The sequence below is a fragment of the Flavobacterium sp. TR2 genome (genome assembly GCF_025252405.1).
Classification (GTDB): domain Bacteria; phylum Bacteroidota; class Bacteroidia; order Flavobacteriales; family Flavobacteriaceae; genus Flavobacterium.
This window is the reverse complement of sequence record NZ_CP104307.1, coordinates 3,920,736-4,151,421: the sequence shown is the minus strand read 5'-3', so window position 1 is coordinate 4,151,421 and position 230,686 is coordinate 3,920,736. Positions and strand designations below refer to the sequence as shown.

Annotated in this window: 159 protein-coding genes and 1 pseudogene (2 of these 160 only partly in view); 87 read left to right on the top strand and 73 right to left on the bottom strand. The window is 36.5% G+C overall.

Annotated features, from left to right (window positions below; all coding sequences use genetic code 11):
- The 5 genes from N4T20_RS17890 to N4T20_RS17870 form a co-directional block, all read left to right on the top strand.
- Positions 1 to 745, top strand: partial view of a hypothetical protein gene (locus tag N4T20_RS17890; RefSeq protein ID WP_260670484.1) — the 3' portion only. The gene continues 338 nt to the left of window position 1, outside the view; the window shows 745 of its 1,083 coding nt (coding positions 339-1,083); its start codon lies beyond the left edge, outside the window; its stop codon occupies positions 743 to 745.
- A gap of 28 nt (positions 746 to 773) precedes the next feature.
- Positions 774 to 3,791 (top strand): TonB-dependent receptor, encoded by a 3,018-nt coding sequence (locus tag N4T20_RS17885; protein ID WP_260670483.1) that lies wholly within the window; start codon positions 774 to 776, stop codon positions 3,789 to 3,791.
- Positions 3,792 to 3,819: 28 nt separating this feature from the next.
- A complete protein-coding gene (locus N4T20_RS17880) occupies positions 3,820 to 5,325 on the top strand; it encodes a RagB/SusD family nutrient uptake outer membrane protein (protein WP_260670482.1) in 1,506 nt (501 codons plus the stop codon).
- Positions 5,326 to 5,573: 248 nt separating this feature from the next.
- On the top strand, positions 5,574 to 6,818 hold the full coding sequence (locus N4T20_RS17875; protein WP_260670481.1) for a glycoside hydrolase family 71/99-like protein: 1,245 nt from the start codon (positions 5,574 to 5,576) through the stop codon (positions 6,816 to 6,818).
- Positions 6,819 to 6,843: 25 nt separating this feature from the next.
- Positions 6,844 to 8,862: a glycoside hydrolase family 97 protein gene (locus N4T20_RS17870; RefSeq protein WP_260670480.1), complete on the top strand. Its 2,019-nt coding sequence runs from the start codon at positions 6,844 to 6,846 to the stop codon at positions 8,860 to 8,862.
- Between the two features lie 491 nt (positions 8,863 to 9,353).
- Here N4T20_RS17870 and N4T20_RS17865 read toward each other — a convergent pair whose 3' ends face one another.
- Positions 9,354 to 10,265 carry a hypothetical protein gene (locus N4T20_RS17865; RefSeq protein WP_260670479.1) on the bottom strand — a complete coding sequence of 304 codons (912 nt, stop codon included), beginning with the start codon at positions 10,263 to 10,265 and terminating at the stop codon, positions 9,354 to 9,356.
- 174 nt (positions 10,266 to 10,439) lie between these two features.
- Here N4T20_RS17865 and N4T20_RS17860 point away from each other — a divergent pair, with 174 nt between their 5' ends.
- The 3 genes from N4T20_RS17860 (at position 10,440) to N4T20_RS17850 (ending at position 14,237) form a co-directional block, all read left to right on the top strand.
- Positions 10,440 to 10,916 (top strand): MarR family winged helix-turn-helix transcriptional regulator, encoded by a 477-nt coding sequence (locus N4T20_RS17860; RefSeq protein WP_260670478.1) that lies wholly within the window; start codon positions 10,440 to 10,442, stop codon positions 10,914 to 10,916.
- Between the two features lie 60 nt (positions 10,917 to 10,976).
- On the top strand, positions 10,977 to 12,398 hold the full coding sequence (locus N4T20_RS17855; protein WP_260670477.1) for an MATE family efflux transporter: 1,422 nt from the start codon (positions 10,977 to 10,979) through the stop codon (positions 12,396 to 12,398).
- A gap of 672 nt (positions 12,399 to 13,070) precedes the next feature.
- Positions 13,071 to 14,237, top strand: a complete 1,167-nt coding sequence (locus N4T20_RS17850) for a hypothetical protein (protein WP_260670476.1) — start codon at positions 13,071 to 13,073, stop codon at positions 14,235 to 14,237.
- Between the two features lie 70 nt (positions 14,238 to 14,307).
- On the opposite strand, the gene N4T20_RS17845 is transcribed toward N4T20_RS17850, so the two are convergent.
- Positions 14,308 to 14,742: a DUF6526 family protein gene (locus N4T20_RS17845; protein WP_260670475.1), complete on the bottom strand. Its 435-nt coding sequence runs from the start codon at positions 14,740 to 14,742 to the stop codon at positions 14,308 to 14,310.
- Between the two features lie 301 nt (positions 14,743 to 15,043).
- Positions 15,044 to 15,529 carry a DNA-deoxyinosine glycosylase gene (locus tag N4T20_RS17840; RefSeq protein ID WP_260670474.1) on the bottom strand — a complete coding sequence of 162 codons (486 nt, stop codon included), beginning with the start codon at positions 15,527 to 15,529 and terminating at the stop codon, positions 15,044 to 15,046.
- A 172-nt stretch (positions 15,530 to 15,701) separates the two neighbouring features.
- Here N4T20_RS17840 and N4T20_RS17835 point away from each other — a divergent pair, with 172 nt between their 5' ends.
- Both N4T20_RS17835 and N4T20_RS21825 read left to right on the top strand, forming a co-directional pair.
- The gene (locus N4T20_RS17835) at positions 15,702 to 16,727 is read left to right on the top strand and encodes a helix-turn-helix domain-containing protein (RefSeq protein ID WP_260670473.1); all 1,026 of its coding nucleotides are present in this window, start codon (positions 15,702 to 15,704) and stop codon (positions 16,725 to 16,727) included.
- A gap of 217 nt (positions 16,728 to 16,944) precedes the next feature.
- Positions 16,945 to 17,196 (top strand): annotated as a pseudogene (locus N4T20_RS21825) (MarR family winged helix-turn-helix transcriptional regulator); the annotation flags it as partial.
- Here N4T20_RS21825 and N4T20_RS21820 read toward each other — a convergent pair.
- Positions 17,196 to 17,333, bottom strand: a complete 138-nt coding sequence (locus N4T20_RS21820; protein WP_409559638.1) for an AgrD family cyclic lactone autoinducer peptide — start codon at positions 17,331 to 17,333, stop codon at positions 17,196 to 17,198. The pseudogene N4T20_RS21825 and the gene N4T20_RS21820 sit on opposite strands and share 1 nt — an antisense overlap.
- Between N4T20_RS21820 and N4T20_RS17830 the strand changes: the two genes are divergently transcribed.
- Positions 17,275 to 17,895: a GNAT family N-acetyltransferase gene (locus tag N4T20_RS17830; RefSeq protein WP_409559637.1), complete on the top strand. Its 621-nt coding sequence runs from the start codon at positions 17,275 to 17,277 to the stop codon at positions 17,893 to 17,895. The genes N4T20_RS21820 and N4T20_RS17830 overlap by 59 nt on opposite strands.
- A 92-nt stretch (positions 17,896 to 17,987) precedes the next feature.
- Here the strand turns inward: N4T20_RS17830 and N4T20_RS17825 are convergent, their stop codons facing one another.
- From N4T20_RS17825 to N4T20_RS17800, 6 genes are all read right to left on the bottom strand, one after another.
- A complete protein-coding gene (locus tag N4T20_RS17825) occupies positions 17,988 to 19,187 on the bottom strand; it encodes an FAD-binding oxidoreductase (RefSeq protein ID WP_260670471.1) in 1,200 nt (399 codons plus the stop codon).
- The gene (locus tag N4T20_RS17820; protein ID WP_260670470.1) at positions 19,184 to 19,699 is read right to left on the bottom strand and encodes a low affinity iron permease family protein; all 516 of its coding nucleotides are present in this window, start codon (positions 19,697 to 19,699) and stop codon (positions 19,184 to 19,186) included. Before N4T20_RS17820 ends, N4T20_RS17825 begins: the two co-directional genes overlap by 4 nt.
- A gap of 2 nt (positions 19,700 to 19,701) precedes the next feature.
- A complete protein-coding gene (locus N4T20_RS17815) occupies positions 19,702 to 22,524 on the bottom strand; it encodes an AsmA-like C-terminal region-containing protein (RefSeq protein WP_260670469.1) in 2,823 nt (940 codons plus the stop codon).
- Positions 22,525 to 22,722: 198 nt separating this feature from the next.
- A complete protein-coding gene (locus N4T20_RS17810; RefSeq protein WP_260670468.1) occupies positions 22,723 to 23,535 on the bottom strand; it encodes an MlaD family protein in 813 nt (270 codons plus the stop codon).
- Between the two features lie 22 nt (positions 23,536 to 23,557).
- Positions 23,558 to 24,334: an ABC transporter ATP-binding protein gene (locus N4T20_RS17805; protein WP_409559636.1), complete on the bottom strand. Its 777-nt coding sequence runs from the start codon at positions 24,332 to 24,334 to the stop codon at positions 23,558 to 23,560.
- A gap of 4 nt (positions 24,335 to 24,338) precedes the next feature.
- Positions 24,339 to 25,097, bottom strand: a complete 759-nt coding sequence (locus N4T20_RS17800) for an MlaE family ABC transporter permease (RefSeq protein WP_260670466.1) — start codon at positions 25,095 to 25,097, stop codon at positions 24,339 to 24,341.
- 321 nt (positions 25,098 to 25,418) lie between these two features.
- Here N4T20_RS17800 and N4T20_RS17795 point away from each other — a divergent pair, with 321 nt between their 5' ends.
- Genes N4T20_RS17795 through N4T20_RS17780 form a run of 4 tightly spaced genes read left to right on the top strand, consistent with a single transcriptional unit; the run spans position 25,419 to position 30,866 of the window.
- Positions 25,419 to 26,531: a hypothetical protein gene (locus N4T20_RS17795; RefSeq protein WP_260670465.1), complete on the top strand. Its 1,113-nt coding sequence runs from the start codon at positions 25,419 to 25,421 to the stop codon at positions 26,529 to 26,531.
- A 23-nt stretch (positions 26,532 to 26,554) separates the two neighbouring features.
- Positions 26,555 to 27,040 carry a DUF4280 domain-containing protein gene (locus tag N4T20_RS17790; protein ID WP_260670464.1) on the top strand — a complete coding sequence of 162 codons (486 nt, stop codon included), beginning with the start codon at positions 26,555 to 26,557 and terminating at the stop codon, positions 27,038 to 27,040.
- 1 nt (position 27,041) lies between these two features.
- On the top strand, positions 27,042 to 29,828 hold the full coding sequence (locus tag N4T20_RS17785) for a T6SS phospholipase effector Tle1-like catalytic domain-containing protein (RefSeq protein WP_260670463.1): 2,787 nt from the start codon (positions 27,042 to 27,044) through the stop codon (positions 29,826 to 29,828).
- Positions 29,829 to 29,831: 3 nt separating this feature from the next.
- A complete protein-coding gene (locus N4T20_RS17780; protein WP_260670462.1) occupies positions 29,832 to 30,866 on the top strand; it encodes a DUF2931 family protein in 1,035 nt (344 codons plus the stop codon).
- 344 nt (positions 30,867 to 31,210) lie between these two features.
- Here the strand turns inward: N4T20_RS17780 and N4T20_RS17775 are convergent, their stop codons facing one another.
- Positions 31,211 to 33,481 (bottom strand): glycosyltransferase, encoded by a 2,271-nt coding sequence (locus N4T20_RS17775; RefSeq protein ID WP_260670461.1) that lies wholly within the window; start codon positions 33,479 to 33,481, stop codon positions 31,211 to 31,213.
- The gene (locus N4T20_RS17770) at positions 33,462 to 34,520 is read right to left on the bottom strand and encodes a pesticidal protein Cry7Aa (protein WP_260670460.1); all 1,059 of its coding nucleotides are present in this window, start codon (positions 34,518 to 34,520) and stop codon (positions 33,462 to 33,464) included. The genes N4T20_RS17775 and N4T20_RS17770 overlap by 20 nt, the downstream gene beginning before the upstream one ends.
- 271 nt (positions 34,521 to 34,791) lie before the next feature.
- On the opposite strand from N4T20_RS17770, the gene N4T20_RS17765 reads away from it, so the two are divergent.
- Positions 34,792 to 34,953, top strand: a complete 162-nt coding sequence (locus N4T20_RS17765) for a DUF1328 family protein (protein WP_129747735.1) — start codon at positions 34,792 to 34,794, stop codon at positions 34,951 to 34,953.
- Positions 34,954 to 35,090: 137 nt separating this feature from the next.
- Here N4T20_RS17765 and N4T20_RS17760 read toward each other — a convergent pair whose 3' ends face one another.
- From N4T20_RS17760 to N4T20_RS17695, 14 genes are all read right to left on the bottom strand, one after another.
- A complete protein-coding gene (locus N4T20_RS17760; RefSeq protein ID WP_260670459.1) occupies positions 35,091 to 35,558 on the bottom strand; it encodes a DUF1440 domain-containing protein in 468 nt (155 codons plus the stop codon).
- Between the two features lie 24 nt (positions 35,559 to 35,582).
- Positions 35,583 to 36,092, bottom strand: a complete 510-nt coding sequence (locus tag N4T20_RS17755) for a DinB family protein (protein ID WP_260670458.1) — start codon at positions 36,090 to 36,092, stop codon at positions 35,583 to 35,585.
- A 177-nt stretch (positions 36,093 to 36,269) separates the two neighbouring features.
- Positions 36,270 to 36,479, bottom strand: coding sequence for a hypothetical protein (locus N4T20_RS17750; RefSeq protein WP_260670457.1), 210 nt, complete (start codon positions 36,477 to 36,479; stop codon positions 36,270 to 36,272).
- A 13-nt stretch (positions 36,480 to 36,492) separates the two neighbouring features.
- Complete coding sequence (locus N4T20_RS17745) at positions 36,493 to 36,873, bottom strand: DoxX family protein (RefSeq protein ID WP_260670456.1); 381 nt, start codon at positions 36,871 to 36,873, stop codon at positions 36,493 to 36,495.
- Positions 36,874 to 37,263: 390 nt separating this feature from the next.
- The gene (locus tag N4T20_RS17740; RefSeq protein WP_260670455.1) at positions 37,264 to 37,995 is read right to left on the bottom strand and encodes a GNAT family N-acetyltransferase; all 732 of its coding nucleotides are present in this window, start codon (positions 37,993 to 37,995) and stop codon (positions 37,264 to 37,266) included.
- Positions 37,996 to 38,066: 71 nt separating this feature from the next.
- A complete protein-coding gene (locus tag N4T20_RS17735) occupies positions 38,067 to 38,672 on the bottom strand; it encodes a Crp/Fnr family transcriptional regulator (RefSeq protein ID WP_260670454.1) in 606 nt (201 codons plus the stop codon).
- A 472-nt stretch (positions 38,673 to 39,144) separates the two neighbouring features.
- Positions 39,145 to 39,603, bottom strand: coding sequence for a hypothetical protein (locus N4T20_RS17730; protein WP_260670453.1), 459 nt, complete (start codon positions 39,601 to 39,603; stop codon positions 39,145 to 39,147).
- 318 nt (positions 39,604 to 39,921) lie between these two features.
- Positions 39,922 to 41,340, bottom strand: a complete 1,419-nt coding sequence (locus tag N4T20_RS17725; RefSeq protein ID WP_260670452.1) for a TolC family protein — start codon at positions 41,338 to 41,340, stop codon at positions 39,922 to 39,924.
- A 320-nt stretch (positions 41,341 to 41,660) separates the two neighbouring features.
- Positions 41,661 to 44,825 (bottom strand): efflux RND transporter permease subunit, encoded by a 3,165-nt coding sequence (locus N4T20_RS17720; protein WP_260670451.1) that lies wholly within the window; start codon positions 44,823 to 44,825, stop codon positions 41,661 to 41,663.
- Between the two features lie 12 nt (positions 44,826 to 44,837).
- On the bottom strand, positions 44,838 to 46,055 hold the full coding sequence (locus N4T20_RS17715) for an efflux RND transporter periplasmic adaptor subunit (protein ID WP_260673122.1): 1,218 nt from the start codon (positions 46,053 to 46,055) through the stop codon (positions 44,838 to 44,840).
- A gap of 248 nt (positions 46,056 to 46,303) precedes the next feature.
- The gene (locus N4T20_RS17710; RefSeq protein ID WP_260670450.1) at positions 46,304 to 46,897 is read right to left on the bottom strand and encodes a TetR/AcrR family transcriptional regulator; all 594 of its coding nucleotides are present in this window, start codon (positions 46,895 to 46,897) and stop codon (positions 46,304 to 46,306) included.
- 162 nt (positions 46,898 to 47,059) lie between these two features.
- Positions 47,060 to 47,209 carry a hypothetical protein gene (locus tag N4T20_RS17705; protein ID WP_260670449.1) on the bottom strand — a complete coding sequence of 50 codons (150 nt, stop codon included), beginning with the start codon at positions 47,207 to 47,209 and terminating at the stop codon, positions 47,060 to 47,062.
- 24 nt (positions 47,210 to 47,233) lie between these two features.
- Entirely contained in the window at positions 47,234 to 47,533 is a 300-nt protein-coding gene (locus tag N4T20_RS17700; protein ID WP_260670448.1) for a type II toxin-antitoxin system RelE/ParE family toxin, read from the bottom strand.
- Entirely contained in the window at positions 47,523 to 47,750 is a 228-nt protein-coding gene (locus N4T20_RS17695; protein WP_260670447.1) for a DUF2683 family protein, read from the bottom strand. The genes N4T20_RS17700 and N4T20_RS17695 overlap by 11 nt, the downstream gene beginning before the upstream one ends.
- 126 nt (positions 47,751 to 47,876) lie before the next feature.
- Between N4T20_RS17695 and N4T20_RS17690 the strand changes: the two genes are divergently transcribed.
- Both N4T20_RS17690 and N4T20_RS17685 read left to right on the top strand, forming a co-directional pair.
- Positions 47,877 to 48,311: a cupin domain-containing protein gene (locus tag N4T20_RS17690; protein ID WP_260670446.1), complete on the top strand. Its 435-nt coding sequence runs from the start codon at positions 47,877 to 47,879 to the stop codon at positions 48,309 to 48,311.
- A 1,028-nt stretch (positions 48,312 to 49,339) separates the two neighbouring features.
- Entirely contained in the window at positions 49,340 to 49,573 is a 234-nt protein-coding gene (locus tag N4T20_RS17685; protein ID WP_260670445.1) for a hypothetical protein, read from the top strand.
- Positions 49,574 to 49,709: 136 nt separating this feature from the next.
- Here the strand turns inward: N4T20_RS17685 and N4T20_RS17680 are convergent, their stop codons facing one another.
- The 4 genes from N4T20_RS17680 to N4T20_RS17665 form a co-directional block, all read right to left on the bottom strand.
- Positions 49,710 to 51,383 carry a hypothetical protein gene (locus tag N4T20_RS17680; protein WP_260670444.1) on the bottom strand — a complete coding sequence of 558 codons (1,674 nt, stop codon included), beginning with the start codon at positions 51,381 to 51,383 and terminating at the stop codon, positions 49,710 to 49,712.
- A gap of 512 nt (positions 51,384 to 51,895) precedes the next feature.
- Complete coding sequence (locus N4T20_RS17675; RefSeq protein ID WP_260670443.1) at positions 51,896 to 52,981, bottom strand: efflux RND transporter periplasmic adaptor subunit; 1,086 nt, start codon at positions 52,979 to 52,981, stop codon at positions 51,896 to 51,898.
- A gap of 212 nt (positions 52,982 to 53,193) precedes the next feature.
- Positions 53,194 to 56,484, bottom strand: coding sequence for an efflux RND transporter permease subunit (locus N4T20_RS17670; protein ID WP_260670442.1), 3,291 nt, complete (start codon positions 56,482 to 56,484; stop codon positions 53,194 to 53,196).
- A 12-nt stretch (positions 56,485 to 56,496) separates the two neighbouring features.
- The gene (locus tag N4T20_RS17665) at positions 56,497 to 57,882 is read right to left on the bottom strand and encodes a TolC family protein (RefSeq protein ID WP_260670441.1); all 1,386 of its coding nucleotides are present in this window, start codon (positions 57,880 to 57,882) and stop codon (positions 56,497 to 56,499) included.
- Positions 57,883 to 58,058: 176 nt separating this feature from the next.
- On the opposite strand from N4T20_RS17665, the gene N4T20_RS17660 reads away from it, so the two are divergent.
- From N4T20_RS17660 to N4T20_RS17650, 3 genes are all read left to right on the top strand, one after another.
- Positions 58,059 to 59,096, top strand: a complete 1,038-nt coding sequence (locus N4T20_RS17660) for a sensor histidine kinase (protein WP_260670440.1) — start codon at positions 58,059 to 58,061, stop codon at positions 59,094 to 59,096.
- Positions 59,093 to 59,797, top strand: coding sequence for a LytR/AlgR family response regulator transcription factor (locus N4T20_RS17655; RefSeq protein ID WP_260670439.1), 705 nt, complete (start codon positions 59,093 to 59,095; stop codon positions 59,795 to 59,797). Before N4T20_RS17660 ends, N4T20_RS17655 begins: the two co-directional genes overlap by 4 nt.
- A gap of 194 nt (positions 59,798 to 59,991) precedes the next feature.
- Positions 59,992 to 60,396: a hypothetical protein gene (locus tag N4T20_RS17650; RefSeq protein WP_260670438.1), complete on the top strand. Its 405-nt coding sequence runs from the start codon at positions 59,992 to 59,994 to the stop codon at positions 60,394 to 60,396.
- A 347-nt stretch (positions 60,397 to 60,743) separates the two neighbouring features.
- Here N4T20_RS17650 and N4T20_RS17645 read toward each other — a convergent pair whose 3' ends face one another.
- From N4T20_RS17645 to N4T20_RS17615, 7 genes are all read right to left on the bottom strand, one after another.
- Positions 60,744 to 61,508, bottom strand: a complete 765-nt coding sequence (locus N4T20_RS17645; protein WP_260670437.1) for an SDR family NAD(P)-dependent oxidoreductase — start codon at positions 61,506 to 61,508, stop codon at positions 60,744 to 60,746.
- Between the two features lie 311 nt (positions 61,509 to 61,819).
- The gene (locus tag N4T20_RS17640; protein ID WP_260670436.1) at positions 61,820 to 62,542 is read right to left on the bottom strand and encodes an SDR family oxidoreductase; all 723 of its coding nucleotides are present in this window, start codon (positions 62,540 to 62,542) and stop codon (positions 61,820 to 61,822) included.
- Positions 62,543 to 62,833: 291 nt separating this feature from the next.
- On the bottom strand, positions 62,834 to 63,757 hold the full coding sequence (locus N4T20_RS17635) for a helix-turn-helix domain-containing protein (RefSeq protein WP_260670435.1): 924 nt from the start codon (positions 63,755 to 63,757) through the stop codon (positions 62,834 to 62,836).
- Between the two features lie 252 nt (positions 63,758 to 64,009).
- Positions 64,010 to 64,570, bottom strand: coding sequence for a 2'-5' RNA ligase family protein (locus N4T20_RS17630; protein WP_260670434.1), 561 nt, complete (start codon positions 64,568 to 64,570; stop codon positions 64,010 to 64,012).
- 14 nt (positions 64,571 to 64,584) lie between these two features.
- Positions 64,585 to 66,846, bottom strand: coding sequence for a CocE/NonD family hydrolase (locus N4T20_RS17625; RefSeq protein ID WP_260670433.1), 2,262 nt, complete (start codon positions 66,844 to 66,846; stop codon positions 64,585 to 64,587).
- Between the two features lie 115 nt (positions 66,847 to 66,961).
- On the bottom strand, positions 66,962 to 67,276 hold the full coding sequence (locus N4T20_RS17620) for a hypothetical protein (RefSeq protein ID WP_260670432.1): 315 nt from the start codon (positions 67,274 to 67,276) through the stop codon (positions 66,962 to 66,964).
- 544 nt (positions 67,277 to 67,820) lie between these two features.
- Complete coding sequence (locus N4T20_RS17615) at positions 67,821 to 68,852, bottom strand: helix-turn-helix domain-containing protein (RefSeq protein ID WP_260670431.1); 1,032 nt, start codon at positions 68,850 to 68,852, stop codon at positions 67,821 to 67,823.
- A 170-nt stretch (positions 68,853 to 69,022) separates the two neighbouring features.
- Between N4T20_RS17615 and N4T20_RS17610 the strand changes: the two genes are divergently transcribed.
- From N4T20_RS17610 to N4T20_RS17600, 3 genes are all read left to right on the top strand, one after another.
- Positions 69,023 to 71,329, top strand: a complete 2,307-nt coding sequence (locus N4T20_RS17610; protein WP_260670430.1) for a TonB-dependent receptor — start codon at positions 69,023 to 69,025, stop codon at positions 71,327 to 71,329.
- A 26-nt stretch (positions 71,330 to 71,355) separates the two neighbouring features.
- Positions 71,356 to 72,582, top strand: a complete 1,227-nt coding sequence (locus tag N4T20_RS17605) for a DUF4374 domain-containing protein (RefSeq protein ID WP_260670429.1) — start codon at positions 71,356 to 71,358, stop codon at positions 72,580 to 72,582.
- A 72-nt stretch (positions 72,583 to 72,654) separates the two neighbouring features.
- Positions 72,655 to 74,076, top strand: coding sequence for a PepSY-associated TM helix domain-containing protein (locus tag N4T20_RS17600; RefSeq protein ID WP_260670428.1), 1,422 nt, complete (start codon positions 72,655 to 72,657; stop codon positions 74,074 to 74,076).
- Between the two features lie 81 nt (positions 74,077 to 74,157).
- On the opposite strand, the gene N4T20_RS17595 is transcribed toward N4T20_RS17600, so the two are convergent.
- Positions 74,158 to 75,096 carry an alpha/beta hydrolase gene (locus N4T20_RS17595; protein ID WP_409559626.1) on the bottom strand — a complete coding sequence of 313 codons (939 nt, stop codon included), beginning with the start codon at positions 75,094 to 75,096 and terminating at the stop codon, positions 74,158 to 74,160.
- A 398-nt stretch (positions 75,097 to 75,494) separates the two neighbouring features.
- Here N4T20_RS17595 and N4T20_RS17590 point away from each other — a divergent pair, with 398 nt between their 5' ends.
- From N4T20_RS17590 to N4T20_RS17555, 8 genes are all read left to right on the top strand, one after another.
- Positions 75,495 to 76,961 carry an MFS transporter gene (locus N4T20_RS17590; protein ID WP_260670426.1) on the top strand — a complete coding sequence of 489 codons (1,467 nt, stop codon included), beginning with the start codon at positions 75,495 to 75,497 and terminating at the stop codon, positions 76,959 to 76,961.
- A 98-nt stretch (positions 76,962 to 77,059) separates the two neighbouring features.
- Entirely contained in the window at positions 77,060 to 77,899 is an 840-nt protein-coding gene (gene kduI, locus N4T20_RS17585; protein WP_111377125.1) for a 5-dehydro-4-deoxy-D-glucuronate isomerase, read from the top strand.
- 1 nt (position 77,900) lies between these two features.
- A complete protein-coding gene (locus N4T20_RS17580) occupies positions 77,901 to 78,692 on the top strand; it encodes a gluconate 5-dehydrogenase (RefSeq protein ID WP_260670425.1) in 792 nt (263 codons plus the stop codon).
- A gap of 15 nt (positions 78,693 to 78,707) precedes the next feature.
- Positions 78,708 to 80,108, top strand: coding sequence for a glucuronate isomerase (uxaC, locus tag N4T20_RS17575; protein WP_260670424.1), 1,401 nt, complete (start codon positions 78,708 to 78,710; stop codon positions 80,106 to 80,108).
- A gap of 13 nt (positions 80,109 to 80,121) precedes the next feature.
- A complete protein-coding gene (locus N4T20_RS17570; RefSeq protein ID WP_260670423.1) occupies positions 80,122 to 81,141 on the top strand; it encodes a sugar kinase in 1,020 nt (339 codons plus the stop codon).
- A gap of 10 nt (positions 81,142 to 81,151) precedes the next feature.
- Positions 81,152 to 81,820, top strand: coding sequence for a bifunctional 4-hydroxy-2-oxoglutarate aldolase/2-dehydro-3-deoxy-phosphogluconate aldolase (locus N4T20_RS17565; RefSeq protein ID WP_260670422.1), 669 nt, complete (start codon positions 81,152 to 81,154; stop codon positions 81,818 to 81,820).
- Between the two features lie 220 nt (positions 81,821 to 82,040).
- Complete coding sequence (locus N4T20_RS17560; RefSeq protein WP_260670421.1) at positions 82,041 to 83,486, top strand: tagaturonate reductase; 1,446 nt, start codon at positions 82,041 to 82,043, stop codon at positions 83,484 to 83,486.
- 206 nt (positions 83,487 to 83,692) lie between these two features.
- Positions 83,693 to 85,315: a UxaA family hydrolase gene (locus tag N4T20_RS17555; RefSeq protein WP_260670420.1), complete on the top strand. Its 1,623-nt coding sequence runs from the start codon at positions 83,693 to 83,695 to the stop codon at positions 85,313 to 85,315.
- 356 nt (positions 85,316 to 85,671) lie between these two features.
- Here the strand turns inward: N4T20_RS17555 and N4T20_RS17550 are convergent, their stop codons facing one another.
- Positions 85,672 to 86,700, bottom strand: coding sequence for a LacI family DNA-binding transcriptional regulator (locus tag N4T20_RS17550; RefSeq protein ID WP_260670419.1), 1,029 nt, complete (start codon positions 86,698 to 86,700; stop codon positions 85,672 to 85,674).
- 287 nt (positions 86,701 to 86,987) lie between these two features.
- Between N4T20_RS17550 and N4T20_RS17545 the strand changes: the two genes are divergently transcribed.
- The 11 genes from N4T20_RS17545 (at position 86,988) to N4T20_RS17495 (ending at position 104,891) form a co-directional block, all read left to right on the top strand.
- The gene (locus N4T20_RS17545) at positions 86,988 to 88,427 is read left to right on the top strand and encodes a glycoside hydrolase family 28 protein (RefSeq protein ID WP_260670418.1); all 1,440 of its coding nucleotides are present in this window, start codon (positions 86,988 to 86,990) and stop codon (positions 88,425 to 88,427) included.
- Between the two features lie 30 nt (positions 88,428 to 88,457).
- Complete coding sequence (locus N4T20_RS17540; protein WP_260670417.1) at positions 88,458 to 91,559, top strand: TonB-dependent receptor; 3,102 nt, start codon at positions 88,458 to 88,460, stop codon at positions 91,557 to 91,559.
- 12 nt (positions 91,560 to 91,571) lie between these two features.
- On the top strand, positions 91,572 to 93,245 hold the full coding sequence (locus tag N4T20_RS17535; protein ID WP_260670416.1) for a RagB/SusD family nutrient uptake outer membrane protein: 1,674 nt from the start codon (positions 91,572 to 91,574) through the stop codon (positions 93,243 to 93,245).
- 100 nt (positions 93,246 to 93,345) lie between these two features.
- A complete protein-coding gene (locus tag N4T20_RS17530; RefSeq protein WP_260670415.1) occupies positions 93,346 to 94,284 on the top strand; it encodes an alpha/beta hydrolase in 939 nt (312 codons plus the stop codon).
- 13 nt (positions 94,285 to 94,297) lie between these two features.
- Positions 94,298 to 95,263: a DUF4861 domain-containing protein gene (locus N4T20_RS17525; protein WP_260670414.1), complete on the top strand. Its 966-nt coding sequence runs from the start codon at positions 94,298 to 94,300 to the stop codon at positions 95,261 to 95,263.
- A 287-nt stretch (positions 95,264 to 95,550) separates the two neighbouring features.
- Complete coding sequence (locus tag N4T20_RS17520; protein WP_260670413.1) at positions 95,551 to 96,750, top strand: glycoside hydrolase family 105 protein; 1,200 nt, start codon at positions 95,551 to 95,553, stop codon at positions 96,748 to 96,750.
- A gap of 21 nt (positions 96,751 to 96,771) precedes the next feature.
- Entirely contained in the window at positions 96,772 to 97,998 is a 1,227-nt protein-coding gene (locus N4T20_RS17515) for a glycoside hydrolase family 105 protein (protein ID WP_260670412.1), read from the top strand.
- Between the two features lie 191 nt (positions 97,999 to 98,189).
- Positions 98,190 to 99,779 carry a glycoside hydrolase 43 family protein gene (locus tag N4T20_RS17510; RefSeq protein WP_260670411.1) on the top strand — a complete coding sequence of 530 codons (1,590 nt, stop codon included), beginning with the start codon at positions 98,190 to 98,192 and terminating at the stop codon, positions 99,777 to 99,779.
- A 4-nt stretch (positions 99,780 to 99,783) separates the two neighbouring features.
- Positions 99,784 to 101,781, top strand: coding sequence for a pectate lyase (gene pelA, locus N4T20_RS17505; protein WP_260670410.1), 1,998 nt, complete (start codon positions 99,784 to 99,786; stop codon positions 101,779 to 101,781).
- A gap of 369 nt (positions 101,782 to 102,150) precedes the next feature.
- A complete protein-coding gene (locus N4T20_RS17500; protein ID WP_260670409.1) occupies positions 102,151 to 103,503 on the top strand; it encodes a glycoside hydrolase family 28 protein in 1,353 nt (450 codons plus the stop codon).
- Positions 103,504 to 104,147: 644 nt separating this feature from the next.
- Entirely contained in the window at positions 104,148 to 104,891 is a 744-nt protein-coding gene (locus N4T20_RS17495) for a rhamnogalacturonan acetylesterase (RefSeq protein ID WP_260670408.1), read from the top strand.
- A 20-nt stretch (positions 104,892 to 104,911) separates the two neighbouring features.
- Here N4T20_RS17495 and N4T20_RS17490 read toward each other — a convergent pair whose 3' ends face one another.
- The gene (locus tag N4T20_RS17490) at positions 104,912 to 105,721 is read right to left on the bottom strand and encodes a transporter (RefSeq protein ID WP_260670407.1); all 810 of its coding nucleotides are present in this window, start codon (positions 105,719 to 105,721) and stop codon (positions 104,912 to 104,914) included.
- 26 nt (positions 105,722 to 105,747) lie between these two features.
- On the bottom strand, positions 105,748 to 107,289 hold the full coding sequence (locus N4T20_RS17485; protein WP_260670406.1) for a DUF1254 domain-containing protein: 1,542 nt from the start codon (positions 107,287 to 107,289) through the stop codon (positions 105,748 to 105,750).
- A gap of 223 nt (positions 107,290 to 107,512) precedes the next feature.
- On the opposite strand from N4T20_RS17485, the gene N4T20_RS17480 reads away from it, so the two are divergent.
- Positions 107,513 to 108,802 (top strand): DUF4861 domain-containing protein, encoded by a 1,290-nt coding sequence (locus tag N4T20_RS17480; RefSeq protein WP_260670405.1) that lies wholly within the window; start codon positions 107,513 to 107,515, stop codon positions 108,800 to 108,802.
- 336 nt (positions 108,803 to 109,138) lie between these two features.
- On the top strand, positions 109,139 to 109,315 hold the full coding sequence (locus N4T20_RS17475; protein WP_209575633.1) for a histone H1: 177 nt from the start codon (positions 109,139 to 109,141) through the stop codon (positions 109,313 to 109,315).
- Between the two features lie 116 nt (positions 109,316 to 109,431).
- On the opposite strand, the gene N4T20_RS17470 is transcribed toward N4T20_RS17475, so the two are convergent.
- The gene (locus N4T20_RS17470) at positions 109,432 to 110,472 is read right to left on the bottom strand and encodes a GntR family transcriptional regulator (RefSeq protein WP_260670404.1); all 1,041 of its coding nucleotides are present in this window, start codon (positions 110,470 to 110,472) and stop codon (positions 109,432 to 109,434) included.
- A 387-nt stretch (positions 110,473 to 110,859) separates the two neighbouring features.
- Here N4T20_RS17470 and rhaT point away from each other — a divergent pair, with 387 nt between their 5' ends.
- The 7 genes from rhaT to N4T20_RS17435 all read left to right on the top strand — a co-directional run bounded on the left by rhaT (position 110,860) and on the right by N4T20_RS17435 (position 120,067).
- A complete protein-coding gene (gene rhaT, locus N4T20_RS17465) occupies positions 110,860 to 111,909 on the top strand; it encodes an L-rhamnose/proton symporter RhaT (protein ID WP_260670403.1) in 1,050 nt (349 codons plus the stop codon).
- A 33-nt stretch (positions 111,910 to 111,942) separates the two neighbouring features.
- Positions 111,943 to 114,087 carry a bifunctional aldolase/short-chain dehydrogenase gene (locus N4T20_RS17460; RefSeq protein ID WP_260670402.1) on the top strand — a complete coding sequence of 715 codons (2,145 nt, stop codon included), beginning with the start codon at positions 111,943 to 111,945 and terminating at the stop codon, positions 114,085 to 114,087.
- Between the two features lie 316 nt (positions 114,088 to 114,403).
- A complete protein-coding gene (locus N4T20_RS17455; protein WP_260670401.1) occupies positions 114,404 to 115,678 on the top strand; it encodes a TIM barrel protein in 1,275 nt (424 codons plus the stop codon).
- Between the two features lie 128 nt (positions 115,679 to 115,806).
- Positions 115,807 to 117,168, top strand: coding sequence for an FGGY-family carbohydrate kinase (locus tag N4T20_RS17450; RefSeq protein ID WP_260670400.1), 1,362 nt, complete (start codon positions 115,807 to 115,809; stop codon positions 117,166 to 117,168).
- Positions 117,169 to 117,263: 95 nt separating this feature from the next.
- Complete coding sequence (locus tag N4T20_RS17445) at positions 117,264 to 118,004, top strand: (Fe-S)-binding protein (protein ID WP_260670399.1); 741 nt, start codon at positions 117,264 to 117,266, stop codon at positions 118,002 to 118,004.
- Between the two features lie 82 nt (positions 118,005 to 118,086).
- Complete coding sequence (locus N4T20_RS17440) at positions 118,087 to 119,490, top strand: lactate utilization protein B (protein ID WP_260670398.1); 1,404 nt, start codon at positions 118,087 to 118,089, stop codon at positions 119,488 to 119,490.
- Positions 119,480 to 120,067: a lactate utilization protein C gene (locus N4T20_RS17435; RefSeq protein WP_260670397.1), complete on the top strand. Its 588-nt coding sequence runs from the start codon at positions 119,480 to 119,482 to the stop codon at positions 120,065 to 120,067. The genes N4T20_RS17440 and N4T20_RS17435 overlap by 11 nt, the downstream gene beginning before the upstream one ends.
- Before the next feature lie 81 nt (positions 120,068 to 120,148).
- Here N4T20_RS17435 and N4T20_RS17430 read toward each other — a convergent pair whose 3' ends face one another.
- Positions 120,149 to 120,481 (bottom strand): YegP family protein, encoded by a 333-nt coding sequence (locus N4T20_RS17430; RefSeq protein ID WP_260670396.1) that lies wholly within the window; start codon positions 120,479 to 120,481, stop codon positions 120,149 to 120,151.
- A 287-nt stretch (positions 120,482 to 120,768) separates the two neighbouring features.
- Between N4T20_RS17430 and N4T20_RS17425 the strand changes: the two genes are divergently transcribed.
- Both N4T20_RS17425 and N4T20_RS17420 read left to right on the top strand, forming a co-directional pair.
- On the top strand, positions 120,769 to 121,893 hold the full coding sequence (locus N4T20_RS17425) for an XdhC family protein (RefSeq protein WP_260670395.1): 1,125 nt from the start codon (positions 120,769 to 120,771) through the stop codon (positions 121,891 to 121,893).
- Positions 121,868 to 122,485: an NTP transferase domain-containing protein gene (locus tag N4T20_RS17420; protein ID WP_260670394.1), complete on the top strand. Its 618-nt coding sequence runs from the start codon at positions 121,868 to 121,870 to the stop codon at positions 122,483 to 122,485. Before N4T20_RS17425 ends, N4T20_RS17420 begins: the two co-directional genes overlap by 26 nt.
- Positions 122,486 to 122,965: 480 nt before the next feature.
- Here the strand turns inward: N4T20_RS17420 and N4T20_RS17415 are convergent, their stop codons facing one another.
- Positions 122,966 to 124,117: a cysteine desulfurase family protein gene (locus tag N4T20_RS17415; protein ID WP_260670393.1), complete on the bottom strand. Its 1,152-nt coding sequence runs from the start codon at positions 124,115 to 124,117 to the stop codon at positions 122,966 to 122,968.
- Positions 124,118 to 124,482: 365 nt separating this feature from the next.
- Between N4T20_RS17415 and N4T20_RS17410 the strand changes: the two genes are divergently transcribed.
- From N4T20_RS17410 to N4T20_RS17400, 3 genes are read left to right on the top strand one after another with little or no spacing between them, the layout of a single operon-like run.
- The gene (locus N4T20_RS17410) at positions 124,483 to 125,121 is read left to right on the top strand and encodes a 2Fe-2S iron-sulfur cluster-binding protein (protein WP_260670392.1); all 639 of its coding nucleotides are present in this window, start codon (positions 124,483 to 124,485) and stop codon (positions 125,119 to 125,121) included.
- Positions 125,118 to 126,098 carry an FAD binding domain-containing protein gene (locus tag N4T20_RS17405; RefSeq protein ID WP_260670391.1) on the top strand — a complete coding sequence of 327 codons (981 nt, stop codon included), beginning with the start codon at positions 125,118 to 125,120 and terminating at the stop codon, positions 126,096 to 126,098. The genes N4T20_RS17410 and N4T20_RS17405 overlap by 4 nt, the downstream gene beginning before the upstream one ends.
- 7 nt (positions 126,099 to 126,105) lie before the next feature.
- The gene (locus N4T20_RS17400; RefSeq protein ID WP_260670390.1) at positions 126,106 to 128,310 is read left to right on the top strand and encodes a xanthine dehydrogenase family protein molybdopterin-binding subunit; all 2,205 of its coding nucleotides are present in this window, start codon (positions 126,106 to 126,108) and stop codon (positions 128,308 to 128,310) included.
- Positions 128,311 to 128,855: 545 nt separating this feature from the next.
- On the opposite strand, the gene N4T20_RS17395 is transcribed toward N4T20_RS17400, so the two are convergent.
- From N4T20_RS17395 to N4T20_RS17340, 12 genes are all read right to left on the bottom strand, one after another.
- The gene (locus tag N4T20_RS17395) at positions 128,856 to 129,419 is read right to left on the bottom strand and encodes a DUF2911 domain-containing protein (protein WP_260670389.1); all 564 of its coding nucleotides are present in this window, start codon (positions 129,417 to 129,419) and stop codon (positions 128,856 to 128,858) included.
- Between the two features lie 233 nt (positions 129,420 to 129,652).
- Entirely contained in the window at positions 129,653 to 131,452 is a 1,800-nt protein-coding gene (locus N4T20_RS17390) for a glycoside hydrolase family 2 protein (protein ID WP_260670388.1), read from the bottom strand.
- A 132-nt stretch (positions 131,453 to 131,584) separates the two neighbouring features.
- Positions 131,585 to 133,996: a glycoside hydrolase family 2 protein gene (locus tag N4T20_RS17385; protein ID WP_260670387.1), complete on the bottom strand. Its 2,412-nt coding sequence runs from the start codon at positions 133,994 to 133,996 to the stop codon at positions 131,585 to 131,587.
- Between the two features lie 88 nt (positions 133,997 to 134,084).
- Positions 134,085 to 135,275: a glycoside hydrolase family 88 protein gene (locus tag N4T20_RS17380; protein ID WP_260670386.1), complete on the bottom strand. Its 1,191-nt coding sequence runs from the start codon at positions 135,273 to 135,275 to the stop codon at positions 134,085 to 134,087.
- A 299-nt stretch (positions 135,276 to 135,574) separates the two neighbouring features.
- Positions 135,575 to 137,095 carry a RagB/SusD family nutrient uptake outer membrane protein gene (locus tag N4T20_RS17375; protein ID WP_260670385.1) on the bottom strand — a complete coding sequence of 507 codons (1,521 nt, stop codon included), beginning with the start codon at positions 137,093 to 137,095 and terminating at the stop codon, positions 135,575 to 135,577.
- Between the two features lie 201 nt (positions 137,096 to 137,296).
- Positions 137,297 to 140,299 carry a SusC/RagA family TonB-linked outer membrane protein gene (locus N4T20_RS17370; RefSeq protein WP_260670384.1) on the bottom strand — a complete coding sequence of 1,001 codons (3,003 nt, stop codon included), beginning with the start codon at positions 140,297 to 140,299 and terminating at the stop codon, positions 137,297 to 137,299.
- Between the two features lie 339 nt (positions 140,300 to 140,638).
- Positions 140,639 to 144,724, bottom strand: coding sequence for a two-component regulator propeller domain-containing protein (locus N4T20_RS17365; protein WP_260670383.1), 4,086 nt, complete (start codon positions 144,722 to 144,724; stop codon positions 140,639 to 140,641).
- 216 nt (positions 144,725 to 144,940) lie between these two features.
- Complete coding sequence (locus tag N4T20_RS17360) at positions 144,941 to 146,569, bottom strand: hypothetical protein (protein WP_260670382.1); 1,629 nt, start codon at positions 146,567 to 146,569, stop codon at positions 144,941 to 144,943.
- Between the two features lie 191 nt (positions 146,570 to 146,760).
- Positions 146,761 to 147,945, bottom strand: a complete 1,185-nt coding sequence (gene uxuA / locus N4T20_RS17355) for a mannonate dehydratase (RefSeq protein WP_260670381.1) — start codon at positions 147,943 to 147,945, stop codon at positions 146,761 to 146,763.
- A gap of 120 nt (positions 147,946 to 148,065) precedes the next feature.
- Entirely contained in the window at positions 148,066 to 148,878 is an 813-nt protein-coding gene (locus tag N4T20_RS17350; protein ID WP_260670380.1) for an SDR family oxidoreductase, read from the bottom strand.
- Between the two features lie 23 nt (positions 148,879 to 148,901).
- Positions 148,902 to 149,564, bottom strand: a complete 663-nt coding sequence (locus N4T20_RS17345) for a bifunctional 4-hydroxy-2-oxoglutarate aldolase/2-dehydro-3-deoxy-phosphogluconate aldolase (protein ID WP_260670379.1) — start codon at positions 149,562 to 149,564, stop codon at positions 148,902 to 148,904.
- Positions 149,565 to 149,566: 2 nt separating this feature from the next.
- On the bottom strand, positions 149,567 to 150,016 hold the full coding sequence (locus tag N4T20_RS17340) for a YhcH/YjgK/YiaL family protein (RefSeq protein ID WP_260670378.1): 450 nt from the start codon (positions 150,014 to 150,016) through the stop codon (positions 149,567 to 149,569).
- 121 nt (positions 150,017 to 150,137) lie between these two features.
- Between N4T20_RS17340 and N4T20_RS17335 the strand changes: the two genes are divergently transcribed.
- Positions 150,138 to 151,208, top strand: a complete 1,071-nt coding sequence (locus tag N4T20_RS17335; protein ID WP_313771891.1) for a LacI family DNA-binding transcriptional regulator — start codon at positions 150,138 to 150,140, stop codon at positions 151,206 to 151,208.
- Positions 151,209 to 151,443: 235 nt separating this feature from the next.
- On the opposite strand, the gene N4T20_RS17330 is transcribed toward N4T20_RS17335, so the two are convergent.
- A complete protein-coding gene (locus tag N4T20_RS17330; RefSeq protein WP_260670377.1) occupies positions 151,444 to 152,613 on the bottom strand; it encodes a DUF4861 domain-containing protein in 1,170 nt (389 codons plus the stop codon).
- Between the two features lie 213 nt (positions 152,614 to 152,826).
- Here N4T20_RS17330 and N4T20_RS17325 point away from each other — a divergent pair, with 213 nt between their 5' ends.
- The 6 genes from N4T20_RS17325 (at position 152,827) to N4T20_RS17300 (ending at position 166,002) form a co-directional block, all read left to right on the top strand.
- Positions 152,827 to 153,462: an HAD family hydrolase gene (locus tag N4T20_RS17325; protein WP_260670376.1), complete on the top strand. Its 636-nt coding sequence runs from the start codon at positions 152,827 to 152,829 to the stop codon at positions 153,460 to 153,462.
- A 345-nt stretch (positions 153,463 to 153,807) separates the two neighbouring features.
- Complete coding sequence (locus N4T20_RS17320) at positions 153,808 to 156,735, top strand: triple tyrosine motif-containing protein (RefSeq protein ID WP_260670375.1); 2,928 nt, start codon at positions 153,808 to 153,810, stop codon at positions 156,733 to 156,735.
- A gap of 287 nt (positions 156,736 to 157,022) precedes the next feature.
- On the top strand, positions 157,023 to 160,334 hold the full coding sequence (locus N4T20_RS17315; protein ID WP_260670374.1) for a family 16 glycosylhydrolase: 3,312 nt from the start codon (positions 157,023 to 157,025) through the stop codon (positions 160,332 to 160,334).
- 124 nt (positions 160,335 to 160,458) lie between these two features.
- A complete protein-coding gene (locus N4T20_RS17310; RefSeq protein ID WP_260670372.1) occupies positions 160,459 to 163,110 on the top strand; it encodes a beta-1,3-glucanase family protein in 2,652 nt (883 codons plus the stop codon).
- A 241-nt stretch (positions 163,111 to 163,351) separates the two neighbouring features.
- Complete coding sequence (locus N4T20_RS17305; protein WP_260670371.1) at positions 163,352 to 164,977, top strand: glycosyl hydrolase family 18 protein; 1,626 nt, start codon at positions 163,352 to 163,354, stop codon at positions 164,975 to 164,977.
- A gap of 656 nt (positions 164,978 to 165,633) precedes the next feature.
- The gene (locus N4T20_RS17300) at positions 165,634 to 166,002 is read left to right on the top strand and encodes an STAS/SEC14 domain-containing protein (RefSeq protein ID WP_260670370.1); all 369 of its coding nucleotides are present in this window, start codon (positions 165,634 to 165,636) and stop codon (positions 166,000 to 166,002) included.
- Positions 166,003 to 166,073: 71 nt separating this feature from the next.
- Here the strand turns inward: N4T20_RS17300 and N4T20_RS17295 are convergent, their stop codons facing one another.
- The 3 genes from N4T20_RS17295 to N4T20_RS17285 are packed head-to-tail and all read right to left on the bottom strand — an operon-like array spanning position 166,074 to position 167,312.
- Positions 166,074 to 166,346 carry a PrgI family protein gene (locus N4T20_RS17295; RefSeq protein ID WP_260670369.1) on the bottom strand — a complete coding sequence of 91 codons (273 nt, stop codon included), beginning with the start codon at positions 166,344 to 166,346 and terminating at the stop codon, positions 166,074 to 166,076.
- A gap of 43 nt (positions 166,347 to 166,389) precedes the next feature.
- Entirely contained in the window at positions 166,390 to 166,788 is a 399-nt protein-coding gene (locus tag N4T20_RS17290; RefSeq protein WP_260670368.1) for a hypothetical protein, read from the bottom strand.
- A gap of 35 nt (positions 166,789 to 166,823) precedes the next feature.
- Positions 166,824 to 167,312 carry a hypothetical protein gene (locus N4T20_RS17285; RefSeq protein ID WP_260670367.1) on the bottom strand — a complete coding sequence of 163 codons (489 nt, stop codon included), beginning with the start codon at positions 167,310 to 167,312 and terminating at the stop codon, positions 166,824 to 166,826.
- A gap of 323 nt (positions 167,313 to 167,635) precedes the next feature.
- On the opposite strand from N4T20_RS17285, the gene N4T20_RS17280 reads away from it, so the two are divergent.
- Together N4T20_RS17280 and nagB are read left to right on the top strand one after the other, a co-directional pair.
- Complete coding sequence (locus N4T20_RS17280; RefSeq protein ID WP_260670366.1) at positions 167,636 to 168,109, top strand: CinA family protein; 474 nt, start codon at positions 167,636 to 167,638, stop codon at positions 168,107 to 168,109.
- An 828-nt stretch (positions 168,110 to 168,937) separates the two neighbouring features.
- Positions 168,938 to 170,851, top strand: a complete 1,914-nt coding sequence (gene nagB, locus N4T20_RS17275; protein WP_260670365.1) for a glucosamine-6-phosphate deaminase — start codon at positions 168,938 to 168,940, stop codon at positions 170,849 to 170,851.
- Between the two features lie 529 nt (positions 170,852 to 171,380).
- On the opposite strand, the gene N4T20_RS17270 is transcribed toward nagB, so the two are convergent.
- Positions 171,381 to 172,094: a LytR/AlgR family response regulator transcription factor gene (locus N4T20_RS17270; protein ID WP_260670364.1), complete on the bottom strand. Its 714-nt coding sequence runs from the start codon at positions 172,092 to 172,094 to the stop codon at positions 171,381 to 171,383.
- A gap of 69 nt (positions 172,095 to 172,163) precedes the next feature.
- Positions 172,164 to 173,222, bottom strand: a complete 1,059-nt coding sequence (locus N4T20_RS17265) for a sensor histidine kinase (protein WP_260670363.1) — start codon at positions 173,220 to 173,222, stop codon at positions 172,164 to 172,166.
- 130 nt (positions 173,223 to 173,352) lie between these two features.
- On the opposite strand from N4T20_RS17265, the gene N4T20_RS17260 reads away from it, so the two are divergent.
- The 15 genes from N4T20_RS17260 (at position 173,353) to N4T20_RS17190 (ending at position 201,155) form a co-directional block, all read left to right on the top strand.
- Positions 173,353 to 175,593, top strand: coding sequence for a GH92 family glycosyl hydrolase (locus tag N4T20_RS17260; RefSeq protein WP_260670362.1), 2,241 nt, complete (start codon positions 173,353 to 173,355; stop codon positions 175,591 to 175,593).
- Between the two features lie 22 nt (positions 175,594 to 175,615).
- Entirely contained in the window at positions 175,616 to 177,493 is a 1,878-nt protein-coding gene (locus N4T20_RS17255; protein WP_260670361.1) for a sodium:solute symporter family protein, read from the top strand.
- Positions 177,494 to 178,018: 525 nt separating this feature from the next.
- Complete coding sequence (locus N4T20_RS17250) at positions 178,019 to 178,984, top strand: glycoside hydrolase family 130 protein (RefSeq protein ID WP_260670360.1); 966 nt, start codon at positions 178,019 to 178,021, stop codon at positions 178,982 to 178,984.
- A 2-nt stretch (positions 178,985 to 178,986) separates the two neighbouring features.
- On the top strand, positions 178,987 to 180,054 hold the full coding sequence (locus N4T20_RS17245; RefSeq protein ID WP_260673120.1) for a carbohydrate-binding family 9-like protein: 1,068 nt from the start codon (positions 178,987 to 178,989) through the stop codon (positions 180,052 to 180,054).
- Positions 180,047 to 181,147 (top strand): putative glycoside hydrolase, encoded by a 1,101-nt coding sequence (locus tag N4T20_RS17240; RefSeq protein ID WP_260670359.1) that lies wholly within the window; start codon positions 180,047 to 180,049, stop codon positions 181,145 to 181,147. Before N4T20_RS17245 ends, N4T20_RS17240 begins: the two co-directional genes overlap by 8 nt.
- Positions 181,148 to 181,237: 90 nt before the next feature.
- The gene (locus N4T20_RS17235; RefSeq protein ID WP_260670358.1) at positions 181,238 to 182,263 is read left to right on the top strand and encodes an isoaspartyl peptidase/L-asparaginase family protein; all 1,026 of its coding nucleotides are present in this window, start codon (positions 181,238 to 181,240) and stop codon (positions 182,261 to 182,263) included.
- A 309-nt stretch (positions 182,264 to 182,572) separates the two neighbouring features.
- Positions 182,573 to 184,885 (top strand): beta-N-acetylhexosaminidase, encoded by a 2,313-nt coding sequence (locus N4T20_RS17230; protein ID WP_260670357.1) that lies wholly within the window; start codon positions 182,573 to 182,575, stop codon positions 184,883 to 184,885.
- Between the two features lie 143 nt (positions 184,886 to 185,028).
- Entirely contained in the window at positions 185,029 to 186,879 is a 1,851-nt protein-coding gene (locus tag N4T20_RS17225) for a glycoside hydrolase family 35 protein (RefSeq protein ID WP_260670356.1), read from the top strand.
- A gap of 256 nt (positions 186,880 to 187,135) precedes the next feature.
- Positions 187,136 to 188,620 (top strand): alpha-L-fucosidase, encoded by a 1,485-nt coding sequence (locus N4T20_RS17220; RefSeq protein WP_260670355.1) that lies wholly within the window; start codon positions 187,136 to 187,138, stop codon positions 188,618 to 188,620.
- A gap of 11 nt (positions 188,621 to 188,631) precedes the next feature.
- On the top strand, positions 188,632 to 190,875 hold the full coding sequence (locus N4T20_RS17215) for a GH92 family glycosyl hydrolase (protein WP_409559625.1): 2,244 nt from the start codon (positions 188,632 to 188,634) through the stop codon (positions 190,873 to 190,875).
- Between the two features lie 12 nt (positions 190,876 to 190,887).
- Positions 190,888 to 193,548, top strand: a complete 2,661-nt coding sequence (locus tag N4T20_RS17210) for a glycoside hydrolase family 3 N-terminal domain-containing protein (protein WP_260670353.1) — start codon at positions 190,888 to 190,890, stop codon at positions 193,546 to 193,548.
- A gap of 263 nt (positions 193,549 to 193,811) precedes the next feature.
- Positions 193,812 to 196,898, top strand: coding sequence for a SusC/RagA family TonB-linked outer membrane protein (locus tag N4T20_RS17205; RefSeq protein WP_260670352.1), 3,087 nt, complete (start codon positions 193,812 to 193,814; stop codon positions 196,896 to 196,898).
- Between the two features lie 16 nt (positions 196,899 to 196,914).
- Entirely contained in the window at positions 196,915 to 198,516 is a 1,602-nt protein-coding gene (locus N4T20_RS17200; protein ID WP_260670351.1) for a SusD/RagB family nutrient-binding outer membrane lipoprotein, read from the top strand.
- A gap of 312 nt (positions 198,517 to 198,828) precedes the next feature.
- Positions 198,829 to 199,875: an exo-alpha-sialidase gene (locus N4T20_RS17195; RefSeq protein ID WP_260670350.1), complete on the top strand. Its 1,047-nt coding sequence runs from the start codon at positions 198,829 to 198,831 to the stop codon at positions 199,873 to 199,875.
- A 326-nt stretch (positions 199,876 to 200,201) separates the two neighbouring features.
- On the top strand, positions 200,202 to 201,155 hold the full coding sequence (locus N4T20_RS17190; protein WP_260670349.1) for a M20/M25/M40 family metallo-hydrolase: 954 nt from the start codon (positions 200,202 to 200,204) through the stop codon (positions 201,153 to 201,155).
- Positions 201,156 to 201,375: 220 nt separating this feature from the next.
- Here N4T20_RS17190 and N4T20_RS17185 read toward each other — a convergent pair whose 3' ends face one another.
- The 6 genes from N4T20_RS17185 to N4T20_RS17160 form a co-directional block, all read right to left on the bottom strand.
- A complete protein-coding gene (locus N4T20_RS17185; protein ID WP_260670348.1) occupies positions 201,376 to 202,707 on the bottom strand; it encodes a hypothetical protein in 1,332 nt (443 codons plus the stop codon).
- Positions 202,708 to 202,744: 37 nt separating this feature from the next.
- Positions 202,745 to 205,144, bottom strand: a complete 2,400-nt coding sequence (locus N4T20_RS17180) for a TonB-dependent receptor domain-containing protein (RefSeq protein WP_260670347.1) — start codon at positions 205,142 to 205,144, stop codon at positions 202,745 to 202,747.
- A 480-nt stretch (positions 205,145 to 205,624) separates the two neighbouring features.
- Positions 205,625 to 206,617, bottom strand: coding sequence for an FAD:protein FMN transferase (locus tag N4T20_RS17175; protein WP_260670346.1), 993 nt, complete (start codon positions 206,615 to 206,617; stop codon positions 205,625 to 205,627).
- A 162-nt stretch (positions 206,618 to 206,779) separates the two neighbouring features.
- Positions 206,780 to 208,963: a PepSY domain-containing protein gene (locus N4T20_RS17170; protein ID WP_260670345.1), complete on the bottom strand. Its 2,184-nt coding sequence runs from the start codon at positions 208,961 to 208,963 to the stop codon at positions 206,780 to 206,782.
- A 131-nt stretch (positions 208,964 to 209,094) separates the two neighbouring features.
- Entirely contained in the window at positions 209,095 to 209,577 is a 483-nt protein-coding gene (locus N4T20_RS17165) for a DUF2271 domain-containing protein (protein WP_260670344.1), read from the bottom strand.
- Positions 209,578 to 209,674: 97 nt separating this feature from the next.
- A complete protein-coding gene (locus N4T20_RS17160) occupies positions 209,675 to 211,165 on the bottom strand; it encodes an ankyrin repeat domain-containing protein (protein ID WP_260670343.1) in 1,491 nt (496 codons plus the stop codon).
- 767 nt (positions 211,166 to 211,932) lie between these two features.
- On the opposite strand from N4T20_RS17160, the gene N4T20_RS17155 reads away from it, so the two are divergent.
- Both N4T20_RS17155 and N4T20_RS17150 read left to right on the top strand, forming a co-directional pair.
- Positions 211,933 to 212,907, top strand: coding sequence for a ribonucleotide-diphosphate reductase subunit beta (locus N4T20_RS17155; RefSeq protein ID WP_260670342.1), 975 nt, complete (start codon positions 211,933 to 211,935; stop codon positions 212,905 to 212,907).
- Positions 212,908 to 212,926: 19 nt separating this feature from the next.
- Positions 212,927 to 214,624 (top strand): ribonucleoside-diphosphate reductase subunit alpha, encoded by a 1,698-nt coding sequence (locus N4T20_RS17150; RefSeq protein ID WP_260670341.1) that lies wholly within the window; start codon positions 212,927 to 212,929, stop codon positions 214,622 to 214,624.
- A gap of 325 nt (positions 214,625 to 214,949) precedes the next feature.
- Here the strand turns inward: N4T20_RS17150 and N4T20_RS17145 are convergent, their stop codons facing one another.
- A complete protein-coding gene (locus tag N4T20_RS17145; protein WP_260670340.1) occupies positions 214,950 to 215,522 on the bottom strand; it encodes a Crp/Fnr family transcriptional regulator in 573 nt (190 codons plus the stop codon).
- Positions 215,523 to 215,656: 134 nt separating this feature from the next.
- Complete coding sequence (ribB, locus tag N4T20_RS17140) at positions 215,657 to 216,319, bottom strand: 3,4-dihydroxy-2-butanone-4-phosphate synthase (RefSeq protein WP_260670339.1); 663 nt, start codon at positions 216,317 to 216,319, stop codon at positions 215,657 to 215,659.
- Positions 216,320 to 216,493: 174 nt separating this feature from the next.
- Between ribB and N4T20_RS17135 the strand changes: the two genes are divergently transcribed.
- Positions 216,494 to 218,098, top strand: coding sequence for a Na+/H+ antiporter (locus tag N4T20_RS17135; RefSeq protein ID WP_260670338.1), 1,605 nt, complete (start codon positions 216,494 to 216,496; stop codon positions 218,096 to 218,098).
- A gap of 167 nt (positions 218,099 to 218,265) precedes the next feature.
- Here N4T20_RS17135 and N4T20_RS17130 read toward each other — a convergent pair whose 3' ends face one another.
- Positions 218,266 to 220,038 (bottom strand): MutS-related protein, encoded by a 1,773-nt coding sequence (locus N4T20_RS17130; RefSeq protein ID WP_260670337.1) that lies wholly within the window; start codon positions 220,036 to 220,038, stop codon positions 218,266 to 218,268.
- A 62-nt stretch (positions 220,039 to 220,100) separates the two neighbouring features.
- Positions 220,101 to 220,934: a universal stress protein gene (locus N4T20_RS17125; RefSeq protein WP_260670336.1), complete on the bottom strand. Its 834-nt coding sequence runs from the start codon at positions 220,932 to 220,934 to the stop codon at positions 220,101 to 220,103.
- Between the two features lie 181 nt (positions 220,935 to 221,115).
- Between N4T20_RS17125 and mnmE the strand changes: the two genes are divergently transcribed.
- Positions 221,116 to 222,516 (top strand): tRNA uridine-5-carboxymethylaminomethyl(34) synthesis GTPase MnmE, encoded by a 1,401-nt coding sequence (gene mnmE / locus N4T20_RS17120; protein WP_260670335.1) that lies wholly within the window; start codon positions 221,116 to 221,118, stop codon positions 222,514 to 222,516.
- 247 nt (positions 222,517 to 222,763) lie between these two features.
- Here the strand turns inward: mnmE and N4T20_RS17115 are convergent, their stop codons facing one another.
- Positions 222,764 to 224,293, bottom strand: a complete 1,530-nt coding sequence (locus tag N4T20_RS17115; RefSeq protein ID WP_260670334.1) for a helix-turn-helix domain-containing protein — start codon at positions 224,291 to 224,293, stop codon at positions 222,764 to 222,766.
- A gap of 447 nt (positions 224,294 to 224,740) precedes the next feature.
- Here N4T20_RS17115 and N4T20_RS17110 point away from each other — a divergent pair, with 447 nt between their 5' ends.
- Both N4T20_RS17110 and N4T20_RS17105 read left to right on the top strand, forming a co-directional pair.
- Positions 224,741 to 225,433, top strand: coding sequence for a hypothetical protein (locus N4T20_RS17110; protein ID WP_260670333.1), 693 nt, complete (start codon positions 224,741 to 224,743; stop codon positions 225,431 to 225,433).
- Positions 225,434 to 225,440: 7 nt separating this feature from the next.
- Positions 225,441 to 230,686: the 5' portion of an Ig-like domain-containing protein gene (locus N4T20_RS17105; RefSeq protein ID WP_260670332.1), read on the top strand. It continues 955 nt past the right edge of the window; only the first 5,246 of its 6,201 coding nucleotides appear in the window; its start codon is at positions 225,441 to 225,443; its stop codon lies beyond the right edge, outside the window.

Below are 230,686 nucleotides of genomic sequence, written 5' to 3'. Positions count from 1 at the left end.
CGACGGATTTTGGTTTCGATTAAAAAATAAAAACGGATCTAAACAGAGTGATGTTGCCAATGTAGCGTACACTGATTTCTCGTCATTTTATACTTCTGGCGAATTGTTTAGACCATACCCATCAAAACCTTTAATTGATAAACCGATAAGTATTTTGTTTAATGCAAATCTTAACCCTGCCTTTGCTGGCACGCCTAGTGTGCATATGCATGGTGGATTAAATGACTGGGCTATTCAGCAAATGTACGAAGCTGCTAAACCAGATGTTGCTGCAAAAACAAAATTAAAAGACTTAGGCAACGGTTTTTATAAAATGGATTTTATTCCTAAGCAATATTTTAATGCACCGGATGATTTTGTAATGGAAAAGATAAATTTCCTAATGGTAGCAGAGAATTGGACAGCAAATTCTGGCGATCAGGTTATTTATGCAGGAGAATTTATTCCGCCGCCGCCGCCAAGTTTTGCTTTCTTTCCATCGCAAATCAGCCAAAAAGATTTTCTTGGGATGTCAAGAAAAAATAATGAGGCGGGTGTAAACAAATTGCTTTACACAATTACCGCTGGACCAAAGACAATTTCTGGTGAGTTTACTGGAGGAACTGCAGAAATTAAAGGTTTTGTCAATCTGGTTTCAGAACTAAACGGAGTTCCAAATTTAAGTGAAATCCACGTTTTGGTAAAAGACAATAAAGACAAAACGATTTCGGATACGACGATTCCGCTTAAAACTTTAGATAAATAATCACTATTAAATTAAAACACCAATTCTAATGAATAGTAAAAATACAAAAAGCGTCCTGCATCAAATGTGGACTGCTAAAGGAGCGGTATTGATGATTTTTATGCTTTTTCTTTCTGCTGGCACATTCGCGCAGACGAAAAAACAAATCTCAGGAACCGTTTATGACAATACGGGTACGGTATTGCCGGGAGCTTCTATCATTGAAGTAGGAACAAAAAACGGAACTACAACAGATTTTGATGGTAAATTCAGTCTTCAGGTAGCCGTAGGAGGTGCAATTGAAGTTTCGTTTATAGGATCGACAACACAAAAAATCCAGATTACGGGAAGTACTGCTAATGTTGAAGTGCGTCTGCAAAATGATGGATATAGTTTAGCTGAGGTTCAAGTGGTTTCTGTGGGTTACGGAAAAGTGAGAAAAGCAGATTTGACTGGAGCCATTTCTACAGTTGGAGCAGATGATTTAGTAAAAGGAACTATTTCTTCGACAGAGCAGGTGCTGCAAGGAAAAGTAGCGGGATTAAATATTATTCGCCCTTCTGGAGACCCGGCAGCGGGTTCTACAATCCGTCTTCGTGGAGGAACTTCCTTAACAGCAAGCAACAGTCCGCTAATCGTTGTGGATGGAATTGCTGGTGTTGATATTAACGTGGTTCAACCTTCAGACATTAAGTCGGTTGACGTTCTTAAAGATGCTTCGGCAACTGCAATTTACGGTTCTCGAGGAGCAAATGGGGTAATCATGATTACAACAAAATCGGGGACAAAAGGAGTTTCTGTAGTGTACAGCGGCTTATCTAGTGTAGGATATGTAAATGACAACTTAGATTTATTATCTGCAAACCAATGGAGAGGATATGTTCGCCAGAACGGAATTGCTGATGCTGTTGATTACGGTGCAAATACAAACTGGCAGAAAGCAATCGAGCAGACTGCAATTTCTCAGTCCCATACTTTGAGCATCAATTCTGGAAAAGCAGACAGTGGTTTTAGAACTTCACTTTCTTACCTAAACAATGAAGGGGTTATTAAAAAATCTGGCTTAGAAAGATTAAGCGGAAATGTTAGCGCCTACCAATTTTTGGGAGACAACAAAGAAGTGAAATTTGATATGGGATTATTTGCAAACATTGACAAATGGCACCCAATTGATTACAGAATTTTTGAAAGAGCTTACAACTTAAATCCAACAATTCCGGTTTACGATGCAGATGGAAATTTTAGTGTTGTAACAGGAAACCTTTACCAAAATCCAGTTGAGATTTTAACCAACAGAACTTTTGACAACGAAAGACACAGACTTTTAGGCTATTTTAAAACTGATGTGAAATTCTTGAATGACTTTACTGCCACTGCAAATATTTCGTTAGAGCACAATGCGGTAAAAGGAGGAACTTACAAACCATCTTATGCAGTTATGGAAGGACAGACTGAAGGAGGTTTTGCACAAAGAACTTACGCAGAATACACAAATGCACAAGGAGAGCTTTATGTAAATTACAGCAAGATTATCGACAAGCATAATATTAGCGCTTTGGCTGGTTATTCTTATCTTGAAAATATCTACGAAGGTTTTGGAGCACAGAGAGGCGGATTTGTAACAGATGCTTTCAGCTACAATAATTTAGGAGCTGGTTACAACTATCGTTTAAGCGATGTGTATTCATACAAAGGAAAATCAAATTTAGTGTCTTTTTATGCCCGTGCTAACTATGGCTACGATGGAAAATATTTATTGACAGCAACAGTAAGACGTGACGGATCAAGCCGTTTTGGAGAAAATAATAAATGGGGAACTTTCCCGTCTGCGTCTGCTGCTTGGAGAGTTTCTAATGAAGAATTTATGGAATCTTCAAAAGGATGGTTAGACAACTTAAAATTAAGAGTAGGTTGGGGGATTACAGGAAACCAAGACGGAATTGGGGAGTACAAATCGCTTTCTATCTTAGGAGTTGGAAGCGACAGCTACTACGATCCAGTTACTAAAACTTGGAGCTTGGCTTATTCTCCAAAACAAAACCCAAATCCCGATTTGAAATGGGAGTCTACAGAGCAGGTTAATATTGGTTTTGATTTTGGTCTCTTCAACAGAATTACAGGATCTTTCGAATGGTATTCTAAAACAACAAGAGATTTGTTATATACTTACGAAGTGCCTCAGCCGCCATATTTAGTAGGAACAATGCTGGCAAACGTTGGAGAAATGTCAAACAAAGGGGTAGAGTTAACTTTGAATGCTGACATTATCAGAGGAGATAAATTCAATTGGAATGCTAATTTAACGCTTGGGCACAACGTTCAGAAAATTGAAAAACTTTCGAATCCAACTTATAAAACAGATGTTATCTACAGCGGATCTCTTCATGGTCTGGCAGGTATGTCTGGACAGTATTCTCAAATTATTGCCGAAGGATATCCTGTTGGAACTTTCTGGGGATTCAAAAACGCAGGTTTAGATCCTAATGGAAAAATACAGTATTACAATGCTGCAGGACAAGTAGTAGATGAAAGTGCTTTGGTTGATGCTGACAAAACAGATTTAGGAAACATTCAGCCAGATTTGACATTAGGTATCGGAATGAATTTTACTTACGGAAATTTTGATCTTGGACTTTCAGGATACGGAATGTTTGGACAAAAAGCGTTGAACGCGACAAACATGATGCTGAACGATCCGACTAGATTGCCAGCTTATAATGTGCCAGATGCTTTCTTAAGCAGCGGCATCACTTCTGCGCCTAAGTATTCTGATTACTGGATCGAAGATGCTTCTTTCTTTAGACTTCAGACCTTAACTTTTGGTTACACTTTACCATTAAAATACAAAAAATCAAAAGTTAGAATGTATGTAATGGGAGAAAACTTATTTGTAATTACAGGTTACAAAGGTGTAGATCCAGAGATTGGTTTAAATGCTCAGGACGGAATTGGCCAGACTGGAGTAATGGATCAAACTGGTTTGGCAGCTCCTGGAATTGATAGATACAACAATTATCCTCGACCAACTACTATTTCTGTTGGATTAAATTTTACGCTGAATAACTAAGCGAATTGATAACCAAAAAATATTAACAATGAAAATCAAAATAACAGCAGCAATACTTTTAAGCATGCTTTTTACGGTATCTTGTACTGATTTGAACGAGCAGCTGTATGATCAGGTAGAAGATGGAAATTTCGGAAATACAACCAAAGAAGTTGATGCGCTGGTAGGTGGAGCATACTCTTCATTGAGAGGATTCAAAGATGATATCTCAAATAATTATCCAACTTGCGAATATGTTTTCTTTTTGAATGAAGTAGTTTCAGACGAAGCTACAATTCCGACAAGAGGTACAAACTGGTACGATGGAGGACAATACCAAGATGCGCAAAAGCATACTTGGAAATCAGATAATAGAATGATTCTTTCGGCTTGGCGTTACAACTATACCGGAATCGCTAAAATCAATGCAATTATCTATCAAATCAATAAATCATCTTTAAGCGATAAATCGAAAGAACCGATTTTTGCCGAATTAAAAGCGCTTAGAGCATATTACTATTACAATCTTTTAGATTTATTCGGAAATGTGCCAATTGTAACCAATTTTGAAGATACAGATCTTCCGACCAATTCAACAAGAAAACAAGTTTATGATTTTGTTGAAAAAGAATTGACAGACGCTATTCCGCATTTAAATCCAAATGTGGTGTATTCTAAAATGACTAGAAATGTTGCGTATGCTGTTTTGGCTAGATTGTATCTTAATTCAGAAGCGTTTATTGGCCAGCCACGTTGGCAAGATTGTATTAACATATGCCAGAAAATCACAGGATACAGCTTGACACCAGACTTCTTTGCCAATTTCGTGACAGAAAATCAAACTTCTCCTGAAATTATTTTTGCAATTCCTTACGATTCAAAAGCAGGAACAGTTGGAAACTACATGAACTCAATGTCTTGCCATTACAGTCAAAATCTAGCTATTTCTGCAATTCCAAATAATTATCCTTGGAGCGCAAACGGAATGTGCGCGCAGCCAGGAGTTTATTCTTCTTTTGCAGATACAGACAAAAGAAAAAAATGTATGCTAGAAGGCGATCAGATCAATCTTGCGACAGGAAGTGTAATTATCATGAGTAACGGAGAGCCTCTTACTTATACAGAGAATCTAACAAGTCTTGAAGATGCAAAAGAAAATGAAGGAGTTCGTTTGCATAAATACGAAATGAAAGCAGGGGAGCAATGGGAGCGTGATCACGATTTTGTGTTAATTCGTTATGCAGAAATCTTAATGATGCAAGCAGAATGTTATGTTCGTTTGGGTTCTCCAGACTTAGCAAGACCATTTGTACAGCAAGTTGCATCTCGCGCAGGTGAAGAATTGCCAACAACAATTGACCTTAAATTTATTGATCAAGAGTTATTGAAAGAATTCACATTTGAAGGAAGAAGAAGAACAGACAACATTCGTTTCGGAACATTCTTCGAGCCATGGTGGTCAAAAGGCACAACGGAAAAATACAGAGCAATTTTCCCAATTCCGAGTACCGTTTTAACTACAAACAAAAACCTAAAACAGAATCCTGGGTATTAGGTTATTAAATGTCAGTCTTCCATGTTGGTTAGTCGTGGAAGGCTGATATGTTTTTAAATATTTACATTAAATAGATTCTAAAGTGCTAAAATATATTTAACACATAGAAACATAGGTTTTTATGTGTAAAAAGAAGGAGGAAAGAAACTCTATGTGTGTTTATGTGAGAGAAACGCCTTTTTCGAAGTTTCAAAAGCTATGTTTCTATGTGTTTAAATTATTAAGTATAAATAAAATAGTATCTCAATATGAAAAGATATATCACATCGTTGGTTTTTGGTTTGATGAGCATTGTGATGGCTGCCAGCTGCAGCAGCGATGACAAAGGCTCGGACAAACCTATAGAACCAGAAAAAACAGCACCTGTTGCGATTGAGAAAACCAACAGCACCAAAATTTATATGCACTATATGCCGTGGTTTGAAACCAACGAAAGCAGTGCCGATAAAAAATGGGGATATCATTGGACGATGGCAAACAAAAATCCGAACAACGTAGGAGCAAACGGCCGAAGAGAAATTGCATCTTATTATTATCCGCTGATTGGGCCTTATCACTCAGGAGATAAAAATGTGATCGAAAATCATTTGCTATTGATGAAATATTCAGGAATCGATGGAATTTTGATCGATTGGTACGGCACTTACGACGTAAATGATTACAGAATGGTTAAAGAAAATACAGATCAGCTTATTGAAATGCTTGATAAAGTAGGTTTGGAATATGCCATTGTATACGAAGACCGATTTCTGACCAATGTTGTCAATGCAGGAAAAGCAATTTCGGTAACCAGTGCAGCAAAAACAGATTTAGCTTATGTGCAGAATAATTATTTTTCTGATGCTAATTATATCAAAATTAATGGCAAACCGCTCTTAATGAATTTTGGACCAATCGTGCTAGAGACTCCTGCAGAATGGACAAATGTCTTTAATACTTTGACTGCAAAACCGACTTTTCTCACACTTTGGGATCATTCTGCAAAAGCAGGAGAAAATGCTTCTGGCGAATATGCATGGGTATATAAAGACAATAGCTATCTGACAAATTTTTATACCAATACCAAACCAAAATTGAGCGTAGCAATGGGAAGTGCTTATCCTGGTTTTAAAGATTTTTATGCCCAAGGCGGAGGCGGTGCTGCGATCGGCTGGACGATTGAACACAATAACGGTGCAACGCTAGATGAAACGCTTGCTCTAGCTAAAAATGCCAATGTAAATTACCTGCAGCTGATTACGTGGAATGATTTCGGAGAGGGTACAATGATGGAACCAACAGTTGAATTTGGTTACTCTTTTATAGAAAAAATAAAAACGTTTTCGGGCGTAAAAAACACCGAAAGCGTATTTCCTGACATCAGCAAATTGTATGATTTACGCGTACAGAAAAAGGGAAATGTCGAAATACAGAAAAAACTCGACCAAGCGTTTAATTATTTTGTTTCGATGCAGCCAGCAAAAGCAAAACAAGTAATAAGCGAAATAAAATAGAGCGGTAATTAATACAATTTAAATAATGAAAAACAGAAAATATAGATACTGTCTTGTGGCTTTAGCATTAATGCTGGTTATGGCTTGCAGTACTAAAAAAACGTATAAAATCAGTTCTCCTGAAAAAATCTCTGAATTAACTTTTGAATTAACGCCTTCTGGACAGCCTCAATATAGTTTTTCTTCTAACGGAAAATCGGTTATTGAACCTTCTCTTATGGGATTTGAATTTCAAGGATTAGCCAAAATGACAGACGGTTTTGAAGTTGTTTCGACAGAAGAAAAAACGAAAGATGAAACTTGGGAGCAGCCTTGGGGCGAATTCAAAAAAGTGCGAGACCATCATAACGAACTGATTGTTCACCTAAAAGAAGCAAAAGGCGAAGAGCGTCTAGTGGATATCATTTTTAGAGTTTTTGACGATGGTGTCGGATTTCGTTATGAATTTCCAAAACAGCCTCATTTAGGGAAGGTCAAGATCTCTAATGAAGTGACTCAATTTACTTTCAAAGATAACAATGACGTTTGGTGGATTCCTGTTCATCGCGAAAACAGTTATTACGAAAGCGAATACCGTAAAACCTTAATGAGTAAAACTGATACTATCAATACCCCGGCAACTTTTGAAACTAAAGACAAATTGTATGTAGCCATTCATGAAGCCAACCTAACAGATTTTGCCTCAATGACGCTTTTAAAAACTACAGACAAGCAGTATAAAAGTGATTTAGTGCCGTGGGCAGATGGTGTAAAAGTGTATGCAGAAACACCTTTTAAAACGCCTTGGAGAACCATTGTAGTAGGTAAAAATCCTGGTGAAGTAGCAACTTCAACTATTATGTTAAATCTAAACGAACCTTCAAAAATTGAAGATTTATCTTGGATCACGCCATCCAAATATATCGGAATCTGGTGGGGAATGCATTTAGAAAAATACACTTGGGGGCAAGGGCCAAAACACGGCGCAACAACCAAAAACACAAAAGAGTACATCGATTTTGCTGCGAAAAATGGTTTTGATGGAGTTTTAGTTGAAGGATGGAATGAAGGCTGGGATGGCGACTGGACAGCAGACGGTTCTGCGTTTAGTTTCGTAAAAGCCTATCCAGATTTTAATTTGGAAGAAATCACCAAATATGCAGCCATAAAAAATGTTCGTTTAATCGGACATCATGAAACGGCTGGAGCAACCAAAAACTATGAAAATCAGTTGGAAGATGCTTTTAAACTGTATCAGAAAATGGGGGTAAACTCAGTAAAGACGGGTTATGTAAATAAATATTTGGACAAAAAAGAATGGCATGACAGCCAGTATGGAGCACGTCATTATAGAAAAGTAATCGAGACGGCCGCTAAATATCATATTATGATTGATAATCACGAGCCGATGAAAGGAACAGGATTGCAGCGTACCTATCCGAATTTTATGTCGCAAGAAGGCGGTCGCGGACAAGAGTATAACGCATGGTCTGTAGATGGAGGAAATACGCCAGAGCATTTAACAACACTGCCATTTACGAGAATGCTTTCAGGTCCGTTTGATTATACGCCTGGAAACTTCAATTTTGATTACAAAACACCTTCTGGAGCAAAAGTGCAGACAACGTTGGCAAATCAATTGGCATTGTACGTAATTATTTTCAGTCCCCTGCAAATGGCTTCAGATTTGCCTGAAAATTATGAAGGCAAGCCAGAATTCCAATTCATAAAAGATGTGCCTTGCACTTGGTCAGACACTAAAGTTTTAGATTCTAAAATTGGAGATTACACAACAATTGCTCGTAAAGATTGGGACGAGAAAAACTGGTATTTAGGATCGATTACCAATAGAAATGCAAGAGACTTAAAAGTAACGCTTTCATTCTTGGATAAAAACAAAGAATACGAAGCCGAAATCTACGCAGACGGACCAGGAGCAAATTATAAAACAAATCCGTATCCGGTTACAATCTCTAAACAAAAAGTAAACAGCAAAACCGTTTTAGATATCAAATTGGCAGCTGGCGGAGGAACAGCAGTAAAATTCACTCCGATCGAAAAATAAATTAGTTAAGTTTTATTTTGAGTTAAGTTAAGTAAGTTTAAGTTTGGCAATAAACCCGATAGCTGGAGAGTTATCGGGTTTGTTTTTTTTGTTTATATACTTTGAGTATAATTTTGATCGCAAAGCTCGCAAAGTTTTTTCGCAATCCCGAAGCCTCGGGACGCAGAGTTTTTTTTGAGACTTTATAAAACGCAAAGCCCGCAAAGTTTTTTCGCAAAGGGGAGGCAAAGTTTTTTTGTGAGATTTTATAAAATGCAAAGTCCGCAAAGCTTTTTCGCAATTCCGAAGCTTCGGGAAGTTAAGAAGCTTTTATTGAGAATTTAGATGAGATTTTATAAAATGCAAAGTTCGCAAAGTTTTATAAAAACAAGCTTTGCGAACTTTTTCATTTTAATGACTCTAAAAAAACTTAGCGCCCTTTGCGAAAAAACTTTGCGTCCTTTGCGTTAAAAAAAACTTAGCATCTTAGCATCTCAGAACCTTAGCAACTTTTATTTAGTAACCTTAACGTGTTTTCCAAAAGTATACACAGCTGTTATCGTTGGTCCGTTATAGCCCCATTTTAAGAAACCATTTAATCGGTCTTGAACAGTATCTATTCTAAAATTCAAACCAGTATAACCAGCAGTAAGGCTAAAGTTTTGAACAACATTATACAAAACAGATAAATTGTAGCTTATGATTCGTCCGTCGGTATCATTAATTTTTACGGCAAGATAATTTACGTTGGCATATAAACCCCAGCGTTTTCCAAGAACAAATTCTCCCCAAATTCCAACATCAGGCAGAGGAGCAGTAAAGTCAAAAGTATCACGATACTCTAAACTTTGCGTGTTAGCTTCTAATTTTAGGCCTAAATCTGCAAAAAGCACGTGCGCTCCAATCAATAGGCCAGCTTGGTATTTAGGTTTGGAGAGAATGGCATAGCCATAAGCAATTCTGGCAATCTGCACATTAAAAGTACCTTGAACCCTTCCGTCTATCGGGTAAGTGTGATCTCCAAAAGTAATATCTTTTTGCAGCGTCTTGGTCGCAGTTCTATCAAGCACAAAATACTCAAAACCTAATCGGGATCTTTTGGAAATGCGCCAGTCAAATGTTCCTAAAAAAGAAGCACTTGATTTAGTAAAACCTAAATCGCTTTCAAGATCAATTTCAGTTCCTATATTTCCGTTGTTGCCTTCAACTTTAACTTGAGTATTGTTTACGGGAAAAAAACCGCCGGCAGTAACTTTAAATTTTCTATTGTGCCAGGGCAGATCATCTACACTATTATTTTGAAAATCGTCTGTTTCAGTTTTAAAAGTCGTTAAGTCTTCATCTTTGCTGGTTTCGGCAACTGTCTGAGCGTTTAGCGGAATCCAAAGGAGCATCATTACCAAAAAAATAAATAATTGTTTCATCAGAGTAATTTTTAAGTTTTTATTAGGCAATATTTAACAATTAAAGTTAGTAAAAATAATCGTTCATTTTTGTTTTTATAGCCTAATTATTTTTGTGAATGGTTTGTATATCAATAAAATAAGGATTGTTTTGAAAAATAGTTGACATATCACTCTTTTTTGTAATTTTGCATCATGGAAAAAAAACATACCGATAAAGAAGGTTTTTCAAATTTTTGGAAAGAGGAAATATCAGATAGTTTCTTCTTTCAGATTCATCGTATAAAGCGTGCAATTTTCAGACGTACAAACGCGTTAATGAATGAAGCAGGAATTACATTGCAGCTGGAACAATTGCCCTTGCTTATGATTCTGCATCACAAAAGTCTTTCGCAGAGAGAGTTGTCAGATAAGACTATGCGCGACAAATCGTCTATTTTAAGAAGCATTTCGGCACTTGAAAAAAAGAAATTGGTTGAGGTCGTAAAAGATAAAATGGATAAACGCAAAAACATTGTGAGTCTTACCAATGAAGGAACTGTATTGGCAAAAAGCATCCGTTCTCTCATGAAAAGGGCAGAAGAGGAGGTTATGTCTGTTTTTTCTCCAAAAGAAAAAATCGAAGCGCTAAATGCTGTAAGGTCTTATGCCGATAAGCTCGAAATGCTTTAATTTTTTTTAACTTTTAAAAGTTGATATATCAACTTATTTTTAAATAATTATTTTGAAAAAATGAAAAAAAATGAATTGTTAGAAGGGCCAATCCTTTCTTCATTATTAAAATTGGCAGTTCCTATTATGATTGCCAATTTATTACAAGCCGCATATCAGTTGGTAGATGCTTTTTGGGTAGGACGTTTGGGCGGAGATGCAGTTGCTGCGGTTTCAATTAGTACGCCGGTAATATTTCTTACCATTGCTTTAGGAACCGGATTGGCTATTGCGGGTTCTATTTTAATTGCGCAATATTTTGGGGCCGGAAACCAGAAAATGGTCAATCATGTGGCGGCTCAGACTTTGTCGATGGTGATTATTGTATCTGTAGTCTTGTCAATTATAGGATACATTTTGAGTCCGTATTTTTTATATCTGCTAAAGGTCACGCCAACGGTTTATGCAGATGCCTTAGGATTTATGCGTGTGGCATTTATCGGTCTGGTTTTTAGTTTCGGATTTATGATTTTCCAGTCCATTATGCGTGGAGTGGGGCGCGTAACGTTGCCTGTGTATATAGTTTTGGGAACTGTGATTTTGAACTTTGCTCTAGATCCGCTGTTTATTTACGGATGGAATTTTATTCCTGCTTTGGGCGTAAAAGGTGCCGCTCTGGCGACTTTATCTACACAGCTTCTGGCTATTATAATCGGATTTGCGATTCTGTTTAGAGGAAAACACGGAATCCATCTTCGCATTGCCGATTTTAAACCTGATTACAAGCATATTAAAAGAGCTTTTGAAATTGGTTTTCCATCTTCAATCGAGCAGTCGATGCGTGCTTTGGGCATGATGGCTATTACTTTTTTGATTGTTCGCTTTGGTACATTGACAGTTGCTTCTTATGGAGCAGGTTCCAATTTGATTCAGCTGATTTTGATTCCAGCTTTGGGATTATCAATGGCGATTGCCACTCTTGTAGGCCAGAATATTGGAGCAGGAAATGTTGATAGAGCGGCCGAAATATCAAAACTTGGAGCATATCTAGGTTTCGGATTATTAACAGGTCTCGGAATCATAGCGTTTATTTTTGCTCCTTATTTGATTGCTTTCTTTGTTCCAAATGATCAAGCTGTTATTGAGGGCGGAACAGAATTGCTGAGAATCACTTGTCTTTCTTGGGGTTTTTTAGGGCTGCAGCTTTGCCTGACGGGTGTTTTTCGTGCTGTTGGAAATACAAAACTGCCCATGATTCTGACACTAGTTTCGCAATGGGTAATACAGTTTCCGCTTGCTTACATTTTGTCCCATAATACTTCTTTGGGAAAAATTGGAATCTGGTGGGCTTTTCCGATTTCTTCTGTTGTGACTGCTTTAATCACCGTTGCAATATACGCAAAGGGCGATTGGAAGAAAGAAAGATTGACGGGCAAAATCAATAAATTGATTGATAAGGTAGAAAGCGAAATTGTAAAGGAAGGGTTTGATATTTCTAAGTAAAGGTTCTGAGATGCTAAGATGCTAAGGTTCTTAGGTTTAAAGTTGCAAAGGTTCAAAGGCTTAAAGGTTTGTTTGGACTGCCTCAAATTGAGGCAGTCTTTTTACAGGAGTTAAAAATTGTAGAATCAAGTTCTGTAATTCTGTAGAGATGCACTGCAGTGCATCTAACGAAAGATTGGAAGATTACGGATCCTGCATTTTAGACGCACATTTTGCGTCTTTGTAATTTTCTAAAATATATTTTTATGAAAGCCAAAATAAATTTTAAGTACCTTAGTACCTTAGCATCTCAGAACCTTAGCACCTTTTAAAATGGCAGAAAAACTAAAGCGTTATTTCATAAAATCTATTATTGTACTAGCTTTATTAGGTTTAAAGTTGCAAAGGTTCAAAGGTTCAAAGGTTCAAAGGTTCAAAGGTTCAAAGGTTTGTGTGGATTGCCTCAAATTGAGGCAGTCTTTTTACAGGAGTTAAAAATTGTAGAATCAAGTTCTGTAATTCTGTAGAGATGCACTGCAGTGCATCTAAAGAAAGATTTGAAGATTGCGAATCCTGCATTTTAGACGCACATTGTGCGTCTTTTTAATTTTCTAAAATATATTTTTGCGAAAGCCAAAATAAATTTTAAGGACCTTAGTATCTTAGCATCTCAGAACCTTAGCACCTTTTAAAATGACAGAAAAACTAAAGCGTTATTTCATAAAATCTATTATTGTACTTGCCTTAATTCATTTAGCATATTTTTTATACGGTTTTTTTACTTTTAAAGGGCTGAAGAATATTAACATTTACACCGAATTTTATCGTTTTAAATTTTACGATGACGTTTCGATTTCGCACTTTTTTGTAAGCGGATTGTTTTTGCTCCTCTTTTTGATATTTTTGGTTCGCAATCATTCGAGAGAAAATTACAAAGGTGGCAATCTTTTTAAAGTTGCCATTTGCCTGCTGCTGATTTCATTTTTGACTTTTTCATTTTTTGTCAGTTACAGTTTCGGAATGAATGCAAAATTGAAGTCTGAATTGTCTGAAAATGATTTTAATAATGATAAAAAACTCCTGAATGTTTTAAATCCGTTTTTGTATGGATATACTTCTTACAGTTCGGAGAAATTATTCAACTATGAAAATATTTTATATCCAAAACCATATCCTGTAATCAAACAGGAAGATACGATTGTCACGGGCGAATATCCAATTACAGAAACCAGTTACTATAGCATAGATACCATCAAAGCGCTAACAAGCACTTTTGATAAAACAACAAATAAGGCAGATAGTATTTTTGATCTTCTTGGTTTTGATAAAGAAGAATTGTACAAAAGAGTTATCTCAAAAACGGTTGCTGGCGACAGTATAGAAATTGTTTTTAAGAGCGTTTCTGTGCATCCGGAACATGATAAGAATATTTGCATTTTCTTAGAAAACAAATCGTTATTTAAGCCTGTAAAAGGAGATTCTATCTATGGGCAGACTTTTCAGGCAGCTGTAGATCGTTACAAATTGCTGTATAATTCTAAGAAGGATTCATTGACGTATACTTTTCAGAGATTAGACACGATTTTAAGAAAATACAATATAGAAACCAGTTTGGTTCCGAAACAGCTTACTCAAGATGTGTATCATTACAGAGATCATCAAGACGAGCCTCTCAACGGAATTAGAAATAGTTTTGATAGGAAAGCTTTAGCAGAAAAATTTACCACCTTAGACAAGCTTTTTTACGAACCTAATTACTTGCACCCCAATATTATCGGAATCTATTTTGCTGTAATTGTTTCCGTCTGGATCGTGCTCTTTTTGTTTTATCTTATTTTTAATAAAAAGAAAGTTCAATAGCAAAATTCAATAGAAAAGCTCAATCTGAAATATTCAAATTGAGCTTTTTTATTTTAATAGCATTACTATTTTAAACTCTGTGATAATCTGCTTTCCAGTGTACTATTCCTTTTTTGATGGCATCGCCGGTTAAGCTGTTTTTTAGAACATCCTCTATAAGAGGAATCAACTCGTTGTCTGGCGCAAAACGCAATGCAAATATTTGATCGTCTGTAAGCTTGTACTCAAATTCTTCAAATCTTTTGCCTGTCAGGCTAAAATAACGGTAACGCATTTCCAAACGTACAATTCTGTTTTGCAGCGTTAGCGCGTAGTGCTGGCGCAACATATAGGCCAATACGAAAAGAAATATAAAAGCCACGCTTATAAATGCCCATATTAAATGATCTTCTGTTGTAATTCCAAAGTAGATGCTGGCGATTAAAAATAAAATTAAAACAGGATAATATATAAAATGGTGCGGGGTATAAAACCGTATATGATTATAGTATGTCTGGATTTTCATGTTTTCAACTTTAAATGGTAGCCTATAAAAACAAAACTACTCTATATTTCTATAGAGTAGCTTTTTCCCAAAAATAAACTAACATAACCAATGTTCTCTTTATAGACTAAACTTTTTACAGTTTGCTTTGTAAATTTTAATAAGAAGAAAGCCTTTTCATTTCGTTAGATCAAATCTTCAATATGGCTTATTTTTCTTTGATGTAAAATTAGCTCGAGAGCAGTTGTTTTTTGTTATATTTTAAAGGGAAAAAGTTACATGATTCCAATATTTACATTTTAATTGTATAAAAGACTGGCCTTTACAATAAAGTTTTAATGATGCTCCACTCGTTTAACTTATCTTGAAAAGCCTTGCTGGCATTGGCAGGACTTGTTGATGGGAGTGTGAATGTTTTATATTCTTTTGTTAAATGGACATATTTTTTAAAAAACGCCGCGGCTTTTTGTCCGTTAAAAAGAATGCTTTCTATTTTGGGGTGAGTTGCTAAGAAATCTTCAAAATCATTTGCGATTTCATTTTTTATGGCACTGTCCAAACTGCCAACACGTTCGCAAAATTGTAAGACATCCCAGAGCGCGATATTATTTTTAATTAACAAGCTTTTTCTCATTTCATAATCGTTAGAAAAATCTTCTCCGAGAACCTGAAACATAAATTTCCAAAAGTTATTCTGATTGTGTCCATAATATTGGTTGAGTTCTAAAGATTTTGTTCCAGGCATAGTGCCTAAAATCAGAATTTTAGAAGTTGATGAACTGATTGGGGCAAACGAAAAACTCTCCATACTTATTTCTTTACTAAATTGTGCTATTCGTTAAAATAAACATTTATAAGGAATTATAAAACAAAACCGAAAAATTATATAACAGATTAGGCTTGCCTTTAAACGAACTTTGACTTTCAGATTTCGACAAAATAATCTGTTTGGCAAATTATAATTTTAAATCCGGCGAACCATGAAAATTGTTACTATAAATACAGAAAAAACTCAAAATATTTTTGAAGAGCTTCAGACTAGTTTTGACGGAAAAGTTACTTTTGACTTAGACGAATATACACTCGAGGTAGAAAATAGTTTTGCTGAAGGTTCAATTATCGGAGCTTCTTTTAATGATAATATTTCCTATGTTCAGTTTGATATGACATTTTCGACAGATGTCAGATTGGATTTTTTAAATGTAAAATCGTCTCCGGTTTATTTTGCTTATTGTTCTAAAGGAAATCTTTCTCACAGTTTTGGATTGAATGGGGAAGAGCGAAAACTAAAAACCTTTCAGACGGCAATTGTATCGTCTAAACAAAATCAGGATAATGTTCTGTTTTTTGAAAAAGGAAAAAATACAAAGCTGACATTAATTATTGTAGGAACGCAGATTGACACTGATTACCAGACACATTCTTTAAATCAGCAGGTAAAAGATACATTTTTTGAAAACAGCCAGACATCAGAATTCTTCTATATTGGATCATATAATTTGCAGATTGCAGAGAAAATTGAGCAGCTTAATTCGATTACGCAAACTGGAATTGTTAGAAATTTATTGAAAGAAGGAATCATGAGAATCATTCTGGCCATGGAAATCCAACAGCATTCTGATGATCTAAATGCTTTTGCAAACGATTCAAACGGATTGACATTAAGAGAGTTGGAAGAAGTAAAAGAACTTTCAGAGTTTATAAAATCAAATCCCGAAGAAGCGTTTTCAATCAAATCTTTGAGCAAAAAGTCGGGTCTTTCTCCAAACAAACTTCAGGAAGGCTTCAAAATGATCCACAATCGCACCGTCAACGATTACATTACGCATATGCGAGTGCTGAAAGCAGAAATCCTGATCAGAACTTCTGACCTAAATATTTCAGAAATCGTATACTGCATTGGCTTTACCAGCAGAAGCTATTTCTCCAAAATTTTCAAGCAAAAATTCAACTGCAGTCCAAAAGAATATAAGTTTAATTTGAATTCTTTGGCAATTACGGCGTAATTGAGGGACAAAGGTTCAGAGGTGCAAAGTTTTTCGTAAATAATGTAGTTAGCTATTAAGCAATATATATAGAGAGTCTAAGATTTATAAATCTTAGACTCTTTTTTGCGAAAAAAACTTTGCGCCTCTGAATCTTTGAAACTTTGTGCCTAAAAAATCTTTTGGAAAAAGATTTTTTTTACATTTGCATAACTAGTTATATAATTAATTATTTGTTATGGAATTTTTTGATAAAGTTGGAAAAGCAGCTCTCGGAAGCCGTTTACGTTTAATGACAGCTATAGTTACAGATGATGCAGCTAAAATATACGAATTGTACGGGGTTGATTTTGTGCCAAAATGGTTTCCCGTATTTTACACATTGGCTGAAGAACGCGAAATTACAATCACTGAAATTGCTAATGAAATTGGGCATTCGCAGCCATCTGTGAGTAAAATTATTCAGGAATTGATCACTGCGGGACTAATTCAGGAAAATGCAAAATCTGATGATAAACGCAAGAATAACGTTGCTTTGACTGAAAAAGGCATTTTGGTTTCGAAGCAAATGAAGCAGCAATTGGAAGATATAGATGTTGCAGTTGAAGAAATAATTGCTGAAAGCAAACATAATTTGTGGGCCGCACTAGAAGAATGGGAATTTTTACTGGAGCAAAAATCACTAATCAAAAGAGTGAGCCAACAAAAGAAAAAGAGAGAAAGTAAGGATGTGCAAATAGTTGATTACGAACCAAAATATCAGGAAGCTTTTAGAGCCCTGAATGTAGAATGGATATCAGCTTATTTCGAAATGGAAGAAGCAGATTACAAAGCATTAGACAATCCTGACGATTATATTTTGAAAAAAGGAGGGAAAATTCTCGTGGCTCTATATGAAAATGAACCTGTGGGTGTCTGCGCATTGATTAAAATGAATAATTCTGAATATGATTTTGAAATGGCAAAAATGGCTGTTTCACCCAAAGCCCAAGGAAAAAGCATTGGATGGCTTCTTGGAAAAGCAATTGCAGAAAAGGCAAAAGAACTTGGCGCAAAAAAAATATATTTAGAAAGCAACACGATCTTAAAACCAGCTATAAATCTATATTATAAATTAGGTTTTGAAAAAGTTTTTGGCCTCGAAACACCTTACAAGAGATGTAATATTCAGATGGAGTTGGTGTTGTAAAAAAAAGGTTCAGAGGTGCATAGTTGCAAAGGTTTAAGCGCAAAGTTAAGAAACCTTTGCACCTTTGCGCCTTTGCACCTCTGCAGCTAAAACTATCTTCCAAACCGATAGTAATCTAAATCTGTATTTTTTTTGTTGTTTAGCGAATCCAGGATAGAATTCATTCCGATGACGCTGAACGTGATTCCATTTCCGCCAAAGCCTAGAATGTAGTGCTCATTTTTTCTCGGATTTGGTTTTCCGAAGTAGGGAAGGCCGTCTTTGGTTTCGCCAAATGTGCCTGCCCAAGAATAATCAATTTTAAAGTTCAAATCAGGAAATCGTTTAAAAAATTGTTTCAGAAGATACTGTTCTTTTTTAGGAAGCAATTTATCGCGTTTGGTGGTGTCTTTAAAATCTTCGTCACCTCCGCCCATAATGATGCGATTGTCATCTGTTGTTCGAATGTAATGATAAGGTGATGCAGTGTCCCAAAAGATTGCGTTTTTAAAATTTTCAGGCAGATCAGACTGGCATTCTGAAGCAATGACATAAGTGCTTTTTAAATCGACCACTTTTTCTTTTAACGTTTCTGTGCTTTCGTAACCCGTGCAATGTATAATGTGGTCGGCTGTTATCACACATTTAGAATCGGTAGTGGCAATAATTTTGCCTTTCTGGTGCTGAATGGAAGCAATATTGGTTCGGTCAAAAATCTGCATTCCTTTTTCATGGCAATGAAACAAAAGATCGCTAGCGAGTTTAAAAGGATCCATAACCGCAGCAGTTTTAGATTCTATTGCAGCAATAGCATTCAGACCCATTTTCTGCAATTCTGATCGTCCTAGCCAGCTGATTTCAAAACCATGCTGTTTTCTGGCCTTAAACTCATTTTTTAAATAAGGTACATCTTTTTTTAAAGTTGTAAAATAAATGCTTTTTTTAAATTCGAAACCACAATCGCAGCCTACTTCATCAATAATATTTCGAAGATCAAAAATGGCTTTTTTTCCATTTTGATAACTGTCTACGGCACATCTCGCGCCACGAAGTTTAATGAGCTGATGTAGGGGAACATCAATTTCATATTGCAGTAAGGCTGTGCTGCCCGAAGTGCTGCCGCCACAGACATCGCGGCGATCTGCAAGAACAATTTTTTTTCCTTCATTTAATAATTTATAAGCAATTAAAGCTCCTGTAATGCCGCCGCCAATTATCAAAATGTCGGTGGTAATATCAGAATCTATTGAAGGATAGCTTTGCTTTATGGCATTTTTTAAAGGCCAATAGGTTTCAGTAGAGCTCAATTTCATTTTTTGGTTATTTTTTTAGGGGGATTTTTGGCAGTTTTTTTGGTGCTATCTGGTTTTACATTTTTTTCTTTTTTACGATTATGAAGTTCATTTGCCTCGGCAATTGAATGTGAAGTTCTTATGGTTGAATCTTTTTTTGCCAATTGGCTTAAATGGCGGTAGTATTTCTGAATAATAACCATTTCTTCTTCGGTCATATTTTCTATATCGACAAGACTATTGCTAGACAAATCGTTTGACGCTACAAGCTCGTTTAGTTTTAGCTGAATGGCAAGCGAATCTTTATTTTGCGCTTTTTGAATTAAAAAGACCATCAAAAAAGTAATAATCGTTGTGCCTGTATTAATGACCAATTGCCAAGTTTCGGAATAATCGAAAATAGGCCCCGAAGCAGCCCAAACCACTACCAGAGTAAATGCACCAATAAAAGCAGGAGTGCTTCCTGCTGCTTTTGAAACTTTTGTGGCAAATTTTTCGAATGCGTTGCTTTTATGTTGAGATTTTGAATTCATTGCTATTTCGTTTTGGTTTTACTGACTTTTTCTTTTCGAATGACTTTATTGTTTTTTTCGTCATAAACAGCAGGATCGATTTCTTGTCCTGTTTTGCTGAATATTTTAATTTTTGGAGCTTCATGCGTTCCGGTAATTACAATCGGAAAACCAATGATTCCGAAAAGCGGAAGGCCTAAACGCATTCTCAGATCCAAAAGTCCGTCAAAGCTTGTAGTTCCTTTTATTGTTGGCCTAAAACTAGCTACACTAAAGGTAAATGGCTCAATATTTATAAGATTCTTATCTATAGTCGATTTGATTTCAATTCCTTTCATATCAGGATTGTTCAAACCGCTTTGCCCTGTTTTAGAACTGATTCCGTCAAAAAGTTTAAGACCTTTAATTTTTACATCGCGTAAATTAATGGTTCCTCCGCCTTGCATAGATTCATAAATTGGTCCCATATTTCCGTTCAAATCTCCTTTTACTTTATAATCAACAGAGATTATTCCGTGCGCTTTTTCGGCCGCAGTAACCATATCATGAAACATCGGAATTTCTTTGTAGGCTCGCTGGACATCAAAATTGTTTGCTGTAAAATGAGCATCAAAGTGTGCAGAGGTTGGAGTTTCGTCTCTGTACAGCGCATCAATTCCTAAAATGCAGTCAATAATACTAAAGGTAACATTTTCTAAGTAAAATCCTTCATTTTTTACACCTATTTTTCCATTTAGTTTGTTAAAAACCAATTTGTTGTATTCTATTTTATCAGCCTTTGCATTTAAACTGACATTAAGGTTTCTTGGAATGATGACTACACCGCTCATTTTCGGATGGTCTTCTTTGGCATATTCCACTTCGATATTTCGGTCTTTGTTTTCGCCTTCTTTAAGCGCCATAAATTCATCCACATTAATCAGTTTTGATTTTAAGTTGAAATTGCCGCTCAGAGTTCCTTTCGATTCTAAGAAATAATTGATGGTATTAAGCAGATAGCCATTGATGTCAAAATCTGATTTTCCGTAGGAAGCGTTGAATTTTTCAAACCACATTTTTTCGTTCTGAAAACGGAAGTTTCCTTGTTTGATAAAGAAAGCTTTTGGAAATAGTTCAGACGTCGCTTTAATATTTTTAATTAATAATGTCCCTCTATTATCAAGTTTGTCGTATTGGCCTGTGGTGGCGTAGCTTTGTTTCCCTTTCAATGAAAGATCTGCTTTGGCATAACCTGTTAAATCCAGACCATTTTGAGAGAATACCTGATAGATTCTGCCCACATTCAGCTCGCCTTTAATTTTGGCATTATAAGCCAAATCGCTAAAATCTGATAATGTAGCGTTAACATAAACCGGATTTCCTTCAAAAACAAAAGATGCAGGTGCTACGGCAACAATCAAATCCTGATAGGTTCCTGCTTTATTAAGCATATTGGCTATAAAAGTGATATTGGTAATTGGATTTGGATAGTATTTTGTTTTTAGCCATCCGTTTCGCAAAGAAATTCCTCCGATAGTTTTTGGAAATAATTTTTTGGAAGTGCTGAAAAGCCCTCGCGCTTGAATATCCGTTTTCAAAATTCCTTTCAGGTCAATATTTTCTAATCCTAAAGCTGCATCTACTACAGCAAGGTCTAAAGCGCCTTTCACGCTTGCATTAATCGACATTTCGTTCAAGCCTTTGCTCTGCAGATAAGCATTAAAATAATCTTTTTCTCCAACTTTAAATTTTAAGGTTCTCAGATTAACCAGCAATTGTTCGGCATCCAGAGACGGGAGCATGGCATTTAAATCCATTTGAAAATCGGTCAACGGAACTGGAGCATTTTTATAGTTTACTGAGCCTTCGTTGATTTTTAAATTGAAAGCCAAGTTTGGTTTTTGTTTTTTCTGAACATTATAATCACCTTTAAAACTAAGCAACAAATCGCTTCTTCCTGAAATTTCTGTCTTTTCAAGCCATGTGAGATATTCTGGCGGCATTACAGAAAGCAGATCTTTTACGGTTGTATTTTCTGAAGCGGCTTTAATATTGATTTTATATCCATCTCTTAAAATGCTGAATAAACCGGTAAACTTTAGCGGAAGCTTATTGATATGAAGTTCATTTTTTTGAAGAATAAACGTAAGAGCGTGCGTATTGATTCGGGTAATTAAATCGGCACTTACTTTTTTTCTTCTCAAATAACCTGTTCGATCATAAAAGAAGTCGAGATTATCTATTTTGGCATCAGTTGCGAGGTCAAAAATATCCTCGCTGAGGTTTCCTTTACCGATATAATTAAAGCCTTTTGCGTCAACCAAAATTTTCGCAGAACGATCATTATATTTTACATGACAATTTTGTAAATCAATGCGTTCCAAACGTATAGCTGTTCCTTCTTCTGGAGCATTAGGATCTTCTTTTTTGTTTTTTCTGTCTTCTGGGGCAACATAAATATTATAATTGGCCTGACCTTTTTGGTTGACCATTACATTTATCAAAGCATCAGAAACATAGAGTTTATTAATTTTTACTTCATTGTCAAAAAGCAGTCTTTTAATATCAATTCCAAAAGCAACCTGATCTGCTTTTAACAAAGTGTCGTTGCTGAAAGGTTTGGAACCTGTGAGATACAAATCGTCTAGAGAAACAGTCAATGATGGAAAATGAGTAAAAAATGAAAGTTTAGATTTGGTAAACTCCAATTTGGTATCCAGTCGCTCGTTTGCAATTTTTTTTACTTCCGATGCAATTTTGCCAGGAAAAAGCAGCGGAATAATGAATAGCAAAAACAAAATTGCCGCAATCGTAATTCCAGTAATTTTTAAAACTTTTAAGGCGGTATGTTTGATTGAACTTGGCATATATTTTTTTGATTGTGAAATGTGAGATGCGAAATGTGAGTTGTGATATGCTAGATTTCAAATTTTTTTTTCATGCTTGTTTTCCTGAGCAGAGTCGAAGGATCGCAAGCTTAATCTATGCTGTGTGTTTTACAGTGCGTGTACTTGGACTCCGCTTAGGAGAACATGAAATATTGAATTTGCAATTTAAAAGTTGCGTTACTTTTTCTCGTTTTCTGCCTTTTTAGCCTCTTCCTGTTTTTGCTGTTCCTCTTGCTTCTCTTGCTTCTCTTTTCTTGCTTCTTGTTTCTCTTTTTTCGCTTCTTCCTGCTTCTCCAGTCTTTCCTCTTCCTTTTCCTTTTTCTCCTTCTCTTTTTTCTTGAAATAACCTCTGAATAAGAAATTGCTTTTAGCCGCTTCCATGTTTTCGCTGAAGCCTTTTGTGCCTGTTTCTAGATTGGATAAGGTATTCGAAACGCTATTAGCCATTTTATCGTCTTTAACTAATCTTGCTAAAGCACCATTTCCGTTGTTCATGCTATGGCTAAAAATGGCTATTTCGTCTGAAATCACACCTATATTATCAACGCTTTTCTTCACGCTTTTCATAATGTCGTGCATTTCTATTCCGTCAACAGAAGCAATCTGTCCGTTGTCTTCAATCACTTTTTTAGATTTAGCGCCTGGCGAAATTGTCAAAACTTTGTCACCCATTAAACCATCCGATCCAATGCTGGCGGTAGCATCAGTTTTAATAAATTTTCGAACATCTTCTTTCATGACTAAAACAACCATAACGGTTGAATCATTTTTTAGCTGAATTTGCTCTACAGTCCCAACATTAATTCCAGAGAAGCGAACATTGTTTCCGACTTCCAAACCGCTAACAGTTTTAAATTGGGAGGTGATATGAAAGGTAGATCCAAAAAGGTTTTGCTGTTTTCCTATAAAATATACGGCCATTATAAAAAGGAGTAAACCTATCGTTACAAACATTCCTAATTTCCAAGTATATCCCGATTGCTTTTCCATGATTTCTAATATTTATTTTGCTTTATTCAAAAAATGAGCGTACCCATTCGTCTTCGTCTTTTTCTAATTCTTCGTAGGTTCCTTCGGCGTGAATCACGCCATCTTTTAAAACCACAATTCGGTCAGCCGTCAATTTTGCGCAGGCCATATCGTGGGTAATAATGATCGATGAGGTTTTTTGTTTGTGTTTAATGTCCAAAATCAGTTCGCTGATTTCTCTTGAAGTGATCGTGTCCAATCCCGTTGTGGGTTCGTCGTACAAAATAATCTCGGGTTTTAAGATTAGCGTGCGTGCGAGACCAATTCTCTTTTTCATACCCCCAGATAGTTCAGAAGGCATTTTGTCAACCGCTTCTGCCAGACCAACATTTTCCAGCGCCTCCATTACTTCATTTTCGACTTCCTCAGCGCTTAAATCGCGTTTGTGTTTGGTCAGGGTAAAAGCGAGATTTTCTCTTACGGACATCGAATCGTAAAGTGCCCCGCTTTGGAACAAAAATCCGATTCGGACTCTAATTTCATTCAGCTGTTTTTTTGATATGTTAAGAACATTTTCATCAAAAACTTTAATTTCGCCTTTATCAGGTTCAATCAATCCAACGATACATTTTATGGTTACCGATTTTCCAGATCCTGATCGGCCTAAAACCACTAAATCTTCGCCTTTATTCAAAGTCAGATTTACGCCCTTTAAAACGGCATTATCTTTTCCAAAAGTTTTATGCAGATCTTTAATCTCAATAATTGGAGTCTGATCTTTTTCTTTTGTCTGAGGTTCTTTATGTACTTTTTCCTTCATCATCTTAAAAGAATAAATCGGTTATTTGAACAGCAACCATATCAATAATAAAAATGCTTAAAGAAGCGGTCACAACAGCAGAATTGGCAGCTTGACCAACACTTTCTGTTCCGTTAGAAGCATTAAAACCTTTATAACAGCCAATCATTCCGATAAAAAAGCCAAAAAAGAAGGTTTTTAGCGTTGCTGGAAGCAGGTCTAAGTATTCTAAGGATTGGATGATTTGAGTTAAAAACCTGTAAAAATTGACATCTCCGTGAATATTTATACCCACATAACCGCCAATAATTCCGATAGCATCGGCAAAAAAGACTAAAATTGGAACCATAAGCGTGCAGGCCAAAACTCTTGTCACGACCAAATAATTATAAGGGTTTACAGCCGAAACTTCCATGGCGTCAATCTGTTCGGTAACTTTCATAGATCCTAATTCGGCTCCAATTCCTGACGAAATTTTCCCGGCACAGATTAAAGCAGTAATTACGGGAGCAATTTCTCTTATTAGCGAAAGCGCCACCATTCCTGGCAACCAAGATTCTGCGCCAAACTGTACCAATGTCGGGCGCGATTGGAGCGTAAGCACCAATCCCATAATGAAACCTGTAATGGCAACCAAAGGCAGAGATTTGTAGCCTATAACATAACATTGTTTCAGAAATTCTCTGGTTTCATAAGGAGGAATAAAAACCTCCTTAAAAAACCTTTTGGCGAATATGGTTGTTTCTCCAATTTCGGCGAATGTATTTTTAATATCGAGAATCAAAATGTTTTTGTTTTAATGTGAATTATGTAATTTGAAAATCAATTATTTAACAGTTTTTATCAACTCATTAAATGATATATGAAAGTTAGCCCAATACTTGTTAAAATATATTACAAAACTTTTTTAGAGCCTTATATAATTTTCATAAACCCACAATAATTAAAAACGAATTGGCGTTGGGCGCGCGAAACTTGATTTAAATGTTAATGTTTATATTTTGTAAGAATTTTATATTAAATGTAAATGTCAATTCTGTATATTAGCAAAAAAGGTAATAATAATCTTACTTTAAAAGGATTGTGTTTTTTAGATCGCATAAGTATGAGTGAAAGAAAAGTAAAATTTGAATCTAATTTTAGTTTAGATTTTGGTGCAGATAGTCAAGAAAGGGTTTATGGGTATGCATACGAAAATTTTGAGAACAATATCTTAAAAACCCAGTTGTTTTATGAGCTAGAAATAGTTTTTAAGGATTTGGGAGGCTATCACATATTAGAAATAGATAGAAGGGAAATCTATATAAACAATCAAATAAACTATTCGCAAATAGAGAAAATTGCAAATACTGCTTCAAATGCTCTTTTTCCAGTTTGCGTAAAACTAAAGCGAGATGGTCAAATTGATAAAATTCTTAATCTGGATGAGATTAGAAAGAGATGGTCTGTTAACCGTAAAAAGCTCTTAGAATATTATATAGGGGAAGTAGCAGAAAAAATAATTTCTAAAATTGACCGATTATTTTTGAATGACAGTCTTTTGGAGGAGTCAATTGCTCAAAACTGGTTTTTTCATCTTTTCTTCAAACCTCTTTATATCAATTATTCAGAAAAACGCAGCGTTAAGCACATTTGGAAATCGCCAATTTTTGGAAATCAATCTATAGAATATGGCGTTGTGCAGAGTGTAAAGGAAAACTATACGGATGATGATAAAATAAGCGTAAACGCTGACGGAATTTCTATTGACGAAAGAACTATAGATGAAATTTTATCTGGCTATAGCTTTTCAAAATCAAAATTTTCGGAATCCGAAGCTGACTTTGTCGAATCTAAGCTGAATGTAGACTACAAATTGTACAAAGAAGATCGAAGCATTTCATCAGTTACGGGAGCTTTTGAAACGAAAATTGATGAAAAAACGAATCAAAGAATTGAGATTGAAATTTATCATTTAACAGAAAGTTCATCATACAGACCTGAGAGCGACGAAAAAAAGAAAGCATTTCAGCAGATGTTCCAGTCTTGGCAGACGGCAGAAGACGACGATATAATAGATGTTTCTAAACCCAAATGGCAAGTGCCAAATGCTCCGCAGCCCAAAGTGGTAAAACCTCCGCAGGAAAGAATTGAACTTTTTGTTGAAGTAGTAGATAATGTAAAGGCAAACCTTAGTTTTTGGGATTGGATAAAATCGATTTTTAAAAAGAAAAAATAAGTCAAAACTTAAAATATAAAATTATGAGCGAGAAACATTATGTAGTTCAGGGAGCAGTTTGTGAATGTAAATTTAGTGTTGAACCAAAAACCGATATTCTGCTCGTAAAAACACATTTGAAACATTATGCCAATGACAGCGAAGGAAAAGATAAACTTATTGGCACTGACAAAGAAATTGGCTGCACCATGAAGAAAAATACTTTTGGCAAATGCAAGAAACAGCCTTCGGGGAATGATTATTTGCCTTGTATAATTGATGTTGCCAAATGGTCTGGCATTTATGAAAAAGTAACCTATTCAAACAACGGAAAACCATTGCTGGAAGATAGTAAAGCAACTTGCCCTAAAGGTGCTCCAGACTGTATATCGATTAAAAATCACGGGCAAACAGTAGAACTGACAGAGAAAAACATCAAAAATAGTTCGCCTCAAATATTGGCTGAAATTCTGCCTGGAGTAAATTTTAGCGATTTAGAGGAGGAGAGCCTACTAATTAACAACAGATAAAATGAGTAAGACATTACATATTGTGCCTAAAAAACCGCTTGCAAAAGGGCAAAAATGGAATGCTGAGAAAGGACATTTAGTACTTGCCAATGCAGGCACATTTACGGTCGAAATTACTAAAACCGATGCACTGCACAAAAACGCACCTAAAAAATTGCCTCCATTTAACAGGAGAACTCAGGAAGAGGTTTGGAAAATAAAAGATTACGACACCAGATATTGGATTTTTGAGGCACATAAGCAAAGAGATAAGGATGAGGCAAAATATAATAAAGAAAAAGAAGCCTTTAATAAAAAACTTCAAGAAGAGCTAAATGATCTAAGCTGGTGCTGGGAAATTGTTGGGAAAGGAATGGCAGGAAGAAAAATTGTACATAACAATTCATTTTCAAAAGGGCTTCCAGATGATTTATGCAAACAGATAAAGTTTCCCAAATTATTGGAAGGCGGCGGTCTTACATGGTTAGAAGTTTTTACAAAAAATGACCCCGCAACAGGAAAATTGCCTCACGGAATATTTGTGAGCGCAGTAGGAACGCCTAAAGTTATTGCGGCAGAATGGCGCGATTATACAGGACAGCTTATTACCGAAGAAATTGCTTTTGGTTCTACCGTTTTCCTGCATATTTATACAGAGGCTTTGTACGGACAGAATATAGAAATACAATTGCGTGACACAAAATTTGCAAATGCCGATTTAACGCCTACACCAAGCGATGAAGATGGAGACCCTATACAGAGACTAGAAGCAAAACCCTTAACTAGATTTACCCGTACTGTAAAAATACATCAATACAATAATGCGACTAAACCGCCTGCTGGGGCTATTACTAACGGAATAGTGACCGAAAAAGAAAAAGGGCAATTTTCTGTTTCGAATGTGCAAAAATGTGTCTTTCCTGTTTTTATCGAACACGCTTGGCAGTTTCAAGGCGCAGGATTTCTAGACAGTGGCGAAAAATTAGCTATTAACCCAATAGTGTTCCATTCTAAAATACAAGACCAGAAAAAAGATTTGGACGATTGCGTGCTTAAAGTTTCTAAAAATGGAGTGCTACAAAAAGGTGAGCTAAAAGGCAATAGTCCTTTAGTAGTAGGCGAACCAGGTAAAAACGGTGCGCCAGAAGAAAAAAAGAAAATCGATTTTACGTTTGGGGTTTTTATCGATGGGACGTTAAACAATATGTACAATACAATTGCAAGGCAATCTTGGGAAGAAGATCAAATTAAGAAAAAACATTCTAACCTTTCCCATGAAGAACAGCAAATACTAGTAGAAAATCCCGAAGAACATTTAAAAGTAGCAGCATCTAGCCAGAAACAAATAGGAAAAGAAAAAGATAGCAAGTATAAATATTCAGACGATAATAGTTTTGAAAACGACTTAAGCAATCCTGCAATTATTTATAAAAATTATCTAAAAAACAATAAAAATAAATTACATCCAGTATATAAAATCTATACTGAAGGGATGGGAACCAATACTTTAAATGATGATGAGGAAAAAGCTGAAACGGGAATTTTGCCTCTAGAAAATTATAAACAAGACGATTTAATGCAAGGGCCCGGTTTTGGGCAAGGGAAAGCAGGGATTATACATCGCGTGGAAAGAGCTGTAAAATTGATGGCTGATAAAATTATTGAAAGTGGCGAAACTGAAGTGGGGACAATAACAGTCGATGTTTTTGGTTTTAGCCGGGGCGCGGCATCAGTCCGCTGTTTTGTTCACGAGATTACCAGACAAGCTTATATGGCAACAGCTAAGAATTATAGAAGGGAGACCTATTATGAAGATGCAAACGGTCATGAAGTAAGCAGCAAATACAGCGATAAAAAATTGCCAAGTAACGGAAGGTTAGGATACCATTTAACAGAAATAGAGAACCCAATTACTTTTGACCGCTTAATCATTCGCTTTGCAGGCTTGTATGATACCGTGCCACATCATGGCTTTGTGCAATGGAACGATGTTAAGGATTTAGGCCTTAACTCAATCAGCAAAGCCAAATATACGGTGCACATGGTAGCGGCAGATGAGCATCGAGCCAATTTTGACTTGGTAGACATTTCGTGTATAACAGGAAAAAAAGGAGGAGGAAAAACCGATCGCGGGATCGAACTTTACCTGCCGGGAGTGCATTGCGATGTGGGAGGCAGTTACGTAGAAGGCAGAAAAGAAGTCAATGGACGATTGCTGGTTTCGAATTTAATGTTTGGTGATGAACTTGAAAAAGAAAAAGAACGCCTTATTACTGAAGGATGGTTTAAACCAAAAGAATTGACCATTCATGGAGACAATTTACAGCGAACAGTCATAAATGGCCCAGCTTGGGTGCTGTCTTCAAATAGAGAAGCCATAAGCAATCAGTACAGCTACATACCCCTGCATCTGATGGTTAAATTTTGTTTGGATAAAGAACTTCCAATCTATTTAAAAGGAATAACGGATGGCTATGCTTTTAAGAATACAAAATTTTCTAACATTTCTTTTTTACAAAATGTAAAAACGCGATTGGAAGAATATGCTTTTCATGATGGCAGTCCTTTTGTTTATGAAGCCATCCCTATGCGCACGATAGTGTATAGCGCCGATGACCATACAGCTGTTGCGAAAGAAGAGGAAAGAAGGAAAAAAGAAGAAGACAGCCATAATGCCCTATTAAAAAAACTGCGTCATGAGTACCTGCATTGGAACGCGGTTTACGGAGAAGGAGTCATAAATACTTTAGTGCAAGCCAATAAACCCAATTTTGAAGGGGGCAAACGAAAAAGAAAGATAAACGGATAAGAAATGAAAGCAGTACACCAAATAGTAAGTATAATAATGGCAATAATGCTTTTATCGTGCAATAATTCAAATAGCAAAAAGATGGAAGGCAAAGAAAATTTTAGTTGGGCAGTTACAGTTACAGCACCATTTAATTATCCTATAGAGATACATAGGGGATATTTGGGCAATGACAAAAAAATGATGGCAGCATTTATAAGTACAGGTCTTACCGAAGATGGTTGGGTTTATGACGGAGATGCGTTATCGGGAGGTAATGAAATCCCGACACTTTTATCTCTTACTTGGATAAGCTATGCCGAAAAGAAATTTTGGAAGATCGAAACTTCGATAGACAAAACTACTCAGGATAAAATCAGGCAATTGTTTGAAGAAGGTTATATGCGCAAAGCAAAAAATGGTAAACTATCGCATATTACATACAAAAAAATCACAGTAGGACTGGCACCGGGAGGCACAGTTGTTTTATGGCTTTCAGGTTTGAATAAAAAGGTAGAAATAGCACATTATCAAGCAGTGGAAACTGATGTAAGCGCAAATGAGTTTTATAGAAATCCTCGCGAACTTACTCAACAGGAATTTTATGATTACTACTATGATGCTTCTATATCTAAAGAAACCCAAGCTTATATCAAAAGGAACGGAGTTCCTGTAAAGCTATGGAAAGAGTTTAGAACCAGATACAATTACCGTTTCAATATTCATTTTTACAAAGCAGATAAAGAAAGTTCGGACAGGGAGACAGAATATGTAAACGGAGAGAAAGAAATCATGAGTGTTGAGGATTTAAATGCCTATCAGACCAAACCGCTGCCATCGTATTGCAGGTTTTGGTTTAGCCAGTATAATGCAGAAGCAGAATTTGATGGAGAAGAAGTGCTAAAAGCCTTTAAAAAACTTGCCGCCGCGCATCCCGGCAAAAAGATTGAAATAGAAGCCAAAGTCGCCTTTATGTATAAAACGACAACGTTTGCAGTAAGGTGCGAAGGAGATGAAATTCCTCTGGAGAAAACGGTTGTTAGAATGTGGAAGAATTAGTTGCATGAGAAATTATTTATTGATCGCTGCAAGCTGTTTGTTTTTTGTGTGCTGCAATAATTCAAATAGCAAAAAGATGGAAGATGATTTTACGGGATATTTATAAAACAGATGGTCTGTAAATACCCCTTCGGGGTAAAATATTTATAGAATTTGAATAAGCTCAGTGTAAAAAAGCTCCAGAGGAGCGACATATTTTTTTAAAGATCTAGCTTTATATTGTGAATGTTTAAACTATAGATATTTAGTTTCTCCGAAGCATACAAAAAAGGAGCTGTTCTTTTGAGCAGCCCCTTTTTCGGGTTTAAAAAAGTGAAGTATTTGGTTAGCTTCAATTTCTTTTTTTATAAATTTATGGCAATGCCGCTTCGTGATTTCATTAAAGGAATTACGCGTGATTGTGACATAGCCAATTTCTCCATTAATAGTCTTGCAGTAAGATAACAGACAGTCGATTCTGCGCCTTGATTTAGGTTTACATTATGTTTTTCTAGTCCGTCATAACCGCCGCCGCTTACCGGGTTGTACATAATCTGATTTAAATGATTTTTGCCTAAAAACCAGTTAAAAGCAGCCTTCATTTTCTTTTTGTATTCTGGAGTTTTAAAAGCATTATAAAAAGCATTTAAAGTCTGAATCGTGTAGGTAACATCTATTGGCTGTTCGCCATAGTGGCTTGGTTCAGAACCTTTGTGATGCCAGCTTTGGTTCGAAATGGCTTTGAATGTTCCATTTATAAATGTTTTAGAAATCAAGAAATCCAATGAGTCTAGCGCTACTTTTTTGTAGACAGGTTTGTTGGTAATTAAATAAGCATAGAGCATTGATTCTGGCAAAATGCTGTTTCCGTAAGTCAGATAATTTTCAAACCATTGCCAGTCTTCAGTTGCAGTATCTTCGTAATTTGCCAGTAGTTTTGCATTGAGCTTATTGATGATTGCCGCAACGTATAGATTCGGAATTGTCGAATGATACAAGTACAAGCCTTTTGTAGCAAAACCAATTGAACGGGGCGACTGAATATTTTCTGCCCATTTTAAGGTGTTCAATAAGCATCTTGTCGCTTTTTTGGTAATTGCTTCTGGAAGAATATCAGACATAGAAACAACAGTTCCCAATGCCCAAATGGCTCTAGCATTTGAATCTTCAAGATTTACTTCGGCATTTTGCTCAATATGTTCGCGATTTTCCTGATCGACGTAATTGATAAAATCTCCTTTTGGTTTTTGGCAGCGCTGGATAAAATCTAAATAGATTAAAATATACGCCAGATCATCTTTGTCCTGAGTCAGTTTGTAATGCATACAGAACGCAATTAAAGCTCTCGCATTATCGTCTAGAGTGTATCCTGAATCTAAATCTGGTATAGAAATTTTACTGAACTGGATAATTCCTAATTCGGTAGTCAGTTTTTTGATATGTTTTAACTGGATAGGAGGGTAGCTGTATTTAATTTCTGACGGATTTTTAATTAGGTTTTTATACGTATTCATTTGAGTAATGCCGACATTTTCCCAAGATGAAGCTCTCATTTTTGTAAATGAATTGATTCCCATTTCGTGTCTTAAATTTTCATCCTCGATCAGTTTGATGGCCGCTGCTGCAAATTGATCCGAATCTCCAATATCGCACAGAATTCCAGAATCTGCTGTTAAAACTTCTTTGGTATGCGGAATTTTAGATGCCACTATTGGGCAAGCACAGCTCATCGCATACGCGAAAGTGCCACTCACAGCCTGATTCGGGTCTTTGGATGTAAACATATAGATGTCTGTTGCTTTCAGATATTCTAGAAGTTCATCGGTATCCAAATATGTATTGATGAAGCGAACATTGTCTTGAAGATTTAATTCTTTAACCAAACCTTCCAATTTATCGCGATAGGCATCAACTCCGTCTTTAATTAAATTCGGGTGTGTTTTTCCGATAATCAGATACAAAGCATTGGGCGCTTTTTCGATTATTTTTGGTAAAGCCTGCAAGCCCGTTTCTATATTTTTTCCTTCTCCCAAAAGGCCGAAAGTAGAAAGCACCAATCGATCTTCAATGTTTAATTTTTCTTTGGCCTGTTGCGGAGTTTCGTATATCACAATATGAGTTCCATGAGGTACGCAAGTAATTATTTCTTCATTGATGTCGTAGTCGTTAATTAGAATTTCTTTCGATTTATTAGTCATGACAAAAACCGAATTGCTGTAGCTCAAAAGTAATCGAACAAATGTTCTCAATTCGTCATTCGGATTCGGAATTACACTGTGAAAAGTAAAAGTAACAGGCGCTTTAATGACATTTAGAAAATCTAAAAGATGATCGCCGTAATTTCCTGAAAACAAACCAAATTCATGTTGGATATGAACTAATTTCACAGTTTCATCCTGATTAATTTCCTCGGCTACTTTAGCGTACTCTTCTCGGTTTTTGGTATTTAAGGTAAATGCCTGTGTTGGTTGGTCTTTGGGTTTATCAACAAGTTCACATATTTCGCATTTGATAGATTTACCGTAAACATCTGTGATTCCTTTGATGGTATCTTGAGTATAGGTTGCTATGCCGCATTGCGTAGGCGGAAAAGTGGATAAAAAAACGATTTTTGATTTATTTGATATTGTTTTCATGAGGATTCATTTTAAGTTCGGTTAATAACTCGTTAAGGTTCAGAGATGCCACCGCAATCTTATCATCGGCAGCGCCATAATAAATATATAGTTGGTCATCAAAAATGGCAGTTCCTGTCGGGAAAACCACGTAATTGACATAACCATGTCTTTCGTAATATTCAGAAGGAGTAATAATGGGTTTAGGCAGTCTCGCAATAATTTTGGACGGATTTTCTAAATCCAGTAAAACGGCGGCAGCATGATAAACCAAGCCTTTCTCTCTTCTTTCAGCAGCATGATAAATTAAGAGCCAGCCATCTGCTGTTTCTATTGGCGGGGCTCCTGGACCAATATGACTGGTTTCGTGATCATATTTTGGTTCCATTACAATATGGTCGGGAAGATTTTTCAGATAATCTTTCCAAAAATCTTCTGTAAGTTCTGATTTCTTTTCAAACGAAAAAATCTGAATGGATGGAAATAAGCGGTGCAGAGCAACAAACTTTCCATTAAATTTCTTCGGAAAAAGAACCACATTTTTGTCCCAAACAAACAGATTCTCCTTAATTGTTTCTGTCAGCGGGTAATTTCTTTCAGTATTAAAAGCCAGAATCTTTGCAATGCTCGGATTTTGTAAATGTTTTCTAATGAGGTTTGTAAACTCATTAAGAATAAATTTTGGCGTTATAATTCCTTTCTTTTTAAAAACGTTTAAATCTTTTGATACAGCCAAAGCTCCACAGGCGTTAATTCCGTCATAAGTGACATACGTCATATAAAATCGGTCGTCTATTTTAGTAATTCTCGGATCTTCTACACCATGAATTTCATAAATATAATCGGGAACAAAAATGGGCTGTGTATTTCTTTCAACCAAAGTGGTTGGGCCTTCAAAACGGCAGTACCCAATGGTAGAAAAATTTCCTTTTTTGGCCGCTCTGTAAAACATATGGACAGTATTTCCGTCTTGATAAATGGCTGGATTTAAAACACCTAATTCTTCAAAAGTTCGATCTGTTTTTTCTAAAATGACACCATGTTTTTTAGCCTCTTTCATTACCCGTATAAAATTTTATCTAAAATTACTTTGAGATCGAAGCGGTAATTAATCCAATCGATCAAAAAATTAACTCAAAAGCATCAACATGGTAATTCTGTAAGGCTTGCAAATAATAGTGAAAGTGGCTTGTAGCCTAGTGTTGTTTTAATTTATTGCGATAATAATAAAGCGCATAGAGTTAATAGGATTTGTAGGAATAAAAGAACTTTGAAGATAGATATAAAAGGCTTGTAAAACAGTCTTAATAAGAACTTAAAAATCAAATATTATGTTACGTTGGACAGTTATATTTATCATTTTGGCCATCATAGCCGGAATTTTTGGTTTTGGCGGTATCGCTGCCGGAGCCGCTAGCATTGCAAAAATTTTATTCTTCATCTTTCTAGTCCTGTTTATTATCTCTTTAATTACAGGAAGACGAAAAGTTTAGTTTTTTTTAAGGTTCAAAGGTTTAAAGTTGCAAAGGTTCAAAGTTTTTAATCTTTGCAACTTTAATCCTTTGGGTCTTTATCTACAGAGCCTTTGTAGCTTTGCACCTTTGAGCCTCTGCACCTTTGAAACAGAATCTCAATACCATTTCGCATAATATTTCCGAGTTATAAAAGCTATCGGAATTCCGACACAGCATATCACAATAAGAATAGAAAGCAAAAGCGCTAAATCTAAATTCTTCTCTGGCAGAACCGGAAATACAATGGGCAGAACAGCCAAATTCATTACAATCCAGATAAAGAAACCATAAGAGATTCCTGAGAGCAAAGTATTTATTTTAAAAAATGGGATGTAGGGAAAAATCTTAAAATAAAACCAAGCAAAAATAAAAGCAATTAAGAAATGAAGTCCCAAACCCACAAAAGTCATTTCTGTTCCAGCCGTGTAAGCTTCTTTTTTAAAAATGCCGCTAGCTATGGACTGTAAAATCTTTTCGGCCGTTGTTTTATGTAATATTACTGCATAAATCAAAATAGCGGCAGTAATATCTAATGTTCCCGCAACTAAACCAGACGAAACAATGGTCCTTACTTTTGATCTCATAAAAATTATTTAGAGTTAACTGATCTATTGTTTTTTGATATGTTCGTAAATCGATTTTAATTGGTGAGTATGCCTCTGCGTATGCACAATGGCAAAATGAAGCCATTCGTAAATCGTAAAATGATCAAATCCAGGGACTTTAGCATCCATGCACGTCAGCGTTAAATCGTAAGTTTCTGCGGCTTCAAATAAATCATTTTGTATTTTTTTGACAGAGGCCAGCAGAGTCCCCTTTTCATAATCAATAGCAGGAGGTTTTATATCTTCGGGTGATTGGTATTTAGTGTTGTAGTCTAAAAAAATGGAATCTAGCGCTTTTGTATTTTCATCAGGTTTTCTGGTTGTTTTTTCTGTTTTTCCTGCAAACAGCATCGTTAGGCCCGAGCTGGCTAGAATAATATGCTGGGCGGTTTGTCCAGCTGTCCAGCTTCCTTCAAATGGAACAATATTGATTTCTTCTTTTGAAAAAGAGGAAATCAGGTCGCCAAGTTTACTGTAGGTTTCCAGTATAGTATTTTGAATAGCGCTTTTCATTTTTTTAAATTTTAGAAATTGAGAAAATCTACAGTATATAATTACCTTGGTTTAGAAACCTCAAGTGATTATCTGTGAAATTAAATTTATAGAATTAGGGGAAATGATACTCCCTCAAATATACAATAAAAAACATTAAAATGTTATAAATCAGATATTTGAAAAGTGTTAATTTTTTTAGGGAAGCGCTTCGCAGAAGTAACCGTGCGAGTTTAAAATGTCGATAATTTTTGTATTCGAAATGGCTTGGGCATGAATACGGAGGATTTTGTCGCAATCTTCTAAATCGAAGTTGATCGAGCTATTTGGATAATGCTCAAGAAGTTTCTCAATGATTATCGTGCATTGAGATTCTTCTTGAACATTTGTTTTAAAAACTTCAATCATAAAGTTTTGAATTTTAGAGCGCTATGTTTTTATAACGCTGTATTTTATGATATGTTACATACGAAATAATTAATATCGCTAAAACGATTAAAGGAAAGAAGCCTTGAAAGCCGATTCCGTCAATTGCAAAGTGGCTTATGGAAGCAAAAATAAAGTCGAAGGCAAATCCGGCGTAAGCCCATTCTTTGATTCTTCCCGGCACTTGCGGAATGATCAAAGCTAAAACTCCAAGGATTTTAAACACGACTAATGCATTCCCGAAATATTCTGGATAGCCTAAATGTCTGATTCCTTCTTTGGCTAATTCTGTTTGAGAAGTTAATGCCGGCATAACGCCTTCAAATAAAAAGATTAAAATAGTAGTAGTCCAGAAAATGATTTTGGTTGTTTTCATGAGGTATTTGTTTTAAACAATTATTAGTTAATGTATTACAAATGTACTATTCTTATTTTTCTGCGAAATACCTATTTATGACTATTTTGGGGGCATTTGGGACAAGATTTTTTTTTCGAGTTATGAATTATGAGTTGTGAATTGTGAATTGTGGTGAAGTGACACATAGTTTGTGATCCCGAGGAACGAGGAATCTCCACAAGTTGCCCCACAAAGTTTTGTTCTCCTGAGCGAAGTCGAAGGACATACATGAGATCTTTCGACTTCGCTCAGGAGGACATAAAACGAGGAAAATTGGAATCAAAAAAACTTTGTCAAAGTTTCAAACTTTGACAAAGGTCTAACACCACGATTTGGAATTTGAAATTTTTTGGAATTGAAATTTAAAAATTAAGCTCTTTGGTAATTCGTAATCGTAAACAAATCCTCAAATCCTAATCTTGTATAAATTCCTTTTCCTAGAGCCGATGCCTGCAATTGTGCATAATCGCAATCAGCATCAATGGCTTCGTTGATGGCAAATTTCATGATTTCTTCTGCAAAACCTCTTTTACGCATTTCTGGAATAACGCCGACACCGTGAATTCCCATGATGTTTCCAGTCTGAAAAAGCGTAAGCGTTCCAATGGCTTTTCCTTCAAAATGAACTAAATAAAATTTTGCATTTTCGTAATTGGCAACCAAAGTTTCTTTGCTGATTACATAGCTAAAAGATAGCGGATAAATATCTGACCAAGTTTTGGCGTCTTCTTCATTTAAAACTCTTTTGAAAGTAAGATTGTTTTGCAACGGAAACTTTTCTCCTAGTTTTAAAGCCATAGCTACAAGCTGAATTCGGATATGAAAGCCATTTTTTTCGAAAATTTCTTTAGAATTGCTTCCAAAAATATCCCAATACGGAATAACCAAACCTGGATTTTTTTCCATCGTTTTTAGAATCTGCGAAAAGTTTTCCTCAGTAATATCTTCTCGAGACCATAAACGATTTGGCCAGCCTGAATTTTTGATTTGAGAAAATTCAAAAGGATCATTTTTATGATAGGAAAGGAGAGGAGTGGCAACGGTTTTCCAAAGCGTGGTAAGATTGTCTATATTGTCTTTGATGAGGTTTATATGGTTCATTTTTATGACGAGTTTTAATTATAGAGCAAAGATAAATCGGTTCTTTCAGAAAAGCCTTTACATATGTTGATTTACAAATCTTTTTCAAGATTTTTTCTGATTCGGCTCAACTGCGTTGGCGTGATGCCCAAATGTGAAGCAATATGCATCAGAGGAACACGGTCTGCAATCGTTGGATGCTTCTGCAAAAGGCTGACGTATCTTTCTGTAGCATTCTGCATAACAAGCGCCACTTCTCTCTGTTCTTTATCTATAATCCAATTTTTTTCTAAATGGGCAATATAAAAGTTTTTGAGATCATCGTTTTGATAGATGAGCTCCATGTATCTTTTATAATTGATGTTGATGATAATTGAATCCTCTAGTGCCTCAATTGTAAAATTGGACGGAGTTTGCAGCATCAGCGAAACTTTAGAACCTGCAAAATAATTCTCAAGAAAAAGATTTTTGTTATAGTAATTTCCCTGCTCGTCTGTTATAAAAGCCCTTAAAATTCCTTTTGCAATAAAATGAAGATTTTTAGCGACTTCACCATTCTGCAATAGTATTTCTCCTTTTTTTAGCGTTTGGAAATGCGTAGTGCTTTCAATCTGTTTCCAGGACTGATCAGAAAGCGGGTAGTAACTTTCTATGGTTTGTTTTAGATTATTGAGGTATATTTCTTTATTGAAAGTCATAGCTTGTTTTGGTTTTGCCGTGAGGGTGCTAGGTCACAAAGTTAACTGCCACGAATTTCACAAATTTTCGCGAATTATTTTTGCCTGTTTTGGTTTTCCCGCAAAGGCGCTAAGTCACAAAGTTAACTGCCACGAATTTCACAAATTTTCGCGAATTATTTTTGTCTGTTTTGGTTTTGCCGCGAAGGCGCTAAGTCACAAAGTTAACTGCCACGAATTTCACAAATTTTCGCGAATTATTTTTGCCTGTTTTGGTTTTGTCGCGAAGGCGCTAAGTCACAAAGTTAACTGCCACGAATTTCACGAATTATTTTTATAATTATTTCAAGAAAGAAAAAGAAATTAGTGAAAATTAGTGAGATTCGTGGCAAACAAAAAACTTCGTGGCTTTGCGTTTTCTCAACAAAATAAAAACCGCCAGAAACTCAGAGCTTTTAGCGGTTGTATTCAAAAATGTTATTGTAATTGTTTTTTAGTCAGCATAATGATAAATGCTTCGTTTAACATTATTATCTATTTTTTCAAGCGTTACTTCTGTTACGCCACCTGCATAGTTCATTGAAATAGCAACTTTATCTTTACTGATTTCATAATCAATAGAGATTAAACCTTCTTTGTTTACTTCAATAGATTTTTTTTCAGTTGGAATAGTAGTTAAATAATATTCTGATTCATCTACTTCTTTGTTTTTAATAATATCTTGGTAAGCCTGATTAATATCTGTATCTTTTAGAATACATTCTCTTCCTGACCCCATTTCTACTTCTATATCTTTGCAATCTTCTTCTTCTTTCTTGGGAGTTTTTTCTTCTTTGATTGCAGTAAGAGTATCAGCAGGAGTTTTAGCTGATTCTGTTTCTTTCTCAGAGTTGTTTTGTTTGCAATTTGTAAATAGTAAAGCTAAAAACGCTAAATATGCTATTTTCTTCATTAGTTTAAATTTGTTAATTGTTATTGTGGCGTAAAGGCTGATAAACATTCAGTTTTCTTGTTCAAAAGTAAGAAAAATAAGTTTTATTTTGTCTTTTCTACGAAGGAGAATTTTCATTAGAAATTTGCGATGCTCAGAAGGACAGGAAGTGAGTATAAATCTGCGTGAGACAAAAATTTAGCTTTTTATCTAGATAAAAAAACTTCGTGGCTTTGTGTCTTCGTGGCAAATTAAGAAAAACAAAAAACGCCATGAAACCTAAGCTCCACAACGTTTTCATCTCAAAAAATAAATAATTAACGGGTAATGTAACGGGTATTATTTCCAGCCTCCACCAAGAGCGCGGTATAAATCTGTATTGGCTGTAAGCTGCTGTCTTTTTAGATCTGCTAGTTCCAATTCGCTTTGCAAAAGATTTGCCTGTGCTGTTAAAACTTCAAGATATTCTGCTAAACCATTTTTGAACAAAAGGTTTGCATTTTTTATAGCTTGCTGTAATGTTTTTACTTTTTCTTTCAAGAAAGTTTCCTGCTGCTGTAATTTCTCTACTTTAACCAAAGCATCTGAAACTTCGCTTACCGCAACCAAAACAGATTGTCTAAAAGCTAAAACTGCTTTCTCTCTTTCTGCAACAGCAATATTATACTGCGTTTTAAGTCTTTTGTTGTTCAAAAGCGGCTGTGTCAAGCCACCTGCAACAGTTCCGAATAAAGAAGCAGGAATATTAAACCAGTTGCTGGTTTCGAAAGAGTTTACGCCGCCTTGAGCCGTAATTCTGAGAGCTGGGTATAAATCCGCTTTCGTGATACCGACATTTGCATTGGCAGCTTTAAGAGCCAGTTCGGCACTTTTTACATCAGGTCGTTTGCTTACTAAGGCAGACGGGACTCCGATTGCTGTATTGTGTTTCACCTCAATCGCGCTTAAACGGATTGATCTTTCTTTTGAATTAGGAAAAGAACCTGTTAAAACACTCAAAGCATTTTCTTGAATCGCAATATTTTGTTCCAATAACGGAATTAACTGCGCTGAGTTTAGTTTCTGTGCTTCAGACTGCTGAATCGCTAAAGTGGTTACTTGGCCAGCATCGTATTTTAATTTGATAATATTGGTTGTGCTATCATTTAAACGAAGATTTTGTCTGGCAATATCCAATTGAGCATCCAGCATCAAAAGGTTGTAATATCCTCTTGAAACATTGGCAACTATATTAGTCTGCAATGCTTTTTTTACTTCTTCAGACTGAAGATATCCTGCGTAAGCCCCTTTCTTTTGGTTTCTGATCTTTCCCCAAATATCAGCCTCCCAAGAAAGAGAAGCTCCAGCAGAATAGTCGTCAATATGTTTGGCACCAATTGCCTGATTTAAATTTAATCCCGTAAAACTATTGTCTGACGGATTGCTTGTGCTGGCGTTTACAAATAAATTAACTTGAGGCACATTTCCCCATTTTGACTGTGTAAAGCGGTACTCAGCAATTTCGATGTTCTTTTCGGCAATCTGAAGGTCATTGTTTCTCGCAACGGCGCTGTCAATCAGTTTGATAATATCTTTTTCTGTAAAGAAGTTTTTCCACTCCACATCAGCAATACTTGTTGTATCACTCGAAACCGATGCATTCCTGAAATTCTCAGGAAATGCATCTTTTGGAGTTTCAATATCCTTAGAAACTTTACAGGATATTAAAGTCGTGATCAGAATGGCGAAGGTCACGATTTTGATTATATGATTTTTCATTAGTCTTTATTATTAAATTTTTTTATCCGTTGGGTGTTTTTTAAACACATAGAAACATAGTTTATAAAGGCTTTAAAAAAGGCGTTTCACTAGTTTAAATACACATAGTTTTGCTATGTGTGGAAACTAGTTTCTTCTAATCTCTTTTTTCGATATAAAAATTCTATATTTCTATGTGTTAAAATATTTTTTCACTCAGTGGGTTAAATTTCTGTACAAGTATCTTTTCTGGTTTCAAGATCTTTTGAGATTCTGTACGATATGTATCCGATGCCAAATATGATGGCTACAAGTATGGTTGTGATATAGTTTTCCATTTATTATTTTTCTTCGTTATGAATTACAGCGATTGGTTTCCCGCTCACTTTTTCTTGTAAATGCTGGAAGATGATGAATAAAACAGGAATGATGAACAAACCTAGAATTACTCCTGAAAGCATCCCTCCAGCTGCCCCGATACTGATGGAGTGGTTACCTTGTGCTGATGGGCCTTTGGCACTCATCATTGGCACTAAACCTACCACAAAAGCAAGAGACGTCATGATAATTGGTCGCAAACGTAATTTTGCTGCCATGATTGAAGCTGCGACTAAACCTTGTCCAGATCTTCTTCGTTGCGCTGCAAACTCCACAATCAAAATGGCATTTTTGGCAAGAAGTCCGATCAGCATGACAAGTGCAACCTGTACGTAAATGTTGTTTTCAATTCCAGTTAAACCAATAGCCACAAATACTCCAAAAATACCTGCAGGGATTGACAAGATTACTGCCAAAGGCAAAATGTAACTTTCGTACTGTGCAGCAAGTAGGAAATAAACGAATATCAAACACAGTAAAAATATAGTTGCAGATTGTCCTCCTGACGAAATCTCCTCACGCGTTTGGCCCGAGAATTCAAACCCGTAACCTGCAGGCAGTTGTTGTTTCGCAACTTCTTCAATAGCTTTAATGGCATCTCCAGAACTAAATCCAGGTTTCGGAATCGCATTAATAGAAATTGAGTTAAACAAATTATATCTAGAAGCGGTTTCAGAACCATAAATACGGGTTAGTTTTACTAAAGTATTTATTGGCACCATTTCGCCAGTTTTGTTTTTTACAAAGACTCTGTCAATTGCTGTTGGGTCGGCTCTGTCTTCGATATCGGCCTGAACGACTACTCGGTAATATTTACCAAATCGGTTAAAGTCAGAGGCCTGTGCGCTACCAAAATAAGCTTGCATAGTTTGTAAAATGTCTTTTACATTTACGCCCAATTGATTTGCTTTTTCATCGTTAACTTCCAATTGCAATTGTGGATAATCTGCTTTGAAAGAAGTAAAAGCAACTGCAATTTCTGGGCGTTTCATTAATGCTCCGATAAATTCTTGAGAGATTCCACTGAATTTATCCAGTTTTCCTCCCGTTTTATCCTGAAGAACTAAATCTAGAGCCTCAACGTTACTAAATCCGGGAACAGTTGGGAAACTGAAAACGAAGAAACTTCCTCCAGAAATTCCGCCTAGTTTACCGCGAACCTGATTCATGAATTCGTCAATATTTTTTATTTCTCCACGCTCTTCGTTTGGTTTAAGCAGCACGAAAATTACTGCTGAAGACGGGCTTGTAGAATTGGTTAATAAGTTGAAACCTGAAATTGCGGTAACGAATCTTGAAGCTTCTAATGATTTTAATGTATTCTCGGCTTCAGTCATTACTTTTTGAGTTCCGTCTAATGATGTTCCAGATGGCGTATTTACTGCAATAGCGATAAATCCTTGATCTTCTGTCGGAATAAATCCTGCCGGAGTTGTTTTGACCATCACAATAGTAGCTACAACAATCAGAGCCAATCCGCCCATGCTCAACCATTTTCTTCTGATTAAGAATTTTAGTCCGCCAACGTAACGGTTGGTCAATGATTCAAAACTGCTGTTGAAAGCAGTGAAGAATTTTTCCTTAAATCCTTTTTTCACATGAGGTGCGTCATGATCGTGTGCTCCGTGGTTATCTTTTAAAAACAATGCTGCAAGCGCCGGACTCAATGTTAATGCATTTACAGCCGAAATTACAATTGCAATGGCCATCGTAAAGGCAAACTGACGATAGAAAACTCCTGTTGAGCCTTCCATAAAACCAACCGGCAGGAATACAGCAGCCATTACCAGCGTAATCGAGATAATAGCACCCGTTATTTCGTGCATTGCTTCATGGGTTGCGATTTTTGGAGACAAGCGTTTGTGCTCCATTTTCGCGTGCACCGCTTCGACTACCACAATGGCATCATCGACCACAATACCAATCGCCAGAATTAAGGCGAAAAGTGTTAAAAGGTTGATCGAAAAGCCGAATAACTGCATGAAGAAGAACGTTCCTAAAATTGCTACAGGTACAGCAATAGCCGGGATTAATGTTGATCTAAAATCTTGCAAGAAGATAAATACCACAATAAATACCAGTATAAAAGCTTCTAGTAAAGTATGCTCAACTTGTTCGATAGATTGGTCAAGTGATACTTTTGTACTATAGAAAATATTGTGTTTTATGCCTTTTGGAAAATCTTTAGAAGCCTTTTCCATCATTTTGTTAATCGCAATCTGAATATCATTTGAGTTGGATCCAGCTAACTGAATAACGCCAATTACAATTCCTTTTTTACCATTTAAACGAGTTAAACTGTTGTAAGAGTAAGCGCCAAGTTCAACTCTCGCTACATCTTTTAAGCGAAGTACTGAGCCATCTGCATTAGAACGTATAGCAATATTTTCATAATCTTCTGGTTTAGTTAATTTCCCTTTGTATTTAATAACGTATTCAAAAACCTCTTTGCTTCGCTCTCCAAATTTACCTGGAGCAGCTTCCAAACTTTTGTCTTGAATCGCTCCCATAACTTCGCTTGGCGTCACTTTGTAAGCAGACATCTGTGTTGGATTTAGCCAAACACGCATAGAGTAATCTTTTACACCTCCAAAAATGCTGGCAGAACCCACACCCGGAATACGTTTTAGTTCTGGAATAATATTAATCTGTGCATAGTTGGCAACAAACGTCTGATCGTATTTTGCTTCATCATCCGTGTACATACCAATCGCCATGATGAAACTGTTTTGCTGTTTCGCCGTAACAATACCTTGCTGTACAACTTCGGCAGGAAGCTGGCTCGTTGCCTGTGCAACTCTGTTTTGTACGTTGACCGCAGCTTGATCGGCATCTGTACCCAGTTTAAAGAAAACTGTAATGGCCAAAGTACCGTCATTACTGGCTGTAGAACTCATGTAAGTCATGTTTTCTACACCATTTATAGATTCTTCGATAGAAGGTGCCACAGAACGCAAAACCGTTTCTGCGTTGGCTCCCGGATATACCGCCGTTACCAAAACCGATGGCGGCGCAATATCAGGAAACTGTTGTAAAGGCAGTTTAGTTAAACCCAGTACCCCAAGAATCACCAGCAATATGGAGATTACGGTTGCCAGTACAGGTCTTTGTATAAATATTTTGAACATTTTGTTTTAGAATTATTTTTGATTAGTTACTTCGGCAACTTTAGTTGATTTTTCTGGCTGAATCGCTTGTCCATCCTGAAGTTTGTCAATACCGCTCAACACGATTTGGTCACCGGTTTTTACACCTTCTTTAATTAAATAATTGGTTCCACTTTTGCCTACAACCGTTATAGGCATTTTAGTCACTTTGTTGTCTTTGCCTACAGTGAAAACAAATACTTTATCCTGCATTTCTACTGTAGCAGCCTGTGGAACTAAAATCGCATCGTCGTGCTGTAATCCTAAACGGATTCTTCCCGTGTTTCCAGAACGCAATGTCCCGTTTGCATTTGGGAAAGTTGCTCTAATCGTGATTGCTCCAGTAGTTTTGTCAAACTGACCGTCAACCATGTCGATTTTTCCTGTTTTTGGGTAAGCGCTATTATCAGCTAAAATCAAAGTTACTGGTGGCAGTTTTTTGATTTTGTCGCCTAATGAATTTCCTGCATATTGCTCTTTAAAGTTGATGAAATCGGTTTCACCCAAAGAGAAATAAGCAAATACTTCATGAACGTCTGATAAAGTGGTTAAAGGCTCAATATCTGTAGCAGAAACTAAACTTCCCTGTTTTTTAGGCAATCTTCCAATGTAACCGCTCACTGGAGCCGTTACGTTAGTATATCCTAAATTAATTTTAGCAGAACCTACCATTGCTTTTGCTTGTTCGATATTTGCAGCAGCAATTTTTTGAGAAGCTTTAGCTGTTTTCAATTGATAGTCAGAAACTACTTTGTTCTGCACTAGCGGAGTCAGTTTATCCACTTCCAAATTAGCGTTGATCAAAGCTGCTTCTGCAGCGTGAAGACTTGCCAGAGCGTTGTTTAACTGCTCACGGAATGGACGCTCATTTATTTTAAATAAAGTTTGTCCTTTGTTTACATAAGCGCCTTCGTCTACATAAATTCTGTCAAGGTTTCCGCTCACTTGAGGGCGAATTTCAACATCAACAGTTCCTTGTATAGAAGCAGGATATTCAGAGTCAGTTGTTGTATTTGCACTTGTGATAGCCAAAACGGGTAAAACCGGTGGAGGCGGAGCAGTAGGAGCCTGATTTTTGTCGGCACAGCTGCTTAAAACTAAGGCCAGAATAAAACTGGTTATAATTACATTTTTCATTTTCATTGTGGTTTTAATTGGTTGAACATTTTCTCGGATAAAATTCTTTGGTATTCTGGCATTCTCGGGATTCATATTTAATTGAATTAAATTATCTAACATTGTTAAGTAAATGTGCGCAAATTTCCATACAGTAAGCCTTTCCAATTCTATTTCAAAATCAGTATTAAATTATCTAACGATGTTAAGTAAAAGCCTAAAAAAAGAGCTTTTATTACCTTTATTAAATTTTCTAACAGTGTTAAGCGAAAGTTATAAAAAAAAGGATTTTATGTTATCCCGTTTAAATCATTTTACACTGTTAAGTAAAATTGAAAATTTTTTTATTGTATTGATTTGATGATGCCGCCAATAGCATCTTTCAAAATCTGAGCATTAATTGTTTCTAAAATATCACTTTTGTTAATGATGTTGATGGCGATTAAACCATGAATAACAGAAAAGAAAGTGAAGTACTTCTGTTTAATGATATCTTGACTCGGGTTGCTGTTTTTCATGACTTCAGCAATCACTTGAGTAAATAATTTGTAAGGTCCCTCTTGAGCCGAACATCGTTGTGCACAGCAGGTCATTTGAACACCAAACATCAGTTGATACATTTCAGTATTAGTAAAAGCGAAGTCCCAGTAAGTCATCCACATGGCTTCCAATTGATCTTCGGGTTTTTCAAACTTGTCTATAGCAGTCTGTAACTCCTTAGTCAGCTTAACAAAACCTTTGCCTGTCAGTTCTTCTAAAATAGCTTCTTTATTCGAAAAATATTCATAAATAATAGGAGCGGTATATTCGATTCTGTCGGCAATTTTACGCATACTCAAACCATTCCAGCCTTCTTCTTTTACGATATCATAAGCAGCGCCAAGAATATTATTTCTTGTCTCTTCTTTTTGTCTTAAAATTCGATCTTTGCTAGCCATTGTATTCAAGTATTAAATCGTTTAACACTGTTAGGCAAATGTATGGCAGTTTTTCGAATTTCAAAATATTTTTATCATAATATTTTCTTATCGTGCAATAAGTATTTCAAAAAATCTTTGGCAAGCCTTTATTTTATTGGGGTTTTTCTTTGCTTGATTTTTTTAGGAGCAGTAAAATTTAGGATTTTCAAAATATTTGTCCTGCTCTTCACTGTATTCCCGATCAACAAAAACTACGGCTAAAAAGCCTTGTTTTTCTAAATCGGGAGATGCCGTTTCGATCAGGGCTAGGAGAGAATTTGTATTTTTCATTAGATTTCGCATTTATTTTGCTCTTTATTTTACAGGATATTTTTCGGGATTTTGAGAAGTATGAAAAACTGCATTTAAAAACACCGTTTTTGATAATTCATCAACAATAAAAAATGCGACGTAAGGAAATTTTTTAAGTGGAAGATAACGATAATTAGTATCGTGAAATTGAAAGAAAGGATTTAGCTGTAAGGTTTTATAAGCTTTTTTATAATCATCAAGAAAATCTAAGGCAACTTTTTTGCTAACTTTTAAAATATAATATTCAACAGCTTCTTCAATATTTTTTAATGCAATTGGAGAAACTATAATCTTATAATTCATACTTCTTTTTTAAATCGGTATAAAGAGATTCAGCATCAGTGTAGAGATTTTTATCTGAAACAACTTGATCATTTAATATATGTTGTTGTTCGTCAGATAGCTCATATGGTTTTACATTTGCGATCTCAAATTTGATTTTTAGTGCTTTCATAAAAGCTTTTACAGCTTCAATTTGAGAAGCATCTTCTGTATATGCTGTGATGTTAATTGCTTGCATGATATAAGTTTACTAAAGTTGGTAAACAAAGTTAAGACAAAAGTCTAATTTTCATGTTAATCTCTATAATTTATTTTTTTGTTCACTACGACGAATTGTAATTTTTTGCAACATTACAACAAAAAAATGAGAGCCCTAACTATCCTAAAAACTACAATTACAGTTTTATTTTTCCAACAATCTTTTGCCCAGGAAACCAAAAAAGAATCCGCAACGCCACAATACACCATAGAGAACTGTGTCAATCATTTTGACATAAACAAAGCCACCAAAACTAAAGTAGGTTACCAATATTGGTTTGCCAATAAAGATTTTACTCAGGAAAACACTTTAAAAATGAGTATTGTAGAACCTGGAAAATCGACGCACGCACCGCATCACCACCCTGAGGAAGAATTTTTCTATATTTTGGAAGGTACCGCCGAATTCTTTCTTGACGGTAAAACCATTACAGCTGGTCCAAATACCAGTTTCTATTGTCCGCCAAACGCCGAACACGGAATTAGCAATGCTGGAAAAACTGATTTGAAATATTTGGTCATTAAAAAGGATTTGAGATAGTTTTTGTTGTTAGACTAAAATAAAGTTCGCCATTTAGCTGTAAGGAACCCGAGCAATAGTGAAAATGCGAAATAAATCTCTACCCGCAAGCAGCTCCTCAAAGATTAGCAATCAATAGCCCCTAGTTTCAACTAGGGGATTTGATAATGTTGATAAAAGAAAGGCTTTAGCCAAATTGCATATTTTGGCTAAAGCCATTTTTATAGCGCTCTAGTAGATCTCCATCTAAAGCTGGAGGCAATTGATTTTTTTAATTTGAATGACCATAATCTTTGCGTTCCTCTGGTTGAAACCAGAGGCTATGTTCTAAAATGATTGCGGTATTTCCCGTGAAGCTTTGGGATTGCTCAGCTTGAAAAATGTCTCGTTTTTTTTTCGAATAGTTTGTTTTTGCAAATATCCGCAAGCAGCTCCACAAAGATTAGCAATCAATAGCCCCTAGTTTCAACTAGGGGACTCGATAATGTTGATAAAAGAAAGGCTTTAGCCAAATTGCGCATTTTTGCTAAAGCCATTTTTATAGCGCTCTAGTAGATCTCCATCTAAAGCTGGAGGCAATTATTTTTTTAATTGAAATGTGATTTTTAAATCTGTAAAGAAAATTCCGGAGGAATGAAATATTTATAGATTCAAAAAGCGTACCGACCAAAAGCTCCAGCGGAGCGACATATGGCAAATAGGATTTCACCCCGCTGAGGCTCTTTTAAAACGGGAAAAATTGTTTTCTATAAATATTTCGTCCCGCTGGGACTTTCTCGAGGCAATTCATATAATTTTAAAAATGATTATTTCTAATAACGATTTTATACATTTGGTATATTATAAAGTCGATAAATATAAAAATAGTATTGAAAGAAAAATCTTTCTTTTTAAAAAGTTTTCTTACATTTGAAGTTCTTAAATCTTCACATTAAGACAACATAAAATTTGCCCTCGTGCTATGTAGTAAAGCTCCGAAAGGACTTTGACGCCGTGAAGAAGCGTAAGACTGCTAAGGTATGAGGGTTTTTTCTTAAATTCTTCACTTTATGAAAAACAACACCTTTTCCAAAGAAGCCGAAACAAGGCTGATTGATTTTTTTAACCATATTATAGCTCCCGAAGATATGGCTAAAATCTTAAGACAAGTAAATTGCATTTTAGCGCTCGGCATAATGCGACAACACGAAACCCTCCAAATTGGACTAACCAATTTTGAAGACAATTATTATTGGCTCAACGAATTGGCAGAGATTTTGAATCCTTATTTGAGTGAGGAGTAAGGTTTATAAAATGGAAAAACCTCGATTTTAGGATCGAGGTTTTACGTTTTTATGGATATATAATATGTTGATTACTTTGAGTAAACGGATTGAAAATTTCCGTTATTGAGTTGTAAATTCTCGCTACGGAGTATGATTAAATTTTAGCAAACTCATCTTCGAAATTCCAAATAGGGGCATTTCTTAAATATATGTGTCTATGACCTGAATCTTGAATCCAAAATGGTCTAAACTCAAAATTTTGCTTAAGTCTTTTACCCGTAGCATAAAAAGTCATGTCAATTAAATAAGATGTAAAGTTTTCCTTTTTTTTACGTTCTGAACTCATATTTTCATTTATAACATGCAAGTAACGTAGATTAATCAAATTCTTAAGAATAAGTTCATGTTCTTTCACAAGTTTACTTGGATATAAAATTACATTTGTTTTAAGGACACCAATAACTTGATTTTGAATAATTTCAATTGCTTGACGTAGTTTTTCGGGTGCAATATCACATTCTATTTCAATATTTTGCTCTTTATCTTGACGAAGATCACTAATGGCAGAATAAAGATGTTCTTTTTTTATTGAAATGGCATTATCAGATTTTGCTATTTTTATAATCTCTGAAAGAATTACTAAAAAGTCCCTAGGGACACCTCCAGTTGCAACAACTGTGTAATTCAAGACTTCATCATTACTAAATAATGCTCTTAGATCAGTTGTTGATAATCCTAAGTCTGGCTGTAAATTTGAGGTTATTCTCAAAAGAAATTCTATAAGATTTTGAAAATCATACAATTCTTTGTCTAAACGTATAGGAGAAAAATCATCTTTAATTGAAAAGTCAACCTTTCCATCTTTATTCAATTTAGTTCTATTTGGTAGTGAACAAATTTTAGAACAAAAAGAATCATTTTTTGAGTTTTTATAAATATCATGAAAAAATTGAATGACGTCTGGTTGATAATCCCAATTAATTAGATAGAAATCATCTAAGTAGATTACAATTCGTTTGTCTGAAAGTTTGTTGAATTCACTCGCAATCTCTGCAAAAACAAAAATTAATTCATCTATTTTGTCTTGCTTACTAATTGTTTTCTCATATTTAAAAGATTCATTTAAAATTTTATCAGTTTTTAATTCTCTAGAAGCAACATGTGATGCTGAGATTACACTTTCTAGACTACTATCAATTGTTAGTAATTTAACAGGAACTTTTCCTTTTGCAGTGAGTTTAGCAATGGCTTTTAATTCGAGATTATTGACAATTTTTTTTGATTCCGTTTTTGTAGATGTTGACTTTATATCTATTTTTATTGGTTCATCAGGAAGTTCAGAAATTATTTCAATTAGATGTTCCGTTTTTTTTAATGTTCCTATTAAGAAATTATATTCGTCTAATTTAGTTATGTCGTCGCTTTTAAAAATGCTTTGGATTTTTTTTATAAATCCTCTTTTTTCAAAATCTTGATTAAGAACAAAATAATCAGTATAGCGAATGATATGACTTTTTAATTTTTGAGCAAATTGTAATAAAATATGTAAAATGATTTTGTCTGATTTCCATTCTCTAAAAATCTGACAGTCGATAGGCAATATAAAGTTTTTAGAATCTTCTTTTATTGTGCTCAAAAGTAAGGTTGTTTTTCCACTTCCCCTTCTTCCTAAAATTAGATGGTTATTTGGGATTTTTATTTTACCTAAATTATTTAAAGGATCTAGATATTGGATATTATCATCATTATCATAATTTACTACTTTTCTTCTTCTTACTTTTTCAATTACTTCAATTAGTTTTATTAATCGGGCTTCATTTAAATTCATATTTTGTTTATTAGTTTTTTGTTGCAAGAAGCAAATATCATTAAAGTATTTAAAATGTTTTTGAAATCGAACGTATAGTATATTTTCAATTCAAATATATATATTAACATTGAAAAAATTATAAAATATTTTCATACATTAATTTACAAATGAAATCTATCAAGGTGATATTTATTTAAGATAGCATCTTCCTTAGTTTCTTCGTAGTCAATTTTTATAATTGAGCACAAAAAAACACTTTCAAATTATATAAAAAATCAAAGATACTTTTACAAATTGAAACAATTAAAAACTAGAAATTAGTATTCAAGTATTTTCAAGTATAAAAAAAGGACAGTCCCTCCACTACAGAAGAACTGCCCTTTCAAGCAAATTTAAAAATTTGCATTCCTAAGAATGCGTACAGTTTTTCGTAATCTACTAAATTGAAGACTAAAACGCAGGTTATTAATGCCGATATAGTATGAAAACAGTCTAATTTTTATTAGGCTGTATTGAATACATAATCGGTATTATTCGTTTATGACATCGCCTTCTTTAGTTTCTTCGCTGGCAATTTTTACCAGTTTATCGTTTGGAGTCAAATCGCCGAAAATTTCAATTTTATCTTCGATTTCTCTTCCTTTTTTGATGTCCACTCTTGTTGCTTTGTGGTTTACTACTTTCACTACATATAGACCCTCTGCAGAATTTACCACTGCCGATTTTGGCACTACAAAGGTGCTGTCTTTCGCGTTAAGCGGTAACAGAACCTCGGCAACCATTCCAGGCAATAAGTTTCCTTTGGTGTTGTGAACGTCCATTTCGACTCTTTCAGAACGCAATTTCAAATCTAAAGCGCCAGACATTCTTGTAATTTTAGCTGAGAACGTATCTGGCAAAGATTTTACATTAAAACTCATTTCGTCGCCTGGGTGCAAATAGCCTGTGTACAATTCTGGAACTGAAACCGCCAAACGTAATTTTGACTGCTCCTGAATCGTCAATAAAGGCAAATCTGAACCTTTTCCTGCTGGCCCAACAAATGTTCCTAAATTGACATTTCTAGCCGCTACAACACCATCAAAAGGGGCACGAATTTCTAAATACCCTCTCATGATTGCAATTTCTTTATGAGCAGCAATGGCAGCTTGAAGCTGAGCGTAATCAGAATTCTTTTTACCGCTTGCCATTTCTAAGTCGTTTTTAGAAATTGTTCCTTCCACTTTGCTTGTTTCGTACAAACGGTTGTAAGTGCTTTTGCTTGTGGCATAAATCGCTTCCATAGATTTCAGTCTCGATTCGGCTGCAGCCAATTGCGAACTAATTTCTGGCGCTTCCAAAACAATCAAAAGCTGTCCTTTTTTTACTTTAGAACCAATATCTACTTTTAAAGTTTTTACGAAACTGCTCACTTTCGCGTACAGATCAACTTGTTGGAAACCTGTTAATTCGGCTGGCAAACGCAATTCTGTTGTTAGTTTTTCTTTCGCTAAAAGAAAAGTTTCTACTTTAGGTTCTATCTCTGCTTTTGCAGTTTCTTCTTTTTTCTTTTCGCAGCTTAGTACAACTAAAGCTGTAAATAGTAGGGCTGTAGATTTTATAATGTTGCTTTTCATTTTTTGGTTTTATATAATGAATATGTTTTTAACTCTTTGGGAGTAATTATTTTAACACATAGAAACATAGCTTTTCTTTGTGCATAAAAGGCGTTTCACTTTTTAAAATAAGCATAGCTATGTGTGAAAACTAGTTTTTTCTTTTACCTTTTTTTATTTAAAATTAAAATCTATGTTTCTATGTGTTAAAAAAAATAATTACACTCAACGAGTTACGGCTTTCTAACTTTAGACTTATTTAAAGATGAGATATAATGGATGCTTTCTTCGTCTTCAGGATCTAAAGAAACAGATTGCGTCGATGTTTTTTCTTGCGCCCACGCAAATATCTGCGGAAGGATCAATAATACAGCAAAAGTAGAAAATAATAATCCTCCGATAACCGCTCTTCCTAACGGAGAAACCTGATCGCCTCCTTCGCCATGTCCTATTGCCATTGGCAACATTCCCGCAATCATCGCAACAGAGGTCATGATAATCGGACGAAGACGCAATGCAGCAGCTTCTCTCGCAGATTCTAATGCATTTCCGTTTATTTTTCGAAGCTGTTCGGCATTTGTAACCAATAAAACGGCGTTTGCAATAGAGACCCCAACCGACATGATGATTCCCATATACGACTGCAAGTTAAGCGTAGAGCCTGTAATAGTCAGCATTAATAAAGCTCCTAAAACTACGGCAGGAACTGTGGTTAAGATTACCAGCGAAACTTTGAACGACTGGAAATTAGCGGCCAACATTAAGAAGATTACAAACACAGCGACCAATAACCCCGTCTGTAAGCTGCTTAATGTTTCTGTTAATACAGTACTTAGCCCTATTGGCGTGATAAACAAACCACGCGGCAATTCGCCCAAAGAACTAATTGTTTTGCTCACATCTTTTGAAGCCGTCCCCAAATCGGTTTTATAAATGTTTGCTGTAACGGTAATGTATGGCATGGCCCCTAAATTGTCGTTTTCACCGCTTACAAATCCCGGTGTAATTTTGGCAACGTCACTCAAAACAGGACGAAGCGAATTTTTAAGAACCGGAATTTCTCCAATATCGGTTTTGCTTTTCATTTTATTCAAAGGCACTTGAACCTGAACAGAATATGACAATCCTGCTTTTTCATCGACCCAGTTATTTTTTTCGGTATAACGTGAAGATGAGGTCGAAGCGACAAGCGAACGCGAAATATCATTCATATCCACTCCCAATTCGGCAGCGCGTGTTCTGTCAATATCAATATTCATAGCTGGATAATGTATTGGCTGCCCAATCTGAACGTCTCTGAAATACGAAATAGCTTTCAGTTTGTCTACAATTTGAGTCGCATACAATTCGTTTCGTTTTTTATCTTTTCCAGCTACTCGAATTTCGATTGGAGTAGGAGAACCTTGGCTTAAAACTTTATCGGTCAATTCGATCGGCTCAAAAGAAAGCTTGGTTTCAGGCAATAATTTTTTAAGTCTCGCTCTAAGTTCGTCTTTAAAATCATCCATATCCTCATGATAGTCTTTTAAACTCACTTGGAAAACCGCTTCGTGAGAACCAGCCATGAACAGATAGATTGGGTTAATGGAGAATAGAGAAGGGTGCTGGCCCACATATACAGACGAAATTCCGATATGATCTTTACCGACCATTTTCTCCAATTCTTTTAAAACAATTCTGGCTTGCTCTTCAGTCCTTTCCAGACGCGTTCCGTCAACAGCGCGCATTCTCAATTGAAATTGGCTTGAATTGGTTCTCGGGAAAACGTCTTTTCCGATAAAACTAATGAATAAAATAGCTAGAGCAGTTGCAGCAACCAGATAAGTGATGCTTGTTACCTTTTTGTGAACAAACAAACGATCTAAAGTTCGCATGAAACGAATCTTGAAGCGTTCGAAAGGGCTAATTTTTCCGTTGTTATTGGTGTCTTCTCTTTCTACATACTCTTTTTTCTGCGTAATCAGATTTTGTTCAGATTCAGGCGTTAAACCGCAGTCGTTAAATTCCGCTTCGTCATCTGTAATTTCTGGTCCGTGATTGTGTTTTTCATGTCCTTTCATCATCCAGTTGGCCATTACAGGCACAAAAGTTTGAGATAATAGGAATGAAATAACCATTGAGAAACCAATTGCTAAAGCCAATGGCAAGAACAATGCTCCCGGAATGCCCACCATCGTAAACGCAGGAGCAAATACGGCAAGGATGCAAAGAAGGATCAATAATTTTGGCAAGGCGATTTCTTTACAGGCATCCCAAATGGCGAGTGCTTTTGGTTTTCCCATATCGAGATGCTGGTGAATGTTTTCGATTGTAACGGTACTTTCATCCACCAAAATACCAATTGCAAGCGCTAATCCTGATAATGACATCAAATTAATCGTTTGTCCAAATAATTTTAGGAATAAAACTCCTGAGATAACCGAAATCGGAATGGTCATAATTACAATCAAAGCCGCACGACGGTCGCCTAAGAACAATAAAACCATTAATCCCGTTAAAACCGCACCAATGATTCCTTCTGTAATCAAACTTTTAACCGAATTGATTACATAAACAGATTGGTCAAATTCATACGTGATGTTTACATCTTCAGGAAGCGTGCTCTGAATTTTAGGCAGTTCCGATTTTAATTTCTGAACCACATCCCAAGTCGAAGCATCTCCCGCTTTTGCGATACTGATATAAACTGAACGTTTTCCGTTTACCAATGCATAACCTGCTGTGATATCGGCACCGTCTTTTACATTGGCAACATCGCCTAGTTTTAAGTTTTGAACGCCGCCTTTGAATAACGGAATCTGTTCAAAATCTTTAATTTCTTTAATGGTATTATTGGTTGGCGTTATATAATTTTTGTCGCCCATACGCACGTTTCCAGATGGAGCCGTCTGGTTGTTTAAACGAATCGCTTCTACGATTTGGTCTGGCGTCATATTGTGAGAACGCAATAAATCTGGATCTACGTTGATCTCGATTGTTCTTGGGCTTCCGCCAAAAGGAGCTGGAGACAATAAACCAGGAATCGAAGTAAACGAGGCACGAACATAAACGTTGGCCAAATCCTGCAATTCGTTATTTGAACGTATTTTACTGCTTAAAACCAATTGCCCGATTGGAAGTGAAGAAGCATCAAAACGAATGATAAACGGAGGCTGCGTTCCCGGAGGGAAAACCGCTTGGATTCTGTTTGAAAGCGCACTCAATTCGGCAGCTGCCTGAGCCATATTGGTTCCTTCATAATAGGTTAATTTCATAATCATTAACCCCTGAATGTTTTTAGTTTCTACCGATTTGATACCGTTGGAAAAAGGTAAAACGTTTACGTAGTTTTTGGCAAAATAAGCTTCCATCTGGTCTGGCGTATAACCTCCAAATGGGTGCGCGATGTAGATAACCGGCAAATTCATTTTTGGCAGAATGTCTACCTTAATGTCTTTGATGGCACCAATTCCGAAGAAAAATAGACCCGCAACCAGTACTAAAATGGAAATGGGTTTGCGGAGTGCAAAACGTATTAAATTCATTAGGATTTATAATTAAAATTCATTTATAAATAAGTCAAAATTTCCTGTTGCAGCAACTTTCAGCAAGTACGACTGCCACACATTGTTATTGACAATATCTCGATCGATTTCAGCTCGGTTCAGCGTGTAAATGGTTTGCGTTAAATCGGTTAGATCGGTCAAGCCATTTTTGTATAATGTCGATTTCTGAAGGTAAGCTCTTTGTGCGGCATCAACCTGAATCGGTGCTTCGGCATAATTTTCCAAAGTAATTTTGATTTTATCTTCGGCGAAAGCCAGCTGAGATTTTAATTCTCTATCTGCCTGATTGTATTCTTCTTGCAAAGCCTGAGATACAAATTTTTGGGCACTTACTTGTTTGCTTGATCTGAAAGGAGTGGTTAAATTCCAAGTAATTCCAACACCAACCAAATAGTTTGTACGATCTGGATTTACGCCATCCCAGTAATTTCGGGTAAAAGCGTTTTGGTTTGTCGCATACGAACTGTCAAATCCAGAGGCTCTGGTCTGTAAAACCCCAAAAGCGCTCATTGTCGGGTAGTAAAATCTTTTATACAATTTAACCTGCTGATTGCTGTAATCAATTTTGGTTTTATAGAATTGCAATAACGGATGAAGACTGTCTGTGGCAGTTTCTTTGGTCACTAATTCTTTCGGAATCTGAGTTACAAACAAAGTGTCAGCAACAAAATCTTGCGGAGCAACACCCATTAAATCGACTAATTTGTTGTTTTGTTCCTTAACGAAGTTTCTAGCAAGGTTTAGAGCCATTTTAGCTTTAGAAACTTCGGCTGTAGCCAAGGTAGAATCGACTCCGGCCAATAATCCGTTTTTAACTCTCGCAACCGCTGTCTTTTTGAAAACTTCTGCGCGAGAAAGGTTTTTTTCTTGCGAAATCAGTAATCTCTGGCTGGCCAATAAATTTAGATAAGCCGCAGAGATTTTGATTTCCTGCTGAAATTTTTCCTGCTCTAAATCTTTTTCTTTAGCCTGAACATCAATTTTAGAGAGATTGATTTTTTCCTGTGTTTTTCCGAAAGTGAAAAAATCCCAGTTCATGTTGACTAAATAAAGTGCGCCAAAAGCCGAGTTCCAGTTTTGCTCCGGAAGCGGAAGTCCTGATGATGCAACTCCTAAACCTCCAAAACCATAAAGCGGCCCATTTTGTCCGTTTACGGTTCCGTAATCCTGCTGTGCCGATAAGTTCAGGTTGGGCAGATAATCACGTCGAGATTGTTTTAGAGTCTCTTTTGAGGCATTGGTGTAATTGTTTTTTGCTCGGATAGAACCGTAGTTTTCAAGACCTATCTTTAAAGCTTCTTTTAAAGACAGGGTTTGAGCATAACCGATTGAGGCAAAAATCAATAAAAATAAAAAGGTAATTTTTTTGAAATACATAAACTCAAAGTGTGATATAGAAATGTTTTTTGATGAAACAAATTTATTTCTCTTACGCTGATAAAAGTCAGGTTAAGTGATGTACTGCACTAGTAAATGACGAATTGAATTGGTCATTTTTTGAAAAAAATAATTAAATAATTGTTCGTACTTTGTAAACTATTTCAGAATTAAGAATGAACAAAAGAATTGAAAACATATTGGATAACAAATGGTGGCAGGAGGTAGCCGTTGTCCTTTTTTCATTTACAATTTATACCCTAAAAAATGACTGGATGCTCTTTAGTTCCTTCATTTCGATCTTGATGGGGATATTTTTCTATTGCATTTTATATATGCACGCTCAGTTTAACCGCTTTTTTTTGCTTCCTATTTTATTTAAAGCGAATAAACCTTTTACTTATATTATCCTGACGCTTTTTGGTGTTTTTGTATTCTCGGTCATTTTGTATGAAATTACAATGCTGGATATGTTTGCCAAATGCCATTTGTACCAAAACTCGCATCAGAGAAGTTATGTGTATCAATTGGCAAGCGTTTTAGGAACTTTGGTCTGCATTCTCAGCCCGATTATTGTTTTTAAATTTTATCGCATTCACAGAAAACAGACCGATGCGGCTTTATTGTTCAATCAAATGCAGCTGAATTCATTGAAAGGACAATTGAACCCGCATTTTTTGTTTAATACTTTTAATACCCTTTACGGAATCAGCCTTCAGTTTCCAGATAGAACGCCAGATTTGATTATGAAAGTTTCGCAGCTAATGCGCTATCAGCTAGAAAGCAACAGCAAACAATGCGTATCTTTGGAAGATGAGCTGGAATTTATAAACAGTTATGTGCAGCTTGAAAAAGAGCGTGTTGGCTATCGATGCGATATTACTTTTGAAAGTAAAGTGGATAACGAAAATGCCTATAAAATTTCTCCAATGCTTTTGATTGCATTTATCGAAAATGCTTTTAAACATGGAACCTGCGCCATCGAAAAATGCTTTGTTAAAATTACGATTTCAGTAGAAAACGGATTGCTCCATCTTCATGTTGCCAATTCAATTCCGAAGAAAAATGATGTGATTTCGACTAAAATTGGTTTGAAAAATACCATCGAACGTCTGAAATTAATTTATGGAAAAGACTATAAATTAGACATTCAAGATGATAAACAAATTTATGTTGTCGATTTAGAAATACAGCTTAAAAAGTTTGTAGGATGAAAGAAATAAAGAAATGCATTATTGTAGACGACGAACCTGCTGCGCATTATGTTCTGGCCAATTATATCAAACAGAATCCGCAGTTAGAATTGGTTTTTCAAGGATATAACGGCATTGAGGCGATGAACTTTCTTAGAGAAAATTCGGTAGATTTAATGTTTCTGGACATCAATATGCCTGAGATTTCAGGAATGGAATTGCTAAAAATTCTTCCGACGCATCCTAAAACTATTTTAACCACAGCGTATTCTGAATTTGCACTTGAAAGCTACGATTATGGTGTAATTGACTATCTGCTGAAACCTATTTATTTTCCAAGATTTCTAAAAGCAATTGACCGCTTTTTTGCTACTGAAAGCGTGAAGCAAAAAGCAGAAGAAACAGTCAATTCGGTAAGCGTAAAAGTCGACGGTTATATGATGGATATCGAATTGGACCAGCTTTTGTTTGCTCAGAGTTTTGGCAATTATGTAAAACTTCACACGACAAAAAGAACTTTTCTAGCTTCAATTACTACAACTGAATTTGAAAAATGCCTGCCAGAAAAGAGTTTTATGCGCATTCATAAATCATACATCGTGGCTTTGGATAAAATCGATGCCACCGAAAAAGACTTTGTGGTGATTAAAAACGAAAGAATTCCAATTGGGATTACCTATAAAAGAGAGCTGACCGACAGGTTAAAAAAACTAGAGCTGTAATGTAAAGCTTTGATTTTAAATCAATTTCTTGTGGCTGGTGAAAAATGTTAATTTCTTCACCTTATCTTAATAAAAAAGTAGTAATTTTAATACGTAATGAAAGTTTAATTTTAAAAAATGAAACTATGAAAAACGTGTTTTTAACTTTTACTTTTTTATGCAGTAGTTTTTTAATAGCCCAAGAGGGAACCAATATGAAAAAGATAATCACGCCGCCAGAACAGGTTCGATTAGCTTTTGAAAAAGAATACCAAGGAAAAGTGCCGGTATGGTCTGAAGAATATGTTGGAGACGATGCAGACGAAATTAGGTTTGAGGCGCGATATAACGTAAACAACACAACCAAAGCGGTAGCGGTTTATGATAATCTCGGAAACATGAAAGCGTATGAATTGCAGATCGCTTTTAGAGATCTTCCGATAAAAGCGCAGACTTATCTGAAAAAGAATTATAAGGCAAAAGCAATTCGAGAAATCGCAATGGTGGTAGATGATAAAAATAAAACAACTTACGAAGTTGGAGTAACAAAAGATACTAAATTTTACGATATTGTTTTTGATAAAGAAGGAGGTTTTGATGTCTCTATCGAAAAGAATTAAAAAAGTTTACTAATTCAAATATTATTTGAAATGACAAACCCGATGGGCTTTTAATGCTTGTCGGGTTTTGTTTTATTGTTTTTTTGTTTTATTGTTTCATGTTTCATGTTTCAAGTTTCAAGTTTCAAGTTTCAAGTTGATATTCTTTGTGTACTTTAACCGCAAAGGCGCAATTTTTTTAACTCTACGTCTAAAACGCAAAGTTCACAAAGCTTTAAAAAACTTTGCGAACTTTGCGAAAACCTTAGCGTTCTTTGCGGTTAAACCTGAAACCTGAAACCTGAAACTTGAAACCTGAAACTTGAAACCTGAAACTTGAAACTTGAAACCTGAAACGTGAAATTTCTTTACAGCATCATTCCTCCAGAAACTTCAATTCTTTGTGCGTTTATCCAGCGAGCGTCTTCGGTGCATAAGAAGGCAACAACTCCTCCAATATCATCAGGAAGGCCAACTCTTCCTAGAGCCGTTACAGAAGCAATCTGCTGATTCATTTGTTCATTGTCGCGAACAACTCCGCCTCCAAAATCAGTTTCTATGGCGCCAGGAGCTACAACGTTGGCTCTAATTTTTCTTGCGCCCAGTTCCTTTGCCTGATATTTTGTCAAAGTTTCGATCGCACCTTTCATAGACGCGTAAGCCGCATAGCCTGGGAAAGAAAATCTTGCCAAACCAGTAGAAATATTTACAATTCCGCCGCCGTCATTCATTACATTTAATCCTTTCTGCGTTAAGAAAAATGGCCCTTTAAACTGAATATTGGTCAATCGATCAAACTCTGCTTCAGTAGTTCCCATGAACGAATTGTGAATTCCGATTCCGGCATTATTTACTAAAAAATCAAATTTGTCTGTTTTAAAAGTGCCTTTCAAAACTGTTTTTACATTTTCGAAGAAAGAATCGAAAGTCCCAGAATCGGCAACATTCAATTGCAGAGAAGCCGCTTTTTGACCTAAGCTTTCGATTTCTGCAACCACAGCGTCAGCTTCTTCTTTTTTGCTGTTGTATGTGATAATTACATCAAGTCCTTTTTTTGCAATCGCAATTGCCATATTTTTTCCTAAACCTCTGCTACCGCCGGTAACTAGAGCTATTTTTGTATTTACTGCCATTTTTTATAATTGTTAATTGTTAATTGTTAATTGTTAATTGTGAATGGTTAATTGTGAATTACGTGCTGTTTTTTTGTTGTCTATCTGATCGTAGTCGAAGACCTTTTGCGGTACCCATGTCCTTCGACTACGCTCAGGAGGACAAAGCGTTATGTTCATTTTTTAAACACATAGAAACATAGACTTTGTTTCTCTTTTAAAGGACTACTAAAAGAAACTAGTTTCTAACACATAGTCTATGTGTTTTATTAAAAGTGAAATGCCTTTTATCGACTCCAAAAGATCTATGTTTCTATGTGTTTAATTTAAAATTAAGGATGCATTGCATTAAAATGATTTCTCAATTCTTCTGCGCTTGCATTAAGCCTAGTTTCGCTGGTTCCGAATGTCAATTCTTGTTTTCCCTCTTTTAATTGTTCGAAAATAGCTTCAATAAAACTGCTTACGCTTGGATGCGCGTCGTGCAAACCAATGCCGCCTAAATCGGTGTTTAAGGCTGGAGGAATTATTTCTACCACTTCAACATTTTTTTCTTTCAGTAAATGGCGAAGCGACAGTGTAAATGATCTGAAAAAAGCTTTAGTAGCCGAGTAAACAGGAACTTTTGCAAAAGGCGAAAATGCTAATCCAGAAGTCACATTCATCACTGTTTTTAGAGATGGCAGCTGAATAAACAATGAAGTTAAATGCAAAGGAGCTTCAATATTTGTGCTGACTTCATTTTTCATGTTTTCATAAAAATCTGCATCCGTTATGTCCATCCAGTTTTGAATTCCTGCATTATTGACTAAAACATTTAAGTCAGGATGATTTGCTGCAATCCATTCATAAAGAGCAATGCGTTCTTCTTCTATAGACAAATCGCATACTTTAGCAATAATCGAAGGGAATTTAGCTTTTACTTCTTCCAAAAGAGAAGCTCTTCTTCCGCAGATAATCACGGTATTGTTTTCCTGAATAAATCGTTCGGCAAGCCCAAGTCCGATACCGCTTGCACCGCCAGTTATTAAAATTTTGTTGTTTGATAAATCCATCTTTTCGTTCTTTTAATTTGATGAGACAAAGGTAGGAGCGAAGTAGACTTCGGGAGTTGTAAATATCAAACCGATGTTTGCGAAATTCAAATCATAGTTCAAAATTCAATAATGAAATTCCAAATTCCAAAATTTAAATCCTCATTTTATGTCTTCCTGAGCGTAGTCGAAGAATCCTTTTGCTAAATCCATACGGTGCGTGTCCTTCGACTACGCTCAGGAAGACAAACGTTATGTGCAAGTTTGAAAACCTGAAACCTGGAACTTGAAACTTGAAACTTGAAACAAAATTTAACTCCTAAAAGCAATCGGCGTGTAAGAAGTTTGTTTTTTAAAGAAATTAGAAAAATGCGCTAATTCTTCAAAACCAAGCGAATAGGCAATTTCAGATATGTTCCAATCGGTTTGTTTTAAAAGGATTTTGGCTTCGTTTGTCAAACGGCTGCTAATTAATTCTGTTGTGGTTTTTCCGGTATTTTCTTTTAAAACCTTGTTTAAATGATTCACATGAACAGATAATCGCTCTGCAAAATCTTTTGCAGTCCTCAATTCTAATCTTTGATTTGGGGATTCTATAGGAAATTGTCTTTCTAATAATTCGGCAAATAAAGAAGAAACTCTTGCTGCCGAATTGTGTTTAGAATATAAAGCTGTAATAGGCTGCAATTTTTGCCCAAAGTGAATTAATTCAGCCACATAATTTCTGATCAAATCGTATTTGTAGATATAATCAGAGTTGATTTCTTTTTGTATTTTATTGAAAATCAATTCTACTTCGGAAACTTCTTCGTCCGTAAGCTGAAAAATGGGATAACCGTCTGAAGCGAAAATAGGAAGCTCATCCAAGTCTATTCCGCTTTTGCTTTTAGATAAAAATTCGCTGGTAAACACACAAAATTGGCCTCCCTGATTGGTATCCTGAGGCAAATAATTGTACGGAATTTTTGGTGTTGCAAACAGCAATCCTTGTTTTTTTATTTCGATTACCTTATCGGCATATTCGGCTCTGTTGTGGCCCTTTATCAAACTTATTTTGTAGTAGGCCCTTCTGTCATAAGGCATTCCAGGTTTTCCTTTCATGCGCTCCAAAAGTTCTTTTATATCAAATACATTAAAATGTCCGATTTCTTTCTGAATGTCATTTGGAAGTAGAGAAGTAGGATCAACTGTCGAGCCCTCGGTAATCTCTTTATAAAATGAATCTAGGGATTTCATAGCGTTATGAATTGCGAAATTCAAATATACGAAAAAAGTTATTTGATTTTTTGCCACTAAGATGCTAAGGCACGGAGTTTTTTTTTATTATGAAATTGGCTGGTACAATTTGTAATCTTTGTCGCCCGTGGTTTCAACCACGGGAACTCAGAATTTGATATGCGTTGAGTCGCAATAATTGAAACCATTAAGCATTTAAGAAAAAAATGAACTTTGTGCCTTAGCGCCTTTGTGGCAAGACCAGCAAAGCCATTAAAAAAGACTTCCCTGTGCAAACTCAGGCGCAGGATTGCTTCCGAAAGGAAAAGCTTCAATTACAAAAAACTGTTTTACTTTGGGATCAAATTCTCTTAAAACAATTTCATTGCATTCAAATTGAAGATTAATTGCGGTAAAAAGCTCAGAAGCTATTTTAAGGTTTTCTGGAGTTAATCTTCGTCCAATTGACAGGTGCGGATTATCGCTTTTTTTAAGTTTTAAAAACTTGAAGGTTTCATGAACTTTTTTCATGATAGGCACCATACTATTTTTAGATTCTTCGGTTACGCCAATAAAAAAAGCGCCAGCATTCGGAAAAGAATCAAAGTGATTTAATGTTACTTGGAAAGGAGTAAAAGGATCAGCAATTTGAGAAAGCTTTTGTTTGATAGAATCGAGTTGAGATTCGTCGATTTCAAATTCACAAATCGTAATGTGTGCTTCAGAATTGCAGCTGTTGTACCAGTTGATTTTACTTTTTAAAAAGTCTTTCATTTTTTTAACGGGCTCAACCAATGATTTAGAATAAAATACAACCGAATATGTTTTTTCCATAGATGAAAATGTTTTTACAATTTTAAAATCGGAATTGTAATGGTGCTGTCAGAATACCATTTTATTTGTAGAGGCTCTTTAGCATCATCGATAGTTTCTTCGCTAACGTTTTTACCAGAACCGTAATTAACTTCCCAGTTTGGATTTTTATTAGCTCCCAATACAACAATAATAGAACTTCCTTTTTCTAATTCTTTTGAAATTATAAAGGTTTGCGCAATGTCGATTGTTTCTATTTTATTAGGAGTCAACAATTGTCTTTTGGTTCTGTCTTTTGCGAAACTGGCTCTTTGTAAATTGTTGGTTAAAGCAAAATATAGGCCTTTTGCTGTTTTTTCGTAAAGCTGTATTTCAACATCTATGTCTTTTTTGTTGGTGCTTATTTTTAACGATGCTTTTAAAGAACCGCTAATTATTGTTGAATTTTCAAGAGGATCACTTTCAAAAACCAAGAGCTGTTTTTCTGGTTTCAAATTCGAATCTATAACTTTAGGAAAACCATTTACGTAGTCATCATTATAGATATTAATTTCAGATCGATCTGTAAAATCAACAGTCTGGTTAATAGAAATGGCCTTTTTTGGAGCTGTTTTTTGCAATGAATATTTGGAATTCCTGTTGCTTAAATAAAAGGTTAGGTTGTCATTGTGCATTTTGTCTAAAGAAGAAACGCTTCTCCATTCATTTTTACCCATAATTTCAAAGTTTACTTTATCCTTCAAAATTTCAGGACGTTTGGCACCTTTCAAGATATGGTCAAACCATTGAAAAATAATGGCATTAATTGGAATATTTGCCACTTCATCGATGGTGTAACCGCCTAATTCTTTTCGGGGAGCTCCTTGTGAACCGCCATGGTCATAAGGCCCGATTATGAGATAATAATTATCACTTTTATTGTATTTTTGGTATTGATTGTAGTAGTACATCGCTCCAAGCTGATCATCATCGTAATAACCTGTTGTACTTAAAATAGGAATATTAATATTAGCAAATGCTTCTTTTTGAGGAGTCATATTCTGCCAGTAGCTATCATAAGCAGGATGTTCTAGCCATCTTTGAAATATAGGCGAAGAATTGCCTTCAATTTTGTCTAAAGAACGGAAACTAGCTCCTGTTTTATAGTATTTTGTAAAAACTTCATCCCATTTTTTGCTGTTCAAAAAGCTGTTGAGATCTGTTAGTTTTGTATTGGCAACCAAATGAATCCATTTTAAAGCATAGCTCATAAAAATACCGTTTTGCATAGGAAAATCAATTCCGGCTCCTACTGAAACCAAGGGAACAATGGTCTTTAAAGCAGGATGCACTTTTTTTACAGCGCTCCATTGGCTAAAACCTAAATAACTGCCTCCATACAATCCAATTTTGCCATTGCACCATGACTGTTTGCTAACCCAATCCAGAATATGGTACGCATCATCGCCATCATGTTCGTAAGGTTCTATCGGATCATTGCTTAAACGTTTACCTCGAGTATTGGCCACAAAACCTACATAGCCCATGTTTGCAATTTCTTTACAGTCACTCACTTCATTACCAGCATAGATATTATATTTCATTACAACAGGCTGTGGCTCGGTTACATTTTTAAGTCTGACCATCGTGGCAGAAATTGTGCTTCCGTTTGGCAATGTAATAATGATGTCACGGTCAATTATATAAGTATCCGCTTCTATTTTTGAAATTATATTACGAGCAAGAGAAAATGTTTTGCTTAAAATAAAATAGCGAGCATATTGTCTGCATAATTGCGCAGCATTTTCTACACTAATGCTGTCATTATCTTGATCAGTTTTAAGCTGCGCTTCATAATCGTTTTTAATGTCGGATAGTTTTAAATCATAATATCCTTCGGCCCAGCTTTTTCCATCTGCATTAAAAGTGTTGTATAACTTATAAAACTCAGCAGTATAGACTCTCTCAAAATCAGATTTAGTTTGAGGTTCCTTTTGTGCTGTTTTTCCATAAGTTTTATAGATAAATCCTAAAGGCCTGTTAGCAATACTATCTCCTAAAATTTCCTGTGAATAGGTTGCAAAAGTTTGATGCATTCCCTTAAAATCTCCTGCAACAGATTGTATTCTGGCATAATTGTCTAAATAAGAAGCTCTGCTTGGATTTTTATAAAGGGGCAGCAGCTTTTTAGCAAGAAGCGGAATGTTTTTGCTGAGTGTAAGACTGTCTTTGTAATTGCTTTTTTCGAAATAGATTTTTTGTGAAGTTCCTATTTGAAAGGAAAAACAAATTAATAGTAGAATGATGCTTTTTTTCATCTTAAGAAACTTACTTTTTGAAGTGTTGGTTTAAATTTGTCTTCTCAAAAGTAGTATAAATTTCTTATAGTTAACAAGCGAATTTTCATTATGTTTAAAGAGAAAAATGCGGTCGCTAAATTTTTCCTTTCAAATGCAATCGATGCAGAATTTCAGATTTTAATAAACCGCTTCCGCCGCCAAAATGTTCTATGACTTCTACATCTGGCTGCGTTTTTAAGCAGAATGCAGTAAACTCTTTTTCAACATGATCTTCGATTGCCGAACTCAAAAGAACAATATCAATTTTATTGTTTTGAAAGTGTTCTTGCGCTTCTTTTTCATTATTAAAAGCAATGGCATTCCAGTTTTCGTCGGCATTCACAAGACGAAGCAGAATGGCGAGGATAGCTTCGTTTTTTCCAAGTAATAAAAATTGCAGCTGTTTCATTTCTTTAAAGTTTCTGAGTTTCTAAGCTTCTAAGCTTCTATGTTGTTTACAATTTAATGGTCTAATAGTACGATTATCTAATTAAAGCCACTTGCAAATGTAGGGAGGGTTTTGTAAAATGATACTTAATCTAGGACAAGAAATATGTTTTTTTGTTAAGATTCCTTTAGAAACTAGTATTTTCTTTTACAAATTTACGTTAAAATAGATTTTGGCAATGTTTTGCGGTACAATTACTTAAGACTTTAAATTAAAGTTAAGAGTGTTAAATTTTTCATACAATGAGGAAAACCGTAAGGGAATCTATAATCTGAATTCTAATTTTGGCCTGCAGAAATTTGAAAACGATGGCATTCTTTACCTTTTTAGATGTCATTTAAATTTTTGCAGAAAACTGTTTTTGGAGAAACGTTTTTACATTGAATTTTGACATATTCATTTGATCGTGGGTATTTGTATATAAGTTTGCAATATACATTAATGTCTAATTTTTTTTAGGGTTTTAAGATTGTGTCGACGGACGTAATTTTAAAACCCTTTTTTTTTACCACAATATTGAAAAGCCAATTAGCCAGAACTGGATAATATCGGTATTGATTTTGAACTTTTGAGGCGAAAAGCCATAATAGTTTTTAAACGCTGCAGAAAAATGCGAGACGTCTTTATAGCCACATTTATACGCCGCTTCGCTTACCGTGGCGGTATTACTTTGAAACAGTTCTTTGGCGTGTTCCATTCTCAGTTTTATGATGTAGCTTTTGACAGTGGTTCCAAAACAAGCTTTGAAACCTTTTTTTAGTTTGAATTCGTTTAACGAAATAAGCCGAGAAAGTTCGGGCAGAGTAGGAGTGTTTCTATAGTCGTTTTCTAATATTTTTTTTGCTTCTAAAAGTTTGCTGTAATCCTCTTCATTAATTTTTTCTTCTGGCAGCGGTTTGGGCATTAAGGTTTCAAGCTGATGGATAAGGAGCTCTTTGATTTTGCTTTCGATATAAATTCTTTTTAAAAGGCCTTCTCGAGTGCAGTTTTTTATTTCGGATGTTACCCACTGAATTGCAGGAGTAAAGGGCAGATATTTTGAGGTCAAGTAGCTCGATTGCTTTTCAAGGATTTTCTGTGAAAATTTTTCGTGCAGCTGCCAATCTTCGTTTATGATGTTGTAATAAAACTCTTTTGAAAAAATAATTGACAAATAATTGATTTGCGTAAAAGGAGGAATGTTAAACGTGGCTTTAAAATTGTTGGTGTAGAAAATATTATGGGTATTTTTTTTAGAATACTTCTCGCTTTCCAATTGATCAATGTGAGTTTCGACATTGCTGCTGTAAATAAAATTCATGACAACCGATTCTTCATCGATTTCAAAATTAACAGTTCTTGCGCTTGTGTAATACATTTGAGTGTCAAGAAGAACTAATCCTTCAGTTATGAGATGACGGCTTATAATTTTTTCAGAATCTCCATTTTGAATGTTGACATTTTCTTCGGTTAAAATGCTTTTTGGATAATATTTATCTCCAATTTGAATTTTAATGATTGGCGTTTCTGAGGTTAAAAGTGTGGCTTTGATTTTCAAAATATAATCCGTTTTTCCCTATCCTTTTTGAAGGCGTTGATGGTACTTTTGCAGCAAAGTTATTTATAATTAGTCTAATTAAAGATATGTCAACTCAAAAATTTTTATTTGCCAGTTTATTTTTTCTAACTACGTTCTTATCATTTTCCCAGCAAAATCAAGGTTTCACAGTGGCAGGAAAAGTTGTTGAAAATTCTGGAGAAACAATTCCGTTCGCGACAGTCATAATCGAAAAAACAGGTTTGAGTGTTATTTCGGATGAAAACGGAAATTATATTTTAAAAAATGTTCCATCAGGAAAACATACGCTGAAAGTCTCGGCAATGGGATTTGCAGTGCAAAAAAAGCAGATTGAAGTTTCGGGCAATTTAGATGTTTCAGTTAAAATGGAAAGCGAGCTTCAAGAGCTTGAAAGTGTAACAGTGCTTGGAAGATCGCAAACAGATAAAGTAAACAAACAAGCCTACAGCGTAACGGCAATAGATGCTAAAAAACTCAACAATTCAACGTTAGATTTATCTCATGCTTTAGACCGCGTTTCGGGGGTGCGTAACCGTGAAGCTGGTGGTGTGGGCTCGAGGTCGGAGCTTTCGATCAACGGATTTTCAGGAAATCAGATTAAGGTTTTTATTGACGGAGTTCCGATGGATAATTTTGGCTCTTCTTTCCAGATGAATAATATTCCGATCAATCTTGCCGATCGCGTAGAAGTTTACAAAGGCGTTGTGCCCATTTGGCTTGGAGGAGATGCTCTTGGAGGAGCCATAAATATTGTAACCAATAGCAAGCCTAGAACTTATGCAGATGCTTCTTATTCGTTCGGATCATTCAACACGCATCGCTCAAGCATTAATGCAGGTTATACGGCTAAAAGCGGTTTTACAACAGAAATCAATGCTTTTCAGAACTATTCTGATAATAATTACTGGGTAAATGTAGATGTAGCCGATTTAAATACAGGAGCTTACTTTCCGAATCAGAGAGTTAGACGTTTTCATGATAAATACCGTAACGAAACGGTGATTTTGAATGTGGGTATAACCGGAAAAAAATATGCGGATAAGCTGATGATTGGTTTTACGGGCGGAGAAAATAAGGCTGATATACAAACTGGTGCTCGAATGGTTAGCGTGTTTGGACAGATTTATAGAAAAGGAAGCATTGTAATGCCGACTTTAAAATATCGGGTTAAAGATTTGTTTACCAAAGGACTTAACGTAAATGTAACGGGTAATTACAATTTTGGCTACGAACAGAATATTGACACTGTTTTTAGAAGATACAATTGGTTTGGCGATTACAAACAATATGAAGGCGCAGGAGGAGAAAGAAGCCGAACGTTGCGTAAATTCTACAACAACAATGGTATTGCTACTGCCAATGCGACTTATACGCTAAACGAGAGGCATTCTTTTATGGTCAATAATACGTTTAATACGTTTAACCGTAAAGAAAGTGACGAATTGGTTCCTGAATCATTGGTTTACAAACAGCCTAAAAAAACGCAAAAAAATGTTTTAGGATTGGGTTACAAGATGGATTATAATGATAAATGGAGCACGTCAGTTTTCTTGAAAGATTATTCGTTAAAAACTACTTATTCCAGAAGCTACAATCCATCGGGGGCTGCTGGAGATATTGCCTATCAGAAATACGTAGATCATACTTCTGCAACTGGTTATGGTGTCGCAACGAGCTATTACCTAAAGCGCAATCTGCAGATAAAAGCTTCTTATGAAAAGACTTACAGGCTGCCAACTCCAGAGGAAATCTTTGGTAATGTCAACGACAATCTGGAAGGCAATCTTTCTTTAAGACCTGAAAAGAGCAACAACTACAATTTGGGCGCAAGCTATCAGACCAGTTTCCGAGAGAAAAATGCCTTATCATTTGATGTGAATCTTTTGCATAGAAATGCTGTCGATTTTATTCGTCCGACATTAAACAACAATCAGACCATGACGACCAATGTCAATCAGGGAAAAGTGACCAATTATGGCATTGATGGCGAGATTAGATATTCTTACAGCAATCGTTTTACGGCAGGTTTCAACGCTACTTATCAGAATATTAGAAACAAAACAATGTACGAACCCAATCAAAATTATGTGTCTCCTTTTTATAATGACAGAATTCCAAATATGCCCTATCTCTTCGGAAACGCAGATGCTACAATGTTCTTTAATAATGTCTGGAAAAAAGGTAATAATCTGTCTGTTGGGTATAATCTGCTTTATGTCCATACGTACTATTTGTCATGGCCAAGTATGGGAAGCAAGGATAGCAAGCTAGAGATTCCTCAGCAGTTTAGCCATGATTTAAATGCCGTTTACACAATGGCAAACGGGAAATATAATATTGCCTTTGAGTGCAAAAACTTTTTAGACAACAAGCTTTATGACAATTTCTCCTTGCAAAAACCAAGCAGAGCTTTCTATATCAAGTTTAGATATTACTTCAGTAAATCAAATAATTAAATTTTTAATACAAACACCATAATACAATGAAAAAAAGTACAACATTAGCGTTATCAGCTGTTTTAGCTTTTACAGCCTTTTCTTGCAGCAGTGATTCAGATAAATCAGGAGATACTGGCGGAGGAACCGATACAGGAAAAACAAAATATATTATTACGGCAACCACTGGTGCAGCAGGAATTGCAGATTATCTTTTAACTGCCGATGATGTTTCTACCGGAACAATTACCACTACAGGAAACGGATTGGAACAGGACGGAACGTACCGTTATTATATTACAGCACAAAACAACTTCTTCAGTTTGCTTTACGGACAAGGAAATCCTGGAGCTGTAACAACTTACAACTTAAATGCTGAAGGAAAATTGGTTAAAAAATCAGATTTTCAAGCAGAAACAGTTCACGTATTTGCGGCTGTAAACAAAGATATTTTGACGGTTAAAGTTCCAAGAAGCGGAGCTTCTATCGCTTCTATGTACAAAATCGATGCTGAAAAATCGCTTATTGTTGGCGAAGCGCAGCAAGATACTAAGAAACTGGCAGGAAACGGAGAAAGAGCGTTCTATACTTGGGCAACTCAGGTTGGAGATAAAGTTTATATGCCTTATATGAGCATCAAAGGTGACGGAGTAGACAATTTTGGTACTGCAAATCCAGACAGTACTTGGGTTGCGGTGTACAATTATCCAGAATTGAAATTACAGAAAGTAATCAAAGATAACCGTACGAGCTATTTAGGAGCTTATTTCACAAACGGATTATTCCAAGACGAAAATGGCGATGCTTACGGTTTCTCGGGAGCAATTGCAACTAGCAACGCTGTAATGACTTCTACAAAACCTTCTGCTATTGTGAGAATCAAAAAAGGAACTACAGAGTTCGACAAATCTTACTTCTTTAATGTTCAGGAAAAATCTGGAGGGTATAAAATATCTTCTACAACTTATATTTCAAAAGGTAAATTCTTATTGTTGATGTACGGAAATGTAGGTAAAAACAATGGGGCAGTAAAAATGGCAATTGCCGATGTTTACAACCAAACATTCACTTGGGTAACAAATGCTCCTGTAACATTGACTTCTGTAACTAGCCGTTACAATATTACCTCAGAAGACGGAAATTCTGCCATTGTAGGTATTAATACTCCTGATGGAAACTGGATTTACGCTATCAACGGTACAACTGCTGTAGCAACAAAAGGCATGAAAGTGGAAGGCGGACAAATTACTGCAATCCAGAAATTAAAATACTAATTTTTTTTGCCGTAAGTCCTTATTTTATCGGGGCTTGCGGTTTTTTTATTTATCCTATTTATCTATCCCATTATGTTTTCTTCTTCAAAACCAAATAATAAGAAAAAAAGTAAAAAGTCGCTTTTTAAGCGCATTATGGCCTGGCTGCATTTGTGGCTTGGTTTAGCATCTGGAATTATTGTTGTTATTGTCAGTCTTACGGGCTGCATTTATGTTTTCGAAAATGAAATTAAAGATTTTATTGAAGACTGGCGTTTTGTAAAACCTCAGGAAAAAGCATTTTTACTCCCATCTCAGTTGGTTTCGATAGCAGATAAAAAAATGAAAGATAAAAAAGCGACCAGCGTGACTTTTGGCGCTAAAGATGAAGCGGCTATTGTGGGTTATTTTGTGGAGAAAAAAGAAGAAGGTGGTCTTGGTGAAAAAGGAGAACAAAAAAGAGGAGACAGAAAAAAAGATTTAGCTCAAAATCAAGAAAAGGCAAAATCTGAACTGAAAACTCAAGCAAAATCTAGCGGAAAAGAAAAAGAAAAAAAGGGTAAAGGAAGAAGAAACGGAACGTTCATAAGCGTTTACATGAATCCGTACACAGGAGAAATACTAAACGTGAAAACCTTTTCGAGAGGAGAATCGCCAGATTTTTTCAGATGGATTTTAAACGGACACCGCGCTTTATGGCTTCCTTACGATATTGGAAGACCAATTGTGGGAGTTGCTGTTTTAATTTTTGTGGTGCTATTAATTTCGGGCATCGTTTTGTGGTGGCCTACAAAATGGATTAAATCGATTATTGATAAAAGTTTTAAAATTAAATGGGACGCCAGTTTTAAGCGTGTCAATTATGATATGCATAATGTATTTGGCTTTTACAGCTGCATTTTTCTGTTTTTTATTGCCGTAACAGGCTTGGTGTGGAGTTTTGGCTGGTGGAGCAAATCGCTGTATTGGGTAACCTCTGGAGGAAAACCATTGGTTGAAAACCGAGAATCGCCAAAATCGGATACCACTCATGTCAAAGAGTTTAATATCACAACAACAGACAAAGTTTTATTGAATTTAAGAAAAGAAAACCCTCAGGCGGCTGGAATTTTAATCAGCATTCCAGCAAAACCTGCCGATCCGATAGGTGCTTTTGTTTATAAGCAGAGACATACCTTTTACAATATGGACCGATATAGTTTTGATCAGCAGACTCTGAAAGAAATCTCGATTAAGACTCCCTTTTCGGGAAAATATGTAGAAGCCAATATTCCAGACAAAATCAGGCGCATGAATTATGATATTCACGTAGGAAGCGTGCTTGGACTTACGGGAAAAATCATTGCTTTTTTGGCCAGTTTGATTTCTGCCAGCTTACCCATTACGGGATTTATTATCTGGTGGGGAAAACAGAAATTTGGAAAAAAGAAGCCAGCTGCAAAAACCACAGTGGCGGCTAAAGCAATTCCTGCTCCTAAATTAAAAAATACCGCAGAACAAGAAGTTACTGCTTAGACATATAAAATTGGTTTTTATAATTCCTTTTTGTTTTTTTTGATAAAAGGCAAAACTTGTAAAAGTTTTGCCTTTATTTTTTTAATTATAACCGTTTGATTTTAGCCATTCAGCGCAGTCTCGAGTCCAAAATTTGCTAGTGTCAGCAACACCCAATCCAAACCCGTGGCCGCCTTTCTCGTAAATATGCAGCTCTGCCGTAACTCCATTTTTCTTTAATGCCAAATAATAATTAATGCTATTTTCTGGAATAACCACCGTATCATCTGTGGCATGAATTAAAAAAGTAGGAGGTGTTTTAGAAGTCACTCTCTTTTCGTTCGAAAAAGAATCTATCAGCTCTTTTGAAGGATTTTTTCCAAGTAAATTGGTTTGAGATCCTTTATGCGTGATTTCATTCTCCATTGAAATGACAGGATAAATGAGCAGCGAAAAATCTGGTCTAGCGCTTACTTTATAGGCAGACTCATATACTTTATCATCATAATGCGTTGAAGCTGTCGATGCCAAATGACCGCCTGCAGAAAAACCTAAAATTCCAATTTTTTTAGGGTCAATATTCCACTTCGAAGCATTTTGCCTTACATAACGAATGGCTTCTTGAGCATCTTGCAAAGGACCGACATTTTTATTTTTCATGGTTAAATCGGTTGGCATTCGATATTTTAATACAAAAGCTGCAATTCCTAAGCTATTAAACCATTCAGCCACTTTTGTTCCTTCTTTATCAAACGCTAAATGAGTGTAACCGCCTCCTGGACAAATGACTACAGCAGTTTGATTTGGTTTTGCTTCCTTCGGAATAAAAATGCTTAAAGTTGGCATCGAAACCTGACTGGTACTTTCCATTCTTTCATTTTTAATGACTTCTTTTTCTTTGTAATCGGTTGCCTTTACTTCATCTGGAATTTTATCCCATAATGGAATCACTTGATTTTGTGCATTCATAGAAAATAGCCCTGAAAAGAGAAGAAAACTTAACGTAATTCTTCTTGAAAATTGTGTTTTTTTAGTTTTCAATTTGATTTATAATTATTTGGTTTGTAATAGTATACGTTCTGTAGTTCAAAAATTGCAACCGTTAGCCTAAATTAATCAAAATTGGCCGAAAGTATTTTTTAAATTGTAAATCTCAGGACAATTTTACCCCCTAAAAGGGATGATTTTGACCTGTATGCTTTTAACAAATATATTGTTTAATGTGTAATTTTGTATTCTTTTTTTTATGCATTATGCTTATTTAATAGACTAAAAATAATTTTTTATACAATATTGTTTGGATTGTACAGATTAAAAACTATATTTGTGCAATCGATTACATTATTTTTCTTTTAAGGTGGTAATTTATTGATTTTAAAGCGGTAAATGTAGCCTTTTAAGATTACCAAAATTTACAAAAACTATAATACCCACTTACTATGAATCAAACCGAAACCGTTGCAGTAAATCAGAGCGCCAAAACCACAGGAAAATACCGTTGGAGTATTTGTGCCTTGCTGTTCTTTGCAACCACAATCAATTACTTGGATCGACAGGTGCTTTCTTTAACTTGGAGTGATTTTATTGCGCCAGAATTTCATTGGACCAATAATGATTACGGAAACATAACGGCCTTGTTTTCTATATTTTATGCAGTGTCATTATTGTTTGCCGGGCGATTTGTAGATTGGCTGGATACTAAAAGAGGATTTCTTTGGGCAATCGGAATCTGGTCAGTTGGAGCTTGTCTTCATGCATTCTGCGGTATTGCTACTTCAGGGATTATTGCGGGAGAATGGTTTGTGAGTTTTCATGGCTCAAAAGAAATAATCAGTACAATAAGCGATACAGCGTTGGTAATCAATGTGAGTGTGGCTTTATTTATTTTTGCCCGTTTCGTTTTAGCGGTTGGAGAAGCTGGAAACTTTCCTGCGGCAATTAAAACTACAGCAGAATATTTTCCTAAAAAAGACAGGGCTTTTGCCACTAGCATTTTTAATGCAGGTGCTACAGTTGGAGCTTTAGCGGCGCCAGTTACAATTCCTTTTATTGCAAAATATTTCGGTTGGGAAATGTCATTTATCATCATTGGGGCATTAGGATTTGTTTGGATGGGATTTTGGATGTTTATGTACGATAAGCCAGAAAAGCATTCAAAAGTAACGCCAGAAGAATTGGCTTATATTCAGCAGGATGATATTGAAGATAGTAAAATAGGTTTTAAACCTGAAGCTAAAGGAAAAGTGTCTTTGGCAGATTGCTTTAAATACAAACAAACTTGGGCTTTTGCTTTTGGAAAATTTATGACCGATGGTGTTTGGTGGTTCTTCTTATTTTGGACTCCTGCTTATTTAAGTTCGGTTTACGGAATGGATTCTACAGAAGCCGCATTGCCATTGTTTGTACTGTACATGATTACATTATTGTCTATTATTGGAGGCTGGCTGCCAACATATTTTGTAGAGAAAAAAGGAATGAATCCGTACGAAGGAAGAATGAGAGCGATGCTGATTTTTGCATTTTTCCCATTATTGGCTTTAATCGCACAGCCATTAGGATATATCAGCTACTGGGTTCCCGTAATTATTATCGGAATCGCAGGAGCGGCTCACCAATCATGGTCAGCAAATATTTTTACTACAGTTGGCGATATGTTTCCTAAAAAAGCAATTGCGACCATTACAGGAATTGGAGGTTTAGCAGGAGGAATTGGCTCAACATTGATTAATAAAGGGTCTGGAGTATTGTTTGATTACGCAAAGGATACTAATATGGTTTTTATGGGATTTAAAGGAATTGAGGCTGGATATTTTATCATTTTCTCAATTTGTGCGGTTTGTTACTTAACGGGCTGGATTGTAATGAAATCTCTAGTGCCAAAATACAGTCCAATAACCGATTTATAAAGAAAAATGAACAGAATTGAAACATTTTTTCGTTTTCAATTATGCTATTTAAATATAAAAATATAATTTTGTGCAATCGATTACATTAATTTAAAATTATGACAAAATATAGTTCAAGATACGCGTCAAGCCCAGAAGCTGTAAAAAAGTATGATACGCAGCAATTGAGAGAAGAATTCTTAATTGATGACTTAATGCAGGAAGATGAAGTGGTATTGGTTTATTCTCATTACGACAGATACATTGCAGGTTCTGCAGTTCCTGTAAAAGGAGATTTGGCTTTAGAAACGATTGATCCGCTAAAAGCACCTTATTTTTTAGAGCGCAGAGAGTTAGGAATCATCAATGTTGGAGGAAGCGGTTCTGTTGTGGTTGAAGGAACAACTTATGAGTTAGGTTTTAAAGACGCTTTGTACATCGGAGCTGGAAATAAAGAAGTGGTTTTTAAAAGTGACGACAAAAATAATCCTGCTAAATTCTATTTGAATTCTGCACCAGCGCATACCACTTACCCTACGAAGAAAGTAAGTTTAGCTGAAGCTAATAAATTACAATTGGGTACAATGGAAACGGCTAATCACCGTACGGTAAACCAAATGATTATCGGAAGTGTGGTAACAACTTGCCAATTGCAGATGGGAATGACAGAATTAAAACCGGGAAGTGTTTGGAATACTATGCCAGCACACGTTCACGACCGCAGAATGGAAGTGTATTTCTATTTGGATATTCCACAAGATCAGGCAGTTTGCCACTTCATGGGGCAGCCGCAGGAAACAAGGCATATCTGGATGAACAACCATCAGGCAGTTATTTCTCCGCCTTGGTCTATTCATTCGGGCTCAGGAACCAGCAATTATACTTTTATCTGGGGAATGGCAGGTGAAAACTTAGATTATGGCGATATGGATGTTTGTAAAATCACTGATTTAAGATAAGATGACAAATTTGTTTGATATAAAAGGAAAAGTTGCCCTTATCACAGGAAGCACGCACGGACTGGGGATGGCGATGGCAAAAGGTTTGGGTCAGGCTGGAGCTATAATTGTGGTAAACGGAAATTCTTCTCAGGAAAAAATTGACAATGCCGTAGCAGAATTAAAAAGCGAAGGAATAAATGCTGTAGGCTACAAATTTAATGTTACTGAAGAACAGGAAGTAAAAGCTGCTGTAGCTAAAATTGAAAGCGAAGTAGGACCAATCGATATCTTGATCAATAATGCTGGAATTATTAAAAGAATTCCGCTTTTGGATATGGAAGTTTCAGATTTCAGAGAAGTGGTTGATATAGATTTAGTAAGTCCGTTTATTGTTTCTAAGCACGTAGCAAAGGGAATGATCGAAAGAAGACAAGGCAAAATCATCAACATTTGTTCTATGATGAGCGAATTGGGAAGAAATACAGTTTCTGCTTACGCTGCTGCAAAAGGAGGCTTAAAAATGCTGACTAAAAATATGGCGACAGAATGGGCAAAATACAATGTTCAGATTAACGGAATCGGCCCTGGCTATTTTGCAACAGAACAGACCAAACCTATTCGAGTTGATGGGCATCCGTTTAACGATTTCATCATCAGCAGAACGCCTGCCGCAAAATGGGGAGATCCAAGCGATTTGGCAGGAGCAGCAATATTTTTATCATCAAAAGCAAGTGATTTTGTAAACGGTCACATTTTATATGTAGATGGAGGAATTCTAGCTACGATCGGAAAACCTTCAAACGAAGAATAATTTATTTAAAAAGACATGAGCCAGACATTCATACACGATAATTTTTTATTAGAAAATAAATATGCTGAAGAGTTATACCACAATTACTCTAAAAACCAGCCGATTATTGATTATCATAATCACCTAAATCCACAGTTTATTGCAGAAGATAAAATCTTTGATAATATCACGCAAGTTTGGATCAATGGTGATCACTACAAATGGCGTGCAATGCGTACATTAGGAATCAACGAGCAGTTTGTAACAGGAAATGGTTCAGATAAAGATAAATTCTTAAACTGGGCAAAAACAGTTCCGTACACGATGCGTAATCCGTTGTACCACTGGACACATTTAGAATTAGCTCGTTATTTTGATATTTATGATTTATTGAATGAAAAATCGGCAGAGAAAATTTATATCGAAACTTCTGAGAAAATAAATTCTCAAGCGTACAGCACGCAAAACCTGCTTAAAAAAGTAAACGCTGAATTAGTTTGCACAACAGAAGATCCAATCGACTCGTTAGAATTTCACCAAAAATTCGCTAACAATTCGACTGGAATCAAGATGAGTACGGCTTTCAGACCTGATAAAGCCATCTTAATTGCTAATGATGGTTATAATGCATATCTGGACACATTAGGGGATGTGTCCGGTATTGCAATTAACACGTACGCTGATTTGCTTTCGGCATTAAGAAAAAGAATCGAATTCTTTAACGCAAACGGATGTAAATTGAGTGACCACGGTTTGGATCAGATTTACTTCGAAAACTTTACAGAAAGCGAAATCAACGCGATTTTCAAAAAGAAAAGAGAAAACGGAGCATTGTCTCCAGAAGAAGCGCTGAAATTCCAAAGTGCTGTTTTAATTTTCTTATGCGAAACTTACCACGAATTTGGATGGGTGCAGCAGTTTCACTTAGGCGCGTTGCGTAACAACAATGCACGTATGCACAGAATCTTAGGTCCAGATACAGGATGGGATTCTATAGGAGATTATCCGCAAGCGCAAAAACTGTCTGGCTTCTTGAATGCGTTAGACAGCAAAGATAAATTGACAAAAACGATTATCTATAACTTAAATCCTGCTGATAACGAAGTTATGGCAACGATGATTGGAAACTTTAACGACGGAAGTGTTCGCGGAAAAGTGCAATTTGGTTCTGGATGGTGGTTTTTAGATCAGAAAGACGGAATGACAAAACAATTGAATGCGCTTTCAAACATGGGCTTAATCAGCTGTTTTGTTGGAATGCTGACAGATTCTAGAAGCTTCTTATCGTTTCCAAGACACGAATATTTCAGACGTATTTTATGTAATCTTTTGGGAGATGAAATCAAAAGAGGAGAGCTTCCAAATGATATGGAATGGATCGGAAAATTAGTTTCTGATATTTCATACAACAACGCTAAAGAATATTTTAAATTTTAATTAAGTATTTACAATGAGTAGAGTAGTTGCATTTGGAGAAATCATGCTGCGTTTATCGACAGAAAGACATTTGCGTTTTTCGCAATCTACAGCATTTGGTGCTACGTATGGTGGCGGAGAGTTTAATGTATGTGTTTCTTTGGCTAATTATGGTGTAAATGCTGAATTTGTTACCAGACTGCCTGAAAATGAAATTGGTTTTTCTGCATTAAAAGAAATCAGAAAAATGAATGTAGAATCTAAAAACATTGTTTACGGAGGAGAACGTTTAGGAATCTATTTTCTAGAAACAGGAGCAGGAACCCGCGGCAGCAATGTTGTTTATGATCGTGCTCACAGCGCCATGTCGACAATACAAAAAGGGCAGGTTGATTGGGAAAACGTGTTGGAAGGTGCAGAATGGTTTCATTGGAGCGGCATTACGCCAGCGATTTCAGAAAGTGCAGCAGAAGCTTGTCTAGAAGCAATTAAAGTCGCTCATAAAAAAGGAACTAAAATTTCTTGCGATTTAAACTACAGATCAAAACTTTGGCAGTACGGAAAAACTCCAAGCGAGGTTATGCCAGAAATGCTAAAATACAGCAATGTGATTTTAGGAGATATCGATACGGCGTATTTCATGCTTGGAATTCCTAAAGTAAATCCGAATTATCAGGATGAGAAATCGCTTCCGGCAGTGTACGATAAATTGTTTGAATTGATTCCGAGCCTAAAAATCGCTGCAACAACGCTTCGTTATTCTGTTAGCGCTTCGCACCAGAGAATTGGTGGAATTTTGTACGACGGAAAAGCAATTTATAGCGCCGCAGTTAAAGAAGTTACGCCAGTTGTAGACCGCGTAGGAAGTGGAGATGCCTTTATGGGCGGATTAATTTACGGTTTGTTGGAGTATAATAATAACCAGAGAGCGCTAGATTTTGCAGTAGCGGCTTGCTGTTTGAAACATACAATTGCTGGAGATTATAACTTGGTTACCTTAAAGGAAGTTGAAAATATGATTGATGGCGATGGTTCTGCATTAGTATCAAGATAAAAAAATAAAAATGGCAAAATATTCAAGAATTGAAGTAGCTCAGACCATGAAAGAAAACGGTATGGTTCCGTTGTTTTTTCATTCTGATATTGAACTAAGTAAAAAAGTTTTAAAAGCGTGTTACGATGGAGGTTCCAGATTAATGGAATTTACAAGCAGAGGCGATTTTGCTCATGAAGTTTTTGGAGCATTAAATAAATACGCTTTGGCAGAGCTTCCGGGAATGATTTTAGGAGTGGGTTCTATTACAGATGCAGCTTCGGCTTCTTTGTACATGAGTTTAGGGGCAAATTTTATTGTAACACCAGTATTTAGAGAAGATATAGCTATAGCCTGTAATCGAAGAAAAGTACTTTGGTCGCCAGGCTGCGGCACGTTGACAGAAATAGCAAAAGCAGAAGAATTAGGATGTGAAATCGTAAAACTATTTCCAGCCGACACTTACGGACCAGACTTTATTAAAGCTATAAAAGGCCCGTGTCCTTGGACGAATATTATGCCTACAGGAGGCGTTTATCCAACAAAAGAAAGTTTGTCTTCATGGCTGAACGCCGGTGCAACTTGTGTTGGATTGGGTTCGCAATTAATTTCAAAAGAGATATTAGACCAGAAAGACTTCGATGGGCTAACTGCAAAAGTGAAACAGGTTCTTGACATTATAAAAGATATTAGAAAATAGATTAAGGGGTAATCATGCCTAACTCCTTATTTTATAAGTTTTTTTTAGATTTTTAGAGATTGTAATTGAACATTACGCTTGAAAAATTGAGCCAGCCATTCCTCACAGCCGGCTTTATTTTACTCAATCGGGTGTAATGTTTCTTTTGCAATTTATAAGGCAGAAATAATGAAATAAGGTTTATAAATGGTTATTTATAACGCATTAAAGAAAATTTAAAATGAAAAAATTAAATAGAATAAATACAGGATTAGAAAAGTTACAGCCAATTAAGGTAGTTCAGTTTGGAGAAGGTAACTTTTTAAGAGCCTTTGTTGATTATGCTTTTGATAAACTAAATAAAGAAGTCGATTTTAATGCCGGTATTGCAGTAGTCCAACCATTGAAAGACGGTATGGTAAATATGATTAATGATCAGGACGGTCTTTATACCTTGTTTATGAACGGAATTAAAAAAGGTGAAAAGATACAAGATATTGTCTTAATTAATAACATTGTAAAAACGATAAACCCATATACTGAATTTGCAAATTATTTGGCTTTAGCTAAAGAAGAAGAACTTCAGTTTATTGTTTCTAATACTACAGAAGCTGGAATTGAATTTATTGAAAGCGATACTCCAGATATGCAGCCACCAGTGTCATTTCCTGCAAAATTGACGGTTTTGTTATATGAAAGATTTAAGCATTTTAATGGAGACGCTTCTAAAGGAGTTACAATAATTCCGTGTGAATTAATTGATTATAACTCTGAAACGCTTAAAAAATATATTTTGCAATATGTTGATTTATGGAAATTAGAGGATGCATTTAAAACTTGGGTATCAGATGCTTGTACATATCATAGTACTTTGGTTGACAGAATTGTCCCTGGATATCCAAGAGCTGAAATTGAAGAATACAATAATAAATTAGATTATGAGGACAACTTAATTGTTGCGGCTGAACCTTTTTTCCTTTGGGCAATTGAAGGTGGGGATGATCTAAAAGCAAAATTGCCTTTCCATAAAACAGATTTGAATGTAAAAATCGTTGATGATATACGTCCTTTTAAAATGATTAAAGTTCGTATTTTAAACGGTGCGCATACGGCAATGGTTCCTTTTTCACTTTTGCATGGTAATAAATTAGTAATGGAAACTGTTGACGGAGATTTTACAGGGAAATTTGTAAATAGCGTTATTAGTGAAATTAGTGAAACTCTTGATATGGACAAAAATGAAATTACGGCCTATTCTGAGGAAGTAATGGACCGATTTAAAAATCCATTTATTAAACACGCACTTGCTGATATTGCATTAAATTCTGTATCGAAATTCAAAGTAAGAGTTTTGCCTAGTTTATTAGGATATTATAATGCTAACAAAAAATTGCCTGTTAATTTGACTTTTTCATTAGCGAGCTTAATTCGTTTCTACAAAGGAACTTGGAACGGTCAAAGCTTACCGGTTAAAGATGGTGAAGATATTACCGCATTCTTTAACGGACTTTGGAAGTCTGATGATTATGAAAAAATTGCTCGTTTGACATTGCAAAACAAAGGTTTCTGGGACCAAGATCTAACTGAAATTCCAGGTTTAACAAGAGCAATTACGATTGCTTTGGAAGAAATAGATTCAAACGGAATTGAAGCTGGTTTTGCTAAGTTTCAAGAAAGAATAAAATAAATCCGTTGGAGTAAAAATAGTTTTATTCAACAAATAAAATCGAATTTAATCTGCGGAAATCTGCGAGAACTATTTCTCACGCAGATTTGTACAGATGAAAGCAAATTTGAACAGATTTAAGTTTAGCTGTTGAGTGAAATCTGGAAAAAGTAATATCACTCAACAGGTTAAAAATAATAGAAAAACAAAAAGAACAAAGGTTAATTATGGCAACGCAGAAAAAATTAATAAAAGTTCACCCAACCGACAATGTTGCGGTTGCTTTGGTGGATCTTACTGCAGGCGAAGTGATTGATTTTGAAGGACAATCAATTACCGTAGAGTCTGATGTAAAAATGAAACATAAGATTGCAATGGTTCCTTTTAATGTAGGGGACAGAATCATTATGTATGGTGTTTTGGTCGGTAAAGCAAGTGCTAAAATTGAAAAGGGCGGACTGCTTTCTACTGCTAACGTAAAACATGAAAGTGATAAAGTTACAGGCAAAACAGAAACAATTGGCTGGACAGCTCCTAATGTTGATAAATGGAAAGACAGAACGTGGCAGGGCTATCACAGAGAAGATGGACAGGTGGGTACAGAAAATGTATGGCTGTTTTTTCCATTAGTTTTTTGTGAAAACAGAAACATCGAGATCTTAAAAGATATTTTTGAAAAAGAATTGATGAAGCCAAAGGAGAACGATTATCAGTTATTGTTGCGTTCTTTAGTGAAATCAGAAACTGGCGGAGCAGGAAATCAAGAAGCTTCAAATGATGCTAACTTGTTTAATAATATCGAAGTTAAATTCATCACACACCAAGGCGGCTGCGGCGGAATTCGTCAAGATTCGCACAGTTTAGCTAAACTTTTGGCGGGGTATGTTAACAACCCAAACGTGGCTGGAGCAACTGTTTTGAGTTTGGGATGCCAGAATCTTCAGATTTCAATTTTCAAAGAAGCTTTAGATGCGATTAATCCAAACAGTAAAAAACCTGTTTTAATTTACGATCAGCAATCTATCGGGACTATCGAAACGATGTTGAGCAGTGTGGTAAAAGATACTTTCGAAGCAATCAAAAAAGCAAACGAAATTAAGAGAGAACCAGCTCCATTGTCTAAATTAAGAATTGGATTAGAATGTGGCGGATCTGACGGATTCTCTGGAATTTCTGCTAATCCGACATTGGGAGTATTATCTGATCATTTAGTGGCTTTAGGAGGTACTACAATTCTTTCTGAATTTCCTGAATTATGTGGAGTAGAGCAGGAATTAGTAAATCGTTGTATAGATGATAAAGATGGAAAGCGTTTCTTAGATTTAATGCAATGGTACGAAAAAACAGTTGTTGATGCAGGTTCAGGATTTGATATGAATCCTTCTCCAGGAAATATCAAAGACGGTTTGATTACAGATGCTATGAAATCGGCTGGTGCTGCTAAAAAAGGCGGAACATCGCCAATTACGGGGGTTTTCGATTATGGAGAATACATTAACGAACCAGGCTTTACGTTGTTATGTACGCCAGGAAATGACGTAGAATGCACAACGGCAATGGTGGGCTCTGGTGCAAATATGGTATTGTTTACAACAGGTTTGGGAACTCCAACAGGAAACCCTATTGCTCCGGTTGTAAAAATTTCATCAAACACGCAGTTAGCAAACAAAATGTCTGACATTATAGATATTGATACTGGTGGAATTATCACTGGAGAAAAATCAATTGACGAAATGGCTGACGAAATGTTAGAATTTATTATTGATGTTGCCAGCGGTAATATTAAAACAAAAGCGGCTATTTTAAATCAGAACGATTTTATTCCTTGGAAAAGAGGAGTTTCATTGTAGTTTTTTAGGTGCAAAGGTTTTAAGGGACAAAGTGATAAAGGTTTATATAGAAGACGCACAATGTAGTGCGTCTTTTTTTTGTGTTAGATTTATCTGTAGAGACGCACTGCAGTGCGTCTATTATTTTTAGAGAAAGCTTCGGAGAAGCGAAATATTTATAGATAACAATTAGTCATTGAGAATAAAGCTCCAGCGGAGCGATATATATTTAGGTTGCAGAAAAATATGTCGCTCCGCTGGAGCTTTATGTTGTAACCGCTAATCTTTTGCTATAACTATTTCGCTCCTCTGAAGCTTGCATAAAAAAAAAGCCCATTCTAAAATGAGCTTATATAACTTATATGGTGAAAAAAAAATTAAAAATTTGTTCTCGTAGAAGATTTACGAATATGCAATTCTGGTGCAAGCACGACCTTTTTTTCAATTTTAATCGTATCTGTTTTGTCAACCTGTTCTAAGAAAACACGTGCAGACATTCTTCCCATTTCAAGCGGTGACTGGTCTACAGATGTAATAGATAATTCCATGAATTTAGTAAAAGGCTCGTTACTGAAACCCGCGACACAAAACTCACTCGGAATGCTGATATTTCTTTCTTTTAATTCTTGTATTGCGCCCAATGCAGCAAAATCACTCGAAGAAAAAATAGCGTCTGGAGGAGTTGGCAATTGCAAAAGTTTGTCAACTGCTTCTTTACCAGCGTCTACGCTACTTTTGGTAAAAACAACATAATCTTCGTTAAAAGTAAATCCGTTGTCTAATAACGCCTGTTTGTATCCTAAAAACCTGTTTTTGAAGATGTCTAACGATTGGTCTCCAGAGAAATGAGCAATATTTCTGCAGCCTTCATCTATTAAATGTTTTGTAGCTAAATAACCGCCTTTAAAGTCATTGATAGTGACAGAACTTACGCCATCAATGTGTTTGCTTCTATCAAAAAAGATCAGCGGTACATTTTTCTCCAGTACATTTCTGAAAGCGCTGTCGTTCTCATCTGAGATACCCGTTACAGACATCATAATGCCGTCAACTTGTGCATCTACAAGCGTGTGAAGATTTTCGTTTTCTCTTTTAATGCTTTCGTGAGTTTGGCAGATAATAACCTGATAACCGTGAGGATAAAGCTCTTCTTCAATTCCTCGAATGACTGAGGCGAAAAAGTTACTGTCAATACGCGGCACAATAACTCCGATATTATTACTTCGGCCACTCTTCAAAGCAAGCGCCAATTTATTTTGCTTATAGTTCATTTCAGCAGCAGTCCTTATAACCAACTCGCGCGTCGCTTCCTTTATTTTAGGATTGTTGTTTAACGCTCTAGAAACTGTCGCAGCCGTGATGTTTAATTTTTCAGCAATATCGTAAATAGTTACTTTTTCACTCATTCAAAAAAAGTTTTTCGGATTATTTTAGACAAAAGTACATTTTTTTTCATTATGTAATAAAAATTGTTATCGATTACCGTATTTAAAAATTCAAACGTTTTAGATTCTACAATGATAATAAATTATCTAATTTTTTGCATTAAATGTAATTAAATTTTGTAATAAAAATTAAATATATAATTTTTTTCTAAATTAATTTGGTGTCTTAGAACAATTTTTCTACTTTCGTGTAATCGATTACATAAAACCTGAAGTTTTTGATATTCAAACAAGAAAAATCTGTGCAAATGATTACAAATAAGATAGTCGCAACAAAAAAGATTCTTTTTCTAGCCGTTTTAGGGCTTTTAATGCCATCATGTGCAAGACATTCTTCAGCTATTTCTTCAGAAAATCCATGGCAAAAAATGGATTTGGTAGTTAAAAGCATACCTCAAACACATTTCTCAGATAAAATTTACAATATCAATGATTTTGGCGCTGTTGCTGACGGAAAAACGTTAAACACTTCCGCTTTCCAAAAGGCGATACAAGAATGTGCTGCAAATGGAGGCGGGAAAGTTTTAGTTCCAAACGGAAAATATTTGACAGGAGCCATTCATTTAGAAAGCAATGTGAATCTGCATTTGGAAGATCATGCTGAGATTCTTTTTAGTTTAAATCCGAAAGACTATCCTATTGTGCATACTTCTTGGGAAGGAACAGAACTAATGAATTATTCTCCTCTTATTTACGCAAAAAACAAAACCAACATTGCAGTTACAGGAAAAGGAACGCTAAACGGTCAGGCTGACAGCACAAATTGGTGGATTTGGTCTGGAGGAAAAAATTACGGTTGGAAAAAAGGAATTCCGTCTCAGAATGACCCGACAAACCGTGAAGTTTTGGTTGATATGGCAGAAAAAGGAGTACCGGTATCAGAAAGAGTTTTTGGCGACGGACGTTACTTAAGGCCAAACTTTATTGAGTTTTTTGAATGCAATACTGCTTTGGTAAAAGACGTAAAAATCATCAATTCTCCGTTTTGGATTTTGCATCCTATAAAAACAAACAACATGATTATTGACGGGGTGACGATTAACAGTCACGGCCCGAACAATGATGGCTGCGATCCTGAATATTCTCAAAACATTGTCATTAGAAACTGCACGTTCAATACAGGCGACGACTGCATTGCCATTAAAGCAGGACGCGACGGAGACGGAAGAAGAGTTGCCATACCAAGTAAAAATATAATTGTGCAAAACTGCAAAATGATTGATGGGCATGGCGGTGTTGTAATTGGAAGCGAAATTTCTGCAGGAGTAAATAATGTTTTTGTAGAAAATTGCGTGATGGATAGTCCCAATTTGGATCGTGCTATTCGTATCAAAACCAATTCGAAAAGAGGTGGAATCATTGAAAATGTCTACGTCCGAAACCTTGAAGTGGGAACCGTAAAAGAATGTGTCCTCAAATTGAATATGTTTTACAATGTGTACGGATCGCAGACAGGAAATTTTATCCCGACCATCAGAAATGTAAGTTTAGAAAATGTGACTGTCAAAAACGGCGGAAAATACAGCGTTTGGGCAGAAGGCTATAACGAATCGCCTGTCGAGAATATTACGTTGAAAAATGTAAAAATTGAAAAGGTCGACTCGCTCTATTTATTAAAAAACGTAAAAAACATAAATTTTATAAATACCTACATCAATGAAAAAAAAGTAGAATCTATTACTAACTAAACACTATCAATTAACCAAACTTTAAACCACATGAGTATTAAACAATTATCTAAGAAAAAAGATAAGTACTTTGTATTTTTCTTTTTCCTGAATTTTTTGCTGTGCAGTTCTATATACGCACAGACAACCACAATTGAAGGGAAGATTACCGATGCGACGGGTATGTCGCTGCCAGGGGTAAACATTAATGAAAAGGGAACTAAAAACGGAACTTCGACAGATTTTGAAGGAAGTTTTAAAATCAATGTATCAAACAGTAAAGCTGTTTTAATAATTAGCTATTTAGGATTCCAGACACAAGAAGTAAGTGTTGCAGGAAAAACCAAAATAAATGTAAGTTTAGCCGAACAGTCAAACGCATTGACAGAAGTTGTGGTAGTTGGATACGGTTCTGTAAAAAAGACAGACCTTACAGGATCTGTTAGTACAATCAGTGCGGCGACTATTACAGAAAGAAATACCACAAGTCCATTAGAGGCTATTCAAGGAAGCACGCCGGGAGTTCAGATTTCATCAGCATCAGGACGTGCGGGAGATGGGTACAAAGTAGTAATCAGAGGGAATAACTCCTTAGTTGGATCATCGCCATTATATATCGTAGATGGCGTGCCAGTTGATAATATTGACTTTTTGAACCCGCAGGATATTTCTAGAATGGACGTTTTAAAAGATGCTTCTTCGGCTGCAATTTATGGTTCTAGAGGAGCAAGCGGTGTTATTATCGTAACTACAAAAAGCGGCGCCAATGTAAAATCTGGAATCAATGTGACTTTTGATACTTCTTACGGTAATAAAACTGCCGCTAGAATGCCAAAAATGATGAACGGTGAAGAATGGTGGAAATTCCATCAGGTAGCGTACATGAGCGCAACACCGCTGACGCAAACGCCTGCACAATTAGCCGCTTTGGCAGGAAATCAGAGTCCGTTATTAGTTTCTCGCGCTAACAGCGGTTATAATTTTGACTGGACAGATGCTGTTCTTAAGCCTGGTATGACTCAAAATAATTATTTAAATGTTACAGGGCGTTCAGATTCTGGTTTGAGTTATAACTTAGGATTCGGTGTTCAGAGTGATGAAGGACTTATCGAAAATGATTCGACTGATAAGTACTCTTTTAAACTTGGGTTAAACCACAAAATCAACGATAAATTTACAACTGGCGCCAACATTACTATTGCTCGCATTGATACGCAATTAGGAAGTGATTTGGCCATGCAGGATGCTTTCAGACTAAGTCCGCTGATGTCTCCTTGGGCGGTTGACGCACAAGGAAATGAAAAAGTGGGAACGCTATTTTTCCTTCCGGGGAAATTAACGTATCCTGACGGTTCATGGGCAATTAATAAAACAAGTACAGTAAATCCTTTGATGGAAATTGCCAATTCTTCTCAGACAGAAAAAACATGGCAAACCGTTGGAAATGTTTTCTTCCAATACCAGCCTTTAAAATGGCTTTCGTTTAAAACAACATTTGCAGGAGGTATAGAAAATACAGTTACCAGTGCGGCTTATACTGCACAAACAAATGCGGGTGTAACCTTAAACGGAAAAAACTCAGCATCAATAAAAAACTTCAACAACTTTAATTACACTTGGGATAACCAGATCGACTTAAAACACACGTTTAAAGAAGTACACGATTTTAGCGTTTTATTATTGCAGAGTTTGTATTCAAATGTTGATGAAACATCTTATTTATATTCTAACAATCAGCCTTTTGACGTTGGATCTAATAATATGGGATCTGGAGTTCAGACAAGTTATAACATAAGTTCAGGCTATCAAAAGAATACATTAAGTTCTTATGCAGTTCGTTTAAATTATACTTTTAAAGACAAATACTTATTGACGGCTTCTACAAGATGGGATGGTTCTTCTGTTTTATCTGAAGGCAATAAATGGCAAAGTTTCCCTTCTGTAGCTTTAGGATGGAAAATTAGCAAAGAATCTTTCTTAGCAAACAGCTCAGTTGTTTCTGATTTAAAACTTCGTGCGAGTTTAGGGTATACAGGAAACGATAACGTTGCACCTTATACTTCTCAAGCTTTATTAAACCAGCAGACTTTTTACGCCAATGGAGCTAATGTAGTTGCGGGATGGCAGTCTGAAAATTTAGCAAATCAAAATTTGACTTGGGAAAAAACACGTGAGCTAAACTTTGGTCTTGACTACGGATTTTTGAACAACAGAATTACAGGTACAGTAGACGTTTACGACAGACTATCAGATAAACTGATTTACAAACAGCAATTGCCATCAGAAACAGGCTGGAAAAACACTTATGCCAACGTTGGTTCTGTTAGCAACAAAGGAGTTGAAGTATTATTGACTACTAAAAACATTAAAAGTAAAAATGTAAACTGGGAAACCACTTTTACATTTACTAAAAACGTAAACAAATTAGAGTCAATTTACAATCAGGATCAAGTAAGTGATATTGGTAACAAATTAATCTTAGGGTCTGAATTAAATCCAAACTACAACTACGTTTATGATGGCGTTTGGCAAGAAAGCGAAGCGGCACAGGCAGCATCTTACGGAATGGCTCCCGGACAAGCTAGGCCAAAAGATTTGAATAATGATGGGAAATTCAACCAAGATGATAGAACCGTAATCGGAAATGCAAATCCAGATTGGCAGGGAAGTTTATATTCTAAATTAACTGTTGGCAATTTCGATTTCAATTTTTCGGTATTAACAAGCCAAGGGCAAACGGTTTTGAGCACATTCCACCAAAACTTTGCCGATGTGAGCGATAGAGGACGTCAGAAATTGGCAATGGATTACTTTATTCCAACAAACGGAACGGGAATTGCGGCTAACGCAAACAACGAACACCCAAGACCAGGACCTGTAGCGACTGGTGCTGGAGCATATTGGACTTCTTTATTTGGGTATTACAGAGACGTATCTTACGTGAAAATTAAAAATATATCTTTAGGATACACATTGGATTCTGAATTATTGAAAAGACTTAAAATCAGTAATTTGAGGATTTATGTGAATGTTTTAGACCCATTTGTATTTACAGACTTTGACGGATACGATCCTGAATGGGCCGGTGCTGCTTTCGGAGTAAATCGTCCAGCCTCTGTGACGACACAATTGGGATTAAGTGTTAAATTTTAATAAAGATATCAAATGAAAAAATTCATCATATTATTAGGAATCATTGTAGGAACATTAAGTTCTTGCAGTAATTATATAAAAGAGGAAAGTTTGTCAAATGTTCCAGCAGACGGGACTTATAAAACGGCGGCTGGTTTTCAATTGCTAGTGAATACCAATTATGCATGGTTAAAAGGAATTTATGGAGGAAATCCTTGGCTTTTTGAAGCAGGAACCGATATGTATGCAGAAGGAAGAACGCCAGAACCAGCAGGTTTAAGCCAATATGCGCTTTTAATTCCGTCTTCAGACAATGTTGCCGATTTGTATAATTCTTGCTATCAGCTGATTCAGTCTGTAAATAAAACGGTGTATTACTCTACTGTAACAGAGCAGACTTCAAATCTTAACACGTTAGTAGGCGAGGCTAGATTTCTTAGAGCAAATGCCTATTTTTTATTAGTTCAGACTTATGGAGGAGTGCCCATTGTAAGCGAGAATATTACAAGTCCAGTTTTGTTTTTTACAAGAAATACGGCAGAAGAAGTATACACGCAAATCATAGCCGATTTGGATTTTGCCTTAGCTAATGTTGGAACTGCAGCATACGGCACATCTGGAAAAGTAAACAAAAGAGCTGTAAACGATTTATTGGCAAAAGTGTATTTAACAAGAGGATACGAAACTTTTGGTAAAGCTGATGATTTTTCAAAAGCTGCAACTTACGCAGATGCTGCAATTGCAGGCCAGACTTTAGCACTTGCTTTCGATCAATTGTTTAAACCAGGAAACGATTTAAATGCAGAAACCATTTTTTCTGTACAATACGACAAAGCTTCGACAAGTACAGATCCGACAAAATTGGGTAACAATCAGTTTTACTATTTCAGTTCTTATTTAGGAGGAGCAGAAACAGGAGCGCCATTAAGAAGCTACAATTTATGCCCGACAGATTATGCTTTAGGTCTATACGAAAAAGGCGATGCAAGATGGAACGCGACTTTTATGACTGAAATTGTCGAAGGGCCAGAAACAACAAACGGAGTTACAAAAACTATTTTATACTATCCGTACTACAGAAGTTCAAACCCATCTTCTTTAAAAGTGAGACATTTTTACGAACCAAAATGGTTTACGCCTGCTGATAAAACCGCTTGGATGACCGCTAATGCTTCTAGATTATCAGCAACATTTGTGTATCATCCTTGGGGAGAATATTCTGCGGCGCATACGCTAATTAAAAACTTAGACTGTTATACTATTCCAGTTAAGAAATTTGACGATCCAGATCCAACAACTCCATCAAGTACAGGACCAGTAAGCACAAGAGACATTATTGTTTCAAGACTTGGAGAAACGTATTTAATTGCGGCAGAAGCTTATTTAAAAGCAGGAAACCCAGGAACAGGATTAGACCGTTTAAACGCAGTAAGAAAGAGAGCGGGAGTAGCCAATGCCACTTTAGCTCAGTTTAATATCGATTATATTTTGGACGAAAGAGGGAGAGAATTATTGGGCGAGTACAAACGCTGGTTTGACCTTAAACGTACAGGAACTTTGGTAGCGAGAGCTTCAGCTTATAATTATAAAATTAAAGAAGCAAATTTTGTGGGTGTTGACGGCAAGCTTAAAATTTTAAGACCAATACCGCAAACCGCTTTGGATTTAAACCAAAATAAAGATTTTCCTCAAAATCCTGGTTATTAGTAATTGGTTAGTTTTTTGAGAACTATGTTTTTTGAAGTAGTTAAAAAGGAGTTTGACTATAGGTCGAACTCCTTTCTTAACTAAACAGTAAAGAGTAGAAATGCGAAAATTTAAATTAATCTTAGTGTTGTTTTTTAATGCAATTGTAATGCAAAGCCAGCAGTACAAGGTAGACACGTCGTATACCATTAAAAGCACTTACGCTAAATTAATTAAGAAATACCCGTTTATTACAATTCCAGAAGTAAAAACAAATTTAGAAGTTAGAGAGGCATTCGACCAAATTTACAATCAAGAACAAGATCGCGTTCTGCATTTTGATGCTTTTGTTAATACCAAAAAGAAAAAAAATCCTGCCGTAATTATGATTCATGGCGGAGGGTGGAGATCGGGGAATAAAAATCAGATGCAGTTTTTAGGTGCAGCAATTGCAGCAAAAGGCTATTCTTGTTTTGCGATCGAATACAGATTATCATTAGAAGCAAAATATCCGACAGGAGTTATCGATGTAAAGAATGCAATAAAATTTATCAAAGACAATGCAGTGAAATTTAATGTAGATCCAAACAAAATTGCGGTTTTAGGCTGTTCCTCGGGAGGGCAAATGGCAGCTTTGATTGGTACAACACATAATAATCCGCTTTTTGAAGATAAAAATTTTAAAAGCCGTTCTTCTTCAAAAGTTCATGCCATAATAGATGTAGATGGGGTTTTGGCATTCAAACATCCAGAATCGTCAGAAGGCGATATGGCAGCATTTTGGTTGGGAGGAAAATCAGATGAGATGCCTGAGAATTGGCAAAATGCTTCGGCACTGAGCCATACAGGCAAAGATACGCAGCCTATATTGTATATCTGCAGCAGCATTCCGCGATTTCATGCAGGAAGAGACGATATGATTCAGATTTTGAATAAATATAAAATCTATAATGAAGTGCAGACCATTCCAGATTCGCCTCATTCATTTTGGTTTTATGATCCTTGGTTTACACAGACAATTTCGTACAGCGTACGATTTTTAGATAAAATTTTTAAATAATATTAGAATACAAATGAAAGCAAAAATCACCACAGCAGTTTTATTTTTCGCAGGTCTAACAGCCATAAACGCGCAGAAATATGATATCAAAACCAATAAAACGTATGCCGAAATATCTGCAAAAACAGACGGAAAATGGGAAGGAAGAAAGTATAAAGGCGGTACGGTGTTTAAAAATGTGGACCGATTAAAGCTGGCTCCTGAGCATACTGACCATTCTTTTGACATTCGTTATGAAGGGCCGGGATGGGAAAACAACAGAATTGGATACCGCTTGTATTTAGACTGGAGAAATGCTATTGACATCTTCGGAAAGAAAACATCAGAAAATATTCTGCCAAAAGTAGGACAGGACGGTTTTGATTCGTATCATGAAATGAGCGACTGGGGTGCAGATATCTTAAAAGCAGGAAAAGGAATTGGAATTGGTTCTATCGACCGTTATTTAAACAGCGAAAAATTACACTTTCGCGAAGTTGATTCAACCATTGCAACAGTAGCCAATAAAGCAAATGAATCTGTGGTAAAAGTAAATTATTATGGGTGGAAAACAGCTTCAGACAAAATCGACTTTGTTTCAGAGTTGACCATTAAACCAGACCAGTTGTATACGCAGCACACGATTAAAGCATCACAAGCAATCAAAGGAATTTGTACTGGAATTGTAAAACAAAAAACGGCTGAATTGCTTAAGAAAGAAAGCAAAAACAAAAAATGGGCATATCTGGCAACTTACGGAGAACAATCTTTGGTTCCAGATAAGTTAGGAATGGCAATTTTTTATGAAATTAGTACTGTCGAAAATATTGCTGATACAGACTTAGACTATCTTTTAATTTTTAAACCAACTACAAAAGCGGTGACTTTTTACCTTTTAGGAGCTTGGGAACAGGAAGTAAACGGTATCAAAACAAAAGAAGAATTTGCTCAATATTTAGACAAACAATTGGAAGTACTGAATAAAAAAGGCAAAATGTAAATTGTTTTTTGCCACTCCCGATAGCTATCGGGATAAAAGATTAAAATGATTAAAAAAGATCTGCTCAATCTGCCGAATCAGCGTGAGAATAATTTTAACACATAGAAACATAGAGTTTATTGTATTTTAAAAGAATATAAAAAAGAAGCTTGCTTCTTACACATAGCATACTATGTTTATTATTGCAAGTGAAATGCCTTTTATTAAGTTTTCTAAACTATGTATCTATGTGTTAAAAAAACAGCCAAAGAATAATCCATTAATCTGTGGCGAAAAAAAATATAAATATGAAGTATAAAAAAACTGCCCTATTATTATTTCTGCTTTTCAATGTTTTTGCAATAGCGCAAAATCAAACTGACGCATCAGAAAATGTAATTCCGTACGATTTAAAATGGTCAGAACGAACAGCACTTTCTATTTTAAGCAAGTATCCGAATGCATGGCAGCTGGATGGAAATGACAAACCAAAATGGGATTATAAAATGGGTTTTGTATTGTCTGGTTTTGAAAAATTATATCAGAAGACAAACAATAAAAAATACCTGAATTATATTAAAGAGTATGTTGATGGAATGATTGACAGCACAGGAAACATCAAAAAGTATGATGTAAAAGAATACAATATCGATTGTTTGAATCCGGGAAAACTGCTGTTTAATTTATATGATATTACCAAAGATTCACGCTATCTGCAGCTTATCGGAAAACTGAGAAATCAGCTTGAAAGTCAGCCGAGAACACCAAGCGGAGGATTTTGGCACAAACAGATTTACCCAAACCAAATGTGGATTGACGGTTTGTATATGGCAGAACCTTTTTATGCGCAGTTTACAGTGAAGTATGAAAAAGGAAAGAGCTTAGACGATATCGCCAAACAATTTGAACTCGTTCAAAATCATATAGTAGATCCCAAGACAGGGTTGGTTTACCAAGCTTGGGACGAAAGCAAAGAGATCGCGTGGGCAGATAAACAGACAGGAACCTCGCCAACGATCTGGGGCAGAGGAATTGGCTGGTACATGGTTGCATTGGTAGAAACGTTAGATTATTTTCCGAAATCACATCCAAAATATAAAGTTTTGGTAGGGTACTTAAATCAGATTTCAAAAAACGTGAATCAGTTCAAAAGCGAAAATGGGCTTTGGTATCAAGTTGCCGATAAACCAGAATTGTACGGAAACTATGTAGAACCATCAGCTTCTGGAATGATTATTTATGCGTTTGCAAAAGGAGCCAACAAAGGTTATTTAGCGTCAAGCTATAAAACAGCAGCGAAAAAATCATTTGACGGTTTTGTGAAAGAATTTGTGAAAGTGGATAAAAAAGGAGAAGTCAATATTCTAAATGTTTCGTCAAATGTAGGATTGGGCGGAAAACCATTCCGCGATGGAACAAATGATTATTATATGTCTTCCAAAACAAAAGAAAATGGTGCAATAGGCTTAGGAGCGTTTTTATTGGCATCGATCGAATTAGAAAAATAGTTGAATTTAAATATTGTTGAAATGAAAAATAGTAGAAAGCACAATTACTTCATGTCGGTTCTGATGATCTGCGTTATGACTATTACAAGTTGTAAAGTAACCTCTCAAGAGCCTGCAAAAAAGGATATCGTAATTGGAAAGAATCTGAAATGGTCTGATAAAATGGCTTTAACATTGATGAAACGCCATCCGGAAGCCTACATGATCGACGATGCTAAAAAGCCAAAGTGGGATTATGTTCACGCCTTAGTATTGCATTCAATCGAAGAATTGTACAAAAAAAATCCAGATCCGAGATACAAAGCGTACATAAGAGGATATGTAGACAATTTGGTGCAAGCTGACGGAAGCATCAATACTTACGAATTTGATAAATACAATATTGATTTAGTATTGCCAGGACGTCTTCTTTTTGATGTTTATGAAACTTCAAAAGAAGAAAAGTATTTAAAAGCATTGCAGTTAATTCGCAAACAGCTAGCAGAACAGCCACGAACTCAAAGCGGCGGATTCTGGCACAAACAAATCTATCCAAACCAAATGTGGTTAGACGGTTTATACATGGGCGAACCATTCTATGCAGAATACACAGCTAAATTTGAAAACGGAAAAAGCTTTGACGATATCGCAAAACAATTTGAAGTGATTCAATTGAAAGCTACAGATCCAAAAACAGGACTGCTATATCACGGTTGGGACGAAAGCAAACAAATGCCTTGGGCCAATAAAGAAACAGGAAACTCGCCAAACTTCTGGTCTAGATCTTTGGGCTGGTATGTAATGGCTTTGGTTGATGTTTTAGATTATATGCCAAAAGACCATCCAAAAAGAAAAGAATTGATCAAATACTTAAACAACGCTTCTGAGGCGATACTTAAATTTCAAGATAAATCGTCTGGTTTGTGGTATCAGGTTACAGACAGAGGCGGTGATAAAGACAATTACTTAGAAGCTTCTGGATCGGCTATGTTTGCGTATGCTTATGCAAAAGGAGCAAACAAAGGTTATCTGCCAGCTAAATTTAAAAAAGCAGCCAACAAAGCTTTTGATGGATTAACTACAATTTTAATCAAAAAAGTTGATGAAGATGGCGGAATCACTTTAACAAACTGCTGTCAAGTGGCTGGTTTAGGTGGAAATCCGTACCGTGATGGTTCTTACGAGTATTATGTAAACGAAAGAAAAAAAGACAACGATCCTAAAGCAACAGGGCCTTTTATTTTGGCAGCTATTGAGTTAAATCGTTAATTTCTAAAAGTTATGAGTTTTGAGTTATGAGTTATGAGTTATGAATGCTCCAATTTGTCTTGCTGAGCGATCCCGAGACTTCGGGAGAAGCATCGCAAAGAAACTCCTCAAAGAATATGCAAGTTACAAACCCGACAGTCCCGAAGCTTCGGGATAAAACCTGTCGGGTTTAAATAAAAGAACAGTTAAAAATGAAAAACATAAAAATCATCATATTCCTTTTCTGTATTTTTTCTTTTCAAAAGAATGCAGCACAAGTCTGGGTGCCCGATAACGGAGACGGAACATACACCAATCCTGTTATTCATGCCGATTACTCAGATCCAGATGTTGTTCGCGTGGGAGATGATTATTATATGACGGCTTCATCTTTTAACTGTATTCCGGGGTTGCCTATTTTACATTCGAAAGATTTGGTAAACTGGAAAATTATCGGTCATGCTTTGGTAAAACAGCCTCCGTTTGAAACATACGACAGTGTGCAGCACGGAAATGGAGTTTGGGCGCCAAGCATTACCTATCATAAAAATGAATTCTACATATACTATCCCGATCCCGATTTCGGAATTTATATGATAAAAGCCAAAAATGCTGAAGGCCCTTGGTCTGAACCGCTTTTGGTCAAAGCAGGAAAAGGATTGATTGATCCTAGTCCGCTTTGGGATACAGACGGCAAAGCTTATCTGACTCATGCCTTTGCAGGAAGTCGTGCACAGATTAAAAGTTTGTTAGTGGTTTGCACTATGAATCCAGAAGGAACCGTTGTAAATAATGACGAAGTAATGCTTATTGACGGACATAAAGGAGAAGAAACTATTGAAGGCCCTAAATTTTACAAACGAAACGGATATTACTACATTTTTGCTCCAGCAGGCGGCGTTCCAACGGGATGGCAGACTATTTTAAGATCGAAAAATGTTTTTGGACCTTACGAAAAAAAGAAGGTTCTGGAACAAGGTTCGACCGCTATAAATGGTCCGCATCAAGGTGCTTGGGTAACGACGCAGACAGGAGAAGACTGGTTTTTCCATTTTCAGGATAAAGGCGCCTACGGACGCATTGTGCATCTGCAACCTATGAAATGGCTAAACGACTGGCCAGTTATGGGAGAAGATTTTGATAAAAACGGAATTGGAGAACCTGTAACTACCTACAGAAAACCAAATGTTGGCAAAAAATACCCAATAGAAGTTCCAGCAACTTCAGATGAGTTTAACGAACCCAAATTAGGATTGCAATGGCAATGGCAGGCCAACAAACAAATCAATTTTGGATTTCCGACTAGTTTAGGATACCTGAATCTGTTTTGCAATACCACAACAGCCAATATTTTTAATGCTCCAAATTTATTACTGCAAAAATTCCCTGCTGAAGAATTTACAGCTACAGCAAAACTGACTTTCAATTCGAGATTAAAAGGCGAATCAACAGGTCTGATCGTAATGGGGTTAGATTATAGTTTGCTATGTTTTCAAAATATTGATGGGAAATTGTACCTAAATCAGAAAACAGGAACTTTTGATAAAAGTGTTTCAGAAACAGGGACAAAACCGATCGCAATTGATAGCAATACCATTTATCTGAGAGTTCAAATTAAGAAAGACGGAATGTGCAGTTTCTTTTACAGCTTAGACGATAAAAATTATCAGACGATTGGGAATGATTTCAAATCGAGAGAAGGCAAATGGATTGGAGCCAAAGTCGGACTTTTTGCGTTAGGCAAAGAAATAAAAAATGATTCTGGAAACGTTGAAGTGGATTGGTTTAGAATAACGAAATAAAAAAATGATGCAGTTAAAGAAACAAATAGTGCTTTTTGTATGTTTTTGCAGTTTTGCTGTAAAATCTCAAAACACCTACAAAAGATGGCCCGAAATTATTCGAAAGAATGATGCTTCTTGGTTTGCTTCGGCGGAAGCCAAAAAAATAGCAGAAAATGTGCTTTTGTATCAAAGAGATATAGGGGGCTGGCCAAAGAATATTCAGATGCAGGATGAATTGAGCGATAAGCAGAAAAAAGATTTGATTGCGCTCAAAAAAACAGCTGTAGAAACTACTACAGACAACGGAGCAACTAGCCAAGAAATGCTTTTTATGTCTAGAATGTACGCGCAGGTAAAAGACGAACGCTATCGAGAATCTTTCTTAAAAGGATTGAATTATCTGCTTGAAGCGCAATATGCAAACGGAGGCTGGCCACAGTTTTATCCGTTAAAAAAAGGATATTATACGCACATTACCTATAATGACGATTCGATGGTGAATATTATGAATGTCATAAAAGCCGTTGCAGACGAATCGGATTATTACAGTATAAAACCATCAAAAGAAGTTGTAGAAAAATGCAAAAAAGCTTTTGACAAAGGAATTGACTGCATCTTAAAAACACAGTACAAACAAAACGGAGTTTTAACAGCATGGTGTGCTCAGCACGATGAAGTTACATTGGCTCCTGCAAATGCTAGAGCTTTTGAATTGGCTTCGCTAAGCGGTTACGAATCGGCAAAAATAGTGCTGCTTTTAATGTCCATTGACAAACCTTCAAGAGAAATTGTAACAGCCGTAAAAAGTGCTGTAGCGTGGTTCGAAAAAACTAAAATCACCAATTTAGAAGAAAAAAGAGTCTTAAATGACGCTGGAAAAATTGTAGACAAAAAAATGATTCCAACAGCAAATGCTAAACCCATTTGGGCAAGATTTATGGATTTGGAAACCAATGAACCTTTCTTTTGCGACCGTGACGGAATCAAGAAAAAATCGCTGGATCAGATAGGATCAGAGAGAAGAAATGGCTACTCTTGGTATTCAGACGCACCGCAAGAAGTTTTGAAAAAATTTCCGGACTGGGCAGTTAAAAATGGCACTAAAGTAGGCGCATCAGAAAAGAAAAACGTAAATTATATCACAGTAGCTCAAGACGGTTCTGGAGATTACACCAAAATTCAAGATGCCGTTTATGCGACTCCTGCTTTTCCTTATGAGAAAGTTACCATTTATGTGAAAAACGGAACGTATAACGAGAAAGTCAGAATTCCAGAATGGAATACCAATGTGGTTCTGCAAGGCGAAAGCAAAGAAAACACCATCATTGCCTTTGATGATAATTTTTCGAAAATTGCTTTGGGAAGAAACAGCACCTTTTATACCTACACGCTTTTGGTTGAAAGCGATGATTTTTCGGCATCAAACCTAACCATTAAAAATACTTCGGGAGATCGCGGGCAGGCTATTGCATTGTCGGTGACAGGAAATCGTGTTAAAATAACAAACTGCAATTTTTTAGGAAATCAGGATACTTTGTATTTATCAGGAAAAGAGGCCAAACAGTATTTTAAAGACTGTTATATCGAAGGAACAACCGATTTTATTTTTGGAGGCGCAACAGCTTTGTTTGAGAACTGTACCATTCACAGCATCAAAAGTTCGTATATCACAGCAGCTTCAACCCCAGAAGACACACCGTTTGGATTTGTTTTTAAAAATTGCAAGCTGACAGCAAATCCTGAAGCAAAAGAAGTTTACTTAGGAAGGCCGTGGCGCATTTTTGCCAAAACGGTTTTTATGAACTGCGAAATGGGGGCACAAATTAAGCCAGAGGGCTGGGAAAACTGGTCAAAACCAGAAGCAGAAAAAAATGCCTTTTACGCCGAATACAATTGCAGTGGCGAAGGTTTTCAGCCATCAAAAAGAGTAAAATGGTCGCATCAGCTTTCAAAAAAAGATGCTGCACAATATACTATTGAGAACATTCTTAAGGATAAGGCTGGAGCGTGGTATTTTTAGTATTCAGTCGCAGTCTCAGTTTACAGTGCAAATTGTAATGCTATGCGGTTAATTTTTTAACGCAAAGCACACAAAGAATACGCAAAGAACACAAAGTTTTTGTAAAGGAGACAAATTTCGCAAGATTTTCACGTAGAGACGCACCGCAGTGCGTCTACGCAAAGAGAATCGACAAAGAATTTTAAATTTAGTAGCAAAGGTTCAAAGAAACAAAGAGACAAAGTTTTTTCCGTAGAGACGCACGGCAGTGCGTCTACACAAAGAATCGACAAAGCTTTGTGTCCTTTCGATATAGAACATAACGAAAATAAAGAAAAAACTTCGCGCACTTTGCGGTAAAAAAAACGACACAAATTCAATATTAAAAGTATGAATATAAAATACCTTCTCTTACTACTAATCACCAGCGTATGTTTTGCACAAAACACAGATTTCCCATCAGCAAAAGTCGATTCTATTGTAAAGAACATAAAGCTTCCAGAAATTCCTTCTTTTCAAATCAATGTGACGAAATTAGGAGCAAAAGGAGATTCTGTTTCAGACAATAAAAAGGCTTTTGATAAGGCAATGGCATTGTGCAAAAAGAACAGCGGAGGAACGATTATTGTTCCAAAAGGAATCTACAAAATAAACGGCCCGATTCATTTTGTGAGCAACGTTAATCTGAAGCTCGAAAAAGGAGCAAAAATAAAATTCAGCGACAATCCAAAAGACTATCTTCCAATGGTTTTAACCAGCTGGGAAGGAACGATGCTTTACAATTACAGTCCGCTTATTTATGCTAATAATTGCACTAATATTGCCATTTCTGGCGAAGGCATTATGGATGGCGAAGGAGGGAAGACTTGGAAGACCTTTAAAGCAAAAGAGAACGAAGGCAAAAGCCGAAGCCGTGACATGAATCATAATAAGGTGCCATTGAGCGAAAGAAAATTTGGAGAAGGCTATTTTTTGAGACCGCAGATGATTCAGTTTCTCAATTGCAAAAATATTTTAGTAGAAAATATCAGAATCGAAAATTCGCCATTCTGGTGTCTGCACCTTTTAAAATCAGAAAGCATCACCATTCGCGGGATAAGCTATAAATCGCTAAATCATAACAACGACGGAATCGATCCCGAATATGCCAAAGACGTTTTAATTGAAAATGTCACTTTTGACAATGGAGACGATAATGTGGCCATAAAAGCGGGAAGAGATCATGAAGGAAGGGCCAACACAGCAACGCCAAGCCAAAATATTGTCATTAGAAACTGTAATTTTAAAGGATTGCACGGAGTTGTGATCGGGAGCGAAATGTCGGCTGGAGTTCAGAATGTTTTTGTAGAAAACTGTAAAACAGCGGGATATTTAAAAAGAGGAATTTATCTAAAAACCAATGCCGATCGCGGAGGATATATTAAAAATATATTTGTTAGAAATATTCAATTAGACCAAGTAGAAGACTGCCTTTACATTACATCAAATTATCATGGAGAAGGAAAAGGCTATCAATCGGATATATCAAATGTATATTTTTCGGATATCACTTGCAATAAAGCATCTGAATCAGGGATTGTAATTCAAGGATTCGCAGATAAAAAAATCAAGAACATATCATTAAAAAACATAGAAATAAAAGAAGCTAAAAATGCGCTGTCGAACGAAAATGCTGAAAATGTATTGATGACAGATGTGTTTATAGGTAAGCGAGCAACAGTACCGACAGCCGTTTCTAAGTAGTAGATTTTTTTAAGGTTCGAAGTTTCTTAGAGACAAAGGTTCAAAGATTTTCCGTAGAGACGCACTTCAGTGCGTCTACTTTGCGGTTAATTTTTTAACGCAAAGTACACAAAGAATACGCAAAGCACACAAAGTTTTGTAAAGGAGGCAAAGCTCGCAAAGATTTTCCGTAGAGACGTACTTCAGTGCGGCTACTTTGCGGTTAATTTTTTAACGCAAAGCACACAAAGAATACGCAAAGCACACAAAGTTTTAGTAAAGGAGGCAAAGCTCGCAAAGATTTTCCGTAGAGACGCATTGCAGTGCGTCTACTTTGCGGTTAATTTTTTAACGCAAAGCACACAAAGAATACGCAAAGCAAACAAAGTTTTGTAAAGGAGGCAAAGCTCGCAAAGATTTTCTGTAGAGACGCATTGCAGTGCGTCTACACAAAGGATATCGGCAAAGTATTGTCCTCCTGAGCGGAGTCGAAGGATTTTCGTGGCGTAAAGGTCTTCGACTTCGCTCAGACTGACAAACGGAGACAAAGCTTAGCGCCTTCTAGACAAAGAAGAGAAACAAAAAACTTTGTGAACTTTGCGTAACCTTAGCGCGCTTTGCGGTAAAAAAAAACTTAGCTGTAAAAAAACAAAAACAATAGAAAAATGAAAAAATACATCATCCTAACATTCCTAATCACCACAGTTTGTTTTGCTCAAAAAACATCCTTGTATTGCATTGGCGACTCTACAATGGCAAATAAGAAAGACCCCGAAAAAAATCCAGAACACGGATGGGCGCAGGTATTGCAACCATTTTTCAGTGAAAATGTAACCGTAATCAATAAAGCTGTAAACGGACGAAGCACCAGAAGCTTTATCAACGAAAAACGCTGGGATTCAGTTTATAACAAATTGAAAAAAGGAGATTATGTTTTTATTGAATTTGGGCATAACGACCAGAAAATAGAAGACTCTGCGCGTTACACAAATCCGCATACCGCTTACAGATACAATCTCATTCGTTTTGTAAAAGAAAGCAGAGAAAAAGGAGCAATTCCGGTATTGTTGACTTCAATTAGCAGACGTAATTTTAACGAGAAAGGCGTTTTAGTGCCCACACATGGCGATTATCCTTTAGAAACCCGATTGGTTGCGCAAGAATACAATGTGCCTTTTATAGATTTAGAATATTACACCGAATTATTGGAGCAGTCTTATGGGCCAGAAAAATCAAAACAGCTTCATCTTCATTTCAAAGCAGGAGAGAATGCTTTTTATGATAAAGACAAAGCTGATGATACGCACCTTTCATTATTAGGAGCAAATAAAATTGCTGAAATTGTAATTAACCAAATTAAGCTTTCGAAAGATGCTTCATTAAAGAATCTTAAAAACGGAATTAAGTAAAATCAATATTTTGCAGCGGTTTAAAAAATAACCTGAAACTGAATGATAGCTTGCCAATTGCCTACATAACTGGGTTTTTCTACGTTGTAAAAACCCTGAGCTGCGGCAGAATAAAATAATTTGCTTTTAGATCCAATCTGAAAAGTTTTGCCGGGACCGCCGCCAATAGGAACCAGCCATTTATCGTGGCTAGGAGCCAGCCAGTTGGCTACAATAGTAGCATTGCTTTCTATAAACCAGCCTTGCGAAAAGTTATAATATGCCACATACTGGAGACTTCCTGCACTAACCTTGTTATCTTCATCGCCGCCAAGCGACCAATAGTTTTGGACAACAGTTCCGAGAGAAAATTTATCGCCAGCGTAGTACAATAAGGCAGTTGGGCCAAGACTTAAGCGATTGCTTCCCAGTGCAGCATTGGTGCGAGTCGGAATCTGCATGGCAGGCCCAATTCCCCAACTGAATTTTCCTTTTTTAGTAATACTCGAAAAATAACCGTTGAAGAGAATATTTCCCATTCCAGCTTCGCAGGTAGCGTCTGCCGTAATAGAAGGTAAGGACTGAAACGGAATAATGGTATAAGTAATAAGCTTTAAATTTGTCCCAAGTTTAAAAGGATAAACAGGCTGTACAGAAAACGAACTTGCCATACCGTCTCCTACAGGAAGCAATACTTCCTGTAGAAAAACACTACGCAGACCACTCACGGGATCTTGTCTTTTTTTGCTCATTTCTTCAACAGACGTTTTACGATCCGTATCAGACTGGCTGAAAACTGACGTCCAGCAACAGCATGATAAAAGGCATATAATATACGATCTTAGTTTCATCAAGTTTTTTTTTGAAACGGGACAGATTAGTTTACTTTTTCAAAATCTCCAGGTTTATATTTTCGGTCAAAAAACTCTTGTTTCGGTCCGTAGAAACGGAAGAGTGCAAACCAGCCTTTGCCTGGAACTGTTTTCAGCCAGTTGGCGTCTCCTGATGGTTTTTCTGGACTAACGATAAAAGTCACCGATTTATCAGGATTGTAAATTAGTTTGTTCATAGAATTCAAAGACGGATAAACTTGATCCTTTGCATCTACTCCCGATGCTGTTTCAGCGTCATAAAGCGTAAGTGACCAGAATAAACCTGCTGGCGGATTTGCAGGAAAAGTAATCTTATAAGTGTTTTCGCCCATCAGAAAATTGCCGTCTTTATCTTTATAAGCATTTCCATATTTTGCACCAAGACCCGGAATAGAAGACATCATTCCAGAACTTATTGAATAATGGTTAATGTACATCTGAATTTTAGCATTCACATCTGTATGTTTTGTTATTCTATTGCGGTATTCTTCGTCTAGAAGCGTATGCATGAAATCATCAAGTTTAGTTTTGCCATGAGCAATCCATTTGCGGTCTGCCCACCAGATGGCATCTTTTTCTTTATCGTAATTTCCAGCCACATTTTTAGCCATTTTCCAAGCCGTTTTAGCCGCTCTGTCCAAAATTTCTTTTTGTTTTTCTGTAGGTTTAAAAGCTTCTCCTTTTTTGATGCCGATAGCTTCTAACATACCATGCATATAAGGATCAACATCATCTATTTTATCGCTTTGTATAAATCTGTCCAACATTTCAAAATAGCTGAAATCATGGGCAAACAATGAATTTGAAGGTACATCCGAAACGTGCTTAAAACTCATAGGTTTCTTTTCTCCGTTAAGAGGATACACCTTTATTCCTTCAACAGATTTTACACCAGGCGAAAGATCATCAACCGACTGAAAGAAACCGCGCTGAAAAATAAAAAGTCCGTTTGTTTTACATCTGAAAACAAAATAATTTTTGTCATCTACAGTACCTTTATAATCGGAAGGAATCACTAAATATTTGCCGCCTTTTCCTTTATCAGGGCCAGGAAGACCAATATCTCCTAAATAAGTCGTACCATCTGGTTTTGCCGGACCTGCAAGAGGTCTGTGCCAAAAATCATCTAATATTCCCTGCAGCATCGGAGGAACCTCTAGAACTAAAGGGCCTGTTTTGCTCAAATCGGCAAATCCGAGAGCATAAATTACATCAGAATTTGGAGTTGTGATAACTGTTCTAGGTTTTAATCTTTTTTCAAAAACAGAAATAACATTATACCCTTCACCAGATATTTTACCCAAACCTTCTTTCATAGCATACATATTTACAGCTGGCAATGCCCATAAATATACCTGAGTGGCTCTCTGAAAATACAATTCGTCATTTAGTTTTTCAGTAGATTCAGCCGTTGGATATCCGCCTACAATGTCCTGATCTGTAGGAGCAGGAGAAGTGCCAGTAGCAGTGGCTTCATCTTTAGGCGATTGTTTGCAGCTTACGGACAGCAAACCAGCAAACATTATAATTAAGACTGTTTTTTTCATAATTTTTTTTTAGGCTGTTTTTAGGAATGATTTCAATACTAAATTAACCATAATTGTAACTGGTAGGCTTTACGATTAGGTTGCAAATTATAATTTGCAACAAACTTTAAGGCAAGAAGAGCAAATGCACAGATCATTCTTTTAAACAAAGTTTTCTTTTTTAAGTGTTGTTGTAACAATTAAAACTCTTAAATTGTTCAGAAAAAATAAAGACTTAGAAAGAATGAAAAAAAGAGTATTATTTTATATTCCAATTGTTTTATTTACAGCTTTACTCACTAGCTGTAAAGTTTCTCAAAGCGTATCAGAAAAAACAATTATCCTTAAAAACAGCAGTTCTCTAGTGCTTTCGCAAAAGGCAATTGCTATCAAAAGGGAAAACATCGGAGAAAAAAATATAAAAGGAACGTTTCCGATACTGCTTTTTAAAACAGATACAATTCCGGCACAGACAAACGATCTTAATGGCGATGGAAAATGGGATGAACTTTTCTTTACGGCTGACTTTTTGCCAAACGAAGAAAAAAACATTCAGTTAAAATGGTCCGAGACAGATCCAAAATTTACCATAAAAACCAGTGTTCGTTTTGGAAAACGAGAAGGAAAAAATCTTCCTGTCCATCCAGACACGCAGGAAGTTCTAATGGCCAATCAGGTTCATAAAAAACTTGGGTACCAAAAATATCAGACAGACGGACCAACTTGGGAAAATGATAAGGTTGGCTTTAGGCATTATTTGGACGGAAGAAATTCAAAAGATGTTTTCGGGAAAAAACTTCCAGCCATAACGCCAGAAAATGTAGGCATAAACAGTAAAGGTGCCGTTGAGGATAATTATCATGTGATGTACGATTGGGGTAGAGATATTTTTCCTGTTGGAAATTCGGTAGGTCTCGGAGGTTACGCGTTACTAATTGACAATAAAATAAACAGACTTGGAATTTTAGGAAATGATACTATCAATAATGTAGAAAAAACGACTTTTAAAATTGCGGCTGAAGGACCTGTAAATTCGGTTTTAAGCTATCACTATCAAAATTGGAGTGCCTCTGGAAACTTGTATCAAGTGCAGGAAACAACTTCGATCTGGCCCGGAATGTACGGTTACAAAAATACGGTTTCGATAAACGGAATTAAAGGGACGGAAACCTTTCTGGCGGCAATTTCGAATTTAAACAATAAAAACCCGTTGCAGGTTATTGAAGCTGGAGATTGGGTTTGCTTAATTCAGCACGATTACCTCACTTACGAGCGCCAGTGGATTTTGGGAACTGCCATTCTAGTTCCAGCAGATCTTTATCAAGGTTATATAGAGGCTCCTAAAACTGGACAGCTGACAGATTCGTATTTGGCAAAATTAAAAGTAGAAAACAATAAAGAGATTAGCTATTATGCTATTGCAGCTTGGGAATTGAGTGCAGATAAAGGCTTTAGTGATTCCGCTTTTTTTACCAACTACGTGACCAATTTGGCCAAACAGCTTTCCGTAAAAATAACAGTAACGGCTAAATAAGCGGCCTTTTTAAGGTGCTAAACGACTGTTTTTTTCAATTTGCAGTGATTTTTATCATCAAATTTTAACAAATAGGAGGGGCTTAGAAGGCATTTTTGCATATTTTTTTTAGGAATTTGTATATGATGTACAATGCTTTAAAACCTCTTCGGTAGAATTATCTTGCAAATAAGTCTTTGATTGCTAATGTATTGTGATTGCTGGTTTTTTGTAAAAAACAAAAGTGAATTTAATGTGAAGAAAATGAATGAAAAACTGCATTAAATTTAACAGCAAAATTGTTGTAACTATCACACAAACTTTTATTTTTGTGACTTAATTTAACAATATATAAGCATGAAAGATTTATTAGTAAAAATCAACGCCGAAATTGAAACATTCAAAACTGAAGCTGAATCTTTGACTGAAAAAGGAATTAAAGCTGCTGGACCAAGAGCACGTAAATCGACTTTAGAAATCGAAAAACTTTTAAAAGAGTTCAGAAAAGTTTCTATCGAAGAATCAAAAAAATAATACCACAGAAACCTCGTCCAAAAGACGAGGTTTTTTTTTGCAAAGTACAAAGTATTAAAAAGTATAAGAAAAGGAAGAGAAAACTTAGAAGCTCAGCATCTTAGTATCTCAGAACCTTATATAGAATTTCGGTCAATAAAATTAAAAGGAACTTTTACCTGGCCTTTTTCTTTATTCAAGATCATTCGCGCGGCTGTTTCTCCCATAACATTAAAGTCGGTAGACATTACAGTAATGCCCAACAATTCTTTCAGTGGGGTGTCATTATAAGATATAACCCCAATTTCTTTGCCTAAAACAAATTCTTCATCACGAATCTGCTTCATTAAATTTACAAGATCAGATTCTTCAATTGTGATAAATAAATCTCCTTTTTTAAGGATCATGTCATCATAAACCTCGCTTAAGATTTCAAAATTGATTTCATGCTCCACACAGAATTTTCGGAATCCGTGCAAAATTCGTCTCGGATAAGGATAAACGGCCTTGTCTGGGTACACCAAAATTAAGCGCTTGTATTTTGTGATTTTAGAAAGCCCTTCTTTTAAGGCATTATAAATATCATTTTCAAAATCCTGATAAATTTTGATAACGTCGTCACCAGTTCCTAATTTGATATTATCTAAAACAACCAGCTTTTCTTGCGGAATCTTTTTAATGGCACTTACAACATCATCTGTAAAACTTAGATGTTTTAGTTCGTCTGTCTTAAAATGTGTCGTGATGACATAATAGTCGTATGCGCCTTCAAACTTATCTAAGATATTCAAAAACAGCGTTTCGTCGCAGTGGTAAATTTGCAGGTCAACGTGTGCATTGGCGCCCAAAGTATCGATAAACGAACTGTAGGTTTTCATTTTGTACGAACTCAACTTATTCGTCAAAAACAAAATATTGACTTTCGACTCCAATTTAGTTCGGGTAATATAGTAGCCTTTTCCTCTAATGGAAGAAATGATTTTTCTTTCTTTTAAAATATTATAAGCTTTCTCAACAGTATCGCGAGACATATAAAATTCTTCGCTGAAACTATTGATAGAAGGAATTTTTTGATTGATTTTTAAATTTCCATTAGCGATGTTCTGAAGAATAGAGTCAACAATCTGTTTGTATTTAGGAACTCGAGAATCTTCATCTATTTTAATAAGTTTAATCATGTTCATTTTGAGGAAATCTGTCTCGTATTTCAACAAGACTCTTTTTAATTCTAAATATTTTAAAAAAATCTCTTCTTTAAAAAAGAATCTGTTAAGCAGAATCATTTTCGATATGAAAAAGAGAAATTGACAAGGCTTGTAGTCTTTTTTTTATGATTTCTGAATTTTAGCTCGAATGAAGAATCAATAATTGCGAAATCAATTGCTAAAATAGCCATTTTAAATTTATTTACCCAATAATTGCAAACCGTTATTTCTAATAATCTTTAGTTTTAACAAAAAATATGAAATCCGTAAAGGATAGTACAGGACAGTTTTCTTTTTGACATTCTCTTATTTTACAAAACCAAATTACTAACAAACCTAACCTAAACCGAAAACAATACTATGGAATCATTATTAGGAATCATTTTTCACTCAATCGGAGGATTTTCTTCGGGTAGTTTTTATATGCCTTTTAAAAAAGTGAAGGACTGGGCTTGGGAAAGCTATTGGCTTGTGGGAGGATTTTTCTCTTGGCTGATTGTTCCTCCTATTGCAGCTTATTTAACGATTCCAAATTTTGGCGAAATTATCGCTGCAGCTTCTCCATCAATCAAAGCCTTTACTTTTTCGATGGGCTTAATCTGGGGAATTGGCGGTTTAACTTATGGTCTAGGCGTTCGCTATTTAGGAATGTCTTTAGGAAACTCTATTACATTAGGATTTTGTTCTGCATTTGGAGCTTTGGTTCCGTCAATATATTACGATTTGTATCCAACAGAAGGAAAAATTTCATTTTCTCATATGCTTGCTAATCCTGGCGGACAGCTGGTTTTATTGGGAGTTGCCGTTTGCCTTTTAGGAATTGCTATTTCTGGAAAAGCAGGGATGCTTAAAGAAAAAGATTTTGCAACAGGGCATGAAGATAAGGATAAAGATTTCAGTTTGGTAAAAGGGCTTACCGTGGCGGTTATTTCGGGAATTTTAAGTTCATTCTTTAATTACGGAATCGAAGCTGGAAAACCTATGGCAGAGCAAGCCGTAATTAACGGATGCAATCCTTTATTTCAAAACAATGTAACCTATATCGTTTTGCTTTGGGGAGGACTTACAACAAACTTTATCTGGTGCATCTATTTGAATTTTAAAAATAAAACAATTGGTGATTACGCCAATAAATCGACTCCCATAGCCAAAAATGTTTTGTTTTCTGCACTTGCCGGAACAATGTGGTTTTTGCAGTTTTTCTTCTACGGAATGGGAGAAAGCAAATTAGGAAACGGCGCCAGCTCATGGATTCTGCATATGGCAACAATTATCCTGACAGCAAATTTCTGGGGATTTTATTTGAAAGAATGGACGGGAGTTTCTAAAAAAACATTTAGAACTTTCATTTGGGGAATCGGGCTTATTATGCTTTCGATTGTTTTGGTAGGAATTGGTAACTCATTATAAAATAAGTACAAAAGAAATAATTTAAAATACTATATGTCGAATACAAACACAATTAATAATATGAATTTTAAGCATGTAAGCTACCTTTGGGATGAGGCTAAGGCAGCAGCATTAGCAGGTGATGAAGTAGCGCTTTTTATTTATCGTTCTAACTTGCTAGGGGCTGATTTAAGATTGACCAACTACGGAGGCGGAAATACTTCTGTAAAAATTACAGACAAAGATCCTCTTACTGGAGAATCTTCTGAAGTAATGTGGATTAAGGGTTCGGGCGGTGATATTGGAACATTGACAAAATCTGGTTGTGCGGCTTTGTATTTGGACAGACTTCGTAACCTTGAAAATGTTTACAGAGGTATTGAGTTTGAAGATGAAATGGTAGAATTATTCAACCACTGTATTTTCGATTTAGCGTCAAAAGCGCCTTCAATAGATACGCCTTTGCATGGTTTTCTTCCATTCAAACATATCGATCACTTGCATCCAGATGCGGCAATTGCTATCGCTGCTGCGAAAGATGGAAAGAAAATAACAGAAGAATTATTTAACGGAGAAATTGGCTGGGTAGGCTGGCAGCGTCCAGGTTTTGATCTTGGTCTTCAATTAAGAGCCTGTTTAGAAACAGCAGCAAAAAACGGTAAACAATTGCGCGGAATCATGTTAGGTTCTCATGGTTTATTTACTTGGGGAGATACTGCGTTTGACAGTTATATCAATACGCTGGAAGTAATCGAGAAATGCGCTTCTTACTTAGAAGATAATTACGGAAAAAAGCGTCCGGTTTTTGGAGGGCAGAAAATTGAAAGTCTTTCTGAAGCAGACCGTAAATTGAAAGCGGCAAAAGTAGCTCCGATTTTAAGAGGCTTCTGTTCGTCAGAGCGTCAGATGATTGGACATTATACAGACGATGCAAGAGTTTTAGAGTTCATTAATTCTAATGATTTAGCAAAATTAGCCCCACTGGGAACATCTTGTCCAGACCACTTTTTAAGAACTAAAATCAGTCCATTGGTTTTAGAACTGGATCCAAATGAAGATTTGTCTGACATTGAAGCGGTTAAAGCAAAATTGGCTCCTGCTTTTGAGGCTTACCGCGCCATGTACAAAGACTATTACAATGCTTGCAAGAAATCAAATTCGCCAGCAATGCGTGACCCAAATCCAGTTGTTATTTTGTATCCTGGAGTAGGTATGTTCACCTTTGCTAAAGACAAAACAATGGCGCGTTTGGCATCTGAATATTACATCAATGCAGTAAACGTAATGAAAGGTGCTGAAGCAGTTTCAGAATATACTTCATTGCCGCACCAAGAAGCTTTTGATATCGAATATTGGTTGTTGGAAGAAGCAAAATTACAGCGTATGCCAAAACCAAAAGCATTATCTGGAAGAGTAGCTTTAATCACCGGTTCTGCGGGCGGAATTGGTAAAGCTATTGCTAAAAAATTCGCTCAAGAAGGTGCTTGCGTGGTAATCAATGATATTAACGAAGAACGTTTAGAAGGAGCAACTGCTGAGTTTATTAAAGCTTTCGGTAAAGATGCAGTTTCAAGCACTTTATTGAATGTTACTGACGAAACAAGTACAGAAAAAGCATTGGATGAAGCTTGTTTAGCTTTTGGAGGTGTTGACATTGTAGTGAATAATGCTGGAATCAGTATTTCAAAATCTATCGCAGAACATACTCTTGAAGAGTGGGATAGATTATATGACATCTTGGTAAAAGGACAATTTATTGTTTCTAAAGCTGGAATCGAAGTAATGCGTAAACAAGGTTTTGGAGGAGATATCGTAAATATCGTTTCTAAAAACGCTGTTGTCGCTGGTCCGAATAACCCAGGTTATGGTTCGGCAAAAGCTGCTCAAGCGCACTTAACACGCTTAATGGCCGCAGAACTTGGAGCCGATAAAATTCGTGTAAATACAGTAAATCCTGATGCTGTAATTTCAGATTCAAACATTTGGTCTGGTGGATGGGCAGAAGGTCGTGCAAAAGCATACGGAATTACAGTTGAAGAACTTCCGGCTTACTATGCAAAACGTACGCTATTAAATGAAATCATATTGCCTGATGATATCGCAAATGCTTGTTTTGCGTTTGTTGGAGGTTTCTTGAATAAATCTACAGGAAACGCCTTAAACGTAGACGGCGGCGTTGCAATGGGCTTTTATAGATAAAGATTGTTTAGGTTTTTTATATAAGTTTGTTTAAGCAAAAGTGGTTTTTTGTGGTCTAGCGTTCGAATTCTTTCGAACGTTAGATTTTTTTAGCATATAACAATTCGCTTTGACAAACAAAACTGAACAAAAAAGTGAAGTACAACCATCGTTTTGCCGCTATAAAATTTCTAGGTTTAGAATACTGAATGCGTAAAATGAACGCAGATAACGAATCCGTAGAGTCAGCGACTAAAACTCAACGCCACGTGTTAAAAAAATATACTAGACATATAAAATTTATACCTTGTAAAACTCTATTAAAATATCAATAACTATGATAATCTCATCAAACCACATTGATTCTCATAACGGGGATTTAATTAAAAAACACCAAAATAAGCTGGTTTTTACAGCATCAGAAATAAATGATACAGAAGCGATTATTCAAAAATTAATCGACTTTCAAATTGCAATTCCGTCTTGGGCTTTAGGAACAGGAGGAACAAGATTTGGACGTTTTGCCGGTGGAGGAGAGCCTCGTTCATTAGAAGAAAAAATCGAAGATGTCGGATTGCTTCACAAATTAAACAGTGCCTCAGGAGCAATTTCACTTCATATTCCTTGGGATATTCCAACAAATTATAATGAAATAAAAACATTAGCAGCACAGCACGGATTGAAATTTGATGCGATGAATTCGAACACATTTCAAGATCAGGCAAACGCTGAGCATACTTACAAATACGGTTCTTTGCAAAACGTAAACAAAGCAGTTCGCAAACAGGCGATTGCTCACAATATTGAAGTGATCAAACACGGAATCGAATTAGGATCTGAATCTTTAACAGTTTGGCTGGCAGATGGTTCTAATTTTCCAGGACAGTTAAACTTCAGAAAAGCCTACCAAAATACTTTAGAAAGTTTAGAAGAAATCTACGACGCATTGCCTTCAAACTGGAAGTTGTTTTTAGAATACAAATGTGCAGAGCCTAATTTTTATTCTACAACTGTAGCAGATTGGGGACAGTCTTATTCGTATGTTAAAAAGTTAGGAGACAAAGCGCAGACTTTGGTAGACTTAGGGCACCATCTTCCAAATGCTAATATCGAGCAGATTGTTTCTTTATTGCTGATGGAAAACAAATTAGGAGGTTTCCACTTTAACGATTCAAAATACGGTGACGACGATTTAACAGCCGGAGCATTAAAGCCTTACCAATTATTCTTGATTTTTAATGAATTGGTAGAAGGAATGGATGCAAGAGGAATGAATCACGCCAAAGATTTAGGCTGGATGATCGATGCTTCCCACAATATCAAAGATCCATTAGAAGATTTACTGCAATCTGTCGAAGCAATTATGATTGCTTACGCACAAGCGCTTTCTGTCGACAGAAAAGCGTTAGAAAAGGCTCAAGAAGAAAATGATGTCGTAAAAGCGCAGGAAATTCTTCAAAATGCTTTCCGCACAGATGTTCGCGCATTAGTGGCAGAAGCCCGCCTTCGTTCTGGCGCAGCATTAAATCCAGTGGCATTGTATCGTTCGCTTCAGGTTAGAGAAAGCTTAATTGACGAAAGAGGTTTAAAAACAGTAGCAACAGGATTGTAATTATGAATTATGAGTTATAAGTTGAGTCTTTTTGCGTTTTTACTGAAAACATGAATAGACTTAGCTTAAAGATAAAATCATAATTCAAGAACTCATAATTTATAATTCATAACTCATAATTAAAATAAATGAATGTAGTTGCGATTTTTGATATTGGCAAAACAAACAAAAAGGTTTTTTTATTTAACGAAAATTATAAAATTGTCTGGGAAAAATCTGTAAATCTGGATGAAACAGCAGACGAAGACGGTTTTCCTTGCGAAGATATCGAAGTGCTGAAAAACTGGATTTTAGATCGATTATCTGAAATAAAAGAGCTTAAAGATTATGTTTTAAAAGCCATCAATTTCAGCACTTACGGAGCCAGTTTTGTTTATATAGACGAAAACGGAAAAATTTTAACTCCTCTGTATAATTATCTAAAAGATTATCCAGAGGAGTTACAATCTGATTTTTATAAAAAATACAAAGGAGAAAAAAAGTTTGCTGTAAAAACAGCTTCTCCCGTTTTGGGCAGCTTAAATTCGGGAATGCAGATTTACCGATTGAAAGAAGAAAAACCCGAAATATTCAAAAAAGTAAAATACTGTCTGCATCTGCCGCAGTTTTTAAGTTTTCTTTTAACGAATGAAGCATACGCCGATATTACAAGTATTGGATGCCATACCAATTTATGGAATTTCAAAAAAATGAAATATCATAAATGGCTGAAGGAAGAAGCTATTTCAGATAAAATTCCGCCAATGCATTTTGGTAAAGATGTTATCCTAAACAATGATAATCTGGCTATTGGAGTTGGGCTTCACGATAGTTCATCAGCGATTATTCCGTACACAATCAATTTTACAGAACCTTTTGTTTTATTGTCTACAGGAACTTGGAGTATTTCTCTAAACCCATTCAACAATAAACCGTTGACTTTTGACGAATCGCAAAATGACTGTCTTTGTTATATGCAATACACAAACAAACCCGTAAAAGCAGCGCGTTTGTTTGCAGGAAATGAACATGAAGTGCAGACCAAACGTTTGGCACAGCATTTTAATGTTCCAGTTGACGCGTACAAAGAAGTTTATTTTGACAAAAAAATCGTAGCCAATTTAAGAGCGCTTAATTATCAGATTATCTATCCTAAAAAATACGATTTTGATATTCTGAAAGAATGCCCTTTTCAAAAAAGGGATCTTTCCTATTTCAAAGATTACGAGACGGCCTATCATCAATTAATGCTGGATTTGGTAGAACAGCAGGTTTTTTCGACCAATTTGGTAATTCATAACAGCCCAGTAAAAAAGATTTTTGTGGATGGAGGTTTCAGTAAAAATTCGATTTATATGAATTTATTGGCAGAAGCTTTTCCAGACATTGAAGTTTATGCCGCTTCAATGGCGCAGGCGAGTGCTTTGGGGGCAGCTTTGGCAATTCATGATAACTGGAATCCAAAACCAATTCAGAACGATTTAATTGACTTGAAATTCTATAAACATTAGGTAAAAATGGTCTGTATGTTGTAAATTTGTTGAGAAACGTATTTTTTACATTTTTACAGTACACGCCTAATGAACAACACACTAAATATTACAACATGAAAATTGGACTTTTTATACCTTGTTATGTCGACCAATTTTATCCTAAAGTAGGAATCGCAACCTACCAATTACTTCAAAAATTAGGCTGTGACGTGCATTTTCCAATGGGACAGACCTGTTGCGGACAGCCAATGGCAAATAGCGGTTATGCGCATTTAACCAAAGGATGCGATGCCAATTTTATTGCCAATTTTTCTGGATTTGATTACATAGTCTGCCCTTCTGGAAGCTGTGTTCTGCACGTAAAAGACCATTTGCACGATGAAAAACAAGAAGAAAAAGCGGCAGCAATTCGAAATACGGTTTACGAACTTACCGAATTTATAACCGACGTTTTAAAAATCGATCATATTGACGGAAGATTTCCTTATAAAGTCGGAATGCACGTAAGCTGTCACGGTCAGCGCGGATTAAAGCTTTCGCAGATGTCTGAGTTGAACGCACCATTTTTTTCTAAACCAGAGCAATTGCTGCACAGTATAAAAGATCTTGACTTGATTTCTTTGACCAGAAAAGACGAATGCTGCGGTTTTGGAGGCACTTTCTGTGTGACCGAAGAAGCCGTTTCTGTAAAAATGGGGCAAGATCGCATTAAAGATCACGAAAGTCATGATGTGGATTATATTACGGGTGGAGATATGTCTTGCTTAATGCATTTGGACGGAATTCTAAAAAGACAGAAAAGCAGAATTAAAACCATTCACATTGCTGAAATATTAAATTCACTCGAAAACTAATTTTTTTCTACCATTAAGATATTAAGAAAGTTAAGTTGCTTACTGCTTAGAGCTTAAAGCCTACAGCTTAAAAAAATAAAAAATGTCATCAGAAAAAACAATACCGCACAGCGAAGCCGCAGCAAAGTTCAATAAAGATGTAGAACGTGTCAATTGGCATGACGAAACACTTTGGTTTGTTCGCGCTAAAAGAGATAAATCGGCGCATCAGATTGAAGATTGGGAATTGCTTCGCGAAACGGCTTCTCAAATTAAATTTAATGTACTTTCTAATATTCATGATTATTTAGTTGAATTTGAAGCTAATGCGCAACGAAACGGCATAATTGTGCATTGGGCAGCCGATGCAAAAGAACACAACGAAATTGTGCATTCTATCATGGCAAAACATGATGTAAAGCAAATGGTAAAGTCCAAATCGATGCTTACAGAAGAATGCCATTTAAACGATTATTTAGCCGAAAAAGGAATAGAAGTAATCGATTCTGATTTGGGAGAATATATTGTACAGCTCCGTAAAGAACCGCCAAGCCACATTGTACTTCCGGCAATTCACTTAAAGAAAGAAGATGTAAGCGAAACTTTTCACGAACATTTAGGTACAGAAAAAGGAAATTTCAATCCGCAGTATTTGACAGAATCGGCTCGCCAGAGTTTGAGAAACACTTTTTTAACTAGAAAAGTGGCTCTCACAGGAGTTAATTTTGCTGTTGCTGAAACTGGCGAATTTGTAGTCTGCACCAATGAAGGAAATGCCGATATGGGCGCGCACCTGGCAGACGTTCACATCGCCTGCATGGGATTTGAGAAACTGATTCCGAAAAGAGAACATTTAGGTGTTTTCTTGAGGTTATTGGCAAGAAGTGCCACAGGACAACCCATAACTACTTTCTCAAGCCATTTCAAAAAACCAAGAGACGGAAAAGAAATGCATATTGTAATTGTAGACAACGGAAGAAGCACGCAATTGGGAAGGGAAGATTTTAGAAATTCGCTGAAATGCATTCGCTGCGGGGCGTGCATGAACACCTGTCCCGTGTACAGACGAAGCGGCGGACACAGCTATCACAATGCAGTTGCAGGGCCAATCGGTTCTATTTTGGCACCAAATTTAGACATGAGCAAAAATGCAGATTTACCGTTTGCAAGCACGCTTTGCGGTTCGTGCACCAATGTTTGCCCTGTAAAAATCGATATTCACGATCAATTGTACAAATGGCGTCAGGTTTTGGTGAAAGAAGGACATACGCCAAAAGCCAAAACTATTGCGATGAAAACAATGGCAACCGTTTTAGCAAATCCAACAGTTTTTAATATTGCTGGAAAATCAGGGCGATTTGTAATGAAGAACATTCCAGGAATGGTCAATAATAAAATGAATAAATGGTACGATCAGCGCGAAATGCCAGATGTTCCAGAAGAATCTTTTAGAGAATGGTACAAGAAAAATTCGAGAGAATCTAAAGCAAAAAGAGATGAGCAGTAAAGGCGAAATTTTAAAAAGAATTAAATTAAACCAGCCTGATTTGGTTTCAGAACTGCCGAATCTAAATCTTTTAGGTTCAGAGCAATTTGATGTGCTAGAAACCTATAAAACGGTTTTAAAAGGTATTGGAGGCGATCCGGTTGAGGTTGCTAATTATGATGAAATTATCAATTACATAAAATCGAATTACAATCTAGAAAAAAGATTAATTACAACCCTTCCAGAACTTTCAGAAATTGCTTCTTTAGACTGGAAAACAGTAGATCCGCATTCGCTTCAGGATGTAGAATTGACTGTTATAAAAGCACATTTTGGAGTTGCCGAAAACAGCGGGCTCTGGGTAACAGATGATATTTTAGGACAGCGTGTTGCGCCTTTCATCGCGCAATATTTAGCAATTATAGTCCATAAAAAAGATCTTGTGCCAACAATGCAGCAAGCGTATCAAAGAATTGGAAACATGGAATATGGTTTTGGAACTTTCATAGCCGGTCCGTCAAAAACAGCCGATATCGAGCAGTCTTTAGTTCTTGGAGCTCACGGCGCACGAGGATTGATTGTGTTCTTATTGGATTAGATTATAAAAATATAGATAATCAGTCCAGCAAAAAAGCAGTCCTTTTGAGACTGCTTCTTTCTATTTTAAAATGGCTTTCAATTAAGCCGTTTGATCATCTATAGTTGCATCGGGAGCATTTTTCTTTACCGATTCGATTCCGTTTTCTCTTGCCGCAACGCTTTCGTACATTTCGCTAGAACCAATAATCTGGCCGTTTCCAGCTTTTAAATTAAAATAAGGTTTACCGCTTTTAGATTCTAATCTATCATAACGATCATCGTCTGATGCATTTTTTTTAACCGATTCGATACCATTATTACAAGCCGCTTTTGTTGTATAACCTTCGCTTGTTAAAATAGTCTGGCCGTTACCAGCTTTCAAATTGAACTGGAACTCTCCATTAGCTCTAGTAGTGATTACAAATTTTCCCATGTATTTTAATTTTAAGTTAGGTAAAATAAATTTTGCTATTGATAAAAATACAAAACTTCGTAATATAAATCATACACCTGTTTAAAAAAATGATTACGCTAATGATAAAAAATTATTATAGTTATTCTCAAAAGAAAATCTAAAATATTTTTTCTTCCAGACAGCTTTCTTCCGATATATTTTAGATTCCTTACTTTTATATCGATGAAATAGTCCAAACGGCATTTGTCACAGGAATTATTTCTCTTTAAAAGATTTCCCTATTTTTGTTTGGAAGATATTTTTATATGAAAGAAATCAGCGAAATTCTTAAAGCGCATTCCGAAGCAGAATTGGCAGGAAAAAAAACAGCCTTGGCAACAGTTGTCAAAGTGGAAGGGTCGTCGTACAGAAAGCCAGGCGCGCGTATGCTGGTGACAGAAGACGGCATACTGACGGGCGCCATAAGCGGAGGCTGCTTAGAAGGCGATGCGCTGCGAAAAGCGCTTCTTTCAATTAATCAGAAACAGAATAAACTGGTCACCTACAATACAAGCAATGAAGATGATGCAGAAGTAGGATTGCAGCTGGGGTGCAACGGAATTGTTCATATTCTTTTTGAATACATCGATGAAGAGGTAGAAAACAATCCGATTCAGCTTTTGAGACAACTTGAATTGGAACGAAAAGAAGCTGTAATCGTTACCGTTTTCTCTTTAAAAAGAAATGCATTTCAGATTGGGACCACTTTGTTTTTTCGAAAAGACAGTCCTGTTCTAAATCATAATAATGAATCTTTAAATCTGATTTCAGATGTAAAAGAAGTGCTGAAAAGCAAAACGTCATTAGTCAAAAAACTGCAAGAGCAAAACGACAGCGAAGCCTTAATTGAATATATAAAACCATCTATTTCGCTGATAATTGCAGGAGCAGGAAACGATATTCGGCCACTGGTAAAAATGGCGGCTGTTTTAGGATGGAAAACCACTATTGGCGAAGGACGCGCCACTCATGCAACAGCAAAGCGTTTTCCTAAAGCCAGTCAGATTTCAGTTGTAAAACCCGAGCAATTTCTGGATAATGTAAACATCGACGATCAGACTTATTTTCTTTTGATGACGCACAATTACAAATATGATCTGGCCGTTCTAAAATTGTTATTGCAGACCAATTGTCATTACATCGGAATTCTCGGTCCAAAATCAAAGTTCAACCGAATGCTTGACGATCTTTTGCAGGAAGGAATAACAGTAAGCGAAGAACAGTTAAGCAGAATCCACAGTCCTATTGGTTTGGATATAGGCGCAGAAACTTCAGAAGAAATCGCTCTTTCGATTGTTTCTGAAATTAAAGCAATTGCCTCTGAACGTGCAGGAACATCCTTAAAATACAAATTGGGTAGAATTCATGATGAAATTCATTATGGAGAATAAAATTTGTCATCAAACAGGCATTGTTATTCTCGCTGCAGGGAGTTCGTCAAGATTGAACAGCCCCAAACAGCTGCTGCAGTACAAAGAATCGACCCTGCTGAAAAACACGATTTCAGAAGCTTTAAAAGTTAAAAACTCGTTTCTAATAGTCGTAACAGGCGCCAATCATGATTTAATCGCAAAAGAGCTTAATTTGCCCGAAATACTATTTTCTTTCAATTCTGAATGGGAAAAAGGAATGTCTTCTTCAATCGCAAAGGGAATTACAGAAGCACTGCTTGTAAATCCTGATTGTGAGCAATGTATTTTGGCAGTCTGCGATCAGCCTTTTGTCACTAGTGCCGTTTTTGAAAACTTAATCAGCGAATCTAAGAAAACAGGAAAAGAAATTGCAGCATCCGGTTATTCAGAAACCTTAGGAACACCGGTTTTATTTCATAAAAAATACTTTCCGGAACTTCTAGCGCTGAAAGGGAAAGAAGGGGCAAAAAAGCTTATTAAAAAATACGCCGAAGACGTCGTTGCGGTTCCTTTTGAAAAAGGAAATATTGACATTGATACGGAGGAAGATTATAACCAGTTGATTTCTTGATGTTGCCACGAAGACACAGAGACGCAAAGATTTTTATGAATTTTTCTTGATGTTGCCACGAAGTCACAAAGACACTAAGATTTTTATTTTTTAATCTCGTAAAGTCCCAGAGACACTAAGATTTTTATGAATTGGCTCCAGTTTTAACTGGAGCATTAAGGGATTACAAATTAAAAGGCTTTAGCCAAACCACGAAAGTTGGGCTAAAGCCTTCAGCTTCTTTTATTATTTCATCCAGCTAAAGCTGGAAGCAACACAAAAAAACAATAAACTTCTCGCACCTTTGCGAGATTTAAGCATAATTTGAATAGCGTCCAGCTTTATCTGGATGGCAATAATTAAGCTGGAGAGTAGGGCTTTAGCCAAACAGGAACTAATTTTGGCTAAAGCCTTCAATTCTTAATTTTTCATATTCTCCAGTTGAAACAGGTGGCAATTCACAAAACCTTTGAGTTTTTATGAGATTAAAATATAAAAATCTTAGTGTCTTTGAGCCTTAGTGGCAAACTGTCTAGCTAGACTTAAAACGTGTTCTATAGCAATATCAATTTCGTCTTCGGTAGTAAAACGCCCTAAACTAAAACGAATTGAGCTTAAAGCTTCTGCATCAGACAATCCCATTGCTTTTAAAACGTGAGAAGGTTCAGAAATAACCGCAGAACACGATGCACCATTTGAAACTGAAATATTTCCCAAAGCCAAAATCAGCTGTTCAGAATTTACGTTTGGGAAACAAATATTTGAAGTATTATAAATTCGGTTTTCAATATTTCCGTTCACGAAAGAGCCTTCAAACTGCAATAATCCTTTTTCAAGTTTGTTTCTTAAAATTTCAATTCGTTTTTGATCTTCTTCTTGTTCCTTCAAAGCAATTTCAGCAGCTTTTCCTAAACCAATGATTCCTGGAACATTTAGTGTCCCGCTTCGTAACTTTCGCTGTTGTCCGCCTCCGAGAATCTGGGGAGATAATTTTGCTTTGGCTTTTGCCGAAACATACAGAGCGCCAACGCCTTTTGGTCCGTAAAACTTGTGTGCAGATAAGGCTAAAAAATCAATCTCATGCTTTTTTACATCAATCGGAATTTTGCCGACAGCTTGTGTAGCATCGCATATAAAAAGTACATCTCTGGCTTTCAGAATTTTAGAGATTGCACTTGTATTTTGTATGACGCCAGTTTCATTATTGGAGAACATTCCGATGAAAACCAGTGTTTTATCGGTTATTATTTCTTCGAGTAGTTGAATTTCTAATAGCCCATCAGCAGCAGTTGGAAGATAAGTAACTTCAAAACCAATGCTTTCCATAAAATGGCAAGTTTCAAGAACCGCTTTATGTTCGGTCTGAATGGTAATAATATGTTTTCTTTCTTGATTGCTCAGGCCTTTTATAGCCAAATTAATGCTTTCTGTTGCGCCAGACGTAAAAATGATTTCATCAGCATTTGTATTTATCAAATCGGCAGTTTGCCAAGCAGCGTTTTCTACAGCTTCTTTTATGGTTAATCCCGCAAGATGCGTACTTGTTGGATTGGCGTAAAAATCAGTGAAATATGGCAGCATTGCATTCAAAACACGCTCATCAACACGGGTTGTGGCATTGTTATCCAGATAAATGATTTTTTGCTGTGGCATAATTTGAGCTTGATTCAGTAAAAATACAATTTCAGAATTAATCTCTATGGAAAATCAACCGTAAAGCACACAAAGTTTTTATGGGCATCTTTTTTTGCTTTTCGCAGATTTCACAGATTTGAACAGATTTTTTTAAGCTTTATTATTAAAAACGCTGCGCAAATCTTTCTTAAACTCAAACCTACATTATCTGCCAAATCTGCGAAAGAAATAATAAAATCTTTGGAAACTTGTGGTTAAAAAAAACAAAATTGTAATTATTCTAAATAAGAGTAATGTTTGAATTTCATAACTTTTTGTGATTTAAGTTGACTAAATTTGTTAGAATTACAAAAGCAAATCTGCTAATTTAACAAATAGACTGAATGGCTTCTAAAAAAACAAATCAGAATAAAGTAACGCCCGAAGATGCTAGTTCGCGCCGTGACTTTATAAAGAAATCAGGACTTTTTACCGCTCTTGCCCTGACGCCTCCTTCGCTGGTAATGGCTTCAGAAAAGAAATGGGATGAAAAAATTGCGGAGTATTTAGAAACGGTGCCGCTTTCTATTGAAGTAAATGGCACAAAACACAATTTGAACATCGAGCCAAGAACTACGCTGCTTGATTTGCTTCGCGAACAATTGCAGCTTACGGGAACAAAAAAAGGCTGCGATCATGGGCAATGTGGTGCGTGTACAGTTCACGTAAACGGAACTCGAATCTTATCATGCCTTTCTTTGGCATCGATGCAGCAGAATGCACAGGTGACCACTATTGAAGGACTCTCTCAAGGCAAAAAACTGCATCCAATGCAAGAAGCTTTTATCAAGCATGATGGTTTTCAGTGCGGCTATTGCACTCCTGGACAAATCATGTCGGGAATTGCCTGCATAAAAGAAGGCCATGCCAACAGCAGAGAAGAAATTAGAGAATATATGAGTGGTAACATCTGCCGTTGTGGAGCTTACCATAATATTGTTGATGCTATAACAGAAGTGAAGGAAGGAGGAAAGGAGATATGAAAAACTTTCAGATAATTAAAGCGCTGTCTTCTTCTTCGGCAGTTACAGGCAAAGCCAAAGATAATTCTTCCATGTTTATTGCGGGCGGAACGAATCTTGTCGATTTAATGAAGAAGAATATCGTGGCTCCAGACAAACTAGTTGACATCAACGGATTAGACTTAAAGAAAATAGAGTTCTTAAAAGGAAAGGTTTCTATTGGAGCATTGGCCAAAAATAGTCAGGTTGCCGAAGATTCATCTATAAAAGAAAAATATCCTTTGCTGGCATTGGCTTTAGCGGCTGGGGCTTCTCAGCAAATTCGCCATATGGCAACCGTTGGAGGCAATATGCTTCAAAAAACGCGTTGCTCTTATTATTACAATACTGATATGCCATGCAACAAAAGAACACCAAAAAGCGGATGCGGCGCCATTGGCGGTTCTAATCGAATGGCAGCAGTTTTTGGCGCTTCAGACAGTTGCATTGCTGTTCACCCCAGCGATATGTGCGTGGCTTTGGCAGCACTTGATGCAACAGTTTTGGTCGAAGGTCCAAAAGGAAAACGAGAAATTAATTTTACCGATTTTCATCGACTTCCTGGAAACACGCCTGAAAAAGACAACACGCTTGACAGTAGAGAATTGATTACTTCTGTAGAAATTCCAGACAATAATTTTACTAAAAACGTCCATTATCTAAAAGTTCGCGACAGAACCAGTTATGCTTTTGCATTGGTATCTGTGGCAGTGGCTTTAGACATAAAAAATAATACTATAAATGATGTCAGATTGGCGATGGGAGGCGTAGCACATAAACCTTGGAGATTAACTGAAACAGAAAAATTCCTGAAAGGGAAAACAGTTTCGGAAGATATATTCAAACAAGCAGGCCACTTATCTATGAAAGGAGCGAAAGGATATGGCGATAACAATTTTAAACTAACGCTTGGAGAGAATGCAGTAGCAGAAGCACTTGCAATAGCAGCATCAAAATAATTAAATTATGAGCAAGACAAGTAATATTAATAGAGTTGACGGATTTGCTAAAGTAACGGGCTCTGCAACTTATTCGGCAGAATATAAAACGGCTGGTGTAGCTTATGCGTGCCTAGTGGGAAGCACGATTGCCAAAGGAAGAATCAAAACCATTAATACCAAAAAAGCAGAATGGGCTCCAGGAGTTTTGGCGGTTATTACCCATTTGAATGTAGATAAACCTGCAGGTTATCAGAAAGCTAAAGACAAGCATAATTTTGGGCAGCCGCTGCAGATTTTTAAAGATGATTCGATATTGTATTACGATCAGCCAATTGCTTTGGTGATTGCCGATACTTTTGAACGTATGCGATATGCAGCAAGTTTGATCAAAGCCGATTATTTTAAAGAAGAGCATTCGACAGAACTTAAAAAAGCCGCTGAAAAAGAAAAGAAAGTTGAAACGGATAAAGGAAATGACTACCATCGCGGTGAGCATGACGGCTATAAAAATGCTGAAGTAGTTCTAGAAGCCGAATATACGATTCCAACAGAAGTTCACAACCCAATGGAACTGGCAAATATCATTGCAAAATGGGACGGCAATAAGCCAATTTTATATACGAAAAGCCAAGGTGTAGAAGGTACGCGCAGAAGTGTAGCAGGAGTTTTTAATGTTCCCGCAGAAGATGTTGAGGTTCATGCTGAATATCTTGGAGGTGCATTTGGAATGGGATTGCATACTTGGCCCTATGAAATCGCGGCTTTGATTGGTGCCAAAAAATTAAATCGACCTGTGAAACTGGTTTTGCATCGTGAGCAGATGTTTACCAATGTTGGTTTCAGACCGTACACCATTCAGAAAATGGGTCTTGGTGCAACAAAAGATGGAAAACTGACAGGTTTGACGCATGAGGCGGTCGCCATGACTTCGAGTTATGAAGATTTTATGGAAGGAACGGTAAATATGTCTCGATTTATTTATGATTGTGCCAATGTTTCTACACGTTACAGAATTGTGCCTTTGGATACTTGCACGCCAATCTGGATGCGTGGCCCGGGTGAGGCGACAGGATCTTTTGCATTAGAATGTGCTATGGATGAAATGGCTTATAAATTAAATTTGGACCCGATCGAATTTCGCAAGCTGAATTACGCAGAAAAAGATCAAGAACAAAATAAGCCGTGGAGCAGTAAATACCTTTTAGAATGTTACGAAGGAGGAATGGAGCGCATTGGCTGGAAAAACCGTAAAAATGAACCAGGTTCTGTTAAAGAAGGAAACTGGCTGGTAGGTTACGGAATGGGAACAGGAACTTTTGGCTGTTATAGAAGCCCAACTGCTGTAAAAGCAAAATTCTTAGCCAATGGCGATTTAGTGCTGCAATGCAGTGTAAACGATATGGGACCGGGAACAGCGACTATGATGACTGCAATTGGAGCAGAAGTGATAGGTTTGCCGACTGAAAACGTAATCATCGAAATGGGAAAAAGCGGATTGCCGAAAGGTCCGACACAAGGGGGGTCGGCAACAACTTCATCTGTCGGTTCTGCGGTTCATGATGCCTGTAATTTGCTATTGAATAAAATAATTGAATTGGGAAGCAAAAGTCCTGCTTTAAAAGGAATCGCGATTACCGATTTAACTTTTGAAAACGGAACGGTTTCTTCTAAAAAAGACAAATCGAAATCGGTTACGCTGGCGGCTCTTTTAAGCAGTAATAAATTAGAAGATTTTGAAGTGGAAAATCTTTCTAAAGCTGCTGAAGAAGCCAAGAAATATTCGATTTACTCGTTTTCTGTTCATTTTGTAAAAGTATTGGTGAATCCGAATTTGGGTAAAATAAGATTGGCTCACGTGGTTTCTTGCGCAGATATTGGAACAGTAATCAACCAGAAAACTTCTGCGGGGCAAATGTTTGGCGGAGCAGTAGGAGGAATCGGAATGGGGTTGATGGAAGCCTTAGAAATCGATCATCGTTTTGGCCGACCAATCAACAATAATTTTGCTGATTACCATGTTCCTGTAAACGCGGATATTGAAAAACAGGAAGTTTTCTTCGTTAATAAAAAAGATCCAATAAGCAATCCAATGGGAACAAAAGGTCTTGGAGAAACTGCCTTAGTCGGAATGGCGCCCGCAATTGCAAATGCTGTTTTTAATGCAACTGGAAAACGTGTTCGAGATTTACCGATTACGCTAGATAAAATTATAGAAACTGTTAAGGTTTAAAAAACAAAAAGAGGCATTGAAAAATGCCTCTTTTTGTTTGCGCCCGAATTTTTAGAATATAGCCTGTGGTTTTAACCATAGACATACAATCAAAAAACAATCTGTATCCAATCCTGAGCTCCCGTGGTTAAAACCACGGGTTATGTTTGCATTGGATTGTGTGTGCAAATGCAAGGGAAAATGATTTAAACAGGAAGAAGCATTAAAGAGTGTTTTTGATTCCTAATTTTCAAATATAGCCTGTGGTTTCAACCACAGGAACACAATCAAAAAACAATCCGTATCCAATCCTGCGCTCCCGTGGTTAAAACCACGGGTTATGTTTGCATTGGATTGTGTTTGCAAATGCAAGGGAAAATGATTTAAACAGGAAGAAGCATTAAATTTTTTATAGCCACGAATTACACTAATTTTCACAAATTTGATTCATCAGTTTTTGGGGAAAAATTAGTGCAAATTTGTGTAATTCGTGGCAAAAAAAAAAGTCGCAAAGCTTTAGAAAAAACTTTGCGACTTTGTGCCTTCGTGGCATATATTAGTAAAACTTATTTAACCGTAATTGGCAATTCAACCGTTGTTTTATCCCAGCCAATAACAAGATTTGCTACATTGCCTTGAGCAGTAAATGCGATAGATAAAGCTTCGATAACATCAGAAACTGGTTTAACAGGAACTGAAACTCTTACCACATCTTTGCTTTCGTCATAAGCATAACCACCCCATAAATCCAATTCTTTGTTGATGATGATAGTCCATTTGTCTTTTTCTGGAATGGCAAATAAACTGTAGTATCCCGCAGGAACTTTTTTACCGCCGATTGTGACATCTTTGTAGAATTTAATCTCTGTGTTTTCATTAGCGCCAACTCTCCAAACTTCTCCAAATTTTACCACATCGCCAAAAATAGTTCTTCCTTTTGCAGAAGGTCTTGCGTAAAGAACTTTGATAACTGGGTTTGGGGTATCTGTTTTTTTGAATTTAACCGCTTTGTTTGGAAAATAAGAAATATCAACCGGACTTGCATCAAGCGGAGCAAATTTTACTATGTCTTGAGCCTGAACTGTAAAAGCAGCAAACAAAGTAACTGCTAGCAAATAGAATTTTTTCATGGTTTACAATTTTTAGATTAACTACAACAAAGTAAATTAATAATGAAGAAAAATCATATAATTTGCTGCCTGTTTTTTGTTAATGAATTGGTAACAGTTTTGACGAGATAATTTTAATTCCGATCCAATTTTCTGTAGAGACGCACCGCAGTGCGTCTAATGTATTGTAACCGTCGTTGCGTAGACGCACTGCGGTGCGTCTCTACAGATTAACGTTGTGTGAAAATAATTATTTAATATTCGTTTTTCTTTTTAGCGTACCAATCCTGCATAATGTAAAAAGCCTTTTTCTTTTCGCCGTCATTTGAAATTAAACCTTTACGATTATAACCGTCCTGAATTCCTGGAAGCAGTCTTTTCGGAGATCTGAAATCGACTAGAATCCAAGGGCTTGTTCCGCTTAGATGTGGAATCTTTTCAATCATTTTCAGGTTTTGAATGTATAGATATTCCTGATATTCTTCTGTCCAACGTTCGTTTTTCTCTCCATGAAAACCGGCTTTTGCATCGCCTCCAAACTCAGAAACAACAATAGGTTTATTGTATTTAGATTTCCATGTTATTTTTTCAGCATCTTCCAAATTTCCGCCGTACCAGCCCAAATATTGGTTGAAAGCCACAACATCTAAAACTTCACCAATCGGATCATCAATAGTTTCTTTTTTGGTTAATAAAGCAGCGCTGATTAATCTGGTATTGTCTAATGATCTGGTGTGTGATGCCAAATTTTTGATGAAAGCATTTCGAGCATCAGAAATTGGCGTTTCATTTGCCATTGACCAAATGATAATGCTTGCTCTGTTTTTATCTCTTGTAATAGAAGCTGTCAATTGATCTTCGGCATTTTGATACGTGTTTTTGTTTGTAAATTCTACAGTCCAATATACCGGAATTTCCTCCCAAACCATTATTCCCATTTTATCAGCTTCGCGAATGATATTTTCGTTATGCGGATAATGCGCCAGACGCACATAATTGCAACCCAATTCTTTTGCCCAGTTTAATAAGCGCAAAGCATCTTCTACAGAATTGGCGCGGCCGCCTTTTGCATTTTCTTCGTGAATTGAAATTCCTCTTAAGAAAACTGGTTTTCCGTTTAGCAGAATTTTATCTTCTTTAGTTTCGATAGTTCTAAAACCAATCTGATCGTTTAATTTTTTCCCGTTAAAGTCAACAGTAACATTATATAATTTCGGATTTTCTGGAGACCAGTACAAGATTTTTTTGGCTGGGATTTCGAAGTTTAAAATTCCGTTGCCATCCGCTTTTCCTTTGAAGTTGACTTTTAATTCAGGAATTGAAATTGAAATCTGATTTTTTGAAGCATCTAAATTATTGATTTTTATAAAACCTGAAATAACATTTGCATTGCCTTTTTTCAGCTGGATTGTATAATCTTCCACAAAAGAAGCCTCTTCTTCAATTAAAGTCACATCTCGCGTGATGCCGCCGTAGTTCCACCAATCGGTGTTTACGGTTGGCACATCTTCTTTATGGCGGGTATTGTCAACTTTAATGACTAGATAATTTCCCGTAGGTTTTACGATTGAAGTCACTTCGTAATTAAACGGTGTGAAACCGCCTTCATGCGTTCCTAGTTTTTTTCCGTTTAAATACACATCAGCTTTATAATTAATGGCTCCCAAATATAAAAACAGGCGTTTATTAGCCGCTAAATTGTAATCAAAAGACTTTTTGAACCATACATTTCCTTCGTAATATTTCAGTTCTGCAATCTGCGAATTCCAATCGCCAGGGATGTTGATTGTTGGCGATTTATCAAAATCATATTCTACCAATTCTTGTTTGTTTTCTGCGTGATAATTGGTGAAAAAAGCTCCTTTTGCCGGTTTTTCACTTTTGTCGTACTGATCCAAGTGAAAGCTGTAAAAACCTGTTTGATAAGGATCGATAATATAATTCCAAACTCCGTTTAAAGAAGTTGTGTTTCGGTTTTGGACATTCGATATTAGATTTTGTGCAGACGCCAAAACGGAAGAGGTTAGGAGTAATGCGGTTAATAGTTTTTTCATTTTTGGTATTAATTTGTTTTTGTATTTGTGTTTTGCCACGAAGGCGCTAAGGCACGAAGTTTTTTTCATACAAATAAATCTGCGAAAAAAAAGACTTTGCGTCTTTGCGCCTTCGCGTCATAAAAGAATCTTTCACTCAACAGGAATTCTCAAATATTCTCCTTTAAAACTTTGATTCAAAGCGGTCATTTCAATCGGATTGCCAGAACCGTCAGGAATCACTTCGATAGCAGCTTTTCCGTTTGCCATTCTGATGGATTCGCTTCCGGTTGGTGTTCCTTGATTTTTTAGTGTTTTTCCTCCCTTTAAACATTGAAAATAAACACTCGCTTCATAATCCAGACAGCGTAAATTATTGTTGTCAATTGCAATAGCAGTCACGAGATAGTTTCCGTTTTTTAGTTTTTCTGATGACAATTGCAATGAAACCGCCGTGTCATTTTTGTTGAAACGATAGTTCACTTTCAGCGTATCTGAAACCGTTTTTCCTTCTTTTGTTTTTCCAACGGCAACCAACAAATTTTCCCCTTTCGTAAAATTGACATCCCAAGTTAGGCCATTCGCAGGGTAAAGAGCAAGATTTCGCTGCTTTTCTCCCAACGATTTTCCATTATGAAAGAAAGCCACTTTCTCGCAGTTGCTGAAAACGCTAATCGTTCTCGGCGTATTTTCTGGCCCCTGGCGCTCTGTCCAAGTATGCGATTCGATATAAGCGAAAGGTGCTGTCGCCCAGTAACTTTTAAAAACATAATAGGCATCTTTCGGAATTCCGTTTCGATCTGTCAATCCTTTTTGGTTCATGTACGGAATATCGTCTTCTGGTCGCAAAGGCGTTGCAAAATCCTTAAATGCCCATTGTATATTACCCACAAACGTTGGGTCATTCTCGGATATGTGCAAATGCCAGTCAAATAAATCAACGATATAATTTTCGCTCCAATCGCCAATTTGTGCAATGTTAGCAATTTTAGTCTGTACTATGGCTTCTTCCCAGCCTTCAGCTTTTATTACATTTTCACCTGTAATTGGGTTTTCGCTATGGCGCCCTACGTGACTGTCTCCGCCATATTCGGCATGAATAAAATGTTTGTATTCTTTCTTGTAAACATCAATCGCTTTTTGATAGCTTTTATAGCTTCCAGAATACCATCCTGACCAGATTGAAGGCGAGAACACGTCTACAATATGCGAACCTTCGTAATATTTTCTGATAGCCGTTTTGCGGGTTGGATCCAGTTTATGAGCGATGTCGTTTAATTCCGTTAAAAAATTATTCGTTTTTTTATCGTTATCGCCATCAGGAAAATCAGGAAGCCAGTTGATTTCGTTTCCTAAAGACCAGATAATAATGCTCGGATGATTGTAATTTTGATTGATGATTTCTGCCAGCATATTTTTGGTATTCGTTTTCCAAACGTCATTGCCAATTCCGCCGCGACACCACGGCAATTCATCCCAAACCAAAAGCCCCAATTCGTCGCAAGCTTTATAAACTTCTGGATCTTGCGGATAATGTGCTAAACGAACAAAATTGGCACCCATTTCTTTGATCGATTTCATATCTGCCCAATGCTGTTCGTTACTCATGGCAGCGCCAACGCCAGCTTGCTCTTCATGACGATGAGTTCCGCGAATCAACAGTCGTTTTCCATTCAGATAAAATGGCCCATGATCTTTAAACTCAAACCATCTAAAACCTACTTTTTCTGAAACGCTGTCTTTAATTTGATTTTTTTCAGATAAAGAAGCGGAAAGTCTGTATAAATTTGGTTTTTCTGTATCCCAAAGTTCAGGGTTTTTGATATTTTCAAAAGTAATGGTTGAAGTTTTATCTGTAACCAAAACGGTTTTGCTCGCTACTTTTTTCCCTTTCGGATTTTTAAGCGTTACAGTTAAGGATAAATCTTTTGAATTGTTAGGATTTGCAATTGAAGAAACAATCTGCACTGAAGCTTTTTTTGCCGAAACCTCTGGGGTTGTAATTTTTAGGTTTTCGATATGGTTCTTGTATTTCGAAACCAGCCAGACATCTCGCGTGATTCCGCCATAAATAAAGAAATCGCTTTTTTGGGAAGGAATAATTTCAATATCATAGCTATTATCCACACGAACAAAAATGTCGTTGTTTCCTTCCTTAATTAAGTTCGTAATATCGATAGAAAAACCGATGTAACCGCCAATATGCGATCCGGCTTCTTTTCCGTTTACATAAACTTTAGTGGTTACGTTTGATCCTTCAAAGTATAAAGTATAGACGCTGTTTTTATCGATTTGCGGAATGTTTAATTTTTTATGGTACCAGCTTGCATCGCGTCTGTATCCCGGATTTAAATCGGTTGCATCTTCGGCGTTCCAAGTGTGAGGTAAGTTTAGAGAGATCCAGTTTGAAGCTTTTTGGGCTTCGCTGAGGTTTGCGGTATGATTTTCTAAATAAAGCCAATTGTCATTAATGTTTCTCTTTGTCTGAGCAAAACTGCTCAGACAAATTGGAAACAAAACAAAAAGTGCAAAAATTGAAAATGTATTGTGTTTATAATTCTTCATGTTTGTTTAGGTTCAGAGGTTCAGAGGCTCAAAGGCTCAAAGATTGTAAGGTTTAGAGATAAAAAGACAGAAAACCTTTGCCACTTTGTTACTTTGTACCTTTGCCACTTTTTCTTAAAAGGGCTTCCAAAAAATAATAATCGGCGTAAATTATTGGTTCGTCAATTTCGTCGTGTTTTGGCCAGTTTCCAGTGCTGTGATCAAATAAGAAGGGCGCTTTGATTTTGGCATCTAAAATATATTTGTCTGTTTGCACTGAAGCCATCAGTTTATCGGCGAAAGCCAAATAACTATCATTTTTTGTATAACCGTGCAATTCGTATAAAGCAGAGGCGATCACCATAGCAGCAGAAACATCTCTAGCCGAATTTGGAATGCTTGGATCTTTAAAATCCCAATACGGAATTCCGTCTTCTGGCAGGTTTTTATTTGTCATAAAAAACTTTGCTGTTCCTTCAGCTTGTTTTAAGTAGGCTGGATCTTTTGTATAGCGATACGACATAGTGAATCCGTAAACTGCCCAAGCCTGACCGCGTGCCCAAACCGAGTCGTCATTGTATCCTTGAAGAGTTGTTTTCTTTCTGACTTCGCCAGTTGTCGGGTTATAATCGATAACATGATAGCAGGAATTGTCTGCTCTGAACTGATTTTTTAAAGTTGTATTGGCGTGTTGGATGGCAACGTCACGATATTTTGGATTTCCAGATATTTTGGATGCTTCAAAAAGCAGTTCCAAATTCATCATATTATCAATGATTACTGGATAGTCCCAAATTGCTGTGTTGAAATCCCACGAACGGATAGCCCCCACTTTTGGGCTAAACCTTTTACACAAAGTTTCGGCGCCTTTTACAATTACGGCTTCGTATTCTTTCTTGTTTTGCACTTTCAGCGCTTCTCCAAAACTGCAAAACACTTTAAAACCTACATCATGCGAATTGCTGTTGACACTTTCTTTTTTGCTGAAAGGAGTCCATTTTTGAGCTTGTTCCTTATATTTTGAATCGCCTGTCAATCGATATAATTGCCAAAGATTTCCAGCAAAAAAACCGCTTGTCCAATCTCTCGAAGGCACTTTGCGAATTTCAAGGGTTTTGGTATTCATGCTTCTAGGCATCGACATAGAATCTACGGGATAATCGAGCAGCATTTTGTAACGCGTTTCCAGTTTTTCTGTCACCGCCGAGGTCGCTTTTGTCTGAGGATTAATTCCGGATTTGCACGCTGTTGCAAGCGATGCAAACCCAAGAATTAAAGAAATGAAACTGACATTCTTCATATTAAAATAAATATTTTGTAATCGTGATTTTTAGAAGCGGATTGTATGGATTCGCTATCGCGAAAAAGCTGATTTACACAGATTTTTTTATATCACGCAGATCATGCAGATTTTGCTGATTTTTTATTTCACGCAGATTTTTAAAAACTTCGTAGATTAAAATGAATTTTTTTGAATTAAATCTGCTCAATCTGTAAAATCTGCGTGAAACTAAATGCACACTATGGGATTAAAAAATCTATTTCATTCGTGTCTTGCGATAGCAAATCTGTTTCATCTGCGTTCAATAAGAGTTAAATTTAATAACCGGGATTGTTTGGTTTTAAATTCGGATTAATTGCCAATTCTGTTCCCGGCAATGGCCATAAATAATCTCTGTTAGGGTCAAAATTAGCGTGCGGTTCTAAACCGTTTGGTCCAAATACTTCTGGTCCGATTTTAAGTCTTTTAATGTCGTACCATCTCACATACTCAAACGCCAATTCTAATCTTCTTTCGTCGATAACCATTTTTCTGAAATCGGCTTGAGATAATCCCGGTGTTACGTTAGCAGGAAACGAAACCAGTTTGCCAGCTTTATTTCTCGCTCTTGCGCGCACGCGATTTACATAACCATCAGCTTCTGTTGTTCCGGGATTAATTTCGTTTAAGGCTTCAGCAGCAGTCAATAAAACTTCAGCAAAACGCATTGTGATGTAATTGTGCTGAGAAGTTCTCCCGTTTGCACCCGCTTTTCCCGGAAAACGGAAATATTTGGCAATATGCGGACGTGGAGCTTTCTCGTTATCGCTCGAAGGATAAACTTGAAGCGATCCGCCCGGACCTGTTTTCTTTCTGATGATCGTATCAAAACTTACCGCTCTTCTGTAATCTCTCTGATCCCAAGTGTTGAATACTTTTAAAGAGGGAACCGCTACAGAGAATCCTTGTCCATAACTGTAACTGTCATCTTTTAACGATCCTGTAAAAAATGCGGTGTAATCTTGACCGTAATTTCCTGATGTCAGGTTGTTAAAGTCGATTGTGAATAATGGCTCTTTTAGTGACGCTGTTTTTGTGGCATTAAACAAATCTTGAAAATCAGCATCTAGACCTAAACCAAATTTTGCTTCGTTGGTAATAACAAATTTTGCTTCGTCGTATGCTTTCTGAAAATTCCCTAAAGTCAAGTAAACAGAAGCTAAATATCCTGCTGCAGTGCCTTTTCCCGGAACGGCTTTCACTTTTGGTTTGTCATCCAGCCATTGTTTGGCAAATTCTAAGTCGGCAATGATTTTTGGGTAAACGTCAGCTTCTTTTGTTTTGCCAAGAGAGTTTACCTGATTCACATCATTTACGACGAAATCAACATACGGAATATCTCCAAAAAGACGCACCAAATGATAATAGGCAAAAGCTCTTGCAAAGTACGCTTGAGCGACAATGGCATTTACCTTAGCAGGATCGCCTGGTGTTTTCTTAGCGCCTTCAATGGCTTGATTTGCCGCCGTGATAATAACATAAGATTGCGGCCAAAAGTTGGCTACAAGCGCGTTGGTGTCGTTCATAGACATATCATTTACGTCAATACGCGCAGCCTGAGTGGTTCTGTCGCCAATATCGGCCATATCATCGCGAAGCATCAGGGCAATTGTAAATTCTCTTCCCCAATAATTGTTGTGGGCAATGTTGGCAAAAGCTCCATTTACAGCAGCCTGCAAATCGTCTGTATTATTGAAAAAGTTTTCTGGACGAATAATTCCTACCGGTTTTTCTTCCAAATCAGAACAGCTGAATAAAGCCATGGTTCCGAAACAAAGAAAAGCTATATATTTTTTCATAGTATTTTTATTTAAGCTAGTTGGATGTAGTTTTTAACACATAGAAACATAGAGGTGACATTTTAAAAAGGCGCTTCACTTATTTAAACACACATAGAGAACTATGTGTTAGAAACCTTGTTTCTTTTTGCATTCTTTCTAAAGGCATAAAACCTATGTTCCTATGTGTTGTAGCACATTAAATCCAAAGAGGTTATTAGATTAAAATTTTAAATTGAATCCTGCTGTAAACGTTTTTACGTTTGGATATCCTCCGTAATCCAATCCTAAATTGGTATTACTTCTTGAGTTGGTGTCGTTTAAGTAATTCGTTTCAGGATCTGTACCCGGATAATCTGTAATGGTCCAAAGGTTTTGCGCGCTGATGTAAAAACGAACTTTGCTTAAGCCCATTTTTGAAACAATTTTTTCATCTAAACTATATCCGATAGAGATGTTTTTTAGACGGATATAACTTCCATCGTAAACAAATCTTGACGTGATTCTTTTGGTTCTCGCCGCGTTGGCAGGAACATTTGTATCGGTATGAGTTGGTGTCCAAGCATCAAGAACTTCCGTTGTAGCATTGTTGTTTCCAGAAGCCAATTCCATCAAAGTATAGTTTAAAATCTGGCCTCCTTGCGAACCTTGGAAGAAGATATTCAAATCAAGATTTTTATAGGTGAAATCATTGTTGAATCCAAAGATGAAATCTGGATTTGGGTTTCCTATGATGGTCTTATCCTGAGAATCTAGTTTTCCGTCGCCATTGTAATCTCTGAATTTTTCTCCTCCCGGAGCCGTTTCAAAGTTTCCAGGCACTACCGTTTCTCCCTGCTGAATTACGCCATCATAAATAAACCCAAAGAAAGAACCTACAGGCTGTCCGACTCTTAAAATCTGCGATTCAGTTGCTAAGAAATGCCCCGGAGCAGAGTTGATTAGAAGGTCTTTGTTGTCTGCTAATTTTAGCACTTTGTTTTTATTCGAAGAAATATTAAAGTTTGTTGACCAAGTAAAATCTGCGCCAATAAAGTTTCTGGTATTAATGCCCAATTCCCATCCTTTATTTTCCAATTCGCCCACGTTTTGAAGCTGAGAAGCAATTCCAGAAATTCCCGGAAGCGGTCTGTTAAACAATAAATCTTTAGTAATCGTTTTGTAATAATCTGCCGTAATGCTGATTCGGTTATCAAACAAACCTAAATCAATTCCGTAATCCTGCTGATATGATGTTTCCCATTTTAAATTCGGATTGTCTAATGATGTCAGCTGAACCGCATTGGTAATCACGTCACCGCTTACGTAATAGATTTCAGAAAATCTAGAAAGAGTAGAGTAGGCGCCAATTGAAGGGTTTCCTGTTGCTCCATAACTAGCTCTTAATTTCAGATTAGAAACCGTTTTATTGTCTTTTAAGAAGTTTTCTTTGCTAATGTTCCATCCAATCGCCCCAGAAGGGAAAGTTCCGTATTTGTAGTTTTTGCTAAAGCTTGAAGAACCGTCTCGTCTTGCTGTAAATGTCAGTAAATATTTGTCGGCATAATCAAAATTCAGCCTTCCGAAAGCAGAAATCAATTCTGTTTCAGATAATCCAGAATCAGGTTTTAAGAAAACGGTTCCAGCGCCTAAATTTCTATACGAATTGGTATTGGTTAAAAATCCTCTAGAAGCGGCATACGAATTTTCGTTTTTGTTTTTCTGGTATGAATATCCTCCAAGAACGGTCAATATTCCTTTGTCGATAATTTCACGTTTGAAAGTCAGATAATTCTCTGTCAAGAAAGAAGAAAATCTCGTATTGTTTACAGAAGCTTCTCCTTTGATATTTTTTCCTGCTATTAAAGTTGAAGGAATAAATCTTCCTGTCTGCGAATTATTATCGGTTAAACCTAAAGTAGTTTTAAAATCTAAATCTTTTGTGATTTGGTATTGGGCAAAAAAGTTGTTTCGGTTTACGATAGAAACAGTTTCTAAGATATTCTCCATTGCTGTCGCGTATGGGTTGTCAATATCATCGCCAATCGGAGCCGTAGTAGTGTAAGTTCCGTCAGCATTGTAAATACCTTTGTCTGGCATAAAACGATAAGCCGATGCAATTACACCCGCAGCACCAGTTCCTCCTGCGCTTGTCTGGCTTACAATTCCTTCTTTGTTCTGTTTGCTCGTAAAAGTGTTCAAACCTACTTTGAATTTTGGAGATAAGTCAGCTTCAAGATTACCTACAATCGTGTATTTGTCAATTCCTGAATTGATTACAACCCCATTTTGGTTAAAATACGTTCCAGAAACATAATATCTTACATTCTCAGATCCGCCAGAAAAAGACAATTGCGTATTCGAAATCATTCCGTCGCGATAAATTACATCTTGCCAGTCTGTATTTGCTGGACCCTGCGTGTGCGTTGTAAAGCTTTTTCTGTATGCAGCAAACTGATCGGCATTCAATAAATGCAATTTGTTATTTACCGATTGTACAGAGGTCGAATTGCTAAATTCGATTACAGGTTTTCCAGGTTTTCCTTTTTTAGTCGTTACCATAATAACCCCGTTAGAACCTCTGGATCCATAAATGGCAGTTGCCGATGCATCTTTCAAAACTTCGATAGAAGCAATGTCTTGAGGCGCAGGCATAGAAACACCTGCAAAACCGTCAACAACGATCAAGGCGTCTCCGCTGGCATTAATAGAAGTTCCTCCACGAACCCTAATTTTTACAGGAGCTCCAGGTTCGCCACCATTATTCGTCATTACCGAAACCCCAGCTGCGCGGCCCTGCAAAGCCTGTTCTGCGTTTAAAAGCGGAAAAGCAGTCAGTTCTTTTGCCGTTACAGAAGATACAGAACCGGTAATGTCGCTCTTTTTACGCGTTCCGTAACCTACTACGATAACTTCGTCAAGCGCTTTTGTATCAGGTTTTAAACTTACATTGATAACGCTTTTGGTTCCAACAGGAACTTCAACAGTTTGAAATCCGACGAAATTGAAAACTAAAACAGCATTTTTCTCTCCTACAATTACAGTATAATTTCCGTCCATATCGGCAGAAGCGCCAACAGAAGAATTTTTGATATAGACATTGGCACCAGGAAGCCCGAGCAGATCTTCACTGGAAGTTATTTTTCCAGTCACTTTTCGTTCTTGTGCGTGCATCACGATATTTACCAGTAAAAAAGATACCAGTAAACACCATTTAAACGAGTTGTTTTTTTGGTTTGTAAACATTCATTTTTTGGTTTTAGGGTTAATAAGTTAAATAAAGTAGAAAAGCAATAAACTCATTCCGATGATGAGAATGACAAATAAAATTTGCAGCAATAAGTAGCTCGTTTTTTTGATTTTCATATCGCAAATGTAGGAGCCGAAAACGATATAGAAATACAAAAAAGGGTATCTAAAAATACAGATACCCTTTTTTAAGCCTTTAAAATACTAGGTTTTAAAATTTGTGATAATTAATCCTGCAAGGTTTTGAAAACCTTGTAGGTCTAAATAGCGGCAAGGTTAGTGATTGGCAAGTATTGAATAATACCTACAAGGTTTTGAAAACCTTGCAGGAATACATCAGAAGGTTTTTTCGTAAAATTTATCAGCGTATTGCGATGGAGTCTCTCCATACTTTTTCTGGAAACATTTGCTAAAGTACTTCGGATTGTTGAAACCGACTTTGTAACTGATTTCAGAAACGGTCAATTTGTTTTGTTCTAATAATTGAGCCGCACGTTTTAATCTGATCTCATGAATAAATTCGTTTGGCGTGCAATTCGTCCACGCTTTGATTTTTAAAAACAGCATGGTTCGGCTGACACCCAATTCTGAACAGAAAAACGGAATGTCAAATTGTTCGTTCGAAATGTTTTCTTCTACAATTTTGAATGCTTTTTTCAATAATTCTTCATCCAATGACGAAACCGTAATTTCTGAAGGAATAAAACTGTCTTCGCTTGAAAACTTGATTTTTAAACGTTCTGTGGTGTTCAGAAGGTTTTTAACGCGAAGCCTGAACTCCATTAAATTGAACGGTTTGCTGATGTAATCATCGGCACCGCTTTCCAGCCCTTCAAATTTGTAGACTAAAGAAGATCGCGAAGTCAGGAGAATAACTGGAATATGGCTGGTTTTGATGTTTTCCTTGATTTTTGAACATAATTCAGTTCCTACCATTTCTGGCATAATAACATCACTGATAATCAGATTTGGAACAAATTTTAGTGCTTTTTCCAACGCAATTTTGCCATTTTCTGCTTCAATAATGTTGTAATCTTTTTTGAGAAGGTTTTTCATGAATTTTCTCAGGACTTTATGGTCTTCAACAAGCAAAATGGTCTGTTTTTCTTCGTTTACGATTAAATCTTCGATGTCTTCATTTTCGATAACTTCCGAAGGCTCCAATTGGGCTTTGTATTGCTCAATATCATCGCTGATTTTAAAATCAGGAATAATTTCGCTGTCTAGAAGATGTGCGCGTCCAAGCGGTAAAGTCACTTTAAAAACAACTCCGCCTGTGTTTTTGTTGGTAACATCGATTTTTCCTTTATGAAGCTCGACAATGTTTTTTACGATTGAGAGCCCGATTCCAGTTCCTTTATTGTAGTTTTTCTGAACCTGATTGTGTGTTGGAACTTCAAAAAATAGATCAAAAATTTTATCGATATGTTCTTCTGCAATTCCAACGCCAGAATCTTCAACGGCAATAAACAGATTGTGGTGGTCATGATTGATTTTAATATTTATAGAACCGCCTTTTGGAGTATATCTAAAAGCGTTCGAAATCAGATTGTAAAATACGCGTTCCAGTTTATAGCGGTCAAAATAAACCAGAATCTCTTCGTTTTCAGTTTCAAACGTATACTCGTAACCGCCGTCTTTGGCATATTCAATAAAAGACAAGAATATTTCTCGGGTAAATTTCACGATGTTTCCGTTTGCCGATTCTAACGTAACCTGATGATTTTCGAGTTTTCTAAAATCCATTAAACGGTTAATGAGACTTAAAAGATGATTGGCGCTGCTTTCAATAACCAGCAGTCTTTTGTACATTTCGTTGGTTCCGTTATAATCGGCCAGAATTTGCTGTAGCGGACCTAAAATCAATGTCAAAGGCGTTCTGAATTCATGCGAAATATTGGTAAAGAAATCCAGTTTTAACTTATTGTTTTCTTCAATTCGCTGTGTTTCTAGGTATTCCAGTTCGAGTTTTTGCTTCAATCTCGCTTTCGATTTCATAATCCAAATCAAACCATATAAACCTAAACCAATTATAACCGCATAAAGCATAAATGCCCAAATGCTGCGCCACGGAGCTGGATTTACGATTACGGTCAAAGTAGTTGGAGTCTGATTCCAAACACCATCGTTATTGGCGCCGCGAACTTCAAACGTGTACGTTCCTGGATTCTGAATCGCAAAATTGGCCTCGCTGTTTTTAGTGGTTGTCCAGTTGTTCTCCAAACCTGTTAAACGATAGCTGTATTGGTTATTTTTGGATCGTATGTAATTCGGAATCGCGAAATTGATCGAGAAATTGGCCTTATCATAATCTAAAGTGATGGTTTTGGTGAAACCGATGCTTTGCTCTAAAATTCCGTCTTTGTCATGCGCATGAACAATTTCGTTTTTAATCTTCAAATCGGTAATTAAAACCTGTGGGGCATATTTATTTAAGGAAATCTTTGTCGCATCAAAAAATGTTGCTCCCGACGGATTGCCAAAATAAAACTGATTCGAACTTAATTTTAAAGCCGAATTATCATTGAATTCATTACTCGCCAAACCGTCTTTTTGGTCATAAATAACAATTGACTTTTTAGTTGTGCTGTACTTTATAATTCCCTGATTGGTGCTGATCCATAGGTTTTTATCGTCATCTTCTAAAATGGAATGGATAGAAGTAATGACCGTATTTCCAATTCTCAAATTGATTCGGTTGAATTTTTTTCCATCAAAATAATGCAGTCCTTTTGCTTTTGTTCCAACCCAGATTTTATTTTGAGAATCCTGAAACAAAGTCAGAATATCATCGCCAGAAACAGTAGAATGATCATAGAAAAAATGTTGAATCGAGTATTTCTGCGGATTGAAATTTTTGAGCGGAATTCGGTTCAAACCATTTTGAGTTCCAACCCAAAGAAAATTTTGTTTGTCGACCAAAATCGTGCGAAGAATATTATTGGTAAGGAAAACCGGTTTGGTGTTGTCATTTCCGATAGCATCAAAAGTTTTGCTGATGGTGTTGTAGCGAATTAAGCCTTTGCCGAAAGTTCCAATCCATAAAATTGAGCCTTCCGTTTTGAGAGCATAAACGCCGCTGTCTTTTAGCAATTCGCTCAAATCAGAAGAAATTCTCTGATCTTCAATTCTTTTTGAAAGCGTGTTGTAAGCCGATAATCCTTTAGAAAAAGTACCAATCCACAAAATATGATCATCAGAAAGGCACATCGCTTTGATGTCATTTTTATTCGTCTGTCCTGTTTTGCTGTTGATGTAATTTACTGATTCACTATTTCTGTTGTAAATCGTAATTCCGCCCCCTTCAGTCCCAAAATAAATATTCTGGTTTTTATCCGCAATAATGGAACTCACCACATCAAAACTCATCGGAATCTTTTTTGAATTCTGATTGTAATTGGAGAAATTGACATTGGAAACATCCCAAAGATTAACGCCTTTGTAATAACAGCCAATCCAGATTGAACCTTTTTTATCCATAAAAACTGACTTTACTTTGTCGATTCCGTTGGCATTATTGCTGTTATTGATTTTCTGAAGATCTTTATCTTTTCCTAAAATATAAATTCCGTCATAAGCGCCCACCCATAAAGAGCCTTGATTGTCAATGACTAAAGATCGTATGTCGGTATTGATTTCGCGGTACTTTTCAGCTGGCAAAAAAGAAACAAAGGCTTTCTCTTTTGAACTAAATTTTAAAAGTCCTTTGTTTTTTGTTCCCACCCATAAATTGCCGTCTTTGTCTTCAATAACCGATTGAACGTTTAATAAATCAGTAGTGTTTAATGGATAATTTTTAAAGAATAGTTTCCCGTTAATCCGATTTGCCAGCTTGCATAAACCTTTTGTAGTTCCAATCCAGATTTCGCCTTCTTTGGTTCTTAAAATGTTGAGAATATTATTGCTCGGAAGGGAAGAAGCATCATCATCTGAATGAAAAACGGATGTAAATATCCCTGTTTTTTTATTGTAAATGGTTAATCCTTTTGAAGTTCCAAACCACATTTCGCCACCAATTTCACGAATGCTCCAAACAGCATTATTGCTTATCGTATGATTGGCTTTGGTATGAAGATATCTTGTAAAACGGTTTGAAACAGGATCATAACAGTTTAAGCCATTATAAGTTCCCACCCAGATTTTTCCCGTGTTGTCTTCTTCAATGGCTAAAATATCATTGTTGCTGATCGAATATTTATTGGCAGCATCGTTCCTAAAAATAGTAAAACGGCTTCCATCATATTTATTCAGACCATCACGTGTGCCAAACCACATCTGCCCAAATTTATCCTGATGAATGGCAATAACAGAACTCTGCGAAAGTCCGTCTGTCGTAGAGAAATTTTTAAGACGATATTTATTTTGGGAAAATAGATTTCCAAAAACAAATGCAATTGCGAGAAAAGCTATTTTATATTTCATAGCGGTTATTTTTTTAGGTTCAAAGTTGCAAAGGAGCAGAGGTTCAAAGTTTTTCTCATTTTTGTCATTTCGACGAAGGAGAAATCTCCACGAGTAACTCTACAAAGATTGATGAAGTTCTATACGGAGCTACTTACGAAGATTTCTCCTTCGTCGAAATGACAAACTATACTTAAATGAACAAATAAATCTTTGCGTCTTGGCGACTTTAAGAGATTACTTCAATCGCTTTTTTAATTGATAATCATACAGTGAAGGAATCTTCTCAATTGGAATGTTTAAAAATTCTATATATGGCTCAACGTCGTATTTGATTTCAAATTTCGCATTTCCGTGAACGCCAATAATTCTGGCAAAAGCGCCGTCTTTCATTCCGTACAGTAAAACCGGTTTTGACTGATCTGGATTTTCAACCTGCACATTTAAATTCCAAAAAGTGCTGAAAGGTGCGTGAGAAGGTTTCCAATAATCGGCACCGCCACCGCCAAATAAAGGATAGCTATTATTTTTATCGGCTTTTAAATGAACGGTAATATTGTCAAATAAATTTTGATGATTGGCTCCTGAATGCTGATCTAAAACGGGATCTGTAAATATTTCGCAGTTTTGATACACGTTTTTAGTGGCAAAAGTGTTGAAACTTAAAGGATGGACAGCCGAATTGTAGATTTTCAGATTTTTAACCAAAATATTGTGGACACCGCCTAGCGTTACGGTATAATGCGCCAGATGCGATCCATCGGTTGTAATATCTTGAATGGTTACATTAGAAATTTCTTCGGCTAAAATTCCGCTATCGGCATTGGTGATTTTGACATCCTTTACCCAGCTGTTGAAAAGACGAGTTAGGAAAATTCCGTTGTTGCCGGGCTCAACATGATGGGCCACTCTCGGAATATCAGGAAATGTAAAGCGAAGCTGTTCGATTCCCACTTCAGTTAAATGTTTCCATTCTACCAATTGTGCCTGATAACTTGGTTTTATTGAAATAGTCAAAGGTGTTTTCAGAGTGATTTTAGAGCCAGAGATTTTAGTGATTTCAACCTGCTGTCTTACTATTGGAAGCTTCGGAAATTTCCAGTGGTGCGATCCCGGTTTTACTTTAGCTCCCTGATACAAATCTTTGATGATTTCGCCGTTTTCGCCGTCTTTATTGAACAATTGCAATTCGATAACATCGCCAACTTTCAATCCTTTTGCATCAGAAACCGTGATATTATGTTCACCCATTTTTCCAGAACTTACTTTCGCCAGCGGATTAGATTCTGGTTCATATTTGTCCAGATAAGATTTTACGCGCTCACCCGGAACCTGCGTCCAGATGAAGCCTCCTGACCATGCGTATTGCGAGAAAGGAAGATCGATATTGTTTTCTGGTTCACGCTGTCTTTTGTCGAAAGTAGTCAGATATTCGCGAAGTTCGGCTAAAACTTCAGAATCTTTCAGATACATCAAAGGTCTTGGGCAATAGATTTCAGTTCCGTTTTCGCCAGAACCAGCGCCGCGAAGCACAAAATTGCTTCTTTCGATATAGAGAATTTCGCTTAAGATGATGCGTCCTGCGGGCAATTGCAGTATAACATTTCCTTCAACGGCATTGGCTGCTTTAAAAGCTTTTAATAGCGCTTTTGAATCGTCCAAATTGTCATTGGCTTTTACACCAAAATCAGCTGCATTAATGATTTTTCCGTTTGCTTCGGGAATCTGGCTTTCGCCAAAGCGATATCCCGCATAGCTGAAATCGGGCAGATATTGGGTTTTTGAAGTAATAATTTTGGGTATTTCCTGCGCCAGCAAAGTGTTTATAAAAAAGCCACAGGATATAAGAACGGCTTGGCGAATCATGGTTTTGTGGTTTTTGTGGTTAGTTAGTTTTTTTTTGTTTTTGCCGCTAAGGCACTAAGGCACGAAGTTTTTTATTTTTTTATTTCACGCATTGTAAGTCTTGATGAGAACTTTGTCAAAGTTTTTAACTTTGACAAAGTTGAGCCTTAATAAAAAAACTTCGTGCCTTAGCGCCTTCGTGTCAAAAAAAATTATAAAGATCGTTTGATCCCCATTTCAAGTCCTCGCAACTCTGCCAAGCCTCTTAAACGGCCGATCGCAGAATAGCCCGGATTTGTTTTTTTCTTTAAATCATCTAGCATTTGATGCCCGTGATCCGGACGCATTGGCAAAGTGCTGTTGTTTCTTTTCTCCACTTCCAGAATTGCTTTTACAACTTCGTACATATCAACATCGCCTTCTAGATGGTTGGCTTCGTAAAAGCTTCCTTCTTCGTCGCGTTGCGTGCTTCTTAAGTGAATAAAATTCATTTTATCGCCATGGCGTCTCACAATTCCAGGTAAATCATTGTCAGCTCGAACGCCGTAAGAACCTGTACACATTGTAAATCCGTTTGATTTAGATGGTGCAGCATTCATTAACTCGATCAAATCTTCTTCTGTGCTAACGACTCTAGGCAAACCTAAAATTGGGTAAGGAGGATCGTCTGGATGAATCGCCATCAATACCCCTTTGCTTTCAGCGACTGGAATAATTTCTTTTAGAAAATGAAAAAGATTATTTTTTAAAGCCTGTCTGTCAATATGATTGTATGCGCTTAAGGTTACCAAGAAATCTTCAACGGTATAAGCTTCTTCGGCTCCCGGAAGTCCTGCCAAAATGTTCTGCTGCAATTTTACTTTATCTTCGGCAGTCATGGCTTCAAAATAGCTTTTTGCTTTCTGTTTCTGCTCTTCAGAATATTCGTTTTCTGCACCGGGTCTTTTTAGAATAAACAATTCAAACGCCGCAAAAGCATTGATGTCAAAACGTAAAGCTTTTGAACCGTCTTCAACCGTATACGACAAATCGGTTCTTGACCAGTCTAAAACGGGCATAAAGTTGTAGCAGACACATTTGATTCCGCATAAAGCCAAATTGCGAATGCTTTCTTTATAATTTTCAATGTATTGCAGATAATTTCCAGTCTGTTTTTTGATGTCTTCGTGAACGGGAATGCTTTCTACAACCGACCAAGTCAAACCAGAAGCCCCTTTTTTAGGATCTCCGTCTTCATGTTCGATTTCAACTTTTCTTTTAATGATTTCATCAATGCTCCAAACTTCTCCGTTTGGAATATGATGCAAAGCCGTTACAATTCCAGTTGCGCCAGTTTGTTTGATATCTTGTAAAGAAACAGGGTCATTTGGTCCGAACCATCTTAATGTTTGTTCCATGTTTTATGTTTGTGTTTTGTTCCTGCAAAGTTTTTAAACCTTGTAGGTATTTTAGTTTATATAAATTATTAATTTATACCTACAAGGTTTGGAAAACCTTGCAGGAGAGAGGTTGCGATTTTAAATGCTTGTTGCAGCAAATCCGCCATCAACTTTTAAGATAGTTCCTGTAACGAATTTTGACATATCGCTGGATAAAAATAAAAGCGCGCCGTCAATATCTTCAGGAGTTCCAAATCTTCCCATTGGCGTGTGATCGATGATTTTTTCGCCCCTTGGAGTCAGTTTTCCTTCTGGAGTCAATAATAAAGCACGGTTTTGTTCTCCTATGAAAAAGCCTGGAGAAATAGCATTTACACGAATTCCTTCGCCATATTTTTGAGCCAATTCAACTGCCATCCATTGGGTAAAATTGTCGATTGCAGCTTTTGAAGCCGAATATCCTACAACTCTAGTTAATGGTCTTTGCGCCGATGCTGATGAAATATTGATGATGTTTCCTGATTTCTGCTTGGCGAAAAGCTCGGCAAAAATCTGAGTTGGAAGCATGGTTCCAATAATATTCAAATCGATAACTTTTTGCAGATCGTCGCTTTTCATATCATAAACGGCTTGATCGGGCTGAATCGTTGCGCCAGGCATATTTCCGCCCGCAGCATTGATTAAAATGTCAAGACGTCCGTATTTTTCAACAATAAAATCTTTGGCTTTTTCTAATTCTTCTTTGTTTAGAACATTTGCCTGAACAGCAAATCCTTGCCCGCCATTTGCTTCAATGGATTTTACTGTATTTTCTGCTTTCTCTAATGATTGCGAAACGATTCCGACAATAACGCCTTGCTGTGCCAAAGTATTTGCAAATCGGCTTCCTAAAACACCAGCGCCACCTGTTATTAATGCAATTTTTCCTTTTAGATTAAATATTGAATTCATTTTTAGTTCTTAATTTATATTTTTTACTTTCGGATAGTTTCTATCAAATCCAAAACCCTTTTAGTTTCTTTTTCGATTGTTTCATAAGCGCCGTATTCCATTACTTCTTTACTGATTAATTTGCTTCCCATTCCAACGGCAGAAACACCAGCTTTAAACCAAGTTTCAATACTTTCTCTTGTCGTATCAACACCGCCTGTTGGCATAAAAATTAAATTTGGAAAAATATCTTTGATCCCGCTCATAAAATCAGGGCCTAAAATATTTCCTGGGAAAAGTTTAATAAATTTCACGCCAGCATTTTCAGCCGCAATAATTTCTGTTGGCGTCATGCATCCGGGAGCGTATAAAACTTTTTTAGCCATTAAAAAAGAAGCTATTTCAGGGACAAAACCCGGACTGATAAAAAAATCTGCGCCCGTTGAATAGTACGTTTCTGCCTGTTCCAAATTTTTGATTGTGCCAATCCCTAAAAGCATTTCAGGCATTTCAGCATTTCTGACTTCAATCATTTTTTTGAAGTTCGAAAGTGCTTCAGAGCCACGGCTTGTATATTCTACAGCTCTAATTCCTGCTTTGTAAAGTGTTTTAAGAACAGCAATACTTTTACTTTCGTCGGCATTAAAATAGAGCGGAAGCATTCCTTGCTTTACAATGACATCTATGGAGTTCTGAATGGTACTCACGATTATATTTTTACTTTAATTACAATTTTTTTCAATGGCCCGCTTCCAATCATGGCAGAATGAACATCTTCTGGAAATAGAATTGCAAATTGTTTTTCTTTTATTTCAAAAAACATATCTGGCTTATCATGAAAAAAACGAACATCTCTTTCGTCGATGTAATCGCCATTTGGACTGATGCATTTTTCTCTTGGTTTCCATGCAAATGTTTCAGGACCAATGATCGAAATCTGAATATCGATGTTTTTGTCATGGCATTCAAAACCTTTAATGCTTTCTTCTCTTGTGCTTCCTTCGCCCACAATTACAATTAGTTTTAATCCTTCACCAATTTCGTAAGCGCCTTCTTCAAGATTGGCAATATCATTTTGGTTTACATAATCAAATGCTTTTTTGAAGTTTGGATGCAGACTATAGTATTTTGCTGCATTATGCAATGAGTCTATTATCATTTTGTACGGTTTTTATTTTGGTTTTTTGATGTTATGCGTATATTTGCGTGTGCGTACACGGTGTTTTACAAATGTATGCAAAATGTGATGTAAAACAACTTATTTTTGATAAAATAAATTAATTTTACCCGACTGCTTTTATATTTTTAACTTAAAAAGAATCAATATCATAACAATTAAAAAAATTGCCGAATTAGCCAATATCTCTGCAGGAACAGTGGATAGGATTATACACAAACGTGGACAAGTGGCTCAAGAAACCGTTGACAAGGTGAATGCGATTATTGAAGAATATGGTTATAAGCGAAATATTCTGGCAAGCAATCTGGCGCTGAATAAGAAATTTCATTTTGCAGTTTTTCTTCCAAAATCTGAAACTTTAGAATATTGGAAAAGCCAGGCTGAAGGTATTGAAAAAGCAGCTTTGGAGTTTAGCAAATTCGGAATTGTACTGGATTACTTTTTTTACGATTATAATTTGGCATCTTTTAAAGAAACAGTGCAGAAAGTGATGCAGTTTGATTGTAATGGTCTGTTATTTGCTCCGATTTTTTATGATGATTCGGTTCGGTTTTTAAAAGAATACGAAAAGAAAAATATTCCTGTTGTGATGATCGATTCGAATATTTCTGAAGAAAATGAACACGCTTACGTTGGTCAGGATGCTTTTCAGAGCGGCTATTTGGCGGGAAGACTAATCAGTTTTGCAGTGAAAAATGAAAGACAGGTTCTGATCTTTAAAATTACCCGTGAGATTGAAAGCACTTCTGTTTATCAGCAGCGCATCAAAGGATTTTATTCTTATTTTGAAGATCATAACGAATTGACTCATTTTAAATTTTCAGAAGTAACTTTAAAAGACTCAGGAATTGATCAGCTAAGTTTGGAGATGTTTTCTGGAGTAAACAGTGTCTTTGTGCCCAATTCCAGAGCCTACATTGTTGCTCAGTTCTTAGAAAAAAACAATATAAGAGGTGTTCGAATAATTGGTTTTGATTTGCTAAAGGAAAATATAGAATATCTAAACAAAGGCGTAATTGATTTCTTAATCAATCAAAGGCCAGAAGAGCAGGGGTATTTGGGAATCAATTATTTGTATAAGAAATTGGTTCTTCAGGAAGAAACGGAACGGACGCAATATATTCCGTTGGAGATTATTTTGAAGGAGAATTATTTTCCTGTAAGAAGATAAATATATTTTTATTACATATTGAGTATATAAAAATATATTTTTGATATTTTTTTGTTCAAGCGTAGTTAAGATATAACCCGTGGTTTCACGCCTAGAGAACAAATTGATATTAAACATAGCCCGTGGTTTCAACCACGGGAATACAATGCAGAATAGGAATACGTTTCCACGGTTGAAACCGTGAGCTATGTTCTAAAAAATCTTTGTGTCTTAGCGCCTTAGCGGCAAAAAAAAATCACTTCTTCACTTTCACAATCAAAGGATTATTAATTTTCTCAGCAAAAGAACTCAGGTATTTTTCCCATTCCTGTTTGGTTTGGAACGGACTTCCTTTTTTCCATCCAAAACCAACATAATAAACGGCTTTATTGTTTTTTACTGAAATATTTCCATAGAGATTGCTCAAGTCTTTTTCATCAGTAACATGATTGTCAAAACTTAGCAAAGTATTTTTGGGAGCAACTAAACCTATTCCGATTTCAGAATCGTCGATAGGTTCCCAATAGCTCAGCCAGCCTTCTTTTAGATTGGTGCCGATAGCTCCTTTTTTATCATGAAGCGTTAGTCCAGCTGCAATTTGTTTGGTTCCTGTAATATTGATTTCAAAACGCGAAAGCTGGCTTCCGTAATCTAGACTGATCAATTTTGATTCGGTTATTTTATTGCCCTTTGCGTCCCAATCTGCATAAGTCAGAATAAAACTAGTTCTGATTGGACCCGTTGTAATGGTTTTCCAGCTGATAAAATTTTTAGAGAAATAATATTTTCCGTCAACATTTACAGCAATTCCGCCCACGCCGCGGCTGTCGCCCACGTGAAAATTATCCAAACCTTCGCCAGTGTCTTTATGGTACGTTCCGGTTCCGTTAGTCGCTTTTTCGTACCATTTATTAATGATTGGATAATCGACTCTTTTTAGCCAAGCGTCAATTCCGCTCGTTAGCGTTCCTCCTGGAATTTTGTCTTCAACCATTTTTTGAGCTACTGGACCGTAAGTTCTAAATGCAACTTTATTATTTTCCCAAGCATAATCGTCTGTACGCTCTGGAACAAAACGAGAATAGCAATTCACCACTTTTGAAGCCGTAGGATTTGTGCCAATCAGCACTTCAAAATCCTGTTTGGAAGAAGCTTTGATTTTTGGCTGGAAAAGCAGCACATCTGCATTTCCGTCGCCATCATTATCTACCGTTTGTGTTTCTAAGTAACTATTGCTGCCAATTTCTTTTACGGCATAATTTTCAAGCTTAGAATCTGCATTTAATCCAAGAGATTTTTTAGTCAATTCGATAGTTTCAAATGCTCTGTCAACTTTTAAATTGTTGGTGATCGTAATGATTTTATTCTGAGAAAAAGCAGTAAAATTAGCTGTCAGAATGGTTATGATAAAAAGATGTTTTTTCAAAATTCTTCGGTTTTTAATATTTCAAAAATTAGGCTTGATAGGATTATAAAAGTACAAATCAAAATCGTATTGAAAATACAGAATAGGAGTAATTATGTACAGAAGCTTGAAAATGAGCAGAAAGGCTTTGAGAATGAAATCGATTATTTTTCGTAATTTACATTCCCTGATTTTGATTTCGGGAGTTTATGTAATTAAATGAAAATCAACAAAATGGTTAAATGTATTATTTTCGATTGTGACGGAGTATTGGTCGATACAGAAAAAATTGGCAACGGAATATTGCTGGCTATGGCTCAGGAACATGGATTTGAAATGGAATTGGAAGATGCCTACCGTCATTTTAATGGACGAAACCTGAAAGATTGTTTCAGACATATTGAAGAGGCGATCGATCAGAAATTGCCTGAAAATTTTGAAACCGAATATCGCGAAAAGAGTTTTGAAGCTTTTAAAACTGAGGTAAAACCAATGAAAGGTGTTCTTGATTTTATCGAAAAAATAAAGATTTCATATTGCGTTGCATCGAGCGGGCCAGTAGATAAAATTCGTCTGAATCTCGAAGTGGCGGGACTGTTGGATAAATTCGAAAATAAAATATTTAGTTCGTATCAAATTGGCAGCTGGAAGCCAGAACCCGGAATATTTCTTCATGCGGCTGCAGTAATGGGTTTTGAAGTAAAAGATTGCATTGTTGTTGAAGACAGCAAAGCTGGCGTTAAGGCTGGAATAAGCGGCGGATTTAAAGTGTACGGTTTTGCAAATGGCTTTAATAATGATGATTTAGAAGAAGAAGGAGCGGAGCTTTTTAGTTCGTATGAGGAATTAAGCGAGAAACTTGGGTTTTAAGTTTTGTTTGGAATGGGCTTCGACTACGCTCAGCCTGACAGCGGCTTGTCAGCCTGAGCGAAGTCGAAGGCACTCATCCATAAGAACTTTGTCAAAGTTTAATTATCTAATTGATACATTGTCTAATTATCAAATTCTCCACTTAAAATGTAATTTGTTGCATTAAAATAAAATTTTATATATTTGATTTTCAACATTCTCTCTTTTGTTTAGGTAATAATGAATAATTGTTATTGGTGCACTTGAAAAAAGAATGTTTTTGTTTAGAAAATACTTTTCCCAAAGAAGCATTTTTTAGATTGTGATTTCAAAAAATCACAGAACTAACCTACAGACAGCTGCAGAATGATGAAATTTAAATTTAGAATTTTACTTCTATTCCTTTTATTTTCTCCGATTATCAATTCCCAAATCAAAAAGATTGGAGTTCCATTTATAGCCAATTACAGTCCGAAAGCTTATAAAGCAGCATCTGAAAATTGGGATGTTTTGCAAGATTCTAAAGGCATGATGTTTTTTGCCAATCATTTTGGAATCATGCAGTTTGATGGCGTGCGCTGGAGCATTGTGACGCAGCCAGAAAACCGAAGCATGGTTCGCTCATTGGCAGTAGATAAAAAGGATAAAATTTATGTCGGCGCTCAAGGCGATTTCGGATTTGTCATTCAGCTTCCAAATGGGCAATATCAATATACTTCTTTGGTCAAACTGCTTCCTAAATCGGCAAGAAATTTTGGAGATGTGCTGCATACCGTTATTCGAAATGATGAAGTGATTTTTTTCTCTTACGAAAGGATTTTTATTTATAAGAGCAATACAATCAAGGTGATAAATGCGAAAAAAGCTTTTGATGATTTCTTTGAAGTAGGAAAAGAAATTTATATTTCGGACAATGAAAAGGGATTATTAAAGCTAAAAGACGACGCTTTAATTCCTTTAGAAAACGGTCAGAAGTTTGTTGGAATGCAGGTTAGAAAGATTTTTCAAACAAAAAAAGGCTTTTTGCTCTTCACTCAAAAAAAGGGTCTTTTTATCTTCAGCGAAAATCAAATTAAACCATTTGCAACAGAGGCAGACCATTTGCTCAAAGAGAATCAGATTTCGGCAGGAATTCAACTTTCTGATGGCTATTTCGGAATTGGAACCCGTCAGTCAGGGTTGATAGTTATAGACGGTGAAGGGCATTTGATTCAGCATATTGACAAACAAATGGGACTTCAGAATGAGTATGTAACTAATTTTAAGATTGATAAGGAAGGAAATTTATGGGTGACGCTCAAAGGCGGAATTTCGCAGATTCAGATTTCATCTCCTTTATCCAAAATTATAGACAGTTCTAATTCTGAAACCAAAATCTATTGCAGTCAGATCTACCAGAATAAATTGTACATCGGTACAGACAATGGTTTATTTTGGCTAGATTGGGATGCCTACAAAAGCGGGAAAAGAGAAAACGTAGCTTTTCAGCATATTTCTGGAATGTCTGAGAATGTCTGGAATGTTGGCGTTTTCGGACATTCGCTGTTGGCTTTTGAAAAAAACGGAATATTTGAAATCAACGGAAATTCCGCGAAAGCGCTGGTAAAAATTGATGGCGCTTGGCAGGGAATTCTAGTTCCGAATCATCCTGATTTATTGCTTGTTGGCGGTTATACAGGATTGTATCTTCTGAAAAAAGTAAACGGTTCTTGGGTTTTTCAGCATCGCATAAAAGGTTTTGAAGAAAGCAGCAGAATTATGGAAACCGATAAACAGGGCAACATTTGGATTGCGCACGGTTACAAAGGAATTTATAAGCTGAAACTCAATGCCGCATTTGATTCTGTTGCTGATATTCAGTTTTATAATGATAAAAATGGTTTTCCCTCGAGTCTGTTTTTGAACACTTTTAAAATCGATAATCAGATTTTGTTTGGCACCACTAAAGGCGTTTACAGACAGGATTTAGCTTCAAAAAGAATGATTCCGGACCCAGTTTTCAAAAAATATCTAGGATTGCAAAATCATATCCGATTGCTAAAGCCAGACAATCAGGATAATATCTGGTATATTTCTGGCGAAAATACTGGAAAAATGAGCAGGCAGACAAATGGAAGTTTTAAAATTGAAGAGCTTCCTTTTAGAAAACTTCGTTACATCTATGTTCCAGGTTTTGAAAATATTCAGACTACAGAAAGCGGCGATGTTTTTTTTGGAACGCAAGAAGGGCTGATTCATTATAGCGCCATTAAGAATAAGAAATATCAAACAAAATATAAAGCCATTATTTCTGAAGTAAAATGCATTTTTCCAAAGGATAGTCTGTTGTTTTCCAGCCGTTATGATGTTTTGCCAAATAAAACGGGCTATGCATATGATAAACTTTCAACGATATTGCCCTATTCTAATAATGCGCTTCATTTTTCTTTTGCCTCTCTTTGTTTTGAAGATGCCGATGCGACGAAATATGAATATTGGCTCGAAGGTTTTGAACCAACATGGTCAGATTATAGTCTTCAAACGGAGAAAGAATACACCAATTTGCCTGAAAACGAATATGTTTTTCATGTGCGAGCAAAAAATATGTATGATGTAGTAAGTGAAGAAGCTGTTTTTCACTTTAAAGTTTTACCTCCTTGGTATAGAACTATTTGGGCGTACTTATTTTATTTTGCGCTTTATAGCATTGTAATTTATCTAATTGTTAGATATCAGAAATCTGTTGCTGAGCGCCAACGACGTCAATTAATAGAAAATCAGGAAAGAGAATTGCTTCGAAGCCGTGCAGAACTTAACGAACAGAAATTGACATTGGAACAGCAGAATATGGCTATTGTTCGGGAGAATCTTCAAACGACCATAAACCTTAAAAATGCGAAAGTGGCTTCAAGTACGGTCAATTTGATTCACTTAAATGAAATCTTGCTGTCGATTAAGGACTTGATTGGACAGATTGATAAGAAAAACGATCCGAATGTAAACTTTAGCCTGCTGGCCAAAATCAATAAATTAATTGATCATGAATTGCAGGGAGACAAACATTGGAATGAATTTGAAGAAATTTTCAATCAGCTGCACGATAATTTTATGCAGCGATTAAAATCGACTTACCCAGAATTGACTCCTCGCGATATGCGTTTGTGCGCTTATCTGCGAATGAATTTTAATACGAAAGAAATTGCTCCGCTTTTGGGAATTTCTGTGCGTGGTGTTGAAGATACCCGTTATCGCATTCGCAAAAAATTGCAGCTGCCTTCTGATACGAATATCACCGAATTCATTCTCAATTTTTAATTTTTCTCTTAAAAGCGAAATCTGAAGTAATTTTATGCTTTTCGTCGATGATTTGTTACATTTCTTCGATAGTACCGTAGTCAAACCGTACTCCAAAATGTAAGTCTTGCCTGATTTTTTAGTTAATATTGCGCTGTTATTGTCGGAAAATACAATCTGTTTTTTGAAAATAGAATGTATTGATGAAATAATGTTTACTAACTAAAAACCTATTAAAAATGAAGCAAAATGACTTTTTTTTCGGCCGACCACCGAAAAGCAATTCTTATTTATGTAAACAATTTTGTGTGGCAGTTTTATTCTTACTGCTGCCATTTCTTAAAATTCAGGCCCAGTGCAACACGCTTGTATGGTCTGACGAATTTAATGGCACTACAGTAGATTTAACCAAATGGCAAAGCATCTCTGGAAACGGTTGTCCGTCGCTTTGCGGATTTGGAAATGCTGAGGCACAGCGCTACGACCCAAACCAGGCTACGATTGTGAAAGAAGGCGCAAACAGCTATTTGATTATTGAAGCAAAATATCAGCCTAATGCATCATTTCCAGATCAGCCGTACGCTTCTTCAAAATTAACAACGGAAGGGAAGTATTCTTTAAAATACGGTAGAGTAGAAGCCCGCATGAAGCTTTCAAATGCGCAAGGAGCATGGCCAGCCTTTTGGATGCTGCCAGTGGGAGGAAACTGGCCATATACGGGTGAAATTGATATTATGGAAGCCAAACACCGAAATCCGAAATCTATAGATGGGACTATTCATTACGATGGCGGAGGGTATCAGTTTACTGGAAGAAGCTACAGCTCTCCAATCGATTTATCAGCAGATTTTCATGTTTATGCTGTAGAATGGGGACCAAATATCATAAAATGGTTTGTTGATGATGTGTTGTTTCACACTGCAACTCCAAATACCACAGTAAATGGCGGATGGCCTTTTAATGACAACAATTTTTATATTATTCTGAATTTAGCAGTTGGAAGCTACGGAACGCCTTACACGAGAGTTAACGGAACAGGAGTTGAGCCTATTCCTGCCGATTTCCCAGCAAAATTACAAGTCGATTATGTTCGTGTTTACGATGGGAGTTTTAAATATGCGGTAACTGGCGATAACAAAGTCTACCAAAATGAAACTAGTAAAACCTATTCTGTAAATGCAATTGCAGGGGCGACCTACAACTGGACTGTTCCAGCGGGAGCAACAATTGCATCAGGACAGGGAACAAACTCGATTACGGTAAATTGGGGAACTTCTGGAGGAGATGTTTCTGTAGCGGCAACAGTTTCAGGCTGTAATGTCAATAACTACAAACTGGCCGTTACAACCGAACCAGCATTGCCAGTTGAAAAAATGCATGAAGATTTTCAAAGCAATCGAAATGTATTGTATCCTGTAAAAACGGGTGTTTTGACAGAAGCTGTTGCGAATCCTTCTGCCACAGGAATTAACTCATCGGCTCTGGTGGGAAAATACGTTCGAAATTCAAGCGAATTGTATGATGTTTTGAATATCAGAAATGTAACCATAACCAATGCGAATGATTATGTTTACGGAAGAAAAAGGCTTTCGTTTGATATTTATACTTCAGCTCCGGTTGGAACAAAAATTTCAATGCAGTTGGAAAACAGCAATGTGACGACTGCAACCAATTATCCGTCAGGTAGACATAGCGGTTTTAAAGCTACAACAACAGTCCAGAACAAGTGGGAAACGATTGAATTTGAATTTGAAAAAGTAATTGACCCAAATACAAGTGCTTTAGCTATCAATAATGTGGTTATTCTTTTTGAATCTAATTCTAATTCTGGAGCGACGTACTATTTTGATAATCTGCTGACAAAAGCGGCGCCAGAAAAACCGATTATTGCAACTGATGTGCTGCAAAACTACGATGGAGCAAATAAAATCATAAAAGGCACTACAACTGGAACCTATTCTGTTGTGGCAAATCCAGGAACTAATTCGGTTAACTCTTCTGCGAATGTGGCAAAGTATATCCGCAATGCTTCAGAGCAGTATGATGTGCTTTTCTTTAATACGCAAACTTCAATTGAAGATGCTGGTTTATTTAAAAATCAGACCAATAAAATTATGATCGATGTGTATACGACAGCACCGATTGGTACGGTTGTAAGCATGAATTTTGAAAATAGCGCCACTTCGCTTCCGGCCAATTATCCGACAGGGAGAAATAGTAATTACGTAGCCATTACAACCAAACAGAATCAATGGGAAACGCTGACTTTCTATTACAATTCAAGTCCAGATGCAGGAACTTCGAATTTAGCTGTGAACCAAATGGTTTTATTGTTTAATTCAGGTTCATACACAAGCGATACATACTATTTTGATAATATCAGAATTGGTTCGACCAAACTTCCAGATACGTTTACGTCAGGTGTCGTGTATGAAGATTATCAAACCATTCACAATATTACTTTTAGAGATGCCATTGGAACTTATACGGCAAACACAGCAAATCCAAATGCAAGCGGAATCAATACTTCTTCAAATGTTGGAAAATACGTTCGCAAGTCAACAGAATTGTATGATAACTTTTCATTCAATACCACTTTAAACAACATTGGAGATTTTAAAGCTGGAACAAAAAAGTTTGCGATGGATGTGTACACTTCTGCACCAGTCGGATCGGTTATTTCATGGCAAGCAGAAAGCAGCGCTTCAGTTCCGTCCAATTATCCAGTTGGAAGACACAGTATTTATCAGGGAGTGGTAAAACAAAGTAACGCTTGGCATACCATTACGTTTACCTACGTGAGCACGCCTGATGCATCGACCGCAGATAACGATGTAAACCGTTTTGTTTTCTTGTTTGAACCGGGAACCAATTCTGGAAACACCTATTATTTTGATAACCTGAGAGCTTTAAATTTAGTTTCGACAGAAACTCCGAATGTGAATTTGGCTTTGGCTAAAACAGCAACGGCTTCGACATTAGAAAACGGGACTTTTACTGCAAACCAAGCAACAGATGGAGATGGAGGTACAAGATGGGCAAGTTCTTTTGCCAATGCAACCGAATGGATTTATGTGGATTTAGGAAGCAATTATACCCTTAACCGTGTAGTGCTAAAATGGGAAGCAGCTTATGCAACGCAGTACAAAGTGCAGCTTTCGGCCGACAATGTTTTTACAGAAAATGAAACCATCAGCACACAAACGGCAAGCGATGGCGGAACTGATGATTTAGCGGTAAGCGGAACTGGAAGGTACCTTCGCATTTTATGCAATGCAAAAGCTTTGGCGCCTTACGGATATTCGTTGTATGAAATTGAAGCTTACGGATCTTCGTCAACGGCTAGAATGGCTTTGAATGTTGAGGAAGAGTCTCAGAAAGAAGAAACTATTTTGGCAGTGTATCCAAATCCTACGACGAATTATGTTCAAGTTTCATCTCCTGAAAACTTAAACAATAAAGTCATTACCATTTATGACAACACAGGAGCTTTGATTTTACAGCAAAAACCTCAAGGAAACGAAAGCGTAATTGATGTAAGCAGACTTCGCAGAGGAATTTATATTCTAAACTTCAAATCAGACCAAAAAAGCTGGAGCAAGAAGTTGATTAAGAAATAATTTTAAATCCGTTGGGTGCAATTCAAGGAGGGCTTACCAATTGCACCTGGCGGATTATTTTGTCATTTTAAAATGGCTTTGGTTTTAGAATCTAATTATTATGTAACCCCAAAATTATTTAGATATGAAAAACAATAAATTTCAAAGATTTTCTATTCTGACCGCACTGTTTCTAGTGTTTTCGACTTTTATGTACGGTCAGGGGCCAGTTCCTTTTACAATAAGCAACAATTCCACTTTTGCAGACAGCGATTTATATGTGGCTATTGTAGGAATCGATTATACTACAGGAAACCATGTTTGGGTAAATGCCAAAACAAGTCAGGTTTTGCCAATGAGCGCCTCATACAATACCGTTACAGGACCGACTTATGGCGGAAATACAGGACCGGGACAAAACTCAAAATATGCGGCTTGTTTTACTAAACTGAGCGAAATTCCAAATAAAACGTTCACTTTGCCTTTAATTGCCGGGTGCAGGGTTTTTATTTCTAAAGGATCGCAATTGTATTTTTACTTTTTCGGAGCCAGCGGAGCGCCTTCGGGTTATGCATCGCCAAATCCGCAGAATGCTACAGATCCTAATCAAGGCATTTTATATGAAATGATCGAATTGACTAATAATCAATACGGTTTCTTCGGGAATCCGACACGTGTCGATTCATACAAGTATCCAATGGGACTAGAGCTATTTGGTGCTAACGGTTACCAAAAGAAAGTGGGCGACTTGAAAAAACACGCAGATATTGTTGCGGCCTTTAAAGCGAATGTTCCAGCAGAATTTCAAGGTTGTGTAAATGATGCAACGGGAGAAATTACTGCGCCATCAAAAACGCCAGCTTACGCCGAAGGATCAGGACCGTATGCAAATTATTTAAAATCGTATATCGATGCGATTTGGAACAAATACAAAAATGAAGATTTGATTTTCTACGCGGGAGATGCGGGAGTTTTTAAAGGAAGAGTCATTGGAGAACAGCTTGAAATGGTGGGGCAATCTGGTGCTTTTGTCGGAAGGACAGGACGTGTTCAAAATAGGCCGACAACGCAAGAAGCGCTTGAAGGAAAAGGTGTTTTGGACAGAAGATTGGTTGACGGAGATTTGGATCTTGTCATTCAGGCGCAATTAACGGCAGCAATCAACCGTCATGTGGTAAATACGACAACAGCAAATCCGGGTCAGCAGAATTGGTATGATGCGTCAAAATACTACCAGACAAATCCAACAAACCATTATTCTAAATTTTGGCATTTGCCGGGAATCAATATCGATAATTTAGCGTACGGATTTGCTTATGACGATGTTGCCGATCAGTCGCCATCGCTTCATTCGCCACAGCCAACAAAAGTTATTGCAACGTTTGGAGGATATTATGGACTTACTACGCCTTCAGTTCCTGCCACAACAGATGTTATTACCGTTTATAAAGATTGCAACTACACAGGATTCTCAGGCGGACTAACAATTGGAGATTATAATTTGGCCCGTTTGAATTTGTTGGGAGTTTTAAACGATGATATTTCTTCGCTAAAAATTACTCAAGGCTATCAAGCGATTTTATATCAAGATGATAATTTCAGCGGAGCTTCAACTGTAATCAATTCTGATAATTCTTGTTTGAATGCTACTTGGAATGATAAAGTGAGTTCGATTCGAGTTATTGCAAACGGAACGGCAACTTTAGGAAACCAAACTTTTTTTCTTCAAAACAGAAACAGCGGTTTGTACATGGATGTATGGAATTCTAGTATGTCAAATGGAGCAGGAATCAATCAAGGCGCTTTGAATTCTGGAAACAATCAGAAATTTACTTTTACGCATCTAGGAGACGGAATGTACAAAATCATAGCCAACCATAGCGGTATGTCAATGGATATTAATAATTTCAATAAAGCCAATGGGGCAAGAGTAGAACAATATCCATACAATGCCACAACAAATCAGCAGTTTATTTTGGTTGCTACAGGCGATGGCTATTATAAGATTGTTGCCCGTCATAGCGGAAGAATTGTTGAGGTAGCAGGAGCAAGCACGGCCTCAGGGGCAATCGTTCAGCAATGGGATAATAACAATCAGACTTGCGGGCAATGGAAGTTGGTTCCAGCAACAAGTTCACAAACTTCAGTATTGATTCAAGCAGAAGATTATTCGGCAATGAGTGGCATTCAAGTCGAAGCGACTACAGATACAGGCGGCGGATCAAACGTTGGTTATACAGAAACAGGTGACTGGCTGGCGTATAACAATATTAATTTTCCAACAACAGGATCTTATGTCATCGAATATCGAGTGTCAAGTGCTGTCACTGGCGGAAGACTGTCTTCGGATTTAAATGCAGGAGCCATTGTTTTAGGGAATGTTGATATTCCGAATACAGGAGGATGGCAGAATTGGCAGACCGTTTCGCAAACAGTAAATGTAAATGCAGGAACGTATAATTTCGGAATCTATATTCAGAATACAGGAATGAATATTAACTGGATTAAAATCACAAAAGTTGCGGGAACAGCAAGAATGGCTTCGGCTGAAACGGTAGAAGAACCAGAAGAAATGGTTTTAAATGTTTATCCAAGTCCAGTAGAAAGCACTCTTTTTGTTACAACAGATCTTTCTGGAGGAACTGCAAAAATTGTAGATTCTCAAACAGGAGCTACTGTGGTTTCGCAAAAAATCAACAACAATAGTTTTGACGTTTCGCATCTTAGAAAAGGAATCTATTTTATAGTTTTTGAAAAAGAAGGCAAACAAACCATCAAGCGATTCATAAAGAAATAATTTTAGATTAAAGTGATTTTAGATTGCAGATTTTAGATGTTAGATTTTAGATTTTAGATTTTAGACTTTAGATTTTAGACTTTAGATTTTAGATTGATTTTAAAATTAAGATTTGACACAGTCAAATCCCAATCTAAAATCTAAAGTCTAAAATCTGCAATCTAAAATCTAAAACCAGAAATATTTAACTCAAATAACCGTCCCATATTTACGAGTTTATTAATCTATTAAAACAATTATTATGAAAAACAATTACAGAAGAATGCTGCAGCAATGCATTATTATTTTAATGTTGGGCGCTTTTAATTTAGTTTCGTCCCAAAAGAAAGTAATAGCTTATATTCCAAACTGGATTGATTTGAATGCTTTTTCGAGTACGGTTCAGTACAGCAAATTAACGCATATCAATATTGCGTTCGAAAATCCTGATGCCAATGGCTATTTAAGTTTTAATTCGGGAAGCAATGCCATTATCAATGCGGCTCATGCCCAAAACGTCAAAGTTTTTGTGTCGCTTGGAGGAGGTTCTGTTTCTGAAGGAGGACCTATTCGCGATAATTATTTCAATTTAATAACGCCAGCCAACAGAACGGCTTTTATTCAGAAAATCTACGATTACGTGGTAGCTCACAATTTTGACGGTGTAGACGTAGATTTGGAAGGCCCTGCAATTAATGGCGATTACGGCGGATTTGTAATTGCTCTGGCCAATAAACTTCATGCCAATGGCAAACTGATTTCAGCAGCACTTTCAGAAGGATATGGTGGTGCCAATGTACCCTCATCTACTTTTGCGGCCTACGACTGGATCAATATTATGGCTTATGATGCTACTGGACCTTGGGCGCCAAACAATCCGGGTCAGCATTCTCCTTACAGCATGGCGGTAAACCAATTTAATTATTGGACAGGAAGAGGGTTACCAGCAAGTAAAGCGATTATTGGACTTCCTTTTTATGGCTACGGTTTTGGAGCTTCTGCCAATCAGGGAATTTCTTATGCAAATATTGTAGCGCAATATCCGGGAGCTGAAAATTTGGATCAGGTGGGAAATACGATTTATTATAACGGAATTCCAACCATCAAACAAAAAACGACTTTTGCGATTCAAAACGCAGGAGGGGTTATGATTTGGGAATTGTCTCAGGATGCAACTGGAACTAAATCGTTGTTAAATGCCATTAATCAAGTTATTACGGGTGGTACTTCCCCAGGAACAGGAACTTTAATTCAGGCAGAAAATTACAATACTATGAGCGGCGTGCAGACAGAACCAACAACAGATACAGGCGGAGGATTAAATGTTGGATATTGCGACACAGGCGACTGGATGGCATATTATAATATTAATTTTCCAACATCTGGAGCTTATGTAATCGAATATCGAGTGGCAAGTGCTGTTAACGGTGCCAGAATTTCTTCTGATTTAAATGCAGGAGCGATTCAGCTTGGAGCGGTAAATGTTCCAAATACAGGAGGATGGCAGAATTGGCAGACGATTTCGCAGACTGTAAACGTAAATGCAGGAACGTACAACTTCGGAATTTATATTCAAGCCTCAGGCGCTAATATAAACTGGTTTAAAATCACTAAATCGGGAGCGACTGCAAAATCAGCTCCTGCAAGCACAGAACAGTCAATTGCGAGTTTGGAGATTTATCCGAATCCGACGGAAAGCCAGATTTTCTTCAGCACAGAGGTTTCTGGCGGAAATGTGAATGTTATAAATACTGAAGGAGGTGCAACTGTTTTCTCTCAAACCGTAAGCGATAACAGTATTGACGTTTCAACTTTAAAAACAGGAATCTATCTAATTTCAATTGAGAAAAACGGAGTCAAAACCGTAAGACGTTTTATTAAAAAATAATCGTAACCCATTTGCCATAATGGTTTTAGATACATTAAATTTTAGGTTTTAATGTGAAGAAAAGGCTGTCTATTTGGACGGCCTTTTTTTACCGCAATTTTTTTTAATTCTGTGTAGGTTTTACCGCAAAGAGCGCTAAGGTTTACGCAAAGTTTGCAAAAGTTTTTTCACCTATTTATGTGTAAGTTTAAACCGCAAAGAATGCCAAGGTTTACGCAAAGTACGCAAAGTTTTTTCACCTATTTATGTGTAGTTTTAAACCGCAAAGAGCGCTAAGGTTTACGCAAAGTTCGCAAAGTTTTAAGTTTAGCTTTGCGAACTTTGCGTTTTAAAAAACCTTGCGTGCTTTGCGGTAAAAAAACGAAGTCAAATTAAAAGCATAGCCCGCGGTTTCAACCGTGGCAACGCAATGCATTTTATCCCCAAACGTCCCCGTGGTTGAAACCGCGGGCTATGTTTGCGAAAAAAGCTCTGCATCTCAATAACTTAGAAACTTAGCAACTTAGTGACTAGTAAATCATCTTAAAAAAATATAATAAACGAATAGTTAAATATAATCTGTATCTGATTGAATATGAGTAAATTTGAGTTAGAATATTTACGTTTTAAAAATGTCTCAAATAAAACTTCAGTAATTAACTCAAAAGAAAAAAATCATGATACATCAAATCGACACTACAGATAATATTGTTGCCTTTAGAGCATTGGCAGAAGTGACAAAAGAAGATTTTGTGACAGCAGTGGCTCCAGCCGTTGAACATTTGGTAAAACAGACAAATGAAATTAATTTTTTGCTGGTTTTGGATACCGATATTGAAAATTTTACAACTGGCGCGTGGCTGCAAGATGCTCTTCTTGGTTTGAAAAATCTTGGAAAATGGAACAGGGCAGCGATTGTTACCGATACAGACGAAATCATTTCTTTCACAAATGGATTTAGCTATATTGTTCCTGGTGAGTTTCGCGGCTATAAAAAAGTTGATTTTAATAAAGCATTAAATTGGGTCGAAGGCAATATTTCTTAACCAGTCACTGAGAAATAAAAAGAGCGCTAAATTCTAAAAATTAGCGCTCTTTTTATGATAACTATAAAAGATTAATGATTGTATTCGATACCGCTGCTTGCTTGAGCGTCAGTTTTTTCTTTTGTAATCTGACTGTATTTTTTATAGCAAGCCGATGCTAAAATTGGCAATGCAAGGCTTCCTACAACAGCGCTTGCTTTATTATGCCCCGTTTTTTTCAGAACAGCCGATGCTAAAAGAGCACCTACACCAGCACATACCATTTGTTTTACTGACAGATTTAACGGTTTGCTTTCAGGTTTGATTCCGTGTAATAATGGGTCTATAAAATTTAAATTCTCCATAACGTCAATTTATTTAATTATACTTACTTTTTTAATTGTTATTTTACTCTTTACTGTTTTCGCTGTCAGTCTCATTTTCAATTTTCTCAATTTCGACCTTTTCTTTCTTTATAGCCTGTCGTAATAAAGCAAAAAGGCTCATATAAACATTTGCCATAAAAACCAGAGAAAACCCTGCCAAAATATACCCTCTCCAATCATTTAACAAAAGTTTATAATCGCAGATAATCAGAAAGGCAATTGTAACGTAATGGCTAAAGCAATATTCGCAAGTAAGAAGATAAAAGAACTTTCTGGACAAGATGTATCTGTCATTTTTAGAATGCCTGACACACCATTCATGAGGTTCTCTAAAAATTTCTTCGTGTGTGACAGTCCAGCTGATGCACGCAATTGGGATTGCGAGTACAAAAAGCCAAACTATTTGTGCTGCTAAAGACATATGAGTTAATGCATTACAATTTACGATTAATTTTGTTATTCTCTAGGATGGTTTTCGGGATAATGTTCTGCGTCAAAATCATCCAATTCTTCATCCTGATCTAGATCATCATTTTTTTTACGATCGTTTTGATAGTCTAAATCAGGATCATATTCATCATTTAAATCATCTTGAGTGTCATCGTTTGTAACGGCATCATCTTCATTGACAATTCTTTCTTGATTCGGAATATTTTCTGAACGAATATTGGTATTAGGTTCAAAATCTCCTTTTGGATGAGAAGGATCTTCAATAAACTCTTCTTGATATTGGTACGGATCTTCATCACGTGCATAATTGTCATTGTCAATCAGCGTATTTTGTTCATGATAATCAGGATCGCTTTCGCCAAATTCGCGATTGTCATGTTTTTTCAAAACTTGTTTAAACTCATCTTCATTAGAATAAGTACCGTCAACAAGAGTATTTTGTTCGATATAATCAGGATCAAATTGACCATAATCATGGTTGTGCTGCTTTTCCATAATAGTGCTTTTTGATTGTTATTTTTTTCAAAATTGAATCTTCATAAAGAAGACCTGCCAAATCTTTACAGTTGCCTGTAATTGTCTTACTATAGCTTTTATTGGCTTTTACATTATTTATCGGATTATATTAGTTGACTTTAAAAGCTATATTTACAAATTTAGCACCTTAATACACGGATGTTCTTATAAAAAAATAAATGATAGTTGCATAATTAACAGTTACTTATAATGTAAATGTTGTAAGAAATTATATAAGTTTATGATATCGCAACATTTTACATTTGAAATGAAAATTATGTTTAAATCAAATTAGAATCAATATGGCATCAGAAAAAATAACCGCTTGCTGTAAGGCTTTAATAGAAAAAAATTTAACAATATCATTTGCAGAAAGCGCTTCTGCGGGGAAAATGTGTTATGAGTTTTCGACAGTGATTAATTCTGGAAGAATACTTATAGGAGGAATCGTCTGTTATCATTCTTCAATGAAAGAAGATTTATTGCACATTCCTTGGGGAACTATTGAACAATATAGTGCCGAATCTGCAGAGGTTACGAAGCTTATGGCGCAGAATTTTTCCCGCTATATTAATTCAGATATTTGTGTGGGTTTAACAGGATTAACGACACCAGGCGGAAGTGAAAGCGAGTCGAAACCTGTTGGGACTATTTTCATGCACATTATTTTTGGCGAAAAGGAAATTGCCAAACGTTTTGAATTTAAAGGAACTCCAGAAGCAATTATCGATCAGGCAATAGATGTTGCAGCCGATTTGATTTTGAGGGAAATTTAATAAATCTATCAAACGTCCTTATGGTGCGAAGCCTTTTTTACCGATGAGATGTTCCTAGCGGAACATTTTTTTGTTTTGAATGATTTTTTTTGGATGTTGCGGGCGATTTGGTTTACCGATCAGACGTCCTTATGGTGCGAAGTCTTTTTTACCGATGAGATGTTCCTAGCAGAACATTTTTTAGCCTTAAATTAATATTCTTTTACCTTTTAAAAGGCAAATAAAATGTATACATTTTTAAAATTTGCACGAGCAAGAGAAAATATGTTCCGCTAGGAACATCTCATCGGTAGAACTTTAATTAAGAATCGTTTTTTTCGTTCCGTAGGAACGTTTGGTTGGTAATGGCAAAGCAAGATTTTTGAAATTTGTCGCTACAGCTGCTGTTGGAAAAGCACAAACCGTTTCGATTGCTGAAATTGGTGTTGTGGAATAAAATGTAGGTTTCAAGTAACAATTCATTCCGTAGGAATGTTTCGTTGGCAGAATCAAATTTGTGTTACGATTATACGTTCCGTAGGAACGTTTGATTAATAAAACGGGGTTCCATTTCTATGAAATCAGGCGTTCCTACAGAACGCAATGCGAAACAATATTTTTTTTTACAGACGAGATATTTCTACGGAATATCAGATGCAATCTGCAGTCAAATTTAAATAGAATCCGTTGTTATCTGTGTTTTCGCAAAGCGAATCTGTTTTATCCACGTGCTATTTCATTCTTATTTTGTCTTTTGCCGAAGCTTAGCCGCTATTAGTCGAATTTTTACTGTGAACGGATAGGAGAATTCTACTTTTATCTTGCATTAATTAAAACAGCAAGAGCAGAATGATCAAAGAAGACATAGGTTTTAGAGAAGCAGGTAAATTTGAGGAGACACGTTTTGAGAAAATTCATAATGTTATTTTCGAATCGTCGCAAGAGGCTTCTTTATTGGTCGCTCGTGAAATTGCCAATTTAATTCAGAGAAAAAATGAGCTGAATGAGCCTTGCGTTTTAGGTTTGGCCACAGGATCTTCTCCGATCAAAGTTTACGAAGAACTTGTGAGAATGCACAAAGAGGAAGGGCTTAGTTTTGCTAAGGTTGTTACCTTCAATTTGGACGAGTATTATCCAATGGATAAAAATGACATTCAGAGTTACTATCATTTTATGCATGAGCATTTATTCGATCATGTAGATATTCATCCAGAAAACATCAATATTCCAGACGGGCAGGTGAGTGCCGAGGAATTGCAGCAATATTGCATTGATTACGAAATGAAAATTATCTCTTATGGAGGACTAGATTTTCAGCTTTTAGGGATAGGAAGAACGGGACATATCGGGTTTAATGAGCCTGGTTCTCACGTAAACTCAGGTACCAGAAGCATTACGTTAGATCATATTACGAGAGTCGACGCGGCTTCTTCTTTTTTAGGAATTGATAATGTTCCTAGAAAAGCCATTACTATGGGAATTGGAACCGTTAGAAACGCAAAAAGAATTGTTTTGCTAGGATGGGGAATTAGTAAAGCTGGAATTATAAAAAAGACAATCGAAGGAGAAATTTCTTCGCACGTGCCCGCTACGTATTTGCAAGAGCATAACAACACAACATTTGTTCTGGATACAGAAGCGTCGTCTGAATTGACAAGAGTAAAAACGCCTTGGCTAGTAAAGTCTTGTGTTTGGACGGACGATTTAAAATTAAAAGCGGTTGCTTGGTTAAGCGAACTGACTAAGAAAGCCTTCCTAAAACTGACAGATAAAGATTATAATGACAACGGAATGTCAAGTCTTTTGACTGAGGAAGGAACTGCATACGATTTGAACATTAAAATGTTTAATAAAATGCAGCAAACCATCACCGGATGGCCGGGCGGAAAACCCAATGCAGATGATACATACAGACCGGAGCGTTCCACGCCGGAGAAGAAAAGAATTATCATTTTCAGCCCGCATCCAGATGATGATGTGATTTCGATGGGAGGAACTTTTGACCGTTTGATAGAACAGGGACACGAGGTTCATGTGGCGTATCAGACATCAGGAAATATTGCCGTTTCTAATGATGAAGCGTTGAAGTTTGCTGAGATTTCTAAAGCTTTGCATCCAGATTCTAGAATGTCTGATAAAATAATCGAATTTCTTCAGAATAGAACTGGAAATGAAATTGATTCATTAGAAGTAAGAAAGTTAAAAGGATTTATTAGAAGAAGCGAATCTTTTGGAGCAACACGCTATTTAGGCTTGCCAGATGCTAATGTTCATTTTTTAGATCTTCCGTTTTACGAAACGGGAACAGTCAAAAAAAATAATCTTTCGGATGCAGATATCGATATTATGTGTGATATTATTGAAAGAATAAAACCGCATCAAATTTATGCCGCTGGAGATTTGGCAGATCCGCATGGCACTCATAAAGTTTGCTTGGACAGTTTGTTTGAAGCTTTGAAAAGATTAAAACAGGAAAGCTTTATGAATGACTGCTGGGTTTGGCTTTACAGGGGGGCTTGGCATGAATGGGAATCGTACCAAATTGATATGGCAGTGCCAATGAGCCCTGACCAGGTTTTAAAGAAACGACACGCTATTTTTTATCACCAATCTCAAAAAGATGGGGTTATGTTTCAAGGTGATGACAGCAGAGAGTTTTGGGTGCGGGTTGAAGACAGAAACAGATTGACTGCAGAGAAATACCACAGCTTAGGGTTAGCAGATTATTCGGCTATTGAGGCGTTTAAACGTTATCATTTCTAAGTGCTTTTGCAGCAATAAAAATAATAGACTATTTCATGGTTTATTTTGGTTAGTTACCTATAATTGAGAGGAAATGCGGTCGTGGTTGGCCGCATTTTCGTTTTTTTTATTGCAATTTTTTTTACCGCAAAGTTTTTTTTTACCGCAAAGTGCGCTAAGTTTTACGCAAAGGTCGCTAAGGCTTATTTCTAAGTTGTTTGAAAATTGAGAATAAAAAAGTTCGCAAAGCTTTGTATATAAACTTTGCGAACTTTGCGAAAAAAAATCTGTGCGCTTTGTATATAAACTTTGCGAACTTTGCGCATTCTTTGTGCCTTTGCGGTAAAACCTAAATAGAAGAATTGAGAATTTTTTGTTTTACTTCATCTTTACTGCAAAGCTTTTTTTACCGCAAAGTACGCAAAGATTTACGCAAAGGTCGCTAAGGCTTATTTCTAAGTTGTTTGAAAATTGAGAATAAAAAAGTTCGCAAAGTTTTGTATATAAACTTTGCGAACTTTGCGCATTCTTTGTGTCTTTGCGGTAAAACCTAAATAGAAGAATTCAAGATTTTCTGTTTTACTTCGTCGATGTAAGATCTTCCAATAACGTATCTAAGTCCTTCAATTTCAATGCTATTTCCTTCTACTGCGTCAATTTTGTCAATAGCGATCGTGTAGGATCGGTGTATTCTTATAAAATCTCTTTCAGGAAGCAAGCTTGTAAAATCAGATAAAGTGCTGTGGATGATAAATTTACCGGAAGTAGTGCTTATTTTTAGATAATCTTTTAAACTTTCGATGACTAATATTTCGTTCAGGAAAATCTTCTTCATTTTTTTCTTATCGATTTTAACGAAGATAAAAGGGTTTTCTTTGCTGTTTTCCTGCGGGAGTTTGGTTGTATTATTGAGTCGTTTGTTGATTTTGTTGACAGCTTTCATCAAACGCGGAAATTCAATTGGCTTTACCAGATAGTCCAAGACATCAAGCTCGTAGGTTTCAATTGCAAATTGGTCGTATGCACTTGTAATAATAAGCAAAGGAGGATTTTCTAAACTTTTAATAAAATTTATACCGTCTAAAACAGGCATATTTATGTCCAGAAAAATTACATCAATGGCATTGTTTTTTAAGAAATTTAATCCTTCAATAGAATTACTAAAGGTGTTTACCAGTTCTAAATCTTCAATCTGTTCAATATAACTTTTAATAACGTTTATTGCCAATGGCTCATCATCGATAATTAAACACTTTATTTTCATTTCTAAATATTATTTTTAGGCCGATACAGGTTTTTGTAGGTATTGTTTTCGAAATAGCTAAAAGCGAGGCTATGTGACTTTTATAACTAGTTTAACGACAAAAATATTCTTTTTATTTTTAAATGAAAGCTTATAGTCATTTTTATTATATCCTAATTCCAGTCTTTTTTTTACATTTTCGATACCTATGCCACTTGCCTTGTTAAAATTATCTTTATGTACGGTAAATTCGGGCATAGGGTTTGAAATCGTGAAATGTAAATAGTCGCCTTTTACTTTAAACCTGATATCAATGAGAACATTTCCTGTGTTTTTGTTTACACCGTGTTTGAAGGCATTTTCGACGAAAGTCAAAAGTAAAACGGGTGAAATTTCTTTGTCGTGTATATCGCCAGAAATAGACATATCAACTTCCAGACGCTCGCCGTTTCTTATTCTTTCCAAATCCAGATAATTCTGAATGCACATGATCTCGTTTTCCAAAGTCTGCTTTTTGCCCTTTGTTTCATAAAGCATATAGCGCATCAGTTCAGAAAGCTTCAAAACGATTTTAGGCGTTTTATTTGATTTTTCTACCGAAAGAGAATAGATGTTATTTAAAGTATTGAAGAAAAAGTGCGGAGAAATCTGCGACTTCAAAAACAATAATTCGGTTTCTAGCTGTGATTTTTCCAGATCGGTTACACGTCTTTGCTCTTTTAAAAAATCCAATGTTATTTTAATTGCAGTTACAAACGTCATGACATACAATTCTCCCATCATCATATCTATGGTATAATTTAGGGTTAGGGTGTTGATCGTTTGCGGACCTTCAGGCCATACGTTGTGCGTAATGAGCAAGTACGTGAGGTTAAACTTTAAGACAACCATCACAAAAATTGCCGACAATACGCTTACTATATATAGGAAGTATTTTTTCTTGTAAACCAAATGCGGCATCAAAACCAAAATATTCAGATAGCATAATGCCATATGAATTGGGAACCCAAGTAGGGTGGTTTTTAAAGAATAAACATAATCGTTAAAATAGCTTCCCCATCGAAATGTATTAAACACAAAATACGTCAGCCAAAAGTAAACATGATAGCGTATAGGTAAACTATAAGGTTTGTTGGAGTTGAAAATCATAATCGGAGAAAAAAATGTCGTTTGTTACTATTTTTTGATGTTTAGAGCTGTTTAAATGTCGTCCGTCTAAAAATATTTTGGTAAAAGTTGAATTTATCTAAATTTAAAGTTAAATTAATATTGTTTTGATATGAGGAAAATTACTCTGCTTTCTTTAACGGTAATTTTAACTGCAAGTTGCAAAATAAATGTAGATAAAAATACGCATCACAAAAGTTTTGCAGCAAATTATGTAGATCCTTTTATAGGTACTGGCGGGCACGGACATACGTATCCGGGTGCGACAGTTCCGTTTGGGATGCTGCAGGTGAGTCCAGATAATGGAGTTTCGAGCTGGGACTGGTGTTCGGGCTATCATTATTCTGACTCGATAGTTTCTGGATTTAGTCATTTACACTTAAGCGGAACAGGAATCGGTGATTTGGCAGATATTTTATTTATGCCGACAAACAAAAAATTAGATTTAACCGCCAAAGCCGCTTCACGCGATTTCCTTCCGTATAAATCAAAATACAATCATGTACACGAAAAAGCAGTACCGGGTTATTACCAAGTTTTTCTTGAAGATCCTAAAATCAATGTAGAATTAACTTCTACACAAAGAACCGCTTACCATAAATATACCTATAATAATAATGACACGCAGTCTGTTGTTGTCGATTTAGGTTTTGCCATCAATTGGGACAAAGCGGTAAAAACTTCTATTAAAATTGAAGATGCTCATACAATTAGCGGTTACCGTTATAGTACAGGCTGGGCAAAAAATCAGAAAGTGTTTTTTGTTGCCAAATTTTCTAAACCTATTGCAGAATCTATTATCACAGCAGATAAAAAAGTAGTTTCTGGTCAAAATGCTGAAGGTGAAAATACTGCTTTGCAATTGTTCTTCGATTCTAAAAATTCTAAAGAACTGGGCATAAAAGTGGCGCTTTCTTCTGTAAGCGTTGAAAATGCAAAAGACAATTTAGATGCGGAAAACCTGAATTTTAAAAAAGCAAAATCGGATGCGACTTCAGATTGGAACAAAGCTTTAAGCAAAATTACAGTAGAAACACCAGTAGATTCTCTAAAAACTATTTTCTACACTGCTTTATATCACGCGCAAGTTGCGCCTGTAACGTACAGCGATAAAAACGGCCAGTTTAGAAGAGAAGACGATAAAATTATCACTGCCAAAGATTATACGGCTTATTCTACATTATCGCTTTGGGATACGTTTAGGGCAGAGAACCCATTGCTGACGATATTAGAACCAACAAAAGTTTCAGATTTGGTGAACTCGATGTTGGCCTATTACGAAACTAAAAAAATACTTCCGGTTTGGACATTATATGCCAATGAAACCAACACCATGACAGGATATCATTCGATTCCGGTTATTGCAGATGCTTATTTAAAAGGCATAAAAGGTTTTGATGCCGAAAAAGCTTTTGAGGCGATGAAAGCAACTATGATGCAAGACGAGCGCGGATTAAATTTTTATAAAAAATACGGTTACATTCCGTACAATTTATTAGACGAATCAGTTACGATTACTTTAGAATATGCTTATGATGACTGGTGCATAGCTCAAATGGCGAAAGCTTTAGGAAAAACAGCTGATTATGAGTTTTTCTCCAAACGTTCCAAAGCTTACGAATATTTATTCGATTCAAAATCTGGTTTCATGAGAGGAAAATCAGAAGATGGAAAATCATGGAATGAGCCTTTCGACCCAAAACACTCCAATCACAGAGAACATACCGATTATACTGAAGGAAATGCTTGGCAGCACAGTTGGTTTGTGCCTCATAATGTGGATGATTTTATTAAGCTTCACGGAGGAAATGGCGCTTTTACAAAACGTTTGGAACAATTATTTACAGAGAGTTCTGAGATTACAGGAAACAACGTTTCAGCAGATATTTCGGGTTTGATCGGGCAATACGCGCACGGAAACGAACCAAGCCATCATATTGCTTATATGTTCAATCATGCGAAACAGCCTTGGAGAACGCAATATTGGGTGCGCCATATTCTGGACACACAATATAATACGACAGCAAATGGGTTAAGCGGCAACGAAGACTGCGGCCAAATGTCGGCTTGGTATGTATTCAGTTCAATGGGATTATACCCAATGAATCCAGCTTCTGGCGAGTATGAAATTGGAAGCCCGATTTTTGAGAAATCGACTTTAAATCTTCCAAATGGAAAAACTTTTGTGATCGAAGCAGAAAATGTTTCGGACAAAAATTTCTATATCCAATCGGCTACTTTAAACGGAAAAGCATTTAATAAAACAGCAATTTCTCACCAAGAATTGCTGAAAGGCGGTGTGCTTCATTTTGTAATGGGAGCACAGCCAAACCAAAACTGGGGTCTAAACTAACTAATTCAAAACAAATAATTTAATGAACATTATTGACGTATCAATCATTTTAATTTATATCGTACTCTCGGTCGGTATTGGAATCTGGATTTCAAGGAAAGCATCAAAAGGGCTAGATGATTATTTCCTTGGCGGGAAATCCATCAAATGGTATTTTTTAGGATTGAGCAACGGCTCTGGAATGTTTGATGTTTCAGGCACTTCCTGGATGATTGGAGTTTTGTTTTTATATGGCGTAAAAAGTTTCATGTTTATGTGGCTTTGGCCAATATGGAATCAGATTTTTGTCATGATGTTCCTCGCTATTTGGATTAGACGATCAAAAGTAATGACAGGTTCTGAGTGGATCCTCACTCGTTTTGGAAGTGATAAGGCAGGAAAAGCATCCCATATTATTGTGGCGATTTTTGCAATTATTTCTACAATTGGCTTCATCGCTTATTTTTTTGTCGGAATCGGGAAATTTGTGACTATTATTCTTCCGTGGGATCTAACGGTTCATATGAATGGCGGCGTTTTCTTAACATCAGAACAGTCTTATGCATTGCTAATTATATTTTTGACTACAATTTATACCGTTAAAGGCGGAATGTTTTCTGTTGTGGCGACTGAGGTTGTGCAATATTTAATCATGATTGTTGCTGGAATTTTAATCGCTGGTTATGCATTCGTAAATTATACAGATGTTCAGATTAATTCGGTAATTACGCCAGAATGGAAAAATGTTTTCTTTGGATGGGAATTTGAAACGCAATGGAGCGATAAATTTGAAACTTTCAACAGATTAATTGATACGGAAGGCTATAAAATGTTTGGTGCTTTTATCGGAATGACTTTATTCAAAGGATTTTTTGCCAGCGTTGCGGGACCAACACCAAGTTACGATTTGCAGCGTGTTCTTTCTACAAAATCGGTAAAAGAAGCGGCTTACATGAGCGGTTTTACCAACTTGATTTTATTTATTCCTAGATATTTATTGATTACAGGAATTGTAGTGATTGCATTGGTAAATCTAGCGCCAGAATTAAATGCAAACGTTAATCTGACAGGTGCAGATTTAGAATTATTAATGCCAAAAGTAGTCAATCTTTATATCCCTGTCGGTATTAAAGGAATTCTTCTAGCAGGTTTATTAGCGGCGTTCATGTCTGGATTCTCGGCTTTCGTAAATGCAGGACCAGCTTATATTGTAAATGATATTTATAAAAAATATTTTAAGCCTGTTGCTTCAAACAAACATTATATCAAAGTAAGTCAGATTTCTTCTTTCTTGGTTGTTGGTCTAGGAGTTTTCATGGGATTCTTTGCAGATTCGATCAACTCATTAACCCTTTGGATTACAAGTGCTTTATATGGAGGTTATGTTGCAGCCAACTTCTTAAAATGGATTTGGTGGCGTTTCAACGGATGGGGTTATTTCTGGGGAATGGTTGGAGGACTTGTTGCTGCTTCTCTTCAATTTATTTTAGATCAGAATAAAGGAAATTTAGCTTCTGGAACATTTTTGCATCAGCTATCAGAGGTGCCTTCAATTTATCTATTTCCTTTAATTTTCGGATTCTCAATTTTAGGCTGTTTTTTAGGAACTTATCTAAGCAAACCAACAGATATGGAGGTTCTCAAATCTTTCTACAGCAATGTTAGACCATGGGGATTTTGGAATCCAGTTTACAAGCAATTAAAGGCGGAAGATCAGTCTTTCCAAAAAAATAATGATTTCTATTTAGATATGATGAATTGTGCAATTGGTATTGTTTGGCAGTCAAGTATGATTCTGCTTCCGATTTACTTTATCATTAGAGATTATCCAAAAGCATTAGTGGCATTGGCGGTTTTTTTAGTGACAACGACAGTGTTGAAGTTTACTTGGCTGGATCGAGTGAGGAAGATTGAAGAGTAGATTAGAGAGGAGAAAGATTTTAGAAGCAAGATTTCTTTAATTGAGATAAAAATTTAAACACATAGAAACATAGATTTTTTCACTTTGAAAAAGATAAGAGAAAGAAACTAGTTTCTAACACATAGGTATTCGACTCAGTTTTGTCATTCCGAGGAACGAGGAATCTCCGCAAGTAACTCTACAAAGATTGGCGACTAACGTGATGGAGTTTTTTGGAGAGATTTATATGTTCTATTCACTATTACTAGGGTTTACTTTTTCGAAATGAAAAAATAGTAGTTAAAAAAATTTAAACACATAGAAACATAGATTTTTTTGATTCTTAAAAAGGAAAAAGAAAGAAACTAGTTTCTCACACATAGAGCTGTGAACATAGCCCATAGTTTCAACTACGGGAACGCAAGATTGGCGGTAACGCTATGTTTATTTAAACAAGTGAAACGCCTTTTATAGACAAAGTAAAACTATGTCTCTATGTGTTGAAAAAACAAAAACAAAAATCTAATAAATAAAAAAAACAAAAATATGAGTACTATTCCTTGGCAAGACAGACCCGAAAACAGTAAAGATGTAATGTGGAGATATTCTGAGAATCCAATTATCGACAGATATTCGATTCCTTCATCAAACAGTATATTCAATAGTGCAGTTGTACCTTTTGGAGACGGATATGCTGGGGTTTTCAGATGTGATAATAAAGCAGTTCAAATGAATATTTTTGCTGGTTTCAGTAAAGATGGCATCAATTGGGAAATTAACCACGAGCCAATTGTAATGCAGGCTGGAAATACAGAAATGATCGAATCTGCTTATAAATACGACCCTCGTGTGGTTTGGATTGAAGACCGTTACTGGATTACGTGGTGCAACGGTTACAACGGACCAACGATTGGAATTGGCTATACTTTCGATTTTAAAGAATTTTTCCAATGCGAAAATGCCTTTTTGCCATTCAACAGAAACGGGGTTTTATTTCCACAGAAAATCAATGGAAAATATGCCATGTTAAGCCGCCCAAGTGATAACGGACACACGCCATTCGGAGATATTTGGATCAGCTATAGCCCAGACATGAAATATTGGGGAGAACACAGATTGGTCATGAAACCAAGTCCGTTTGAGCAAAGCGCTTGGCAGTGCACAAAAGTGGGAGCAGGGCCAATTCCAATCTTGACAGACGAAGGCTGGCTAATGATTTACCACGGAGTGATCAATACTTGCAACGGTTTCCGTTATGCAATGGGTTCAGCGCTTTTATATATTGATTCGCCAGATCAGGTAAAATACAGAACACAGCCTTATTTATTAGGACCAGCAGAAACGTATGAAATGGTTGGAGACGTTCCAAATGTAGTTTTCCCTTGCGCAGCTTTGCATGATATTGAAGAAGATAAATTAGCAGTTTACTACGGTGCGGCAGATACTCACGTAGCAATCGCTTTCGGAAAACTGAGTGAAGTAATCCAATTTACAAAAGATAATAGTTTATAATGATGCATAGTAGAGGTAAATTGTTGTCCCTAGCCGTTACGTTTTTTTCGCTGTTGGCTTATGCGCAAGCTGAAAAACCGGTTGAACCGAAAAGTTATATTGCGTATAAAACTTCTCAAGAGATTGTTATCGACGGTGATGGAGCAGACAAAGCTTGGGAGAAAGCATCTTGGACAACTCCTTTTGTCGACATAGAAGGTGTTGAAAAACCAAAATACAACACACAGGTAAAAATGCTCTGGGACGATAATTACTACTATATCTTGGCAAAAATGGAAGAGCCGCACGTTTGGGCAAATCTAAAACAGCGCGATACAATTATTTTTTATAATAATGATTTTGAGGTTTTTATTGATCCGGATAACGACACGCACAATTATTATGAATTGGAAATCAATGCGCTAAACACGGCTTGGGATCTATTCATCAATAAACCTTACCGCGAAAAAAACACGGTTTTAAACGACTGGAATATTACAGGTTTAAAATCGGCGGTAAAGATTGACGGAACTCTGAACAATACTTCAGATACCGATAAAGGCTGGACATTAGAAATTGCCATTCCGTGGTCAGTTTATAAAACATCCTATTTTGATAATATTGTTCCGAAAGATAAGTTTTGGAGAGTCAATTTCTCTAGGGTAAATTGGCAGCATTCGGTTATCGACGGAAAATACGAACGCAAAAAAGATTCAGAAGGAAAGTTTCTCCCAGAATACAATTGGGTTTGGTCGCCTATGGGAGTCATCAATATGCATGAGCCTGAAAAATGGGCTTATGTATATTTTTCTTCAAAAGAAAGCAACGATAAATTTACAATTCCGCAGGAAGAAAAAGTAAAATGGGAGCTTTACACTTTATACCGTGCTCAAAAAAGATATTTCGAAAAGAATAAAACTTGGGTAAAATCACTGCAAAGCATCAGTAAAAAAAATATAGTTATTGACGGAAAGACTTTAAAACCAGTTTTAGAAAATCATTCATCCGGATTTAATATCTTGGTAAAGAGTCCTTTTTCAAACAAAACCTTAATAATTAAAGAAGATGGTAAAATTATTACGAATGAATAAGTTACAGAACTTTTCAAAGATTGTAGTTCTTGCGCTTTCACTGAGTTTATTCTCATGCGGACAAAAAGATGCTAAAGCAGAAGAAAACGGTAAATTCATTTTTGGCGTTTGGACCACTGCCGACGCTAAAAAATCGGATGCAGATTATTCAAAAGAATTCAAAAAATACAAAGACGGCGGAATTGACGAAGTTTTAATTAACACCCAAACTGATCCGAAACTATTGGAAAGATTAGTGCCTCTTGCAAAAAAAGAAGGACTAAAAGTTCACGCTTGGATTATGGCAATGAACCGCCCAAATGATTCAGTTGCCTTGCAGCACCCAGATTGGTACCAAGTAAGCAAAGAAGGAAAATCTTGCTTTGACAACCGTCCGTATGTAGATTATTACCAATGGCTTTGTCCAACCAGAGAAGAATCTAGAAATCACGTTTTAGGGTTAGTTGAAGGTCTGGCAAAAGTTGAAGGAATCGAAAGCGTACATTTAGACTACATTCGCTTCCCAGATATTTTCTTGCCAATCAGTTTATTGCCAAAGTATAATTTGGTTCAGGATGTAGAATTGCCTCAATTTGATTTCTGTTATTGTGATGCCTGCGTAAGCAAATTCGAAAAAGAACATCACAAAAATCCAAAAAATAGCCACAATACTTCTATTGATATGGAGTGGAAAAACTTCAGATTGAATGCCGTAAAAGCCGTGGTTGATGATGCATATAAAATCGCTCATAAACACAATAAAAAACTAACGGCAGCAGTATTTCCTTATCCAGAAATGGCAGACCACATGGTGCGCCAGCGTTGGGATAAATGGAATATTGACGAAGTATATCCAATGATTTACCATAGTTTTTACGATGAAGAAATTGACTGGGTTGGTTATGCAACCAAGCAAGGTGTAGCCGATTTGGAAGGAAAACAGACGAAAGTAAATACAGGAATCTACATTCCAGGATTAAAATCGGATGCAGAATTGAAAGAAGCGATTTTGCTGGCTAAGAAAAATGGTGCTACGGGAGTTTCATTTTTTGACGGAAATGCTTTATCAGATAGTAATTTAAAAACAATTGCAGCAGTAAAATCTACCTTGTAGTCGATTTTACTGGGATTAAAAAGTATTACTGATTAATTTAGCAACATTAAGAACATTTTGTTTTTGAAAGTTGAATTTAAACCAAAAGAAATGTCAAATAGAAGAGATTTTATAAAGAAAACAACCTTAGGCACCTTAGCTATAAGTTCTGTTTTAGGCGTAAGCGGATTTGCTGCAAATCATGAAAATGAGGAAACAGCCCCAGAATCAAAAGAAAAAAAGCAGCAAAAACCGGTTATTATTTCGACATGGAATCACGGTTTGCCTGCGAATAAAGAATCGTGGAAAAACTTAAAAGAAGGAAAATCAGCTCTTGACGCAATCGAAGCGGGAATGAAAATTCCTGAAGCCGATCCGAATGTGCGAAGCGTGGGTTATGGAGGATATCCAGATCGCGAAGGAAAAGTGACTCTTGATGCCTGCATCATGGATCACAATAGCAATTGTGGGTCTGTTTGTTTCTTAGAAGGAATTATGCACCCTATTTCTGTTGCAAAAAGAGTGCTGCAAAATACGCCTCACGTTATGTTAGCGGGACAAGGCGCATTGCAGTTTGCTTTGTCAGAAGGATTTAAAGTAGAAAATTTACTGACTCCCGAATCTGAAAAAGACTGGAAAAAATGGCTGGAAGATTCTAAATACAAACCAGTTATTAATATAGAAAATCACGATACCATAAGCATGCTAATGTTAGACCAAGAGGGCAATCTTTCGGGCGGATGTACCACGAGCGGTGCGGCTTGGAAAATGCACGGACGCGTCGGTGACTCCCCAATAATCGGCGCGGGTCTTTTCTTGGACAACGAAGTGGGAGCTGCTGCTGCAACAGGCTTGGGAGAGGCAGTCATTAGAACGGCTGGAAGCGCGATGGTGGTCGAATTAATGCGTCAAGGAAAATCTCCTTTTGATGCTTGTAAAGAAATCACAGAGCGCATTTATAACAAACACAAAAACCACAAAGACATGGAATACCTGCAAGTTGGTTTTATTGCTTTGAACAAAAACGGTGAATATGCAGGTTACAGCTTAAGATCAGGATTTAATTACGCCGTTTCTGATGATGTGAAAGGCCACAGAATGGAAGACGCGAAATTTAAAATGTCTTGGGAAAAATAAAACTAGACGTGAAATTTTTAAACACATAGAAACATAGAATTTATTGTGTTTAAAGTCGTTTCACTCTTAATAAATAACATAGCTTGATGGGAACTTTGTCAAAGTTTCAAACTTTGACAAAGTTTAACGACACAGTTTTGTCATCCTGAGGAACGAAGGATCACACAAGTAGCTCGCGAAAGATTGGCGAGTTGCTTTGAGGAATTCCTAGTGTGATCCTTCGTTCCTCACGATGGCAAACAAAAACTAAAAACTACATCTCTAAAAGTCGCTTTATAAGTAACTGTTAGAGAAACCAAAAAATAAATAATGAAAAAATTACTATTCCTATTAACCGTATTCACTTCAATTTTCTCGGTTAATGCGCAGAAAGTTTACACAGAAAGTGATATTCGTATCATTCCAAAACCGACTCAAACGCTGATAAAAACGGGTGTTTTTGAATTTACAAAAGATACCAAATTTGTCGTTAATGGCGATTTTCAAAAAGATGCCGCAAATGCTTTGGCATCAAAATTTGAAACTGCTGCAGGATGGAAACCAGAAGTTACCGCAAAAGCTCCTTTGAGTAATTATGTTGTATTAAAAACAGATCCAAACTTAAAGAATGAAGCTTACGTTTTGGATGTTAACCCAACTAATATTGTCATTTCTGCTAAAGGAAATAATGGTTTTTTATACGCTTTAGAAAGCATTAGACAATTGCTTCCTGAAGCCATCGAAAGTAAATTTGCGATTACTTCTGCAAAATGGCAGATTCCAAGTTTGACCATTACTGATGAACCTCGTTTTAAATGGAGAGGTTTAATGCTTGATTTTTCACGTCATTTCTTTGATAAAAACTATGTTTTAGCCACAATCGATCGTTTGGCAGCGCATAAAATGAACGTTTTGCATATGCATTTAGTTGACGATCAAGGCTGGAGAATCGAAATAAAAAAATATCCAAAACTGACAGAAGTTGGCGCTTGGAGGGTAGATCAGGAAAATGTTTCTTGGAATGCCAGATTAACGACAAATCCTGATGAAAAAGGAACTTACGGCGGATTTTTCACTCAAGACGAATTAAAAGAAATCGTAAAATACGCAGCTGCAAAAGGAATTGAAGTTATTCCAGAAATCGAAATGCCGGCTCACGTAAGCAGTGCGATTGCAGCGTATCCAGAACTGGCTTGCTTCAATCAGAGAATTGGCGTTCCGTCTGGCGGAGTTTGGCCTTTGACTGATATTTACTGTGCAGGAAAAGAAACTACGTTTGAGTTTTTACAGAATGTGATAGATGAAGTAATTACTATTTTCCCTTCAAAATACATTCATATTGGTGGCGATGAAGCGACCAAAACCAATTGGGCAAAATGTCCGAACTGCCAAAAAAGAATCAAAGATGAACATCTGAAAAATGTAAACGAATTGCAAAGCTATTTTGTAAAACGTATGGAGAAATACATCAACTCAAAAGGTAAAAAAGTGATCGGTTGGGATGAAATTTTAGAAGGCGGTTTAGCTCCAGATGCAACGGTAATGAGCTGGAGAGGAATGAAAGGCGGCATCGAAGCGGCAGATCAAGGTCACGATGTGATCATGACACCAGAAACGCCTTGTTATTTTAATTTCTATCAAGGTCCGCAAAACGAAGAACCTCTTGCTTTTGATGCTTACAACCCGTTAAGCGAAGTGTACAAATTTGATCCTGTAGTTTCAACCATGACACCACAAGAAGCCGCTCATGTTTTGGGCGGACAGGCCAATTTATGGGCAGAACATATTGCAGGACCGCGAGATTCTGAGTATATGATTTTTCCAAGATTAGCGGCGTTATCAGAAACCTTATGGAGTCCGAAAGAAAAACGCAATTGGAACGATTTTACAGCGAGATTGTTTTCAATGTTCAAACGTTACGATTATCAGGGAGTAAATTATGCAAAAAGCGCATACTTGGTAACAGCTGCTTCAACAGCAGATTTGGCCAATAAACAAGTGAAAGTGGAATTGAAAAATGAATTTCCAAACCCAGATATCCGCTATGTTTTAGGAAATCAAAGCATTGAGCATCAAGCGATAAAATACACAAGTCCAATTGAAATTAAAGAAACAACGGTATTAAAAGCATCTTTATTTCAGGATGAAAAACCCGTTGGAAAAACATTTACAGATACTATTGTTTTCCACAAAGGATTTGCGAAAAAAGTGAAATACTTAACGCCTTACAATGACAATTATAAAGGAGATGCCAATACGATGGTCAACACCATTCGCGGAAGCAAAAATTTCCATGATGGACAATGGCAAGCTTGGCTGGTTAACGATATGGAATTGGTAATTGATCTTGAAAAAATAGAAAGCATCGAGCAAGTATCAGTTGGAGCTTTAGAAAGCCAAGGCGCAGGAGTTAATTTCCCAATTCAAGTTAAAGTATTGATTTCTACAGACGGAATTAAATACACGCAAGTGGGTAAAATAATGCGTCCGTATACTGTAAATCCAGTTCCAGAATTGAAAGATTTCAAAATCAATTTCCAAAAGCAAAATGCACGTTTTGTAAAAGTGATTGGAGGCAACCTAAAGAAAAGTCCGAAAGGAGAAAGCTCTTGGTTGTTTGTAGATGAAATTTTGGTGAATTAAATATTTTTAAACATATAGTCCTGAAGCCTCGGGATTGAAACTTGGTAAAAGAAATAGCTTAACGTGAAATGCTTGTGACCGCTTTGTCAAAGTTTCAAACTTTGACAAAACTTTAAAGACATAAATGTATAATCTGAAAAAAAATGAATAAGATACTATTTAAGCTCGGGATATTATTGATTTGCTTGATGCCCTTTTTGAGTAGGGCACAAACCAAGGGATTTTCTATATCGAATGGAGAATTTCAGCAAGACGGTAAAATTATCAAAATACATTCGGGAGAAATGCACTATGAGCGTATTCCAAAAGAATATTGGAGACATAGGCTTCAAATGCTCAAAGCTATGGGAATGAATACCGTAGCCACTTATGTGTTTTGGAATTATCACGAAATAACGCCTGGTGTCTGGGATTTTAAAACAGGAAATAGAGATTTAGCAGAGTTTGTGCGTACTGCTAAAAGCGAAGGATTGTATGTAATTCTTAGACCAGGTCCGTATGCTTGTGGTGAATGGGAATTTGGAGGATATCCTTGGTGGCTGCAAAATAATCCAGATTTAGTAATTCGTACCAATAACAAAGCATTTTTAGAAGCTTGTAAAACATATTTAGAACATTTGTATGCAGAGGTAAAAGGACTTTTTGCTAATCAAGGAGGACCTATTATTATGGTTCAGGCTGAAAATGAATTTGGCTCTTATGTTTCTCAAAGAACCGATATTAAAGCCGAAGATCATAAAGCATACAAAACTGCAATTTACAATATACTTAAAGAAACGGATTTTCCAGAACCATTTTTTACTTCTGATGGTTCTTGGTTGTTTGAAGGCGGCATGGTAGAAGGTGCGCTGCCAACAGCAAATGGAGAATCAAATATAGAGAATTTAAAAAAGCAGGTTGATAAATACCATAATGGGCAAGGACCTTACATGGTAGCAGAGTTTTATTCTGGCTGGCTGGATCATTGGGCAGAACCATTTATTAAAATTGGATCTGAGGAGATTGCAAGTCAGACTAAAAAGTACCTTGATGCAGGTGTTTCTTTTAATTATTATATGGCACACGGCGGTACTAATTTTGGATTTACCTCTGGAGCAAATTATAATGAGGAAAGCGATATTCAGCCAGATATTACAAGTTATGATTATGATGCTCCAATTAGCGAAGCAGGTTGGGCAACACCAAAATTTATGGCTATACGCGAAGTAATGCAAAAGTATTCTAAAACAAAATTAGCATCGATTCCAGAGAAGATACCAGTTGCAAAATACCCTAATCAGCCTGTCAAATCTAGCATGGATGTTTTAAGTTGGATCAAAAAAGATAAAGCTGTCGTAAATGATCAGCCATTAACATTTGAAAAATTGGGTCAGGGAAATGGATATGTTTTGTACCGTAAACGATTTACTCAGCCAATTTCTGGCAAATTGAAAATTGATGGATTGAGAGACTTTGCTACAGTTTACGTAAACGGAGTTAAGGTTGGCGAGTTGAATAGAGTTTTTAAAAATTACGAGCTGACGGTTTCTATTCCTTTTAACGGTATTTTAGAAATTCTGGTTGAAAATATGGGACGTATTAATTACGGAGCCGAAATAGTGCATAATACTAAAGGAATTATTTCTCCAGTTTTTATTAATGAATATGAAATTACTGGCGGATGGGAAATGTATAAAATGCCGATGAATGAAATGCCAGTTATTAAAAATGAAACGATAAAGCCAGGACGCCCAGTTTTATATGAATCTATTGTGAACATAAACAAACCAGCCGATACTTTTCTTGATATGTCCGCTTGGGGAAAGGGAATTGTATTTGTTAACGGTCACAATCTGGGCCGCTACTGGAAAGTAGGGCCACAACAGACGCTTTACGTGCCGGGCTGTTGGCTGAAAGCAGGCGAGAATAAGTTTGTTGTATTGGAGCAGCTTAATGAAAACACCCAAAAAGAACTAACTTTTACAGATCAGCCGATACTTGAAAAATTAAATTAAGATTAACCCGTTGGGGGTAATAAAAAAAATAAAAGTATTTTAACACATAGAGACATAGTTTCTTGTGTCAAAAAAAGAAAATGGAAGAAACAAGTTTCCACATATAGTTAAACTATGTGCATTTGAACTAGTGAAACGCTTTGTTTAAGTTTAGTTAAACGATGTTTCTATGTGTTGAAAATAATTTCATCCAACGAGTTAGATTGCCTATTAAACCAGAAAAACAAAGAATAATAAATTATAAATTAGAGTAAAGATGAAAAAAGGAATATTCATGATCGCCCTTTTATTTTCAGCTCAGATATTCGCTCAGGCGATTTATGAAGATGAAAGATACGTACCAGAAACAGATCCGTTGGTATTGAAAAACTTAGAAGAGTGGCAAGGCAAAAAATTTGGCCTTCTCATGCACTGGGGAACTTACAGCCAATGGGGAATTGTAGAATCTTGGTCTATCTGTCCTGAAGATTACGGATGGTGTGAACGTAAAAAAGGCAGCAATCCCTCTAATTATAATGATTATATAAAAGATTATGAAGGATTAAGAAAAACATTTAATCCTGTAAAATTTGATCCTGCAAAATGGGCCAAAGCGGCTAAATATGCAGGAATGAAATACATGGTCTTCACTACAAAACACCATGACGGATTCAATATGTACGATACTAAATATTCTGATTACAAGATTACTAGTAACGATGTTCCTTTTCATACCAATCCTAAAGCTGATGTTTTAAAAGAAATTTTCAACTCTTTTAGAGGAGAAGGCATCTCGACAGGAGCTTATTTCTCTAAACCAGACTGGCATAACGAAAATTACTGGGATCCGTATTTTCCTCCGTTCGATAGAAACGTAAACTACGATCCGTCTTTATACCCAGAAAAATGGCAGAAATATGTTGATTTCACGCACAATCAAATTTTAGAAATTCTTTCTAACTACGGTAAAGTTGATATTTTATGGTTAGATGGAGGATGGGTTAGAAAAAGAGACCAAGTAAACATCAAAGAAAACTACGACGAGAAATTTACAGAAAACGAATCTAAAAACGGTTTCATCAAACACAGAGTGGTAGATCAAGACCCGAAAATGGATGAATTGGTTGTAAAAGCACGTCAAAAACAGCCGGGTTTAATTGTAGTTGACAGAGCGGTTCACGGTAAAAACCAAAACTACTTGACCCCAGAAGGGCGTGTTCCTGCTAAAACGCTGCCTTATCCTTGGGAATCTTGCATTCCGTCAGGCGGAGGATGGTCGTACTCTCCAGGTGCGCAATACATGACAGGAAGACAAGGCATTCATTTGTTGATTGATATTGTGGCTAAAGGCGGAAACTTATTATTGAACGTGGCTCCAAGTCCAGAAGGCGAATGGGACAAAGGCGCTTACGATTTATTGCAAGCTTACGGAGACTGGATGAAAGTAAACAGCACAGCGATTTACAATACAAAACCAATCGAACCTTATAAAGAAGAAAACATCTGTTTTACGCAAAATAAAGCAGGAAATGTATTTGCATTCTATTTGGCAAAAGACGGAGAAGATAAAATTCCTGCTGAAGTTACAGTAAAAGCCATCAGTCCTAAAAAAGGAACAAAAATTACGATGTTAGGTTCTAAAACTTCTTTAAAATGGACCAAAGAAGGAAACGGATTTAAAGTAATAATTCCTGAAAGCTTAAGAAACAATCTTCCAGCAAAAGAAGCTTGGACTTTAAAAATCGAAGCGATCAACAGATAAAAATGAAGCCTATGGTTTTAAAAACTAAAAATAAATTGAAGGCAGCATATATTTTGTATATGCTGTTTTTTAGCATTGCTATTTTTGCGCAGGAACCTGCCGATTTTGTGAATCCGTTTATTGGAACTTCCAATTATGGTGCGGCTTATCCAGGACCGATTGCACCACGTGGGATGGCGAGCATCAGCCCGTTTAATGTTGCAGGAGTAAAAAATACTCCGATGGAAAAAGACAGTCAATGGCTTTCGAATCCGTATGTGAAGGAGAATACTTTTTTGACGGGATTTAGTCAGGTAAATTTAAGCGGAGTTGGCTGTCCAGAATTGGGTGTGATTTTATTAATGCCAACGACTGGCGAAGTAGAAATCGATCATTTGAAATACGGTTCGACTTATTCTAATGAAGTGGCGAAAGCTGGATATTATAGCGTAAATATCGATAAGTATAAAGTTAAAGGCGAATTTACAGCTTCAAAACGAGTAGGAGTGAGCCGATTCACTTTCCCGAAAGGGCAATCCAACATTTTATTAAATCTTGGATTGGGACTAACCAATGAAGAAGGCGCGATGATAAAAGTGGTTTCTTCGACAGAAATTGAAGGAATGCGCTCTGTAGGTTCGTTTTGCTATAACAGTCCAGAAGATGCTTATCCGGTTTATTTTGTGGCTCAATTTTCTAAACCTGCCGATAAGTTTGGAGTTTGGAAAAAGCCTGCAAAATACAACGGCGTTGAAGCGCAATGGATGGGCTACAACGGAAAAGCGAGAATAATGGATAATACAATCAAAACCGTAGTAGGTGATAGTATTGGAAGTTATTTTACGTATAAATTCGAAAAACAAGAAACGGTTGAAGTAAAGATTGGAATTTCGTACGTAAGTATCGAAAATGCCCGTGAAAACTTAGCAAAAGAAGTTGGGAACAGATCTTTTGATGCAATTTATAAAGAAACCTACAACGAATGGAACGAAGAATTGTCTAAAATTTTGGTTGAAGGCGGTACAAAAGATGAAAACACGATTTTCTACACCGCTTTGTATCACACTTTAATTCATCCCAATATTTTAAATGATATTAACGGACAATATCCCGTAATCAAAAGAAGTAAAATTGCTAAAACCGATGACACCCGTTATACCGTATTTTCTTTATGGGATACGTACCGAAATGTACATCCATTGATGTCTTTGGTTTATCCAAAACAGCAATCGGATATGATAAAAAGTATGTTGAATATGTTTGATGAAAACGGCTGGTTACCCAAATGGGAACTGAATTCGACTGAAACTTTTACCATGGTTGGAGACCCGGCAAGCATTGTAATTACAGATACTTATATGAGAGGAGTTCGTGATTATGATATTAATAAAGCTTATTATGCGATGTTGAAAGGCGCAGATAATATTGAAAATAATCCGCTTCGTCCGGGATTGAAAGATTATATCAAAAAAGGGTATTTGACAACCGACAATAAAGGGCCAGTTTCAACGACTCAAGAATACAATATTTCAGATTATTCTATTTCGCTTATGGCCAACGAATTTGGAGACAAAGACAATGTAAAACGTTTTAAAAACCGTTCGTTATCTTACAGAAAATTATTTGATAAAAACCTGAATTTGCTTCGTCCAAGATTGGCAAACGGAGATTGGTACGAACCTTTTGACCCAAATTCAGGAGCTAATTTTGAAGAAAATGTTGGTTTTATCGAAGGAAATGCTTGGCAGTATGCATTTATGGTTCCGCATGATATTATCGGATTGAAAAAGTTAATGGGCGGTGATATAGCATTTTCAGCGCAATTGCAGAAAATCTTCGATACCAAACAATTTGATATGGCCAATGAGCCAGACATTGCCAATCCGTATTTGTTTAATTATGTGAAAGGCGAAGAATATAAAACTCAGGAAATGGTAAAGAAATTGGTTCGCGAATATTTCAAAAATGAACCCAAAGGTCTGCCAGGAAATGATGATACAGGAACCATGTCAGCTTGGTTGGTTTATTCCATGATGGGAATTTATCCAATCTCTCCAGGAGATCCAATTTACACCATTACAGCGCCAATGTTTCATAGAGTGACCATCAAATTAGATCCAAGATATTATAAAAAAGAAAGCATCGTAATTGAAAGACAAGAAAATAACGGTGGGAAAATCAATTCGATTGAGCTAAACGGAAAATCACTTAACAGCTTTTTTATTTCGCACGATGATTTTGTGAATGGAACGAAGCTTAAAGTGATTCAAAATTAAACACACACAACTATGTTACAATTAAGAATGAGAAAAACGGCCATTATTTTTGTAATGGCTGTTGGTTTTTTTAATCAAACCCACGCCCAAAAAAAGTATCTGTACCAAGATGCTAAAGCGCCTGTTGAAGACAGAGTAAAAGACTTGTTAGGCCGTATGACGCTTGAAGAAAAAGTGCGTCAGATGGATATGTACAGAGGAGATTTTTTTAAAGATAAAGAAGACTTTGCTAAAGGTAAATCGGCTGAGAAAATCGGGAAATTAGGAATTGGAGCGATTCATGACCTTTATCCGCGCTCGGCAAAAATGATCAATGATTTGCAAACCAATGTAATTAAAGGAAACCGTTGGGGAATTCCCGCGCTGATTATGTGCGAAATGCTTCACGGATATTTAGACGAAGGAAGCACCGCTTTCCCTATGAATATTGGTCTTGGAGCAACTTGGGACGTGGCTACGATGGATAAAGTGGGTAAAGTAATCGGTATGGAAGCCAGAGCGCACGGCGTTCATTTTGGTTTTGGACCCAACTTAGATTTAGGACGCGAGCCAAGGTGGGGACGTGTTGCTGAAACTTTTGGTGAAGATGCTTTCTTAAATAGCGAAATTGGTTTGGCCTTCATAAAAGGAATGCAAGGCGATGATTTGAAATCGGATCGTTCGATTATTGCAGAACCTAAACATTTTGCGGTTCACGGTATTCCGCAGGCGGGAGGAAATTCTTCTCCGATTTTGGTTGGAGAACGTTCTGCGAGAGAAGATCATTTGCCATCTTTCGAGAAAGCTTTTAGAAAAGGCGGTGCTTTAGGAACGATGTGCGCTTACTCTGAGTTAGACGGAATTCCTTGCGCGGCCAATCACTGGCTGTTGACGGATGTCTTGAGAAACGAATGGGGTTTTAAAGGATTGGTAGTCTCAGATTTAGGAGCTATTAAATACATTCAGACCACTCACAAGGTTGCTGATTCTCCAAAAGATGCCATTAGAGAAGCGGTTTCGGCTGGTGTTGATATGCAGTTTTATGATTTTTCGAACGAATTTTGGCAAAGCACAGTCATTGAATTGGTAAATGAAAAGAAACTGACAATGGAAAACATTGACCGTGCAGCAGGAGCAGTTTTACGTTTGAAGTTTTTGTTAGGATTATTTGAAAATCCGTACACAGATAAAAACCTGATTAAAGAGCGTTTTCATACTCCAGAAAACCAAGCTGTTGCTTTAGAAGCGGCGCAGAAATCAATGGTTTTATTGAAAAATGATAACAATACTTTGCCTTTAAGCAAAAGCTTAAAAAATATTGCAGTTATCGGACCCAATGCAAATGCCTCAAGATTGGGTGGTTATGCTCCAAAGAACAGTGTCGGAATGACGGTTTACGAAGGCGTTAAGGAATTGGTTGGAAAAACTGCAAATGTAGTTTATGAAGAAGGTGTTCCTTTGATTGTAAAAGGACAGATCATTCCATCTAAATATTTATTTACTCCAGACGAATCTCAAAACGGATTAAAGGGAGAATATTTTAATAATAGAAATCTAGAGGGAACTCCAGCATTGACTCGCATTGACAGTCAGTTAGAATTTGACTGGCCTTGGGCGCCTGGTGATGGCGTGAATGTGGACGACTTTTCGATCAGATGGACTGGATTCTTAAAGTCAGATCAGGCTCTTGATGGATGGTTGGGTTTAAGTTCTGATGACGGAATCAGAATGTATATCGACGACCAGTTGGTAATTGACAACTGGACAAAAGGAGCGACAAGCATGGTGACGACTCCAAAAATTATTGAAAAAGGTAAAAAATACAAAGTCCGCATTGAAATGTGGGAAGGTGGCTGGGGAGCCAGAGCTCATTTCCGTTGGAATTTAGAAAAAGTAAACTTGCAGCCTTCAATCGAAGCCGCTAAAAAAGCTGATGTTGCGATTGTCGTTTTAGGAGAATCTAACGAATTGGTAGAAGAAAACAGAGATGTCGCGTCTTTGGATTTATTTGGAATCCAGCAGCAATTGATAGAAGAAATTCACAAAACAGGAACTCCAGTGGTTTGCGTGTTATTAAACGGCCGTCCGCTTTCTACAAATTGGATTGCTGAAAATATTCCTGCAGTTTTAGAAGGATGGTTTCCAGGCGAATTAGGCGGTAGAGCTGTAGCCCATGTTTTGTTTGGAGATTACAATCCGGGTGGAAGACTGCCAATTACAGTTCCAAAATCGGTGGGGCAGTTACCTATATATTATAACCAAAAACCATCTGCGATTCATAAATATGTAGCAGAGAGCGAACATCCGTTATATACATTCGGTTACGGATTGAGCTATACGAAGTTTGAATATTCTAATTTAAAACTGAATACCACTGAAATTAAACCAAACGGAGAAGTAAAAGTTTCTGTTGATGTTAAAAACATTGGAGAAAGAGACGGAGACGAAGTGGTTCAATTATACATCAACGATGTTTACAGCAGTACCACAACACCAGAAAAGACATTAAAAGGATTCAAAAGATTGAACATCAAGAAAGGTGAAATAAAAAATGTTGAGTTTACACTTATACCAGACGAGCTATCTCTTTGGAACAGAGAAATGAAGCGTGTGGTAGAGCCCGGAGATTTTGAAGTGATGGTAGGCGGAAATTCGACAGATTTGCTTAAAACTAAATTCAAGGTTTTGAACTAAAATTGACAAAACACAGAATATTTTTAGGTGTTTCTGCACTAAAAAAATGAATACAATTAAAAAAGGCCAAAATCTATTGAAAAATAGAGTTTTGGCCTTTTCATTTAAGGCAGAGTTGGATTACAAATGAAAACGTTTTCTTTCAATAAAACACTAAAGATTTACCAACACCTTTTCAAAATTGTCATTTGTCGAAATAATATTTTGTTAACAAAATGTATTCTTAAGTTTAACATGTTATTAACTCTAAAAAAACAACTAATATGATTAAAAACGTACTAAAATTACTGTTGGTCATATGCCTTTTCGGTTTCCAAAGCCTACAAGCGCAGACCACAGTAAAAGGAACGATAACAGATGCTCAAAGCGGGATTCCGATTCCGGGGGCAAATATTATTGTTAAAGGAACCAAAACAAGTGCTTCATCAGATTTTGATGGTAAATACAGCATTAGCGTTCCTAATCAATCAGCAGTTTTAGTTTTTACCTATGTAGGATCTGCTACAAAGGAAGTTGCTGTGGGATCGCAATCTACAATTAATGTATCTTTAGGTCCAGATACACAGCAGCTAGGAGAGGTAGTGGTTACCGCTCTTGGAATTAAGAGAGAGAAAAAAGCCATTACGTATTCTGCACAGAATGTTTCTGTAGATGAGCTTTCTGAAGCAAGATCATTAAACGTTGCCAACTCACTTTCTGGTAAAGTTGCAGGTCTTAACTTCTCTACTACTTCAAACGGTGTTGGTTCTTCTTCTAGAATTACTTTAAGAGGTAACAGATCTCTTAACGGAAACAACCAGCCTCTTTATGTAGTTGATGGTGTGCCAATTAGTAACGGAACAACTACAACTAACCCTGATATCGATACAGGAGGGACAACACAGCCAGATGGTATTTCTAACATTAACCCAGAAGACATTGCTTCGATGACAGTTTTAAAAGGACCATCTGCAGCGGCTCTTTACGGTTCTAGAGCATCAAATGGTGTAATCGTAATTACAACTAAATCTGGTAAGTCTGGAAAAACTTCGGTTTCGTTATCATCAAACTTTATGGCTTCTTCTGCTTATAATTTGATGAACTTGCAAAACGAGTACGGTCAAGGTACAAACGGAAATTATGTTTCTAACTCAAGCTCAAGCTGGGGAGCGCCTTTAGACGGGCGTCAGGTGCCTGCATGGCAGCTGGTTCGTAACCCAAGTTATGCTGGACCAGCGACACAAAGCTATTCTCCGCAGCCAAACAACGTTATTGATTTCTACAAAACAGGTTACAATTTGGCAAACACTTTGACAGTAACTGCGGGTAACGAAAAAGCGCAAGGTTATTTCTCTTACACGAACACACGTGCTGAAGGTATTGTTGGAGGAAACCAATTGGACAGACACAATCTTAACTTGAGATTGACAAGCAAGATTACAGATAAATTATCTTTGGATGTAAAAACAAACTACATCGTTCAGGATATCGATAACTTGCTAAGAACAGGTGAGGAGTCTATCGGAACATCTGCATATTTGCTTCCTCGTAGTATCGCTTACAACGATTATAGAGATTTCGAATTTTTTGATGCTGCAGGACAAAGACAAGTAAATTATTTCCTTGACGAAACTGGTGCTCCAGGCGGTAACCCATTCTGGTCTGCTTTACGCGATGATGCTCGTACAGATAAAAGAAACAGATTTATTGGTTTAGCTTCTCTTAAATATGAGTTTACAAAAACGTTAAGCTTGCAAGGTAGAGCTGGTTTAGACCAAATGACAAATAAAAACGTTAGAAACGGGTATGCAACAAATGCTTTTAATAGCAATTTAGGTTCGTATAGAGAATCTTATGAAACGGTTAGTGAGCTAAACATTGATGCATTGCTTTCGTACAATGAGAAATTCGGAGATTTTTCTGTTGGACTTAATGCAGGAGCAAGTTCATTGCAGCAAAATAGTTCAGCGTTAAGTTCAGGAGGTGTTTTAAGCAAAAGAAATTTCTTCGCATTATCAAATGTTCAAACGCCTACATCTACTTCTACAGCGTCAGAAAAAAGAATTAACTCTATTTACGGATTTGGCCAGATTGGTTTCAGAAACTACTTATTCTTAGATTTAACAGCTAGAAATGACTGGTCTTCTACTTTGCCGCAAGATTATTTCTATCCATCTTTCGGACTCTCAGCTGTTATTTCTGATATGGTTACATTGCCAGAAGTAATTAGTTTTGCAAAATTAAGAGCTTCTTACGCAGAAGTGGGTAACGATACAGATCCTTATCAGACACAGCAAAGATTCTCTTACATTGGAGGAAACGGAGGTATGCTATATGGACAAAGCACAAAAGCGAATCCAAACTTAAAACCTGAGATCTCTTCTTCTACAGAGTTTGGTGCAGATGTTAGATTTTTCAACAACCGTTTAGGGTTAGATTTTACCTACTTTAAAACATTGACTAACAATCAAATTTTCTACATCAATACGCCTGAGCCTTCTGGATATTCTAGAGCAATCGTAAATGGTGGAGATATTGAAAATAAAGGTATGGAGCTTACGCTTACGGCAACTCCAATCCAGACAGCAAACTTTACTTGGGACATTACAGCAAACTACGCTTCTTACAAGTCAAAAGTAAAATCTATTTTTGAAGGAAGAGATGAGCTGGTTCTTGGAGAAGGACGTTTAGTGAGAAGTAAAGTAGTTGTTGGAGGCGAATATGGTGATTTATACATCAAAGGTTTCCAAAGAAATGATGCTGGGCAGATTCTTGTCAATAGCGCAGGTATTCCATTGGCAACAAATGGTTTTGATGTTCGGGCCGGTAACTTTAACCCAGATTGGACAGCAGGTTTCAAAAACAACTTTAAATACAAAGATTTCTCTTTAAGCTTCTTGGTTGATTTCAGAATTGGCGGTGAAGTTATTTCGTACACTCAAGCAAGACAAGCTGGTTTAGGGGTGAGCGATATCACTCTTGCAGGAAGAAATGGCGGAATTATCGTAGATGGTGTTGTAGATAACGGAAACGGAACTTACACTCAAAACACGACAAGCATCAACGCAGAGCAATACTGGACAGCAATCGGGCAAAGAACTCCTATTGCAGAACCATTTATTTACGATGCTACAAACATCAGATTAAGAGAGCTTGTTTTTGGCTACTCAATGCCAAAACGTTTATTAGGCAACTCAGGATTTTCAAGCATCGATTTCTCATTAGTAGGCAGAAACTTGTTCTTCTTCTTAAACAAAGCAAAATACTTTGATCCAGAAGCAGGAGCAGGGACAGGTAACTTGCAAGGTATAGAATCTTTCAACATTCCATCAACGAGAGATTATGGAGTGAATGTTAAATTCGGATTTTAATTAAAAAAGAGATATCATGAAATATAGTTTTAAAATAAAAACATTAGGAGTTGCATTAATGGCAGTTTCGATTTTATCAAGCTGCGCTGGTGACTTTGATGAGATAAACAAAGATCCTAATTCATTAACCGAAGATCAGTTAGATGCTACTTTAGCAGGGCCTGCATTTGCTTCAGCATTGTATGCAGGTATCCACAACGGTTCTTACTCATCTCCAGGCGGTATCGATGATCAAGGTACATGGGGTATTGCTACAGGTATTTTGTCTTCAACTTTCATTCACTATTTAAACTGTGGATACGGAACAGAAAGAAATGCTTTCGTTAACGGATACGAAGGCAGAGGATGGACAAGATTTTACACCGTTGCGGCTCCAGCTCTATCAAATGCTGTTAAAGCTTCTAAAGGAAATGAAGAAGCATTGGCAATCTTAAAAATCTGGAAAGTTTTTATGTACAACCAAATGGTTGACGCTTACGGACCAATTCCGTATACTGAAGCCGGTAACGGAAAAGACAAAGTTCCTTACGATAGCGTAGAATTTATCTATGCAGACTTCTTTAAATTATTAGACGAAGCAAATGCAACATTGACTTCTACTTCTGCAACTTCTGTTGCTTCTCTTGCCCCAAATGATAGAGTTTATGGAGGAAATGTTGACAAATGGAGAATCTTTGGAAACAGTATGAGATTGCGTTTGGCTTTAAGAATCTCTGATAAAGATCCTGCAAATGCAAAAACGCAAGCTGAAGCTGCGGTTGCTGCTGGTGTAATGCAGACAAACGATCAAAGCGCATTCTTTAAAGCAAGCAACATTACGCCAAACAACTTAAACATGATTGTAAACAGCTGGGGGTATGTAATGACCGCTTCTATGGAAAGCATCTTGGTAGGTTACAACGATCCGCGTTTATCAAAATGGTTTGCCCCGCTTGATGCAAATGCTGCTGTAAAAGTGTATAGAGGTAATCCTGTTGGAGGTTTAGAAGATCAATTTGGAACGACTAAATTCTCTGCTTTTAACAATGATGTTTTAGGAAATGGAGCGGCTAATAATCTTAGTGAAACTAAAAACATTGAAATTTTTATGGCTTCTGAAAACTACTTGAGCAGAGCAGAAGGAGCCTTAAATGGATGGAACATGGGCGGAGACGCTAAAACTTTGTATGAAACAGGTATTAGATTATCTCTTGCACAATGGGGAATTACTAATGTTGATGCCGTTAACGATTACATTAACGGAACATCATTGCCAACATTGCCAAACATTTTGACTTTATATCCAACTTTAGATTTGCAAGATATTCCAGTTAAATTGCCTGTGGCATGGTCTGCATCTACCGCTGATCAAAGAACGCAGATTGCAGTTCAGAAATACTTGGCAATTTTCCCAGAATCTTGGGAAGCTTGGGCAGACTTAAGAAGAAGCGATGCGAAAGTAATCTATCCTGTCTTAAACACTGATAATCCAGATGCTGGAGTTGGAAAATCTTTGATGAAAAGAATTATTTACACGACAAACGAGTACTCATCAAACAAAGCGGCTGTAGAAGACGGAGTTTCTAAATTAGGAGGCCCAGATTCTGGCGGAACAAGACTTTGGTGGGACACAAAATAATTAATTTGGTAAAGCAAAAAATCAATCGATTTGTTGCTTGAGCAGAAGGAGAGGCAACTCTCCTTTTGTTTTATATAAAGACCAGTGAATTTTTGCCCCAACTTTAATTCATAATTAGCAATTTCCCTTTGTGTGAAAGTGAGCAAGTTTAATTTTAACACATAGAAACATAGGTTCTGTGTCTAAAAAGAAAAGCAAAGAGAAAAATATTTCTTTCACATAGCTATGTGTTAGAAACTAGTTTCTTTCTTTATTCTTTTTCGTAAAAACAAAAAATCTATGTTTCTATGTGTTTAATAATTTCAAAATAAAATGATTTTAAAGACAAAATATACTGTTGTGGCGCTATTGGTTTTATTTCTTTTTTCTAACGGAATAAAGGCTCAAATAAAAGCGGTTAACATTGAAAGCAGTTATATTGCAGATCCGCCAGCTACAACAAATAGTCATGCCTCAACTTTGGTCGAATACAAACCAAACGAAATTTTAGCGGCTTGGTTTGGCGGAAAATATGAAGGCGCAAAAGATGTCGGGATTTATATTTCGGCTTACAAAGACAAAAAATGGTCTGCGCCAAAAGAACTGATTCAGCCATTAATCAAAAACGGCGATACATTGCCATGCTGGAATCCGGTTCTGTTTAAAAGCAAAAGTCAAAATTTATATTTGTTTTATAAAATTGGAAAAAATCCTAGAGAATGGTTTGGAGCCATGATGGTCTCAAAAGACAACGGAACAACTTGGGGAGAACCCAAATATCTTCCTGACGGAATTTTAGGGCCAATTCGAAACAAGCCAATCGAAACCACTCCAGGCATAATTTTGTGCGGAAGCAGCACAGAAAGCGTAAACACAGACGAATGGCGCGTACATATTGAAGAGTACACAGAAGTAGCTGATTCTTGGAAGAAAATTGCAGTAGAAAACAATCAAAATTTTGACATTATCCAGCCAACATTTCTAATTCATAATGCTACTGATATTCAGATGCTGTCACGCAGCAAGCACAATAAAGTGGTATCGAGCTGGTCGGGAGACAATGGCAAAAGCTGGATTAGAACCAATACGATAAATGTGATCAATTCGAATTCGGGCATTGATGCCTTAACAGTTAATAAAAATCTGTTTTTATTGGTAAACAATCCGCTTCCGATTGGCAAAGACTGGTTTAACGGACGGAATATTCTGGATGTTGAATATTCTGCAGATGGTTTAAAATGGACCAAATTATTCGATCTTGAAAAACAGGAAAAAGGAGAATTCAGCTATCCAGCCATAATCCAAACCACCGATAAAAAGATACACGTGCTATATACTTATGACAGAAAATATATTAAGCATACCTCTTTTGATTTATAAGATAATAGAACGCTGATAAAACGGATTCACTTCTTGAAAACACCGATTAACATAGATGTCATAAACCTATTAATGAATGAACCGTTTGGTGAAATGGAATAAGAGTTTAATTTAACACATAGAAACATAGATTTTTATTGCTCCAGAAAAAAGAAATAGAAAAAGCTAGCTTTGACACATAGCTATGTATTTTTAAATTAGTGAAACGCCTTTTTAAAGTTTATGTAAGCTATGTTTTTATGCGTTTAAAAAAATAAATCAGTAAAAATTCGCGTCTTCGCAAAAGCGAATCCGTTTCATTCGCGTCCAATCTATAGAAAACAATTATGAAATTAAAACTTCTTTTTACAACCGCATTTTTTTGCTGCGCTTTCGCGAATGCGCAAAAGGCTAAAACTTTTTACAAACACGACAAATATCTTTCTTCAGATCGATTAGAAGGCCGTTTTGTGGGAACCAAAGGAAATAACGATGCTGCTGCTTACATCAAAAAATATTTTATGAAATATGGTTTGAAGCAATTCAATGGCGCATATTATCAGCCTTTTAAAGTATTTGTAAAAGAAGGAATCAACAAAATGAAATCGGATAGTGTGGCTACTCAAAATGTGGTAGGCTATATCGAGGGTTCTGACCCCACTTTGAAAAACGAATACATTGTAATTGGCGCCCATTATGATCACTGGGGCTGGGGCGGACAAGGTTCTGGAAGTAAAAAGAAAGAGGCTTTTGCCATTCATAACGGTGCAGATGACAACGCGTCTGGAGTTTCGGCTTTGCTTTGCATTTTAGAAGAAATCTCAAAACAAAAAGTAAAACCAAAGCGAAGCATCATTTTTATTTCGTTTAGCGGAGAAGAAGAAGGATTGCTAGGCTCAAAATATTTTGTCCATCATTTGCCAGTTCCAAAAGAAGCGGTAAAAGTAATGCTCAATATGGATATGGTCGGTAGGCTGAACGATAAAAAAGAGCTTTATATGGGAGGTGCAGGAACTTTCCCGAACGGAGTAGAACTAATGAAAAAACTACAGGAGAATTCCGGATTAAATCCTGTCATTCACGCGGGAGATGTCGGCGGTTCAGATCATGTCTCCTTCTACAAAGAGTCTATTTCGGCAGTTGGTTTTCATACAGGCGGACATCCGCAATACCACACACCAGACGACGATATTGACCTGATTAATTCAGATGGAGGAGCATTGGTTTCAAAATATATCTATAATGCCCTCACACAAATTGCCAACTACGAAGAAGCTTTGGTTTTTATTAAACAGAATTAAAACAAAGCGTTATTCTATACTGATAAATTAAGTGGTTTCAGAATTCTAATTATAAAAACTGTTGGTTAATATGTTTCTATGTGTTTAAACAAGATACATTCCAGCTGTTCACAATGTATAAAAAAACATTCCGCTTGCTATAAAATAGAAGCGGAATGTTCGATTAAAAAAAAACTCAAGTGATGAATCTTTCACAGACTGTTTTCGCAGCCGTATATTTTTAGAATACCCCGATGTAGTGGTTTCCAGGCTTGTTTAATAATTTTGCTCCTTTAGTAACTTTTCCAGAAGGAATATCAATTACATAAATGTTACCGTCTTTTCCAACTGGAGTTACAGCAATGTAGAAGTTGTTTCCATCAACTACAAAACCTTGATATTGACCAAAATCTAAATCAGCATCATAATCAATGCCTTCCACTTTTTGAGCAGTTCTTGCATTTAAATCTAATCTTGCCAAATAGCCTTGGTTTGTGCCGTCAAAAGTATAAACTGCATAAGCAATTCCGTTTCCAACATATCTCCAAGCGTCGATATAACTTCCTTTAACGCCTAAAGCTGTATCTAAACTAAATACATAGTTATCATCGTACTGATTGTTCTGATTGATTCTTAAAATGTAAGAACCTTTCTGAGCATCTCTTTGCGTTGCTTGGTAAATGTTTCCGTCTGTGGCAACAAAACTGTTGAAACTTCTGTATCCGCTCGTATCGCCAAAAGCAACTTTTGAAGTGATTACCACAGGATTTTCTAAAGAAGGATAATCAACCACAACAGATTTAGATCCTAAACGCGTAAACGAACTTTCGTTTTTTGACGGATCAGCAAGATTGGTTTTACGCATCCAAGTTCCAATAATCAATTTGTTTCCTGCTTTGTTTAATGTTGGAGCATCCAAACGGAAAATGTGGTGTCCTTGCGCTTCTTCTTCAGCAGATAACGGAATATCGTATTGCTTGTAAGCAGAAATCAAAGTGTTCTTCATGTCTAAAGACAATACAGTTGCTTTTCCTCTCGTATATTTATAGCTTTTATCCTCGTTTACATTCACAACAGGAGCAGTAACATTTACAGCGATACCAGTTTTATCTCCGTCAAAAAGTTTTACCCATCTCGGAGTTACACCCGCATATTGCGAAATGTTAACTTTTGCAGTTGATTCTACAAAATTATTGGCTCCGTTAACTTTATAAGTCATAAACTCCCCACCATTTGCACCATTGTAAGTAATGTTAAAAAGCGTATTTCCATCAACAGAAGACTGCAAACGAGCTGTTCTGCTAGATTGAACTGGCGAACCTTGATCGTAAACGTTTACAGAAAAGTTAGGATTGATAGCGTTTTCTTTGCTTATAGCATAAATTTTGGTTCCGCCATTTCCGTCACCCGGTTCTGTCTGCATTACTGCGCCCGCTACGGTAATCCAACGGCCGTCTGTTTCTGGGTTAACAGGTTCTGCACTTTTATTATCGTCGCTGCTGCAAGCTGTAGTCAGTGCAAACGCACCCATTAGCAAGCTAGATGTAAATAATTTAAATGTGTTTTTTTTCATCTCTATTGCATTTAAAAATTAGTTATTTATTGAATGATTAAAATTTATTTAAGGTATAGTTGAGTTTTAAATAAAAAGCTCTTCCCGGTTTTTGGGCCGCAAAATTGTCATAAACCTGTTCGTCAAATACATTTCTGGCGTCAAAACTTACCGTAAACTGTTTATTCGGAAAAATATAGCTCAAGCCTAAATCTTGAGGAAACTGGGCTGTAGTTCTGTCCGTTTCGAGCCACGAAGTGTAAAATGGCGCTACATAACCGCAGTAGTAATACAGATTAAGTTCTGATTTGCTCTGAATCACGTTTTTGAAATTGTACTGAAGATTGGCGTTCAAATTAAAGAAAGGTTCATTCGGAAGCTGTTTGTTATAGTTCGGAAGTACATTTCCGTTTTTATCGTATTTGTCTTTAAAAAGCGAATTGAATTTTGAAAGGTTCATACCAGCAAAAAAACGATTGTGGTAGGAATACTGAAATGAAGCTTCAAAACCAACCGATTGCGCTTTGCCTAAGTTCACAAATGGCGAAGCTTGGATGGCTTCATTTACGCGATCGCTAATTTGGCGGACAATTTTATCTTCTGTATTTCTCCAGAAAGCATTACCCGAAACCGTAAATTTGTGGTGATTGATATCGTACGGACCAAAACGCAAGCCGGCATTAAAATTATTGCTCTGCTCAGGTTTTAGGCCAGAATTGCTGATGATGTTTTCTCCAGGATTGCCAAATATTTCATTTTCAGAAGGAAGTCTGATCGCCTTTTCTCCAGAAGCCATAACCATTACTTTTGGAAGAATAGAGTAGGAGGCTGCCATTCCGTATCCATTGTAATTTGTTCTTTTAGATGTAATTACCTCTTTTACTACCTTTTGCCCATTTTCAGTTACAATCTGAGGATCTCTCTGCTCATTTTTCAAATTGTAATTTTTTACAAAAAGATTGGCTCTCAATCGGGATTGAAATGCCGTCATTTCATAAGCAAAGGAAGAAACTGTTTTGGCTAAATCTCGGGTAATGATAAAGTTTCGGGTAATTTCTGGCTGCATCTCATCATAATCATTTCGATCAAGTATGTAAGTCATTACGTTCACCAAAACCTTATGATTTTCATTAATCGTATAATTTAAGCCGGCACGAGTATTAAAAATATCCGACTTCATATGATTGATCGTTGGTGCGCCTTGTTGCGCTCCAGTATTGGTTAAAATAGGCTGGCCATACAGACCAAGCGCCTTTTCGCCATTCCAGTTGTAGTTCCATTTTACAGTATCGTTAATCACATCGTTTCTGTGGCTGTAAACCGAAATAAGTGAGAAGTCAAGATTTTTAACTAAAAAGTCTTTTTTGCTGTAATTCAGACTAAAAACATTAGCTGCCGATTCGCTAAAACGCCCTTTATAAGGTTTTGTCATATATTGTCCGTGCTGAATCTGATTATAGTCTTGCGAGCCGTTGTAGCTGATAAGTAAATTGTCTGCCCAATCAACATTGGTGAAACCAGTTTCTAAACGTCCTCCAAAAGATCGATACATACTTTCAAATCTTTTTGCGCGAATGTATTCGTAACGTCCGTTTGGAGCAATATTGTAAACCCATTTTCCCCAAACTTCATAATCATTATCAGAGTAATTCTGAAATGCATTTGCTTTTACAGTAAAACCATTTTTATCTCTAAAAGAAGCATTAACATTTGATTGGACAGTATTAAAAGAACCATAAGAAACAGAAGCATTCAAACTGTTTTTTGCTCCTTTTTTCAAAACCACATTAATAGCGCCCCCAAGCGAATCATCAGCTAAATAAGCCGGAACAACTCCTTTAAAAACTTCAATTCTTTCAATTAACGCTGGCGGAATACTATTTAAACTAAAAGAAGCGCCATAAGTCTGAATTGGAACTCCATCAATGAAAATTCGAATCGCATTTCCAGACATTCCATTGATATTATACGTTACGGCAGAACCCAAACCTCCATTTTGCCTGATTCTTACTCCGCCAGAACGATCCAATAAATCATTGGTCTGAAGATTTCTTTTTGCAGCTTCTTCCGTATCAATCACATTTACTGCAAAGCCTTTTTCGATAATATCTTTTTTAAAGCTTTTTTTATGGATTTTAACCTCTTTAAGCGCTTTTGGGTCTGTTACTTTTTCTAATGCAATATTAATTTGATGCAACGGACGATTAACAGCTATGTTTACTGTTTTTGGTTTTGCTTCCATCGAAGAAATTTCCAAATCGTAACTTCCGTAAGCCAAACCTTTTATTTCAAAATGACCGTCATTGTCAACGACAACAAATTTTTTTGTTCCCGTAATTTGAACCGACGCCCCAAAAGCAGTTTCATTATTGGTAAAATAGACTTTTCCGGTAATTTTTCCGGTTTGAGACCAGCCAGAAAAAGTCATCATAAAAAAGAGAGCGTAAAGAATTCTCATGTGTAAGTTTACTATTTATCGGATTGCAAACTTATACGATAATTTAAATTTAATCTAAATAAAGGAGTTAGAAGATTATTAGAATTTCAGGAAGCATTCTAATGTTATTTTAATATTGATTTTTTGAATTGTGAATTTTGAATTGTGAAATGTGAGTTGTGAGTTGTGAAATGCAAATTGTGAATTTGTACTTTGTCTTCCTGAGCGATCCCGAAGTTTCGGGAGAGGGATATGCGGAAAGTGAATATGTTTAACCTCGCAATGTCTATAGCTATCGGGAGCAATGCCTCAAATCTTATTTATGAATTGTCTCCAGCTTTAGCTGGAGGTTATTTTTTGGAGGAAATGAAAAGGCTTTAGCCGAAAGTAAGTTTGGCTAAAGCCCTGTATATGTAGATTTTTTCATCCCTCCAGCTAAAGCTGGAGGCAATTCATAACTCATAATTCATAACTCATAATTCATAACTCATAATTCATAATTCATAACTTATAAGGAAAGTTTTTAGACTTAACAATTTTCCCTTTATCAGTAATCAGAACACAATTGTAATCGGGAAATTTCTGAAGTAGAAGCAAGCCTTCTTTCTGGCCTAAAACCATCATCGAAGTGCTTAATCCGTTTGCGGTTTCTGCATTTGGGCCAAATACAGTTACGCTGCATAATCCAGTGGCAGGATAACCTGTTGCAGGATTTATAATATGCGAATAACGTTTTCCGTTAAAAACAACAAACTTTTCATAACTGCCAGACGTCGTGACAGCGCCTTCTTTTAAAGGAATTGCGGCTAAAATCTTTTCAGGCTTAAACGGATTTGTAATTCCGATTTTCCAGTCTTTTCCGTTTGGCTGTTTTCCCCAAGTGCTCATGTCTCCAGAACCGTTTATAATTCCAGCCTGAACCCCTTTTTCAATCATCATGGCACGGCATTTATCTGTTGCGTAGCCTTCTCCTAAAGCGCCAAAACCAATTTTCATTCCTTTCAGCTTCAAAAAAATTGTCGATTCTGTGCTGTCTAGAATAATGTTTTTATAGCCTACTTTCTCCACCGATTTTTTTATGGCTTCTGCCGAAGGCATTTCGGTCATCGAGCCGTCAAATTTCCAGATTCGGTCCATTGCCGCAAAGCTAATGTCAAAACCGCCATTTGTTATTTCAGAAAGTTTAATGGCTCTTTTGGTCAATTCAAACACTTCACGATCTACTTTTATTGGTTTTACTCCAGCATTTTGATTGACTTCAGAAACCTGAGAAGTTGGTTTCCAATCGGAGATTAAGTTTTCAATTCGAGTGATTTCTGCAATTACTTCATTAATATTATGCTCTGCTGAAATCGAATCTTTATCTACAATCGAAATATCAAAACGCCCGCCCATTAGAAGCGTGGTTCTTTTTCGTAGCACCTGCGAATGTGCAGATAAGCAACAAACAGTTACAAAAAACAATGAAATTTTATAGGATAAGAATTTATGCATATTATATTTTTAGAACATTTATGTCGCCCCGCTGGGGCTTTAGCTGCGTTGAATTAAATTTGATCTATAAATATGCCATCCCTCTGGGATTTGTCCGAAATATAAATCGACAATCCAAAATCCACAATCCAAAATCTAAAATCAACAATCTAAAATTCAAAATCAATAACAGTCCGTTAAAAATTGTTTATTGGCTTTATATTCAGAAAGCGTTTTTAAACCTTTTGCTGTGCACAATTCGCTCAAAATGTTCTCTACATCTTTCTGCATCGCAAGTGAACCGCAAATCATAATGACACCATCTTTTTTCAATAAATTCACGAAGAAATTAGCATCTCTTTTAATCAAATCCATTACATAAATATGTTCTGCTTCACGGGATAGCGCCACATGAAAATTATCCAGATGCTCTTTCTGGATCATAATGTCAGCAAATTTTCTGTAAGCCATTAACGTTGGCGTCACCATCCTAAATCCGCTATAGAGATGAAGCTCTTGTTTTGTTTTATTCTGTTCGATCATTCCTAAGAAAGGAGCAATTCCTGTTCCGTTAGAAACAAAAGCCACTTTTGGAGCTTTTTTAGGCAGATGAAAAGCAGGATTTTTAACAATCTGCGCTTTTATTACATTCCCAGGTTCTAAAGCGTTCAAAAAACCAGAACCCAATCCGTTTGGATGCAATTTTACAACCAGCTGAATATTTCCGGAATGATTTCCGATAGAGTAGAGGCGTTCTCTAGAATCGTTGGCAGGATAAATGGCAAGTAAATCGCCAGAGCTAAATTTAGTTCTGGCATTAGATTTTAAAGTCAGAATAAAAGTATGTTCGGTTTCAGAAATTGGCGTTTTATCGAGAACCATAAATTTTTGCAGGCCTTTTGGAACGTGGTTGTATAAAGATGGAGTGGTCGCCAACGGAATTCCAGTTTTTTCACTCCATAATCTTACCCATTCTACAAATTCAACAGCCGATTTGTCATTTACAGTTTTCAGATCTAAATAACGATCTGCCCATTTTTGTTTTCCTAAAAGCTGATCTATTTCGATAGCAAACTGGCAAAAATCGGGATATGATTTTGAACCAAAACCAACCACAGAAAAGTTAATGTTCTGTTCCTGATTCTGTTTTTCAATTAATGCTTTGAATTGCGTTCCGTTTGAAGGCGCGTCTCCCAAACCGTGAGTTGACGTAAATACGACAATGTGTTCAGCTTTAGGATAGGCAGAAAATTTGTTCAATTCGCTGACAAAAACTTTCTGACCTTGATCTATTAATTGTTTTTGGATGGCATTGGCAAATCGGAAAGTGCTTCCATTTTCGGAACCAACCAAAAGTATAAAAGTGCTTTCGTTTGCTTTAAATTTATTTTTTATTCGGCTTGACCTTCTTTTTAAAGTAATGGCAAAACCAGAATAGATAAAGAACAAAATATTGATGCAGGCAATGGCCAAAATAACAGCCCAGATTCCGTTAATTCTTCCTGTGTGAAGATCAAGACTTAATGCCGCAAATTGAGCTGTCATTGGCGAACGTTTTTCAGAAATTACAGCTCCTGTAACCTGATTTACTTCAACTTCTCGGTCTTTTAGTTCAATGATGTAATATTCTTCTGGATCATCTGTAAAAGGAAATTCTATTTTCTTTACATCAGACAATAGAGTGGCATTGAAAATTGAGGCAGCCTTGGCTTTTTCTGAAAATTCTGTTTTTACAGGTTTTGCTTTTTCTTCACCCATAAAAAAGTTGAATCTTTCCAGCGATAAATAAGTTCCTGTTAGTGCAATAATAAGAATCGGAATTAAAGCCAATCTTCCTAAAAGCACATGATAATATTGGGCAAAATATTCTTTGATTATTTTAGAAAAGAAATTTCGGATGCCGCGCTGTCTCTTTAAAACCAATACAAAACCAGAAATGGATATTAGCAATAAACAAAAAGAGATAACACCAACAAAAAAACGTCCTGTTTCATGAAGAAACAGCGAGCGGTGCAAACTTGTAATCCAGTTTATAAATTCGGTTTTCTTTGCTGGAGTTCCTAATGCTTTTCCCGTTTTTGGATCAATGTATGCTTTAATGTCGTTTCCGTCTGCATCAATGGCTTGAAGCGTTACAAACTGATTATAATCTACACTCAATTCTGTAATTTCAGAATACTCTTTCTTTAAAATTGATAGCGTTTCGCCTAGCGTTATTTCATTAAAATTTTCAGCTTTGTACGGAAGTGTTTTTTCCTGAACTGCATCGACTGCCAGAATAATTCCGGTTACCGAAGCCAAAAGCAAAAAAATAGAAGAAAATAAGGCTAGAGCCAAGTGTGCGTAACGCCAGAAAGAAAGAGTCATTGAGTGTATTCTATTATAAAACGTTTAAAGCTTTGTCAAAGTCTAAAACGATGACAAAGCTCAGATTTTAATTCTAAGCACAAAAATAAAATTTGTACTCATTATAAGGTTAAAAAATAATGTGCTTAAGATTATATTTTGTTTAATCTTACATATTTGATGTAGCCTTTACCATCTGTTTTTTCAGCCAAACCTTCTGTTGTAAGCGGAACTTCAAGATCGCTTACATAGTATTTCTGATCTTCAACAGCCGACTCAAAACGAAGTTTGTATCCTTTGTTGATTTTAGAATTTTCAATTTCGATTGTCGTTACACTGCGGTCCCCTCCAGTTACAGAAGCACCAGTTTTAGCGCTGATATCTTCATTTTTCTTTGAGTGGAATTTATTCCATTCTTTCAATGATTTGTACCATTTTTTGTCATCGCCCATTACATAAAGCGTTTTTTCGTATTCTCCATTTGCATTAATCAAAGAAACAACGATATAAGCACCTTCTCCCATATAGTTATTCATTTGAAGCATGATTTTATATTTGCTCGATTGTGCCTGAGATTGGAAAGAAATTAGAAAGATAAAAGCACTTGTAAGAGCAATTTTTAATATTGATTTCATGAAATTTAGTTATAAATTATAATTATGAGTTATGAGTTTTGAATTATTTATGAGCTTCATTTTTAACTCATAACTCAAAACTCATAACTAGTAAAAGTTATTTTAAAAACTCAACGGAGATATTATTTTTGGTAAGCAGTTCATTTTCTTTAGCCAGAGCATAAGCCGTTTCATCAAACTCTGTGCTGATGTCTTTTTTAGCTCCTGCAGCAACTAAATATTTTAAAATTGCATCATCTTTAGAAGTCATCGCCGCTCTGTGCAAAGCCGTTAAGCCATCTTTATTTTTTGCGTTGATGTCTACTTTTAAATCGGTAATTTTTTTAAGAAGCGAAACATCGTTTTTAGTAATGGCTAAATGATACAAAGTGTTTCCATCTTTTTGAGGAGCGGCTAAGTTTAATCCTTTGTCTTGAAGTGCTTTTGCTTTTGCATCAAAAGGATCGGTTGCCGCTTTTTCTCTTCCCGCAGGACGATAAGACTGTACTAGATAAACGCCTAAATTATTTCCGTCTTTATCTTTTACATTTACGTCGGCACCTTTAGCCAAAAGTAAATTTACAGCTTCTGGAGATCCGTTTCGTACAGCAAATGTCAAAGCCGATTCTCCTTTAAGATTTTGAGCATTGATGTTTTTAAGTTTTGGAAGGAAAAGTTCTAAAACTCCCGCTTCTTTTGCAGATGCAGCAGCCATTATTGGCGTATTTCCTTCTTTATCGGCTTTGTTTACATCAACTCCTTTCGCTAAGAAATATTGAATAATTTCTGTCTGATTTGGTTTTCCTGCCAAAATATGCAGCACATTTTGTCCTGCTTTGTTTTGGGCAGCTGCTTTAATTTTTACTTCTTCAACCAAATATTTATAAGTTTCAAGAGTATTGGTTTCTCTTCGGCTTCCTTGCGCAGCAAATAGAAGAGCAGCATCAGTCGGTTTAATTCCTTTTTCCAAAAGTTTTTTCAAAAGAGCAATATTTCCAGACCTAGCAGCATAAGTAAAAGCAGTGTTACCGTCACTGTCAACATCTTTTAAAGACATTCCTTTTGTAGAAAAATATTCAGCAGCTTTTAAATCTTTGTCAGATGCAATTGCCAAAAGCAAAAGGTTGGCACCGTTTGCATATTTTTTTGTCGGATTAAGGCCAGCTTTAAAGAAGGCATCGTACATTGCTGGATTTGATTGTCCGTTTGAAGCGGCAAAATCAGCAGGAGCTGTTCCGTGGCTGTCTTCAAAGTTTACGTCAGAACCTTTATCTATTAAATACTGCACCAATTCGGTGTTGCCTCTATAAGCCGCCCAGTGCAAGTAAATACGATTATCATGAGTCAATTTTGCGATTGAATTTCCAGGCTGCTCGGCTAAAAATTTGATTGTTGCAAAAGGAGCATCATTATTAATAGCTAAAGTCGTAACATCAAACGCATTGGCATTCGCTTCAGCTGGATTATTTCCTTTAGCTATTTCCGCCTGAACCGTTTCAACAGTTGGAGCACTTTTCCAAAAAGCGGCATCCAATAGCGAGTTTTTTTGCTGAGCACTTACAAACAAAGTCGCAGCAAATGCAAAAGAAACAAAAAGATTCTTTTTCATATTTCGATAATTTATGGTTATTGAGTTGTACAAGATTAATTTATTCTTTGGAAAATCTATTCTATTTAGAATAAATAAAAATAAAAGCAAATGTAAAAATTAATAATCTTAAACCAAGAATAATTTGCTGTAAAAAGGAATTTTGGGTTCAGTTTTGCGGAAAATTAAGAATTGCTTAAGTCAATTTTAATTTTGTTCTAATTAGAGGTGTATTGAAAGTTTTTTTTAGAAATATTTTTTTAATGAGCTTTGAAATTGATTTCGTGAATATTTACGCCATTATATGCTGATTTTGTAATGTTTTCTAAGTTTCTTATAGAAGGCTTGATTTTAAATAATTGTTATAAAGGAAGTTATACTTTTGGGTAATGCAAAATTATTTAGAATAATTATTGATAAGAAGCGTTTTTTTTCAATTGAAAATGCTTTCCGAATTTCCAATTTCAAAAGCCGAATGTTGATAACTGCTTTTGCTTCTGACCCGAAAATGCTCATTTTTTCATGTTGATAACTTGACTTTAATTTTAGTGAAAATGCTAGTTCATTGCGAATTACAAGAAAATATTTTCCTGTTGATAAGATTTCTACAATCACGGTTTTTTGGAGTTTTAAAACTGTTGATAATTGGACAGATTTTTAACATCTAAAACTAGACAAAAGAATAACTGTGGGCTAAATTTGTATTTATAGAAATCACGCTGATACCACCCCCCAACTTAAGCGCTCGTATTTCTATTTCAAAATAGTCACTTAAAACTCTATATAGTATGTCAATTTTCGATAAAAGAATCAATTATAAACCTTTTGAATATCCTGAGGTTCTGCAATTTACCGAAGCAATTAATAAAGCTTACTGGGTACACACCGAAGTAGATTTTACTGCCGATACGCAAGACTTTCACGCGCATTTAAATCTGGCTGAAAAAACGGCAATTAAAAATAGTTTATTGGCAATTGCACAGATTGAGGTAGCCGTAAAAAGTTTTTGGGGCAATATATACGAGCATTTTCCAAAACCAGAATTCAATGGGTTGGGGACTACTTTTGCAGAATGCGAATTCAGACATTCAGAAGCTTATTCTCGTTTGTTGGAAGTTTTAGGCTATAATGACGAATTTGAAAGATTATTGGATGTTCCTGTAGTGCGCAGACGTGTAGATTATCTTTCGAACGTGCTGAAAGACACTAAATCTCAGGACAACAGAAAATATATGGTTTCACTGATTCTGTTTAGCATTTTAATAGAAAACGTTTCATTGTTCAGCCAGTTTGCCATTTTGCTGTCATTTACAAGATTCAAAGGATATATGAAGAACGTGAGCAACATTATTGCATGGACTTCTATTGACGAGCAGATTCATGCCAATGGCGGAATTTACATCATTAATAAAATCAGAGAAGAATTCCCAGAATATTTTGATGCTGAAACTTTAGAATTGGTAAGAGAAACAGTTAAAGAATCAATTGGTGTTGAAGCTGATATTTTAGACTGGATTTTTGAAAATGGACCAGTTGAAACCATAAACAAAGAAGATTTGGTAAACTTCATGAAATTTAGAATTGACGAAAGTTTAAAACAAATCAATATCGAAACCATTTTTAATGTTTCTCCAGAAGAGTATTCAAAAATGACTTGGTTTGAAGAAGAGGTTTTTGCAAACAGTCTAGATGATTTCTTTGCAAAACGTCCTGTAGAATATACAAAACACGATAAAAGTATCACTGCAAACGATCTTTTCTAATACAAGCCTATAATACATTATGAATACAACAGACATAAACCCTGAAAATAACAATTTTGAACCGCAAAACGGCACTAAAATGTGGTGGAAAAATTCTGAAAGCGAGCAGATTTTAAACCGCGGCTATCTTTTAAAAGGAGAAACCGTAGAAGGAGCAATTGATAGAATTTGTGCGGCTGCCGCTAGAAGGCTTTACAAACCAGAATTGAAAGAATCTTTTGTTGAAATGATCGAAAGAGGCTGGATGAGTATTAGTTCGCCAGTTTGGGCCAATATGGGTACAGAGAGAGGTCTTCCGATTTCTTGCTTCAATGTGCACGTTCCAGATAAAATCGAAGGTATCACTCATAAATTGGGAGAAGTAATTATGCAGACCAAAATTGGGGGAGGAACTTCTGGTTATTTTGGTGAATTACGCGAGCGCGGAAGCGCTGTAACCGATAACGGAAAGAGCAGTGGGGCGGTTAGTTTCATGAAGCTTTTTGATACCGCAATGGATACCATTTCGCAAGGAGGCGTTCGTCGTGGTGCATTTGCAGCTTATTTGGACGTTGACCATCCAGATATTGAAGAGTTTTTGAAAATTAAAAGCATTGGAAACCCAATTCAGAACTTATTTACCGGAATTTGTGTGCCAGATTATTGGATGCAGGAAATGATTGATGGCGATACGGAGAAAAGACAAGTTTGGGCAAAAGTATTAGAAAGTCGTCAGCAAAAAGGATTGCCTTATATCTTTTTTAGCGATAATGTAAATAAAAGCAAACCGCAAGTTTATAAAGATCAAAATCTTCGCATTAACGCCAGTAATTTGTGCAGCGAGATTATGCTTCCGTCAACTCAAGATGAATCATTTATCTGCTGTCTTTCATCTATGAATTTGGAATTGTATGACGAATGGAAAGATACTGAAGCAGTTAAATTGGCGATCTTTTTCTTAGACGCCGTTTTACAAGAGTTTATCGAAAAAACCGAAGGCAACTATTATCTTGCTGCAGCCAATAAATTTGCCAAAAGACACCGTGCGCTTGGTTTAGGAGTTTTAGGGTGGCATTCGTATCTGCAGAAAAATATGATTCCGTTTGAAGGAATGGAAGCTAAAATGAAAACCACAGAAATTTTCAAGCATATTAGTGACAAGGCAGATAAAGCAACGCAGGAATTGGCTAGAATTTATGGCGAACCAGAATTGCTAAAAGGCTACGGAAGACGTAATACAACCACAATGGCAATTGCGCCAACAACCTCTTCTTCTGCAATTTTAGGACAGACTTCGCCAGGAATTGAACCTTTTAGCAGCAATTATTACAAAGCAGGATTGAGCAAAGGTAATTTTATGCGTAAAAATAAATATCTGAAAAAACTGCTTGAAGAAAAAGGTTTGGATAACGAAGAAATCTGGAGAGGAATTATGCTGAATGGCGGAAGCGTGCAGCATATATCGCAGCTTTCTCAAACTGAAAAAGATGTGTTTAAAACCTTCAAAGAAATAAGCCAGTTGGAGATTGTACAGCAGGCGGCAATTCGCCAGAAGTTTGTGGATCAAGGTCAGAGTTTAAATCTTAATATTCCAGCCGAACTTCCAATAAAAGAGGTAAACCGCTTAATGATTGAAGCTTGGCAGTTAGGAATCAAAAGTTTGTATTACCAAAGAAGCCAAAGCGTTTCTAAAGAATTAGTAACAAGTCTTGTTTCTTGCAGCAGCTGTGAATCATAAAAGTGAAAACCGGATCTTAAATTAGATTCGGTTTTTTTATTTGGAATGTGTCGAAAGGTTTCATGCAGATTTTACAAGATTTAAACTGATTAAGATATGAATTGCCTCCCGCTTTAGCTGGAGGTAAAAAAGGAAAGCAAGAAGGCTTTAGCCAAATTCAAAGTTTGGCTAAAGCCTTTTACATTAAAAAAAAACAGCTAAAGCTGGAGGCAATTCATACAAAGAAAAATAATTGAATTCGAGAATTGCTTCGCCTGTTAGCTATCGTTTGGGTCGTGGTTTAAAAAAAAAAACTTAGCGTCTTAGTGGCAAAAAAAAAATAACGCTAAACCTTAGACTTCAACCGACTCAAAGTTTCTTGAGAAATATTAATGTAAGAAGCCACAATTTTATTAGGCAGCCGCTTTACAATAGCAGGATTTATTTTCAAAAGCTGGTTGTATCTTTCTAAAGCATCCATTGTGGTAAAAGACATTAATCGATTGGCATTATTCACATATGCTTTTTCCAGATAATTGCTGTAAAATTCGCGCCATTGCGGAATTATTTCCATCAAATGATTAAAATCTTCATGAGAAATGGTCAGCAATTCTGATTTCTCTACAACCTGAATATTTTCAAGAGCTGGCATTTTAGTGATAAAACTAACCAGTGCCGTCGCAAACTGATTTTCGAAAGCAATATATCGGGTGGCGTCTTTTCCTTCTTCATTGATAAAAAAGATGCGCAGACAGCCTTTAGCAACAAAAAAAGTTTCTTGACTGATTTGGCCTTGAGCAAGCAGAATTTCATTTTTTTCTTTTTTAACAAGTTTAAAATAGGAGAGAATGGTTTCTAAATCTTCATCAGAAACGTTTATGCTTTTTCGAATGGAATTGCCAAGCTGTTGGTATATCATATTTATTTAAAATGCCCAAAATTTAGTTTTAACACATAGAAATAGCTCTATATGTATTATTCGAATTAAAACGTCTTTTGTAAACTTCTAAAAGCTGTTTTTTAATGTGTTAAAAAACAATTTCGGCAAACGGATTATTTATAATCTCTAACGAATTTGCGGTAATAAATAATATCTTCAATAGATAAAACTACCAAATCATGTTCTTGTGCAAAGCTAATGATTTTGTCGAGTTTAGCCATGCTGCCGTCTTCGTTCATCAATTCGCAAAGCACAGCTTCGGGTTGTAAGCCAGCCAATTTCATCAAATCGACACTTCCTTCGGTATGGCCATTTCTTCCTAAAACGCCATGATCGTTCGCTCTAAGCGGAAAAATATGGCCAGGTCTTGCTAAATCTTCCGATTTTGCATTTGCTGCTACGGCTGTTTTTATAGTGGTAATTCGATCTTGTGCCGAAACTCCGGTTGTTACTCCATTTTTTGCTTCAATTGTAATCGTAAAAGGAGTTTGAAAACTGCTCGTATTTTCTTTTACCATGTACGGAAGCTCCAATTGATCTGCCTTTTCATTTGTTAGGCAAAGGCAGACAATGCCGCTGCATTCACGAATCATTAAGGCCATATCGCAAACGTTCATGTGCTGTGCAGAAAATATAAGATCGCCTTCATTTTCACGGTTTTCATCGTCGGTTACCAAAACACCTTTTCCGCTTTTAAGCTGTTCCAAAGCATTTTCGATACGTTCTTTACTCGAAATTCCAAATTGCGCTAACGGACTTAATTCTGTACTTATCATAAAAACTTTTTAGAAATAATTTGAAGCAAATCTAAAGCTGTTTACAACCAAAAAGTTTGATATAAGTCAATAAATTGATATTCTATTTTTTTAATGCTAACCAATTTAGTTGTCATAAAATCTTAATTTAGTACCCAAATTCCATAATCCTAAATCAATAAATACCGCCAATAAATGGAGAATATTACCGTAATCATTATGCTGCTTTTCGGTGTAGCTTTTCTTAGTCTTGTTAGTAAAAGATATAATTTCCCGATTCCGATTGTTTTGGTTTTATGCGGTGTTGTAATCAGTGCTGTGCCAGGACTTCCTGTGATTGCTTTGAGTCCAGAAATTGTGTTTATTATATTTTTGCCGCCACTTTTGTATCACGCGGCATGGCACACTAGCTGGTCCGATTTCAAGCAGTCAATTCGTCCGATAACTTTTGCCGCTGTAGGCTTGGTTTTTTTTACGACAGGATTAGTTGCTGTTTTTGCGCATTGGCTAATAGATGATATGTCTTGGCCGTTAGCTTTTCTGCTTGGCGCAATTGTTTCGCCCCCCGATGCGGTTTCTGCAACAGCCATTACAAAAGGTTTAGGGCTTAATCCTAGATTGATTGCTATTCTGGAAGGAGAAAGTTTGGTTAACGATGCCAGTGGTCTTGTTGCATACAAATATGCCCTTACAGCAATTACAGCAGGGAATTTTGTTCTATGGCAGGCAGGGTTAAATTTTGTGCTAATGTCGGTTTTAGGCATTGCAATTGGTTTGGTTGTTGGTTACATAATGTTCTATATCCATAAAAGATTTGTTTGCGATGATATTATAGAGGTGACGCTTACTTTGCTGACGCCATTTGCTTCTTATCTGCTTGCAGAGCATTTTGAAGGTTCTGGAGTTTTGGCTGTGGTAACGACAGGTCTTTTTCTAGCGGCTAGATCAGGGACAATTTTTTCTCATGAAAGCCGAATTATGACGAATACGATTTGGGATGTTTTAAACAACATTTTGAATGGTTTGATTTTTATCTTGATCGGACTTCAGTTGAGGCAGATTATTGCAGGAATCAGCAATTACTCTGGAAATTCGTTATTTATCTGGGGAGCAGTTATCAGTATCGTAGTTATTTTAGTGCGCTTTTTATGGGTTGTTCCAGCAACGTTGATTCCGAGAATAATCAGTAAAAGGATTCGTGAAAAGGAAGCTTTTGACTATCGAAATATGATTATTTTTGGCTGGTCAGGAATGCGAGGCGTTGTTTCTATGGCAGCGGCTTTGGCACTTCCATTAATGCTGAATAAAACCGAAGAATTTCCGCTTCGAAATTTAATTATCTACTTAGTTTTCTGTGTTATACTTTCAACTTTAGTCATACAGGGACTTACGCTTCCGTGGCTGATCAAGAAATTGAAAATTGAACGTTATTCGATACTTGCAGAGGAATACAACATTAGGAATGTAATTGTTTCAGAAACTATCGCGCATATAGAAGATAATTTTTCATTGCTGAATGACGAATTGCTCCATAATATTAAAAGCAAATACGAAGTAAAATTTAATCGTCTTCAAAAGACAGAACTTCCCGCTAATTTCTTTGGAAACGGGAAACTCCTTGGTGGAGAAATTTTTAATGATTTCACTAAAATCCAAATTGATCTGCTAAATGTAGAACGGGCAAAATTAGAATCCATGCATAAATTGGGTTCTGTAAACGAAGAAATTTTCCGTAAAATAGAAAAAGAATTAGATCTTGAAGAAACCCGTCTGTGGATGGAAATGTATGAGGAAAATTAATTGTTAATGGTGAATTGTAAATTGTTAATGGCTTATGGCTATAAAAAAACTTTGTCAAAGTTTTGAACTTTGACAAAGTTAAAGTTAGAAATAGTCCTCCTTTTAGAATTTTAAAAAAAAATCTCGACCAATAAAATCATTTACAATTCACCATTAACAATTCACAATTAAATTACGTTCATTTTCTGCATTAAGAATGTCGCGCTTTTATTTTTGCATATTCCGTTTCTAAGTTTGTAATCGAAATGCAGATCGTTGTTTTGAATCCCAACTTCAAAACATTGATTGGTTAAAATTTCGGGGTATTCATTGGTAGTTAGGCAAACTTCGATATCGTGAGTAGCTATGGCTCCGATTGCTTTTTTAGAAATTATTTTCTTCACCACTTCAATTGTTCCGTTTCTTTTGTCATCGGAATTTGTGCCTCTTAAAATCTCATCTAGTAAAACAAAAGCAGGCTGATTTTCAAGCGCATCCATGATTTGTTTTAAACGTTTAATTTCAGCAAAAAAGTAAGATTCGCTATCCGATAAAGAATCGGACAATCTCATTGAAACCAATACTGGAAGTGGATGAACTTTAGCTTCTGATGCACAAACTACTGAACCAATTCCGCTAAGCACCATATTAATGCCTAAACTTCTTAAAAACGTACTTTTACCTGACATATTAGAACCTGTCAAAATCACAAAAGATTGAGGGTAAAATTGCGTGTCGTTGCCAATTCTTGTCGCAGGATTTAGCAGCGGATGGCTTAGGTTTTTAAACTCAATTTGATAGTCTGAATTGATTTCAGGAAAAACGAAATCGTCATTGTTATACGCCAAATTTGCCAGACTGTTTAGTGCTTCAATTTCGCCAATTATAGCAATCCAATGATTCATTTCTGAAGCATAATCTTCTTTCCATTTTAACAATGCTCTTAAAACGTGCAGATTGAATAAGAATGTTCCGTTGAATAAAGTTGCTGTAACAAAATTGCTTATCGTATTCATTCTAGAAAATAGCTCAGAAAGCTGTTTCAGATGCTGGCTTGCTTTTGCATTTTTAAAATTAAGCTGTGCTTGAAGATTCTTTAGTTTTTTAGATTGGAATGATTCAGTCTCAATTTTTTCAATCAACAAGCTGTATTGTTTTATAATGCTGTCGACATTGTCTGCTTTTGCAATTTCCGATTGGATTCTTTTTACAGCTCTTCCCAGAACAATTAAATTAGCGATAAAGACATAAGTTAAATAAGAAAGGATAATGGTTTTTGAAGTAATAAAATAAGCAGCCAGAAACCCAAAAAATGTTACAGGAAGAATAAATGATAATGCTACTAAAACTTTAGGTAATGAATTGTTTGTAAATGAAATCCAATGTTTTATAGCCTCATATGATTGTTTGGAATCTTGACTAATTATTGCCAATGCCTGAAATTCTTGTCTCCAATCGATTTTGTTTTTTAATTCATTTACGGCTTCCTGATTTTCTAAAATCTCACTTTGCGGGAGCGTATGGAGCAATAGTTCTGCTAGTGTTTTTTTTCCGATAAAAGAAGCCGTTCGGTTGAGATTTTGAAATAAAGAATGTTCTCCAAAAATATCCAGATCGTAAGCGTACGGATGATGAAAATCGATGAACTCGGCTCCATTTTCAAAAGGTGTTTTTTCTCTTTTTAAGAAAGCAATTTCATTCTGATTGATTTTTAGAAGCGTTTCTGCCAGTAATTTTTGAAATGACAATCGCGAATGTATTTTCATTAAAACAATAAAACCAGCAAAAGATAAAACAGCCAGGATCACATAAAACATTTGGTCTGTTTTGATGTAGTAAAACATAAAAAACAAGAAAAGACCAATGCTTAATAGCCTCAAAAGGCTTATACTGTTGTATTTTTTGTTGGTTTTATTATAGAGCTCTGAGTATTTTGCAACGTTGTCTGGATATGCTTTCATTCTATTATTTTGCTTGAAATACAAATATAGCTTTTAAGTCACAAAATCATCAATATTGTCATTTAATCTTCGTGCATTACCAAAATAGGAATATGCACTTCTTTTGATATTTTTTTGCTGAAACTAGAATCAAAAAGACTTTCAAAGAAAGAACGTTTGTGCGTAATTGTGGTCAGAATATCAATGTCTTTGTAAAGCACAAAATCAAGGATGGTTTCTTTTACGTCATCGCTTGGCAGCACTAAAAATTCAACATTTTCTCCTGCAAATTCTTTCTCAAATTCTTTTCTGATTTCCTCTGTAACATCAGAATTAGACGTTTTTACATATAAACTTTTAACTTTCGCATCAGTTTTTTTGGCGATTTTCAAGATTTTTTTCAGCTCTTTTTTGTCTTTCTCTCGATAGCGTGTAGTAAAACCGATTGTTTTTACTTTTTTGAATTTTGCATCGATAGGAACACATAAAACAGGCACTTCAACTCCCGAAATTACAGATTCGGTATTAGAACCTGTAAAGAATTTCGTCCAGTCAGATACGCTGTTTGTACCCATAATGACAAAATCGATGTTGTCTTCTTCGACCGCATTTTTGAGATTATAAATAAGATCGCCATCCATTAAACGGTGTTTGATCGCAATGTCTTCTAAATTGCGTTCAGCAGCGATAGTTCTTAGTTTCGGAATTTCATCCTTAAACATTTCAAATTTTGCAAGCTCGATTGAACTGTATATGGAAGCATAATTCTCTGGAAAGAATTGGCTGTCGTAAACAGGAATCTCGAATGTATGAAGTAAGATTAATTCGGCGTTTACAACTTTAGCAAATTCTAAAGCATGAACAAATGCATTGGTGGCAGCGTCAGAGAAATCGGTTGGAAATAATATCTTTTTCATAGTATTTAAGATTAAAGTTTGTCTCTCAAATTTACTCATTCTGCGAAGAAAACAACCTGACATTTATCAGTATTTTAACACTTAATGATTTATTAATCTTAATTAATTTGAAGATTTCGGGTAGATATGGAGCAAAATTAACCCAGAAAAGAAATTGAGCGTTTTTTTATACCTTTGCAGCATGATAAATCAAGATTCTATAGTTGCTTTGGCTACGCCTTCGGGAGCTGGAGCTATTGCCATAATTCGTATTTCTGGAGCCGATGCCATTACCATTGGCAATTCGGTTTTTAAATCGATTAAAAACAAAGATTTAACCAAGCAGAAAACGCATACACTTCACTTGGGGCATATTGTTGATGGGAGTAAAACTTTAGATGAAGTTTTAGTTTCGGTATTTAAAGGCCCAAATTCCTATACGGGAGAAGATACGATCGAAATTTCTTGTCACGGATCGACTTATATCCAGCAGCAGATTATTCAACTATTGTTGCGAAATGGCTGCCGAATGGCCGATGCGGGTGAGTTTACGTTGAGGGCTTTCTTGAATGGAAAGTTAGATTTGTCGCAGGCAGAAGCAGTTGCCGATTTGATTTCGTCAGATAATGAAGCTTCGCACCAAATTGCGATGCAGCAAATGCGCGGCGGATTCAGTAATGAAATTGCTAAACTTAGAGAGGAGCTTTTGAATTTCGCTTCTTTAATCGAATTGGAATTGGATTTTGCAGAAGAAGATGTTGAGTTTGCCGATAGAACGCAGTTTCATGAATTGCTGAACCGAATTGAATTTGTTTTAAAGCGTTTGATTGATTCGTTTGCGGTTGGGAATGTCATTAAAAACGGAATTCCAGTTGCGATTGTGGGCGAACCGAATGTTGGGAAATCGACCCTGCTGAATGCTTTGTTAAACGAAGAAAGAGCCATTGTTTCTGATATTGCCGGAACTACGCGTGACACCATTGAAGACGAACTGGTAATAGGAGGAATCGGATTTAGATTTATTGACACTGCCGGAATTCGTGATACCAAAGATGTTGTCGAAAGCATCGGAATCAAGAAAACCTTCGAGAAAATTGACCAGGCTCAAGTGGTAATTTATTTATTTGACGGATTGAAATTCCAAACTTCAAGTTCTGAATTTGTAAATGAAATTGAGCAGATTAAGAATAAATATCCGCTAAAACCGCTAATTATTGTGGTGAATAAAAAAGATATTTTATCTGCTGATGAAGTAGCCAATATTACCAGTCAGTTAGAAAATCTAAATGCGAAACTATTATTAATTTCTGCAAAAGAAAAAATAGGAGTAGAGGATTTAAAAAATGAATTGCTGTCTTTTGTAAATACAGGAGCACTTCGCAATAACGAAACGATTGTTACCAACACAAGACACTACGATTCTTTATTGAAAGCTTTGGATGAAATTCAAAAAGTAAAATTTGGTTTAGAATCAGACCTTTCAAGCGATCTTATGGCGCTTGATATCCGCGAGGCTTTATACCAATTCGGGCTGATTACAGGGCAAGTTTCTAATGATGAGCTGTTGGGCAATATATTTGCTAATTTCTGCATCGGAAAATAGAGGGCGTAAATAGATAAAAGCAAAAAAAATAAAGGGCTAAAATGTTAATAAGTAATGTTTTAGCCCTTTTTTCTTGGATTGTTTCTCACCAGCAAATATTTTGTTCAAATCTGCATATTAATGTGTTGAGAAGTGTAACGGCCGTTAAAAAGCAGAAACGAATTTTCCCTGCTTTTTATGTATCACCAACGTAATTTATGTAAACAATATTTTGACTTGGCTATTTTAATGTTTTTCGTAATGCAAATCAGCTGTTGTTTTCATTCTCGAGCTGTCTTATAAAGTCAACAGGTGATTGCCCAGTAACTTTTTTGAAAGTGGTGGTAAATCTGCTGTGGGAGGAAAATCCGGAAAGATCTGCAAGATAGCTTATTTTATATTTCAAATAGCTAGGGTTGTTACGCAGACGATCGACGATATAATTAATCCGTAATTCATTGATATAGCCAGCAAAATCTTTTTCGGTATTCTTGTTGATGACATAGGAAAGATAGCGGTGGTTAATGCCAAGTTCTGCCGCTAGAGTAGTTAGAGATACTTCGCTATTGAGATAAAACTGCGCTTTTTCAGATTCTTTCAGACTGTTTAAAATACTATTTTCTGTAGCTTCAGACATATACTCTTTGCCGTTGTCTCTGCGCTGCGAAGAATCTTTTTTGAAAGTGGCTTTACTGATAATGCTATTGAAGTTTTTGAAATCCTGTCTTCTTCTATAGGAGAAAAAAACAATGGTAAGCAATACGGCTGAACTGAATACAGACGCCATAACCACAGTACTTTTTTTATACTGCGATTGGCTGTTGATATGATTTTTACGCAGAGTTTTGATCAGATCATCGGCAATAATTTTTCTGCTTTCTTCCTCATCTTTATGCAGTTTCAGATTCAATTCATTATAAGCAATGTATTTCCTGCTGTCGCTATTCTTGTAAAAAGCCATCATTGCATTATATACTTCCTGCTTAAGGATGAAAAAATTTGACTGATTGGCTATCTGTTCAGCCTTATTATAGTTTTGAAGCGCTTTATTTGAGTCTCCCTTTTCACGGTAAACGTTTCCTAAGCCGTTTAGAATAAAACCTTTCAGAGGACTTTCTGAAGATTGTGATTCTTGTAGTTCTTTTGTAGCCTTTGCATAATAGAATAACGCTGAATCTGCTTTGTTTAATGAAAGATAATTTTTGGCGATAAGCTCGTCATTTACTGCGGTATTGAAATTGACGTCTATCTCTGGACCTGCTTTTTTAAAGAGAATATTTCCATCTTTAAGCTTTTCGATTGCCTTAGAGTAGTTGAATGAATTCATTTCATAATAAGCGATTTCTTGGGAAAGGTTCCCTTGAAACTTATACATCTCTGCTTTGTTTTCAATATTTCTGCTTGCTTGTACCGCTTTATTGAGATATATCTTCCCTAGACTATAGATTTCATTTTCTCTGTGAAGCGTAGAAAGAAAGCCGTTAATTCTGGCCATTTGCGTGTAGTTCTGATCGGATGAAGCGATACTATCGGCTTTTTTGAGGGCAGCAATCGCTTCATTGCGTAAACCGTATTGTCGGAGCAGCGTTGCTTTAAGCATTCCGGCTTTAATACGTTCGTTGTTGTTCTGCGCTATTTTATAAAGATAATCGGTGTTGCTTAATGCTTTTTTAGGATTTGAGCTTAATAAAACCTGAGCGGTTTCGGCAAATACTTTATCGTACTGGGAGTTTTGCGAGTAGCTGGGCCGGCAGAAAATAAAAATGAATAATAATAAAAGAATGGATCTTAAGTACATGTAACTAATGGTAAAATGTTAATGGAAATTGGAAATAAAAATCCAAAGCAGTGTGGCGCTTTGGTGTGGTAATATTAATGGGCGGCTAAAATATTAAAATTATTGGAAATTATTGCAAATTCTTGATTTTGAAATGTGATTAATTCGCTGCGCCGCAGACAGTCAGAAGCAAAGGATGGCAAAAGCATTGTGTTTTTTCCTTACAAGCATTCTTACTTTATCCAAATTTTACTGAAATATCGGATTGGATGCTTAATTGTCTGGATTTAAGACTGCGGCGTAAGTATTTTTTTAATTGGTTGTTGTTTAGTGTGTTACGTTTTTTGTAGGAAAGAAAAGCTTTCATTTTTGCGCTATAGTGAAAGTATAAAGCTTCTTGCCGCCCTTTCGAAATGGTATTTTCGCAGCCAATTAGCAAACAGCTCAATTAATTAAACTTTTATAATCATGACCAATTACCTGAAATCTTTCAGAAAAGAAAAACTGTTACTCTATCTGCTGCTGTACAGTTTATTTTATTCTTACAGATCAGCAGCACAAAACATTTACGAGGAGCCATCAGCGCAATTTTTCAAAACAATTTCATTTGGCGAAAAAATCGACTTTGGATCTATTGATGAGTCTGTGACTTGGACAGTCAGCAGTTCAAAAAATAATGTCTTCGTTACTCTGCGTGGCAATGAAATCAAAAATTACATATTTCAGGAACCTGGAGAGTACGAAATTAATTTTCATGAAACTAAGAAACATGATGGGGAATGTGATCACCAGCAGTTTCCCGAAAAATTTAAGATTAAAGTGGAATCTGTTAAAATATCTTTTGATTTCTCAAAAATTAGTTTCTCAGAAAAAATAGTAAAAGGAAAAAACTATTCGGATCTGATTCTTACTGTTCCGGTAAAAATTGCTGTGAAAGGAAGTTCTGTTGCAAAGCTACCAACTCCTGAAATGTCAATTGTGGGAGTGGGAGTCTCAATGACAGCTGAACCTTTAGATAAGGAAATTGCTTTGAATGGTAAAAATCAGCTACTGAAGTACAGAATTTCGGGAACAGCTGATAAAGATACCTATCTGATGTTTGATTTTTATGATTTCAGCAGACAGGTACAAACTTATAGCCTTCCTCAGATAATAAAATAACGAACCGATGAGTATGATAAAAAACTACTTTAATTTAAATAACGGACTGAATTTGCAAAAGACAATTGCTCTGTTTTTTGTGTTTTTTATATTTAGTCAGGCAGCAGATGCACAATGCGCCACTCCGATTATGGGCTGTTCCAATACGGATTTGTCCAATTTTGGCGCCGCTTCAAACAGCAATGCCGCCACAATTGAGTACGATAACTTTGTTTCGAGCTGGCACACCACTGTGGTAAGAACTTCAGACGGTTCATTCCAGACTTGGGGCGAAACAATTTCTAGTACAGGAACCAACCAGTTATCGCCCATTACCATTAACAAGGCCAATTTTCCAGCTTTATCTGCTGGCGCAGTTCCTTTGAAAGCAGCTCTGGGAAGCAGTTCTTCAGACAATGTGCAAGGGATACTTTTAGCCACAGATGGTCTCTATGCCTGGTCTAAAGTTGGTGCAGTTTTGGACGCGTCGCTTACAAGCAGCGCTGTTTTTCAAAAACTGACCATAGGCGGCAATGCCAATGGACTTCCAAGCGGGGTAGCTCCAGGCGATGTTAAAATGATGTTTGGAACCTTTAAAACGCTTGCTATTACAACCTGCAGTGGAGATGTCTGGGTAATTTCACAAACAGCTGCTGTAAGGGCTAATGGAGCGTCTGGCAATAGTACAACATGGTACAGAGTGAGAACTTCTGAAAATAATAATCCATTTTTGACAGATGTAGTAGCCTGCAGAGGAAATAATGATGCGCTTATGGCATTAAAATCTGATGGGACTGTATATATATGGGGTGTTAATGTGTTTTTAGGAAACAACAGTGCTGCTGCAAATCAAAATTATGCTAGTGCCATGACACTTCCTGCTGGAATTACGCCAAAAATGATTGGGTCAACAGGCACAGGAACATTACAATCTCATTACATTTTAGCTACAAATGGGAGTTTATATGCTCTAGGAAACAATAGCAACAGACAGTTAGGAGATTGGACTTCTGCCACTGAAAGGCTTGCATGGATTCAGCCTAGATATACTTCTGCTTCTGGTCCGTTTATGAATGATATAAAATGGTTCAGCCCTCAAGAGCATGATGCACGCTATGCGGCTATCAACGTGCTTACAAACGCAAATAAAATTTATGCATTTGGAAACAGCAATGGTTCCCTGTTAGGCGTTGGATCAGCGACTTCTAATAATCCGACAATTCCTGGCGGACTTGGTGCTTCTGATAATATTCTGGCAATTGAAACGGGAGGACACACTTCTATGCTTGTAAAGAGTTGTGAAGCTAAGTTCGGATATGTGGGCCATCGAATCAGCGGAAGCATGGGTGATGGAACCAATAACACTACAAATGAAACGAGCTATACTTTTGCAACTGCAGATGTGCAGATCTGTGGTGCAGAATCCAATCCAGCCATCCAGCCAATTTCTACTGGCGGCGGGCCAGATTCAAAATATTGCGTTGATGATCCCGTTATTTTGAATCCGACTCCAGCTGGCGGAACATTAAGCATCATGAGCGGTCCCGGAACATTAGCCGGAAATACTTTAAGTTTTACTGGAGAAGGTACAGTTTCAGTGAAATACTCAGTTACCACTTCATGTGGGGGAACTTCAGTGACAACAAGAAATTTCGATGCGGCACTATGTCCTGCAGATTTAGAGATTACGAAAACTGCAGATAATTTATCGCCAAGTGTAGGAAACAACGTGGTATTTACCATAACAGCTAAAAATAAAGGGCCATACAAAGCTACAGGGATAGCAGTCAGTGATGTGCTTCCTTCAGGATATACTTTTGTTAGTGCAGTACCTTCAATAGGAACGTGGTTAGCACCAAACTGGACAGTTGGCTCTCTTGCTAACGGAGCAAGTGCTTCTTTAACAGTTACGGCAACTGTAAATTCAACAGGATCATATGGCAATACTGCCAGCATTTCAGGGAATAATCCTGATGGGACTAACGGAAATAATTCGGCCACTGCCACACCTTTGGTTCAGTCAAATCTTTCTGTAACCAAATCAGTTAATAATACTTCACCAAATGTTGGAAGCACTGTTACGTTTACAATTACAGCTTCCAATGCGGGACCTAGTGCAGCAACAGGAGTGAAAGTTACAGATGTTCTTCCTTCGGGATATACTTTTGTAAGCGCTTCGCCTTCAGTTGGAACATGGTCTGCGCCAGATTGGACTATTAATAATCTTGCAAACGGTGCCAGTGCTACTCTTACCATGCAGGCTACAGTAAATGCTTCAGGTTCTTATGCCAATACAGCTTCTATATCTGGAGAACAGAATGATCCGACTGGAGGAGATAATTCAGGAACCGTTACACCAGATGTGAAACATTTTCCAATTGCGGTAAAAGACACCTATACGGCTGCAGAAGACAATACGATTCCTTTGACGCCTCTTGCCAACGATACGGATGCGGATGGAGACGCGCTTTCAATCGCTTCTATCAACGGAACGGCGCTTACAGGCGGGGTTCAGACCATTTCGGTTCCAAACGGAACGGTGAATATTTCGGCATCGGGAGCGATCACTTTCACGCCTGCGGCCAATTTTAATTCGACGACGCCAATCAGCTTCCCTTATGTGGTTACTGACGGCAGCCTGACTTCGACAGCCAATATCGAAATCACCGTTACGGCAGTGAATGACGCCCCAATTGCGGTAAAAGACACCTATACGGCTGCAGAAGACAACACGATTCCTTTGACGCCTCTTGCGAACGATACGGATGCTGACGCAGATGCGCTTTCAATCGCTTCCATCAACGGAACGGCGCTTACAGGCGGGGTTCAGACCATTTCGGTTCCAAACGGAACGGTAAATATTTCGGCATCGGGAGCGATCACTTTCACGCCTGCGGCCAATTTTAATTCGACGACGCCGATCAGCTTCCCATACGTTATTACTGACGGCAGCCTGACTTCGACAGCCAATATCGAAATCACCGTAACGGCAGTGAATGATGCTCCAATTGCGGTAAATGACACCTATACGGCTGCAGAAGATAATGCAATTGCCCTGACGCCTCTTGCGAACGATACGGATGCGGATGGAGACGCGCTTTCAATCGCTTCCATCAACGGAACGGCGCTTACAGGCGGGGTTCAGACCATTTCGGTTCCGAACGGAACGGTAAATATTTCGGCATCGGGAGCGATCACTTTCACGCCTGCGGCCAATTTTAATTCGACGACGCCAATCAGCTTCCCTTATGTGGTTACTGACGGCAGCCTGACTTCGACAGCCAATATCGAAATCACCGTAACGGCAGTAAATGACGCCCCAATTGCGGTAAAAGACACCTATACGGCTGCAGAAGATAATGCAATTGCCCTGACGCCTCTTGCGAACGATACGGATGCGGATGGAGACGCGCTTTCAATCGCTTCCATCAACGGAACGGCGCTTACAGGCGGGGTTCAGACCATTTCGGTTCCAAACGGAACGGTAAATATTTCGGCATCGGGAGCGATCACTTTCACGCCTGCGGCCAATTTTAATTCGACGACGCCAATCAGCTTCCCTTATGTGGTTACTGACGGCAGCCTGACTTCGACAGCCAATATCGAAATCACCGTAACGGCAGTGAATGATGCTCCAATTGCGGTAAATGACACCTATACGGCTGCAGAAGATAATGCAATTGCCCTGACGCCTCTTGCGAACGATACGGATGCGGATGGAGACGCGCTTTCAATCGCTTCCATCAACGGAACGGCGCTTACAGGCGGGGTTCAGACCATTTCGGTTCCGAACGGAACGGTAAATATTTCGGCATCGGGAGCGATCACTTTTACGCCTGCGGCTAATTTCAATTCGACGACGCCAATCAGCTTCCCATATGTGATTACTGACGGCAGCTTGACTTCAACAGCCAATATCGAAATCACTGTTACGGCAGTGAATGATGCTCCGATTGCAAATGATGATACAAATAATGCAATCGCATCAACAGCAGGAGCAGTAAGAATCAATGCTTTGACAGGAAGCGATATTGACGGGACAATTGCCAGTTATACAATTCTGAGCTTGCCGACAGACGGTATTTTAACGTTGGCAGGCAACCCGATTACAGTGAATCAGATTTTAACACCAGCAGAAGCGGCAATGGTATTCTATACTCCGAGCGGAACCTTCTCAGGAAATGTAACTTTTGATTTTACGGTTACAGACGATTTAGGATTAAAAGCATTACTGCCAGGAACGATCACTATTCCTGTTGGCAATAATGCTCCTGTCGCAAACGATGATACAAATACGGCAATTCCGTCTAGTGCTGGTGCAACAGCTATTAAAGCTTTATCAGCAACGGATACAGATGGAACAGTTGCAAATTACATTATACTGAGTTTGCCATCAAACGGTACATTAGCTTTAAATGGTTCGCCAGTAGCTGTTGGTCAAATTTTAACACCAACGGAAGCAGGGATGCTGACTTACGATCCAAGCGGTTCTTTTTCAGGAAACGATTCATTTACCTTCACAGCAACAGACAATAGTGGAGCAGTAGATGCAACACCTGCAGTAATTACAATTCCTGTTGAAAAAAGAATAATTGCAGCTATTAAGGATGAAGCAGGACCTATTACAGGTATTAATGAAATAGTTAAAGTTATCAATGTTTTAGACAATGATAAATTAGACAGCAATCCATTAGCGCCTGCTGATGTTGAGCTGAAGGTATTAACTCCAGATCCTGATCAAGTATTGACATTAAAGCCAGACGGAACTGTTGAGTTAGTTCCAAATGCTCCTGCAGGAACGTATACTTTGACTTATGAAATCTGCGAAAAAGCAAATTCTGGGAACTGTGCATCAGCTTCAGTGACAGTTACAGTCGTAGCGCCAACCATGACAATCAAAGCAGAGAGCTACTGTTTTAATAATGCAGCATATGTATCTTATAGTGTAAAAGCAGATAATTTCACGCCTTCTGGTTTACTGACAATCAATTGGGTTGATTCTTCGAACCGCGTTGTAGCGACACAGACAGGAATGCCTTTAAATGGTAATGTATTGTGGCCGGGTACAGCAGTAGATGGGAACAATTTGCCAACCGATTGGCCAGGATGGATATTGGCTAACGGACAATGGATTGAAGGCAATGACGGATTTGAATTGACAAGACCTGCCGTGACAATGCAATTTAGCTTGAATCCTACACAGTCAGTAACTGTAAATTATCCTTCGGCTACATCAGGCTGTACTGCTAAACCTCATTTCGGAATTAATGCAGG

Excerpts from the sequence above, each read along its gene's own strand:
- N4T20_RS17885 (WP_260670483.1), top strand. The coding sequence starts at position 774 with ATGAATAGTAAAAATACAAAAAGCGTCCTGCATCAAATGTGGACTGCT.
- N4T20_RS17880 (WP_260670482.1), top strand. The coding sequence starts at position 3,820 with ATGAAAATCAAAATAACAGCAGCAATACTTTTAAGCATGCTTTTTACG.
- N4T20_RS17875 (WP_260670481.1), top strand. The coding sequence starts at position 5,574 with ATGAAAAGATATATCACATCGTTGGTTTTTGGTTTGATGAGCATTGTG.
- N4T20_RS17870 (WP_260670480.1), top strand. The coding sequence starts at position 6,844 with ATGAAAAACAGAAAATATAGATACTGTCTTGTGGCTTTAGCATTAATG.
- N4T20_RS17865 (WP_260670479.1), bottom strand. The coding sequence starts at position 10,265 with ATGAAACAATTATTTATTTTTTTGGTAATGATGCTCCTTTGGATTCCG.
- N4T20_RS17860 (WP_260670478.1), top strand. The coding sequence starts at position 10,440 with ATGGAAAAAAAACATACCGATAAAGAAGGTTTTTCAAATTTTTGGAAA.
- N4T20_RS17855 (WP_260670477.1), top strand. The coding sequence starts at position 10,977 with ATGAAAAAAAATGAATTGTTAGAAGGGCCAATCCTTTCTTCATTATTA.
- N4T20_RS17850 (WP_260670476.1), top strand. The coding sequence starts at position 13,071 with ATGACAGAAAAACTAAAGCGTTATTTCATAAAATCTATTATTGTACTT.
- N4T20_RS17845 (WP_260670475.1), bottom strand. The coding sequence starts at position 14,742 with ATGAAAATCCAGACATACTATAATCATATACGGTTTTATACCCCGCAC.
- N4T20_RS17840 (WP_260670474.1), bottom strand. The coding sequence starts at position 15,529 with ATGGAGAGTTTTTCGTTTGCCCCAATCAGTTCATCAACTTCTAAAATT.
- N4T20_RS17835 (WP_260670473.1), top strand. The coding sequence starts at position 15,702 with ATGAAAATTGTTACTATAAATACAGAAAAAACTCAAAATATTTTTGAA.
- N4T20_RS17830 (WP_409559637.1), top strand. The coding sequence starts at position 17,275 with ATGAAGCAGCAATTGGAAGATATAGATGTTGCAGTTGAAGAAATAATT.
- N4T20_RS17825 (WP_260670471.1), bottom strand. The coding sequence starts at position 19,187 with ATGAAATTGAGCTCTACTGAAACCTATTGGCCTTTAAAAAATGCCATA.
- N4T20_RS17820 (WP_260670470.1), bottom strand. The coding sequence starts at position 19,699 with ATGAATTCAAAATCTCAACATAAAAGCAACGCATTCGAAAAATTTGCC.
- N4T20_RS17815 (WP_260670469.1), bottom strand. The coding sequence starts at position 22,524 with ATGCCAAGTTCAATCAAACATACCGCCTTAAAAGTTTTAAAAATTACT.
- N4T20_RS17810 (WP_260670468.1), bottom strand. The coding sequence starts at position 23,535 with ATGGAAAAGCAATCGGGATATACTTGGAAATTAGGAATGTTTGTAACG.
- N4T20_RS17805 (WP_409559636.1), bottom strand. The coding sequence starts at position 24,334 with ATGAAGGAAAAAGTACATAAAGAACCTCAGACAAAAGAAAAAGATCAG.
- N4T20_RS17795 (WP_260670465.1), top strand. The coding sequence starts at position 25,419 with ATGAGTGAAAGAAAAGTAAAATTTGAATCTAATTTTAGTTTAGATTTT.
- N4T20_RS17790 (WP_260670464.1), top strand. The coding sequence starts at position 26,555 with ATGAGCGAGAAACATTATGTAGTTCAGGGAGCAGTTTGTGAATGTAAA.
- N4T20_RS17785 (WP_260670463.1), top strand. The coding sequence starts at position 27,042 with ATGAGTAAGACATTACATATTGTGCCTAAAAAACCGCTTGCAAAAGGG.
- N4T20_RS17780 (WP_260670462.1), top strand. The coding sequence starts at position 29,832 with ATGAAAGCAGTACACCAAATAGTAAGTATAATAATGGCAATAATGCTT.
- N4T20_RS17775 (WP_260670461.1), bottom strand. The coding sequence starts at position 33,481 with ATGAAAACAATATCAAATAAATCAAAAATCGTTTTTTTATCCACTTTT.
- N4T20_RS17770 (WP_260670460.1), bottom strand. The coding sequence starts at position 34,520 with ATGAAAGAGGCTAAAAAACATGGTGTCATTTTAGAAAAAACAGATCGA.
- N4T20_RS17765 (WP_129747735.1), top strand. The coding sequence starts at position 34,792 with ATGTTACGTTGGACAGTTATATTTATCATTTTGGCCATCATAGCCGGA.
- N4T20_RS17760 (WP_260670459.1), bottom strand. The coding sequence starts at position 35,558 with ATGAGATCAAAAGTAAGGACCATTGTTTCGTCTGGTTTAGTTGCGGGA.
- N4T20_RS17755 (WP_260670458.1), bottom strand. The coding sequence starts at position 36,092 with ATGAAAAGCGCTATTCAAAATACTATACTGGAAACCTACAGTAAACTT.
- N4T20_RS17750 (WP_260670457.1), bottom strand. The coding sequence starts at position 36,479 with ATGATTGAAGTTTTTAAAACAAATGTTCAAGAAGAATCTCAATGCACG.
- N4T20_RS17745 (WP_260670456.1), bottom strand. The coding sequence starts at position 36,873 with ATGAAAACAACCAAAATCATTTTCTGGACTACTACTATTTTAATCTTT.
- N4T20_RS17740 (WP_260670455.1), bottom strand. The coding sequence starts at position 37,995 with ATGAACCATATAAACCTCATCAAAGACAATATAGACAATCTTACCACG.
- N4T20_RS17735 (WP_260670454.1), bottom strand. The coding sequence starts at position 38,672 with ATGACTTTCAATAAAGAAATATACCTCAATAATCTAAAACAAACCATA.
- N4T20_RS17730 (WP_260670453.1), bottom strand. The coding sequence starts at position 39,603 with ATGAAGAAAATAGCATATTTAGCGTTTTTAGCTTTACTATTTACAAAT.
- N4T20_RS17725 (WP_260670452.1), bottom strand. The coding sequence starts at position 41,340 with ATGAAAAATCATATAATCAAAATCGTGACCTTCGCCATTCTGATCACG.
- N4T20_RS17720 (WP_260670451.1), bottom strand. The coding sequence starts at position 44,825 with ATGTTCAAAATATTTATACAAAGACCTGTACTGGCAACCGTAATCTCC.
- N4T20_RS17715 (WP_260673122.1), bottom strand. The coding sequence starts at position 46,055 with ATGAATCCCGAGAATGCCAGAATACCAAAGAATTTTATCCGAGAAAAT.
- N4T20_RS17710 (WP_260670450.1), bottom strand. The coding sequence starts at position 46,897 with ATGGCTAGCAAAGATCGAATTTTAAGACAAAAAGAAGAGACAAGAAAT.
- N4T20_RS17705 (WP_260670449.1), bottom strand. The coding sequence starts at position 47,209 with ATGAAAAATACAAATTCTCTCCTAGCCCTGATCGAAACGGCATCTCCC.
- N4T20_RS17700 (WP_260670448.1), bottom strand. The coding sequence starts at position 47,533 with ATGAATTATAAGATTATAGTTTCTCCAATTGCATTAAAAAATATTGAA.
- N4T20_RS17695 (WP_260670447.1), bottom strand. The coding sequence starts at position 47,750 with ATGCAAGCAATTAACATCACAGCATATACAGAAGATGCTTCTCAAATT.
- N4T20_RS17690 (WP_260670446.1), top strand. The coding sequence starts at position 47,877 with ATGAGAGCCCTAACTATCCTAAAAACTACAATTACAGTTTTATTTTTC.
- N4T20_RS17685 (WP_260670445.1), top strand. The coding sequence starts at position 49,340 with ATGAAAAACAACACCTTTTCCAAAGAAGCCGAAACAAGGCTGATTGAT.
- N4T20_RS17680 (WP_260670444.1), bottom strand. The coding sequence starts at position 51,383 with ATGAATTTAAATGAAGCCCGATTAATAAAACTAATTGAAGTAATTGAA.
- N4T20_RS17675 (WP_260670443.1), bottom strand. The coding sequence starts at position 52,981 with ATGAAAAGCAACATTATAAAATCTACAGCCCTACTATTTACAGCTTTA.
- N4T20_RS17670 (WP_260670442.1), bottom strand. The coding sequence starts at position 56,484 with ATGAATTTAATACGTTTTGCACTCCGCAAACCCATTTCCATTTTAGTA.
- N4T20_RS17665 (WP_260670441.1), bottom strand. The coding sequence starts at position 57,882 with ATGTATTTCAAAAAAATTACCTTTTTATTTTTATTGATTTTTGCCTCA.
- N4T20_RS17660 (WP_260670440.1), top strand. The coding sequence starts at position 58,059 with ATGAACAAAAGAATTGAAAACATATTGGATAACAAATGGTGGCAGGAG.
- N4T20_RS17655 (WP_260670439.1), top strand. The coding sequence starts at position 59,093 with ATGAAAGAAATAAAGAAATGCATTATTGTAGACGACGAACCTGCTGCG.
- N4T20_RS17650 (WP_260670438.1), top strand. The coding sequence starts at position 59,992 with ATGAAAAAGATAATCACGCCGCCAGAACAGGTTCGATTAGCTTTTGAA.
- N4T20_RS17645 (WP_260670437.1), bottom strand. The coding sequence starts at position 61,508 with ATGGCAGTAAATACAAAAATAGCTCTAGTTACCGGCGGTAGCAGAGGT.
- N4T20_RS17640 (WP_260670436.1), bottom strand. The coding sequence starts at position 62,542 with ATGGATTTATCAAACAACAAAATTTTAATAACTGGCGGTGCAAGCGGT.
- N4T20_RS17635 (WP_260670435.1), bottom strand. The coding sequence starts at position 63,757 with ATGAAATCCCTAGATTCATTTTATAAAGAGATTACCGAGGGCTCGACA.
- N4T20_RS17630 (WP_260670434.1), bottom strand. The coding sequence starts at position 64,570 with ATGGAAAAAACATATTCGGTTGTATTTTATTCTAAATCATTGGTTGAG.
- N4T20_RS17625 (WP_260670433.1), bottom strand. The coding sequence starts at position 66,846 with ATGAAAAAAAGCATCATTCTACTATTAATTTGTTTTTCCTTTCAAATA.
- N4T20_RS17620 (WP_260670432.1), bottom strand. The coding sequence starts at position 67,276 with ATGAAACAGCTGCAATTTTTATTACTTGGAAAAAACGAAGCTATCCTC.
- N4T20_RS17605 (WP_260670429.1), top strand. The coding sequence starts at position 71,356 with ATGAAAAAAAGTACAACATTAGCGTTATCAGCTGTTTTAGCTTTTACA.
- N4T20_RS17600 (WP_260670428.1), top strand. The coding sequence starts at position 72,655 with ATGTTTTCTTCTTCAAAACCAAATAATAAGAAAAAAAGTAAAAAGTCG.
- N4T20_RS17590 (WP_260670426.1), top strand. The coding sequence starts at position 75,495 with ATGAATCAAACCGAAACCGTTGCAGTAAATCAGAGCGCCAAAACCACA.
- kduI (WP_111377125.1), top strand. The coding sequence starts at position 77,060 with ATGACAAAATATAGTTCAAGATACGCGTCAAGCCCAGAAGCTGTAAAA.
- N4T20_RS17580 (WP_260670425.1), top strand. The coding sequence starts at position 77,901 with ATGACAAATTTGTTTGATATAAAAGGAAAAGTTGCCCTTATCACAGGA.
- uxaC (WP_260670424.1), top strand. The coding sequence starts at position 78,708 with ATGAGCCAGACATTCATACACGATAATTTTTTATTAGAAAATAAATAT.
- N4T20_RS17570 (WP_260670423.1), top strand. The coding sequence starts at position 80,122 with ATGAGTAGAGTAGTTGCATTTGGAGAAATCATGCTGCGTTTATCGACA.
- N4T20_RS17565 (WP_260670422.1), top strand. The coding sequence starts at position 81,152 with ATGGCAAAATATTCAAGAATTGAAGTAGCTCAGACCATGAAAGAAAAC.
- N4T20_RS17560 (WP_260670421.1), top strand. The coding sequence starts at position 82,041 with ATGAAAAAATTAAATAGAATAAATACAGGATTAGAAAAGTTACAGCCA.
- N4T20_RS17555 (WP_260670420.1), top strand. The coding sequence starts at position 83,693 with ATGGCAACGCAGAAAAAATTAATAAAAGTTCACCCAACCGACAATGTT.
- N4T20_RS17550 (WP_260670419.1), bottom strand. The coding sequence starts at position 86,700 with ATGAGTGAAAAAGTAACTATTTACGATATTGCTGAAAAATTAAACATC.
- N4T20_RS17545 (WP_260670418.1), top strand. The coding sequence starts at position 86,988 with ATGATTACAAATAAGATAGTCGCAACAAAAAAGATTCTTTTTCTAGCC.
- N4T20_RS17540 (WP_260670417.1), top strand. The coding sequence starts at position 88,458 with ATGAGTATTAAACAATTATCTAAGAAAAAAGATAAGTACTTTGTATTT.
- N4T20_RS17535 (WP_260670416.1), top strand. The coding sequence starts at position 91,572 with ATGAAAAAATTCATCATATTATTAGGAATCATTGTAGGAACATTAAGT.
- N4T20_RS17530 (WP_260670415.1), top strand. The coding sequence starts at position 93,346 with ATGCGAAAATTTAAATTAATCTTAGTGTTGTTTTTTAATGCAATTGTA.
- N4T20_RS17525 (WP_260670414.1), top strand. The coding sequence starts at position 94,298 with ATGAAAGCAAAAATCACCACAGCAGTTTTATTTTTCGCAGGTCTAACA.
- N4T20_RS17520 (WP_260670413.1), top strand. The coding sequence starts at position 95,551 with ATGAAGTATAAAAAAACTGCCCTATTATTATTTCTGCTTTTCAATGTT.
- N4T20_RS17515 (WP_260670412.1), top strand. The coding sequence starts at position 96,772 with ATGAAAAATAGTAGAAAGCACAATTACTTCATGTCGGTTCTGATGATC.
- N4T20_RS17510 (WP_260670411.1), top strand. The coding sequence starts at position 98,190 with ATGAAAAACATAAAAATCATCATATTCCTTTTCTGTATTTTTTCTTTT.
- pelA (WP_260670410.1), top strand. The coding sequence starts at position 99,784 with ATGATGCAGTTAAAGAAACAAATAGTGCTTTTTGTATGTTTTTGCAGT.
- N4T20_RS17500 (WP_260670409.1), top strand. The coding sequence starts at position 102,151 with ATGAATATAAAATACCTTCTCTTACTACTAATCACCAGCGTATGTTTT.
- N4T20_RS17495 (WP_260670408.1), top strand. The coding sequence starts at position 104,148 with ATGAAAAAATACATCATCCTAACATTCCTAATCACCACAGTTTGTTTT.
- N4T20_RS17490 (WP_260670407.1), bottom strand. The coding sequence starts at position 105,721 with ATGAAACTAAGATCGTATATTATATGCCTTTTATCATGCTGTTGCTGG.
- N4T20_RS17485 (WP_260670406.1), bottom strand. The coding sequence starts at position 107,289 with ATGAAAAAAACAGTCTTAATTATAATGTTTGCTGGTTTGCTGTCCGTA.
- N4T20_RS17480 (WP_260670405.1), top strand. The coding sequence starts at position 107,513 with ATGAAAAAAAGAGTATTATTTTATATTCCAATTGTTTTATTTACAGCT.
- N4T20_RS17475 (WP_209575633.1), top strand. The coding sequence starts at position 109,139 with ATGAAAGATTTATTAGTAAAAATCAACGCCGAAATTGAAACATTCAAA.
- N4T20_RS17470 (WP_260670404.1), bottom strand. The coding sequence starts at position 110,472 with ATGATTAAACTTATTAAAATAGATGAAGATTCTCGAGTTCCTAAATAC.
- rhaT (WP_260670403.1), top strand. The coding sequence starts at position 110,860 with ATGGAATCATTATTAGGAATCATTTTTCACTCAATCGGAGGATTTTCT.
- N4T20_RS17460 (WP_260670402.1), top strand. The coding sequence starts at position 111,943 with ATGTCGAATACAAACACAATTAATAATATGAATTTTAAGCATGTAAGC.
- N4T20_RS17455 (WP_260670401.1), top strand. The coding sequence starts at position 114,404 with ATGATAATCTCATCAAACCACATTGATTCTCATAACGGGGATTTAATT.
- N4T20_RS17450 (WP_260670400.1), top strand. The coding sequence starts at position 115,807 with ATGAATGTAGTTGCGATTTTTGATATTGGCAAAACAAACAAAAAGGTT.
- N4T20_RS17445 (WP_260670399.1), top strand. The coding sequence starts at position 117,264 with ATGAAAATTGGACTTTTTATACCTTGTTATGTCGACCAATTTTATCCT.
- N4T20_RS17440 (WP_260670398.1), top strand. The coding sequence starts at position 118,087 with ATGTCATCAGAAAAAACAATACCGCACAGCGAAGCCGCAGCAAAGTTC.
- N4T20_RS17435 (WP_260670397.1), top strand. The coding sequence starts at position 119,480 with ATGAGCAGTAAAGGCGAAATTTTAAAAAGAATTAAATTAAACCAGCCT.
- N4T20_RS17430 (WP_260670396.1), bottom strand. The coding sequence starts at position 120,481 with ATGGGAAAATTTGTAATCACTACTAGAGCTAATGGAGAGTTCCAGTTC.
- N4T20_RS17425 (WP_260670395.1), top strand. The coding sequence starts at position 120,769 with ATGAAAGAAATCAGCGAAATTCTTAAAGCGCATTCCGAAGCAGAATTG.
- N4T20_RS17420 (WP_260670394.1), top strand. The coding sequence starts at position 121,868 with ATGATGAAATTCATTATGGAGAATAAAATTTGTCATCAAACAGGCATT.
- N4T20_RS17415 (WP_260670393.1), bottom strand. The coding sequence starts at position 124,117 with ATGCCACAGCAAAAAATCATTTATCTGGATAACAATGCCACAACCCGT.
- N4T20_RS17410 (WP_260670392.1), top strand. The coding sequence starts at position 124,483 with ATGGCTTCTAAAAAAACAAATCAGAATAAAGTAACGCCCGAAGATGCT.
- N4T20_RS17405 (WP_260670391.1), top strand. The coding sequence starts at position 125,118 with ATGAAAAACTTTCAGATAATTAAAGCGCTGTCTTCTTCTTCGGCAGTT.
- N4T20_RS17400 (WP_260670390.1), top strand. The coding sequence starts at position 126,106 with ATGAGCAAGACAAGTAATATTAATAGAGTTGACGGATTTGCTAAAGTA.
- N4T20_RS17395 (WP_260670389.1), bottom strand. The coding sequence starts at position 129,419 with ATGAAAAAATTCTATTTGCTAGCAGTTACTTTGTTTGCTGCTTTTACA.
- N4T20_RS17390 (WP_260670388.1), bottom strand. The coding sequence starts at position 131,452 with ATGAAAAAACTATTAACCGCATTACTCCTAACCTCTTCCGTTTTGGCG.
- N4T20_RS17385 (WP_260670387.1), bottom strand. The coding sequence starts at position 133,996 with ATGAAGAATTATAAACACAATACATTTTCAATTTTTGCACTTTTTGTT.
- N4T20_RS17380 (WP_260670386.1), bottom strand. The coding sequence starts at position 135,275 with ATGAAGAATGTCAGTTTCATTTCTTTAATTCTTGGGTTTGCATCGCTT.
- N4T20_RS17375 (WP_260670385.1), bottom strand. The coding sequence starts at position 137,095 with ATGAAAAAATATATAGCTTTTCTTTGTTTCGGAACCATGGCTTTATTC.
- N4T20_RS17370 (WP_260670384.1), bottom strand. The coding sequence starts at position 140,299 with ATGTTTACAAACCAAAAAAACAACTCGTTTAAATGGTGTTTACTGGTA.
- N4T20_RS17365 (WP_260670383.1), bottom strand. The coding sequence starts at position 144,724 with ATGAAATATAAAATAGCTTTTCTCGCAATTGCATTTGTTTTTGGAAAT.
- N4T20_RS17360 (WP_260670382.1), bottom strand. The coding sequence starts at position 146,569 with ATGATTCGCCAAGCCGTTCTTATATCCTGTGGCTTTTTTATAAACACT.
- uxuA (WP_260670381.1), bottom strand. The coding sequence starts at position 147,945 with ATGGAACAAACATTAAGATGGTTCGGACCAAATGACCCTGTTTCTTTA.
- N4T20_RS17350 (WP_260670380.1), bottom strand. The coding sequence starts at position 148,878 with ATGAATTCAATATTTAATCTAAAAGGAAAAATTGCATTAATAACAGGT.
- N4T20_RS17340 (WP_260670378.1), bottom strand. The coding sequence starts at position 150,016 with ATGATAATAGACTCATTGCATAATGCAGCAAAATACTATAGTCTGCAT.
- N4T20_RS17325 (WP_260670376.1), top strand. The coding sequence starts at position 152,827 with ATGGTTAAATGTATTATTTTCGATTGTGACGGAGTATTGGTCGATACA.
- N4T20_RS17320 (WP_260670375.1), top strand. The coding sequence starts at position 153,808 with ATGATGAAATTTAAATTTAGAATTTTACTTCTATTCCTTTTATTTTCT.
- N4T20_RS17310 (WP_260670372.1), top strand. The coding sequence starts at position 160,459 with ATGAAAAACAATAAATTTCAAAGATTTTCTATTCTGACCGCACTGTTT.
- N4T20_RS17305 (WP_260670371.1), top strand. The coding sequence starts at position 163,352 with ATGAAAAACAATTACAGAAGAATGCTGCAGCAATGCATTATTATTTTA.
- N4T20_RS17300 (WP_260670370.1), top strand. The coding sequence starts at position 165,634 with ATGATACATCAAATCGACACTACAGATAATATTGTTGCCTTTAGAGCA.
- N4T20_RS17295 (WP_260670369.1), bottom strand. The coding sequence starts at position 166,346 with ATGGAGAATTTAAATTTTATAGACCCATTATTACACGGAATCAAACCT.
- N4T20_RS17290 (WP_260670368.1), bottom strand. The coding sequence starts at position 166,788 with ATGTCTTTAGCAGCACAAATAGTTTGGCTTTTTGTACTCGCAATCCCA.
- N4T20_RS17285 (WP_260670367.1), bottom strand. The coding sequence starts at position 167,312 with ATGGAAAAGCAGCACAACCATGATTATGGTCAATTTGATCCTGATTAT.
- N4T20_RS17280 (WP_260670366.1), top strand. The coding sequence starts at position 167,636 with ATGGCATCAGAAAAAATAACCGCTTGCTGTAAGGCTTTAATAGAAAAA.
- nagB (WP_260670365.1), top strand. The coding sequence starts at position 168,938 with ATGATCAAAGAAGACATAGGTTTTAGAGAAGCAGGTAAATTTGAGGAG.
- N4T20_RS17270 (WP_260670364.1), bottom strand. The coding sequence starts at position 172,094 with ATGAAAATAAAGTGTTTAATTATCGATGATGAGCCATTGGCAATAAAC.
- N4T20_RS17265 (WP_260670363.1), bottom strand. The coding sequence starts at position 173,222 with ATGATTTTCAACTCCAACAAACCTTATAGTTTACCTATACGCTATCAT.
- N4T20_RS17260 (WP_260670362.1), top strand. The coding sequence starts at position 173,353 with ATGAGGAAAATTACTCTGCTTTCTTTAACGGTAATTTTAACTGCAAGT.
- N4T20_RS17255 (WP_260670361.1), top strand. The coding sequence starts at position 175,616 with ATGAACATTATTGACGTATCAATCATTTTAATTTATATCGTACTCTCG.
- N4T20_RS17250 (WP_260670360.1), top strand. The coding sequence starts at position 178,019 with ATGAGTACTATTCCTTGGCAAGACAGACCCGAAAACAGTAAAGATGTA.
- N4T20_RS17245 (WP_260673120.1), top strand. The coding sequence starts at position 178,987 with ATGCATAGTAGAGGTAAATTGTTGTCCCTAGCCGTTACGTTTTTTTCG.
- N4T20_RS17240 (WP_260670359.1), top strand. The coding sequence starts at position 180,047 with ATGAATAAGTTACAGAACTTTTCAAAGATTGTAGTTCTTGCGCTTTCA.
- N4T20_RS17235 (WP_260670358.1), top strand. The coding sequence starts at position 181,238 with ATGTCAAATAGAAGAGATTTTATAAAGAAAACAACCTTAGGCACCTTA.
- N4T20_RS17230 (WP_260670357.1), top strand. The coding sequence starts at position 182,573 with ATGAAAAAATTACTATTCCTATTAACCGTATTCACTTCAATTTTCTCG.
- N4T20_RS17225 (WP_260670356.1), top strand. The coding sequence starts at position 185,029 with ATGAATAAGATACTATTTAAGCTCGGGATATTATTGATTTGCTTGATG.
- N4T20_RS17220 (WP_260670355.1), top strand. The coding sequence starts at position 187,136 with ATGAAAAAAGGAATATTCATGATCGCCCTTTTATTTTCAGCTCAGATA.
- N4T20_RS17215 (WP_409559625.1), top strand. The coding sequence starts at position 188,632 with ATGGTTTTAAAAACTAAAAATAAATTGAAGGCAGCATATATTTTGTAT.
- N4T20_RS17210 (WP_260670353.1), top strand. The coding sequence starts at position 190,888 with ATGTTACAATTAAGAATGAGAAAAACGGCCATTATTTTTGTAATGGCT.
- N4T20_RS17205 (WP_260670352.1), top strand. The coding sequence starts at position 193,812 with ATGATTAAAAACGTACTAAAATTACTGTTGGTCATATGCCTTTTCGGT.
- N4T20_RS17200 (WP_260670351.1), top strand. The coding sequence starts at position 196,915 with ATGAAATATAGTTTTAAAATAAAAACATTAGGAGTTGCATTAATGGCA.
- N4T20_RS17195 (WP_260670350.1), top strand. The coding sequence starts at position 198,829 with ATGATTTTAAAGACAAAATATACTGTTGTGGCGCTATTGGTTTTATTT.
- N4T20_RS17190 (WP_260670349.1), top strand. The coding sequence starts at position 200,202 with ATGAAATTAAAACTTCTTTTTACAACCGCATTTTTTTGCTGCGCTTTC.
- N4T20_RS17185 (WP_260670348.1), bottom strand. The coding sequence starts at position 202,707 with ATGAAAAAAAACACATTTAAATTATTTACATCTAGCTTGCTAATGGGT.
- N4T20_RS17180 (WP_260670347.1), bottom strand. The coding sequence starts at position 205,144 with ATGAGAATTCTTTACGCTCTCTTTTTTATGATGACTTTTTCTGGCTGG.
- N4T20_RS17175 (WP_260670346.1), bottom strand. The coding sequence starts at position 206,617 with ATGCATAAATTCTTATCCTATAAAATTTCATTGTTTTTTGTAACTGTT.
- N4T20_RS17170 (WP_260670345.1), bottom strand. The coding sequence starts at position 208,963 with ATGACTCTTTCTTTCTGGCGTTACGCACACTTGGCTCTAGCCTTATTT.
- N4T20_RS17165 (WP_260670344.1), bottom strand. The coding sequence starts at position 209,577 with ATGAAATCAATATTAAAAATTGCTCTTACAAGTGCTTTTATCTTTCTA.
- N4T20_RS17160 (WP_260670343.1), bottom strand. The coding sequence starts at position 211,165 with ATGAAAAAGAATCTTTTTGTTTCTTTTGCATTTGCTGCGACTTTGTTT.
- N4T20_RS17155 (WP_260670342.1), top strand. The coding sequence starts at position 211,933 with ATGTCAATTTTCGATAAAAGAATCAATTATAAACCTTTTGAATATCCT.
- N4T20_RS17150 (WP_260670341.1), top strand. The coding sequence starts at position 212,927 with ATGAATACAACAGACATAAACCCTGAAAATAACAATTTTGAACCGCAA.
- N4T20_RS17145 (WP_260670340.1), bottom strand. The coding sequence starts at position 215,522 with ATGATATACCAACAGCTTGGCAATTCCATTCGAAAAAGCATAAACGTT.
- ribB (WP_260670339.1), bottom strand. The coding sequence starts at position 216,319 with ATGATAAGTACAGAATTAAGTCCGTTAGCGCAATTTGGAATTTCGAGT.
- N4T20_RS17135 (WP_260670338.1), top strand. The coding sequence starts at position 216,494 with ATGGAGAATATTACCGTAATCATTATGCTGCTTTTCGGTGTAGCTTTT.
- N4T20_RS17130 (WP_260670337.1), bottom strand. The coding sequence starts at position 220,038 with ATGAAAGCATATCCAGACAACGTTGCAAAATACTCAGAGCTCTATAAT.
- N4T20_RS17125 (WP_260670336.1), bottom strand. The coding sequence starts at position 220,934 with ATGAAAAAGATATTATTTCCAACCGATTTCTCTGACGCTGCCACCAAT.
- mnmE (WP_260670335.1), top strand. The coding sequence starts at position 221,116 with ATGATAAATCAAGATTCTATAGTTGCTTTGGCTACGCCTTCGGGAGCT.
- N4T20_RS17115 (WP_260670334.1), bottom strand. The coding sequence starts at position 224,293 with ATGTACTTAAGATCCATTCTTTTATTATTATTCATTTTTATTTTCTGC.
- N4T20_RS17110 (WP_260670333.1), top strand. The coding sequence starts at position 224,741 with ATGACCAATTACCTGAAATCTTTCAGAAAAGAAAAACTGTTACTCTAT.